We start from the raw sequence: 230686 nt of genomic DNA, 5'->3' as shown, positions 1-230686 counted from the left end.
CACTTCATTGGCATTGAAAACATCAAAACAATGCAAACCAATTTTCAGGTTTTTGTTTAAGAAATCCCTGTTGAAGGATATGTCAAATTGTTGAATCGGTTTTTCAATCTGATAGATTTCCCAAGTTCCTTTTGGCAAAATAAAATAAGACATGGTGTTCTTAATTTCCCAAGGCAAAATAAATTGTGCTTGTGCCGAATAGTTCATGATGGGTTTGTTTTCAAAAGAAAAAGTATAGCCTTCTGTAGTGGTTTTGATGTAATTGATATTTAAGAAAATGTAATTCATCTTGTCCATATTGTTCATGCGCTTGTCAAATTCTGCTTTTCCTTTAAAGAAATAATCCAAAGGAATAGGGAATGAGGCAAACAAACTCATTGTTTTTACTTTGTCAAATTGCTGGAAGGTTTGGTTGCTTACCAATTCTCCGGGTTCGGCGGTAAAAATAAAACTGTTTCGGTCGCGGGCAATGGTGTAATTTCCGCCCAAACTCACAAACTGGAATGCGGTAAGTTTGACTTCAAAATTGTCAAAAAAGGCGGGCTTTAGAAACGGATTTCCTTGCGAGGTATTGTATTGGTCAAAGTTGGCAAAATTATTCGGGTCCAATACATTATAATCCGCTTGGAAGATTTTTTTGGAATAAGACGCCGCCAAATTTACGTTATCACTAAACTCATACAACGCACTGGCATTGGGAAAGAAGTTTGAGTTTTCAAAATTGATTTCCGTTTCATTGCCTTCTTGAATGGCCAAACGGTCAACTTTGTAATCTTCAAAGCGGAGTCCGGCAGTTAGGCTTAATTTTTTGATTTTTTTTCGAACTTCGGTATAAAAGGCCAAGTTGGTTTCAGTGTAATCAAAATCGATAATGCTGTTGGTTGGCGTGTTTAGGTTGTAAATTCCCTTATCTTTCACTTTTAGGGCATTGTATTTTCCTCCGGTATTGATAGATAAATCCAATTTTTTAAACGGAATAGCAAAGTCGTATTTCAAGTAATAATTGGTCAAACTAAAATCGATTTTTCCATTGTAATAAGTGGCATCGCCATTGTTTTGTCCTCTTGATGTTGTATTGGGATTTCGATTGAAAAAGTTGCTGTAAGCTGTGACATCTAAAGTTCTACCGATAGTGTCCAATTTGGTTTTGTATTGCAAACTCAACTCGTTAACGCTGTTTTTCATTTTCGACAAACCGTTGTTTGAAAAGTCGATACCCGTTCCAATAGTGCTAGATTCATTGGTGATACGGTCATTGCCCAAGTTCAAATTGTAATTGAACAACAAGTTCGACTTTTCGTTCAGTTTGTAATTGGTGCCGGTTCGGAAATAGAAATTACGGTTGGTGAATTGGGCAAAATTCTTTTGAAATAATCTTTCATTTGGGGAAAAAGAGGTGAAGGTTTGGTCATTTCGGTTTTTACTTTCGCTATCCATATAGTTGTAACCAATCATTGTTTGCCAACTCAATTCTTTTACTTTTCCGTTTAGTAAAATTTGCGGACTTGGTTTTTGGTATTGGTTAAAATTGTAATTGATATTAAAACTGGCATTCAATCCTTTTTTGCGTTTGGTACTCGTAACAATATTAATAATCGAACCGCTGGCATCGGCATCAAATGAGGCACCGGGATTGTAAATCAATTCTACTTTTTCAATAGCGTTGGCCGGAAGTGTGGACAAATAATTTTGTAAATCATTTCCACTTAGTGAACTCGGAGCACCATCGATATAAATGGTCACCCCTTTGCTGTTTAATGTTATCGTTCCGGTTGGTGAAGTAATGACACCGGGAATTTTTTTTACGGCTTCAAGACTGCTGCCGCTATTTAACATGGCATTGTCGCGAACGCTAATAGTGGTTTTGTCGGATTCGACTTTGAGGTACTGTTTTTTGTTGCCGTAAACAGTAATTTCTTTTAATTCGTTGGGGTTTTCTGAAGTTTTTTTCTCTTCTGTTTTCGGTGCTTCTTGCGCAAAAGAAAATGCAGTCGCAAGCATGCACAAGGCAATACTTAGTGATTTCATTGGTAATTGATTTAATGGATGTCGGTTAAGAGACACCCTGATTGATTGATGATTATCTCGTAAGACTTCTAAGCCAATCAAATGTTACAAACCAAATGAAATTTTTTAACAAATATCTTTTAAAAGAAGCGTTTTGTGCTTTGGGATTTCTACCTCACATCGACTTGGACCACAGCCCAATCTTCTTGGGCCACAAGAGGTTAGAAAACATAAAAAAAGGAGTAAGATGATAGGTTTTTTCATTAGAATTTTGGGCTTGAAATTTTACAATTTAGAATTTACACCATGCTGCATTTGTTTCAACTGTTCCAAATAATCCCTTTGGTTCGAAAGCCGCGGAATCTTGTGCTGTCCTCCGAGTTTGTTGTTTTCTTTGAGCCAATCATAGAACAGATTTTCTCTGGCGACATTGATTTTGAGTTCGTTTAAGGTCATGTTGTTGTAGCGCTTGGCTTCGTAATCAGAGTTAACCGATTGAATATTTTCGTCCAATACTTTTTGGAACAAAATCATGTCTTCCGGATGTTTTTTGAACTCAATCATCCACTCGTGTGCTCCTTTTTCTTTGCCTTCCATAAAAATCGGAGCTACGGTATAATCAATGACTTCACAGTTTAGAGCCGAACAAGTTTTGGCAATGGCGGTATCGGTATTTTCTACCATCAACTCTTCGCCAAATACATTAATATGGTGTTTTGTTCTTCCTGAAACGCGAATTCTGTACGGACTTAAGGAAGTAAAGCGAACCGTATCCCCAATCATATATCGCCACAATCCGGCATTAGTCGTGATGACCATAGCATAATTTTTGAACAATTCCACCTCGGCCAATCGCACTATTTTTTGATGCGGTGTGCCAAAAGTATCCATCGGAATGAATTCGTAGAAAATGCCGTAATCCAACATCAACAACAAATCATTCGAATAATTCAAATCCTGAATGGCAAAAAAGCCTTCAGAAGCATTGTAAATCTCGTAGTATTTAAAGTCTGATTTCGGTAAAATCTTTTTGTATTGTTCGCGGTAGGGCTCAAAACTCACGCCGCCGTGGAAATAGACTTCCAAATTCGGCCACAACTCAAACATGTTTTCTTTTCCCGATTCGGTTAAAATTCGGTTTAGCAACACCAACATCCAAGAAGGCACACCGGCAAAACTGGTTACATTTTCGGTCTTGGTCTCGTTGATAATTGCGGTGAGTTTGCTTTCCCATTCGCTCATCAAAGAAATCTTGTTGCTGGGCGTACTGCTGAATTCGGCCCACATCGGCATGTTTTCAATCAGAATCGCAGATAAATCACCAAAAAAAGTATTGTTGTTTTCATAAATTTGAGAACTGCCGCCGAGACGCAAACTTTTGCCCAAAAACATTTCGGAATTCTCGTTATTATTCAAATACATACAAAGCAAATCTTTGCTGGCTTTGTAATGACAGTCTTCTAAGGCTTCGTTGCTAACCGGAATAAACTTGCTTTTGGCATTAGTTGTTCCGCTCGATTTGGCGAACCATTTGATGGGTGTGTTCCAAAAAATATTCTGATAACCTTTCCGGGTTTCTTCAATCAAAGGTTCCAAATCTTCATAAGAAGAAACCGGGATTCGCTCGGCAAAGGTTTCATAAGATTTAATGCTGTCGAAATCGTATTTTTTGCCTAAAACCGTTTCGTCACAATTCCGAATTAAGTTCATCAACAACTCATTTTGCACTTCATGAGGGTATTTTAGAAACAACTCAATCTGGTGAATGCGCTGTTTCAAAACCCAGGAGGCGATAGAATTGATAATTGGAAAAGGCATATTTTAGAATTGGGAATTATGAATTACGAATTAGTAATGATAACTTTACCAAATATAGAAAATAATTTTAAAATTAGACATGACTTACGAAGGTGTATTAACCAAAATGCAAACCGAGTTCTCTAATCCGATTCAGTATTATCTGGTGTTTGAGAACAGTTTTTTGAGCCTAAACCAATTGTTAGACAAATCGTTGGAAATCTCTTTTCAGGGTTACCAATGTTTGAATTGCGGTAAAAAGAAAAAGATTTTCCGTCAGGGATTTTGCTATGATTGCTTTATGAGCTCGGCTGCAGCGGGCGATTGGATTATGAAACCCGAATTGAGCACGGCTCATCTAGACATTGAAGACCGCGATTTGGAATATGAAAAGAAAGTGCAGTTGCAACCTCATATTGTTTATTTGGCCTTGTCGAGTGAAGTGAAAGTCGGCGTAACCCGAAATACCCAAGTTCCAACGCGTTGGATTGACCAAGGCGCAGTGCAAGCGATTCCGATTGTAGAAGTGCCAAATCGTTATTTGGCCGGAATTACCGAAGTCGCGCTCAAAAACCATTATGCCGATAAAACCAATTGGCAAAAAATGCTCAAGAACGATGTGCCCGAAGTTGATTTGATGGCAGAACGATTAAAACTCGAAAATCTGATTCCAACCGAAGTGCAAGATTTTTTTAACCCAAACAAAGAAGATTTATATGAATTGCATTATCCGGTACTGCAGTTTCCTAGTAAAGTAACTAGTTTGAGCTTGGATAAATCACCGAATTTCACTGGAAAACTAACCGGTATCAAAGGACAATATTTAATGTTTGAAGACGGAACTGTTTTCAACGTCCGAACTTTTGAAGGTTATGTGGTTAAAATCAACATTTAAATAAAAAACCCTTTCTCAATTGAAAGGGTTTACTTCGTCAGTTCACTTCGTTCGTGACTTTTTTTATTTAGTTGGCGTCGGTGTCGGTGTTTCCGTTTTTGGCGCTTCTTTTTTCTTTTTGTTGAACAAATCTTTGATCAAGCTGTTCGCTTTGGTTTGCACGTCTTTCTTCACATCGGTTTTGGTTGAATCGGTTTTGGGTTTGGTGGCGTTTGAAATCACATTGTTCAGCGCATCTCTTCCGCCTGAAACCAATTTGTCTTTTTGTTGTTTCACCAAGTTGTTGACCAATGTAGTAGTGGCTTGTTTCACGTCGGTGGTTACATTCGGATTTTTGAAATTCCCGCTAAGTAAAGCGTTTATTGGAATCGTTTCAAATTTCTTAGCGTCAGCCGGCGTCAGTTTTCCAATCAAATTATTGATATCGGTGCCCAAATATTTAGCCGGAACATCCAACTCAACTTTGTAATTCATCAATTGGTCAAAACCGTGTGTTCCGCCGATTGTTGCTTTAATATCTTGGTATTTTATATCAAAAGGTTTTACGTTGACTTTTCCGTCTTTGAAAGTTAAAGCCGCTTTCAAATCATTTAAGTTTAATTTGGTCAAATCCACAAAGCCCAGTTTATTGTCCAAAGCGGTCAATAACGTTGAATTGCTTGAATTTACTGTAGTGGAAAGCAATTGACCCAATAAATCGCCCGAAATGCTTTTTAAATCAGGTGTCATTTCTTTGGCATCCAGATTTCCCGATAGTTTAATTTTGGAATTTAATTTGCCGTTAATCACACCGGCAATGGGCGCAATTTTACTCATCATGTCTAATTGGGTAAAGGTTTGTTGAATGTCGACGCCGTTTAATCCTAAATCCATGTTGAATTTCGGTGTTTTTTCTTTGGTGGAAACATCTCCGTTAAAGGTAATGGCGCCACCAAAAATATCGGTTTTCCCGTTTTCTAAAGTAGCTTTTTGATCCTTGATAATTACTTTTCCGGAAACATTTTTCAATACTAAATTATCGTATAAAACCGTATTGGCTTTGGCCGTTAAGGAACAATTCAAAAACGCCGGAATTTTCATGGGCTCACTGGCTTTGGCTTCTTTTGTAGTTTCTGTTCCCGTGGTCATAAAATCACTAACCGCCAATTGATTTGAACTCAGGTTGAAGTCGCCTTTCAACTCTTGGTTTTTAAAGATAAAGCCATAGAAATTTTCCAAAACGCCGGTTACGGCTAAATCAGTTTTTCCGGTTGTGGCATTGAATTGTTTTAAATTCACCCGACTAGGATCAAATGAGACCAATGCGCGACTGATTTTCATCGTTTTCCCGTTTTCGTCAGTATAGTTGAAACCGGTTAAATCCATCGTTCCTGCATTTTTGATTCGGGCGTAATCACTTTTTTCAACCGATTGCATATCAAATTCTGTTTTTACATCAGCTTTTAAAACGCCGGTTAACGGTTTGTCTAATTTTACAGGATAAGCTTTGGTGACATTGGCCAAATTGATTGTGCCTTTGAGTTCCGCATTGACCAAAGCATTTTCGGCTATGTTTTTAATATTCGCCTTGGCATTGAACACGTCTTGATCGATTTGGAAAGACAGTTTGTCTAAGTTGACATAAGTATCGTTCATCAAACCGGTTTCGTTGATGATTTTAGTATCGATAATAATATTTTGAACCGATTTCGGCAAATTCGGATATTGGAACGAAGCGTTGTTGGAAGCAATATCAATGTTGAATTTCGGTACCGTAGTGTCGGTTAATTTTCCTTTGGCAAAACCTTTTACGGTAAAATCACCGTTGGTTTTTACGCCTTTCAAATTGCTTGAATATTGCGCCGGAATCAAGCCCAAAAAGTTTTTAAAGGAAGAAGACGGCGTTTGAAAAGTCAAATCATACACTTGTCCGTCGTCCGTCATTTGGATAAAACCATCAAATTTCAATGGCAATTCGTTGATTTTGGCCTCGTTTTTCTTGAAAGTATATTTACTTTGGTCTAAATCGATTCCGAGAACGGCATACAAAGAAAGCGCTACATTTTTCATGTAGTTGACTTTGTCCATATCGAGCGAAACTTTGGTGGTGGTTTTGGTAGTCAAATCCAATTTGGAAGCCGCAAAATCACCTGTGCCTTCGTGATTGATGCTGTCTAAAACCATTTTGATTTTGGACTTCTCATCGTAATATTTGAACTTAAAATTTTCTATAGAATATTCCTTTATTTTTAAAGAAAGCGGTTTGCTTTTGCCATCATCGGTTTTGCTTTCTTCTTTTAAGGCGATGTCGTAATTGCCAACACCATCTTTGTTGAAAATAATGTTAATCAGTCCGTTTTTCGAATCGATTCCGTCAATTTGCATCGGTTCGTCATCGCTGTTGAACAATTGCCCAATAGACATTTTTAGGTTCAATTCTTCAAAAGCCACTAAAGTATCGCCTTCAAATGGCGCTTTGTTGATGATAGAGAGTTTTTCAATGTTGACACTCGCATTCGGGAAGTTTTTGAACAAACTCAAATCGGCATCTGAGAAAGCGACTTTAGCATCTACTTTTTCATTGATAGCCGTTAGAATTTTGGCCTTGATTTGGTCTTTAAAGAAATACGGAATCGCAAAAGCGGAAACCACTAATAGCAACAAAACAATTCCGACAATTTTCAGGATTTTCTTTAACATGATGTGATAGATTTAGTTACGCATTGGCTAAACAAAAATAATGCCTTTTCGGCATAAAGCGGTTACTATTTATAGAAGTTTTATGATTTTGAGTCAAATGAATTGTTGAGAAATTGTTATTAACAGTCGGTTGGTTTTTGCCTATATTCTGAAATAGTTTTAGTTAATTTGTGCTTCTATGAACAAGCAGCATCAAGTCATTCTATCATTGGGCACCAACCAAGGCAACCGTCTCGAAAACATTGAGCGTTGTATTGATGATTTGCATCAGGAAGTCGGGACAATTATTAGGGTTTCCAAACTTTATGAAACACCGTCTTGGGGTTTTGAAAGCGAGAAGTTTTACAATTGTGCGGTAATTATGAATACACACAAATCGGCACACCAAATCTTAGAAGAAGTCTTGTTGCTCGAGGAAGCCTTAGGCAGAGTTCGAGAAGATAAAGAAGGGTATCAAGCCCGAATTATAGATATTGATGTCATCGCTTTTGATGAAGAAATCATTGCTTCCGAAAAATTGCAAGTGCCGCATCCGGAAATGCAGAATCGTTTGTTTGTGTTGTTGCCGATGCGCGATTTAAACCTGGATTGGCGTCATCCCATTTTGCAGAAATACCTACACGAATTATTGGTGTTGTCGGAAGATAAAAGCAATTGTAAAGTGGTGCAAAACCTCGAAATCCCGATAGCCAAAATCAAATTAGACCATTTCAATTATATTGCGATAGAAGGAAATATTGGCGCGGGGAAAACCACATTAACCAATAAATTAGCAGAGGATTTCAATGCTAAAACCGTATTGGAACGATTTGCAGACAATCCGTTTTTGCCAAAATTTTATGAAGACCAAAGTCGGTATGCGTTTCCGTTGGAGATGTCTTTTTTGGCCGACAGGTATCAGCAAATATCTGATGATTTAGCACAGTTTGATTTGTTCAAAGACTTTATCGTAGCCGATTATCACATTTTTAAATCATTGATTTTTGCCAAAGTGACTTTGGCCGAAGATGAATTCCGTTTGTACAAAACGATGTTTGATATCATCTACAAAGAAATGCCTAAGCCCGATTTGTATATTTATTTGTACCAAAGCACCGAAAGACTTTTGGCCAATATCAAAACCCGAGGCAGAAGCTATGAGCAGGAAATTCCCGCGGAGTATTTGGAAAAAATCAACAACGGATATTTAGATTATATCAAATCTCAAAAGGATTTGAACGTATTAATAATTGACGTAACCAACAGAGATTTTCTAAACAATCAGGATGATTATGTTTTTGTGTTAGAAGAAATTCGAAATAAAATTCAGTAATTTTTTATCTCAACATTGCAAAATGTCCTTTAATTTCCGGTGTGCTGTCGTTTATTTTGGCTACAAACCAATAATCGGTTGAGGGTAAAAGATTGCCGTTATAAGTGCCGTCCCAAAATGGATTGTAATGATTTAAAACCGCAATCATTTTTCCAAATCGATCAAAAATCAGTACTTCTGCATTGGGGAAGAAATTGGCGCCTTTGATTGACCAAGTATCGTTAATATTATCTCCGTTTGGCGTAAAAAAAGCGGGAACAGAGATTACTATAAAGGTTTTTTGATCAAAGCCACATTGGTTTCTTTCCCGGACATAGCCTATATACATTCCGCCTTCACTTACCGTAAAAACATTCGAATTTTGGTATACAATGCCATCTAAGGAATATTCAAAATCACCACTTTGGGTGGTGTTGATGGTTACTTCTAAACCATTAGTTTCTATAGATGAAATTACCGGTTGCGCATGATAAGTTATGCTGAAATTCTTTGTTTTAGAACAACTTTCCGGTGCCGGTGTTGTTACCACAACTGAATAGTCGGTTAAGCCATTGCTTACAATGGTTTGTGTTGTTTCTCCGGTCGACCAAAGATAAGTCATGTTTGGATTTCCGGCACTAAGAACAGCTGTATCTCCTTCACAAAGTTCAATAACCTCGTCTGTCACTACAGGTGAGGCATAAACTTGAATTTCAACAGTTTCTCTATCAGAAAGACAGCCGTTATTATTGGCTTCAGCATAGAAAAATGTGTCTTGGTGAATGTTGGGCACAGCAAATTGAGTTCCGGTAAAAATGGGAGAGGTGCTTGTTGGACTATCATACCAATAGATTATGCCCGAAGTCGTAACCAAATTGATAGTTGTATTGCTCCCGTCACACATAAAATAGGGAGAACTTACCGTCAAAACAGGCTTTGGTGTTACCGAAGCGGTCACCGGAATTCTTGAAGTGTCAGGACAACCGCCCGAATGGGCCGCTGCGTAAAATAGGGTGGTAGAAGCTATGTCGGGCGTGGCAAAAGAATTGCCGGTGCCTATAGGTGTTCCGCCTGTGGGAACAGAATACCAATTGACCGTTCCGGTATTTGAAACGGCTTGCAATGTAACCGAACCCGTGCCGCATCTTGAGGCCGAGGTAGAAGAAGTAATGGAGGCAACAGTCAAAGTTGTGCTTGTGGCAATATTTAAGGTAGGGTCGCCAGGAGTACCGCCATATTCCACTATATATCCTTTGGGTTGGTAATTTCCACTGGTATCTCCTGTATTGGATAAATCATTCCAAGAGCCCGGAATCCCCACTCCCGGAGCGGTAATGTGGGCATAATCTTCATTGCCGGCATTGTTGGGTTCTCCCGAATTCCAAAAGGCGTAATTGTTGGTAAAACCTGTCGCAGTTCCGTTCCAGAAAACAGTGCCGATTTCCGGACCGGTCATCCATTTCCAAATCCCTTCTGTTTCTTCGTCGCTTCCGCCGATCCAACCGGCACCGGTGGTTTGTTCGCCTGAAATTTGCGCTTCTTCTGCTGAGGTTATGGTCGCCAAATAACCTTGCAATCCATAATAAGTGCTGTTTTGTGCCGCTATTTTAGCGGAAGACCAGGTAATGCCTAAATTGGGAATGTAAAGATAATAATGACCATTTGAAGGAAGATAATTGGCCTGTCCGATAGTTATGGAAAAGTTACGAGTGCCGGAAGGATTTGCTGCACCGGAAGTAAATTCAATGTCTTTTATGGCTGCAACCAATTCAATATAAGTCGGTTGCCCTGTGATGCCTGTCAATGTTAATGTTCCTGTTGTAGCGTTCCAGCCTGCATTTATGTTGGGATGTGTTCCGGTCAATGTCAAAGCATCATTCCCTAAATCATAACCCGATGAAATCTGGATGTAAATAGCATCAATTCCTGTGTCATCCGGATCAGTGATGGTCATATCAGTAACTATCTTCATCGATGTGCCCGGACAATAAATTTGATTTCCTACAGCAGTCAGCGTAGGAGCAATATTGGCAGTTTGTATTTTGCTCAGAGAAAGAGATGCACTCCCATAAGTGAGGGGTGAGGTGCAAAACAGTATTACTAAGAATGCAATGAAATTCTTTTTCATGGCCATAAAAATAATCAAAAACTGACCTTTTTTGTTATAAAATTATCTTAAATGTAAGTTGGAAATTAAAATTTCATCTTTTGGAAAAAATCCCAAACTACAATTCCGGCACTAACGGATATGTTTAAGGAATGTTTGGTGCCGATTTGAGGGATTTCAATGGATCCATCACAAAGTTCTATGGCTTTTTGAGAAACGCCAAAGACTTCATTGCCAAAGACTAAGGCATATTTTACGGTTTTATCTACTTTGAAATTCTGAAGAAAGACCGCGTTTTCAACTTGTTCTACAGCAAATACTTTAGTGTTTTCTTTTTTAAGATTTTGAATCACGTTGGTGACATCCTTTTGGTACTCCCAAGTAACCGTTTCGGTAGCGCCTAAAGCCGTTTTGTGAATTTCTTTGTGTGGAGGAATTGCGGTAATGCCGCACAGGTATATCTTTTCAATCAAAAAGGCATCGGCTGTTCTGAAAACAGAACCGATATTATGAAGACTTCTGATGTCATCAAGAATGATAATGATGGGTGTTTTTTCGGCTTCTTTAAAGTCGGCAACCGATTTGCGTTCTAATTCTTTATTTTCAAGCTTTCGCATTTCTTTCTTTTTATTTATATGATTGCCTCTCCGCAATACGGCAAAGATATTCAAAAAAAAAGTCCCGATTAAATCAGGACTTTTTAGAATTTATAATTAAGTACGATTAGCTTTTTGTAGGCTCAACTTTAGTTTCAGCTGGCAATACATTTCCTTTGATTGTCAAAACTTTATTTTCTTGACCTACTGCGTTTGATTTTACAGTAACTGTTTTTTGGAAAGATTGTCCGGCTCTTGAAGTGTCATATTTCACTCCGATTACACCTCTTTCTCCTGGTTGGATTGGTTTTTCCGGTTTAGAAGGAACGGTACATCCGCAAGAACCTTGAGTGCTTTCAATGATTAATGGTTTTGTTCCGTTGTTAACGAATACAAATTCTCTTTTTCCGTCAGAGTTAGCAGGAATTGTTCCGTAATCAATAGTTTCGTTTTCGAATAACATTCCCGGTCCGTCAACTTTTGGAGTTTCTGCTTTTGCAGCTGTTTTTGTAGCCACTTTTTTTGCTGTTTGAGCATTAGAGTTTGTAACGCCAAAGGCAACTAAGGCAGCAAGTAAAATTATTTTTTTCATCGTATTATGTTTTTAAGTTTCTGTAGCAAATCTATCCAAAATTTAAAACCGAGTCATTTTTTTTGCCTTAATATTAAATTAATTTTTTTTGCATCAGCAATTCGGTCTAAAATAATTAAATTCGCTTTCTTATAAATTTAATACAAAATCCATTGTCAGCCAAAGAAAACAAAGCCAAGGAAACGCCTTTAATGAAGCAATACAACGAGATCAAAAGAAAGTATCCCGATGCGTGTTTGTTGTTTAGAGTAGGCGATTTTTATGAAACCTTTGGGGAAGATGCGATTCGGGCTTCTAAAATATTGGGTATCGTTTTAACCAAACGCGGCGCCGGTTCAGAAACAGAAACCGCTTTAGCCGGATTTCCGCATCATTCTTTGAATACTTATTTACCTAAATTGGTTAAAGCCGGACTACGCGTAGCAATTTGTGACCAATTGGAAGATCCAAAAATGACCAAAACCATCGTAAAACGCGGAGTAACCGAATTGGTAACACCGGGCGTTTCGATGAACGATGAGGTTTTGAATTCAAGGGCTAATAATTTTTTGGCTTCGATTTATTTTGGTAAGAAACAATTAGGCGTTGCCTTTTTAGATGTTTCTACCGGAGAATTTTTAACGGCACAAGGCAATGAAGAATACATTGATAAACTGTTGCAAAATTTCAACCCGAGTGAGATTCTAATCCAAAAGAACAACAAAGGGCAATTCAAAGAGTCTTTTGGGGAAGATTTTAATGTGTTTTATCTCGAAGATTGGGTTTATAAGGAAGATTATGCGGTAGAAACTTTGCAAAATCATTTTCAGACCAATTCGCTCAAAGGTTTTGGCGTAGAGGAATTACCGGATGGTATCATCGCTTCGGGCGCCATTTTGTATTATTTATCGGAAACCCAACACAATAAAGTTCAGCACATCACCAATATCCAACGCATAGCCGAAGATGCTTATGTTTGGATGGATAGATTTACCATTAGAAATTTAGAATTATACCACAGTCATTCTCAAAATGCCGTAACGCTTTTGGATGTGATTGACCGAACGCTTTCGCCAATGGGTTCGCGTTTGTTGAAGCGTTGGTTGGCTTTGCCATTGAAAGACATTAATAAAATAAGAGGTCGTCACGAAGTGGTTTCTTATTTGAAAGACAATCAGGAAATTCTTCAAAAAATCCAATACCAAATCAAGCAGATTTCCGATTTGGAGCGCTTGATTTCTAAAGTGGCTACCGGAAAAATTTCACCTCGCGAAGTTATTTATTTAAAAGAATCTCTGGATGCCATTATTCCGATAAAGACCATAGCGTTAGCAAGTAAGCAAGAAGCGGTTCGCGTGATTGGAGACAATCTGCATGCTTGTGATTTGCTTCGAGAAAAAATAAAAACGACACTGAATCAAGACGCACCGGTAGCGATTTCAAAAGGAAATGCGATTGCGACAGGAGTTCATACTGAATTAGACGAATTAAGAAGCATTGCATTTTCCGGCAAAGAATATTTGGAAGGCATTGAAGCCCGAGAATCTGAGCGCACCGGAATTTCTTCGTTGAAAATATCTTTCAATAATGTTTTCGGCTATTATATTGAAGTTAGAAATACACATAAAGATAAAGTTCCGACAGAATGGATCAGAAAGCAAACATTAGTCAATGCCGAAAGATACATCACCGAAGAACTCAAAGAATATGAAACCAAAATTCTTGGCGCCGAAGAAAAAATCCACCAAATCGAAAGCCATTTGTTTGAACAATTGGTGATTTGGATAGGTACTTATATCAAACAAGTACAGTTGAATGCTAATTTGGTAGCCCAATTGGATTGCCTGACTTCATTTGCGCAACTGGCGATTGAGAATGATTACGTGTGCCCGATTTTAGACGAAACTTTCGAATTGGAAATCACAAACGGTCGTCATCCCGTGATTGAAAAGCAATTGCCGGTGGGTGTTCCTTATGTGGCCAACGATGTTTTCTTGGATAGAGAAACCCAACAATTAATTATGATTACCGGACCAAATATGTCGGGTAAGTCAGCGATATTAAGACAAACCGCTTTAATTGTTTTATTGGCACAAATGGGAAGTTTTGTTCCGGCAGAAAAAGTAAGAATGGGCGTGGTCGACAAAATATTTACTCGAGTGGGTGCGAGCGATAACATTTCAATGGGTGAATCGACTTTTATGGTGGAGATGAATGAAACGGCTTCCATCTTGAACAATATCTCAGACAGAAGTTTGGTTTTGTTAGATGAAATCGGTCGAGGAACCAGTACTTATGACGGAATTTCGATAGCTTGGGCGATTGCTGAGTTTTTACACGAAAATCCGGCAAGACCAAAAACACTATTTGCGACGCACTATCATGAGTTAAATGAAATGAGTGAACTGTTGCCAAGAATTCAGAATTATAATGTTTCGGTCAAAGAGTTAAAAGACAATGTGCTTTTCATCAGAAAATTGGTCAAAGGCGGAAGCGCCCATAGTTTCGGAATTCACGTAGCCAAAATGGCCGGGATGCCACAAATGGTGATTCAGAAAGCTCAAAAACTTTTAAAGAAACTCGAGAAAAACCATTCCAGCGAGGCGCTCAACACCATAAAATCGGCCAAAGATGAAATGCAGCTCAACATTTTCAGCATGGATGATCCTTTATTGGAAGAAATCAGAGAAGATATTCTGAATTTAGATATCAATACTTTGACGCCGGTGGAAGCTTTGATGAAACTAAATGAGTTAAAAAGAATGTTGTTGAAAAAATAACGTTATCGGTTGATTTTGCTAATCAGGGAATTAGATTTTCAAAAAGTTTTTTTCCAAAAAAGGTTTGTATAATTCAATTTTAGTATTACATTTGCATCCGCAATACGGTACAAGTGTTGCGGTTCTTACAAAATTTGAAATGCGAAAATAGCTCAGTTGGTAGAGCGCGACCTTGCCAAGGTCGAGGTCGCGGGTTCGAGCCCCGTTTTTCGCTCAACTACTTATAATGCTCGAGTGGTGAAATTGGTAGACACGCTGGACTTAAAATCCAGTGAACAGCAATGTTCGTGCGGGTTCAAGTCCCGCCTTGAGTACAAAGCCTCTAACTTTATGTTAGAGGCTTTTTTTATGTTTTTCACTTTGATTTTTAAATATGACTGTAGCTTTTGCGGATTCAACTTCGTAACTTCGAAGCTGCTTTGAAAGCAAAAGCCTCTAATTAACATTAGGGACTTTTTTTATTTTAATTACTTTAAATTCTTATGGGAACTTTTGTTATCACTAAAAGATTGAATGACCTTTACAAATTTGAGTTTGTCTCCAGGAAAGGGAAGACTATTTTTACCAGTGCCGATTACGAACTTCGTTTTGAATGTGAGGAAGCTATCGAGGATTTCAGGGTTTCGATCGATGCTTGTCGGTTTCTTAGGTTTAAAACCGCTAAAGGCAAGTGTTTTTTTAAGTTGATGAAGGCCGAAACGGTTTTGGCGACGAGCCGAAAGTACTCGACGGAGTTGATGATGCAAAAAGGGATTTCGGAGATTGTTAAATACGGTTCTAAAGCTGAAATTCTTGATTTTTCAGCCGGAGACTCTATTTTTTCAGAGCTGTAATTTTTTTTTTGGAGTTTATATAAAAAAAGAAAGCCACGCATTGCGTGGCTTTAATTCTTTTAAAAATAATTAGTTACTAATTATTTTTTTTCAGCTGGAGCTTCAACTGCTGGAGAATCAACTGCTGGAGAATCAACAGCAACTTCTGGAGTTTCAACAGCTGGAGAATCAACTACAGTTGTATCAGCAGCAGCAGCGTCAGTAGCCTCAGCTTGTTTACAAGATACTACAGTTAATGCAGCAACAACAGCTAAACTTAAAAATACTTTTTTCATCTTACTTAATTATAAAAGGTTAATTATTAATTCGGAGCAAAGATATAAATTTTTTTATTTGGAAAAACTTTTATTTAACTTTTTTTAAAAATCTCTATTTTGCTTCGGTTTTTACTTCACAACAATCATGCCAAAGCTTAAGAATTGCTTAATTTCTTCTATTTTTTCTTTGGAGTTATAATTTTCATCTCTTTGATTAAATTATCCGCACCGGCAAATTTATCGATTACAAACAATACATAACGGATGTCAACCATGATGTTTCGGCATATTTCAGGAGAGTAATAAATGTCGCTCATTGTTCCTTCCCATACTCTGTCAAAATTCAGGCCAATTAAATTTCCGTTAGCATCAAGTGCCGGGCTACCGGAGTTTCCTCCTGTGGTGTGATTTGTAGCTATAAACGCTACCGGCATTTTGCCTTTCACACCGTAATTTCCGTAGTCCTTAGTATTGTATAAATCTATTAGTTTTTGAGGAACATCAAATTCATAATCACCCGGAATGTATTTCTCCATCACACCGTCTAAATAAGTAAACGGTTCGTAAACCACTGCATCATTAGGCTTGTACCCTTTAATCTTACCGTAAGTCACTCTAAAAGTACTGTTAGCATCCGGGAAAATTCGGTCTGACTTTTGGCTCAATTCTAAAATGGCTTTCATATACGTTCTTTGTGTGGCCACATTTCTCAAATTGATTTCATCATATTTTGGTGCCACGTTTTTCAAATAACCATCCGCCATGGCTTTAATCACTTGGAATCCTTTGTCTTTATTCAAGTTTTCTAAAACGGTTTTGCTTTCACCGGTTAGTAATACTTTTATTTTGTCATAACTCACCAGTTGCGATTGTGTAAAAACTTCGGTAGCCAAACTTGTAGCATTGACATTTTCAAAAGCACTAGGCAAAAACTGTTTCGGATATTTTTTCGCGTAAATTTCTATCAATTTTTCAAAGACTTTTTCGTCAACATTCGCATTAAAATCTTTGTAAAAATCGCCTAAACCATTGATTAAATTGTTTCTTCGGTCATTGAAAGATTGCTCTCCTTTGGTGTTGTAAATTTGCTCTAACTGGTATAATTTATAGCCCAAACTCAGAATTTCAGTGTTGCGCAAAGCCACTTCTGTAAATACATCTCTGGCCAAAGCATAGTCTCTGATTTCTGCGTAATTTTTTTCAAAATCAGCCAATAAATTACCATATTCTGCTTGTTTTCCGGCAGCGGTTACTTTTTGCTGAAAGCCGGCTTCAAATTCTTTTTTAATACCTACAGCATTAGATTTTTTCAATCCTTTGGTTTCGCCCATCCATTTTTTCCAGGAATTGGCCATGCTGGCATTTTTAGAGGCGTATTGAATTTTAATCGCGTTGTCTTTTCGCATGAATTCGTTTTGCACTTTCAATGCGGCATCGCGAATCTCAACTTTAGCCGGATTCAAAGTGGTTACAATTTGCTCAACAGCCACTGCCGGTAAATATTCTTGGGTTCTTCCCGGATAACCCATTACCATGGTAAAATCATTTTCTTTCAATCCTTTGATAGAAATAGGGAAGAAATATTTGGGCTTGTAAGGAACATTTTCGGGAGAGTAAGCCGCCGGGCGATTGTTTTTATCGGCATAAATTCTAAACAATGAAAAATCACCGGTATGTCTTGGCCAAACCCAGTTGTCCGTATCGGAACCGAATTTTCCAATAGAACTTGGTGGTGCGCCAACTAAACGCACATCGCGGAAAGTTTCGGTTACAAATAAGAGGTATTGGTTGCCGTCATAAAACGTTCTGATGCTGTTTTCCTGCCAAGATTCTTTGGGTAATGTTCGACTCAAAACACCTATATTTTCTTGAATTTTTTTCTGCTTTTCTGTTTCAGAGGACAAACTTGTTACGCCTTCAAGAACCTTTGTAGTTACATCTTCAATTCGAATGATGAAGGTTACAAATAAGTCCTTGTTGGGCAATTCGTCTTCCATTTTATAAGCCCAAAAACCATCAGTCAAGTAATCGTGCTCAACCGTGGAATGACTTTGAATGTTGTCATAACCACAGTGGTGATTGGTTAAAATCAATCCTTTGTCGGATATGACTTCTGCAGTACAACCACCGTCAAAATGAGGTACGGCATCTTTTAAACTGGATTTATTGACAGCATAAATGTCATCGGCACTGATTTTCATGCCTAAATTTTTCATTTCGGTTTCGTTCATTCCTTTCAATAAAGAAGGAATCCACATGCCGCCTTGTTGGGCCTGGGTTTGAACAAAAACAAATAAGAGAAGAAGTCTTAAAAATTTCATGAGCTTGGTTTGTTTGTTAAGTTTATTTGTTTGTTTTTAGTTTGAGTTGTTACAAATATGCCTCAAAATAACATCGGTGGCGCCGATATTCATTTGGACAAAAGTCTCGCAAATGTGTCCTTTTTCATGGCGAATGTCTTCGTTTGAAATTAAATTTTGCAAAGCATCATTGAGCTCACTTTGATTTGAAATGGAGATACAACCTTCCATATTAACCAAGGCCGTAGCTTCTGCAAAATGCGAATAATTCGGACCAACCACAATCGGAATTCCAAAAGTTGCCGGTTCTAAAATATTGTGCACGCCCGGATTACCAAAGCCGCCGCCAACATAAGCAATATCAGCATAACTGTAAATTTTGGTCAAAATACCGATGGTGTCAATGATAAAAACTTGAAATTCGGTCAAATTTCGGTTTTCCTTTTCCGAAAATAAAACAGTTGATTTTGTAATTTGAGATTGAAGATTCGAAATTTGTTCCGTTTTAATGTTATGCGGTGCGATGATGAACTTGACATCGGCATTGGCTTGGTTGATAAAGTTCACCAATAAATTTTCGTCTTTGGGCCAAGAACTTCCAATGACAATCGTTGTGGTATTGTTTTTAAATTGTGCTATAAAATCCAACGAATTGTTCCGCTCTAAAATAGAAACCACTCGGTCAAATCGTGTATCGCCTGAAATTTTTACATTTTGGTAACCCAAAGATTGAAGCAATTTTTTAGAGCTTTCATTTTGGACAAAAAAGTAGTCAAAGGTTTTCAATGCATTGCGATAAAATCCGCCATACCACTTGAAAAAAGCTTGCTTCTCTCTGAAAATCCCGGAAATCAAATAGGTTTTGATATTCGATTTCTTCAATTCATTCAAATAATTCGGCCAATATTCATATTTTATAAAGAAAACCAAGTCGGGATGAACCCATTTCAAAAATTCTTGAGCGTTCAATTGGGTGTCCAAAGGCAAATAAACCGTTACATCCGCAATCGGATTGTTTTTGCGAACTTCATAACCCGAAGGCGAGAAAAAAGTCAGTACAATTTTGTGATTTGGAAATTCCTGCTTGATGCGTTCCATGACCGGCAACCCTTGTTCGTATTCGCCTAAAGAAGCCGCATGAAACCAAATGGTTTGATCTTTGTGATTAATTTTGGCCGCTAAAGTTTCAAAAACACTTTTTCTGCCGTTGACAAACAGTTTTATTTTGGGACTGAAAAGTGCCAATACTTTCACAAGTTGTGAAGCCAAAACCAGTAAAATATTGTATAAAAAAAACATCCCTAAAATTTTGATGCGCTAAAATACGTTTCTTTTACGGAACATGGAATTCTACTTCAGAATTTCTTACTTTTGCTACTCATAATTTTTTAGAACATGAGAAAAATTCAGATGGTTGACTTAAAAAGTCAATACGAAAAAATAAAAGACACCGTAAACGCTTCGATTCAGGAGGTTTTAGATACTACTACTTATATTAACGGACCATTGGTTCACGAATTTCAGAAAAATCTTGAGGAATATTTAGACGTGAAACACGTGATTCCTTGTGCCAACGGAACTGATGCTTTGCAAATTGCTATGATGGGCTTGGATTTAAAACCGGGCGATGAAGTCATTACTGCCGATTTTACGTTTGCCGCCACTGTTGAAGTAATTGCATTGTTACAATTGACTCCGGTTTTGGTGGATGTGGATATCGTAAATATGAACATTTCTATCGAGGCGATCAAGAAAGCGATTACGCCCAAAACCAAAGCCATTGTACCTGTACATTTGTTTGGTCGCGCTGCCAACATGGAAGCCATTATGGCGATTGCCAAAGAACATAATTTATATGTAATTGAAGACAATGCCCAAGCCATTGGCGCCAACTGTAAATTCTCTGACGGTACTAAAAAGAAAGCGGGAACGATTGGTCACGTAGCTTCAACCTCATTTTTCCCTTCTAAAAACTTAGGTTGTTACGGCGATGGTGGTGCCATTTTTACCAACGATGATGCATTGGCACACAAAATCAGAGGAATAGTAAATCACGGAATGTATGTGCGTTATCACCATGATGTAGTAGGCGTAAATTCTCGTTTAGATAGTATTCAAGCCGGTGTTTTGAATGCTAAATTGCCTTTCTTAGATGCTTATGGAAAAGCGCGTCAAGATGCGGCTCGTAAATACTCGGCAGCCTTTGAAGGCCATAAAAATATTATTGCACCAACGATTTGTGATATCTGTGATTGCCACGTTTTCCACCAATATACATTGAGAATTATTGATGCCGACAGAAATGGTTTGATGGAACATTTATTGGCGAAAGGAATTCCGTGCGCGATTTATTATCCGATTCCGTTGCACAGTCAGAAAGCTTATGCGGATTCACGTTACAAAGAGGAAGATTTTCCGGTAACTAATCAGTTGGTAAAAGAAGTAATTTCATTGCCAATGCACACCGAATTAGATGACGAACAAATTAAATTCATCACCGACAGCGTTTTAGAGTTTTTAAAATAGTTGATGGTTTATGGTTGATAGTTGATGGTTTTTCATCTAACAACCGACAACCAACAACCGACAACTTAATTTATGAAAGTAGTAGTAACAGGCGGATTAGGATTTATAGGTTCACATACCGTGGTTGAATTGCAAAACCAAGGTTTTGAAGTAGTAGTGATTGATAATTTGTCAAATTCATCCATTGCGGTTTTAGATGGGATTGAAAAGATAACCGGGAAAAAGCCTTTTTTTGAAAACATCGATTTAAGAGAAAAAGCAGCGGTTCAAAATTTCTTCAAAAAGCACCATGATGTAGTAGGCGTTATTCATTTTGCAGCCTCAAAAGCGGTAGGTGAGAGTGTCGAAAATCCTTTATTGTACTACGAGAACAACATCAATGCGTTGGTTTACGTATTGCAAGAACTCACAACATTGCCACAAGCTAATTTTATTTTCAGTTCTTCCTGCACGGTTTACGGTCAGGCTGAAGTCATGCCAATTACCGAAGATGCTTCGATACAGCCGGCAATATCTCCTTACGGAAATACCAAGCAAATTGGGGAAGAAATTATTGTGGATGTTGCCAGAGTTACCAATTTAAATTCCATTTTACTTCGCTACTTTAATCCAATCGGAGCACATCCAAGCGCTGAAATTGGTGAATTACCCTTAGGTGTACCGCAAAATTTAGTGCCATTTATCACCCAAACCGCCATGGGTTTACGTCAGGAATTATCGGTTTTCGGGAATGATTATCCAACGCTTGACGGCACTTGTATTCGCGATTATATTCATGTAGTAGATTTGGCGAAAGCACACGTTGTGGCTTTACAACGTTTATTAGACCAACAAAATTTAGAGAAAGTAGAAACCTTCAACTTAGGAACCGGCACCGGAAGCTCTGTTTTGCAAGTAATTCAGGCATTCGAAAAAGTATCCGGACAAAAATTACCTTATAAAATGGTAGCTCGAAGAGAAGGCGATGTGATTCAGGCATACGCCAATACTGATAAAGCAAGAGAAGTTCTGGGATGGAAGACTGAATTGTCTTTAGAAGAAGCTTTGGCCTCTGCCTGGAAATGGGAGCAAAAAGTTAGAAGTTAAGACTCTAAAAACAGCAACTTAAGTGTTGCAAATCTCTTTTTTAAATGAATGAAAAACCCGATTTCAAATTATTATTCTGTCTATTTACAGTAGCGGTAGTTTGGGGTACCACTTATTTAGGCATTCGTGTCGCCGTTGAAACCATGCAACCTTGGTACATAACTTCCACCCGACAAGGTTTAGCGGCTTTGATAATTTTGGTTATTTTATTGTATAAAAAACAATTGGCTTGGATTGGGTGGGAAAACTTTAAACTCCAATTTATACCGGCGATTTTGATGATTGTTTTGGCCAATGGCTTTACTACCATTGCAGAGCAAAGTGTTCCGAGTGGTTTGACTTCTATACTCAGTGCACTTTCGCCCTTGGTCGTTTTTTTAGGCGGAACCATGATTGGACAACAAAAACCAAGTATCAAAGGATTTCTGGGTGTAATGGTGGGTTTCTTAGGGGTCGTTTTTATATTCAGAGATGGCTTAGGCGATATTTTAGATCCCAATTACAAAACCGGAATCTTTTACTTGAGTATTGCTATTTTATCTTGGTCAGTTGGAACGGTTTACACGAAAATGCACACGCACAAGTCGAATAACATTGCTTTGAATTTATTTTACCAATTTTCAATCGCTGCGATAATTCAGTTTGTTTTGGCGCTAATATTAAATCCTGATGTGGATTTCAATGCGTGGAGCTCGAGAAGTATATTTGCTACTTTATACCTTTCCGTTTTTGGCTCCGTGATTGCTTTTTTCGCCTACCACTATGCTTTGAAAAGAGTCACAGCCACTCAAGTTTCTGTACTCAATTATATCAATACTATTATTGCGGTTTTCCTGGGTTGGTTGTTGTTGGATGAAGTGATTACCTTCGACTTTGTCATTGCTACTGTCTTGATTATTTTGGGTGTATTTATTACTAATTACAAACGAACCCGTGGTAAGTCTAAACAGCCCGACACGAGCGACAGCGAACTGGCGAAGCAATCTAAATAAAAAATCCTCACTTTTAATGAGGATTTAATTTCTATTTAGCCGATTCTTTTAATTTTTTGGCGGCTTCTTCCAATTTGGTGGCGCTTTTGATTTTAGCGCTGTCAATTTCGGCTTTGGTTTTTTCTTTTAAAGAATCTAATTTGCTCTCCGCTTTGACTTTTGCCGAATCAATTTTTTCTTTTACTTCTTCGGTTACTGCGTCTTTAGCTGCATCAAGCTTTTCTTTAGTTTCGTCTTTGCAAGAAGCTAATAAAGCTATCAAGGCAAAGGATAAAATTAACTTCTTCATGATAATTATGATTTAATTTTTAATAACAAATTCGGGTCAGGACAGTTCCGCAAATAGAATGCTAAGGTTTTTGAATTGCAAACGCCTGGATAATCACCTTTTTTATTTTCCATGTCGATGATGATTTGAAAATGCAAATGCGGCGCATAATCACCATTAATAGGAGGCAAGCCCAAGGTAGCGATTTGTTCGCCTTTCTTAACAAAATCACCTACTTTTTTGCCGGTTAAACTATCCAAACTCAAATGACCGTACAAAGTATGGAAAGTGAATCCTTCGATTTCGTGCTCCAAAATAATCGTCGGACCATAATCACCCAAGGCATCATTATTTTGAAAGCTGTGGATTTTACCTTCTAACGCGGCATAAATGGGAGCCGATTCGTTAATCCATAAATCTAAACCAATGTGAATGTTGCGTTCGTCGGTATTGTTATTTTTGAAAACAGTACTTCTTTGGTATAAATTACGGATTTCGTTATAACCGCCAAAGGCAATTTGAGCTTGATGATTTTCTAAATAATTCTGAATGTAATTCTCGTAATCTTTAGCCGTGGCTAATTTTTCAGCAGCCAAATTTTCATTGGTCACCGATAAATCCAACGACACATAATCCGCATAAGCAATGTCATTTGAAATGACTTTAGCCGATTCGGTTTGACGCAAGATTTCGAGTAAGTCTTTCATTAAGCCGAAATCGTTTCCACTTCTCTGTCGATTTTATTCACCAAGCCAACCAATACTTTTCCGGGTCCAACTTCCGTAAAACTAGTCGCGCCATCTTTTATCATTTGTTGCACCGATTGTGTCCATCTTACCGGAGCGGTCAATTGGATGATTAGGTTTTTCTTGATTTCGTGGGCATCAGATACCGCGCTTGCCGTAACGTTTTGATAAACCAGACAACTCGGAGTGTTAAAGGTTGTAGCTTCAATTGCTGCGGCCAATTCTTCGCGAGCCGGTTCCATCATTGGCGAGTGGAATGCGCCGCCAACAGGCAACAACAAAGCTCTTTTTGCACCTGCTGCTTTCATCGCTTCACAAGCTTTTTCTACTGCTGAAAATTCACCTGAGATAACCAATTGTCCCGGGCAATTATAATTTGCCGCCACCACAACACCATCAATAGAAGCACAAACGTCTTCTACAATTTTGTCTTCCAAACCTAAAACTGCAGCCATCGTTGAGGGTTTGATTTCGCAGGCTTTTTGCATGGCTAAAGCTCTTTGGGAAACCAATTTTAAACCGTCTTCAAAAGACAAAGTCCCATTGGCCACCAAAGCAGAAAATTCGCCAAGCGAGTGACCGGCAACCATATCAGGGGTGAAGTTTTCTAAAGTTTTGGCCAAGATTACCGAGTGCAAAAACACTGCGGGTTGCGTTACTTTGGTTTCTTTTAATGCTTCTGCGCTACCCTCAAACATAATGTCGGTGATGCGGAAACCTAAAATTTCGTTGGCTTTTTCGAACAGCTCTTTGGCTACGGCCGAATTTTCATATAAGTCTTTGCCCATACCGGTGAATTGAGCACCTTGACCGGGGAATACGTATGCTTTCATTAGATTACTTTATTGTTTTGAAAAGCAAAAATAGTATTTTTTTGGGAGCGGAAGGGTTTGGGGCTTATTTGGTTTCCATTTTCCCGCTTTTCATTACAATCTCTTCGAGGATTTTCATTACAATCGGGGCTAAAAGGCTACTATTCGTTTTTTGGTAATCTTATAGTTCAATCGAATGGATAATCCCCAGCAATTGTTGGTTCAACTCCGGATTGGTTATGCCTTTTCCAATTTCAAAATTTTCATTGAAACTTGGTAGCGAAAAACTGCCTTTTACAACGCCGCCTTGAAACGGCATCCGTTTTACAGCAATGTCCAAAACAGAACTTCCTCCTCGTGCACCCGGCGATGTAGCTAATAAAAGCATGGGTTTTTCCTGAAAGGTTTTGCCGTTAATGCGCGACATCCAATCCAATATGTTTTTAAAAGCGGTTGTGTAATTGCCGTTGTTTTCGGCAAAGGAAATCAGGACAAAATCAGACTCGCCAATTTTTTGGTAAAAATCTTTAGCCAATTGAGGAATACCGTCTTTCTTTTCCCTGTCTTTGGAATAAATAGGCATCTCGTAATCGTTTAAATCCAAAAGATCAACGGTTGTTTTTTTAAACAGTTTCGAGGCATAAGTAGCCAATTGTTTATTGATAGAATCGCTGCTGTTGGAAGCGCCAAAGGCTAGTATTTTTTTCATTTTTCGTTGTTTAAATAATAAGTCAATGCGCCTGAGGGACACTTTTTGATAGTCTCAATGATTTTTTCTGTGGTGGAACCTTCAGGGGTAATCCACGGTTTTTCCTTGGGCTTGAAAACATCCGGATTATTGCGCACGCAATTGGCAGAATGTATGCATTTTCCCGATTGCCACACTATGGTTACTTCGCCATTCGTATATTCTTTGGTTAGGTCTTTAGGATCCATTATAGAGTGGTGTTAATGGTTATTTTATTTTTCAGAATTTTTGAAATCGGACATTTCTCTGCAATCAAAAGCAAGCGATCTTTTTGTTCGTCACTAATGTTGTTGGGGAAAGTGATACTTCTTGAAATACTAGTTTCCAAATCGGGATTCAGCTCTTGTGCCAGATTCAGCGATATATAAATTTCCGGAATGTCCCAACCTTTGCGGTCGATATACATGCGTAAAGTTGACAAAGTACATCCTGCCAAAGAAGCCAAGAAAGTAGAAAACGGGTCGGGACCAATATTTTGTCCACCAACATTTTCAGGTTCGTCCATCAGCAAAGTCCCGTTGCGCCAAGAAATAGTGCACAAATAATTTTGGGTGCCGATTTTTCCTTCTACGTTATTTTCTAAAAGATTTGCCATGATTGTAAGGTTATAAAACGTCTCTAAATTCGGGAACTTTGTCAAAAACGCTTTTGGCAAACGGACAAAGCGGAATAATCTTGATACCGTTTTCACGAGCATATTCTACGGCTTTGACAACCATTTTTTTACCAAAACCCTTTCCTTCATTTCCGGGTTTTACTTCGGTGTGGTCAATAATGATCTTGTCTTCACCTGCAAAAACAAAAGTCATCATGGCTTCGTGTTTACCATCGACATCAATGTAAAAAAAGCCTTTATTTCCATCGATTTTTAATTGTACTTCGTTGTTCATATTTTTTAAAGTTTACCGCAAATTCGCAAATTAAATAATTCGTGAATTTGCGGTTATTTTTATTTACTGAATCATTGGAACTTCCATTAATAAAATTTCAGCATCGGTTGTAGCTTCGAACGTTACTTTGTCGAAATCAGTGATGCCTAAACCATCGCGTTCGCCTAAATCTTGTCCGTCTGCTTTAACACTACCTTTAATTACGAAAACGTAAAGTCCGTTGCCTTCTTTTTTGCGGTTGTAGTCTAAAGTTACTCCTTTATCCAAATTGCCCATGTGAAACCAAGCATCTTGATGAATCCAAACACCGGCATCATCAGCAAAAGGGGAAAGAATTTGTTGCAATTTATTGTGACGGTCAGACGTGTCTAATGTAATTTGTTGGTAACGCGGTTCTACATTTCTGTATTTTGGGAAAACCCAAATTTGCAACAAATTGGTTCTTTTGTCCGGATTCGGATTGAATTCCGAGTGTTGAATCCCGGTTCCGGCACTCATGACTTGGACATCTCCAAATTTGATCACTTCGGTATTGCCCATGCTGTCTTTGTGTGCCAAATCACCTTCAAGCGGAATGGTGATAATTTCCATATTATCATGAGGATGTGTTCCGAAACCCATGCCGCCGGCAACGATGTCATCATTCAAAACCCTCAAAACGCCGAATTGTACTCTATCCGGGTTATAATAGCTGGCAAAACTAAAGGTATGGTGTGCGTTTAACCAACCGTGGTCGGCATGTCCTCTAGTATTGGCTTTGTGTAAAACGGTATTTTTCATTTGTCTTTAATATTTGTTTTTAGTTGTCAAATGCAATCGCTATAACTTTTTTCTTTTATTTGTTAGATTGCAATGGCGATGTCATAATGTATAAATTTACTAATTATTATGATACAAATTTACAATCATCAAGCGCGTTCTGCACTTAATGTAGATTAAGAAAGAGGTTTTCTGAAGGCAGTGTTCGGAAAGGAATGTTTGGAATTGCAATTACTTTCGTAAAAGCCGACTCTTCATCTTACTAAAGAATTCCGGCGTTACGCCAATAAAAGAAGCGATTTGCTTTTGAGGTACTTTTTGAATGAGCGTTGGGTATTTTTTGCAGAACTTGTCAAAGCGTTCTTCTGCGGTAAGACTGAGGTTGTCCATTAACCGCTCTTGATAGGAAACCAATGAGTTTTCGACTATGATTCTGAAAAAACGCTCCAATTTTGGGATTTGATGGTAGAGTTCTTCTTGGTTTTCTTTGGAGAGCAAAACCACTTCAGCATCTTCTAAAACTTCGATAAAAAGATTGCCGGGTTTTTGTGAAAGCAAACTGTACATGTCGCCAATCCACCAACCTTCGCAGGCAAAGCTCAACACATGTTCAACAATGTTGTCATTGATATTAAAGCTTCTGAGCAAGCCCGAATTGACAAAATAAGAATGTTTGCAAACTTCACCCGCACTCAAAACGATGGTTTTGGCTTTGTAGTGTTGGGTTTCAATTTTAGACAAAAAAAGTAACTCTTCCTCGGGAGAAAGAGTTACGATTTTTGAAATATTATCTAGGATTTGAGCCAAGCGTAAGTTTTATTTTCTTGGAAGTAATTTGAATTCTGTTACAACAAATACATTGTTTTTTAATTCCCCAACTACTTCAGCTTTTCTTACCGCTGAACAAAATCCGTCAGCAGCATGGGCATCGCCGTGGTCATCTAATTTTGTGCCTTCTACAAAGTAAGGTTTGCCATCTACCATCACGGCTAAATCACATCCTTTTTTGATTTCTTTCATGCCAAACATACATTGTCCGCAAGCCACTTCTACAATTACGGGTTCTTTGGCTACAGCTTTTTTCTCTTGAGCATTCATGGAGGTTACGCCCAACATAAAGGCAAGAATTAAAAATACTTTTTTCATTTTTTACAGGTTTATGGTTACTAATTTTGCTACTTCTTTCGCCTTTTCAGTGACTGTTTCAATGTTGGTTCCCAATGAATCATGGGTTAAAACAACACCCATTCTGCGATAAGGTCTTGAAGTTGGTTTTCCAAAGATACGAAAATCTGTTTTAGGTAAGGCAGCTACCGCTGAAATTCCGGAATAGGTTGGGTTGTTGGAATTGCCATGAGCCAAAATTACCGCACTAGCTCCGGCTCTTTCCTGTGTGATTTCGAATATAGGCAAGCTTAAAACCGCACGCAAATGCAATTCAAATTCGTTAAAGTTTTGCGTTCCGGCTAAAGTAACCATTCCCGTATCGTGTGGTCTAGGCGATAGTTCTGAGAAATAAACGCCTTCATCGGTCAAGAAAAATTCTACACCGAAAAGTCCTGCACCACCAAGCGCTTCGGTTACTTTGCGAGCCATGTCTTGTGCTTCTTTGAGGTCTTGATCTGAAACTTGTGCCGGTTGCCAACTTTCCTGATAATCGCCGCGTTCTTGTCGGTGACCAATTGGCGCACAGAACAACGTTGGATTGTCATTTTGAGTAACGGTCAACAAAGTAATCTCGGAGTTGAAATTGACAAAGGCTTCTACAATCACTTCCACGATATCGCCACGCGAACCTTCTTCGGCGTATTGCCAGGCTTTGGCAATATCGGCTTCGGTTTTGATGGTCGATTGTCCTTTGCCGGAGGAACTCATTAACGGTTTTACCACGCAAGGAATGCCAACTTCCGCCACTGCTTTTTGCAATTCAACGGCTGAAGTTGCATACCGATAATTGGCCGTTCGCAAGCCTAAATCTTTGGCGGCTAAATCGCGAATCGCTTTTCGGTTCATGGTGAAATTGGCTGCTTTGGCCGAAGGCACAACGGTTATGCCTTGTTTTTCGTAATCGTAAAAACGCTCAGTGCGTATGGCTTCGATTTCGGGAACGATGAAATCAGGGTTGTGTTTGGCTACAATGCGGTCTAGTTCGATGCCATCGAGCATGTTGATGACTTCAAATCCGTGTGCGACTTGCATGGCCGGAGCGTTTTCATAACTGTCGACAGCAATTACGGTTTGCCCGATGCGTTGGGCCGCGATAACGAATTCTTTGCCGAGTTCGCCTGAGCCTAAGAGAAGTATTTTTTTAGTCATGGTTTGTAGTTAGCAGGGTTTGCGCGAAGGATTGGAGCAAGTACCGTGTACTGCGGAAAGCCTGGCCCAATGGGCGCGCCCTAATTAATAATAAAAAAAGCCCCAAGTTTCCTTGAGGCATACTATATTTTAAGCCAATGCTTCTTTGATTCTTTTGAACGCTTCGGTTAACAGTTCTTCGCTGGTGGCGTAAGACAAACGGATGCAGTTCGGGTTTCCGAAAGCGTCTCCGGTTACGGTCGCTACATTGGCTTCGGAAAGCAAATACATCGAGAAGTCATCTGCATTGGCGATTAATTTGCCGCGTAAGGTTTGGCCGAAATAAGCCGAAACATCCGGGAACAAATAGAAAGCACCTTCGGGCACGTTGATTTTGAATCCGGGGATTTCTTTGGCTAATTCTACCACTAAGTTTCTGCGGTTTTTGAATGCGGATACCATGTCGTTTAAAACGCTTGGATTGGCATCAACGGCAGTAATGGTAGCTCTTTGCGCAATAGAGTTTGCACCGGAAGTGACTTGCCCTTGCATTTTGGTGCAGGCTTTGGCGATAAATTCGGGAGCACCGATGTAACCAATTCTCCAACCGGTCATGGCGAAAGCTTTGGCTACCCCATTTACGGTAATGGTTCTGTCGAATAAGCCCGGAATGGTAGCAATACTGCAGAACGTTCCCGAGAAATTAATGTGTTCGTAGATTTCGTCAGAAACGATATAAATATTAGGGTATTTTTCTAACACTTTACCGATGGCTTCGAGTTCTTCACGGTTGTAAACCGAACCGCTTGGGTTACACGGTGAACTGAACCACATCATTTTGGTTTTGGGAGTGATGGCTTTTTCCAATTGCTCTGCGGTCATTTTGAAATCGCTTTCCACCGATGTTGGTACTTCCACCGGAACACCGCCGGATAATTTGATGATTTCGTAGTACGAAACCCAATATGGCGCCGGCAAAATTACTTCGTCTCCGTCGTTCAACATGACTTGAGCCACGTTGTATAGCGATTGTTTCGCACCGGTTGATACTACGATATTGGCCGGTTTGTAATCAAGATTATTGTCTCTTTTGAATTTTCGGCAAATGGCTTCTTTTAATTCTCCGTAACCATCTACAGGCGTATAAGTACTGTAGTTTTCGTCAATCGCTTTTTTGGCTGCTTCTTTGATGAAATCGGGCGTATTGAAATCGGGTTCGCCCAAACTTAAACTGATGATGTCTTTTCCTTGGGCTTTTAATTCTCTGGCCAAAGCCGCCATGGCCAATGTTTGTGAAGTAGATAAGTTGTTAATTCTGTCCGATAAAATGCTCATTGTGTTGTTGTATAGGATGTTAAATAAAGAGACGCCAATAAAGGCGTCCCGTTTTATATTATGCTAATTGTGGTTGTCTACCCAATTCTCTTAAGTGCTTGAAATGCGAGGCAATAGCAGCTCGAGTAGTTTTGAATTCGTAATAAGGCAGTTCACATTCTTTGGCCGTTTGTTTTACGATTTCTGCGATTTTGCCGTAGTGAATGTGGCTGATGTTAGGAAAAATGTGGTGTTCAATTTGGTGATTCAAACCACCGGTATAATAGTTTACCAGCCAGTTTTTAGGGGCAAAGTTGGCAGTGGTAAACAATTGGTGAATGGCCCAAGTGTTTTCTATTTCACCGTTTTCATCCGGTATAGGGTTGTGGGTTTCTTCCACTACGTGTGCCAATTGGAATACAACGCTTAAGATAACTCCGGCGGTGTAATGCATCACTAAAAAGCCCAAAACAACTTTCCACCAAGTAACCCCCATAACCATAGGAAGTACCAACCAAATGGAGAAATAAATGACTTTAGTGATGATTAAAGTGGTCCAACGAATCACCGGTTTTTTGAATTCGCCATAAGACAAGTTTCTTTTCAGATAGCGTTTCATTTGAAGAAAATCGGTGGTTATGGCCCAGTTGAATGTTAATAAACCATATAAAAACACGGAATAATAATGTTGGAATTTGTGAAAGCGGTACCATTTGGCTTCTTTGGTAAAACGCATAATTCTTCCGGCTTCCAAATCTTCATCGTGTCCTAAAATATTGGTGTAAGTGTGGTGTAAAACGTTGTGTTGAACTTGCCAATTGTATACGTTTCCGGCCAAAATATAGATGCTGCCACCCATGATTTTGTTGACCCATGATTTAGAAGAATAAGCGCCGTGATTGCCATCGTGCATAACATTCATTCCCACGCCGGCCATTCCGACTCCGATAACAACATTTAGTAGAAGGTAAGCCCAAAAAGGCATATCCATGGCCAATAAAATAAAATAAGGGGTTAAGAAAATGGAGAACATTACGATGGTTTTCAAGTGCAGTTTCCAGTTTCCGGTTTTGTCAAGATTGTTTTCTTTAAAGTAGTTGTTGACTCTTGAATTCAGTGTTCTGAAGAATTTCAAACTGTCCGTTTTAGAGAAAATAGGTGTTGTGGTATTCATTTGTAGTATTTCAAATTTTGCTCAAAGATAATTATAATACTTTTTGAAAGATTATAAACAAATCATAATTATCAACCAAAAGCACTATTTTTGTTGAAAATTCAATTTATGGAAGAAATTATCAAACAATTTCCTAATCTTACTGAGAATCAACTCCTACAGTTTCGAAAATTAGAAGCGTTATACCAAGATTGGAATGCGAAAATCAATGTAATTTCCCGAAAAGACATAGATGAATTATACACCAAGCACGTTTTGCATTCTTTGGCTATCGCCAAAATCCAGCCGTTTGAACCCGGAACCTATGTTTTAGACGTTGGCACCGGTGGTGGATTTCCCGGAATTCCGTTGGCTATCCTGTTTCCGGAAACGCGTTTTTATCTGATAGATGTGATTGCCAAAAAAATAAAAGTAGTCCAAGCCGTTGTTGACGGATTAGGGTTAAAAAATGTCAAAGCAGAACAAATGCGAGCCGAAAATGTCAAAGGAGATTACGATTTTATAGTGAGTCGGGCCGTGACCAATATGCCCGATTTTGTGTCTTGGATAAAAGATAAAATCAAGAAGCAAAACAAACACGAATTGAGCAACGGTATTCTTTACCTCAAAGGCGGAGATTTAACCGAAGAGCTCAAAGATTTCCCAAAAGCCAAAGAATACAATATCGCGGAGTTTTTCTCCGATGAATTTTTTGAAACCAAGAAAGTAGTGCACTTGCCGCTTAAGTTTAAAGCATAAAAAAAGCCTCTCCATCGAGAGGCTTTTTTTTAATCTTTTACAATTTTCTTGGTCACACTTCCGTTTTCATTACCAATAGTGATAAGATAAACACCTTTGGTCAAGGCAATCGGAATTTCAAAGGTACCGCTGATGGTATTGTTTTTAGACTGATAAATGGTTTTGCCCAAGAGGTCATTTATTGTAATCTCGGCATTTTCTAATGTATAAGAAGTATTGATTTCAATTGAATTGGCTACCGGATTCTTAATCCAAAGCGTTTCAAAAGCCGGATTTGTTGTTGCCAATGAACCACTGATGATTTCATTCAAAGCGAAAGTCACGTTGATTTGATTTAAAGTCACATGATTTTCATTGACGGTCGGTATAGAAGATGCTACGAATGGCGTCACCGAAGCGCCGGTTACCGGTGTATATAAATTATTGGTTCCTGAAATGGCCATGGAACTCCAAGTTGGAATAAAGGTGAAATAATCGGCATTGAGATTGTCAAAAAATTCAACTAACAATGGATCTGTTCCCGCATCGGCTTGAAAACCACCCATGTCAAATCTTCCGCCCGGAGCAGTATCTAAACCATCAGTGTACGTCGGCGATTTTGAATTGGCCAAACTTTCATATACAGTCAGCCAAGTGCCAAAAATAAGTGTTTGGCCTCTGAAGCGACTTACTTGATTGGTAAGATTGGCTGCCGGTGTGAATCTTTGGTTAATAATTGCTCTTTGGGTTGCGGTAACATTAAAAGTATGATTCATGACCTCAAAATTCGGGCTGTAATTCATAGTGCCATTGCCGGCGCCGTTTGAAATAGAAACGTTTCTCACTGTAGTTGGGAAACCCATCGCATTTAATTCGTTTTGAAACGCATTTCTAAAATTGGGAGCACCGGTCGGAACCAAAGAAGCTGATGCGGTATTGAATTCAAAACTACTTCCGCTTTGCAAATGACCTTCCATATGGTCAATCAGCATTTGTCTGGCGGCGGAACTTTTTATCATTCCGTCTACAATAGGTTGCAGCGCGGCATTCCCCAACGGGCCATAAGCCATATAATTAAAAAGGTGTTGGAAACCAATAGGTACGTTAGCTCCTTGGTGTGGTGAATCAAAAGAAATGTACAATCGTGTGTCGTGAGTCAAAGCATTCATTTCCATATATCGCAAAGCATAACGAGAAATCAAACCACCCATACTTGGTCCGATGATTACATTTTTTTGGGTCCCGACTTTTTGCGCATTGATTTGATTGATTAGCTCCACCAAAACAAAGGCATTTCTCTGGATAAAGTCGACACCGCCATCAACTACCGTTGTTGTGTTGGGTCTGGTATAGGTTGGAAAGTTGACTAAAATGATATCAAAACCTTGTGTTCTTAAATAATCGGCCAAGTTTTGTCCGGAACCATAATCCAAACTGGCATAGAACAACGGAATGGTATTAGAATCACCGGGATCAAACCCATCAACTATAAAAACAGGTTTGTCTAACACGCCGTCAACGATGTCGGGAAAAATTTCGTATTCACCTTGACCTAAGTAAGGAGCTGCCTCTCCGTAACCTTGATACGGAATTGTAGCGGTGATGGTGTTAATGACATTGGGTTGTAAATTATTTTGCGAGTTTCGGGCATTACTGTTGCTGTTTTGGTTGTCAATGTTTAAAACAAAAGACGTAACTACAGTTTCTCCATTAGAGAACAGGATGCGACAGTTTATGGTCTGTAAGCCACCGGAACCAAATTGTACTGAAGTCTGCACATTTCTGGAAACGGTTTTCCAAGCTTCATTTCCATTGATTTGAATGGCTATATTTTGAATGGTTTTGTTGGTAGTGTTGAAAATCAATTCGTCTTTTAAAATGAACGAAACCAAACTGCTTTTAGATTTCGCCAATAACGGAGCAATCAAATTAAGCGTATGTTTTTGAAACACATTTTGCGCGTTTGGTTTAGATTGAAATTGATTGTTGGCCGTTAAAAAAACATCTCCGTTCTCAATTGCCGTGGAATTTATTTTTTCAAAGTCGGTAATCAAAACGCCCAACGGAACTTGATTTTTAGCAAAACCCAGATTGGCTGCTTCTCTCAACTTTTCCAATTTTGGTAAGCGTTGCAAAAAGTCGGCACGCTGTATTTCGTGATACGCTTGCAGAAAATAGTTTGTGTTGATTCCTTTTTTCTCGGATTCCGTGGCATTGGAAATGCTGAATACACGGTCGTAAAGAATTTTGGTTTCTGTTTTGTCTCTAAGCAAATCATAGGATTGGTCTTGAGCGATAGCAGTAATTGAAAAAAAGGAAAATAATAAAAGAGTAATTTTTATTTTCATAACGCGTTGGTTGTTAGTTTTTGACATCCGAAGATACAAAAAAAATCATTTTCCAAGACATAAAAAAAGCCCAAGTAAAACTTGGACTTCTTATGATACAGAACTTTAAAATTATTCTCCTAAAAAAGGGTAACGGTAATCTTCCGGAGTAACAAAGGTTTCTTTGATGGTTCTTGGCGAAACCCAACGCAATAAATTTTGCATTGAACCCGCTTTGTCATTGGTTCCCGAAGCTCTGGCGCCACCAAAAGGTTGCATTCCAACAACAGCTCCGGTTGGTTTATCGTTGATATAGAAGTTACCGGCACTGTTTTGTAACGCTAAAGTAGCTTCTTGAATCGCATAGCGATCCTGACTGAAAATCGCTCCGGTCAAAGCATATTCTGAAGTGCTGTCAACCAATTGTAAAGTCTCAGCCCACTTAGCATCTTCATAGACATAAATGGTCATCACCGGTCCGAAAAGTTCGGTTTCCATGGTGGCGTATTTTGGATTGGTGGTAACAATCACAGTAGGTTCAATAAAGTACCCTTTTGATTTGTCATAGTTTCCTCCAACAATAATTTCGGCATCGCTGTCTTTTTTAGCTTGGTCGATAAAACTCGCTAACTTGTCAAACGAACCTTCGTGAATTACGGCAGTAATGAAGTTGCCAAAATCCTCCGGAGAACCCATTTTCATCGATTTTACATCGGTGATTAATTGTTCTTTCACTGCCGGCCACAAACTTTGTGGAATATAACCTCTCGATGCGGCAGAACATTTTTGTCCTTGGAATTCAAAGGCACCACGGGTAATTCCGGTCACAACTTGTTTTACATTCGCACTTGGATGCGCCAAAACGAAGTCTTTTCCGCCGGTTTCCCCAACAATTCTTGGGTAAGTTTTATAAGTGTGGATGTTGGTTCCGATTTTTTTCCAAATTTCTTTAAAGACAAAGGTGGAACCGGTATAGTGAACACCGGCAAAATCTGGACTGGCCAAAACCGTATCGGTAATCATTACCGGATCGCCAAAGACTACGTTGATTACTCCATCAGGAACGCCGGCTTCTTTGAACACATCGATAATTACTTTGGCCGAGAAAACTTGGCTGTCACTTGGTTTCCAAACTACCGTGTTGCCCATCAAAGCAGCACTCGCCGGAAGATTTGCGGCAATAGCCGTAAAGTTAAACGGAGTGATAGCATAAACAAATCCTTCTAACGGACGGTATTCTACGCGGTTCCAAATATCGGATACCGATTTGGGTTGGTCGTTGTAAATTTGAGTCATAAACTCCACATTGTATCTCAAAAAGTCAATCAATTCACAAGAAGCGTCAATTTCGGCTTGGAAAATAGTTTTTGATTGCGCAATCATGGTGGCTGCGTTGATTTTGGCTCTGTAAGGTCCGGCGATTAATTCGGCCGCTTTTAAAAAGATAGCTGCACGTTGTTCCCAAGCCATGTTGGCCCATTTTTTTCTGGCTTCTAAAGCAGCTGCGATGGCTTTTTCGATGTGTACTTTTTCGGCCAAATGGTATTTTCCAACCACGTGTTGGTGGTCGTGTGGCGCCGTCATGTTTCGGGTATTTCCGGTGCGAATTTCTTCGCTGCCAATGTAGTTAGGAACCTCGATAGTTTCGTTCCACATTTTTTTGTAAGCCGCTAAAACAGCTGCTTTTTCAGGTGAATTTGGTGCGTATGATTTTACAGGTTCATTGACCGCTTTGGGGACATGAAAAAAACCTTTAGGCATAGTTATATTATTTTGAAAATTAGACAAATTGAAAATGAAACAACCCAAAAACTATGGATTATTAAATTTTACACAAAAGTACAAAGGAAAATTTGAATTTTTGACAAGAAGTCATTTCAAAATTAATTCAAAGCAAACGGCGCGCTCAATTTGAAGGTGGGCACGATTACTTTAAAGGTTTTGGTTGTAGTAAAATTAATCATGTTGAAGTAACCACTCATCGCTCCGAACGGGGAAGACAACAAACAACCCGAGTTGTAGGTGTGCTTTTCGCCTGGTTTTAAAACCGGTTTTTTACCAATTACGCCTTCGCCGTCAACGATTTCTTTGTCATTAAGCGAATCTAAAATTTCCCAGTGACGAGTATTCAATTGAACCGAATCTTTGCTGTGGTTCTCGATGGTGATTTCATAACTAAAGGCAAAGTGAATCTTGTAGTTTTTGAAGTAAGTACCTTCAAAACTAGTCAAGACCGAAATCTTTATGCCTCGTGTTATTTGTGAAACCATGTAGTATTCATTTGATTACGTTGTCAAATTTACAAAAAATACAATTTGTAACGTGAATTAGATGTTAAATTTTCTAATTGGTAATATCGACCGAACTGGCTATTCCTTTGCCAATAATTCTGTCGTAGCGTTGGTTGTTTTCTCGGTAGTATACTAAAGCAAAATAATTGTTTTCTGTTTGGTGGAAATTCCCGTCGATGGCATTTTCTTCATCAATTTTGCCGTTGGCATCGGCAATCACATATTGGAAATTGGTAAAACCTTGCTTAATCATGATGGCTTTTTCATAAACACCTTTCTCAGCGTTGTATTCCATTTTGTTTTCTTCACCGATGGCGAAGTTGTTAAACATTCCATTGATGTAAATCGGTTTTTTGCCATAATAACTCGGTGCCGAAAGGCTAAAGAAAACCCAAGCATAATCGGCTTCAATGTCATTGTTTTGCGCTCCAATATTTTTCACTATAAAATTCCCATTGATGTCGGGATAATAGGTGTAAGGCACATTGGCTCGGGCTTGGCTTTGGTACAAATAGGCATTATAAACGCCGCCTTTTGAATCCACACGGGCTATGCTGTTGTTGGCGGCACGAATGTCTTTGTTCTCAAAAAATAAATATTCATTTCCGGCCCAAAATTGGGTTTCCGTATCATATTTATAAATCAAATCATTACCGATGGTATACTGTGGTTTTACATTGGTGATAGCGTTGTCGAACTTGCCGTTTTGCAACAACATGACTTTGACATTCTTCAATGGACTCTGAAAATTAATAGTAGCCGATTTTATGGTAAAATCCAAGTTGTGTTTCTGGTTGGCGACCGATAAGTTTCTGGCTCTTCTGACTTGCATCGGAACGGTAACCAATTCTTCATAGAGAATAAATTTTTTGGTGAAGACTACTTCTTTATCATCATTTAAAATTTTGATAACGTAGTTGCCACTTACTCTGAATTGGGTAAATCTGTTCGGAAAAGACAGTTTGTAATGGGAGTACAATTGTAAAGTCGTCAATGAGTTGGTATAATCCTGAATTCTCTGGTCGTCAAAACCATTGATGTATTCGGCTTTGGCCAATTGTGATGGATTCCAATCGTAATCACAATGGGTTATGGTGTAAAAATAGTTGGCTTCATTGCCATATAAATCATCAAAATGGATTTGGAAACTGTCGCCCAATTGGAATATTGGAACTGCATTTTGCCCGTTTTGAACAAAGCTGACGGTTTTAATATTGTAGGGTGGCGCGATTTCTTTTTCGGGTTGAGAGAAAATATTTCCTGAAAGAAGAATAAATACAAATGTGAATATGCTCTTTTTAAACATGGTTTTCATTTTTCGAATGGTAAATATAATAATAATTAACACATGAATTGTGCCGTTAATATTCCTATAAGATATAGTAACGCTAATATTTCGTTAAAAATATTTTTGTAAGTATTTATTTTATTAGTTTCACAATAAATGTAATCTTTATCCGTTATCTTTTTTATAAATAACAAAACCAAAACTTTTATGAAACAAATTTTAAAATCGGTACTCTTTCTTTTGCTCATTCCGGCGGCCAATTTTGCCCAGGATTTAAAAGGAACAGACGCAATTCCCTTTGATGCTGAGGTGCGAAAAGGAACCCTGAAAAATGGATTGACCTACTACATAAGAAAAAACAAAAAACCCGAGAACAAGGTCGATTTGAGACTCGTAATCAATGCGGGTTCCATTTTGGAGAACGATGACCAACAAGGATTGGCGCACTTTATGGAACACATGTGTTTCAACGGAACCAAGCGTTTTCCTAAAAATCAATTGGTAGATTATTTGCAGAGTATCGGCGTAAAATTTGGCCAACATTTAAATGCTTACACCGGTTTTGATGAAACCGTTTATTTCCTTCCGATTCCGTCTGATGATGCTGAAAAAGTGGAAAAAGGATTCCAAATTATTGAAGATTGGGCTTTCAACGCCAATTTAACACCCGAAGAAATCGACAAAGAAAGAGGCGTAGTTCTTGAAGAATACCGACTTGGTCTTGGAGCCGATAAAAGAATGGAAGACAAGTACATTCCGAAAATGATGTACAATTCGCAATACGCCAATCGCCTTCCAATTGGTAAAAAAGAAATTTTAGAGAATTTCACGCATGATAAATTAACCAGCTTTTACAAAGATTGGTACCGACCTAATTTGATGAGTGTGATAGTTGTTGGAGATATTGATGTGGAAGCGATGGAGCAAAAAATCAAAGACCACTTCGAGAAATACCAAAATCCTAAAAACGAAAAGCTCAGAAAAACTTTTGAAGTGCCAAATCACAAAGAAACTTTGGTGTCTATTGAAAGCGATAAAGAAGCAGCACAAACGCAAATCCAATTGCTGTACAAAGATTATGGTTTGCCAAAGAAAGTTAAAACCATCAATGATTTAAAAGAAAGTTTGGCTGAAGGTTTGTTCGCTACCATGTTAAATAACCGATTAAACGAATTGACCAATTCACCAACGCCGCCATTTACCTATGGTTTTACCTATCACGGCGGTACATTTGCCCGAAATAAAGAAGGATTCCAATCCTTCGCCATGATTGATGAAACTAAGCAATTAGAGGCTTTGAAAGTATTGGTGTCCGAAAATGAGAGAGTGAAAAAATTTGGTTTTACCGCAGGTGAATTTGAAAGGGCTAAAGCCGAAATTTTGGCCAGAAGTGAAAGCAGTTACAAAGACAGAGACAAAAAAGAATCGGAAGATTATGTTTGGCGTTACCAATCTCATTTCTTAGAACAATCACCTTCACCGGATGCAGAGTGGTCCTACAATGCAACTAAAAATTTGTTACCGAAAATCAACTTGACTGATGTCAATGCTTTGATCAAAGAGTATCTTAAAGATGACAACCGAGTAATCGTAATCACTTCGCCCGAAAAAGAAGGCTTGAAAAAAGTAACCGAAAAAGAAGTTTTAGCTGCGATTGCGGTAAATACAGCTGAATTGAAAGCTTACGAAGACAAAGCCGTTGCCAGCAGTTTGTTGCGCCATCCGGTAAAAGCGGGTTCCGTGGTTAAGAAAGAAACCAATGATAAAATTGGTGCGACGACGTTAACTTTATCCAACGGTGCCAAAGTAACCTACAAGAAAACCGATTTCAAAAATGATGAGATTCTATTAGAAGCGGTAAGCTTTGGCGGAACCAATTTGTATTCTAATGAAGAAATCAAAAAAACACAATTTGCCAATGGCGGATTGACTGAAGCAGGTTTTTCGGGCTTAGATCAAAATGATATTGATAAGTTTATGGCCGGAAAAATTGCCAATGTAACACCATATATCAGCAATACAACCGAAGGTTTCAGAGGAAGTACAACACCTAAAGATTTAGAATATGCGTTTCAAATGTTGCATGCCTATTTTACGGATTTGAACTTTGATGCAGCCGCTTTTGAAGGGTTTAAACAAAAACAATCCAACTTTACGGAAAATATGATGTCGCAACCCGGTTTCTATTTCCAATCGGAGTTTTATTCTTATTTGAACAAAGAAAATCCAAGATGGAACGGTTTGGTGCCAACCGCCGAAAAATGGGCGTCAACGGATTACCAATTGGCTTACAACAAATTCAAAGAGCGTTTTGCCAATGCCGGAGATTTTGAGTTTTTCTTCGTCGGAAATGTTGATGACGCAGTGATGGAAGATTTTGCCAAAAAATACATCGCTTCCTTGCCTTCCAACGGAACGAAAGAAAACGCAAAAGATTTAGGGTACCGCCTATTGAAAGGGGATATCAAAAAAGTAGTCAACAAAGGGAAAGATCCCAAAAGTAATGTAACCATCATGTTCTATGGAGATGCTGTTTATTCTCCAAAAGAAGCAGTGGCTATGACAGCACTGGGCGAAGTCTTGACCATTAAGTTGGTGGAAGAATTAAGAGAAAACGAAAGCGGGGTTTATGGTGTAAGTGCTCGTGGCAGTATCAATAAAGTGCCTTATGGTTCTTATAATTTCAATATCGGTTTCCCTTGCGGACCTGAGAATGCCGAGAAGTTAATTGTTTCTGCTTTGGCCGAATTGGATAAAATTATCAAAAACGGTCCGGAAGAAAAAGACGTCAATAAATACAAAGAAGCCGAGGCTTTAGACTATAAAAAGAAGATCAAAGAAAACCGTTATTGGATGACTAATTTCACCAGGTCTTTTATGAATGGTTCAAATCCGGAAGATATTTTAGTAGCTTCTGAAAAAGTAAAAGCAGTAACTGCCAAAGAAATTCAGGAAGTAGCTGCGAAATACTTAAGTAAAGATAAAACTATTGGGATTTTAATGCCTGAATAATTTTTCGTTGAGAATGCCCGAAAAGCCATCATGCTGTAAAGTATGGTGGTTTTTTATTTAAAGCAAACCGGTATGATTTCGCCTTTGGCCAAACAATATTTGGTTACCAATTCCGGAGAAATTTTATTGGTATAATCTTCTTCAATTACTTTAAAACCAATACTTCTTAACTTGTCAAAATAATCTCTTCCGTAAACACGAACGTGGTCATATTGCCCGAAAATCTTAGCGCGTTCTTTTTGATCCACTATACTGTCATCCGAAAAAGTAGTTGCTCTCGACAAGTCTTGTGGAATTTGAAAGATTCCCATGCCGCCGGGTTTTAAAACTCGGTACAATTCCTGCATTGCTTTAGTATCATCGGGAATGTGTTCCAAAACGTGGTTACACAAAATAATATCATAGGCATTGTCTTCAAAAGGCAATTGGCAAATGTCCGCTTTTACATCCGCCAATGGCGAAAGCAAATCGGTAGTGGTATAATCAATGTTAGTTTGCTTTTTGAAACGCTTATAAAATTCTTGTTCGGGTGCAAAGTGCAATACTTTTTTCTTGGTGGTTGCCGTAAAAAAATCAGTTTCATTTTGCAAATACAGCCAAAGCAAGCGGTGTCTTTCCAGTGAGAGTGTGCTCGGTGACAACACATTGTTTCTTTGATTTCCATACCCATAAGGCAAAAACATACGGAAACTTTTCCCGTCAATCGGGTCAGTGAATCGATTTCCTTTTAACAAAAAAGCCAAAACAGGGCGAACCACTATACTCAAACGAATCAGTATCGGTCTTGGAATGGTATTGAGAATGAACTTGAAGATTTTTTTCATTATAATACTAAAGGATTTTTACGAAATTCATCTTCCTCATTACTTTCAATACCCAAAGCTTTATAGATATAAGCAAAGGTCGAAAGCAATTCAGGTTTTCCATCAATCAAAGCAACGTCATGTTCGAAATGCGCGCTTGGTTTTCCGTCGGCCGTTAAGATCGTCCAACCGTCTTTCAATTGCTTGATGTTTTTGGTACCCATGTTAATCATCGGTTCAATGGCTACGACCATGCCCTCTACAAATAATTTCCCGCGACCGCGTTTTCCGTAGTTTGGCATTTCGGGTTCTTCGTGCATTTTTCTTCCTAAACCATGTCCGACCAACTCACGAACTACACCATAACCATGCGCTTCGGTATATTTTTGAATGGCATTCCCCACATCTTCCACACGATTCCCGATTTTGAATTCTCTAATCCCAACATACAGACTTTCTTTGGTTACCTGCAATAGTTTTTTCACTTCTGGTGCGACTTCTCCAATCTCAAAAGAGTAGGCATGGTCACCATAAAATCCGTTTTTTAACGCACCGCAATCTACCGAAATCACATCGCCTTCCTGTAAAGGAACATTGTTAGGAATACCGTGAACGACTTGCGCATTCGGACTCATACAAAGTGAATTCGGAAAGCCGTACATACCCAAAAATCCCGGTTCAGCACCGTGATCTCGAATGAAAGCTTCTGCTAATTTGTCTAAATATAAAGTGGTTACTCCGGGTTTGATTTCGGAGGCTATCATGCCTAAAGTTTTTGAAACGATTAATGCACTTTCGCGCATCAATTCAATTTCTTCTCTTGTTTTTTGGATAATCATCTGCTGTAATTTAACTTCTTTCCTTTCAGTATGTGACCTGAAATCAGTTTGCAAAAGTAATTATTTTAGTAATACTTATTCAGGATTGGCGATGATTTTAAACAGAGTGGCATTCGAATCCAAAAAACGGTTTTCGAGATGTAATTTTGAAAGTTGGGCAGCAACCAAATTATTTTTTGAGAAAATATATTGTAAGAAGGTTTTTCAACAGAAATTTTTTCCATTATCATTGATTATCTTTTGTGTATTTATAATAGAATCACCACCAAATAAATTGGGAAGCCTAAAGTAATGTTGAACGGAAAAGTGACGGCTAAAGCCATTGGTAAAAACAAACCCGGATTTGCTTTGGGCGCCACAATTTTCATCGCAGCGGGAACTGCAATATAGGACGCGCTTGCTGCTAAAACAGCGAATATAAATCGGTTTCCTATATCGTGGGTCACTATTTGACTTGTATAGGCCACAACTATACCATTAAATAGAGGTATAAAAAGCGCAAAGGTCGCCGCAAACCAGCCACTTTTAAAGAAATCGTTTAGTTTTTTACCGCTAACCAATCCCATGTCTAAGAGGAAGATGGCTAGAAAACCTTTGAAGATATCGGTAGTGAAAGGCTTAATTCCCATAGCTTGTTGGTCGCTTGCTAAAAAGCCTATCAACAGGCTTCCTAATATTAGTAAAACACTTCCGTTGGTGAGCGAGTGTTTGACAACCGCAGATAATCTTGTGGCAGCAGTATTATCTTTTCTGTACATCCTCATTAGAATGACTCCTACCACAATGGCCGGTGCCTCCATCAGCGCCATGACCGCTACCATATGTCCGCTAAAAGCATACTTTTGAATTTCGAGAAATGTGATGGCAGTTACAAAAGTTACCGCACTCACCGAGCCATAAGCAGCTGCTATTGCACCTGCATTTTCAACACTAAATTTTCGCTTTAGGATAAAAAAGCAATATAATGGAATCATGATGGCTATACTTACCCCAAAGAGTACTGACCAAAGAATGTCAATTGTAAATTGGCTGTGTGCCAATTCCTGTCCGCCTTTGAAGCCGATGGAAAACAAAAGATACAGAGAGATAAATTTAGAGGTATTGGTTGGAATTTCTAAATCGCTTTTGAGTCGGGTTGCAATAATCCCCAACAGAAAAAAAAGCAGCGCAGGATTGGTTAAATTGTCTAGTAGCAGTTTGATATTCATGGTTATTGTTTACAATTATCGTTATTTATTGATGACTGGCTCTTTTTAGCCTGTCGTTAATGGTTTTTCCCCATTTTTCTTCGGGAAATTTTTCAGATATAATGACCTCAAGATTCATAGCGTCTAAACGGTGTAATGAAGAATATAAATTTGCAGCAGCTTCTTTTAAATCGCCTTTAGCAGAGAGTACTTCTTGATGAGCCACATCGAGATTTGTACTCTTTTGATTGAAAACCAACAAGCCCATTCTTTTACCTTTATGTAAATGGATTGTTTCGCTAATATTGGATGTTACTACCGTCAAAGTTGTTGGAGCATAATGTTTATTCATCATACCCGGCGCTATCGTTTCATTGCTTGTTCCTTTTTTGATTTGTATGGGTCCTATTTCATTTTCTATTTCTTCTACAGTTATTGAACCTAATCGATACAGTACCGGAGCGTCATCTTCAAAACCTATGATGGTAGATTCCAGCCCGTTTTGACAAATACCACCATCAATAATCAAGGGAATACGTCGGTCGAAATATTTGACCACATGTGAGGCTGAAGTAGGACTGATGGAACCGAAAGGATTCGCGCTCGGGGCAGCTAAAGGGAATGGGAGTAAATTTAATAATTGAAGTGTTTTTTCATGTTGGGGTATACGTATGGCAACCGTATCTTTTCCGCCCGTCACAAAATCAGGAACTTTCTCTTTTTTCTTCAACACCAAAGTCAAGGAGCCCGGCCAAAACGTATCCATCAGTTTTTCGGCAAGTATTGGGATATGGTCTGTTAGATCTTCTACTTGATTTTTGGAGCCAATATGAACTATGAGGGGATTTGATAAAGGACGGTTTTTGAGTTCAAAAATTTTTCTGACGGCTTTTTCGCTGTAAATATTAGCAGCAAGGCCATATACGGTCTCTGTTGGAATGGCTACAATTTCTTCTTGGTATAATGCATGTGCCGCTTGATAAATGTCTTTGGAAATCATTTGTGTTAGGGATTACATAGGTTACAATACGTAGGGTCTTCTTTTGTTTTCTCATGAGGATAAAAATGTTCCTTGCTGAAACCACATTTTTTACAACTGTACCAATAACTCAATGTTGAGTTGGTGGGTGAGTTGCACCAGCGGCAAGGGAGTCCGGGAACAGCTTTACTTACCACAAAACCCGGTGTGTCACACTCCGGGCAAACTGACTGAACTGCTTGCAAAAGTTTTAGCGCTGTTTTTTCAATCACGGTCATTCGGGTCGGATTAAAATTCGCGCGCATATCGGTTTCGACGTAAACGGAACCGAATTCTTTTACAAATTCATAAAAGTGTTTCTTCAATTGCGTTACGTCCTTTATTCCTTTGATAACTTTACTAAAATTGTTTTCTGTGGGCTTTAAAATAAGTCCATGAGAGGGGAAATGCACCTTTTTTGCAAACTCTAATAAGTCGGATTCATGGGTAATAATACAAGCATTCAAATTAGTATTCATGCTTAATTCCTTAACCACAATTTCCAAGTCATTTTTTGTGTCTTTCAGCATCATGAGTTCCTCATCTGCAGAGGCAAAATAGGCCATAGGATGAGCGCCGAACGACCCTTCACTAGCGATAACCAAATCACAATGATTTTTTTCCATAGCGAGGAAACATTTTTTTTTAAGGGTCGTAAGGGCGTCATCTTTTCGTGGCATTTCTCCGGAAAAAGTTCCTAAACTATCTGTATCAAATTCAGTTGAGGTAAAGCAAGAAACACCAAGAGACTCTTCAAATAAAGGTCCGATTACCTTCTCTTTACCGTGTTTTGTAGCTACTAATAGTTTACGATTGCGGAACAGATTCATCCAATTCTATGGTTATGAAACTTTTTACAATTAGATTTGATGAGTGTTGTTGAACCAAACTAATCCATGACCTGAGATCGGTTTTGGCTTCTTGTAATTCGGCAACTCTCTCTTTAGAATGATGAGGATGACGATCCATTCGAATGTGGTGACTAAAATCGTCTAATTTGTGGTAATTAATTTTATTATCAATAAGTGTCACAAGTAGTGAATTTGCTTCATTGGGTGTAAAAACGCCATCAATTAATTTAATTTCTTTTTTAGTTTGTTCTTTCATAACTTCAAATTTGTTTTTTTTAGTTGACACAACACGGCTACTACCGTCAAGCCCAAAAGCGCAAATGAAATAATACTTTCAGGTAACAACAGATTAAAAATCAAGGCTCCTAAAAGCAGTAGTAATAGCATGGCTAGTATTAGTTTATGGAATTTCACCCCTAGAGCTTTTTTCATTATTTTACTATTGTTGATTTACCGGACAAAATTCTAAATTAAATTCTATATATTTTTATTTATATTTGTTATGATATACATAAACATAACTTATGAATTATACTTTACATCAACTCCAAGTGTTTTTAAAAATCACACAAACTAAAAGCATTACTAAAGCAGCAGAACAACTTCATTTAACTCAGCCTGCAGTATCTATTCAACTCAGAAATTTGCAGGACCAGTTTGAGATTCCTTTAACAGAGGTGGTGGGCAGACAATTGTATATTACTGAGTTTGGGGAAGAAATTGCGGTTGCCGCTGAAAACATCATTAATGAAGTTTACAACATAAACTACAAGACCTTGGCTTTCAAAGGAGTGTTGACAGGGAAATTAAAAATCTCCGTAGTTTCCACCGGAAAATATGTGATGCCTTATTTCTTGTCCGATTTTACCAATAACAATAAGGGAATAGCTTTGGAGATGGATGTTACCAATAAATTAAAGGTGATTAAGGCACTTAAAAATAATGAGGTTGATTTTGCCTTAGTGTCAACATTGCCTTCCGGTATAGATGTAGAATCAGAGCTTCTTCTGACGAACAAGTTATATTTAGTGGCTAATCATACTCATGCCTTGCCTACACTCAATAAAGTAAAAGAATCTTTGGCCTATAGTTCTCTTATTTATAGGGAAGATGGTTCCGCTACTCGAATCGCTATGGAAAATTATCTTAGCAAACAAGGTATTCAAGCCAAATTGAAGTTACAACTAACCTCAAACGAAGCTGTGAAACAAGCGGTGATTGCCGGACTTGGACTTTCTATTATGCCATTAATTGGGTTGAAAAACGAACTTGAAAGCGGGGTCATTCAGATAATTCCTTCCAAGGGTCTTCCGGTGGTTACAAATTGGACTTTAATATGGTTAAAAGGAAAAAAAATGAGCCCGGCAGCCAATGCTTATTTGAACTTCATCAGAAATGAAAAAGAAAAAATAAAAAGAGATAATTTTTCATGGATTGATTCATTCTAATCTTTTTTTAAAATTATTCCGGATTCGCCATGATTTTAAACAGAGTGGCATTCGAATCTAAAAAACGGTTTTCGATTGCTAATTTTGAAAGTTGGGCCGTAACCAAATTATTTTCTCGGGAGTTAATCAAAAAGACAGAACTTTCACCAAAAGAAAAAAGCCGTTCTTCTGAAGCTAACATCGTACTGTAATCGTTGACCAGGCTTTCAATCAACTGTTGTTGTTTTTCCAATGAAGCGATTTCGGTTTGCTGGGCTTTGATTTTATTCTTCAATTGTACTCTTTCCAAATCTAAATCGAATTTTACGTCTTGTAATTTGTATTTAGCCAACTGTAAACTCCCGCGTTCTTTACGCAAAAATACCGGAAAGGAAAAATTCACGCCTACCTTGTAATCCTGAAAGCGGTAATTGTCAAAATAACTAGGTTCGGATAAATAGGAATAACCAATGTCTATTTTGGGCAAAAGCATATTGGCTTTTAATCTTCTTTCCACTTCGAGCATTTCGATTTTATTTTCGAGCGCATTGATTTTAGGATGGTTTTCCAACGATGGATTTTCCAACATCAAATCATTGGTGCGTAACGTTTCTTTGATGGTTGCGGCCAAATTTTCTTCCGGAATCATATCATCTTGTAACTCCATAGGCACATTATTTTCCAACCAAAGGAAGTTGGACAATTCCAATTGGGCTTTTGCCAATTTCAATTTGGATTCTTCCAAACTCAGTTTTCGGTTTCTAACGATAATTCCGGCTTCTACACTGTCAATCGCAGGTTTGTCACCTTCTTCGATAGATCTTGCGATGCCTTTGTAACGCACTTCGGCATTGGTCAAATAATTTTGGTACAAAGTGACTTCATTAAAATTTCGCTTCCAATTAAAATAAGCAACCGAAGCATCATATAAAACCGAAACCGCCATCAAATTGCGTTCGGCCTGACTCAATTTGACTTGGATTTTGGCTTTGCGCAAATCGGCCATGCGTTGGTTAATGAATAACCCTTGCCCTAGCGGAATGGAAATCCCGAGCGAAGTCAACCCTTGATTCGGAACGGTATTTTCAGGATTCAGGTAAATGCCGTCATTGTTGTCAAAACCGGCTTTGATTTCTACACCATACCAAGTTGGGATTTTAAAACTGCTGTTCAGTATCGAATAATATTCGTTGTCTTTAAATTTTTTCTGTTCAAAATCGACTTCAATTTTAGGGTCAAAACCACCACGCGCCATCATTAAATTGGCTTGTGCCTGATTGAGTTCCAAGTTGGCACTTTTAACCAACGGATGGTATTTTTTGACATAACCTAAAAACTCGTTATACGTAAACTCTTTGGTAGCATTTTGACTCCAAGTCGATAGGCTGAAAAATAAAAAACCTAAAAGAATTGATTTCATTACTTTTTGTCTTTTTGAAGGTTATTTTTGGGTTGGTAATAATTGGGTGGAAAACCGTTAAGCGTTCGCCAAATTTCAAACCAAACCGGAACATTGTCTAATAAGGCTAAAGTTTGCGCACCCGAACCAATGCTGATTTGTTTTGGCCAGGCAGCTTCCGTTTCGTCTGGAGCAATCAACACTCTGAATTTTCCGTTGTCGCTGATAAAATTTTCGATGGCCACAATTTTTCCGCCAAATGTACCGTAGGACATATTAGGCCAACCCGAAAAAACGATGGTAGGCCAACCGTCAAACCAAACCCTAACTTTTTCTCCTTTGTGCAATAACGGTAAGTCAGTAGGCGATACAAAAGTTTCTACCGCAATATCATATTTTGCCGGCATAATGCTGACGATTTGTGTGCCTTCTTTAATCGTTTCACCAATACCCGATTGCAGCGCTCGGTTAACATAACCACTTTGTGGCGCTTTGATGTAATACATGCCGTTTCGAATTTGGTAATTGGTGTATTGGTTTTTGAGTTTGTTGACTTGTGCTTCAGTGTCGTACTGACTGCTGAGTGCCGTGTATTGATCGCTTCGGGCTTTTTGTTCTTTTTCGTTGTATTCGGCAATGATGCGATTGATTTCTACTTTGGCGTTAATCCATTCGTTTTCACTGGCCAAAAGCTTATTTTCTTGGGTGATAATTTTGGCTTCGGTTTCTTGTAGTTTTAATCGTTTTTCTTCCACATCGGTCATGGGTTTTAAGCCTTCTTTGTTCAAGGCCAACGAACGGTTAAATTGTGTGGTCGCGATTTTAATTTGGGTTCTCACGGCTACCAAATCCATGCTGTCGCTTTTGACTTTTAACCGAGATTGCTTGATTTTATTTTGGGCTTGTTGCAATTTTAATTGGCGTTCACTTTGAATCGCTGCAATTTGCGCTTCGAGCGACGTTACTTTACCACCATAAGATTTTCCGGCCAGTTCTTTCGCTTTGAGTTGGCTTTCGGTGTTTTTTACCAAGTTTGGATCCAAATAATCTTCTTTGGTTTCTGAAATAAAAAGAATGGTATCGCCTTTTTGCACAAAATCACCTTCTTTGACATACCATTTTTCAATTCGTCCGGCTATGGCCGAATGAATGGTTTGCGGTCTTTGGTCAGGTTTTAAAGTGGTAACCGCGCCGGTTCCGGAGATGTTTTGTGTCCACGGCAAAAACAAAATCAATAAACCCAAGAGTGAAACGCCGACTATGATTTTGTTCAAAATTTTATAGTGCGGTCGGTTACTAAGTGTTTTAAACGTGCTGTATTTTTCTATGCTTTCGCCAATTCGATTGTTATTTGAAATGTTAAGCATCGTTATTGTTTTTTAGTGTCATTAATAATTTTTCCGTCACTCATCGTTATTTTTCGGGCACATTTTTGTTTCCAATAGTCGTTTTTAGAGGAAACAATTAAAGTCCATTTATTGTCATTTGAAGTAATGAAATCGATGACTTCTTTTGCTGCATCTTCATCCATTTTATCTAAAGCATCTTCATAGAAAAGAATTTTCGGGCGGTTGATAATGCTTCTTGCCAAAAGTATTTTTTGCGCATTAGAAGAAGACAATTGTTTGCCTTCGGGGTAGATTTTAGTGTCCAAACCTTTGGGCAAAGCCTTGATAAAATCACCCAAATGCACGCTTTCAATCGCCCATTTCAAATCTTCTTGAGAAATCAACGGATTGTTGAACGTAATGTTTTCCAAAATAGTACCTTCAAAAGGCGTTTCCCCTATAATAATGGTACTGATTTGCGAACGATACTGTTCTAAATCAATTTTTCGATAGGTATCATCATTGATGTAAAACGAACCCGAAGTAGGTTGCAGTAACCCGGAAAGAATCCGAATCAAAGTTGTTTTTCCGGAACCGTTTAGTCCTTCTAAATAGATTTTTTCTGATTGTTCTATCGTGAGATTGATTTTTTCTAATACATAGTTGGACGCATCGGGAAATTTATAGCTCAAGTTCTCAGCGGCCAATTGAATATTGGTGTAACAATAATCCGCAGCTCTTGACGAGGTTTCTTCAATTTCTAAGTCGGTGATTTGCCCAATTTTTTCCACTGCGGTTAAAACATCATAAAGCGTTTCCAATCCGATAACGATTTTTTCCACTGAATTGATAACCAACAAGATGATGATTTCTGCCGCAACGAATTGACCGATATTCATTTTTTGATTCAATACCAAATAGCCGCCAATCAATAATAATCCGGCCGTGATGATGATTTTAAAAACAATCAGTTGGGTGAATTGTCGTTTGATAATACTAAAATGTCTTTCGCGATAAGTTAAGTATTCAGAAACGAGGCGGTCATTTTTGGTCAAAGCAAAATCGAAGTTGGATGTTTTTTTAAAACTGAAATTGTTTCGGGCCATTTCTTGTAACCAACTCACCACTTTATACTTGTATTTAGATTCTTTTAAGCTGCTGGACAGTCCTGAGTTGTAAGAAAACCTGAAGATTACATAAAGCAGGATCACCAAGAAAAGACCAAAAAATATAAAGAACGGATGGTACAAAGACAAGAGAATAATCCCGAAGGCAATTTGCAAAAGCGCCGAAGAAAAGTCAATCAGCAATTTTGAAGCGCCTTTTTGAATCGTCAAAGTGTCAAAAAAACGATTCGCCAATTCGGGCGGATATTGGTTGTGTAAAGCATCGGTTTTTATTTTAGGTAAGCGAAAGCCAAATTCAAACGAGGAACGAATAAATATTTTTTGCTGCAAATTCTCGGTAATACGCAACTGCATCAGCGATAAAATGCCAACTAACGCCACGCCGGCGATCACAATAAATACCAAAACAATCCAGGAAATACTAACTCTTCCCGACTGAATCAGATTGATAATGGCTTGAATGCCTAAAGGCAATGATAAACTCACCAATCCCGCGAAGATGGCGTAAAAGAACACTTGCGAAATGTCTTTTCGGTCCAATTTCAGTAGGTTAATTAATCTTTGAGATGCGCTTAGTGCCATAGTTATTTGCTTAAAGTTTTTTGGGCCAAGTCAATATAAAATTGGGTTGGCGAATTGTTTTCATTACAATTGGTGATGGTTTTCAAATGGTCTTTTAAAAAGTGTTGGTGGAGCGAACCTTCGACTATAGAAGATGCGAGGCTTTTGGCATAACCATACTCCGGATTGATCTCTTGAATGATGTCGATAATACGGTTGATGACTCTTTTATAAACCAAAAAGAAACCTTCTTTGTTTTCGGCATCTACTTCTTTGGTCAACAATGTTTTGGTAAATTCAGCAATGATGATTTTATTCAAAACCGATTCGTTGATGTGAAGTGTGGTAGAGTCGTCTTCGATTTTTTCGGTCACTATGGTGATGGCTCTTTTGAGTTTTTCTAAAGGATCAACGATGTTAGAAGTAGAAAATACCAAACGGTATTCCATCCATCCCCAATACCAAGAAGACAAATACAACAAGAGTTTGTGTTTGCTTTCAAAATAACGGTATATCGAACTTTCATTAGATCCAATTCTTTCGCCCAGCTTTTTAAAAGTAAAGACTTCAAACCCAATTTCGTCAATCAACAGTATACTTTCTTGGATGATTTTCTTTCCAAGTGCTGAAGTTTCCGGGTCTTTCACGTAAATCTTTTCATTTACCTGAATTTTTAAATTAGATAATATCGAATTCATGCTGATAATATTTTTTGCAAATATAATAGTAATACTATCAATATTGAAATTTTAACTTTTATTTATAATTATTTAAATTTTCTCTCATGAGAAATGTCATATTTTTATAGGGTATTCCGATATAATTTTGTTCAAAATTTTTTAGGTATGAGTAAATATGTTACGGCTGCAGAAGCAGTCAAAGTAGTAAAATCAAACGATAGGGTTTATGTTCAGGCAGCAGCAGCCACACCAACCATTTTAACCAAAGCTTTAGCCGAAAGAGCCGCAGAGCTCCGCAATGTTGAGGTTTGTCACTTGCACACCGAAGGTCCGGCACCGTATGCCAATCCTGAGTTAGTCGATAGTTTTCATGTCAATTCCTTTTTTATCGGAGCCAATGTTCGTCATACTTTAACTGCCGGAAACGGTTCGTACACACCGGTTTTTTTGAGCGAGTTGCCGCATTTGTTTCGCAAAAAAGTATTGCTGATTGACGTAGCTTTTATACACGTTTCACCACCCGATAAACACGGTTATTGTTCCTTAGGCGTATCCGTTGAAGCGACTGTGGCAGCGATTGAAAATGCTAAAATTGTTATTGCCCAAGTTAACCCGCAAATGCCGAGAACCTTTGGAGACGGGATTCTTCATGTATCCGAGATTGATTATTTGGTAGAAGTGAACGAACCCATTTTTGGTCACGCGCCAACACCTTTTTCCAAAGAAGAAGAAAAAATAGGCGAGTACATTGCTTCTTTGATTGAAGACCGAAGCACGTTGCAAATGGGAATCGGTTCGATACCCAATGCAGCTTTGAGCAAATTAACAAACCACAAAGATTTAGGGTTACACACCGAAATGTTCTCCGACGGTGTGATTGATTTGATTGAAAGTGATGTGATTAATTGTAATTATAAAGGCACCTTGCGCGGCAGAGTGTTAGCCACTTTTTTAATTGGTTCCAAACGTTTGTATGACTTTGTCAATGACAATCCGTTTATAGAAATGAAGGAATCCTCCATGGTGAACGATACCGCACGTATTCGTAAAAATCCTAAAATGGTGGCTATCAATTCTGCTATAGAAGTCGATGTAACCGGACAAGTTTGTGCTGATTCAATTGGTGCCAAAATGTATTCCGGCGTTGGCGGACAAATGGATTTCATTCGTGGCGCCTCTTTAAGCGAAGGCGGAAAAGCTATTATTGCGCTACCGTCTATCACCAAAAGAGGCGAAAGCAGAATTGTACCTTATTTAAAACAAGGTGCCGGTGTAGTCTCAACACGTTCCCATGTACAATACATCATTACCGAAAACGGCATCGCCGACTTATATGGTAAAACCCTAAAACAACGCCTGAACGAAATGGTCAAAATTGCGCACCCAACTCATCAGGAAAGTATTGAAAGAGGTTATTATGAGCTGTTGAAATAAAAAAAGCCCCGAATTATCGGGGCTTTTTTTATAATCGTACTAAAAGTGATTTTCCGGTCATGACCTCAGGTTTTGGAACGCCCATGAGTTCTAAAATCGTTGGAGCCAAATCGCCCAAAACACCATCGTGTACTCGGATATGGTCTTTGTCGACCATAATAATCGGCACCGGGTTTGTCGTATGCGCTGTATTGGGTGAACCATCCGGGTTAATCATCGTTTCACAATTGCCGTGATCGGCGATGATAATGGTGGTATAATCATGAGCCAAAGCCGTTTCAACGACTTCTTTGACACAAGCATCTACGGCTTCACAAGCTTTGATGGCAGCTTCCATTACACCGGTGTGTCCTACCATATCGCCATTGGCAAAATTCAAACACACAAAATCGACTTCGCCTTTTTGCAACTCGGGCACCAAAGCGTCTTTGAGTTCAAAGGCACTCATTTCGGGTTGCAAATCGTAAGTAGCGACTTTGGGAGAGTTTCTCAAAATACGGGTTTCGCCTTCAAAAGGTACTTCTCGTCCGCCCGAAAAGAAGAAAGTTACGTGTGGATATTTCTCGGTTTCGGCTATGCGAATTTGTTTCTTTCCTGCTTTTTCTAAGACTTCACCAAGCGTTTCAGTGATGTTGTCTTTGTCGTAAATCACGTGTACATTTTCATAGGTATCATCGTAATTGGTCATGGTGACATAGTACAAATTAAGCTTGTGCATGTTGAACTCGTGGAAGTCTTTTTGCGAAAGCGCCTCGGTCAATTCTCTTCCTCTATCGGTTCTGAAGTTGAAGAAAATCACCACGTCATCGTTTTGAATGGTGGCTAAAGGTTGGTTGTTCGAATCGACAGCTGATAGCGGTTGGATAAATTCATCGGTTACATTTTCGGCATAACTATCGGCTATGCTCTGAACCAAATTAGTGCTGTGTTTTCCCGTACCGTTTACAACCAAATCATAAGCGAGTTTCACGCGTTCCCAGCGTTTGTCTCTGTCCATGGCATAATAACGTCCAATAACCGAAGCTATTTTGGCCGTAGTATTTTGAAGATAATTTTCTAAATCTTGAATATACCCTTTCCCCGATTTGGGGTCAACATCGCGACCATCAGTAAAGGCATGCACAAATACTTTTTGCAATCCAAATTCCTGCGAAGCATCAATCAAACCGCGCAAATGCGAAGTGTGTGAATGCACGCCGCCATCTGAAACCAAACCTAAAAAGTGAACGGCTTTGTTGTGGTCTTTGGCATATTGAAAAGCATCAACCAAAGGCTTTTCCTGACTCATGGTTTTGTGGGCAACTGCCAAGTTAATTTTGGCCAAATCTTGATAAACAATTCTTCCGGCACCAAGATTCATGTGTCCTACTTCTGAATTCCCCATTTGTCCTTCGGGTAAGCCTACGTTTAGACCGTCGGTTCGGAGTTGGGCATTAGGATATTGTTTATATAAGCCGTTAATAAACGGAACGTTAGCATTATCAATGGCAGATACTTTAGGGTCGGGTGATTTGCCCCAACCGTCTAAAATCATAAGGATTACTTTCTTGTTCATTGGGTATTGTTTTATTACATACAGTAAGGCCTATGGCCTAGAGTGAGTAGCAAAGATAAGGCTAAAATTTGATTTTTCTAGAAGTGAATCCTTTCCTTAGGCTTGGTAAACGATTTGTAGAATTTAGAATTTTTCACCGTATTGTAGTCAATAAAATAGCGGATGCTGATGGAGAAAACGTGGTTTAAATTTTCATTATTCACAGCGTCGCGAATATTGGATTCGAGCTGGCGGTTAAATTCTCTGCTGAATAAGGCTGAATTATTGCGATACAAAACCGAAACTTGGCTTCCTGGGGCAAACCACCAAGAATAAGTCAAATCCAAATTCCAAAGGTTGAGGTTTGAATTTCGGTTTTCAGTGTAAGTTGTATTTTGAGTGAAACCACCGTCATCTTGTAACGTCAGGATATCATGATTGGTTACAAATGACCAATAGTGACGAACATTCAGGTTAAAGTTCATTTTGTTGTTGATAGAATATTTTCCTTGTATTGTATTAGTATAAGTAATTCGATTTCTTCGGGCGAAAATGGTATTGTCATTTTCATCAAAAGCAATCCAACCGATATTATTGTTTTGGCGGTTGAAAGTAAAATTGTAAATCAAAGACAATCGATCGCTGAAGCGATATCTCGGACTAAAAACAAATCCATAATTCATGCGTCCTTTCTCGTTGAATTTTGTAACAAACGGATTGATGTCCAATGCCCATTTTCGGTTATAATTACTTGAAAAATAAAAGTAAGTATTGTAATTGTCAGGTATGATCACAAATCGTTCCTCGTTGAAGGAGCGCGGTTCGTAAAAATCGTGAACGTTTAAAGGATTAGCCGTAACACCGAAACCGAAGTAATCATTTTTTTTATCAGTAGTATTAAAATTCAGACGCATGTAGCCCGATTGAATTCTACCGGTTCTGTTATCAAATTCGGAATATGAATTTAAATTAGCCGAAAAGGTATTAAAAACACTGTTGGGGTTTACAATCCGATAACTCGAGTTGGCATAAAATCCGTGATAGTGCGTTTGAAAATTAATCCCCAAATCATTATTGTCAAAATCATCCGATGCATAAACACCACCAATACTAAAACGGTATTTGCCGCTGGTTTCTCCCAAGTTGAAGTAAGAGCTTATTCCTTTTTTGTCTTCAAGATCAAAATGATTATTGATATAACTGTATTTGAAATTCCCCGAAATATTATAGGTGTTTTTCTTGGTATTCAAATCCCAAACCAAAGCCGAAACATTAGCGTCTCTAAATTCACCATTACGAGTTACATTAGTATTAACAAGTGAAACAGAGGAGTTTTTGCGAAAGCGTTGGTCGAGTACCAATACATTGTAATTGGTTAATGGAGAAAGGGTTTCGAGGCGAGTGGTGTTGGTGTCGTTGTTTCGAATATGAACACTGTGTTTTTCCGAAACAGCATTCAATACGCCAATTCCTAACCCGCTCTTTGTTCTCCCGGACACTTTGAATGCATTGATAAGCCTGATATTGCTTGGTTGGTCTAAAACGGTTTCATTATCGGCTACGGTTAAATAATCCGGAGTTTCACCGATTCTTCTCGTGTATAATAAATCACCTTTGCTGAAGAGGTCGGTTCCTTCGGTAAAAAAAGGTCGGTTTTCGGCAAATTGCTGTTCAAAAGCCGTGAGGTTTAATTCTACGTTATCAAATTTAGTTTGACCAAAATCGGGAATCAAAATAGCATCTAACGTAAAAGCATCGTTGATGCCGTATTTAATGTCCATTCCACCGCGAAATTCTCCGTAAGTTCTTTGAGAAGTATTCGAATAAAAGTATTGTGAAGCATAAGGAATCAAAAACAAACGGGTTGGGGTTTGAATGTTTTCAATGCCTTCCAAAATACCGGCTTGAATACTTTCGTTTTCAATTTTTCGGTCTAAAAGCGACCAAGAGTACTGTTGGCGATCCCGTCGAATTTCTCGGTAAAAATTCAAACCCCAAGTTTGTTTTTTTTCCGGTGGAAAACGAAGTGCGGCATAGGGAATTCTCATTTCAACGGTCCAGCCGAAGTTGGTTATTTCCACATGACTGTCCCAAATGGCATCCCAAGAGAAATCCTCACCATAAGATTCGGTGTACACGCCATCTTGTTGAACACCCGCAGCGCTGACGAAAAAGCGAAATTCTTGCTGTCCGTCATTATATCCGTTAAGTAGTACCCCAAAATGATCAGCTACGGCAAAATCATCCCTTAAGGTAAACTCTTTTAAAATTTTATGAGGTTCGTCATCATACATTATAGCAGCAATGTATATGGCGCTATTGTCATAAATGATTTTAACCTCGGTCTTTTTTGCTTCGGCTATTGGTTTGCCGTTATCCGGTTCAATCATGACAAAGTCGGTGGCAATCTCAGCCTCTTTCCAAGCGGACTCGTCAAACTTACCGTCAATAGTGATTTTAGTATCCGTTGAGCGGGTTTGAAGCGTTTTCTTTTGGCTAAAAACTAAACAGGGGAAAAGCAAAAATATAGAGATAAAAAAGTAGGACTTTTTAGGCATTGATGATTTTGTTTGACAAACAAAAATAACTATTTAATTGATATTTACAACCTTTGCGAAAATAAAACCTGTTGATTTCTATTGGATTAAAAAAAATTAAAATTGGCTTAATAAAAACGAAATTATTTGGTTTTGGTAAAATATAATATATATTTGCCCTACCCACGTCTAATTAAACCTATAGCAATCAATGAATTATAAATCCTTCTCTCTATTGTTTTTTGTCTTGTTGATGTCTTTCAACAGCTTTCCCGACAAAACAAATCTGAATCCTATAAGTCTTGAATCTACGGAAAAAAAGGCATCTGAAAATGTATCTGTTTACAGTCAGATAGATGCTAATTCTTTTGTGTTGCCTAGTTTTGAAAGTTTTAATTTGGCTTTAGATGGGTTTAACCATCTTAAAGAAAAAGGGCTGATTCAAAAAAATATCCTGACCATTGTTGACTTTAGTTTGTCATCTACAACCAAAAGACTTTGGGTGATTGATTTAGACCAAAATAAAGTTTTATTCCAAACTTTAGTAGCGCATGGAAGAAATACCGGAGAAGAGTTTGCCCAAGCCTTTTCTAATCAAGCAGAGTCTTATAAAAGCAGTGTTGGATTTTATGCCACCGCCGAAATCTACAAGGGCAAACACGGCATGTCTTTAAAATTAGACGGTTTGCAAAAAGGGTTGAACGATAAAGCCAGAGAAAGAGCTGTAGTAATACACGGTGCCGATTATGTATCTGAATCTTTTATCAAACAAAACAAAAGATTAGGCAGAAGTCAGGGTTGTCCGGCAGTTCCGGTAGAGATGAACCAAAAGATTATCAATGTGATTAAAGACAAATCTTGTTTGTTTATTTATCATCCGGCGGCCAAACAAGATATTGTATCGAAGTTAGCGTCGTAGTTTTTTCCACATCACATAATGAATACCAACCCCGGGAATGTCAAATGAATTCCCAATGATTTCGTATCCCGTTTTTTGGTAAAAACCAACAGCATTTTCACGTGCGTTAAACCATATCAAATCGATATTTTGAAGTTTTAAGGTCTTTTCGGCATGCTCAACTAATTGTCTCCCGAAACCTTTTCCCTGATTGTTTTCCAAAACTGCCATGCCTCTGATTTGCGATTGATGCTTTTCCTTAAACAATGGGCTATTGTTTTCAAATAGCGAAATCACACCTTCCAATTTATCATTTTGATACAAACCAAAATGTTGCGTGGTTGTCAAATCATCCCCTTCGAAGTGACAGCTTTCTATAGTTTTCCCTTTTCTGAGTATCGGATGACGTACTGCAATTGTTTCTAGGGCTGAAATTTTTCTGATTTCTATCATGTGTCTCTTTATAACTAAATGGTTTTCTATGGGTTATAATCGCTAAAATTTTTCACAACATTTTTTCTGAAAAAAATTTGCATCAAAGCAAACTTATTCTATATATTTGCACCGTTAATGCGGAAGTAGCTCAGTTGGTAGAGCTCCAGCCTTCCAAGCTGGTTGTCGCGAGTTCGAGCCTCGTCTTCCGCTCTTAAGTTAAAACCTCTAATTAGTGTTAGAGGTTTTTTTTATGCAATAATGTTAGGGTTGAAGTTTTTTTATTGAAGATTAAAAAATTACCAATAAATAATCTGCGAATCTGCGGTATTTTTTTATTCTCCTAAATAAGCCAAATCTTTCTCAGGAGACAACTCTTCAGGGTCTTTATTTTGCTGAAACAATCTCGCCGTTAAATTCCCTTTTAAAATTATTTTTTCGCCGGTAACTTCTAACCAACTTCCCTCACGTAATCCCAAAACCGGTATGGTATTGAAGGCATGAAATTCTTTAATTCTCGTTTCGCGGGTTTCGCCCATGTGCTTGCTGTTCATGTCAGGATCCAAATAATGTGGATTCAAATTAAACGGAATCAATCCCAAAGTTGTAAAACTCGGAGGATAAATAATCGGCATGTCATTCGTGGTTTGCATGGTCAATCCGGTAATGTTGCTTCCGGCACTTGTGCCTAAGTAAGGGGTGCCATTTTGAACTGTTTGGGCTAAAACTTCCATCACCTGATTTTCATATAATTGGGTAACCAATAAAAAAGTATTGCCTCCGCCGGTAAATATGCCTTGAGCATTTTGGATTGCTGCTGTTGGATTGTCAAATTCATGCAATCCTTTTACGTTTTTGTTTATTTTGGCGAAAGCCAAACGAACATTTTCGGTATAATCCTCATGAGAAATCCCGCCCGGACGGGCATAGGGGATAAAGAGAATCTCAGTACAGTCTTTGAAGTGATTTTGTAAAGTGGGCAACAAATAATCCAAATAAGTGCCGCCGTGAACGGTGGATGTGCTGGCAATAATTAGTTTTTTCATTTTTTAATTGATTCTACTCCAAAAGTAGTGTTTTCCCGCTTTTATTTAACAAAAAATTACCAAGCTATTGGCATTTATTTGGGAATGCTCTAAGATATTTTTACCAAATCTAATCGCCTATATGAATCATTTTTTAAAAATAGTGTTGTTGTTGCTGACAGTAAATCTGACTACAGCACAAAATACTGTAGTAAAGGCAATGAAAGGTAAAGTCGTTTCGGAATCAGTCGATTTAGACGGAATTTATATCATTAATCTAAAAACTGAAGCTGCCACAGCTACTGAAAAAGAAGGGTATTTCACGTTGAAAGTCAGTGTTGGTGATACTTTGATGTTCTCTGCAATACAAATTAAAGGCAAGAAAATAGTGGTTTCTCAAGAGGATTTTGACAAGGATTTATTTTTGGTTAAACTGGAACCAATGATCAATCGACTGGATGAGGTTATCGTCAAGCAATACAAAAATATCAATGCAGTTTCCCTCGGGATTATTTCGCCCAATACCAAGCATTATACACCCGCCGAAAGAAAATTTAAAACGGCTACAGGCGATGGAGTTTCCGGAAATACAGACGGTTCAACCGGTGCGTCTGCGGGTTTGGATCCTTTGTTCAATTGGATGTCGGGACGAACGGCTATGCTCAAAAAGGAATTGGAAGTGGAAAGAAAAGAAACGATGTTGCAGAAAATTGAGAACCAATTCAGTATCGATTATTTTGTAAAAAAATTAAAAATCCCCGAAGAGTACGTCAAAGGTTTTTGGTATTTTGTGGTGGAAGACAACAGATTTGTGAGCGCTATGAATGTGAAAAACAAAACCATGGCCACTTTTGTATTGGCTGACCTGGCCACAAAATATATAGATTTATTGAAGGCTGAAGATAAATAGTTACTATTTTTGAAGTTTTGTAAAACCCAGTAGAATGAAGTTTAAAATTTTCTTTCTTTTTGTCTTTATCCAAAGTTTGGGCTTTGGTCAATCGGCTGAATTGACTTTTTTGAGAGGAAGAATTATCTGCCCTATCAAAGAGTTGGGAGAGGTTAATATCTTCAATCTTCGGTCCGAAACGGTTACCAACTCTAATGAAAGCGGAAATTATTCTCTGTTTGTCAAAGTAGGCGATACACTCGAATTTAAAAGTTTGCAAATTGAAACACACAAGATTGTCATTAGTGAAACCGATTTGACCAAACCTCTTTTGGTAACCAATTTAATTCCCAAAACCATTGATTTGTCTGAAGTTGAAATCAAAGATTACAGTCATATTAATGCGGTTTCTTTGCGCATTTTGGAAAAACCGGCCAAAAAATACACTCCGGCCGAAAGGAGATTAAGAACAGCGGAGACTTTTCATTGGTACAGTCCGTTATTAATTCCGTTGGGCGGTATGAGTGTTGACGGGATATTGAATTCTATTAGCGGCAGAACAGCCATGTTGCAAAAAGAATTGGCCATTGAAAAGAAAGAGCGGATGATGGTGAAAATAGAGAACCAGTTTACGAATGACTATTTCATTAAAAAACTTAAAATTCCGGAAGAATATGTCAAAGGGTTTTTATACTATATAGTAGACGATACTAAATTGATAACTTTCATCAATGAAAAGAACAAAGGGATGGCAAACTTTAGGTTGAGTGAATTGGCAACGGATTATTTGACCCTATTAAAAAATAATGGTAAATAACATTTTTGAATGATGAAAAGAGGATTGAAAACAGCCGTTTTGTTGTTGCTTTTTCTGGGGCTGACCTCGATGACGGCACATCGATTTTATGTGGCGATTTACCAAATTGATTATGTGCCGCAGAAAAAAAGATTGGAAATTACCACGCGAATTTTCATGGATGATTTGAATGATGCCGTAAGCAAAGCTTATAAAACACACACCAACATCGGAACCGAAAAAGAAACAGCCGAAGACATACTTTTATTGAAAAAATACCTGTCTGAACATTTCAAACTCACCGTCAACGGAAAATCTAAAGTCTATACTTATTTGAGTCGTGAGGTAGAAAGCAACGTTGTGATTTGCTATTTAAGCATTAAAGAAATTGGAAAAGTTTCCTCGCTTCAAGTCGACAATTCTATCTTAATCGAAGTTCATTCTGAGCAACAAAATATTATCCAATTTAACAATAATGGTAAAAAGCAGAATCTTTTACTGTCTTCGTCAATCACTAAAGGAATGTTAAAATAATTTCCTATTTATTCCATCAACTTAAATTTCTTTACATTTATGACCTAAAAAAAATTAGGCTATGAATCGTAAAACTAAGGTTTTATCAATTTTAGGGTTGTTTGTTATGGGTTTGACCCAAGCACAAGAAGCAGCTAAAACAACCAAATCAGAAGAAAGAAATCCGGATAAATTCAAGCAGATGTATGACTTGTTGGCAACACCCAATATGTATCGTACGGCTTCAGGAGCGCCCGGACCGGAATATTATCAGCAACAAGCAGATTATAAAATCGATGTAGAACTGGACGACAAAAATCAAAAGTTATACGGGACCGAAACCATCACTTATACTAACAATGCTAAGGAATCGTTAGATTATCTTTGGGTGCAACTAGATCAAAACGAAAAAGCCAGAAACTCCAATTCGCCTTTGGTGGAAAGCAATAAAACCGATCCGGCCATTTCTGCGCAAGCCTTTTCCAGAAAATATTTAGAAGAAGATTTTGACGGCGGATTCCGAATCGAGTATGTAAAAGATGCCCAAGGCAATCCAATGACTTATACCATCAACCAAACCATGATGCGTATCGAATTACCTAAGCTTTTGAAGAACAAAGAAAAGATTACCTTTTCTATCAAATGGTGGTATAACATTAACAATTACATTTTGGATGGCGGTCGTTCGGGCTATGAGCATTTTGAAAAAGACGGCAATAATTTGTACATTTTAGCTCAGTTTTACCCAAGAATGGCAGTATACAGTGATGTTGAGGGTTGGCAAAATATGCAGTTCTGGGGTTCGGGCGAGTTTGCGCTGACTTTTGGGAATTATGAAGTCAATATTACCGTTCCTGCCGATCATATTATGGAAGCCACAGGAACTTTGCAAAACAGAAACGAAGTGTTCACGGCCGAACAATTAAAAAGATATGCACTAGCTGAAAAATCTTTCGATAAGCCGGTGGTTGTGGTGACGCAAGCCGAAGCCGAAGCTGCAGAAAAAGGGTTTTCAGACAAGAAAAAAACTTGGAAATTCAAAGCCGAAAATGTGCGTGATTTTGGGATTTCCACTTCCAGAAAATTCATTTATGATGCTATGGCAGTAAAAACCGGAAGCACTACTTCAATGGCGATTTCTCTGTATCCGAAAGAAGGTAACCCGCTTTGGGGCGAATATTCTACCCGAATGGTAGCACATACCCTAAAAAGCTACTCTAATTATACTTTTGATTATCCTTATCCTAAGGCAGTTTCTATCAATGCACGAGACCAAGGCATGGAATACCCAATGATTTGTTGGAATTTCGGACGTCCGGATGAAAACGGAAAATACAGTGACCAAACTAAATATGGTATGCTGGGCGTAATTTGTCACGAAGTCGGGCACAATTTTTTCCCGATGATTGTCAATTCAGATGAGCGACAGTGGACATGGATGGATGAAGGCTTAAACTCATTTATGGAATATTTAGCGGAAAAAACATTTGACCCTAATTTTCCAACCCGTCGAGGTCCGGCGAAAAATATTATTCCTTATATGAGTGGCGACCAAACCGGTTTAGAACCGATAATGACCAATTCGGAGAGTTTGCGTCAATTTGGAAACAATGCCTACGGAAAACCGGCCACCGCCTTGAATATATTGCGTGAAACCATTATGGGACATGACTTATTTGATTATGCTTTTAAAACTTACGCCAATCGTTGGAAATTCAAACACCCAACACCGGAAGACTTTTTCAGAACGATGGAAGATGCTTCGGCAGTCGATTTAGATTGGTTTTGGAGAGGTTGGTTTTATACCACAGACTACAATGATATTGGGATTAAAGAAGTAAAAAAATATTTTGTAAGCAATGAAGCTTCGAAAGAAGTTAACGATTTTATGAAAACCCGTCGCCGCAGGGATTCTCGCAATGGTCCGATGGTTTACATGATAGCAGAAGGAAGTACGTCCTACAAGCCGGAACTAAACAAGCCTTTTAAAATAGAAGATTTTCAAGCTTTGGATGACTATGTGAACAAGAATTTCAGCACGGAAGAAAAAGCCAAATTAAATGAGCCTAAGTATTTTTACCAAGTCACTTTTGACAAACCGGGTGGATTGGTTATGCCTATTATTGTCGAAATTACTTTTGAAGATGGTACTAAGGAAAATCATTATTTCCCGGCACAAATTTGGAGAATGAATGATAAAGAAGTGAGTCGAACTTTTGCCACCAAAAAAGCGGTTTCCAAAATTGTAGTCGATCCCAAGGAAGAAACAGCGGATATTGACACCTCAAATAATTCTTGGCCAAAAACAACGGAAAAATCGAAATTTGATTAGCAGAACTTTGTAACTTTGCGACTTCATAATTAAGCAATTTAAAATATGTTTGGAATAGGCGGCGGCGAATTAATTTTCATCATTTTTATAGCGTTGATGCTTTTCGGCTCAGATAAGATTCCGGAAATTGCCAGAACGCTTGGCAAAATAATGGCGCAATTGAAAAATGCTACCAATGACATCAAATCAGAAATTCAAAAAAGCGCTGACGTTCAGGAAATCAACAGCTCTGTAAAGGAATTGACTTCCACTTTTACCGACGAAGTAGACAAAGTGAAAAGCAATGTTTCTGAAAATATATTACCCGATGTTAATAAAGCCGCAGAAGATTTAGACACTTTAACCGGTCCGATTAAACGCCAATTTTAATGCTTGAAAAAATAATTGACCTCGACAAGGAATTGCTGGTTTTTCTGAACGGTTTAGGTTCTGAAAGATGGGATGGATTGTGGTTGATTATAACTAAGCAACTCAATTGGGCTCCGATTTTTTTATTCGTTTTTTATTGGTTACAAAAGAAAATCGGCTGGAAGAAATTTGGCTTCTATGTACTTTTCATTGCGGTGATGATTCTCATTTGTGACCAAACCGTCAATCTTTTCAAATACAGTTTTGAGCGTTTGCGTCCTTGTAATGATACCGAGATTAATGGTATTATAAGATTAGTGAAAACCAGTAAATCTTTTAGTTTTTTCTCAGGGCATGCGACCAATTCTATGGCCAGTACGGTGTTGACTTTTATGATTTTAAAGAGATACTATAAACACGCTTATTGGCTGTTTCTATTTCCATTGATTTTTGCTTATAGTAGAATTTATCTGGGCTTACATTTTCCAACGGATATACTAACCGGCTATGCTTTTGGCGCCATTGCAGGATTTATGGGTTACAAATTATATTCTAAGTATATACTTCGTACTTCGTAGTTCTAACTTCGTGCTTTATTTCACTCTCGAAACAGTCAAACCATCTCGAATAGGCAATAAAACGGTTTCTACTCTCGAATCATTTTTCAATAATTCGTTATAGGCCATGATAAGTTTGGTGGTTTTATCATTGGGCTTAACTTCTTCTAAAACTTTCCCGCTCCACAACACGTTGTCAGATAAAATAATGCCTCCTTTGTTCATGATGGGTATCACCAAATGAAAGTAGTTGATATAATTGTCCTTATCAGCATCAATGAAGACCAAATCGTATTTTTTATCTAAAGTAGGAATAACGTCAATTGCACTGCCGAGATGTTGAACAATCTGTTTGCCCCATTCGCTGCGGTCAAAATATTTTCGTTGAAAATCGACTAATTCTTCATTTACATCAATGGTGTCAATGGTTCCGTTTTCGGCTAAACCTTCTGCCATGCACAAAGTGGCATAACCAGTATAAGTGCCAATTTCCAGTACATGCTTCGGATGAATAATTTTCGACAACATGCTCAAAACTCTGCCTTGAAAATGACCGCTCAACATGCGAGGTTGCAAGATTTTTTGATGGGTTTCTTTGTTCAATTGTGCCAACAATTCCGGCTCGTCTTGGGAATGTTGGGTTACATAGTGGTCTAATTCGTCGGAGAGGAAATGCATAAGAATCAATTTCAAAAGTCAAAATTACAAATTCCAAAATTAGTATTTCAACTTTATGACTAACTTTGCGCCATGGAAATCGAGAAAAAAGACATCCGAAGTTTGACCAAAGCCCAATTGCGTGATTTTTTTGTGGCCAATGGAGACAAAGCGTTTCGTGGCAATCAAGTCTATGAATGGCTTTGGAGTAAAGCATCACATAATTTTGAAGACATGACCAATGTGTCTAAAGAAACCCGTGCGATGCTCGAAAATAACTTCGTGATTAACCATATCAAAGTCGATACCATGCAACGAAGCGAAGACGGAACGGTCAAAAATGCGGTTCGTTTGCACGATGGTTTAATCGTGGAAAGCGTTTTGATTCCCACAGAAACCAGAACCACAGCTTGCGTTTCGAGTCAAGTAGGTTGTAGTTTGGATTGTAATTTTTGTGCCACAGCACGTTTGAAAAGAATGCGAAATTTGGAACCGGGAGAAATCTATGACCAAGTAGTGGCGATTGACCGAGAAAGCCGTTTGTATTACAATCGTCCGTTGTCGAATATTGTTTTTATGGGTATGGGTGAACCGTTGATGAATTACAACAACGTGATGAAAGCCATTGACATGATTACCTCTGAAGAAGGTTTGGGCATGTCGCCTAAGCGCATTACGGTTTCTACTTCGGGAGTTTCTAAAATGATTAAAAAAATGGCGGATGATGAGGTGAAATTTAAATTAGCAGTTTCCTTACATTCGGCTATTGAAGAAACTCGCAATCACATTATGCCCTTCACTAAAAACTTCCAATTGCCCGAATTGAAAGAAGCTTTGCAATATTGGTATCAAAAAACAAAAAGCAAAGTTACTTATGAATATGTCGTTTGGAAAGGCATTAACGATGATAAAGCCTCGATAGATGCTTTGGTGAAATTCTGTAAATATGTGCCTTGTAAAGTCAATTTAATTGAATACAACCCCATTGATGACGGTGAATTTCAGCAAGCTTCTGACGAAGCAATAGACAATTACATCAAGGCTTTGAGCAAATACGATATTGTAGCCAAAGTACGCCGCAGTCGAGGAAAAGATATAGATGCTGCTTGTGGTCAGTTGGCCAATAAATCATAAAAAAAGCTCCCATATTTGGGAGCTTCTTCTTTTTATAACTAAGTTCAAATAAAATTAATTTCCTAAGTTAATTGTTGTCGTGTTACCGTTGACGGTTAGTGTGGCTTGGTTATCACAATCACCATTTCCGTAATCTAAAGTTGCAGTATTGTTGGTTCCAACAATGTTTACCACTCCGCTAACAATGTGTGGGCAGTCGGCCTCTACTCTTAACGGCGTTGTGATGGTTGAAGTTCTGGTTCCGGCTGGGAAAGTAGTAGTCCAACTTCCTGAAATTGAAAACACATTATCAGCCCAAATCATTGGGGTACCAAATCCTTCAATCATTTCTCTTACTCTGTTTCCTTCTCTATGATAAACATTTCCGTTAGGGAAAGTTACCGTCATATCAATTGACATTGAAGCTACCGGATGAACCGCGGCTAAAGTAGTTGTGCTTTGTAAACTTCTAACAATGTTTCTGTTACCTTCGATTAAGATATCATTGTGGTGGAAATCAACAAAACTGTAAATAATAGTATAAGATGGTGTGTCAAAATTCAAGCTCCCGCTTACTATGATTGTTCCGTCGATTACATTTCCGTTGGGTAAAGTACAATTGTCAAAAGTTACCGTTCTAATCCAAGAAGTGGCCGTTAGTTGAATATCAACAGTAGCACAAGGTGGTAATGCCTGCGTTTCAAGTTCGCTGTTTCTTCCGGCGCCCGGATTGGCCTGAAGGGCATATTGGTCTTCGGCAATTTTGGCTACATCTTCAGTTACCATATCAATTTTGGCACTCACTCTTGCCTCACTTAATTCAGACGAGCTACTGTTGCTCTCATCTTTGCTACAGCTTAGGATAAAAGTTGATAAAGTCAATCCTAATACAAGATTTTTAATTTTCATATCTGTTATTTTTTGGTTCCAATGTTGGAATATAAAATTCACAAAAGGTTTAATCAAAGGGAAATATTTTTTTCAAACGGTTCCATTATTGTATCTTTGAATGCCCGATGGAACTCGGTTGTTATTTTAATGAATATTACTTCGCAAATAAAAAAGCCTATCCAAGAAGAAATGGAACTTTTCGAGAAAAAGTTCTACGAATCAATGACTTCTAAGGTAGCGCTTTTAAACAGAATCACCTATTATATTGTCAACCGAAAAGGGAAGCAAATGCGGCCCATGTTTGTTTTTCTGGTGGCCAAAATGCTTTCTGAAAAAGGCGAAGTCAATGAAAGAACTTATCGCGGAGCTTCAGTAATCGAATTGATTCACACGGCAACTTTGGTTCATGATGACGTGGTAGATGACAGCAATCGTCGACGCGGATTTTTCTCCATCAATGCTTTGTGGAAAAACAAAATCGCGGTTTTAGTAGGTGATTATTTATTATCTAAAGGATTATTGCTATCTATTGACCACGGCGATTTTGATTTGCTTCGAATAATTTCTGTAGCAGTACGTGAAATGAGTGAAGGCGAATTACTCCAAATAGAAAAAGCCCGAAGATTAGATATCGTAGAAGATGTTTACTATGAAATCATTCGAAAAAAAACGGCAACTTTAATTGCGTCTTGTTGCGCGCTCGGTGCCAAATCGGTTTCAGAAGATGAGGTTCAAGTTGAAGCCATGCGTAAATTTGGTGAGCTCATAGGAATGGCTTTCCAAATCAAAGACGACTTGTTCGATTATACCGATGACGCTATCGGCAAACCAACCGGGATCGATATTAAAGAACAAAAAATGACTTTGCCGCTAATTCATGCCCTGAACAATTGTTCCGAAAAAGAAAAAAGCTGGTGCATCAATTCGATTAAAAACTATAACAAAGACAAAAAGCGCGTTAAGGAAGTCATCCAATTTGTAAAAGACAAAAACGGCTTGCAGTATGCCGAACAAAAAATGGTGCAATTCCAAGAAGAAGCGCTTCAAATCCTTGAAAATTTCCCCCAATCTAACTATAGAGACGCGCTTTCGCTTATGGTAAATTACGTTATCGAAAGGAAAAAGTAATTTTTTTAAAAAATATTTTCCGCCGCAAAGCATTGATTTTACTGAGATTCGCAACATTTTTATTTTAAAATTTATTTTTTTTCAAATCATCATGCAACCATTTTTCGATGACTCTCGTCTATGCTAATAGAACAAACTAACCAAGCGTTTTGAAAGTAATCAACTTACATCAAGAGGAAAAAGAATTAATCGAACTGGCTGTCGAAAACAATCGCCACGCACAGCATCAGATTTATTCCAAATACGCTCCGAAAATGCTGAGTGTTTGCCGTCAGTATATTAAAGATATACACCAAGCAGAAGACATTATGATTACGGCTTTTATGAAAGTCTTCACCAATCTTAAGAATTTTGAACACAAAGGCAGTTTTGAAGGTTGGATTCGTCGCGTAATGATTAACGAATGTATTTCGTTTATAAGAGTGCAGAAAAAAGTAAAGTTTATTGAAGACGAAACGTATTTCGAAGAAAGACACAATAATATTGAAAGTCAGTTTTCGGTGGAAGACATACAGTTCTTGATTGACAGTTTACCCGACGGCTATAAAATGATTTTCAACTTATATGCGATAGAAGGATTCAAACACAATGAAATTGCGGCCATGTTAGGCATCAGCGAAGGTACTTCGAAGTCACAATTATCACATGCTCGAAAAATGTTGCAGGAGAATGTTAAGAAATTAAAAAATTATGAAAATGGAACCGAATAAAATAGACAAACAGTTCAGAGAAAAGTTGAATGCCAGAGAAATTCAACCGTCAGCTCAAGCTTGGGACCGATTGGATGCCATGCTTTCAGTGTCTGAAGAAAAAAAAACAAGAAAACCTTTTGGCTTTTTGTTTATTGCTGCCAGCATTTTGGTATTCGTAACACTTGGTTTGTTTTTGTTCAATCAAAATGGTACAGAAATTAATACCATTAATACTGTAGTTGGAACAGAAACTAAAATCGACACAACTCAAAACAAAAGCAATGACATTCAAGCGCCAATCGTAGAAATACAGAAACAGAACGAAGCAATCGCCACTTCGGAGGTTCAGCCAGCAAACAAAAACCGCCAACTGCCAACCAACAATCAAGGAGTTTCAATCAATAATCAATCAACCAACAATCAAAATCAAATCATCAAAGACAAACCAATTGAATTCCAATACTCGTCTGATGTAGCCCAAAAAAGCTTGCCAAAAGTAATGGAGCCAAAGGAAATTGTCATTAGAAAACCCATCAGTGTAAAGTCAGACGAAAGTTTGTTAGCCGATTTAGACAAATCCGCCAAAGAAAAAGCCAGTCAGAAGTCGACTTTAAAAGTGGATCCCAAAAGCTTACTTTCTCAAGTTGATGGCGAAGTGGAATATTCCTTTAGAGAAAGAGTGTTCAATAAGGTAAATAAAAATTACAAAGAAATTAAGGTGGCCTTGGCCAACCGAAATACAGAAGAATAATCATTAATCAAATTTTAAATCACAATCATCATGAAGAATTTTATTATTTATGCCTCATTATTACTGAGTTGTATAGTAACCAAAGCAGTCGCTCAGGAAACCGTAAAAGTAGAGGCGTTGGAAACTACTTTCGAATTAAGAGTCAAGCTTATTGCCAATAAAATTGAGGCGATTACGAAACAAGAAAAAGCAGCTTTAAAAGCGGAAATCGAATCGGTAAACAAAGAATTAGAGTCGGGAACAATCACCAAAGAGCAAGCCGACGAGAAGAAATTGAAGTTTGCCGAAATCCGTTCCAAAAACATCGAAACCCGAGTAGGTGAAGCTCAGGAAGAGTTAAAAGAGTTGGTAAACCAAAAAGTAGCCGGAAAAATTAAAGATGGGAAAGAACAACTTACAGTGAAGTGGAGTTGGAGTAAGAATGATTCCATCAGAAAGAGCAGAGGCGAAAGAAGAACTACGTCACAGTTTGTGTTCGCTGCCGGGGTAAACAATTTGGTAACCGATAAAGCAGTCGCTCACTCTGATTACCGATATTGGGGTTCACATTTCTATGAATGGGGCTTTACTTCAAACACCAGATTGTTCAAAAATGACAATTTGTTACACTTGAAATACGGAATGTCATTAATGTACAATAACCTTCGCCCAACAGACAATCGTTTGTTTGTAGTGAATGGGAATCAAACCAATTTGGAAACCAGTTCGGTTAATTTAAAAGATTCGCGCTTTAGAAATGTATACCTAACGGTGCCTCTTCACTTGGAGTTTGATTTTACAAAATCAAAAGACAAAGACGGAAAGAAAATTTTCAGGACTCATGAGAGCGTTCGTTTCGGAATCGGTGGTTATGCCGGAGCTAGAGTAAAATCTAAACAAAAATTGTGTTATGAATTAAACGGAAATGATATTTCTGTTAAAGAAAAAGGTGATTTTAATGCCAATGATTTTATCTACGGTGTGAGTACTTACATCGGTTACGGTGAAACAAGTCTTTATTTAAAATACGACTTGAATCCATTGTTCAAAGACAATGCTATCAAGCAAAATAACATATCGCTTGGTGTTCGTTTCGACTTCAATTAGAAAATTTATTAGGTTAGTTTATACTTCGAAAAGATGTTTCAGCAATGGAACATCTTTTTTTATTTTTTATTTTAAATTTTACATTCTGAATGTGTAAATTTACCCTCTTTGATTTTTTCAAGATTTCTAACAATCTAACAATCTAATAATCAACTTTGATTACTCGCGAAACCATAGATAAAGTATTTGAAACCGCACGTGTGGAAGAAGTCATCGGTGATTTCGTTCAGCTCAAACGAGCCGGAAGTAACTTCAAGGGCTTAAGTCCGTTTTCGGATGAGCGTTCGCCTTCATTTATGGTGTCACCGGTAAAGCAAATCTGGAAGGATTTTAGCTCGGGAAAAGGTGGAAGTGTTGTGACTTTCTTGATGGAACACGAGCATTTTACGTATCCGGAAGCAATACGTTATTTGGCCAACAAATACAACATCGAAATTGAAGAAACCGAAGTTTCTCAAGAAGACAAAATTGAAGCCAATGAAAAAGAAAGCATGTATTTGGTGTCTGAGTTCGCCAAAAGTTACTTTCACGAAACACTTTTAAATACCGAGGAAGGTAAAGCCATTGGACTATCTTATTTTAAAGAAAGAGGTTTTACCAATGAAACGATTGCCAAATTTGGTTTGGGTTATTCCCCTGAATCATGGGATGCGTTTACCAAAGAAGCTTTGGGGAAAGGGTATCAATTAGAATTTTTAGAAAAAGTCGGATTGACCATCACACGTGAAGACGGAAAGCATTTTGACCGTTTCAAAGGCAGAGTGATGTTTCCGATTCAAAGTTTGTCCGGAAGAAATCTAGGCTTCGGCGGTAGGATTTTAACCAATGATAAAAAAGCCGCCAAATACCTCAATTCGCCCGAAAGTGATATTTACCATAAGAGTAAAGTTTTGTATGGGATTTTCCATGCCAAACAAGCCATTGCCAAACAAAATAACTGTTATTTAGTCGAAGGCTATACCGATGTCATTCAGTTGCACCAAGCCGGTATTGAAAATGTAGTAGCTTCATCCGGAACAGCTTTAACGCCCGACCAAATTCGATTAATAAATCGCTTGACTAAAAACATCACAGTGCTTTTTGATGGCGATGCCGCAGGATTGAGAGCTTCTGTCCGCGGAATCGATTTGATTTTGGAAGAAGGCATGAACGTAAAAGTCTGTACTTTTCCTGATGGCGATGATCCCGATAGTTTTGCCCGAAAGAATTCGTATGAAGATTTGGTCAACTATTTAGAGAATAATGCTAAAGATTTTATTCAATTCAAAGCCTCGCTTTTGATGAATGAAGCCAATAATGACCCCATCAAGAAAGCCGATTTAATTCGCGATATGGTCGTGAGTATTTCCAAAATTCCGGATCGAATTAAAAGAGAAATCTACGTACAGGAAACGGCCCGTATTATGGATATTTCTGAGCAAGTTTTGCTGAATACTTTGGCGCAATTAGTGCAAAAAGACATTTCGGAAGCCGGCAAGAAACTCAAACAAGAGCAAACTGCTTTTGAAGTGGTTAAGAATGAACCGCAAATATCCCAGGAAAAAATCGACATTGTTTATGATTTAGAACGTAAAATTTTAGAAATGTTGTTGCTTTATGGATCGTTAGAAGCCGATTTTGATGATTATATTCTAAAAGCCAATGAAGAAGGCGAGATGACAGAAGAAAAGGAAACAAACACCTTTAAAGTGTTCCAGCGAATCTATCTGAGCTTACAAGAAGATGAAGTAGAGTTGGCCAACCCTATATTTCGGGAAATTTATACTGACTTAATCAATTATTACCACCAAACGGAAGAGTTCAATATAGAGCATTATTTGATGCAATTGTCGCCGGAACATTCTCAGATGGTTACAGATATTTTAATGTCGGAGGAAAAAGAGTTGCTGCACAATTGGGAAACCAAACACATTTACGTGAAAACAAAGACCCAAAATGTGAGTCAGTACGTTTCCGAAACCATTATTTCACTTCGCGAGTATCTGATTAATAAACTGATCTTGGATTTGATGAATAATTTCAAAGCTGAGGAAGAAAATGATTCAACAGAAATTATGGCAACTATTAACGATTACAATAAGTTAAAGGTCAGCTTGACCAATAAAATAGGCAGAATACGTTCAACTTATCTATAAAAAAACCCTCGAATTTCGAGGGTTTTTAGTTTTAAACGATTTCCAAGGTCTTGGCTTTGTTAACAAGGTCAACCAAGTTAGTGACATTGAGCTTCGTTAATAAACGAAGTTTGTATGTACTAATGGTTTTTTCGTTAAGCGCCAAAATCTTAGCGATTTCGTTGTTTTTCTTACCGTCACTAAGGAAACGCAACACCTCAATTTCTCTGTTCGATAGCTTTCGATACAACCGCTCTGATTTGTTTTGTTTCGCAATTAATGCTAGGTTTCTCTTGATTTCTTCATTTAGTATAATTTGTCCTTGGTGTACTTTGACAATGGTTATACCTAAATTTTCAAGTTTTGATGTCTTGTGAACATAACCGGCACAGCCTGCTTTGATAGCATTAGGTGCGTAAATGTGCTCAGACAGACTACTGAAGACGATAACTTTAGTTTTTGGAAAGTTTCTGATGATTGACTTGACCTCATAAATACTTTTAAGTCCTTCAAGCTCTAAATCGATGATTAAGACGTCAATTTCTTTGTTTCTCAAGGCATCGGGAACCATAAAAAAATTTCCTACGTTGGATACTATGCTTATCTCAGGATGATCCTTAAAATAAGCTTTCATTCCAAAGTGTACAACTGGAAAGTTATCAGCAATACATACATTTATCATAATTGTGGTATTTGATAAAAAATTAATAGAAATTTACTGTAAAGTTAAAAAATTATATCGTACGAATGTTAATAAAATAAATATTATTTTAAAAAATTTGGGATAATACATACAGGAATTGGGTTCATTTTGTGTTGATTTATTGTGTTTAACTTCTTATAAATCTCAAAAACTTCTCTTTCTCTACCTGAATAATCCTCAGTTTTTTTGTTGTTTTCGACTTCTAACATCGCCCATTCGAGTTCATCGTAACTCGCGCCTAACTGATCTTCATCGGTTCTTGAATCGCCAAACAGTCCATCGGTCGGAGCCGCATTTTGTATCGATTTAGGAATTTCCAAATATGCTCCTAAAGCATACACATCACTTTTCATTAAATCGGCTATCGGACTTAAATCAACACCGCCATCTCCGTATTTGGTATAAAAACCAACGCCAAAATCTTCTACTTTATTTCCCGTTCCGGCGACTAACAAACCATGAATGCCGGCAAAATAATACAAGGTTGTCATTCGCATTCTCGCTCTTGTATTGGCCAAAGACAAATGCAATTTGATTTCATTATCGGAACCGGGAACGGCTTGCTTAAATGTTTCAAAAACACCGGTCAAATCTGCTTCAGCATTTTGAACATTTGGAAAGCGCTTTTTCAATTGCTCAATATGTTCTCTTCCGCGACTCACTTGGCTTGGGTCTTGATGAATCGGCATTTCAACACACAAAGTGGTCAAACCGGTCTGCGCACACAAGGTTGAGGTTACCGCCGAATCTACACCGCCCGAAATACCAATCACAAAACCATTCACTTTTGCTTTTGTAGCGTAATCCTTTAACCATGTAACAATATAGTCATTGGTTTCCCCTACTTTAATTTTACTTTTTTTAGCCATTTTTTTATGAAAGTTTTTAGAAACGGAACTGTATATTTGCAAATGTAAAAAATCACAAACTTTTCAGTCCTATTTTTGTCATATAAATTCTCTATAATGAAAAAGTATTTTGCAATACTAACGTTGGTTTTTCTAATGGTTTCTTGTGATAAGAAAACCAAAGTGGAAAAGGCAGTCGAGGAAATTCCGGTTGCCTTACAAGTCGATAGATTTGACCAGGCATTTTTTGAAGCAACACCCAAAGATTTGCCGAATTTAAAAGCAGAATATCCCTTTTTCTTTCCGGAAGGCATTGAAGATCAAGTCTGGATTGAAAAAATGCAAAATAAAGATTGGCGTGATTTATATGCTGAAGTGAAAAAAAAATATCCAGATTTCGGTAAGCAAACCAACGAAATTGAGGATTTGTTCAAACATTTAAAGTACTATTTCCCGGAAACTGTTTTGCCCAAAGTATATACTGTAATCGGTGAAATGGATTATACCAGCAAAGCCATTTATGCCAATGACAAATTAATTATTGCCTTGGAGTTGTATCTCGGTAAAGATGTCAAGTTTTACACTTTTCCCGAATATTTTAGACAAAATTTTGAAGAACGACAAATGATGCCGGATATCGTGACTAGTTATGCGTTCAGAAAAATTCCGCCACCAAGCGACAAAACATTATTAGCAGAAATGATTTATTACGGTAAAGAACTTTACCTAAAAGATTTAGTTTTGCCCAATCATACCGATGCGGAAAAAATTGGATATCAGCCCCAACAAATCACTTGGTGTCAGGAGAACGAAAGTTATATGTGGCGTTTTTTTATAGAAGAGAGCTTGCTTTTCAGTTCCGATTCTAAATTGCCGAATCGCTTTATTAATGTCGCGCCGTTTTCTAAATTCTATCTAGAAATTGATAACGAAACACCTGGTAGAGTAGGTCAATGGATTGGTTGGCAAATCGTACGTTCGTTTATGGAAAACAACGAAGTCAGTTTGCAAGACATGCTGAAAATGGACACCAAAGAATTATTTGAAAAATCAAAATATAAACCCAAAAAGAATGAGTAATACCGTTAAATCCGAAATAAAATTCAACGTTGAATTAGACGAAAATCGCATCCCTGAAAAACTGACTTGGACAGCACAAGATGGCGGAGTAGACCAAGAAGAAGCCAAGGCCATGATGCTTTCTATTTGGGACAGCAAAGCGCAGGAAACACTTCGTATTGATTTGTGGACCAAAGACATGCCGGTAGATGAGATGAAATTGTTTTTTCACCAAACTTTAGTGGCCATGTCTGACACTTTTCAACGCGCAACAGCCGATGAAAAAATGGCAGATACAATGAAAGATTTCTGTGATTATTTTGCGGAAAAATTGGAATTGAAGAAATAAAAAAAGAGGTCAATTGACCTCTTTTTTTATAATTCTCCACTTTTAAACATTTGTTCATTCACGCCGTCAATAAAGTCGAGCACTTTGTCTCTTCCGGTGCTTTCCAATGCTGAGGTTACAAAATGTTGGGGCATTTCTTCCCAGTTGTTAGCCAAAAGCGCTTTGCGGTAAGCAGCAATGTGCGAATCAATTTTGGTTTTACTAATTTTATCGGCTTTGGTAAAAATGATGCAAAACGGCACTTCAATTTCACCTAAATAGGTAATAAATTCAAGGTCAATTTTCTGTGCTTCCAATCGGATGTCAATTAAGACAAAAGCACAAACCAATTGCTCTCTTTTTTCAAAATAATCGGTGATAAATTCCTGAAAAACTTCTTTGGTTTTCTTAGAAACACGAGCATAGCCATAACCCGGTAAATCGACCAAAAACCAATTCAAATTGATTTTAAAGTGATTGATTAACTGCGTTTTTCCCGGTTTTCCTGAGGTTTTAGCCAAATTTTTATGATTGGTCAACATGTTGATCAAAGATGATTTACCCACATTGGAGCGACCAATAAAAGCATATTCCGGCAATGGGTCTTTCGGACATTTACTCACATCGGAATTGCTGATTATAAATTCGGCACTAGTAATTTTCATTGGATTGTATTAAAATAAAAAAGTCCCAAAAGGACTTTTGTTTATAAATGAACTTCTTTTAACCATTCATGCAATAATCGGTTGAACTCGTCAGGATGTTCCATCATGGCAGCGTGTCCGCATTTGTCAATCCAATACAATGCTGAGTTTGGCATTAATTTATGGAATTCTTCTGCAACTTCCGGTGGGGTAACTTGATCGTTTTTGCCCCAAATGATACAGGTTTTCACATGCATTTTTGGTAAATCTTTGGCCATATTGTGACGAATAGCACTTTTGGCAATCGTCAAGGTTTTAATCACTTTTATTCGGTCATTCACTACCGAAAAAACTTCGTCAACAATTTCTTTTGTGGCAACTTTTGGATCGTAAAAAACTGCTTCCGCTTTCTTCTTAATGTATTCATAATCGCCTCGTTTCGGGTAACTATCTCCCATGGCGCTTTCGTAAAGCCCTGAACTCCCTGTGATTACCAGTCCGGCAACTTTTTCAGGATACATTTTGGAATGGTACAAAGCAATATGCCCGCCGAGGGAATTCCCTAGTAAAATGACGCGATCAAAACCTTTAAAAGTAATAAAGTCTTTTACATATTTGGCGAAAGCCTTAACATTGGTTTTTAGAATATTTTGGGTATAAATCGGCAACTCAGGAATGACCACTTTATACCCTTGAGATGAAAAATAATCGGCTACACCATTAAAATTACTCAATCCGCCCATCAATCCGTGTAAAACAACAATTGGTGTGCCTTCTCCGGCTTCGAAATAGGAATATCTTCCTTCTTTTTTAAAATTTCCTTCCATGTAATTTTTTTGACTTTTTACCTCGGCAACAAATATATGATTTTATAGATAAAAATTCGGTTATGAAAGGAATATTTACTACTAAAATAAAGATTTTCATCAACATTTTTTCAAATTATCAGTCTGTGTTTTTTTAAAAAACAAACAACTATTTCAAGGTCAATAAAATCAATTTTATGCAACAAAAAGGCTAAAAATGAGATTTTTATATTTTTTTATCTCCTCAAATCTAAATTCATTAAATAATCATCAAGATTTTGATAATGGAGAATTTGTCGGGTTTTCAAGCCAAAAGGGAATGAAGTGGTAAAACTTATCAACAAAGTGGTATTTTGTGGTAAATTGTGGTAATATATTTTATATTTTTGCTGATAACCAAAATAAACGGCAATTGAACTCCATAATCGGAACATATGAATGCAAAGTTGACGCCAAAGGAAGGCTTATGATTCCTTCGGCTCTAAAGAAGCAACTGGCTAATTCTCTTCAAGATGGCTTCGTCTTGAAGCGTTCTGTGTTTCAGCCGTGTTTAGAATTGTATCCGATGACCGAATGGAATTTGATGATGCAAAAAATCAACAAACTCAATCGATTTGTGAAGAAAAACAATGACTTTATCCGTCGTTTTACGGCCGGTGTGAAAGTCGTTGAAGTAGATGATTTAGGTCGATTGTTAATTCCGAAAGATTTAGTGGCTTTTGGACATATTTCAAAAGATATTGTGCTTTCATCAGCAGTGAATATTGTGGAGATTTGGGATAAAGATTTATACGAAAAATCAATTGCAGGCGATGATATCGACTTTGCTGATTTAGCGGAAGATGTAATGGGAAATATAAATGACGATGGAGATGGAATATCATAATCCGGTTTTGTTGAAGGAAACTGTCGATGGCTTGAATATCAAACCGGATGGAATTTATGTCGATGTGACTTTTGGTGGTGGCGGTCATTCTAAAGAGATTTTGAGTCGCTTAGGGCCTAATGGAAGATTGTTTGGGTTTGACCAAGATGAAGATGCTTGGGCTAATGCCTTACCCGATGAAAGATTTACATTGATTCAAGAGAATTTCAGATACATCAAACGTTTTTTGAGGTTTCATGGGGTGAAAAGTGTGGATGGTATTTTGGCTGATTTAGGCGTTTCATCACACCAATTTGATGTTCCGGAAAGAGGTTTTTCTACACGCTTTGATGCCGATTTGGATATGAGAATGAGCAAAAGAAACGAACTCGATGCGCACAAAGTGATAAATGAATATGATGATGCCAATTTAAAAAGAGTGTTTTTGGATTACGGCGAATTGAAAGCTGCTCCGGCCATCGCTAGAACCATTATCGAAGCCAGAGAAAAGAAAACCATTAATACCACTGATGAGTTAAAATCGGTTTTGGCCAAATTTTTACCCGATCAGTTTAAAAATAAAATCTTGGCGCAAATCTATCAAGCGATTAGAATTGAGGTTAACCAAGAAATGGAAGTCCTTAAAGAATTTTTGGAACAATCCCTTGAAATATTGAAGCCCGAAGGAAGACTAAGTGTGATTTCGTATCACTCTTTAGAAGATAGATTAGTAAAACGCTTTATGAAAAACGGACTGTTTGAAGGCGAACCGGAACGCGATTTCTTTGGGAATTTTTCAGTGCCGTTTAAGTTGGTTGGTAAACTAATCGTGCCAGACGAAGCTGAAATTAAAATCAACAACAGGGCGCGCAGTGCCAAATTAAGAATAGCAGAAAAGCGATGAAAAAAGGCGTTTACGGCATATTAAAAGCCAGATTCTTAGTCAATGAAGACGCCACTAAAAACTGGCGATTCATAGTATTTCTGATTTTACTGGCAATTTTGATGATTGCCAACGAACATAGATACGACCAAAAGATTTTCAGAATTGCCGAATTGACCAATGAAGTAAAAGAATTGCGTTCTGAATTTGTAGACAAACGCTCCGAATTAATGAAATTAAAAATGGAATCGACCGTTTCCGAAAGAATGAAAGAGAGAAATATTTTCCCTTCATCGGTTCCGCCTCAAAAAATAAAAATTAAAAAACCGGTAGAAAAAACTTTCTTCCAAAAACTATGGCAGTAGAAGATAAACATATCTCTTACCGAATTTACTTAGTTGCTTTCTGTCTTTTTCTGATGGCATTTGCAATTGCTTTTAAACTCTCTAAAATTCAGTGGGTTGAAGGTGATCATTACCGAAAATTAGCCAAAGAAAGAACCGTAAAGAACTTTGTGATTCCGGCCAACAAAGGAAATATTTATTCCGCTGACGGAAGTTTGCTTGCGACTTCTATTCCCAATTACAATATAAGATTTGATGCCGTGGCACCCAAAGGAGAAGACTTTGCCAAAAATGTAAGACCATTGGCGGATTCACTGTCGAAAATGTTGGGTAAACCCAGTAGTTTCTATCATTCTCAGTTGACTTTGGCCAGAAACAATAAAAACAGGTATTTGTTGGTTGCTCGAGATTTGAGCTATACACAATACATGAAAATCAAGAGTTTTCCCCTGTTCAATTTGGGCGCCAACAAAGGTGGTATGATAACCGAACAAGAAACCGTTCGCGAACATCCGATAGGGAAAATTGCCGAAAGAACTATTGGCTACGAAAGAATTACTCCGGAAGGGAAACCGGACGGAAAAGGTATCGAATGGTCGTTCAGAAAATATTTGAATGGTAAAGACGGTAAAGTTTTAAAACAAAAAATCGCTAAAGGACAGTGGAAACCCATTCGGGACCAAAATGAAGTTGACCCTCAAGATGGTTATGACGTAATTTCCACCATTGATGTTTATATCCAAGACATCGCCCATCATGCTTTGCTAAAACAGTTGCAGGAGTTCAAAGCCGAGCACGGTTGTGTAATTGTAATGGAAACCAAAACCGGAAAAATCAGAGCGATTTCCAATTTAGGCAAACTGAAAGAAAGTGATTCTACTTATTTTGAAACGACTAATTACGCTATAGCTGAATCGCACGAACCTGGTTCAACGTTCAAGCTAGTTGACATGATTGCCCTATTGGATGACGGAAAAGTAGACACCAGTAAAGTGTATGACAGTCGCGGAGGAATTATAGAATATCGTGGAAAAAAAGTCCGAGATTCTCATGAAGGCGGTTACGGAAAAATTTCTTTGGCAAGAGGTTTTGAAGTGTCTTCCAACACGGTTTTAGTACAAGCTGTTTATGAGAATTACAAAAATAATCCAAAAGAATTTGTTGAGAGAATCGACAGAATGGGATTAAACAAACCATTAGGATTGCCATTTCAAGGCGAAGGCAAACCTTATATTCCACAACCTGGAGATAAACATTGGAGTGCGATTTCCTTACCCTGGATGGCTTTTGGTTACGGAGTTTCTGTAACGCCTTTACAGACATTGACTTTGTATAATGCGGTAGCCAATAATGGAGAAATGGTAAAGCCTCAATTTGTTTCCGAAATCAAAGAATGGAACAAAACCATCAAAAAATACAACAAAGAAGTCATCAATCCTAAAATCTGCTCCGACGAAACGATTAAAAAATTAAAATCGGTTTTAGAGAATGTGGTCAAAAAAGGAACGGGCTCTAAATTGTATTCTAAAGACTTTTCCATGGCCGGAAAAACCGGAACAGCTCAAGCCAATTATGGTAAAAACGGCGGAAGTGAAAAACACTACATCTCTTCTTTCGTCGGCTTTTTCCCCGCGGAAAATCCCAAATATTCCTGCATAGTTGTGGTGCACAAACCCAACACTTCAGGCAATAATTATTACGGTGCCGATGTGGCCGGGCCGGTTTTCAAACGTGTGGCACAAAAGATTTTTACCGATGCGCCATCCACCAACGAAATTAAAAATCTGAATAAAAAAATAGCCAAACAGGAGAAGGCATACAGCGCGTACGAAGACAAGTCAAATGCCGACGGGAAAACCATTCCCAATGTAAAAGGCATGAGCGGTATGGACGCAGTTGCACTTTTGGAAAACATGAAAGTAAAAGTAAAAGTAGTTGGGTTCGGAAAAGTAAAACGACAATCCATTCAACCCGGTTCACCTTTGAATAAAAATCAAATCATCATACTCGAATTATCGTGATTATTTTAAAAGACATATTGTATAAAGTCGCCATCGAAGTCGTAAAAGGTTCGACCGAAATGACTATTGGTAAAATCGAATTCGACTCGAGAAAAGTTCAGGAGAATGACATTTTTGTGGCGATTCGCGGTAGTGTTTCCAATGGACATGACTTTATAGAAAAAGCGATAAATCTCGGCGCAACAGTTATTGTTTGCGATACTTTGCCTGAAGTTATAGTTACAGGCGTGACTTATATTCAAGTAAAAGACACTAATGCTGCTTTGGCATTTTTGGCTTCCAATTATTACGGCAATCCGTCTCAAAATTTAAAATTAGTCGGCATAACAGGAACAAACGGTAAAACTACTATTGCCTCACTTTTGTTCCAATTATTCAAAAAAGCAGGTTATAAAGTTGGACTGTTATCTACCGTAAAAATTATGGTGGATGATACCGAATACAAAGCCACACATACAACTCCGGATTCGTTAACCATCAATTATTATTTGGCCGAAATGAGCGCGGTTGGTGTTGAATACTGCTTCATGGAAGTAAGTTCACACGGAATTCACCAAAAACGTACGGAAGGTTTGCACTTTGCCGGCGGTGTATTCACCAATTTGTCGCACGATCATTTAGATTATCATGCAACTTTTGCGGAATACAGAGATGTAAAAAAATCATTTTTCGACCATTTGCCCAAAGCCGCTTTCGCTTTGACCAATATCGATGACAAAAACGGTTTGGTAATGCTTCAAAATACAGCAGCCAGAAGACTGACCTATGCGCTAAAATCGTATGCTGATTACAAAGCACAAATCTTAGAAAACCAATTGTCGGGATTGTTGCTGAAAATCAATGAAAATGAAGTTTGGGTTAGGCTAATCGGAACTTTTAATGCCTATAATTTGTTGGCGATTTTCGGAACAGCGGTTGAATTAGGTTTGGATAAATTAGAAGTGTTGCGATTGCTTTCCGAGTTAGAAAGTGTTTCTGGTCGTTTCCAATTTATCGTTTCCAACCAAAAAATCACTGCAATTGTCGATTACGCTCACACGCCGGATGCTTTGGAAAATGTGTTGAGCACGATAAATGATATTCGCACGAACAATGAAAAATTGATAACAGTAGTCGGTTGTGGTGGTGACAGAGATAAAGCCAAAAGGCCCATCATGGCGAACATTGCAACCACAATGAGCAATCAGGTTATCATCACTTCCGATAATCCGAGAACCGAAGATCCTATTGATATTATTTCGGATATGGAAAAAGGGGTAGAGCCGCAAAATCACAAAAAAACTTTGTCGATTGTAGATAGAAAACAAGCCATTAAAACCGCTTGTCAATTGGCCGGACCCAATGATATCATCTTAATTGCCGGAAAAGGACACGAGACGTACCAAGAAATTCAAGGCGTTCGTCACGATTTTGATGATATGAAAATTGTAAAAGAACTATTAGAACAGCTAAACAAATAAACCTATGCTCTATTATTTATTTGAATACCTCGACAAAACGATGGATGTTCCGGGAACCGGAGTGTTCCAGTACATTACTTTTCGTTCGGCTTTAGCTATTATCCTATCATTGATGATTTCCACCATTTACGGAAAAAAAATCATCAACTTTTTGAGAAACCAACAAGTAGGGGAAACGGTAAGAGAATTGGGATTGCAAGGGCAAAATGAAAAAGCGGGAACGCCTACCATGGGTGGTTTAATCATCATCATTGCGACATTGATTCCGGTGATTTTGTTGACCAAACTGAATAATATTTACATCATCCTTCTGATAGTAACCACACTTTGGATGGGGACTATTGGATTCATCGATGATTATATCAAAATCTTCAAAAAAGACAAACAAGGTTTAAAAGGGATATTTAAAGTAATCGGGCAAGTTGGTTTAGGGTTAATAGTGGGTTCAGTATTGTATTTTCATCCGGGCGTAACCGTTAGAGAGAAAACAGTAACTACTGTTAACCAAACGGAAAACGTAATTTCTCAAACACCAATCGAGCACAAATCAACTACTACAACCATTCCGTTCACTAAAAACAATGAGTTAGATTATGCCAAATTCATTGAATGGACAGGTGAAGGTTATGAAAACTGGGCATGGTTAATTTTTATTCCAATCGTAATTTTCATTATTACTGCGGTTTCGAATGGCGCTAATTTAACCGATGGAATTGATGGATTAGCTGCAGGAACTTCCGCTATTTCTGTACTCGCATTAGGAATTTTCACCTTCGTTTCAGGGAACGTAATTCTCTCCGGCTATTTAAACATTATGTACATCCCGAATTCAGGGGAAATGACGGTTTTCATTTCGGCATTCGTAGGTGCATTAATAGGATTCCTTTGGTACAATTCCTATCCGGCATCGGTATTTATGGGCGATACAGGAAGTTTAACCATTGGCGGAATTATAGCGGTTTTGGCGATTTCGGTTCGTAAAGAAATGTTGTTACCGGTATTGTGCGCCATCTTTTTTGCCGAAAACTTATCCGTGATTATGCAAGTTTCCTATTTCAAATACACCAAAAAACGCTTTGGTGAAGGAAAGCGCATTTTCCTCATGTCACCATTACACCACCATTACCAAAAGAAAGGCTATCACGAAAGTAAAATCGTAACCCGTTTTTGGATTGTTGCCATACTGTTAGCCATCGTTTCCATAGTGACTTTAAAATTGAGATAATGCAAAGATTGGTAATACTTGGCGGTGGAGAAAGTGGTGTGGGAACCGCCATTTTAGGAAAGAAGGAAGGATACAATGTTTTTGTGTCCGATATGGGAAGAATAAAAGATAAATACAGAGACGTTCTTAATCAGCATGAAATAAAATGGGAAGACGAAAAGCATACAGAGGAATTAATCCTCAATGCCGATGTAGTCATGAAAAGCCCTGGAATTCCTGAGAAAGCGCCATTGATTAAAAAACTATTGGAAAAAGGAATTCCAGTCATATCCGAAATAGAATTTGCTTATCCGTTTACACACGCCAAAACCATTGGAATAACCGGAAGCAACGGTAAAACAACGACAACGATGTTGACTTACCATCTACTAAAAGAAGGCGGATTGAATGTAGGATTGGGTGGCAATATTGGAAAGAGTTTTGCCTGGCAAGTGGCCGAAGAAAACTACGATTGCTATGTATTGGAATTGAGCAGTTTTCAATTAGACGGCATCATCAATTACAAGCCAGATATAGCCATCCTTACAAACATCAGTCCGGATCATTTGGACCGGTATGAATACAAGTATGAAAATTATATAGCGTCAAAATTTAGAATAACAATGAACCAAACAGAAGAGGACTTTTTCATCTACGACGCCGATGACGAAGCGATTTCAGGATGGTTACAAAACAATAAAACAAAAGCACAATTAATTCCTTTTTCATTATTAAAAACATTTGAAAACGGAGCCTTTATAAAAAACAATACTATGGACATCATCATCAACAACGAGGAATTTGAAATGAAAACAGCGGACATTTCTTTGGAAGGAAAACACAACATGAAAAACGCTATGGCTGCCACTTCTGTCGCCCAATTGATGAAAATCAGAAAGCAAACCATTCGCGAGAGCTTGTCCAACTTCCAAGGCGTAGAACACCGTTTGGAAAAAGTACTCAAAATTCAAAATGTGCAGTACATCAACGATAGCAAAGCGACTAATGTCAATGCGACTTTCTTCGCTTTAGACAGTATGACAGTGCCTACCGTTTGGATTGTCGGCGGTGTTGACAAAGGAAATGATTACAGCGAGTTGATGCCATTAGTACGTGAAAAAGTAAAAGCAATCATTTGTCTTGGTTTAGACAATAAAAAAATCATAGACGCCTTCAGCGATGTAGTCGATATGATGGTAGAAGTAGACAACATGCGCGATGCAGTAAACACAGCCAAGCATTTAGCCGAGAAAGGCGATGCCGTTTTATTGTCGCCGGCTTGTGCCAGTTTTGATTTGTTCCAAAACTACGAAGACAGAGGAAACCAGTTTAAAGTAGCCGTACAGAATTTATAATTTGGTTATGTGGTTATTTGGTTATTTGAATTTCAAATAACCGAATCCACAAATCGACAAATCCACACTATGAAAGAACTAATTCACAGCTTAAAAGGAGATAAAGTCATCTGGGCATTCGTGGCCTTGTTGGCGCTTTTCTCGTTTATGCCGGTGTTTAGTGCAAGTAGCAATTTGGCCTATATGCGCCACGGTTCCGGAAATGCGTTGACGTATTTGTTGAAACACGGTGCGCAAGTGTTCGTTGGATTTTTTATTCTTTACAAAATTCACAAAGTTCCCTATCATTATTTCCGAACGATTTCTCGATTGTTATTGCCGGTCGTTTGGGTGTTATTGATATATACTTTGCTCAAAGGAACCATTATTGATGGTGCCAATGCCAGCCGTTGGATACAAATTCCGTTCATCGGAATTACGTTCCAAACATCAGCGTTGGCCTCGATAGTCCTGTATGTTTTTGTAGCCCGATATTTATCTAAAAGCAGAGAAATCCCAATAACGTTTCAAAATTCATTATGGGATTTATGGACGCCGGTTTTTATTACGGTAATCTTAATTCTGCCCGCAAATTTATCCACGGCAGCATTGATATTTTCAATGGTTTTAATGTTGGCATTTATCGGGAAATATCCTTTAAAATATATCGGAATCATCGTCGGTGCCGGTATTATTGGATTGACATTTTTTATTTTGGTGGCCAAAGCTTTTCCGGATGCTTTCCCCAATCGTGTTGACACATGGATCAATCGTATTGATAATTTCACCAGCGACAAACCCGATGAGGATGATTACCAAATTGAAAAAGCCAAAATAGCTATTGCTTCAGGTGGTGTGTATGGTTTAGGTCCGGGTAAAAGTGTGCAGAAAAACTTTTTACCACAATCATCATCCGATTTTATTTATGCCATTATTGTCGAGGAGTACGGACTTTTCGGCGGGATTTTAGTATTGTGTTTGTACTTGCTTTTGTTGTTCCGATTTGTTGTCGCGGCGCATAAATCGAATTCACTCTTCGGTAAACTCGTCGTCATAGGTTTAGGCTTCCCAATTATTTTTCAGGCCATGACTAATATGGCAGTGGCAGTAGAATTATTACCCGTAACCGGACAAACATTACCATTGATTAGTTCGGGTGGAAGTTCTATTTGGATGACTTGTATTGCACTTGGCATTATTTTAAGTGTGACCAAAAAAGAAGAAGAAATTGCCGAGGAATTAGCTGAAAAGCAAAAACGAGAAGACGCATTACAACGAATGATTGACAAACAATTGCAAGAAGAAGAGGAAGCCGAAAAAGCAGCGGCACAAGCCGAGTTGGAAAGCTATTCTATCCAAGATAAAGCCAATCCATTGGAGCCAATTTTAAAGAAATAAGATGCGTAAACTAAAATTCATATTAAGCGGCGGCGGAACTGGCGGACATATTTATCCGGCAGTGGCGATTGCTAATGAGTTAAAGTCTCGTTTCCCTGAAGCGGAATTTCTTTTTGTAGGTGCCAAAGACAAAATGGAAATGCAAAAAGTACCCCAAGCCGGTTACAAAATCAACGGATTGTGGATTGCCGGTTTGCAGCGAAAACTGACATTGCAAAACGCTATGTTTCCACTAAAATTAGTAAGCAGTTTGTGGACATCACGCCAAATATTAAAAAGTTTCAAACCCGATGTAGTAATCGGAACCGGAGGTTTTGCCAGCGGACCGTTATTGCAAATGGCGAATAGTTTGAATATACCAACAGTCATTCAAGAACAAAATTCCTATCCGGGAATTACCAACAAACTGTTGAGTAAAAAAGCCAATGCAATTTGTGTGGCTTATGAAAATTTGGAACGATTCTTTCCAAAGGATAAAATCGTTTTTACCGGAAATCCCGTGCGTCAAGATTTGTTGGATGTCGCCACCAAAACAGCCGAAGGGAAAGCCTATTTTAAATTGGATGTCAATAAAAAAACTTTGTTGGTTCTCGGAGGAAGTCTCGGAGCAAGAAGAATAAATCAATTAATCGCAAAAGAACTCGATTTTCTTTTAGAAAGTGGTGTTCAGGTTTTTTGGCAATGTGGCAAATTGTATTTCGACGAATACCAACATTTCAATGAAAAAGAAAATGTTCAAGTAGTCGCGTTTATTGATAGAATGGATTTGATTTATGCCGCCGCAGATTTTGTAATATCTCGCGCTGGAGCATCGTCGGTTTCCGAGCTGTGTTTGGTGGGAAAACCAACCATTTTTATTCCGTCACCCAATGTAGCCGAAGACCATCAAACCAAAAACGCCAAAGCAATTGCCGACAAAAACGGCGCGATTCTTTTAAAAGAAAGCGAATTGGATACAACATTTGAAACGACGTTTTCTGATTTGATTTCAAACGAAGATTTGCAGCTTACTTTAAGTCAAAACATAAAAAAGTTGGCTAAGCCAAATGCTACAAAAGATATAGTTGAACAGATAGTAAAATTAATAAAATAAAAAACTTTGTCACTTTGCCACTCTGTGACTTTGCCACTTTAAGAAATGAATCTAAACCAAATACATAACGTCTATTTTATCGGTATCGGAGGCATCGGAATGAGTGCCTTGGCGCGTTATTTCCAAAACATTGGTAAAAATGTTTCGGGTTACGATAAAACGCCGACCATGTTGACCGACGAGTTGATTGCTGGCGGAATGGACATTCATTTTGAAGACAATATTGGTTTAATTCCAAAAGATTATTACACCGAAAACACTTTGGTAATCATTACACCGGCAGTACCGGTAACCCATTCGGAATGGAACTATTTTTTAGAAAGAGATTATGTAGTTAAAAAACGCGCCGAAGTTTTGGGTATCATCACTAAAGACACGTTTTGCTTCGCTGTTGCGGGAACGCACGGAAAAACAACAACCTCAAGTATTTTGGGTCACATCCTTTTCGAAAGCGGAGCAGATGTTACCGCCTTTTTAGGCGGCATTGTAGAGAATTACCATTCCAATTTAATCGGAAACGGCAAAACTATAACAGTTGTTGAAGCCGATGAATTCGATCGATCATTCCTGCATTTGCATCCCGATATTGCTTGCGTAACTTCAATGGATGCAGACCATTTGGATATTTATGGTGACGCAACGGCTATCGAAGATTCGTTCCGAGAATTTGCTGATAAAGTAGAAGATAGAAACAATTTATTCGTTCCAAAAGGGTTGCCTATAGAAGGTTTAACCATTGGAATTGATGAGGACTCAACGTACAAAGCTTTCAATATCCGAATTGAAAACGGGTTCTATGTTTTTGATGTACAAACACCATCGGAAACAATTACCGATTTGAAATTCGGTTTGCCGGGAAGACACAATTTAATGAATGCCTTGATGGCTTTAGCAATGTCTAAGACTTATGGTACCCCAACCGAGTCCATTGCCAAAGCCTTGGCTTCATTTAAAGGAATTCAGCGCAGATTTTCCTATCAAATCAAGACCAATGACCTGGTTTATATAGATGATTACGCACATCATCCGACAGAAATTAATGCGGTGCATCAAGCAGTTCGTGAATTGTATCCTGACCAAAAAGTATTGGCCATTTTCCAACCGCATTTATTCAGCAGAACGAAAGATTTTGCGAATGATTTTGCCAAAAGCTTGTCCCAGTTCGACGAGATTTTGTTGTTAGATATTTATCCGGCCAGAGAATTACCGATGGAAGGAATTACCTCAAGTTGGTTGCTTTCCAAAATGGAAAATCCAAATAAAAAATTGGTTTCTAAAGGTGATTTAATTCCGTCAATTTTGGAAAACAATGCTAAAATAATTGTCACCATCGGCGCCGGAGACATCGGTGAATTAGTTCCAAAAATTAAATTGGCTTTATCATGAAGATTTTAACTTGGACAAATATCAGATTGGTACTAATGATTTCGGTCGTAATCTTCCTGTTTTCGTTCACTTCGCACCGAAATGCTATGCGAAAAATAAAGAAAACAGAGGTTGTTTTCATAGGCGAAAACATTCTTTTTTTGAAGCCGGAAACGGTTAATAAATTGTTAATAGAAAAAAATCAGGAGCTAAAAACTATCAATAAAGATGGTTTAGATTTGAATAAATTGGAAAAGTCTATCGGTCAACATCAGCTAATTCATAAAGCAGATGTTTTTGTCAGTGTTGATGGGGTTTTAAAAGCAGTGGTAGAACAAAAAATGCCGGTTGGCAGAGTGTTTGACGAAATGGGTTCTTTTTATATTGATTATGAGGGAAATAAAATGCCGTTATCAGAGAATTACACCGCGAGAGTTCCACTGATATCGGGGGAAATTACAGCAGTAAAAAAAGAAAAATTATCTGAAGTTTTGAAGATGATTGCCGGGGATGATTTTTTGAAAAAAAATATCATTGGTGTACAAGTTTTGCCTAGCGGTGGCTTAATTATGGCGAACAGAAATTACGATTATCAAATCGATTTCGGTAGAACTATTAACATCGAAAGAAAATTTAAGAATTATAAAGCCTTTTTTCAGAAGGCAGTTTTGGATAGCACTTTGGACAAGTACCGAAGAATAAATTTGAAGTTTACCAAGCAAGTGGTGTGCATTAAATAGAAGATTATGGAAAAAGAGAATATTGCAGTCGGATTAGACATTGGGACAACCAAGATTGTGGCCATGATTGGCAAGAAAAATGAGTATGGGAAGTTGGAAATTTTAGGTGTCGGTAAATCGAAAAGTCTCGGAGTGGCTCGTGGTGTGGTAAATAATATTACGCAAACGATTCAATCTATTCAACAAGCAGTTCTTGAAGCAGAAAATAATTCTGGTTATAAAATAAACGATGTAGTAGTTGGCATTGCCGGACAACACATTCGCAGCATACAACACACCGATTATGTTATCAGAACAAACCCAGAAGAAGTAATCAGCGGAAGAGATATTCAATTGCTAATCGACCAAGTTAACAAATTGGCGATGTTGCCGGGAGAAGAGATTATACACGTATTGCCACAAGAATTCAAAATCGATGGGCAGTCGGAAATCAAAGAACCCATCGGAATGTATGGCGGAAGATTAGAAGCGAGTTTTCATGTAGTTGTCGGACAAGCATCATCAATCAGAAATGTGGGCAGATGTATCCAAAGTTCCGGTATCGAATTGTCGGGATTGACCTTAGAACCATTGGCTTCAGCGGATGCGGTTTTAAGCCAAGAAGAGAAAGAAGCAGGCGTTGCCCTAATTGATATCGGTGGTGGAACAACCGATTTAGCTATTTTCAAAGACGGTATTATTCGTCATACAGCAGTGGTGCCTTTTGGAGGAAACGTAATTACAGACGATATCAAAGAAGGTTGTTCGATTATCGAAAAACAGGCAGAGTTATTGAAAGTGAAATTTGGTTCGGCTTGGCCGGGTGAAAATAAAGACAACGAAATTGTTTCAATTCCGGGTTTACGTGGAAGAGATCCTAAAGAGATTTCGCTTAAAAATTTGTCGAAAATTATTCACGCCAGAGTAGTGGAAATTATCGAACAAGTGTTCACCGAAATCAAAGCTTACGGACACGAAGATCCACGCAAGAAATTAATTGCCGGTATCGTTTTAACCGGTGGTGGTTCGCAATTGAAACACATTAAGCAATTGGTAGAATACATCACGGGAATGGACACCAGAATTGGATATCCAAACGAGCATTTGGCGGGCAATTCGGGAGAAGAAATTTCAAGTCCGTTATTTGCCACCGCAGTTGGATTGGTAATGAACAGCATCGAAAACAATTCGAATAGTGCTTACAAAATAGAACTGAAAGAAGTGGTAGCCGAGACACCAAGACCAATAGTACAACAACCGGTTTTTGAGCCAAAAGCTGAAGAAAATTCAGTAGTGGTTACTCAAGAAGTTGAAAAAGCTACAGAAAACGACACTGCTGAAAAGCAAATCAAACGCTCGTTTTTTGACCGCTATGTAGACAAGATTAAAGATTTTTTAGACAACGCAGAGTAAAGTGTGCAGTGGTCAGTTTATAGTGATCAGTAGGGCAGGTTGGAAAAAAATAAATAAGACAAAACAGAATACAAAATATATAATACCTAACACCAAAATAGTATGATAAGCAACTCAGAATTTGGAAGTATCTCATTTGATTTACCAAAGAATCAATCAAATGTGATCAAAGTAATCGGTGTTGGTGGCGGCGGAAGTAACGCTATCAATCACATGTTCAAACAGGGAATCAAAGGTGTAGATTTCATCGTTTGTAATACCGACTCACAAGCCCTTCAAAACAGTCCGGTACCCAATAAAATTCAGTTGGGTGTAAACTTAACCGAAGGTCTTGGCGCAGGTGCTAATCCGGATGTGGGACAACAGTCCGCTTTGGAAAGTGTAGGCGACATCGAAAAAATGTTGGACAGCAATACCAAAATGGTTTTTATCACAGCAGGAATGGGTGGTGGAACCGGAACCGGTGCGGCTCCCGTAATTGCTCAATTGGCCAAAGAAAGAGACATTCTTACCGTGGGTATCGTGACGATTCCTTTCCAATTTGAAGGAAAAGTGCGTTCGGAACAAGCCTTGTTGGGTGTTGAAAAATTAAGAAAACAAGTAGATTCTTTGATTGTTATCAATAACAATAAGTTAAGAGAAGTATACGGAAACTTAGGTTTTAAAGCCGGTTTCTCTAAAGCTGATGAAGTGTTGGCTACCGCTTCTCGTGGTATCGCAGAAGTAATTACACACCACTATACGCAAAACATCGACTTGAAAGACGCTAAAACGGTACTTTCTAACAGTGGGACTGCTATTATGGGATCTTCTGTCGCCAGCGGTGATAACCGTGCCAAAGAAGCCATCATTACCGCTCTAGATTCTCCTTTGTTAAATGATAATAAAATCTCCGGTGCTAAAAACGTATTGTTGCTTATCGTTTCTGGCTCAAGCGAGATTACTATTGACGAAATCGGAGAAATCAATGACCACATTCAATCGGAAGCCGGTTACAATGCCAACATCATTATGGGAGTTGGTGAAGACGAAACCCTAGGTGAAGCGATTGCTGTAACTATTATTGCTACGGGTTTTAACGTAGAACAACAAAACGGGATCGTCAACACTGAAGTGAAGAAAATTGTTCACGCTTTAGAAGATGATCAAAAATTGGTGCGCGACTTAACCCAAAAACCGGTGGAAGTTTTCCAAAGTATTGTTGATACGCCAAAAGCTGAAGTAAAAGAAGAAAAAATCGTATTCGAATTAATCGAAGAAGAGATAGAAATGCCAACAGTAGCCACCGCAGCTATTGATGACAACGAATTAATCGCGATGAACCAATTCATCCGCAACTTAGATGTGACTTTCGAAATCGTTTCGCCTATCATGGACATCGATTACAAAGTAACGACGTCAGAAGTACGCGAAATGAAAGTGGTAGAACCGCAAAACATCATCGAAGAAGAGCAAATCACTTTTACTTTCGACATGCCGGCTGCAACGCCTGTGTTTGAAAAAGTAGAAACAGTAGAAGCGGTTCAACCGGTAGAAGAAACCAAAATCGTTTTCGATTTATCTGAAGCTAACGATATCGTGGTAAACGAACCCGTGCAATTCGTTCCGGTAACGGAATTAAACGAAGGTGGCATTATCAAATATTCTTTGGAAGAATACATGGAGTTGGAAAACGATTTGCTCAACTCAAAACCGGCAGCTAAAACAGTAGTAGAAGAGCCAATCGCAGAAGAGTTGAACATCACCATGAAAGTGGATACCGAAAAACCTCAAGCGGTAAACTATTTCGACGAAGTATCTCCGGTAGAAATGACTATCGAGGAAACCTTGAAACACCGAGCCGATGAGCGCAGAAGAAAATTAAAAGAGTTCAATTACAAATTCCACAACAACCCATCAAGAATTGAGGAATTGGAAAAAGAACCCGCTTATAAAAGATTAGGTGTTGACCTGTCAAACAACGCCGACAATAATTCAAACTCAAGAATGTCATTGGGCACTGATAGTAACGACGATTTACAAATCAGAACCAACAATTCCTTCTTGCACGATAATGTAGATTAGTCTGCCATTTTTTCTAATCGGATGACCCGAAAATTTCGTTGAGATTTTCGGGTTATTTTTTTTACCTTCGCAGAGCTTTTTGCAGCGAAAGGTTCGGGCAGTTTCAGCCGTCCTTATTCCCGCTTTCCACAGTATCTCTACGAGGATACTTGTTCCAATCGGGGCTAAAAAGCCAATCTTTTAGAAAAATCTAAAAATCCAAGAAGTCTAATAATCTAATGATCTAAATATGAGTTTAGAAATACAAATCATGGACGAAATGAAAAACGCCATGAGAGCCAAAGACACGGTTGCTTTAGAAGCGTTAAGAGCCATCAAATCGGGTATTATCTTAGCCAAAACTGAAGCCGGAGCCAGCGAAACTTTGTCGGCTGACGAGGAAATCAAATTATTGCAACGTTTGGTTAAGCAAAGAAAAGACAGCGCTTCCATTTACACCGAACAAGGCAGAGCCGATTTAGCCGAACCCGAATTGGCGCAAGTAGCCGTAATCGAAAAATTTCTTCCGGCACAATTGTCTGAAGCCGAAGTAGAAACTGCCGTAGCAGCCATTATAGCGGAAGGCGGTTTTTCGGGTATGGCATCAATGGGTCAAGTTATGGGCAAAGCCTCAGCCGCATTAGCCGGAAAAACCGATGGTAAAACCATTTCAACGATAGTAAAGAAATTATTAGCATAATTGGTTAAAGTACAAAGTACGAAGTTGGAAGTACAAAGTGTTACTTTTACTATCGTACTTTATACTTTATACTTTAAACTTTAAAAACGGCTGCGTAGTTCAACTGGATAGAATATCAGATTTCGGCTCTGAGGGTTGGGGGTTCGAATCCCTTCGCGGTCACGAATAAATACAATAGCCAAGAAAATGTCCAAGCTCGCTTGAGCATTTTCTTGGCTATTGTATTTTCAAAGCGGAGCTTTGAGGGAACGACGTAGTCAATCCCCAGGTTTCAAAGCGGAGCTTTGAGGGAAGGACGTAGTCAATCCCTAGGTTTCAAAGCGGAGCTTTGAGGGAAGGACGTAGTCAATCCCTAGGTTTCAAAGCGGAGCTTTAAAGGAAGGGCGTTGTCAACCTCTTTATTTTCAAAAGCTGAGCTTTAAGGGAAGGGCGTAGTCAATTGCTTTGCGGTCACACAAAGCCCAAGAATTTCTTGGGCTTTTTTTATATCTTTAGCCCATGGGAGTTATTATGTTAGTTGTTATAGGAGCTGCTTTTCTATACTTTTTCATGTTTGTCATGAGTTTACTGGATGATATTTGGATTGCATTATTTCACAAACCACTCTACATTCATCTTTATTTAAAACCTAAAAAAATAAGTCCGGAAGAGGCATTTTTTCTCAGACAAAAGTTTCCTTTTTATAAAAAACTCTCTGAAAAGCATAAGGTTTATTTTCACCATCGATTGGCCAGTTTTAAGGAAACCTATCAATTTATACCCCGACAAGATTTTGTAATCAACCAAGAAGTACAAACACTAATCGCCGGTACTTATGTGATGCTGACCTTCGGAATGCGCCGTTATCTGATTGATTCTTTTGATAAAATAATTATCTATCCCGAGGAATATTATTCCAACCATACTGAGGAATACCACAAAGGAGAATTCAACCCAAAAATGAAAGCCGTAGTCTTTTCATGGAAAGATTTTACAGCCGGATACGAAATCGAAAATGACAACCTAAATCTTGGAATACATGAGTTTTCTCATGTAGTGCATCTTCATAGTTTGCGCAGTAATGACGGTAGTTCACTGGCCTTTCGAAAGCATTACAAAAGGTTGCACAAAGAAGTCAATCATCCGCCTAACCGACAAAGGTTAATCGATTCCGATTACTTCAGGATTTATGCGTTTACCAATCAGTTTGAATTTATTTCGGTCATTATTGAGCATTATTTTGAAACCCCGGATGAATTTAGAATCCAATTCCCGGAATTGTTTAACCATGTGAGTAAAATGCTAAATCACAAACATTAATTCTTACCAAAACTTAGCATATAGAAACACCAAAATCAATAAAATAGCAAAAGCGCTAATATTAAAAGAAGGACTTGTTTTAAAAGTGTTTTTGTGCAATAAGAAACCCTTTGAATCGTCATCTCCTTTGTTTTGCAGCCAACTAATCACCATAATAATGAGTACGGTAATTAAGGTTGTATAGCCCATTTGGTCTAAGAATGGAATGTTTGGGAATATTGATTCTAATGAAGTACCGTTGGCCCAACCTTTTGGCCCGACTTTGAAAAACATGGCCACTGGAATCGAAAGCAAAGCACCCCAAATAGCCGCTTGGTTCGTGGTTTTCTTCCAGAATAACCCCAAAAGGAAAATGGCTAAAATCCCGGGGCTTACTACTCCTGTATATTCTTGGATGAATTGAAATGCCTGGTTGATGCCGCCTAAAAGTGGCGCTACGATTGCTCCAATTGCCAAGGCTGCCGCTGAAGTTATACGCCCAACTTTAACCGTATTCTTATCATCAGAATTTTTATTGATATACTGCTTGTAGATATCCATAGTAAAAATAGTGGAAGTGGAATTCAACATAGATGCGAGTGAAGAAACTATCGCCGCGGTTAAAGCTACAAAAGCCAACCCCTTTAAGCCTGCCGGCAAAAATTGAATCAACCAAGGGTATGCCTTATCTGCCGCGCCATCACTCGGAATGTTTAGCAATCCTTCGGTTCCTAATCGGGCTAACATTTCAGGATCATTAACGATGACGAATGCAGCAATTCCCGGAATAACTACTATAAATGGGATGATTAATTTTAAGAAAGCGGCTAACACAATTCCTTTTTGAGCTTCTTTTAAAGATTTTGCCGCTAAAGCTCTCTGAATAATATATTGATTAAAACCCCAATAATAAAGATTCGCCACCCAAAGTCCGCCAACCAAGACTCCAATTCCAGGAAGATTGATATATTGTGGATTTGATTCGTCCAATATCATGGAGAATTTTTGCGGTGCTTTTTCGTAGATGATACCCAATCCATCCAACATTCCGCTTCCGTTAGAAACAGTATCTAATGCTAAATAGGTTGTTGCCAATCCGCCAAAAATTAAAAAAACTACTTGAATCGCATCAGTCCATGCAATTGAGGCTAATCCACCATAAATGGAGTATGCAGCAGCAAATAAAGACAAACCGATTATAGCATAAAACATATCGACACCCATGATAGTGTTCATGGCTAAAGCACCTAAATACAATACCGAAGTGATGTTTACAAAGACATACAAAGCCACCCAAAATACCGCTAGAATCGTTTTTAAATTCGTGGAAAATCGCTTTTCAACAAACTCCGGAATCGTATACAATCCTTTCTCAATAAAAATGGGTAAAAAGAATTTTCCGACTATGATTAAAGTTATGGCAGCCATCCACTCGTAGGAGGCGATTGCTAAGCCAACCGCATAACCCGAACCCGACATTCCAATAAATTGTTCAGCCGATATGTTTGCTGCAATTAGGGAAGCTCCAATTGCCCACCACGGAAGTGATTTACTGGCTAAAAAATAATCTTCCGCATTTTTTTGATGTCCATTTTTATCTCTCGACATCCAAAGGCCAACGCCTAGGATTAAAAGGGCATAAGCGATAAATACGATATAGTCAATGGTTTCAAATCCTGTGTTCATATCTGGTTTTTTAGTGGTTTTGTTTGTAATGAATGTTTGGTAAGTCTCTTAAAATTTTGGCACTTTGTTCCGGTGAAATATCGCGTTGCGCTTCGCCCAGCATTTCGTAACCAACCATGAATTTCTTCACAGTCGCACTTCGCAATAATGGCGGATAAAAATGCATGTGAAAATGCCACTCAGGATGCGAAACCCTATCCGTTGGTGCTTGGTGTATCCCTGATGAATAGGGAAAAGACGTTTCAAAAAGATTGTCGTATTTTACCGTAATGCCTTTTAGGATTTCGGCAAAAGCTTTGGTTTCTTCGTTGCTCATGGCGATGATGTTACCAAAATGTCTTTTGCTGATGATCATCGTTTCATAAGGCCAAGTTGCCCAAAAAGGAACTAAAACGACAAAGTGTTCGTTCTCCAAAACAATGCGGTTTTGTTGTTTTAATTCTTGGTCTAAATAGTCTTTGAGTAAACTGGTTTTGTTCTTTTCATAATAGGCGCGAAGGCTTTTTTGGGTTTTATCGACTTGTGTCGGTAACGAAGATTGCGCCCAAATTTGTCCGTGCGGATGCGGATTGCTGCAACCCATTACGCTGCCTTTGTTCTCGAAAATTTGGACATAATTGATGAAATCGTGGCTGCCCAATTCGATGTATTGTTCCTTCCAGGTTTGGACTACTTTTTCGATGGCGTCAACTTCCATTTCGGGCAAGGTCAGGTTGTGTTTTGGTGAAAAGCAAACGACTTTATTGATGCCGCGTTCCGGTTTTAGCTGGAAGAGCGATTGTTCTTTGCTTTCAAAATTCACTTCTTCTTGAAGTAAAGCCGAAAAGTCATTTTCAAACACATAGCAATCGGTGTAATCGAGATTTTGTACCCCATTGGCACGATGATTTCCTGCGCACAAATAACAATCCTTGTCGTGCTCAGGGCGATGGTCTTGGGAAATAGTTTCTTTTTGACCTTGCCACGGACGCTTGGCGCGATGCGGAGAAACCAATATCCATTCGTCAAGCAAAGGATTGTATCTTCGGTGTGGATGTTCGTTATGGTTGAATTGTGTCATTTTTGGTCTTGTAAAGTGATGTGCCTTTTGAAATTTTTACTTTGTAAGCTTTTAATTCGATGCCAAAAGCGTTTCGGTATTGGGTTGATATTTTTCCGATGAGTTCTTTTTCCGAACCTTTCTCTACTAAGTTGATGGAGCAACCACCAAATCCGCCGCCCATCATTCGAGAACCTAAAACCGATTTTTCGTGTTGGACTGCATCGACTAAAAAGTCAATTTCATCACAACTTACTTCGTAGTCTTTGGACAAACCTTCGTGCGTTTCCGACATGAGTCGTCCTAATTTTTTAAAATCAGAATTGTTCAATGCCTTTGCAGCATCAAGCACCCGTTGGATTTCTTTGACCACAAAATGACAACGTTTGAAAATGGTTTCACCTAATTGCTCTTTGAGTCCCAAAATCATTTCTTCCGAACAATCTCTGAAAGTTTTTATCTGTGGGAAATGTTCTTTTATAATGGCTAATCCTTCTTCGACTTCTTGTCTTCTGACATTATAACCCGAAGTCAAATGGGTGTGTTTGACATTGCTGTCTAATAAAAGTAACGAATATTTCTTGAAATCGGCTTTGTAATATTCATATTCCAAAGTGTTGCAATCGAGTTTGATGACACTGTTTTTCTTGCCAAAAACAGAAGCAAATTGGTCCATGATGCCACAATTCACGCCTACAAAAGTATGTTCCGATTTTTGTCCGATGAGCGCAATGTCTTCTTTTGTTAAACCCAAATCATACAGTTTATTCATTGCATAACCAATACCACATTCTAAAGCGGCTGAGGAAGAAAGTCCGGCACCCATAGGAATGGTACTGCTGAAAACCATGTCAAAACCTTTTAGGGTGTAACCTCTTTGTTTGATTTCGTGTAAAACGCCTAAAATATAATTCGCCCACATTTTATCGATGGGTTTTAGGTCTTCATTCAAGTCAAATTTATAGGCTTCGTTGAGATCTTTGGCAATAAGGGTGCAATGCGAATCGCTGTTTTTGGAAACGGCAAAACAGATGTATTTGTTGATAGCCGCCGGCATAACAAAACCATCATTGTAGTCAATATGTTCGCCAATAATATTGATTCTTCCGGGCGATAGAAAAATATGTTCAGGTGTTTTTTGAAAGGTCTTTTCAAAATGTTCCGTGGTATGTTGAATGAGTTTCTTCTTCATTATTTCACTAAAGTTAGGGTCGTAGAAGCCGATTGCAATCCGTTGGCTTTGGCTTCTAATGTTATAGAACCACTTGTTTTTCCGGCCAAAATAATTACTTGGCATTTCCCGTTGAAAGCACTTCGTTGCCAAGCCCCATCTCTGCATTTATCAGGTTCGTGGGAACTTGGATCTCCATTACCTACGCCAATGATTTTGGCATCGCCGGTTAGATAAAACTTAACCATATTATCAGCAACAGGAACTTCGCGTCCTTTGTCATCAGTGATTGAAATATTGACAACAGTTGCATCTTTTCCATCGGCGGTTAAAATGGTTTTGTCAGGCGTCAATATAACTTTGTGAGCTGTTCCGGTAGTTTCGACTTTTGAAGTGATTTTTTTGCCTTTTTTGTAGCCAATGGCTTCCAGTGTTCCCGGTTGGTAATCGACTTGCCATTTTAAATGACTGTTTCTCGGCATTGTTTTTTTGCCTAAAGTTTTGCCGTTCAAGAAAAGTTCTACTTCATCGGCATTCGAATTTACCCAAACTTCGATTGGTTTGCCCACTTTTTCCGGCCAGTTCCAATGCGGTGAAATATGTAGCACGTCTTCGTGGGTCCACCAACTTTTATAGTAGTAATAAATGTTTTTCGGGAAACCGCAAACATCCATAATCCCGAAGTGCGAACTGATATTAGGCCATTTATAAGGCGTTGGTTCTCCTCGATAATCGAATCCGGTCCAGACGTATCCACCTAACCAAAAATCATTTTCAGCGGCTAATTTCCACCAAGTTTCTGCTTTACTTGCCCACCAAGGATGGGTGATGTCCTGGTCGGGAACATAAGCTCTAATGCTGTCTTTTTCATAAATTCCACGAGTCGTTACTGTGCTTCCCATTTCAGTTCCTAACAAAGGTTGGTTGGGATGATCACGATGGTAATCAGCGACCGCATATTCCCGATAATTGAAACCGCGAATCGGAATTACTTCGTTTACGCCTTTATAATCATTGGGCATGTCAGCGGCATAAGTGCTGGTTCGGGTTGGATCTAAATCTTGTTGAATCGCTAAAAGGGTTTGGGCAATTCTTTTCCCATAGTCGTTGCCTTGAATGTTTTGTTCCTCATTGCCGATAGACCATAAAAATACGGAAGGATGATTTCTGTCGCGTTTGATTAATCGTTTGAATTGGTCAACATATTCCGGACTGCTGTTTAACAAACGTTGCTCATCTAAAACCAACATTCCTAAGCTATCGCAGGCATCCAAAAGTTCAGGAGTGGGCGCATTATGGCTTGCTCTGTAGCTGTTTGAACCCATTTCTTTCAATAATTTTACGCGATAATATTGCATATAATCGGGTAAGGCACTGCCAATTCCGGCGTGGTCTTGGTGGTTGTTGGTGCCTTGAATTTTGAGGTGTTTTCCATTTAAGAAAAATCCTTTATTGGCATCAAATTTTACCGTTTTGATTCCGAAACGCGTTTTGGTTTGGTGCGCTATTTGATTTCCGGATTTTACCACCGAAATCACTCTGTACAAATACGGATCTTCTAACGACCAAAGACGAGCGTTGTTCAAATTTAATTTTTGCTTAACGGTAACGTCTTTTCGGATGCCCAAAGTAATTTTTTGTTCAGCAGTTTTACCCAAAACCTTTCCGTTTCTATCGGTAATGTAACTGTAAACTGAGCCGTTTAAAGTTTGTAAATTATTGTTTTGAATTGTAGTTTCGATGCTTACAGTGGCATTTTTTCCTTTTACTTCAGCATGTACAAAAACACCATCATTCGGAATAAATACTTTATCGGTTATGTTTAACCAAACGTGGCGATAGATGCCGGCGCCTTCGTAAAACCAACCTTCGTATTGCGTTGCGTCAACCCGAACCACCAGTACATTTTCTCCTTCGAAATTGATGTAATCGGTAACATCGTAGGAGTTGCCAACGTATCCGCTGAAATTGGTGCCGACATAAAATCCGTTAATCCAGATTTCTGCATTTCTGTAAATACCGTCAAATTGAAGTTCGAAGCGTTTATTGCTTTTTAATTTGTCTACGGTGAAATGTTTGCGATACCAACCGATACTGGTTTCAGGATACATTCCGCCAACCGGTTTGTATCCGTGACTGTCCATTTCAACCTGAGGAGAATTTACAAAAGGAAGTTCAGCCACCCAATCGTGAGGAACGTTTACTTTTGTCCAAGCGGTATCCACAAATTTCGGATTGACCACAGTGGTAGCAAATACATTGGATTTATGGAGTAAAGCCGTTTTGCTGTAATCAAAATCTTTTTCCGGATTAGCGGCATGCCCGAAATGGAACTTCCAGTCTTCGTCTAGGCTTATTTTTTCTTGTGCATTCGTTGAAAGGCCAACAATTAAAAAGAGCGCAAGAATATATTGGTACTGTAATTTTTTCATGTTTTAATTTTCTTTAAAAGCATCCAATGCCGGTGAAGGTTTTCCGTCAGCTTGCCAAGCGCTTAATGCGTAATGACTCCAGCTTCTCGCGCCTTGCGGCTCCCAATACAGTACACCGATTCCTTTGTTGTTTGGTACGTTTTTTACAGCTTTTATTGTTGCAGCTAATAGCTCATAAGTATTTTGTGCTTTATCATCTTCGCCGCCCACTTCCACGACCATAACTTCTTTGCCGTAGCGTTTCGCCATATCGTTTAGGTTGAATTGTAAATCGGCTATGGTTTCTGAATAGTCTTTTTTTATCCAATACGGATAATAGGATAAGCCAATTACATCGTATCTCACTTTTTGTGCTGTGGCATTATCGAAAAACTTCCTGAATTTGACGTTGTTGTTGCCTTCGTCGACATGCACAATGACTTTGATCCTCTTGTCAACGGCTTTCACGGCATCGTAGCCTTTGTTTAATAATTGTCCGAGTTGAGGCCAATTGTCGGTACTACCTTCGGGCCACATCATACCGCCCGGAATTTCGTTGCCCACTTGAACCCATTCCGGAGTTACACCGGCCACTTTTAAAGCATTGATTACGTCAAAAGTATGATGGTAAACATCGTTTAATAATTCGGGGAAGGAATGGTTTTCCCAAGCTTTGGGTTTGAATTGCTTCGCCGGATCGGCCCAAGAGTCAGAGTAGTGGAAGTTAATCATGATTCGAAAGCCCATTTTTTGAGCACGCAATGCCATGGCAACAGTTTCATCTTTACTGCAATGGCCGCTGGCTTTGTCGTCGGAAGGATTGACCCAAACCCGCAAACGAATGGAGTTCATGCCGCGGTCTTTTAATAGTTGTAGACAATCTTTTTCACTGCCGTCGGCATCGTAGAATTTGTAGCCTGTGGCTTCCATTTGCGGTAGCCAACCCACATCGGCACCTTTGGCAAACTCTTTGTTTTGTCCAAAACACATTCCGGTTATCAGAAGCGCCATTAAAGTTATAGATTTTAGTCTCATAATTATTCAGCATTAAATACTTCCAAAACCGGAAGCGAATTATTGTTAAAATCCCAAAGCGATTGATTTTCCCATGGCGAGCCGTTGGTGGATGTCGGCCCTCTAAAAGCTACCCATTCAGCACCCCAATAACAAAACCCAATTCCGTGAGAACTTTGGTTTACCGTGTTTTTTATAGTAGAAAGAAAACCTTTTTGTCCGGATTCTGTTGCCGGATAGGTAGGGAGAATTTGGTTAGACAACCCTATGATGTTATTGGTGTAGTCGTTGTATCCAAAAGTAAAAGGATAAGCGGTTTCGGCGATGATAACCTTTTTGTTGTACAATTGGCCTAACGTATTCATTTTATTTTGCAAAGCGACCAAATCCGTTCCGTGCCAAATAGGATAATAGGACAGGCCGATATAGTCGTAATCAATATTGGCTACTTTGCTATAATACCAATCAGAGCCAGATATTCCGGCGTGGTGAAGCATGATTTTGGTTGTGGTAGATTGGTTTCTTATGGCTGTACTTGCACTTGAAACGAGTTCTAAATACTGAGTTTCATTAGTCGATAATCTGCCCTCAGGCCAAAGCATACCATCGTTGGTTTCGTTTCCAATTTGGATGATATCAGGATTGATTTCCGTCATGACTAAAGAGGTATAATTAGCCACGGCAGTTTTTAAATTAGCGAAAGTCATGCTTTGCCAAGCGGCAGGTTTGGTTTGGTTCCCCGGGTCAGCCCAGGTGTCAGAATAATGAACAGTCAGCCATACTTTTAAACCTGCAGCTTTCACTCTCAGGGCAAAGGCTTTTACCTCGGCCATTCCGGAATGTGCGTCGGATGGATTTTGCCAAAGACGCATTCTGATAGCATTACAACCGGCATTTTTTAAGGTTATAATTGGGTCTTGATTTGCACCATTGTTTTTGTAAACCGTTCCTTCGCTTTCAATAAGAGGTAAGTAGGACATATCGGCACCGCGAATAAATTCGTCTTCAACAATCGGCTCAGTTTCAGAGTTGTCGTCTGATGAACAAGAAAGCAAAGTAATTGAAAGCAAAACGAAAAGTAACTTTTTCATAACTACAGGTTTTCAAATTTGAATGTCGTTTGGTGTAAATATTCCTCGTCTTTTCTAAGGATTGAATTTGGAAAATGCGGGTGGTTAGGAGCGTCAGGAAAATTTTGAGTTTCAAAACAAATAGCGCTTGTCGGATGGTAATCAGCGTTTTCTTTTCCTTTGATTTGGCCAAAACAATTACCGCCTACATAAATATGAACTCCGGGTTGATTGGTTAAAACCGTCATTTTTATTCTGGTTTTTTCACTGTAAAGTGTTGCTGCTTCTTTGCCTTCTAACACAAAAGTGTTATCGATGGCTGTTGGACAATTTTTTGGACTTGAAAAATCGAAATCGTGATTTTTTAACTCGGTATACTTTCCGGTTGGAATTAATTCCTTGGTTGTTTCCAGTATGTTTTTTGCATTGATAGTAAGCTTTTGATTGGTAATGTCTTTGGCATGTCCGTCCAGATTGAAATAACTGTGCTGGGTTAAATTTAGGATGGTATCTTCAGTTGATTTGGCTAAAAAAATTACCTTAAGTTCGTTGTTTTCGGTTAGAGTATAAGTGACTTTTACGTTGAGTTCTCCCGGGAAATTTTCTTCGTTTGCGGCACTGGTATATTCTAATGTGATGGAAGGGTTTGTATCGGTATGGATGTCGGTTACTTCCCAAAATTTTCGGCTAAAACCGTCTAATCCTCCGTGAATTTGATGCGAATGGTGGTTTTTGGTTAGCTGTATTTTTTTTCCATTCAAGGAAAAGGACGCCTTGTTGATTCTGCCGGCATATCTTCCGACGACAGTTCCCAAATAAGGTGCGCTTGGTAAATCAAACGAATGGATATAATCTTCTAAAGTGTCAAAACCCAAAACCACATCGGTTTTACCTCCGTTTGTTGTTGGGACTTTTATAGCCATTATTGTTGCGCCATAATTGATTATAGTGCATTCCATGCCATTTTTGTTGGTTAATGTATAGCTCAAAACAGCTTGGTTGTCAGGTGTTGTTCCGAACAATTTTTCATTTAACCCATTGTAAATTTGTGAAATATGATTTTTTGGCATGGCTTTTTTATCAATCTGATAACGAAATTATGGTTTTATCTTTTTCATCCATACCACTACCTACCGGTTTTTTTGTAACTTACCACCAGTTAATTGTATTTAGATGAAAATCATCAATATAAACAATCAATCCGCACAGCCGAAATACAAACAAATTGTGTTGTCGATTGAAATGGCTATAGCCGAAAAGAGATTGAAACGCGATGAGAAGTTGCCTTCGGTGAATAAAGTGAGTTTAGAGTTTTCTATCTCACGTGATACGGTTCTGTTGGCATATGACGAATTGAAGAAAAGAGGAATTATTTATGCGGTTTTGGGTAAAGGCTATTATGTAAAAAGCGTTGAATTTACTTTGGAACAAAGAATTTTTCTGCTCTTTGATGAGTTAAATGCTTTTAAGGAAGATTTGTACACTTCGTTCATGTATCATGTGAATAAGAACTTTCAGATTGATATTTTCTTTCACCATTTTAATTTGGAGATGTTTAATAAGTTGGTCAATGAGAGTAAAGGGAATTATTCGAAGTACATCATTATGCCCTCCAATTTGGAGATTTCAACTGAAGTAATTAAATCATTACCGTTGAACGACACTTATATTTTAGACCAAACTACGGAAGCTTTTAAAGAATATCCGGCGATTTATCAGGACTTTGTGGCCGATATGTATGACGCTTTGATGTTTGGTTTGGATAAAATCAAAAAGTACGAAGCGTTGATTTTAATCTTTCCCGGAGATAAAGAACCGATAGGTATGGTTACCGGATTTCAAAAATTTTGTTTTGAAAATAATTGTACCCATTCCGTTGTTTCAACTTTTGAAAAAGATGAGATTAAAAAAGGCAGTTTGTTTATCATTCCGAGTGACCGACATTTGGTGAATGTGATTGAGCAAGCTAAAATCCAAAATTTGGCTTTAGGTATTGATTACGGAATCATCTCATACAACGACACTTCGCTAAAAAAAGTCGTGGAAAACGGCATCACCACCATTTCGACAGATTTTAATGAAATGGGTAAAATTTTGGCTGAAATGATCAATACTAATTTGAAGTTGCACGTAAAGAACAACTCCAAATTAATACTGCGACATTCAATTTGATAAGATTATAAGGTGGTGATTTTCTTCAAATCAGCAATAGTCTGTGTTGGGTTTTCTGCTTTAAAAACAAAGTTTCCGGCTACTAAAACATCAGCTCCGGCTTGGACTAATTTTTTGGCATTTTTATCGGTTACACCGCCGTCAATTTCGATGATGGTTGAAGCGCCTTTTCGAATGATTAGTTCTTTTAGTTTTTCAATTTTAGAGTAAGTATTTTCGATAAAAGATTGTCCGCCAAAACCGGGATTCACACTCATGAGGCAAACCATGTCAATGTCTTTAATGATATCTTCCAAAAGCGCCACATTGGTATGTGGATTCAATGCTACTCCGGCTCTCATGCCTTCGGCTTTGATGGCTTGTAAAGTTCTGTGTAAATGTGTACAGGCTTCGTAATGCACGGTTAAAATATTGGCGCCTAAACCGGCAAAAGTTTTGATATATCTATCAGGATCAATAATCATTAAGTGAACATCGATGGTTTTTTTAGCATGTTTTGAAATCGCTTCTAAAACCGGCATTCCAAAAGAAATATTCGGAACAAAAACACCATCCATAATGTCGATGTGGAACCAATCGGCTTCGCTGGTATTGATCATTTCGATATCGCGTTGGAGATTGGCAAAATCGGCTGCAAGGACTGATGGTGCAATAAGGGTATTCTTCATTGTAAAAGGGTTTGTGTTGTTGGTGCAAAGATAACAAAAGATTCTGTTTTAGCAGAGATTGCGTGAAGGATTGGAGCAAGTACCGTGTACTGCGGAAAGCCTGACCTGAAAGGGCACGCCATAAAAAATAAAACTCCGGAAACCCGAGTGTAGCGAACAGACTGGAGTTTTATTTGCCGTGCAAAAAATAAAACTCCGGTAATCAGCCGGAGTTTCAATCATCAATCAAAAAACGAACAGTTAATCAGACTGTTGTTGTCGTTATTAGGATTATCCTAAATATGTTTTTAAAATTTTACTTCTTGAAGTATGTTTTAATCTACGGATTGCTTTTTCTTTAATTTGACGAACACGCTCACGAGTTAAATCGAAAGTTTCTCCGATTTCTTCCAGAGTCATTGGATGTTGGTCACCTAAACCAAAGTACAAACGAACTACGTCGGCTTCTCTTGGGGTTAAGGTTTCTAAAGAACGCTCAATTTCGGTACGCAATGATTCGTGAATCAATTCTCTGTCCGGATTTGGCGATTCCCCTGAACGCAAAACGTCGTATAGGTTAGAATCTTCTCCTTCTACCAACGGCGCATCCATGGATAAGTGACGACCGGAATTTTTCATAGACTCTTTCACGTCATTTACGGTCATGTCTAATTCTTTGGCAATTTCCTCAGCAGAAGGTGCACGTTCGTTAGATTGCTCTAATAAGGCGTACATTTTGTTGATTTTATTGATAGAACCAATTTTATTCAAAGGCAAACGTACAATACGAGATTGTTCTGCTAATGCTTGAAGAATAGATTGGCGAATCCACCAAACAGCGTAAGAAATGAATTTAAAACCACGGGTTTCATCAAAACGTTGAGCAGCTTTAATCAAACCTAAATTTCCTTCGTTAATCAAATCGGGAAGTGTCAAACCTTGATTTTGGTATTGTTTTGCTACAGAAACCACAAAACGCAAATTCGCTTTGGTTAACTTTTCCAAGGCTCTTTGATCTCCGGCTTTTATTTTCTGTGCTAATTCAACTTCTTCATCGGCAGTAATTAAATCTACTTTTCCAATTTCTTGTAGGTACTTGTCTAAGGAAGCAGTTTCACGATTGGTTACCTGCTTGGTGATTTTGAGTTGTCTCATTTAATGTATCTCCTTTACTTTAAAGTGTTCAGGTGGTTGTACGTGCAAAAAAACAAAAAAGTTACAAAAGCATAATGTTTTTTTAATCAAACCGGTCTTTGTACTTCTTGAACAGGCTATTCATGACCAATAAAACGACTCCGACACCCAATAAAACCAAGGCTCTAATCAAGAAATCGGCATTGGATAAATCAAAGAACATTAATCTTACAATGCAGAGTCCAACTAAGGACAAGGATACATAGCGGAAGTATTTTTCTTTGAGCATGATGCCTAAAATCAATAATCCAAGAGCTTCCAAAATCCAGAAGAACGTCAGTGCGCCTTTGTCGAAGGAAAGGTATAAAAAACAACCGATACTCAATGTTGCCGGATAAATCAACCAACTGTTTTTGAGATTAAAATCTTCCATCCATTTATAAGCCAAATAAATATAAATGCCTAACAGCAGGAATATTAAAAGATACACCGGCAAGAAATTAGGTTCGTAAAAATGGAAACTGATGATGCCCAAATGCAAATTGGCCAACAAATAATAAACAATGCTGATGTTTTTTTGAGGACTGATTTTGCGGAAATATAAATACAGATTTAATATTGCCGTTGTTGCCCAAAATACCGGAAGCCATTTGTGTTCCAATTGAGAAAACATGATGATGGATAGCCAAATATTCAGTACGATTTGATAATTAGACTTAAAGGTTTCGATGGTTTCTTTTTTGCTTAAAAGAATGACAAATGCGATTCCCAAAGCGACACTTCCTAATTGCAATGCCCAATCTAAAACTTCAAAACTATTGAGTTTGTTAACACTAAAGAATACCGAAGCAATAATTCCCAAAAAGCCAATAAAAGTAGCAAAGTGTAATTCTGTTTTGATTTTGTTGGAAGTAATCAGCCAGAAATTAAGCAAAGCCAATCCCATAAATAAAACCGGAAGGTATTTGAATTCGACTTGGATAAATAGCAAAATAATTACCCATATGTTTTGGAGGTAAGGCAAGAATCTTGCAAAAAGTTTGCTTTCTTCTTTATCGGTTTTGGATAATAAATAGTAATAGCCAACAGAAATCAAAACACTAGCGGCTTGAGTGATATACAGTATTGTTTTATCAGCTGAGTCAATATTATCAATCGCTTGGTAAATAGAGAATGCAACACCTACAATCATTAGGATAAAAGCATAGTTGTTATAGCGTTTAAACTCAATGAATTTTTGAAACGAAAGGAAACTAATTATAGCTAAAACCGATAAAAGCATCGAACTGTATTCGATTTGTAAACAAGAAAAACCAAACAACAGCGCGTTGAAAAGCAATAATTCTGCATTCAAAAGATTAAAATGGTTCCAATTGGCAAGCGTTTGCTTCGCCTGTTCGCTGACGCTCGAGTCAGACGACTTGTTTTTGATCCTTTTGGCAAACAAAACATAAACTTCCACAATGGAAATTCCCAAACAAGTTAAACCGATTTCGGAATTGGTCAGTTTCCAAGAATGCCACAGCAAGGTAAAGCTTCCCAAAAAGGCTAAGAAATAATAGAAAATGTAGAGTAAAGTTTCATTTTCAGTCGTTAAATATTTCTTTTTGAAGTTAAACCACAAGAATTCGTGATTGAGTAAAGCAATACCAAACAAACTGAAAATATGCAACATTGGATAATCGGATAAATATTTAAATGACAATACCACCAAAGCCACATTGGAACCTAAAATACAAAGAAAAGGAATGATAAAAATATTGTTGTAAAAACGTTTCATCGACCAGTTAAATCCAGTGACAGCGAACAATCCTAATGCAAATGTCCAATCGGCATAAGATTTCTCTTGAGAGTTTAGTAAAAGTATTCCGGCGAATAAGTTCAATCCTAAAAAGAAGAGTCGTCCAATGTCAAATGTTTTGGAATCGTATGTTCGCTTTAACAAGCACCAAAGCAATCCCAAACCAATTACAATATAATAGAAGGAATTGCCAAATGCATCATCCATTTTCAGAATGACAAACATCGAAAACACTATTGAAAGCAATCCGTTTAAGCTCAAACTCTTTTCACCAATAAAAGAATCGACCGTCCAATACTCTTTCTTAATCGTCGAGATAATCGGAACAGCAAGTGAAATGATTGTCAATGATGTCAAACTGGCCAAAACGCTCGTGATTTGAGTTTGTTCCAATGAATCGCTGAAGAGTAAGGCAGCGAAAATGATTAATGCAAAAGCTATAAAATGATTAATGCCAAGGAATATTTTGTACAGCAAAACTTCTTTTTGTTGGTAAACCACAAACAAGCAAACAATCGTCATTAGGTATAAAATGCAAGCGATAATATCAACGCCAACATTCCAATCATTCAGCATGATAATACTCAACGAACAAAGAATAAAAGCGACCATGCCGTCTAAGTTGTAAAGCCAAAATATTTTCTTTTGTCTTGCTTTGAGGGCCATAAAAAAGCAAATAATCGCGCCTGCAAATAGAATAAACGTTTTAAAATGACTTCCGGTAGCATGCAAAATCAAACCGATGGCAAATAAAATCCAGTTAGTCAAATGTGTGATAAATGCCGCTTTGTCGAAATGGGTGTTTTCGTAAACGCTTCGGTATTGCATAAACATACAACTGGCCGAAACCATTACGATACCAAGAATGGCAAAGATATTTTGGGCTGCTGTTAAAGTCATTCCTTCGGCATTGAACCAAATGTCGAAAATGATAAAGGCAACAATCACAATGAGCAAATGATATTCCCATTTTTCTTTATAGGACAACGCTATTCCGATAGTTGAAGTAATTGCCGCCAAGATAAAAGTGACCAATAATTTCTCGGGAATGACACATAAAATCAGCAAACTTAAAACCACGTGAAGCGACAAAAAGGTTTGCTGCTTGATGATGTAACCCACATATAAATTGAGCGCAATTCCGAGTCCGATTAACGAATACCCAAAAGTATTATTGTGTATAAAAGTCAGCGGTTCAATTTGCGAAGCACCAAAACAACCAAATAAAAACAAACTCGCGCCGGCGCTTCTTAACCAAAGTCCGGTTTTGTTCCATTTTTCTTTTTTGGACAAAATATAATACGAACCCATAAGCAATCCGGCATATAGCCACAAGATTAGAACTCGGAAAAGCGGCTCGACTTTTAACGCAGTATAAATACTCAAATAGCCAATTCCGAGCACCATGATAGCGGTCCCCAAAATCCCCGTCCAGTTGTCGGCAAATTGCTTTTCGGCTTTCTTCAGGAAAATAGAGAAGGCACTCTCTTCATAGACATTTTTTGAGGAAGTGTCTTCTTCAATGGTTTTTGCTTTCTCAAATTTTGGCAAAGGATGACTCTCATAACTCAGTATGGGCAACTCCGGGATTTTGGTTTCCTCAATCACGGGTTGTGTTTCAAGAATTGGTGTTTCAATAGGAGTAGAAACTGTTATGGTTTCTTCAAGTGGTTTAACTTCCTCCGTTTCGGGTTTTGGCATAAAAGCCTCTTTTGGAGAAGGTTTATGTCCGAAGGATTTCTTGAGTTCTTCGACTTCTTCTTTTAAATTTGAAAAATCGATTATATACCTATCCAAAATCGATTTAAGAAACTTATTGTCATTTCTTAAAGTATTCAAACTAATGAATAAGACAATAACACAAATGACCAAAACAAAAATAATAAACCCCATAATTTACAAATTTTAGGTTAGCTTTTTAAAATAACAAATCGATTTGATTGTTTAATCGTTGTATATAGTAGTCGACTTTTTGGTGTGCTTTATTGAAAAATAGCTTTCTATCACGCGTTCCCGAAAGATTAAGCGATTTAGAATTCTTCATCTGGTATTTAAAATACTCGGAAGCATTTTTGGTCGTATCCAAATCGTCGGTGATAAAATATCCCAGCATCGTATACGGAATGAAAAGCTTGCTTTTGACATTGTTTTTGACCAAGACACTGTTGTTTAAAATCAGCAAATCATTTTGGTACAAATGATAGTGAATGTCATTCTGACTGGATTTCTCTTCGATATTGAGCAGCATATTTTTTACATCCTGATACAATTCAGTGGCATTGTTAATGCTGAGTAAACCCGATTCGAAGAAATATAATATTTGTTGGATAGTACTGTTAATGGTTGTTTCATTCCAAATTTCATGAACGGTAGCTTTGGCAAAAACATTTTGAATTAAGGAAGAATGTTCTTGTAATTGATTTGAAATGGTGAAACTTTCAAACGATGAAATGTTTTCTTTTCCTATTAACAGATTGAGCCAAACATATAATTTGAATTTAGAAAGTAAGCTTCCGCCTATGGTATAAAACAGTGGAATGTCTTTAGCAGAATAAAAAATGGAAAGATTTTCTGAATTGGCGAATTCACTCAAATGTGTTGCAGAATCTTTGAAGTATTGCACCAAATCGGCTTCTGAATTGACTTCTTTGGTTTTTTCAACTACCATTTTCTTTTCATTATGGAAAATAGTGTCCAGCGATAAGTTATAATGTTGGCATAGCAAAATCGTTTCATCAATAGAAAACTTACTTTTTCCTGAAACCCTTCTGTGTGCGGCATCATAACTAATATCTAAAGCAACAGCAATCGCATCGTTTAAAGAACTCGATGGGGAAAGCTGTTTTCGAATCTCGTTGAGCAGTGTTTCTTGATTGTTCATATTTGCGATAATCACAAATGTAAAAATTATTTTAATTGCTTTTCGTTAAAATTATTGTAAATATCACAATAGTTTTGATTTGAATTTAAAAATCAAATAATTATGAAAACACTATTGGCTTGCTTAAGTCTCTTCTTTATTTCTTGTGGTTCATACAAAACGGTAAAGAATAAAGATTTACAGTATTTGAAAAATAATTTAGAAGGAAAATTTATCGCTGAGGATATGAATTTGGATTCGACAAATAATAATACAAGTATTCAAAGATTATTTGAAATTCAAAATTCGGATTATATGATTGGATTGAAAGTCAATGATAGTAAAGAACTTGAAATTCATTATAAAAATGCTTTAGGCGGAAATCAGGTTAAATTCTTTAAAGGAAAATTTAAAAAGAAATATTTTAAAGTTTTTATAGAAAAAAAACGAATAACATTTCCTCCAATTTATTGGGTTATAAACGTAAACCGCTTAAAAATAGGTTTAGATCAAAAAGGAAGGTTAATAATAAACAAGCATTATGATCATTCAGGAATGGTTTTGTTATTTGCTGCAGGAAGTTCGTATGATTACCAATATATCTTTAAACAATCTCAAAATTAATAATTATGAAAACAAGAATTTTATTGCTTTTGATTTTATCGACTAAAATCATTTATGCTCAAGACACCATTGTTCAGCAAAACAGTATTTACGAACAACGATTTACTCCGGTCGAACAACACGCTCAATTTTTTGGCTTTACACCCATGTCCAAAAAAATAAACAAAGTAAATTTCGCCTTCGGATTGGGTCATGTAGAAAACAGGCGAATTGCCAATCAAACGATTAACGGCTTGAATTTAGAAGTAAATCCGGCGCCTGTTGCCGCTGTTTTTGTGGCTTTTTTGGCGATTATGCATTTGCCGGATGTAATTAAAAACAGCGATTTATCAAGTCGTGGTGATGGAGAAGGATTAAAAATAAAAAATTGGGAATACTCCCCGTATTTAAAAATCAACGGGTTAAATTTAAGTACGGGTTGTTTCTTTACGACTGCCAGCATGAATGGTTTGAATATATCATTAGCCAATAAGTTTAATGATTTCAATGGTGCTTCCGTTACCGTTCTGGGTACAATAATAGACACTCAAAATGGTGTTTCAATAGGTATCTATAATGCTAATAATTCTTTAAAAGGAGCAACTGTTGGATTTTTTAATCAATCCTACGAATTAAAAGGAATTCATGTAGGTTTAATAAATGCTGCCAAATACAATCGTGGTGTACAGGTTGGTATTTATAATCGTTCCTATTCCAAAGGATTTCAAATAGGTGTTTGGAACAAAAATGCAAAACGATCATTCCCTATAGTGAATTGGTAAAATAAAAAACCCGACTCAGCAAAGAGTCGGGTTTTGTTATGAATTAATATATTCTGAATTAACCTTGTGGAGCGTCTTTTTTCTCTTCTCTTGGAGGTCTTGGTAAAAGTGCTTTTTTCGACACTTTTTCTTTTCTGGTTTTAGGGTCAACACCTAAGTATTTTACCATAAACACATCGCCCATTTTTACAACATCGGCAACGTTTTCTGTTCTTTCCCAAGCCAATTCTGAAACGTGTAATAAAACTTCGTTTCCAGGCGCTGCAGTATATTCTACTACGGCTCCAAAATCAAGCATCTTGATTACTTTCACTTCGTAAGATTCACCAACAGTTGGTTTGAAAATGATAGAATCAATTTTCGCTAACACTGCTGCAATTCCGTCCGGATCAGTTCCTAAGATTTCAACAACACCTTGTTCGTCTACTTCGTTGATTACGATAGTAGTTCCCGTAGCTTTTTGTAATTCCTGAATCACTTTTCCACCAGGTCCGATTAAAGCGCCAATGAAGTTACCAGGAATGGTTCTCATGATGATTTTCGGAGCGTGTTTCTTAACGTCAGCTCTTGGTGTTGCAATAGTTTCCACCAATTTCTCTAAAATGTGCATACGACCGTCACGCGCTTGGTTCAAAGCTTGCTCCATAATGTCATAACGCAATCCGTCAATTTTGATGTCCATTTGACAAGCTGTGATTCCGTCTTTGGTTCCGGTTACTTTGAAGTCCATGTCGCCTAAGTGATCTTCATCTCCTAAGATATCAGAAAGCACTGCAAATTTTTGACCGTCAGTAATCAATCCCATGGCAATTCCGGAAACCGGTTTTACCATTTGAACTCCGGCATCCATCAAAGCCATAGTACCGGCACAAACTGTAGCCATAGAAGAAGAACCGTTAGATTCTAAAACTTCAGATACAATACGGATGGTATAAGGACAATCAGCAGGAATCATATTTTTTAAAGCTCTTTGAGCTAAGTTTCCGTGACCAACTTCTCTGCGTGAAGTTCCTCTTAAAGGTTTGGCTTCACCGGTTGAGAATGGCGGGAAATTGTAATGTAAATAGAATTTTTCTTCTCCTTGTTCAGAGGGAGAATCGATTTGGTTGGCTTCTCTGGAAGTTCCCAAAGTTACAGTTGCCAAAGCTTGAGTTTCTCCACGGGTGAATAAAGATGAACCGTGAACAGAAGGCAAATAATCGATTTCACACCAGATAGGTCTGATTTCAGTTGTTTTTCTTCCGTCCAAACGAATGCCTTTTTCAAGGATTACGTTACGAACCGCTTCTTTGTTGGTTTTATAGAAGTATTTTCCAACCAAACCGGCTAAGTCAGCATTTTCAGCATATTCTTCTTCGGTAAATAAAGCTTTACACTCTTCTTTTACAGCAGCAAATTTTTCGCCTCTTTCACTTTTTCCTGAAGCTTCTTGTGCAATCGCATAACATTTGTCATACGCTGCTGCTTTTACTTTTTTGTAAACTTCTTCATCTTCTACTTCACCTTCGTATGTACGAATTTCTTTTTTACCAAAAGCTTCTTGTAATCTCAACTGAGCTTGGATTTGAACTTTAATCGCTTCGTGAGCAAATTTGATGGCTTCTACCATTTCGGCTTCTGAAATCTCTTTCATTTCTCCTTCTACCATCGCCACCGAATCCAATGAGGCACCAATCATCATATCAATATCTGATAACTCTAATTGCGCTTTGCTTGGGTTGATGATGAATTTTCCGTCTACACGTGCTACACGTACTTCAGAAATTAAATTGTAGAAAGGAATGTCGGAAACAGCTAAAGCAGCTGAAGCCGCTAAACCAGCTAAAGCATCAGGCATCACGTTTTCGTCATGCGACATTAACTGAATCATCACCTGAGTTTCAGCGTGGTAATCATCCGGGAATAATGGACGCAAAACACGGTCCACCAAACGCATGGTCAATACTTCGCTGTCGCTTGGACGAGCTTCTCTTTTGAAAAAACCACCTGGAAAACGTCCTGCAGCGGCAAATTTTTCACGGTAATCTACCGTTAATGGTAAAAAGTCAACATTTGGATTGGCCGTTCTTGCGGATACTGCAGTTGCTAAAAGCATACAGTCTCCTAATCTAACAACAACAGCACCATCTGCTTGTTTGGCTAATTTACCGGTTTCGATTGTGATGGTTCTTCCATCCCCTAAATCGATTGTTTCTTGGGTTACTTTTGGAATCATAAAAATTAATTCGTTTAAACAATTAGGTTAGTTGTGTTGTAGTTGTTGTAGTAGTTGTTTGTAACCCAATGAAAAACCGAAACTTTTCTTTTATTTATAAAACAAAAAGAGGCGCGCAAGCACCTCTTTAGATATGTATTATTTTCTAATACCTAATTCTTTGATAATCTCACGATATCTGTTGATATCTTTTTTCTTTAAGTAGTCCAAAAGACTTCTTCTTTTACCTACCAAAAGTACTAACGAACGCTCAGTGTTGTAATCGTGACGATTTTTTTTCAAGTGCTCCGTTAAGTGAGAGATTCTAAATGTGAACAAAGCGATTTGCCCTTCAGCAGATCCAGTGTTTTCAGCTTTTCCTCCGTGTTTAGCGAAGATTTCAGCTTTTGTTTCTTTACTTAAATACATTCCAATATTATTTTAAATGATTATTATGTATGAAATGAGGTTTTCTCAATTCGTGTGCAAAGATAATCTTCTTTTTTGATTAGGCAAGTAAAAAGATAAGTCAAACTTAAAAAAGTTTAGCAACTTCCTCATTTACAAACTCTAAAAATCTTTCATCAGCTTCAGTAAAAGGGTCGATCACATGACTGTCGATATCGATTTGACCTATGTTTACACCATTCACAAAAAGCGGCACTACAATTTCTGATTTCACCGTGAAGCTACAGGCAATGTAATTGTCTTGTGCGGAGACATCCGGAACGACAAAGTTAGCATTGGATTCAGCCACTTGTCCGCAAATGCCTTTTCCGAATGGAATTACGGTGTGGTCGGTTTCAGCACCCACATAAGGTCCGAGGTGTAAGGTTCTGTTGTCGTGATTGGCAAAATAAAAACCAACCCAGTTGTAGTAGTCTACGTTGTCGGATAAGTATTGGCAAAGGTTTTTGAGTTTTACATCTCTTTCAACATCCTCTTCAGAAAGAATAGCAATAACCTGAGGTTTTAAGTTTTCGAAATTCATTTTCAATTTTTATGCAAAAGTAACGACTGCGCTTTTTTTATTTTATATAAATTTGTTAAAAATTCTATTTTGAAGAGTCTACTCCTGCAATACAAGCCGTTTTTACTTTTTCTGGGAAAATTTTTGCTGACTTATGTGTTGCTGACGGTAATTTATCAGTCGTATTTGAACCGGTTTGAGGCTGATCAAAATGAAGTCGATTCGTTTTCACAATTGGTGGCCAATCAAACCCAATCGGTGCTGACTTTGTTTGATGCCAAAGCCCATATCGAAGCGCATCCCACAGAACCCAGCATAAAGATCTTTTACAAAGGACAATACATTTCCCGAATCATAGAGGGCTGCAATGCCTTGAGTGTGGTTATTTTGTTTATTTCATTCGTTGTTGCTTTTACCGGGAAATTCAAACAAACGCTCATTTTTATCCTGTTGGGAAGTGTTTTAATACACGTTTTAAATATCGCTAGAATCGCTTTATTGTGTATCGCTTTATATCATTATCCTAGGTTTGAACATATTTTACACGGCGTTATTTTCCCCTTAGTCATTTACGGAATTGTATTTTTACTTTGGGTTGTTTGGGTCAATAAATTTTCATTACATGCTACAACTACTGCTAAAAAATAAATCTAAAGTGTTTTGGTCATTGTTGCTGATAGGCTTGTTAATCGGCATCCGACTTTTCGAAGACCAATTGTTTTACGACCCGTTTTTGGCCTATTTCAAAAGCGAATATGCCCACGCCAAATTGCCTCATTTCAATGTTTTCAAACTGTTTTTTAGTTTAGGAATTCGATTTTACCTCAATTCGGTGATTTCACTATTTTTACTGTATGTGATTTTTAAAGACACCAAAATCGTCAAATTCTCGATGTTGTTATACATGGTTTTAGGTTCAATATTGATGATAAGCTTTATTTTTGTCTTGACATTTTTTGGTGAAGAAAACAAAATGACACTGTTCTACCTCAGAAGATTTATAATTCAGCCGATTTTCATTCTTCTTTTCATACCCGCTTTTTATTATCAGAAACAAGTTAAAAAGTAAGTGCTTTTTCGTAACTTTACTATTATTCTGCCAGTCGGAATTTAACTTCGTTTACTATGAAAATTGTCAAGCATTCGGGAAGTATAGTTGATTTTAATCGGGACAAACTCAAGAGTTCCTTGCTCAAATCAGGTGCCGATAAAAAAGTGGTGGAAGATGTTTTGCAAATCATAGAAAAACAAATCTATGAAGGCATTTCTACCAAAAAAATCTACAAGTTGGCGTTCAACTTACTCAAAAAGTCTTCTCATTCGCATGCGGCGCGATACAACCTTAAGGCAGCCATTCAATTGCTTGGACCGGCTGGTTTTTTCTTCGAAAAGTACATAGCCCGTTTGTTTATTTCAGAAGGTTATTTGACCCAAACTAATCTTTTTTTATCAGGAAAATGTGTCGGTCACGAAGTAGATGTTGCCATTATGAAGAACGATTATCTCGAAATGGTAGAATGTAAATTTCACGCCAAAAGCGAAACCAATTCTGATGTTAAAGTGCCCATGTATATTTTGTCAAGATTCAATGATTTGAAAGATAGAAACCATTTAATTTTCACCGGAAAAGATAAAATTTCGGGCTGTTGGATAGTCACTAATAACCGATTTACTGCTGATGCTATAACGTTTGCCCATTGTTCTGGCTTGCAATTGCTGAGTTGGGATTATCCAAAGGACTCCAGTTTGCGAAAAAGAATCGATGAAGGGCAATTGTATCCTATTACTTGCTTGACCACTTTGACATTGGCCGAAAAAGACAAATTGTTGGTTCAGGATATTATTTTGGCCAAAGAAATCATCAACAACATGGAAGCGCTGGAACAAATTGGTTTGAGTCCACTTCGAGTGAAAAACGTCATCAAAGAAGCTTCCGAACTCTGTAAATACATTTAAAATGAAAATCAAATTCTTAGGCGGCGCAGGAACCGTAACAGGCTCTAAAACATTAATCGAAAGCAATGGCATTCGCATCCTGATTGATTGCGGACAGTTTCAAGGCATCAAAACTTTGCGAGAACTCAATTGGGAACCGTTGCCAATTTTACCAAGTACTATCGATTTTGTATTGCTTACTCATGGCCATCTTGACCATTGTGGTTGGTTGCCAAGATTGGTCAATCAAGGGTTTGAAGGGAAAATCTATTGCACGAGTCCGACCAAAGACATCACAAAGTTAATCTTGTTGGACAGTGCCAAAATACAGGAAGAAGAAGCAGAGAAAGCCAACAAAGAACATTTTTCCAAACATGAAAAAGCCGAACCCTTATACGATTTGGCTCAAACTGAAAAAGTATTTCCGCTTTTCAGAGTGGTAAAACCTAATGAGGAAGTAAAACTCGATGCCGAAATTACCGCCAAATTCAGCAATGCCGGACACATCATCGGCGCTTGTTCAATCGAATTGCAATTGGAAAACAAAACGGTAATATTCTCAGGTGATATTGGTCAAGATGATGATGTACTAATGTATGCGCCTGTAAAACCAAAACGAGCCGATTATGTCTTTCTCGAAAGTACTTACGGCAATCGAATTCATCCGGCAGAAGACGTTAAATTGTTATTGGAAACTTACATCAACAATACAGTTCAAGCAAACGGAACAGTGATTATCCCGAGTTTTGCGGTAGAACGCGCACAGACTTTGATGTATTTGCTTTGGCAATTGAAAAAAGAAGAAAAAATCCCCGATATTCCATATGTAATTGATACGCCTATGGGCATCAGTGTGTTGGATGTGTTTATGAACAATCGCCATTGGCACAAATTATCCGAACAGGAATGCATAGACATGTGCAGAATGTTTACCATGAACACCGATTATCAGGAAACCATAGCTACAATTTTTGACAAACAAACCAAAGTAATTATAGCAGCCAGCGGCATGATTACCGGTGGAAGAGTATTGAGTTATTTGGAACGATATATTGGTTTGCCCGAAACCACCGTAATCATAGTGGGTTACCAAGCCGAAGGAACTCGAGGAAGAAAATTATTGGAAGGTGCTGCCGAAGTTAAAATCTATGGTAAATACTATCCGGTTTTGGCCAAGATTTTAGAAATCGAAGGTTTATCGGCGCATGGAGACCAAAATGATTTGCTCAATTGGCTTTCGGAACTAAAAGACAAACCCAAAAAAGTGTTTTTAGTCCACGGCGAAAACGAACCCGCTGATGAACTGCGCCTCAAAATTCAAGAAAAATACGGATTTAATTGCAGTGTTCCTATGATGGGACAAGAGTTTGAGTTGTAAGTTTTAAGAACATTTTAAGTTTTTTAGAATCGAATATTGTTAACTTTGCGCTATGAAGTTCAAAAAGCACATTAGTATTTTAACCGCTTTGCTGATATTGGTTTCCAATTCGGGCTTGGCGTTTAGTGTGCATTATTGTGAAGGGAAAATAGCTTCTATTTCTTCTGTTTTTTCGGAAGAAGAAGTCTGTCAAATGCAAGTAGTGGTTGAAGAAACCTGCTGTGCTAAACCCGAAAAAACTCATAAAGACTGTTGTTCCGATAAAAAAGTCGACTTAAAAAACAAAACCGAGAAAATCATCATCAAAACGATTTCACTCGATTTTGAACCTGCTTATTTCTCCGAGTATAAAAATCACTTTTTTGCGGTAGCTGAGGCTCCAAAATTTGTGAATGAAAAAGTGGCTTTCTATTGCGATTCCAACGCACCGCCACTCTACCAACTTTATTGCCAATACACTTTTTACGCCTGATTTAAACTGAATTCTGCTCAGATTCTCATTTTTTTGGTGGGAATCGTTTGAAATCGAATTAATTTTAAATCAACAAAATGAAAAATATACCGTTATTTTTAACGTTGTTATTTTCTGCTTTAGGTTTTTCACAGGAGACTATAAAAAATGATACCTTAAAAACCGTAACCGTAGAAGGCAACCGAAAAGGAATAAAAAAATCACTAAATGTTACCGCCAATACCACTTTGGTTACCAGCAAGGAATTGCTTAAAGCCGCTTGCTGTAACTTGGCCGAAAGCTTCGAAACCAATCCGTCTATAGATGTCAATTTTTCGGATGCTTTGACCGGTACTAAACAAATTAAAATGTTAGGACTCACCAGTCCTTATATACTCATAGCCGAGGAAAATATTCCTTCGGTACGAGGCGCTTCTCAAGCTTATGGCTTGTCATTTACACCTGGAACTTGGGTAGAAAGCATCCAAATTACCAAAGGAGCCGGAAGTGTCGTTAATGGTTATGAAAGTATTTCAGGCCAAATTAACACCGAATTAATCAAACCCATAGGCGATATTCCCTTCTTTCTGAATACTTATGGCGATACCGGAAGTCGTTTCGAATTGAATACCCATTTCAATAAAAAAGTATCCGACAAATGGTCGACGAGTTTGTTTGTTCACGGGAATGCGCGTGTTTCCAAAAACGACATGAACGACGACGGTTTTATGGACAATCCTTTGGGCAAACAATTAAATATTGTCAATCGTTGGCAATATGCAAATCCGGAATCGGGTTGGGTTTCGTTTTTAAATCTTCGTTACATGAATGATGATAAACAAACCGGTCAATTGGATTTTGATCCCGATAGAGACCGATTGACTACCAACTATTGGGGTTCGGAAATCAACACCGAACGCTTGGACTTCAGTTCAAAAGTAGGTTATGTGTTTAAAGACATGCCTTACCAAAGTATCGGGTTCCAAAATGCTTTCAGCAACCACAACCAGCAATCGTATTTTGGGTTAAACCAATACGATATCAAGCAGCAAAGTTATTATTCGAACCTGATTTTTAACTCCATCATCAGCAATACCATGAACAAGTTTACTGCCGGATTGAATTTTACTTATGACAAATATTCCGAGTTTGTGAATTTGGCTGATGTAAGCCGAATCGACAATTCGGTGGGCGCTTTTTTCGAGTACACTTATGACGACAACGATAAATTCAGTTATATTTTGGGTGGGCGACTAGATTACCACAATAGGTTAGGAGCATTTTTTACGCCTAGATTGCATGTTAAATACAATCCTTGGGAAAAATCGGTGTTTCGTTTTTCGGCCGGAAGAGGTAAGCGTGCCGCGAATATTTTTGCCGAAAACCAAAACCTTTTTGCGAGTTCAAGAGTGTTTTCTGTTTTGGACACTAATGGAAAAATTTATGGTTTGGACGCCGAAATTGCATGGAATTACGGTTTAAGTTTTACCCAAAACTTTATGCTTTTCGGAATGAAAGCCGATACTACTATCGACTTCTATAGAACCGATTTCCAAAACCAAGCCGTGGTTGATGTGATGAATTCACCGCAAGAAGTGTTGTTTTATAATTTGGACGGAAAATCATATGCCAACAGTTTGCAGTTTGACTTCAATCTGGAAATCATCAAGCATCTGAATTTGAGAACGGCTTATAAATATTATGACATTTCCACCGATTATATCTCGGGCAGTTACCAAAGACCATTACAAGCCAAGCATCGTTTTTTTGGAAATGTTGAATATGCTACACACATTGTAGACAAAGGAAAGCAATGGAAATTTGACTACACTTGGAATTGGTTAGGCCAACAACAATTGCCCAATACATCAACCAATCCGCACCACGACAGATTCCCCGAGTTTTCACCCTCCTTTTCCACGATGAATGCCCAAATTACCCGAACTTTTTCGAGTACTTTTGAAGTGTATGTCGGAGGAGAAAATATTGGGAATTATACGCAACACAGAGCGGTTTTAGGTGCGGATAATCCTTTTGGACCCACTTTTGATACATCAATAGTTTACGCGCCGGTTTTCGGAGCGATGTATTATGCCGGATTAAGATTCAAAATAAAATAACAGTTTAATATTAAAAATAGAGATTATGAAAAATATAGTTTTAGGAATGTTATTGCTATTTGTAGCATTTACGACACAAGCTCAAGAGAAAAAAAACAAAAATGCCAAGCACAATATTGAAGTCAACGGCAATTGTGAAATGTGTAAAAAGCGAATTGAAAAAGCTGCTTATTCAGTGGCCGGAGTGAAAAGCGCCGATTGGCATATTGATGACCATGTGTTGCATTTGATTATCAATGAAGAGAAGTGTACCGTAACCGACGTTAAAAAAGCGATAGCCAAAGTAGGGCATGATACCGAAGATGTCAAAGCGACTAAAGAAGACTACGATAAACTCCACGGTTGTTGCATGTATGAAAGAAAATAATTTATTTAAAAACTCCTTAATTTTTTAAGGAGTTTTTTATGGCTATTTTAGCCAAAAAAACAATTGCTTTGAAAATAGTATTCGCTTTTATCAGTCTCGCTTTTTTTTCTGCCGGGTTTTCACAACAAACCAAGCAAGATCAAAGAGTTTGGTTTGCTTTTACCGGTCAATATAAAGTATCCAATCATTGGGGTTACCATATTGAAGCACAATTCAGGATGGACAACCAATTGGAGCAAAGCCAGCAAAATTTATTCAGAGTTGGAACCATCTATTATCTTTCAGATACTAAGAACTTATCCGTTGGATACGCATTAGTGAATACTTTTAGCTCGTCGGCGGATGATTTTTTCAAGGAGAACCGCCTTTGGGAACAATTTCAAGTCAATAAAAAATGGCGTGACGGAAAGAATCTCATGACCAACAGATTTCGATTGGAACAACGTTGGGTAGAGAAAATAGGATTAGTGGAAGCTAATGTCGTTTCGATGGGTTCTGATTACCAGAACAGGTTGCGCTATTTAAACCGAAACTTATTCCATCTAACCGATTTGAAATCCACTAAAGAAGAACTTTATTTGGTGGTTCAAAACGAGATTTTTTTGACCTTAGGAGACAATAAAGTAAATGCTAAAGTCATCGACCAAAACCGCTTTTTAATTGGACTCGGACTCAATTATAACAACAATATCCGATTGGAATTGGGTTATCTCAATCACTTTATTACTTCGTCTTTTTCAAACGATGTGATGAACCACACGTTATCGATTTCTTTTATTCAAAATCTACTGTTGCAAAAACCTTAAAATTGCCCATTATCCCAAAAAAAAGCACTAATTTCACGCTCGAATTTTTTACCCACTAATTTTATACTCTATGAGTGATTTTGATTGGATGCAATTGTTGAATCCCGAATTTTACATAACCATGACAGTTGGTGGTGTGAGAGTAGGGCTTTGGATTGTATTGTTTATTGTATTTGCCGAAACCGGTTTGTTTGCGGGTTTCTTTTTGCCTGGTGACAGTTTGTTGTTTTTAGCCGGAATTTACAGCCGTGATTTAGTAGAGAATTTCACTTTTATTGAAAGCGACTTGATTAATGTAACGTTATTGGCCGTTTTGGTAGCCATAGCAGGAATTGTCGGAAATATGGTTGGCTATTGGTTTGGCTCTAAAAGCGGTTATTATTTGTATAAAAAGGAAGATAGTTTTTGGTTTAAGAAAAAATACTTAATTCAGTCCAAAGATTTTTTTGAAAGATATGGCGGAAAGGCCATCATCTTTGCCCGTTTTTTACCTATTGTAAGAACCTTTGCTCCAATAGTAGCCGGAATTGTAACCATGGACAAAAAGAAGTTCATGTTCTACAATGTAGTCAGTTCTATCCTTTGGTCGTTTATCCTGATTTTTTCCGGACATTATTTGTACGGGATGTTTTTAGAGAAGTTTGATATCGATTTAAAACATCACATTGAAAAGATTGTAATTGCCATTATTTTGATATCAACTTTCCCGGTCTTTCTTAAAATGATTAAAAAGACTCCGAAAACGGAAACTGAAGAATAAAAAAAAGCCTCAATTTCTTGAGGCTTTTTTTATTTCATCTCAATAATTATTTCATCGTGTATTAGTTTGCCTTCCTGAGTCATTCCTTCGATAATGGCTTTTACTGTCGGTTTGTTGTAATCGGTTATTTTAAAAAGGAATTGTCCTTCTTCACCGCTGTTTAATAATGATGCCCATTCAATTAACCCAAAATGGTCAAATCCCAGATTATTGGTGTTTTTGTAGTCAGCATTTTTAAAAAAAGGATACAAAGAAAAGGCTTCTTTGATTAGCACATTGTTTGGGTCTTCTTTGATATGGTTTGGTTTGAAATTCTTTTTAGTATAAGCCTTTATAATCCCTGAACGGTTGAGCATTCCTGGAACTAAGGCATTTGAACTGATGTAGATTTCGTCAAAGTCTGACATTCGCATGGTAGTAAATTCAAACTGATTCATAAGTACTCTTCCGTCTATGATAATTTGCGGTGTCGGTCTTTCGGCATTTAGGGTATTTATGACCCGACTGTAAATCGTAGCTTCGCCAAATCTTCTGATGACTGTGAAACCATTTCGTTCGATAAAACTTAGTAAATCAATATTCTCCATTTTTTCATCTACTTTATAACCCATAAGATGACCATTTCCAATCGACCTTTGATAGGTTAGTTTTTTTTCAACTTTAATTTCTTCCAATTGTATGGCTTGAGAAGAAAATTTTGGAAGGTCAAGGTCAGCTAAGGTGTTTTCAGCCTTGATTTCCGGACATATTTGGCTGGTGTTTGGCTTAAACGGATTGTAAAACGGTTTTTTTCGGTTTAAAACCTGGTGTCCTATTTTGGTGTCAACAGCTTCAAAGTTGGGTAGTTTGAGCAAAGTCATGGCTAGTGTGGTAGAGTCGGTCAGTATCAAATTCTCGAATGTGTATTCTCCTTTTTCATTGATTTCTGTCGACTTTATAATTTGGTCTTTAAAAGAAGTTATTTTGACTTTGTAATCGCTATAGTTTTTGACGTTTTTATTGATGTTTCCTTTTAAAGTAAGTCCGATATCAAAACTAAAGTTAGTAGCCGGTTTTGTCGTTTTGATATTCTCCCAATCGTATTTGGGAGCCGTTTGATTCAATAGAAACAAATCCAATTCGTAATTTTTAATTCTTTTGGGCTCAAAGAGATAATAGTTGGCATTTGGTAAAGACTCTTTGATATAAGGATTTATGCCAAGGCCGGCTAAAATACTGTAGTTCTCATTTAATGATTTGGTTTCTGTCGGAACAATTGTTATGCTGAAACTTGTATTAGGTGTACTACTATAGCCAACGAATCCAATTTTATCTTCTTTGCGGTAATTTTTGGTGATGCTGATTGAAGTTTCTTTTTTTGGGGCATTATAAATCAAGCGATTGCCCCATTCTTTTAAATTGCTGTCAATAATTCGTATGGTATTAATTCCCGAGAATAAATCGGTGTTTTGTAGAGAGATAGTTTGTTCCAAACTGTTTTTGTCCATAACAAGGTCATAGATAAAATGTTTGCTGTCTTGGTGAACAATTAAATAAGCTTTTTGTGCTTTAAAGGATTCTATTGTAGCAGGATTGGTTTTAATTTTAATAATGGTCTTGGTTTCAAAAGAAAAATTATTAACCTCTAGACCAAAACCGATGCTCTGTTTGTACGGTAGTGTTTTGACAATTGTTTTATCATTGTGTTTCAGAACAACTTTGTCAAAATCGTCCTCCGGATTGACTTCAAATTTTCCAAAACCGGCTGCGTTGAGATTGACACTTTTGAGGGTTTCTCCTTTTGAGTTTTGTATGGTCGCTACAAGATTTTCCGGAGCATTGCCACGGCAATCTTTTACCCTAATGCCGATGGTATTATTTATTCCGGTTACAAAACTTTTCCCTTCCGGAGTAAGGGTTAAATCAAGGGAATCATCATCTGCTTTTTTGTAATTTTTTATTCCTTCACTTGGGTTAATAATGTTGATTTTGAAAATAGCCGATTCATCTTCGCTAAAATTGTTCATCCAATTGGTGTATACTTGGATGTAGTAATTACCCGAAGGCATTTTGGTATCTAAATCGATAACGCCCGATAAAATACCATTATAAGCATAAATTAATTTTTCGGATACTTGTTTGCCTTTTTCATCATATAGCACTACAAAAACATTAGTGGTAAAAAAAGGTTTCTTGGTTTTGCGATTGATGATATAACCTTGATACCAAATTTTCTCATGGGTTAGAAACGTTGTTTTGTCCAAATGAAGATGAATAGCTTCTCTCTCTAAGAAAAAATAATTTTCAAGAGCTGAAATGATTTTCGATCTATTATCATCAATTGCTTCTTGACTGTAAACAATGTTGGATATCATTAAGATGAAATAGAAGAAAGTGTTTTTTGACATAGTAAGACAAGTCTGTTTTGTTGTTCAAAAATATAAAATTTTATTTACAAAATAAATAAAAAAAAACGCCTCGATTTCTCGAGACGTTTCTGGTCTTTGTATTTTAAATATTGGAATTTATTTCCAAAGGAGATTTTACATCATCCCCGGCATTCCACCGCCCATTGGCATTCCGCCGCCGGCGTTTTCTTCTTTGATTTCTACCAAAGCACATTCGGTTGTTAAAATCATACCGGCAACCGAAGCCGCATTTTCCAGGGCTACACGGGTTACTTTTTTAGGGTCGATGATTCCTGCTTTGAGCATGTCTACGTATTCGTCTGTTTTAGCATTGTAACCAAAATTGTCTTTACCTTCGGATACTTTAGCCACAACCACTGAACCTTCCAAGCCTGCATTTTCAACAATGGTTCTCAAAGGAGATTCGATAGCACGAGAAACGATTTGAATTCCGGTCGCTTCATCAGCGTTTTGGGATTTCAAATTGATTAAAACACTTTTAGCTCTTAAAAGTGCCACACCGCCGCCGGCAACAATTCCTTCTTCTACCGCTGCTCTGGTAGCGTGTAAAGCATCGTCAACACGGTCTTTTTTCTCTTTCATTTCTACTTCAGAAGCGGCACCAACATAAAGTACGGCAACACCACCGGCCAATTTAGCCAAACGCTCTTGTAACTTTTCTTTGTCGTAGTCTGAAGTGGTAGTTTCCATTTGGGCTTTGATTTGGTTCACACGATTTTTAATCATGTCCGCATTTCCGGCACCGTTAACTACTGTAGTATTGTCTTTGTCGATAGTCACTTTTTCGGCTGTTCCCAACATCTCCAGAGTAGCATTTTCTAAAGTATAACCGCTTTCTTCAGCGATTACTGTTCCTCCGGTTAAGATGGCGATGTCTTCCAACATGGCTTTTCTTCGGTCACCGAATCCCGGCGCTTTTACGGCTGCAATTTTCAAAGCACCGCGTAATTTGTTTACTACTAAAGTCGATAAGGCTTCTCCGTCCACATCTTCTGCGATGATCAATAGCGGTTTCCCTGATTGGGCTACCGGTTCTAAAACAGGTAATAATTCTTTTAAAGAAGATACTTTTTTGTCGTATAATAAAATGTATGGTCTTTCTAATTCAACCTCCATTTTTTCAGGATTGGTTACAAAATACGGAGATAAATAACCTCGGTCGAATTGCATTCCTTCTACTACGTCAACATAAGTATCGGTTCCTTTAGCTTCTTCCACCGTAATTACACCTTCTTTGCCTACCTTGGCGAAAGCGGTAGCGATCAATTCACCGATTACATCATCATTATTAGCCGAAATAGAGGCAATTTGTTTGATTTTTTCAGAATCACTTCCCACCACTTGGGCTTGTTTGCCAAGGTCAGTTACGATAGCTTCAACCGCTTTGTCGATGCCGCGTTTTAAATCCATTGGATTGGCTCCGGCGGCTACGTTTTTCAATCCTTCTTTTACGATAGCTTGCGCCAAAACAGTTGCCGTGGTAGTGCCGTCTCCCGCCAAATCATTGGTTTTAGAAGCTACTTCTTTCACCATTTGCGCACCCATGTTTTCTAAAGGATCTTTCAATTCTACTTCTTTGGCCACCGAAACACCATCTTTGGTAACGGTTGGTCCGCCAAATGATTTGGAGATGATTACGTTTCTTCCTTTAGGACCTAAAGTCACTTTTACTGCATTCGCTAAGGCATCAACACCACGTTTTAAACCGTCGCGTGCTTCAATGTCGAATTTTATATCTTTTGCCATTTTGTTTGTTGTTTATAGTCTTAATACTTAATACTCGAATTTTAATACTTATTTAAATAATTGCTAAGATGTCATCCTCACGCATGATGAGATAATCCTTGCCATCGAATTTTAAATCGGTTCCGGCATATTTTCCGTATAAAACAGTATCACCGACTTTAACCGTTAAAGGTTCGTCTTTTTTACCGTTTCCAACCGCTACCACTTTTCCTTTTTGCGGTTTTTCTTTTGCCGTATCGGGAATAATAATTCCGGAAGCCGTTTGCGTCTCAGCTGCAGCCGGTTCCACAATCACTCTGTCTGAAAGAGGTTTAATGTTTAATGCCATAATGTTATATATTTTATGTTATTGTAAAGATGTTTTCGTTTTTTTCAGAAATTATGCCAAGCCAATGAGTCTGCCATTTTTTCCTAAAAAAAATGCCAGCATGTCAGCGCTGGCATTGGTATAAAGATGAACTCTTTATTATTTTTTCTCTTCTGTTGGTGTAACAGGAGCAGTAGTAGCCGGAGTTGATGGCGCAGCTGTTTTTGGCGCTATTTCAGTTTGGTCAATTACTTTTGAATCTGATTGTCCAACCATGCTTGGGAAACTGATACTTGACAACAAAATCAAAATGATTAAGGTCGCAGCTAAAAACCAGGTGCTTTTATCTAAAAAGTCGGTAGTTTTTTGAACACCACCCAACATTTGAGATCCACCCAAAGAAGAAGACAAACCGCCACCTTTAGGATTTTGAACCATAACGGCAATAATCAATAAGAAACAAACTAAAGTTATTAATGCTAAAAAAATGGTAAACATGATATATTGTAATTAATTGTTATTCTCTTGTAAAACTCTAATATCCGAAATTCGGTCTGCAAAGAAACTACTTTTTTCCGGATATTTCAAAATTAATATTTCATAAGCTTGTATTGCTTTGGAATATTTTTTTTGTTCCAAATAAACTCTGGCCAAAGTTTCCGTCATCAAATACGAAGTATCTTCGGCAATTGGCGCTATTACAGGTACAGTAGCGTCTTTGGCAATGGGTGAAATCTTTGGATTGTTCTCGATAAATTTGTCGATTAATTCCAGTTTTTTCTTCTTCTCTTCTTCTTCGGGAGTGACTTTTTTTGGTGCTTGGTCGCGAACAATAGGTTTTAAACGAGACAATTGCAACCATTCCTGAAAAGAGTGCTTTTCGTCTTTAGAAAATTCTAACGGTTTGCCAACACCCAATTTTTCCTCTACTTTTTGCTCTTCTGAAGGCGCTGCTTCTTTGATAGAAGTTAAAATTGATTGTTCTAACGGATCAATGGGAACAGGTTTGTATTCCACAATTACCTCTTCGATTCCCACAACATTCATGTTCATCAACTCTTCGAGCTTCTTTTCATACAAGCCTTTTTGTACCGAAACAAAAGAATCTGAAGTGATAAAGTCAAACAAAATACTTCTGTCCGTAGTGTAGGCGGCAGAAACTTTCAAAGCGTAATTGTAATTGAAACTGTCCTGATTGTACAAATGTTTCAACTTCAACACGCGCGCACTTTGAAAGTACGGAAAAGCACTCAGTACATTGTCTAAGGTTTCCGCATACCTATCGTTGATGGCTTCGGGTTTGTTGAGTAAATAGGTATAATCAGTTAAATTCATTTGTAAATTACCATTTGGCCAAGGACTCATTAAAAATATCTTGCGTAATTCTTTCAAAAATCACGTCTAAAGCTTCAGTTAATTGCGAACCAACCAATTGGCTTTCGCCGCTGTAATCATAGAAAAATGAAAATCTTTTCTCAAAATTATCTGCTTCTTTGTTTTTGTTTGTATACCGAACATTAACAGCGATTGTTAAACGGTTTTGGGCTGCTTTTTGATCGGCTGTTGCCGTCATTGGAGAGATTCGATAATCGGTGATTTCTCCTTCATACATCAAATCGCCGTTGGAATTCGTCAAATTCAAATTGGTTTGATTCTGAATCAAATCCTGTAAGCGCAACGTAAAGGTTCTTTCGATTCCGGGTTCAACCAATTCGGCATTGTTTTGAAAATAATTCACCTGAAACGTCTTGGCATCAATCTTTCCTGTTCCGGTAAAGTTATAAACGCTGCAACTGTTTAGGCTAAAAGCAATGAGTAAAAATAAAATGTATTTTGTGTTTTTCATCTCGATTCCAAAGATATTCTTTTTCGGTTTTATCCGTTGGTTATTTACAAATCAAATTGTTTAATTTTTCGGTATAGAGTTCTCTCGGAAATCCCTAGTTCATCTGCAGCCGCTTTTCTTTTGCCTTTATGGCGTTCCAATGATTTTTTGATGAGTTCAATTTCTTTTTGTTCCAATTTCAATACTTCTTCCTCTTCCACGGTTTCGGCATCTAAATAATTATGATCGTCATCCTCTTCAAATTCCTCTTGGTGAGCTTGAGTTTGCGTTGGAATTACATTAACTCTCGGCGTTTCTTCAAACGAAATTTCGCTTTCGTTTTCTTTGCCGCCGTATACTTTTTGAATCAAACTCGGATTGATATCCTGTACTTTGGCGCCGTTTTTCATCAGTTCCAAAGTCAGTTTTTTCAAATCGTTCAAATCGCTTTTCATGTCGAAAAGGACTTTGTATAGAATATCTCTTTCCGTTGCAAAATCACTATCCGATTTCTTTCCGCCAACCACTGAGGGCAACGTACTGCCTTCGGTCGGAAGATAAGATTGTAAAGTGGCTAACGAAATATCGCGATTGGTTTCCAAAACAGAAATCTGTTCAGCCACATTGCGCAACTGACGAATATTACCACTCCAACGGTATTTTTGTAAAAACTGAACCGCATCATCGCTCAATTTAATAGGTGGCATTTTGTATTTATGAGCAAAATCGGCGGCGAATTTTCTAAACAATAAATGGATATCGTCTTTTCTGTCGCGCAATGGCGGCAAAGGAATATCAACCGTACTCAATCGATAATACAAATCCTCACGGAATTTGCCTTTTTCAATGGCGTCAAACATATTCACATTCGTTGCAGCTACTATACGCACATTGGTTTTTTGTACTTGTGAGGAACCGACTTTAATAAACTCCCCATTTTCCAAAACACGCAAGAGACGTACTTGTGTCGTTAGCGGTAATTCACCGACTTCATCTAAGAAAATGGTTCCGCCATCGGCTACTTCAAAATAACCTTCGCGTGCATTGTTAGCACCGGTAAAAGCCCCTTTTTCGTGTCCGAATAATTCACTGTCAATTGTTCCTTCGGGAATCGCACCGCAGTTTACGGCAATGTATTTGCCATGTTTTCTATGCGAAAGCGAATGTATAATTCTCGGAATACTTTCTTTACCAACGCCACTTTCACCCACCACCAATACCGAAATATCTGTAGGAGCTACCTGAATGGCTTTTTCAATGGCGCGATTGAGTTTTGGGTCATTCCCGATAATTTCAAAGCGTTGTTTTATGTTTTGAACTGATTCCATTTTTTTATTTTTAGTTCCAAAGTTCCAAAGTTCCAAAGTTTTAACTTTGCTACTTTGGAACTTTGCTACTTTTGCATCTCGCTATATCCAACCGCTTCTCCAATCAAAGTGGCGGTGGTACAATCGGTTACTTTAACCATCACGAAATCGCCAACTTTGTAATCGCCTTTCGGGAAAACGGTTACTACGTTTTCAGAGTTTCTGCCACTCCAATGTTTATCTGATTTCTTCGATTCTTTTTCAATCAAAATTTCTACGGTTTGACCCAAGAAACGCTTGGTTCTCTTTTCACTTAATATTTGTTGTAAGTCTACAATTTCTTGTAAACGTCTTTTCTTGACTTCTTCCGGAACATCGTCTTCCATTTTACGAGCCGCCAAAGTGCCCGGTCTTTCTGAATAGGCAAACATATAACCAAAGTCATATTCGACATATTCCATCAAACTCAACGTGTCTTGGTGATCTTCTTCAGTCTCGGTTGGGAAACCGGAAATCATGTCCTGTGAAATCGAACAATCCGGTATGATTTTTTTGATTTTATCCACCAATGCCATGTATTCTTCACGGGTGTGTTGGCGGTTCATTTCTTTTAAGATTCGGGTACTTCCACTTTGTACCGGTAGGTGAATATAGTTGCATACATTGTCGTATTTGGCAATCACATGCAATACTTCTTCATGCATGTCCTGCGGATTCGAGGTCGAAAAACGGAAACGCATTTTTGGAAACGCCATCGCACATTGCTCTAATAATTGCGCAAAATCAGTCGCTGTGGCTTTCTGCATTTCAGTCGCTTTGTCGAAATCTTTCTTCAAACCGCCGCCATACCAAAGGTAACTGTCGACATTTTGACCCAACAAACAAACTTCTTTAAAACCTCGGTCCCACAAATCTTGGATTTCTTCTAAAATACTTTGCGGCTCACGACTGCGCTCACGTCCGCGAGTGAAAGGCACTACGCAAAACGTACACATATTGTCGCAACCACGCGTAATGGAAACAAACGCATTTACCCCGTTGCTGTTCAAACGCACCGGAGCAATATCCCCGTAAGTCTCATCTTTAGAAAGGATAACGTTAATCGCATCTCGACCTTCTTCCACTTCTTTCAAAAGATTCGGTAAATCCTTGTAAGCATCGGGGCCAACGACCATGTCAACAATTTTTTCTTGTTCCAAAAATTGGTCTTTCAATCGCTCTGCCATACAGCCTAAAACACCCACTTTCATCCCCGGATTGATACTGCGTTTTACCGCGTTGTATTTCTCCAAACGCTTGCGTACGGTTTGCTCTGCTTTGTCTCGAATAGAACAGGTGTTCACCAAAACCAAGTCGGCCTCGGCTAAATTCTGAGTCGTATTATAACCTTGTTCGGTCAAAATAGACGCTACAATTTCACTGTCCGAAAAATTCATCGCACAGCCGTAGCTTTCTATAAATAGTTTTTTAGTATTGCCTTCTTTGTATTCCAGCACCATGCTAGTGCCTTGCTTTTTCTCGTCAATTTCCTTTTCCATAAAAATAATCTTCGCTTAATCGGATGGCAAAGATAATACTAAATTATAAAATATGACAAGATGGCAGAAACGGTTTAACAAAAGTTTTGGAGCGATTGGTTCGGGCGCGTTTGGAATCCGTGTTCCCGCTTTCCGTTACAATAACTTTGTCAAAGTTTAAAACTTTAACAAAGTTGATTTCCTCTGCAATCGGGGCTAAAGAGTTGGCGTCTTTTGTATTGGGGAAAGGAGATTCAAAATATTGGATAAAATGAGTATAATATATTAAGGTATAAATTGATTTTTTTTGAGTCAATCATCGTTAAAAAATGACACTAAATCGGTATTTTAAAAAAAACGTTTACTTTTGTCCGCACAAACAATCGGGATATGGCAAAGAATTTAGTTATCGTGGAGTCGCCGGCAAAGGCAAAAACAATCGAAAAATTTCTGGGAAGTGATTATCAGGTAGAGTCGAGTTATGGGCACATTGCCGACTTGCCGTCCAAAGAAATTGGAGTAGATGTTGAGAATGGTTTTAAACCCAAATACGAAGTCTCCTCGGATAAAAAAGCTTTGGTCAAAAAACTGAAAGACTTGTCTAAAAACGCTGAAATGGTGTGGTTGGCATCCGATGAAGACCGCGAAGGAGAAGCCATTTCTTGGCACTTAGCGGAAGAATTAAAATTAGACAAGAACAAAACTAAAAGGATTGTTTTCCACGAAATCACCAAATCAGCCATACAAAAAGCCATCGAAAACCCGCGCGGAATCGATTACAACTTAGTCAATGCCCAACAAGCGCGAAGAGTACTAGACCGTTTAGTTGGTTACGAATTGTCACCCGTACTTTGGAAAAAAGTAAAAGGCGGTTTGTCTGCCGGACGTGTACAATCGGTTTCGGTTAGATTAATTGTAGAACGCGAACGAGAAATCCAAGAGTTCAAAGCCGTAGCGTCTTATTCTGTTACTGCCGAATTTACCAACGAAGCCGGAAAAGTGGTGAAAGCCAAATTGCCTAAAAACTTCGCCACCAAAAAAGAAGCGGAGGACTTTTTACAAAAAAATATTGGTTCAAATTATAAAGTAGCCGATTTAGAAACCAAACCCACAAAAAAATCACCGGCTGCGCCATTTACAACTTCAACGTTGCAACAGGAAGCGGCTCGTAAATTATATTTGCCCGTAGGCATCACGATGCAAATTGCACAGCGTTTGTACGAAGCCGGACTCATCACTTATATGAGAACGGATAGTGTAAATTTGTCACAAGAAGCCATGGCTGCGGCTCAAGCCGAAATCACGAGTTACTACGGAGCGGAATTCAGCAAACCGAGAAATTTCAACACCAAATCAAAAGGGGCACAAGAAGCCCACGAGGCGATTCGTCCAACGGATATGTCGCGTCACACGGTAAATGTTGAAAGAGACCAAGCCCGTTTATACGAATTGATTTGGAAAAGAACTTTGGCGTCCCAAATGAGCGATGCCGAATTGGAAAGAACCAACGTAAAAATAGAAGCCAATAATCACAGCGAAGTTTTCCAAGCCACCGGCGAAGTAATTAAGTTTGAAGGTTTCTTGAAAGTATATTTAGAGGGAAGTGATGATGACGATGAAGAACAGGAAGGGATGTTGCCTGCGTTGAAAGTCAACGAAAAATTGACGAACAACAATATTACTGCAACCGAAAGATATACTCGTCCGGCGTCAAGATATACCGAAGCGTCGCTGGTAAAGAAATTGGAAGAATTAGGCATCGGTCGTCCCTCGACTTATGCGCCGACAATTTCAACCATCATCAACAGGAACTATGTTGAAAAAGGAAACTTAGAAGGTGTAGAGAGAAAATATGTTCAGTTGACGTTGAAGGACAGTAAAGTCGACGAAAAGATTTTAAAAGAAAATACCGGTTCCGACAAAGGGAAATTGGTACCAACAGATATAGGAACAATCGTTAATGATTTTCTGGTAAAAAACTTTGAAGCTATTTTGGATTATAATTTTACCGCCAAAGTAGAACAGGATTTTGATGAAATTGCGGAAGGCAATATCGATTGGGCTAAAATGATGCAGGATTTCTACAACAAGTTCCATCCGAATGTAATTGAAGTAGAAAAAAATGCAGATCGTGAAAGCGGAGAAAGAATATTGGGCACCGATCCAAAAACAGGCAAGCCGGTTTCGGTTCGTTTAGGAAAATTTGGCCCGATGGCTCAAATTGGTGACGCTGAAGATGAAGAAAAACAATTTGCTAGTTTGCGTCAGGACCAAAATATTGGAAACATTACTTTAGAAGAAGCTTTGAACCTGTTTTTATTGCCCAAAAAATTGGGGGAATACAAAGGAGAAGAGGTTGAAGTAAGTAATGGCCGTTTCGGACCGTATGTTCGTTTCGGAAAACAATTCATTTCATTGCCGCGAGGAGAAGACCCATTGGACGTAACCATGGTTCGTGCTCAGGAATTAATTGATGATAAAGTCAAAGCCGATGCACCTATTGCGGTTTACAAAAACATGGATGTTCAAAAAGGCGTGGGTCGATTTGGACCATTCTTAAAATGGAACGGTATCTTTATTAATGTGAATAAAAAATACAATTTCGATAATTTATCACAATCAGATGTAGCTGAATTGATTGAAGAAAAATTGCAAAAAGACATCGACAAAGTAATCCACAATTGGAAGGAAGAAGGAATTTTGGTGGAGAAAGCCCGTTGGGGAAAATCAGTCATTACCAAAGGTAAAATCAAAATCGAATTGAACAAAGACATTGATGCTTCGAAATTGACTTTGGAACAAGTACAAGAAATGATTGCGAAGAAAACGCCTGAGAAGAAAACAGCGGCCAAAAAACCGGCTGCCAAAAAAGCTACGCCCAAAAAGACAACCGCCAAAAAGAAATAACCTATGGAATTCGATTTTCTGTCACCTATTGATTCTGAGATAATACAATATGTAAAGACATTGTCTTCTCAACACTTGGGGAGTAAAGTTGCCTTTCATACGGATAAAGATTTTCCGGATACCGATAAAATTAAAATTGCTATCATAGGCGTTTTAGAAAACAGAGGCGATGTAAATGCTTTTGAAGAAGTTGATTTGAATGCCATTCGAAAAGAATTGTACAGTTTGTTTCCGGGTAATTGGCAAAGTTCTATAGCTGATTTAGGAGATATACTTCCGGGGAATTCCTTAGAAGATACATTTTTCGCTTTGCAAAAAGTTTCTGCCAAATTAATCCGCAAAGGAGTAATTCCGGTTATAATCGGAGGAACACAAGATTTGACTTATCCATTGTACAGAGCTTATGACAGTTTGGAACAAATGGTTAATTTGGTTTCTATAGACAAGAAGTTTGACATTGGCAAGCAAGAAGACGGTATTTCCTCAGGTTCTTATTTATCTAAAATCATCTTAGACGAGCCGAATAACTTGTTTAACTTTAGTAATATTGGTTACCAAACCTATTACAATTCGCAGGAAGAGATTGACTTAGTGGAGAAATTGTATTTCGATGCTTACAGATTAGGAGAAATTTCTAACAATATTGCTTTGTCTGAGCCTGTTTTTCGAGATGCAGACATTGTTAGTGTAGATTTAAATTCCGTAAAGTCCTCAGATTCAGGAAATTTAATTAACTTTACTCCAAATGGCTTTGATGGAAAAGAAATCTGTAGCCTGTCCAGATATGCCGGTATAAGTGATAAGGTAAGTTCATTCGGGATATTCAATCACAACAACAGCAAAGAGGAAGCAGTTTTGATTGCTCAAATGATTTGGTACTTTACGGAAGGAGTTAATTACCGTTCTAATGAATACCCATTTGGGACTAAGGAGCATTATTTAAAATATATCGTACCGCTGGAGAATGAAGAATTGGTTTTTTATAAAAGCAATAAAACCGATAGATGGTGGATAGAAATAAACTTTTTTTCAGGGCAGCACAATAAATTGAAAAAAAATACGTTATTACCTTGTTCGCATGATGAGTATTTGGCAGCCTGCAATCATGAAATACCGGAAAGGTGGTGGAAAGCGCAACGAAAAAACAGCATTTAATTTAAAAAAACAAACAGAAAAGGAAACATATACATAGCTTAATACTTACAAAATGTATTAAAAAGTGTATTTTATCAGATAAAAAGTGTATTTTGTCGATAAAATATTTTTTTAATACCATTTTAAATTCTATTTTTGGAAAGTGAAAGTCTGTGTTGAAAAATAGTATGGTAAAATTTAATACTATTTAATTGCTTTTTTGAAAAATAATAAATAGGTTTACGCCCTTAAAAATAAAACATTCAAATAACCCCAATTTATATGAAGAAGGTCATTGCATTCGCATCAGTTTTAGCTTTATTAACGAGCTGTGGACGGTCAAGCGACAAAGGTGAGTTAGTAGGAGTTAAAGGAAAGAAATGGCATCCTGAGAAGCCGTTTGGTATGACTTTGATTCCGGGTGGAGCATACATTATGGGTAAATCTGATGACGATTTAGCTAATGTACAGGACGCCCCAACTAAAACAGTAACGGTTAGATCATTCTATATGGATGAAACTGAAATTACCAATAGTGAATATCGTCAGTTTGTGGAGTGGGTTAAAGATTCCACGATTAGAGTTCGTTTAGCTATTCTAGCTGATGAAGTTGGTCAAACTTCGGGTTCAGGCGGAAAAGGGAAAGGGAAAAATGCCGGGAGTATTGGTGATTTTGCCTTTGATGACAAAGATCCTGCAAAGATGACGCCTTATGATAAATACATGTATGAGAATTATTACAGTGTTGGGACTGATGATGATCCTTATGCCGGTAGAAGATTGAATAAAAAAGTAAAACTGATCAAAGATACAAGTAAGTATCCGGATGAATATTATTCAGAAGTGATGGATACTATGTATTTACCGGTTGCTGAATCTTTCAACGGTTTGAGAACTATTGATGTAAGAAAGTTGAAATTCAGATATTCTTGGATGGACATTCAAGCTGCGGCTAAAGCCAAAGTAGGAAAAAGAAGTTCATTCATCAGAACAGAACAGCAAGAAGTTTATCCTGATACCACTGTTTGGATTAAAGACTTTGCTTATTCTTACAATGAGCCAATGCACAATGACTATTTCTGGCATCAAGCTTATGGTGAGTATCCTGTAGTAGGAGTTACTTGGAAGCAAGCAAAAGCATTTTGTGCATGGAGAACTCTAAACAAAAATGCTTACATCAAATCTAAGAAGAAGAAAAACAGGCCTGATTTAATCAACTCATTCAGATTGCCGACAGAGGCAGAGTGGGAGTATGCCGCTAGAGGTGGTTTAGAGTCTGCTACATATCCTTGGGGTGGTCCTTACGCTAAAAATGACAGAGGTTGTTTCTTGGCTAACTTCAAACCAAACAGAGGAGATTATGCTGCTGACCAAGCATTGTACACAGTAGAAGCAAAATCATATGAGCCAAACGGCTACAACTTATACAATATGTCAGGAAACGTTGCAGAATGGACCGATTCGTCTTATGATGCTGCAGCTTATGAATATGTTTCTACGATGAACCCAACAGTTGGTGATTCTAAAAACATGAGAAAAGTGGTTCGTGGCGGATCTTGGAAAGACGTAGCATACTTTTTACAAGTAGGAACCAGAGATTTTGAATATGCTGATACCGCAAGAAGTTATATCGGTTTCAGAACTGTACAAGATTACATGGGAACTCAAGTAACCAAAAACGGTAAAGCGCCTAGAAAGTAATTTCAAAACCAACTTAATTATATTTAACTTAACTAACTAAAATTTTTATTATTATGGCATTATTAAGCAAAAAAGCAATGAATTTCGCTTACGGAATGGGAGCGGCGGTAGTAATCGTTGGAGCACTATTTAAAATACAACACTGGACTGGAGCAAGTTTAATGCTTATTGTTGGACTTTCAGTTGAGGCATTAATCTTCGGTTTATCGGCTTTCGATCCGGTAGATAAAGAATTAGATTGGTCATTAGTATATCCGGAATTGGCTGGAGGTGAAGCAAAAGAAAGAGGTAAAAAAGAAGATCCTAAAGACGCTCAAGGTTTGTTGTCTCAAAAATTAGACGCTATGTTGAAAGAGGCTAAAATTGACGGTCAGTTAATGGAAAGCTTAGGAAATAGTATCAAAAATTTTGAAGGAGCAGCTAAAGCGATTTCTCCAACAGTTGATTCTGTAGCTTCTACTAAAAAATACGCTGAAGAAATGACTAAAGCAGCTACTCAATTAGAAACGTTGAACGGTTTGTACCAAGTACAATTACAAAGTGCTGAGAGAAACGCAAAAATCAATGACGAAGTTGCTGAAAACAACCTTAAATTAAAAGATCAAATGCAATCTTTAACATCAAACTTGTCTACATTAAACAATGTATACGGTGGTATGTTGTCTGCAATGAGTAACAAAGGATAATTAGTTTTTGAACTATATTTTTATTAACAAAACAATAACTAATTAGAAAAAATGGCAGGAGGAAAACTAACCCCTAGACAGAAGATGATTAACCTAATGTACTTGGTTTTCATCGCGATGTTGGCATTAAACATGTCAAAAGAAGTTTTGACGGCCTTTGGTTTGATGAACGAAAAATTTGAAGACGTTAATAATTTTTCAGATACATACAACGGCAAGTTGTTAGAATCATTAGGACAAAAAGCAGAAGACAAACCAGCTCTTTTCGGTGTGCCTTATGAGAAAGCAAAACGAGTTGAAAAGATTTCAAAGGAACTTTATGATTATTTAGCCACTATTAAGACTGATGTATCTAAAGAGTTTGAAAGAGAAGAAAACGGAAAATTACCATACGAAGCAATGGACAAAGGTGGTTACATCGATGAAAATTGGTTTGAAGGTGACAAATATTCCGCAAAAGGAAATGAAATCGTAGCAAAGATTGAAAAATACAAAACAGATTTAATTGCTGTTTTTGGTAATGATGTTGCATATCAGGCTATTGTTAAAAATATTAAAACTAGATTTAGTCTTGATGATGTAAAAGACAAAGAAGGCGTTAAGAAAAAATATTTATCTTATCACTTTGAAGGTTTCCCTGCAATAGCTTCTATCGCTAAAATTACTAGTATGCAAAATGATGTTCAGACTACTGAACAAGATGCCTATAATGTGTTAATCGGGAATACTATGACTACTGCAATTTCGATGAAAAACTTCCAAGCTATGGTAGTTTTAGAGAAAAACGTATTCTTCGAAGGTGAAACTGTAAAAGGGAAAGTAGTATTAGGAAAATATGATGCTAATACAGTTCCAACCAGTTTCTCTGGACCTGGTAAAATTGAAAATGGGCAAGCTGTAATCTCGATGACAGCTGGTGGTGTTGGAGAAAAAACTATCAATGGTACTTTCTCTTTCATGGAAGATGGGAAACCGGTGCCTTTAAAATTCGAAGGTAAATATGTTGTAGTACCTCGTCCTAAAACAGCCAATATATCAGCTGACAAAATGAATGTTGTTTACAGAGGTTTAGATAACCCAATGACTATTTCATTCGCTGGTATTCCAGACAGTAATGTTAGTGCTTCTGCACCTGGCTTATCAAAATCTTCTGGAAATGGAAAATATAATTTGAACCCTGGTTCTGGTACTGAAGTAGCAGTTTCTGTAACGGCTAAGATGCCTGATGGAACATCAGCCACCGATAAAAAGGTTTTCAGAATAAAAAATATTCCTGCTCCGGCTGGTGCTATTGGAAAGCAAGTAGGTGTGCTTAAAGGGGCTAAATCTCGTTTAGAGGTTTCTCAAGTTACCGCTGAGCTACAAGATTTTTTATATGATCTTCAATTTGACGTAACTAGATTTACATTTAAAGTTCCTGGTCAACCTGCTATCATTGTGAATGGTGATAGAGTCAATGCACAATGTAAAGCTGCCTTGGCAAGAGCAACTAAAGGTGATCAGATTACTATTTCTGAAATAAAAACTAAAATAAAAGGTGGTGCAAATGTTATTACAAAAGATGCATCTCCAGTGGTTTATGAAATCCAATAAATAATTTAAGTTGATAGAAAACCTACTTAAATACTTAAATATAAAAACATGAAAATTAGAAATCTTTTATTAATAGCTTTTGCCGTATTAATTAGCGCTAACTCTTTTGCTCAGTCTAATTTGCTGAATGCAAAAGTGCCTGATGAAATTGGAAAGAAAACTCCGGCTCAGTTAATCTCTGATAATGACAAACCGTTGCCTTATGGTTATGTTCATGATAGAGATGTGTTGATGGGTAAAACGATTTGGGAGTTTATTGATGTTGATGAAAGAATTAATTTTCCTTTGTATTATCCAATTGATACTGCCTTTGTGGGTAAAGAAAGACGCTCCTTGTTCGATGTTTTAATTAAAAATATCAAAAGCGGTAAGATAACTGAGGTGTATTCTGATGATTATTTCAATATAAAGAAGACCTATAAAGATATGGAAAGTTCTTTTAGTTTTGTTGATACTATCCCTGCAGGGAAAGATTATATCAATGATCATTATGATGAATTTTATCCTAAGTCTACTACTCAAAGAGTTAAAGTTAACGGTAAATGGGTAACACAAGAAGTGCCTGCTGCTCCGGCTGCGGTATTAGACCCGCAATATATTAATAAAAAAGAGCTAGATGCCAGCTACATTTCCGGGTATAAAATCAAAGGGTATTGGTATTTTGACAAGCGTCAAGGTGAGTTAAAGTACAGATTGTTGGCACTTTGTCCGGTAACGCCGGAGGCTAGAGATGCCGGTAATGACAATGCAGACGTTATTGATTTATTCTGGGTTTATTTCCCGGCAGTAAGAGATGTTTTGCATGAGGCGAAAGCTTTCAACGACAAGAACTCCGCGATGCCGATTACTTTTGACCACTTGTTGAATTCCCGCAGATTTAGTGGTGAAATTTACAAAGAAGAGAATGTTTACGGTGACAGAGAAATCCAACAGTACATGAAAGACAATTCTCAAATGCAACTTTTGGAAGCAGAGCGTATCAAAGAAAAGATTCGTAGTTTCGAATCGGATATGTGGAATTACTAAGAAAAATTTCTAATTACAATATAAAAACTCTCATCTTTACGGTGAGAGTTTTTTTAGTTTATCATTATGCTTGATTATATCATTGTAGGTTCAGGACTGGCCGGAATTGCTTTTGCAGAAACCCTTTTGCAAAACAATAAATCCTTTGTGGTTTTTGACAACCATTCGCAAAACTCTTCTAAGATTGCCGGTGGTTTGTATAATCCTGTGATTTTAAAAAGATTTAGTCAGGTTTGGAATGCCAACGAGCAGCTCGCTTTAGCGGAAGTTTTTTATCAAAGTATTGAGGCCAAGCTTAACACCCAAGTCGATTTTAAAATCCCTATTTACCGAAAGTTTTTTTCGGTAGAAGAGCAAAACAATTGGTTTGCCGCTTCGGATAAGCCTGCTTTGGCGCCTTTTCTTTCAACAGCAATAGTGCATAAGCAATATAAAGGGATTGATTCTCCTTTTGGTTATGGCGAAGTACTGCATACCGGTTACGTGGATACCGAAGTTTTATTGCATAACTATCACGCCTATCTTAAAGTTTTGGAATTGTTGGTGGAAGAAGCTTTTGTTCACGATGACCTTATCTTTTTTGAGGACCATTTAGCGTATCACAATTTGAAAGCCAAACAAATAGTCTTTGCAGAAGGCTTTGGGATGCATGCTAATCCGTTTTTTAAGCATTTGCCGCTTGATGGTACGAAAGGGGAATTATTTATCATTAAAGCGCCCGAATTGGATTTAGACGTGATTGTGAATACCAGCGTGTTTATTTTGCCGCTAGGGAATGACCTTTTTAAAGTGGGAGCTACTTATAATTGGGAGGACAAAACGCCTACCCCAACCGCTGAAGGCAAACAAGAACTCATTGATCGAATTAAAGAAATCCTAACCTGTGATTTTGAAATTATTGACCATTTTGCCGGAGTGCGCCCAACGGTTAAAGACCGAAGACCGCTTTTGGGTTCGCACCATTTACATAAAAATGTACACATTCTGAATGGTCTCGGTACCCGAGGCGTAATGCTGGCACCGGCTATGGCGATTGACTTATACGATTATATTGAAAACGGAAAGGCTTTGGATAAGAGTGCTGACGTTAAGCGGTATGCTATTTCTTAACCGCATTCTTATCATAATGCACAAAAATATTGATGTAGATGTTTCGTGCCAATCGTGCAGTTATGGGCATCAAAGCAATTAGCGCAACTATAATGGCTACAAAAGAAGCGATAAGGTCTAGACCGATAAAGACTTTGGCTATGATAAAAGCCGCCACACCTATGGCTACTGTTAAGGCATAACTCACATACATAGCGCCATAAAAAAACGAAGGTTCTATTTGGTAATGCAATCCGCAATGACTGCAATTTTCGTGCATGTGGTAGATGTTTTTTAAATTATAAGGGTTTGGGTCAACATACATACTTTCTTCTTGACATTTCGGACAACTTCCTGTTAAAATGCTATTTAGTTTGGATCCTTTTTTTAACATTTGCAAAAATTTTAATTTTATTAGTTTTAGCTCTCGGGCTTCGGGTTTACAAAGGTACTTTATAGCAATCTTTTTACCTGTAACTTTTGTAACAAATCATTATGTTAAACATACACAATTTATCGGTTTCTTTTGGCGGTACGTATCTTTTTGAAGAGGTAACTTTTCGATTGGGTTCAGGTGACAGGGTTGGATTGGTGGGGAAAAACGGTGCCGGAAAGTCAACCATGCTCAAAATTTTGGCCGGAGATTTCAAACCCGATAGTGGTCAAATTGCCACTGAGAAAGAAGTGAAAATGGGTTTTCTTCGTCAGGATATCGATTTTGAGCAAGGAAGAACCGTGCTTGAAGAAGCTTATGAAGCTTTTGTTGACATTAAAGTGGTGGAGAAAAAGTTAGAACAAATCAATCATCTTTTGGTCAGCAGAACCGATTATGAAAGTGATGAATATGCCCAAATCATTGAAGATTTATCCGAGTACACGCATCGTTTCGAATTGCTTGGTGGCTACAATTATGTGGGCGATACCGAGAAAATCCTTTTGGGATTAGGGTTCAAAAGAGAAGATTTTAATAACCAAACCGATACTTTTTCGGGCGGTTGGCGTATGCGTATCGAGTTGGCCAAATTGCTATTGCAATCCAACGATATCTTATTGCTGGACGAACCCACGAATCACTTGGATATCGAAAGTATCATTTGGCTGGAAGGTTTCTTGAGAAATTTCCCGGGCGTAGTGGTAATTGTATCTCACGATAAAATGTTTTTGGACAATGTGACCAATAGAACGATTGAGATTTCTTTAGGCAAAGCATACGATTTCAACAAACCGTATTCTCAATATTTAGTCTTGCGTGAAGAAATTCGCGAAAAGCAATTGGCTACCCAAAAGAATCAAGCCAAGAAAATTGAAGAAACCGAAAAGTTAATTGAAAAGTTCCGTGCCAAAGCCTCTAAGGCTTCGATGGCGCAATCGTTGATAAAAAAATTGGATAAAGTAGAGCGCATTGAAGTCGATGAAGACGACAATTCGGTAATGAATATTTCGTTTCCGGTTTCGATGACGCCGGGAAGAGTAGTGATTGAAGCCGAACATGTAACGAAAGCTTATGGCGATAAAGTGATTTTAAAGGACATATCGCTTTTGGTGGAAAGAGGAAGTAAAATCGCTTTCGTTGGTCAAAACGGTCAAGGAAAATCGACTTTTGTGAAAGCGATTGTTAACGAATTCAAATACGATGGTACAATCAAACTTGGGCATAATGTGCAGTTGGGTTATTTTGCCCAAAACCAAGCCGAATATTTAGACGGAGAAATTACCTTATTGGAAACCATGACCAATGCCGCAACCGATACCAATCGTTCTAAAGTGCGCGATATGTTGGGTTCCTTCCTTTTTCGTGGCGATGATGTAGAGAAGAAAGTGAAAGTACTTTCGGGTGGCGAAAGAAACCGTTTGGCGTTGTGTAAATTATTACTTCAGCCGATTAACGTTTTGTTGATGGATGAGCCCACAAATCACTTGGACATCAAATCGAAGAATGTGTTGAAAGCTGCTCTGCAGAAATATGAAGGCACATTGTTGCTGGTTTCCCACGACAGGGATTTTCTTCAGGGAATGTCGAACATTGTTTACGAATTCAAAGACCAGAAAATCAAAGAATATTTAGGCGATATCAACTACTTCTTGGAGCAGCGCAATGCCAACAATATGCGTGAGATTGAAAAGAAAGATGTGGTAGTCAATGCCAATTCAAATAAAGAAAACAAAAGCTTGTCTTACGAAGACCAAAAGAAAAGCAAATCATTACAAAACCGTTTGAGCAAAATAGAAAGCCAAATCATGCAGCTCGAAATCGATATTCAAAACGACGATAAAGAATTGGCTTCTAATTATGACAAACATATCGAAAACGCTAATTTCTTCACCGCATACAACAAAAAGAAAGCAGAACTAGACAAACTACTAGAAGACTGGGAAGTGGTTCAAGGTGAAATTGATAATTTGTAGCTAATCCGGCTTTCCGTTCCAAGTTTTTACACAAACAGCAACATTTTATAAGGGTTTTAAGAGCTTCCGTTGGTCGCTTTGAAACCCTTTAAAATGTAAAGCCGTTTGCCGTAAAAAGCTTTCCACTTCAATCCGGGCTATGACCTCCAATTACTTAAACGGATGTCTTTGTTGCCAAACCAAAGTTGGTTCTAATTGCGGGAATATTTTAGGCATGAATTGGTTGACCCATTTGTTGGTATGATAAATGAAGCCCGACATCATAATTGGTTCTGCACCAATAGAACTCTTGATTTCCAATGCTGTTCTGCCGAAGATTATTTTATCAAATCGATTTTCTATACCAAATTTTGTCATGTTGTACAGCATGTTCAAATACAACATTTTTTCTTTTTGGACTTGGTTATCATAACCTAAGAAGTAGGTTTCCAAAACGGTCCCGTTTAAAAGTAAAGTGTGAAAACCAACCAAAGTATCATCTAAAAAATAACCCACCAATTTAAATCGGTCACCACATTGTTTTTTGAATGCAGAGAAATGATTTTTCGCCAAGAAAAAAGTGTTGAAAGGCGCATTTTTAGCTACATGATGATACAGCTCGTAAATGCGTTCTTCCTGCCGCGAGATTTCTTCCCACGACAATTCTTTGGTGGTTATTCCTTCTGCCTTTTTATGTGAACGTTTGTATTGGTCGCGGTATTTTTTAGAAAAAGCAGCAACATAATCATCTTGAGTTTGCCAATGCTTTTGCAATTCGAAAATCATGTTAGGTTGTGTATTGAACTCATAAATGTTGGAGAACTGATGCTTTTTCAACTCTTCTGCACAATGTTGGTAGAAATCTTTGAACGAAACAATATGAATTTTGATTTTCTGTTCTTTAAAATACGCTTTGATGGCATTGGCAGAAGCCAAAAGCAAATCAGCGATATCTTTGTAGTCAATGGTTTTAATAAACTCGTAACCGTTTTGCCCGGTTATCATGTTGTTGCCCAAAAAAAGCACATGAGAAGCAAAATTTTTGAACACAAAGTTCCGAACATATGTTTTCAAACATCGGTCTCTTTCGCCAAAGGATTCCAATTTGTTCAGATTCAGGTATTGCGCCAAAGCTACACCAATGAGTTCTTTTTTTTCAAATATGCCGATATAAAAGCACTCCATATTGGTTGGTGCCGAATCTTCGAGCACTTTTAAATAATGGGTTTGCAAAAAAACATTCTCCTGCGCGACCTTATCCCATGTATCAGGAAGCTGAGTTGTAGAAGAGTAAATTTTATACGAGTGTGTATCCAAAGTAAAAAAAATCGCTCCACAAATGTAGAGCGATTGCGTTATAATTAAATGTTAAACTATTTCCAGCCGCAGATAATGGCGCCCATAATGGTCATCGATACAATCCAGTAACCGGCAGTAACCAGTATGTATTTCCAAGATTTTTGTTCAAATAAACTATTGATGGCTGTAATCGGTAAAGCTAAAAAGAGTCCCGACATAAAACCGTGTAAAGCACCATGTTTGAATGTTCTGAAGGCATCACCATAATCTGCTAAGAAGGCAGCATAAGAGGGTTTAGCAAGTGCAGGATCACCGCCGATTAACCCTAATGCTCCCATTTGATGAATTACCAATGCGGGCATGATAAAAGAAAGCATTAAAGAATAAAAAATAGTCAACCCGAAAACTTTCAACATATTAGATTGTTTCGCTTTTTCTTCGGTCATTCCGGTTTCATTCATCCAAATGGTTCCGAAAACTTTTGGACTGTACCAAACAAATCCAACTACTAGAGTCACCAATGCTGACACTAAAACTGCGTAAAAATTAAATGGCATAATGTTTATTTTTTAATTGGTTAGTATATCAAATGTATAAAATTTTTTTGAAATTCTTTAAACTTCAAAAAGAGTAAGAATTGTTGAATTTAACTAATATTTGTAAGATAAATACGTTAAAATATCACATCATGTTGCATTTCATCGATTATTTTTGTTTTTAAACGAGGGTTCTTATAGTTTTACGTCATCATTAACCCCAATTACAAGTGATATGAAATCTATTTTTACTTACGTAGCAGTTCTTTTGGTTTCGACCTCAGTATTTGCAGAAATATCTTCAACAGAGAAAAACGCTTTAATTAAATTATACAAAGCAACCCATGGTTCGCAATGGACTAATAAATGGGATTTGAAATCACCAACCGCAACGTGGTACGGTGTTGAAATCAAAAATGATAAAGTAATCGGAATTAAATTGATGAACAATAACCTTGTTGGTGAATTACCAACAGAATTAGGTGACTTGGCTTCTTTAGAAGTTTTGAACTTGTTCAGAAATGATATTTCAGGCGTTTTACCGACTTCTATCGGCAACTTAAAAAACCTTACCAAGTTGAATGTGGCTTTCAATAAAATTTCGGGTAATTTGCCGGAAGCTTTAGGCGGTGCGTCTAAATTGAAATCTATCGAAATGCACATGAACAGATTAACCGGTGTTTTGCCTGTTAGTATAGGAACTTTGACAAGTCTTGAAACGCTTTCTTTATTCAACAATGAAATAGAAGGGACAATTCCAACGTCATATTATCAGTTAAAATCGCTTAAAGTATTATTGCTAAACAGTAATAAATTAACCGGTAAATTAGAAAAAGAAGTGTCAAACTTGTCTTCTTTAGAGACTTTAAGTTTGTTTGAAAATAAAATGGACGGACAAGTGCCTTTCGACTTAGAAAAATTGCACAACTTAAAAGAAATGAATATTTCTTATAATATGTTCAATGGTTTTGTTTCCAGAAACCTGGCCAAATTGGATGCTTTGAATATGACCATGGTCAATGAGCAAGGTGTTGCAACTACCTTAAAAGTTAGTATAGATAAAAACTCAGCTTTTGCAGCTGACGAATAATATGTTTTGTATTGGTTGTTTAGTAAAAAAGGTCTCAATAGTTAAATTGAGACCTTTTTTTATTCTGCAGCAACTAATTTGGAAGTGCTTCTGTAAATGTAGTCATTGTAAATGTGTCTTCTGGCAAAACGACTTGGCGATTCTGCGTTAACCATTTTGATGTAAACAGGTCTCAAAACCCCAAAGTATTCAAAAGAATTTCCATCCAAGAAAGTGATGTATAAAACACTGTTCTCATAATAAAAATCGGCAATATTGGTACTTGTGGTAATTCGGGTATATTCGGCTTTGTCTTTTTCCAAAGTCTCCGGCGCAATACTTACCAAAAAGTGGTAAGCGGCAATAATTTCTTTGCTTTTCTCCTCAGCCAAATGACGTTCTGTCTCATCTGCAATAGCATCCGGATGACAATCCTTCATGCTGTTTCGGTAAATGGTTTTCAGCTCTTTCAAAGTAGCTGTCTTGGTAACGCCGAGTAAGGCTCTGTACTCGACAATTTTTTTCATGTTCATATAGTGCTTTTTGCTAAAAAAATAAAGCCACTCTTTTCAGAATGGCTTCGTCTTTGTAGCGGGAACAGGACTCGAACCTGTGACCTTCGGGTTATGAGCCCGACGAGCTGCCTACTGCTCTATCCCGCGATGTTTCGAGTGCAAATATACAACGAATATCAACAAATGCAACAAAAAAGGTAAAAAATCTTTATTTTCTCTATTGAACTGATATGACTACCTTTGCAAAAATTAAATCATATTAGATGTCGCATAAAGCAGGATTCGTAAATATTATCGGTAACCCAAATGTTGGAAAATCAACCTTAATGAATGCTTTCGTTGGGGAAAGATTATCCATTATAACCTCTAAAGCACAGACTACTCGTCACCGAATTTTAGGGATTGTGAATGGAGACGATTTTCAGGTGGTACTTTCCGATACGCCCGGTATTATCAAACCGGCTTATGAAATGCAAAAATCCATGATGGACTTTGTGAAATCGGCTTTTGAAGATGCGGATGTCTTGATTTATATGGTAGAAATAGGCGAGAAAGAACTCAAAGACGAAGACTTTTTTAATAAAATTATCCATTCTAAAATACCGGTGTTGCTGTTGTTGAATAAAATAGACAAATCCAACCAGGAACAGTTAGAAGAACAAATAGAGTTGTGGAAAACCAAAGTGCCCAATGCGGAAATATTCCCCATTTCAGCGTTAGAGAATTTTAATGTGAAAGAAGTTTTTGCCCGAATTTTGGACTTGCTTCCGGTTTCGCCACCTTATTATCCGAAAGATGCGTTGACCGATAAACCGGAACGTTTCTTTGTTAACGAAACCATTCGTGAGAAAATATTATTGAATTACGACAAAGAAATCCCATATGCCGTAGAAATTGAAACCGAAGAATTTTTAGAAGACGAAAAAATCATCCGAATTCGCTCGGTAATCATGGTCGAGCGCGATACCCAAAAAGGCATCATCATTGGTCACAAAGGCGCTGCTTTAAAAAAAGTCGGAATGCAATCGCGTGAAGATTTAGAGAAGTTTTTCGGCAAGCAAATCCATATCGAGTTGTATGTAAAAGTCAACAAAGACTGGAGAAGCAATGCTTACCAATTGCGTCGCTTTGGTTACAACCAAAAATAATTACTCTTTGATAACGTCTAAAAAAATAGCTTCGAGTTCATCCATTTGAGGATGGCCTTTTTCTCGAATCTGTCGGGCAATTGCATAGAGCAAAAACCATACGATAACCATAATAAACATCACGATGAAATCCATTAGCATGGGTTCATTGAGCGTGTAATTGGAATAAGCAAACATGCCGAATAGGGTAAAAACGCCGGCAACCACAAAATGCAAAAACATAAACATCGTCCAAAGCGTTTGATCCGGGCCAAATAGACCTCTGATGTGTGTCGCATTTTTTTCGTCGCCTTCTTTTTCTTCCAATTCAATGCTTAAATGCGGTGACCAATAATGTCTTTTTGCTGCCGAAAAAGTAAACTGTATGTGATTGTTTCTCACTTTCATCAGAAAATCGGGTGAGTTGTTTTTTTGTCTGTAAGTGACAAACTTCTCTCGGACTATTGCTATGTTTTGTTCGATGTCTTTATAAAACCGAGGGCGAAGTCTAACTTCATGTTGCGTGTCCATAAACGATTTATTGGTGGTTAATAGAATACTAAAAATAATAAAATAATTGAATTTGTGCTCTTTAATACTACCTTTGCACCATATTTAAAATGATTATGAACAATATTGTAGCCATAGTTGGAAGACCAAATGTAGGGAAATCGACTTTTTTTAACCGTTTAATCAAAAGAAGAGAAGCGATCGTTGACTCGGTTAGCGGTGTGACTCGCGACAGAAATTACGGCAAAAGCGAATGGAATGGAAAAGAGTTTTCGGTAATTGATACCGGTGGTTATATCAAAGGTTCGGATGATATTTTTGAAGGTGAAATTCGCCGTCAGGTCGAATTGGCTATTGATGAAGCCGATGCGATTATTTTTGTAGTCGATGTAGAAGAAGGCATTACTCCAATGGATGCCGAGGTTGCCAAATTGCTCCGAAAAGTAACCAAACCAATCTTATTAGCCGTAAACAAAGTAGACAACGCGATGCGTGAAAAAGACGCTATCGAGTTTTATAATTTAGGATTAGGCGAATATTTTACCATTGCCAGTATCAGCGGAAGCGGAACCGGAGAATTATTAGACAAATTAGTCGAAGTATTACCCGAATTACCCGAAGTTACGGAAGAGGAAGAACAACTGCCAAGATTTTGTGTAGTAGGTCGTCCCAATGCCGGAAAATCTTCTTTCATCAATGCCTTAATCGGGGAAGACAGATTCGTAGTAACTGATATAGCCGGAACAACAAGAGATTCAATCGATACACGATATAACCGTTTTGGTTTCGAATTCAACTTAGTCGATACCGCGGGAATCCGCAGAAAAGCTAAAGTAAAAGAAGATTTAGAATTTTATTCTGTAATGCGTTCCGTTCGTGCGATTGAGCATTCGGATGTTTGTATTCTTTTAATCGATGCTACTCGAGGTTTTGAAGGCCAAGACCAAAGTATTTTTTGGCTGGCCGAAAAGAATAGAAAAGGGGTAATCATCTTAGTGAACAAATGGGATTTGGTAGAAAAAGACACCATGTCTACCCGTGATTACGAAGCCAAAATCCGTGAAGAATTGCAACCGTTTACTGATGTGCCGATTATTTTTACTTCGGCTTTAACCAAGCAACGTTTGTTAAAAGCCTTGGAAGAAACCGTAAAAGTTTACGAAAACAGAAAACAAAGAATCCCAACTTCAAAGTTCAACGATTTTATGTTGAAATTGATTGAAGCCTATCCGCCACCGGCGTTGAAAGGAAAATATGTAAAGATTAAATATTGTATGCAATTGCCAACACCAACACCACAGTTTGTGTTTTTTGCCAATTTGCCGCAATACGTAAAAGAACCGTATAAGCGTTTCTTAGAAAACAAAATCCGCGAAAACTGGGATTTCTCAGGAGTGCCGATTGATATTTACATAAGAGAAAAATAACATAGAAATCCCGAGCAATCGGGATTTTTAGTTTTAAGTTTAAACTAAAAAGATTGTCTTTTAAATTATTTAGTGTTCTACTGTATGATCCCCATACCAATCTTTAAACCTTTTAGATGTTTTGTATGAATCTGTCAGTACAATATAAACCATAAACAGAATTAAGAAAAGACCCAATATGTACAAACTCATTATGGCCTGAAAAGTTACATTCGTTTGACATAAACCGGCAAAAACAAAAACATAAATTGTGGTAAACCAAACCAATTTTATTGCGAAATTTTTCATGACTCAAACTTTTGTTAAAGTTACAATTTATGTTTGAGAGCTATAGTTAAAGTGCTATTAATCAATTGTTAAAAGCATTAAAAGATACCTGTCGACAGATAAAAAAAGCAATAACTGTTAAATTTTTCGTAAGAAATTTTTACATTACATACTAAAATAAGAATTTAGCCGTTATTATTGTTTCTAACCTAATAACTGCTAAATTTTTTATGCCAAAATCTCTCTGTTTATTCTTAGTTCTTTTTATTTCTTCAGTCACTTTTGCACAATCAACCATCACTTTAAAAGGGAAAGTGATTGACGAAACGACCAAATTGCCCATCGAATCGGCCACGGTTTACCTGACCGCTGTCAAAGATTCTACTATAGTAGATTACACTATTACCAATAAAACAGGCAATTTCAACTTCAAAATAAAAAAATCAGACAAACCGGTATTACTCAAGGTTTCTTATATCAGTTATCAGGATTTTAAAGAGGAAAAAGTGTCTTTGGATACCGATAAAGATTTTGGGACTATTGGTTTGAAAGAAGCTGTTAACGCTTTAAACGAAGTAGTCATAAAGTCTGAGATTCCTCCGATTAGAATTAAAAAAGATACTTTAGAATTCAATGCGGCTTCGTTTAAAGTTGGTGCCGATGCCAATGTGGAAGCGTTACTGAAACAATTGCCCGGAGTTGAAATCACGCCCGAAGGGAAAATCACCGTCAATGGCAAAGAAGTCAATAATATCTTAGTCAACGGAAAACCGTTCTTCGGCAAAGACGGCAAAGTAGCCACTCAAAATCTGCCGGCAGAAATCATTGATAAAGTTCAGGTTACGGATACCAAAACCAAAGCCGAAGAATTGTCTGGTGAAGGCTCGAGTTCTAATGAGCAAACCATCAACCTTACCATACAAGAAGATAAAAACAAAGGTTTGTTCGGAAAGGTAACTGCCGGTTCGGGATCGGACAAGCGGTATGAATCGAGTTTGCTCTTAAACACTTTTAAAGGCGAACGAAAAATAAGTGTTTTGGCTTCTTCCAACAACATCAATTCGATTGGGTTTTCTATGGATGAAATTTTTGACAATATGGGCGGTGGAAGAAATATGTCGGTCTATTACAATGAAGACGGCGGATTCGGAATTAACAATATGTCCTTTGGCGGAAGAAACGGCGGGATTACCCGATCGAATATGATAGGCATAAATTATCAGGACAAATGGTTGAAAAAAATGGATCAAAGTTCGAGCTATTATTTTGCCAATACCGAAACAGAAAACCGAAACAGAACCAATCGTATTAATTTATTGCCCGACGGAACGCGTTTTACCAATTCTAATGCCATTACAAAATCGGGCAGTGACAACCATACCGCCAGTATGGATTTTGAATACCAAATTGATTCTACGGCGACGATTTATTTTAACCCAAGATTCCAAAAAGGGAAAACCAGCAACCGATTCTCAAGATCACAAATCACAACCGATGAAGATTTGAACGAATTAAACAGCAGCAATACCGATGATTACAGTGAGAACGAAAACAGTACGTTTAACGGAGATGCTAATTACAGTAAAAAATTCAAGAAAAACCGAGGTTTAAGCATCAATTTGGAAACCGAAGTTAAAAGAAGAAACAATTATCTCGACACCGATTCGCAAACCCTTTTTGCCGATGCTACTCCGGATGATATCAGGAAACAAAACCGATTTGAAACAGAAAAAAATGATTTCGTCAAATTAGAAATTCGCTATGGTGAACCTTTATTCGATTCTATCAGACTCAGTCTTACTTCTGAAGTGACACACAGAGTTATAAAAAGTAAAGCCGCAACTTTTGATTTTAATAGTGTTGATAACGCCTATAATGATTTCAATGACGAACAGTCCAATCAAACACTTTCAAAAATAACGACTTATTTTCCTTCCACAGGGTTGCTTTTGGGCAAAAATAAAACCAACGGTAGAATCAACTTCGGTCCCGAATTTATTCGTTTTGACGCCCAATCAGATTATTTGGGTATCAGAACCAATCGCAACAAAAATTATGTGATGCCAAGGGTAAAAGGCTACATCAGTCACCGAATTACTAAATCAAAATCTATTTACTCTTTTTATGATTACGGTGTGAACTTACCCGAAGCCTATCAGGTTCTGGCTTTTGAGAATTTGTCGAATCCGCTGAATACGGTGATTGGAAATGAAGACTTAAAACCAACGCAAAAGCACCAAATGTATTTTAGTTTTAACGATTATGATTATGCCTCGCGTTCGGGGTATTACATTTATTCAGGTTTTAATCTGAGTACAAATGCTATAGTTTCTTCCACGGTTTTTGACGATAATTTTAAATCGACTACCACTTATGAAAACGTTAATTTGGGTTACAGTTCTTATTTGGGAATCAATTGGAGCAAATCGAATAAAAAGGAGAAAAGAACGTTTCGTTATGGCATGAGCTTAGATTTTAATTACGGATTTGACCAAGGTTTAACCAATGCCGTACAGTTTGAATCAAGAGCATTGTCCATTAACCCCAGAATCAACGCTACTTGGAGTATTGACGAATTGGTGACCATTGCGCCATCCTATCGCTATACTTTCAGAACTACCGATTATGAAAATTATGTACTGAGCAATGCACAAAATTTCATTCACAACGGAAAATTGGAAATCACTTCCTATTTTCCTAAGAAGTTTGTCCTTGGAAGTGATTTTGGTTATACCTACAATTCCAATATAGCTGATGGATTTAAAAAAGATTTCTATTTATGGAATGTAAGTTTAGGCTATAATTTCTTTAAAGACCAATTTTTAGCCAAAGTGAAAGTTTACGATTTATTAGACCAAAACCAAAACACCACGCGCACTATAACGCCCACGGCCATTGTTGATGCCGAAAACACGGTATTAAAAAGGTACGTAATGTTTTCATTAACCTATAAACTCGAAAAATTTGCCGGAAAGAAAAAAGGTGATGGCGGAATTATCATTATGGATTAAATAAAAAAAACCTCGTTCAAATTAAACGAGGTTTTTTTATATTTAAATCTGCCGACTGCTACTGCTGTCTGCTTGCTGAATTACCAACTTCCGCCGGAACCACCGCCAGAGAATCCGCCACCGCCAAATCCGCCACCGAATCCGCCGCCGCCAAATCCACCACCTGATGAACCGCCACCAAATCCGCCACCGCCGCGACCTAAACTGCTTAGGATAATAATATCCGCTAAGTCAAATCCACCACCGCGATTGCCATGATTTCCGCTGCCGCCATTACCTTTGTTTTTGGCAATAATGATAATGATGACTATGATTATAATGATAATCGGTGCAATGGGAAATCCACCGCCTTTTTTATTGGTCTTTCTTTCGCCTTTGTATTTGCCTTTAAAAACATCAAAAAGCGCATCGGCACCTTTGTCTAAGCCTTTGTAATAGCTTCCGGCTTTGAATTCGGGTATGATAATGTTTCGGGTAATTTCTCCTCCGATTCCGGCAGTCAATCGGTCTTCTAAACCATATCCGGCCGAAATCCAAATCTTTCTTTCGGCTTTGGCCAAAAGAATAATCACACCGTTGTCGTTTTCTTTGCTGCCTCCAATTCCCCAAGCTTGTCCCCATTTAGGGGTTAAAATTCCAATGTCTTCGCCTTGCAAACTTTCAATGGTAATCACCACAATTTGCGTAGTCGTAGAATCCGAATAGCGAATGAGTTTTTCTTTTAACTGTGCTTCTTCGTCAGGATTTAGTACGTCAGCATAATCGTAAACAGAGGTTTGCTCAGCAGGTACTTTTGGGATGGTATATTGAGAGAGAGCGGAATTACTATTTAGAAAAAAGGAAAGAAGAATGACTAATTTCAAAACCATATTGGAATTTGGAATTTTCAGGTTTGGAATTTTCATGTTTTATCCTTTTGATATTTCGTTTGACAATTCATTAGTGTCACCATCTTGGTAAGGGAAGTATTTTTGCAGTTGTTCACCGGCGCGAAGAATACCGTCAATTAAACCTTGTTTGTAATGACCTTCTTTAAAGTTTTTAACCATTACATCACGCGTACAATCCCAAAAATCATTCGGAACCAAATCGTTAATGCCTTTGTCACCGCAAATCACAAAGGTTTTGTCTTTGACCGCTAAGTAAATTAAAACCCCGTTTTTCAATTCGGTTTCATCCATTTTTAATAAATGAAAAACTTCCATCGCGCGCTCAAACGCATCGATGGAAGTGTGTTTTTCTATATGTACTCTGATTTCGCCCGAAGTATTTTTTTCGGCCACGCGGATGGCTTCAACAATTTCTTGTTCTTCAGTTTGGGTTAGAAAATCTTCTACTTTAGACATTGTTATGAATTAGAATTTTACTTCTACCGGTTTTTCAGCACCTTCTACTGCTTTAAACGCTGCTTTTTCTTTATAATCTGATAAGATTAAGTTTCGTGGCATTTTTAAAACATAATTGTTGTATGCTTGAACTGATTCGTTAAAACGTGTTCTGGCTGTTAAGATTTGGTTTTCGGTACTGGCTAATTCGTCTTGTAGTTTCAAGAAATTTTCGTTAGCTTTCAGGGTAGGATATTGTTCCACCGAAACCAATAATCTCGATAAAGATGAAGAAAGTCCTGATTGTGCTGAGTTAAAGGCCGCCAATTGTTCCGGTGTAACATTAGCAGGGTCAATTTTAACCGCAGTTGCCTTTGCTCTGGCTTCAATTACTGCTGTTAGCGTGCTTTTTTCAAAATCTGCAGCTCCTTTTACCGTGTTTACCAAATTGCCGATTAAGTCATTTCTTCTTTGATAAGATGTCTCAACATTTCCCCACTCTTTTTTAACTGCTTGGTCTACTTCAATAGCTCCGTTTTTAACATTAACATACCAGAAGCCAATAATCAAGATTAATCCGATTCCAATAATCCAAGGTAAAAATTTTTTAAAATCCATGTTTGTTTTAATTTAAGGTTTGTTATTAGTTTTTAAATTGCTTTGAATGTTACAAAAACCAAGCCTAAAGTTGGTTCTTGATATTTAATAATTGGGCTTTCACCGTTTCCAGTTTACTAATGATTTCAAACTTGTCTAAGGTTTTCTTTTGACCTTCTTTCAAGTGGGTTTTAGCGCCTTCCAGCGTAAAGCCGCGTTCTTTCACTAAGTGATAAATCAGTTGTAAGTTTTTCACATCTTCCGGGGTGAACATTCGGTTGCCTTTGGCATTTTTCTTGGGTTTCAAGATGTCGAATTCTTTATCCCAAAAACGAATCAATGAAGCGTTCACATTAAAAGCCTTGGCTACTTCGCCGATGCTGTAATATCTCTTTCCTTCTTTTAACTCTATATGCATAGTGTTTCTTGTTTTGCTATGTTTATAAAACCTGAACTTTAGTCAAGCGATTGATTCTCCTGATTCGCCAATTTCGAAATAACCGTATATTCCGCTGCTGAAATATTTCCGTAGTAAAAATTCAACGGATTCACCACTTTGCCGTCTTTGTGCACTTCATAATGCAAGTGCGGTGCTTCACTTCGACCGGTGCTTCCCACATATCCGATAATATCGCCACGTTTGACTCTTTGTCCGCGTTTGACTTTGTACTTACTCAAATGCGCATACAAGGTCAAATAACCATAACCGTGACTGATTTCAATATGATTTCCAAAACCTGATTTCGAGTTATCGGCACTTTTCACTACACCGTCACCGGTGGCAAAAATCGGTGTTCCAGTTTTCGCTGTAAAATCCATGCCTTCGTGCATCTTACGCACTTTGGTAAATGGGTCACTGCGATAACCAAAACCCGAAGCCACTCGCTTCATTTGTTCATTCTTTACCGGTTGAATGGCCGGAATCGCGGAAAGCAGTTTGTTTTTTTCTTTGGCCAATTTCAAAATTTCATCCAGTGATTTAGACTGTATGGCCAATTCTTTAGAAATCACATCCACGCGTTTCGAAGTGTTAATCACCAATTCTGAATTGTCAAATCCTTCTAATTCTTTGTATCGGTTTACACCGCCAAAACCTGCTTTACGTTGTTCTGTCGGAATAGGCGAGGTGTTAAAATAAGCACGGTAAATATTATTGTCGCGCTCTTCTACATCGGCCAAAACTTCTTCGACTTGGTCTATCTTTTTATTCAAAATGGCGTAACGCAATTTCATCGTTTCTATTTCACGCGCCTGTAATCGGTCTTTAGGCGTTTCCAGATAGGAACTGTTCAGTAAAACCACAAAACACAAAAAGCCAAACAAACCCGATGCCACTAAAAATAAACCGATGTAACCCAGTTTCTTGGATAATTTCGGCTTGATTTTTCGGTAAGCTAAACTTTCGGTATCGAAATAATACTTTACTTTTTTCGCCATCTTTTATTTTATACTATTTTTGTGCTTGTTTTAAGAAAACAATGGTTGTACGAACAAATTTAACAAATGTTTCAGTCAATCCCTAAATTTATTTTAGAACTGAATATGGTTATTCGTGGATTCGGTTATTTGAAATCACAAACCAACCAAATGACCGTATAAACAAATAATCGAATTAACATAAAAAATGAAATCACAAGACATTCGAAAAGCCTACTTACAATTCTTTGAAAGCAAAGGACACTTAATCGTACCATCGGCTCCAATCGTTTTAAAAGACGATCCAACCCTGATGTTCAACAACTCGGGTATGGCGCAATTCAAAGAATACTTTTTAGGAAACGGGACACCCAAAAGTCCACGTATCGCCGATACGCAAAAATGTCTTCGTGTCTCCGGAAAACACAACGATTTGGAAGATGTAGGTTTTGATACTTACCACCACACGATGTTCGAAATGCTCGGCAACTGGTCCTTCGGCGATTACTTCAAAAAAGAAGCGCTGGCTTGGGCATGGGAGTTCCTAACCGAAGTGTTGAAATTAGACAAAGACCGTTTATATGTCTCTGTTTTTGAAGGTAATCCGGCTGAGAATGTACCGTTCGATCAAGAAGCTTTTGACATTTGGAAACAGTACGTTTCTGAAGACCGAATCATTTTGGGTAATAAAAAAGACAACTTCTGGGAAATGGGTGACCAAGGTCCGTGTGGTCCGTGTTCCGAAATCCATATCGATTTAAGAACCGATGCCGAGAGAGCCGCTGTTTCAGGAAGAAGTCTAGTAAACGCCGATCATCCGCAAGTGGTGGAAATTTGGAACAACGTCTTCATGGAATTCAACCGTAAGGCTGATGGTTCGTTGGAAAAATTACCGGCACAACACGTCGATACCGGAATGGGATTTGAACGTTTGTGTATGGCGATGCAAAACGTAACGTCAAACTATGACACCGATGTTTTCACTCCGCTGATTGCCAAAATAGAAGAAATTACAAGATTAAAATATACTTCGAATGAAGTTAAAAATATAAGCGAGGAACAAAACAAAACCAACATTGCCATTCGTGTAATCGTGGATCACGTTCGTGCTGTGGCTTTCGCTATTGCCGACGGACAATTGCCGTCAAACACCGGCGCAGGTTATGTAATCCGAAGAATTTTGCGTCGTGCGATTCGTTACGGCTTTACGTTTTTAAATACCAAAGAACCATTTATCAACAAATTAGTAGAAGTTTTAGCCAATCAAATGGGTGAATTCTTCCCGGAAATTAAATCCCAACAACAATTGGTGACCAATGTAATTCGCGAAGAAGAAGCTTCTTTCTTGAGAACGTTGGAACAAGGATTACAGTTGTTGGAAAATGTTGTGGCACAAAACAAAGGAACGGAAGTTCCGGGCGCGAAAGCGTTCGAATTATACGATACGTTTGGTTTTCCAAAAGATTTAACGGCTTTGATTTTGAAAGAAAAAGGCATGTCGTTTAACGAAAGCGAATTCGATGCGGCTATGCAGGAACAAAAAAACCGTTCGCGCGCTGCTTCGGAAGTATCGACAGAAGATTGGTCGGTTTTGATTCCGGGTAATGTGGAAACATTCGTGGGTTATGACCAAACGGAAAATGAAGTAAGAATCACTCGTATTCGTAAAGTTGACAGTAAAAAAGACGGTGTTTTATACCAAATTGTTTTAGACAACACGCCATTCTATCCGGAAGGCGGCGGACAAGTAGGTGATAAAGGAACTTTGGTTTCAGCCAATGAAACGATTGACATCATCGATACCAAAAAAGAAAACAACCTGATTTTGCATTTCGCCAAACAATTGCCGGAGAATGTAAACGCTGCTTTTGTGGCCAAAGTCAATACCGATTTGAGAACCTCGACCTCCAAAAATCACTCGGCTACGCATTTGATGCATTTGGCTTTGAGAACTATTTTGGGAACACACGTAGAGCAAAAAGGGTCGTTAGTGAATCCGAACTATTTGCGTTTTGACTTTTCGCATTTCAGCAAAGTTACCGACGAAGAATTGCGTCAGGTGGAAGCCAGTGTGAATGCTCAAATTGAAGCCCAACTCCAATTAGGAGAATACAGAAATATTCCGATTCAAGAAGCTTTGGACAAAGGAGCTATGGCTTTGTTTGGAGAGAAATATGGCGACACTGTCCGCATGATTGAATTCGGCGATAGTAAAGAATTGTGTGGTGGAATTCACGTTAAAAACACGGCGGATATTTGGCATTTCAAAATTGTTTCCGAAGGTGCGGTGGCGGCTGGAATTCGTCGTATTGAAGCGATTACCGGTGATGCAGTGAAAGATTTCTTTACACAGCAGGAAAATGCTTTGGCAACGATAAAGGAAACTTTGAAAAATCCACAAGATACCATCAAAGCTGTAGTTTCTTTGCAAGAAGACAATGCGAAACTGAAAAAGCAAATTGAGCAATTGTTAAAAGAAAAAGCTAAGAACTTAAAAGGCGAATTGGCGGCTCAATTACAAGAAGTCAGCGGTGTAAAATTCTTAGCGACTCAAGTCGATTTGAATCCTGAAGGCGCTAAAGATTTGGCTTATGAATTAGGAACTTTGGGAACCAATTTATTCTTGGTTTTAGCCACAGCTGAGGAAGACAAACCTATGTTGACTTGTTATATTTCAAAAGAATTGGTAGCCGAGAAAAACCTAAACGCGGGAACAGTTGTTCGCGAATTGGGGAAATACATCCAAGGCGGCGGCGGCGGTCAACCGTTTTTTGCTACAGCCGGAGGAAAGAATGTAGCCGGAATTAAAGAAGCTTTAGAAAAAGCTATTGGGTTTATAAAATAAAAGTATGAAAAAGTTAATATCGATTTTATCCCTATTGACTGTAGTTTTGACCTCTTGTTCCGGAAGTGATGATTCGGCTGAACAAGTAGAATTATTGAATTTTCCGAGAAAGACCATAGATTATTATCAAGATAGCGGCAATACTATAGGTTCAAGAGAAGGAACTTTTAATTACAACGATAATAAGCTGAATGAGATTTTCTACAATGCAGCACAAAGAAAGGTGTTTACCTACACAGGAGATTTTATTACTAAGGTAGAATTCTATGAAGCCAATGCATTGCGATTTGTTGAGAATTTCAGTTACAATAATGGAAAGTTAGTGACTTTTGACAAGTTTGATGTTTTAACCAACAGAAATGAAAATACGGTTTATACCCATCAAACAGACGGAACGGTTGATTACATCAAATTGATTTACAGCAGTTCTATTTCTAATCCATCCGAAACCTTAAGCGGAACACTTTTTTTTGAGAACGGTAATTTGGTTGAAGATGTATACAGTCATGTTATCAATAATTCCAGTACAAATGAAATTAATTACATAGATCGATTTTATGAGTACGATACCAAAATAAATCCGTACAAAAACATCAAAGGATTTTCTTTGCTCATACCTTGGATTAATGAAATGAACACCAACAATTTGGTTTTAGATTACAGTTATGTTGATGCTTACATGAACGGGGTTTTGTTTACCAATTATGTGATTGCCAAAGAGTACGTTTTGGAATATGATGAGCGCCAATTTCCAATAAGATTTGATTATTATACCAATGAAGATTTGGGTGGAAACACACTTTATTTAATCCGAATAACCGACATAGAGTATTGATTCTTTAAAAATACAGTATTCTCACAGTTAAAACCCTTTTAATTGATTGATTGAAAGGGTTTTATTTTATCGATTAAAGGCATCTTGTCATTCAAAATATGCCGAATAACAGATTTATTGACTGTATATCGAAAAATTTTCTTCCCAAAGAGCGGCTTATCTACATTTGACTTGAAATAGAACATGCCCCAGCAAAGTCTATGCAATAAACTACTAATGTGATTATGAAAAAAGCGCTACAACTTCTTTTAGTTTCCTTATTTTTTTTAACGTTTGTATCGTGCTCTAGCGATAGTGATGCCGACAATCCGGTGTTGTTGAAGAAATTGACAGCCCTTACTATGGGCCAAAATGCTACACATACATTTTCATACAACGGAACTAAATTGACTAAAGTTAGCTTCGAAATAGAAGCACAAACTGACGGAATCGGGTATGATAAATATGTTTACAACGGTGATTTAATTACTGAAATCAAACGTTTTAATGCTTCAAATCAAAATACGACTACAACGCAGTTTACTTATAACGCCAATAATCAATTAACCGAAGTTGTCAAATTACAACCGGCTAATAATTATGGTTTCAAAAATGTATTTACCTACAACATTGATGGTTCTGTTTTGGTAACAGGTTTCATTGGAGATACTAATTCACAAACTAATTTATCGGACATTACGGAAAAATTCTATTTCCAAAACGGAGAAGTAAGTCAAAGAGATTACAGTTCAACTACTTTGTCTTTTAGCGTTGCTTATGCTTATGACAATGCTCACCATCCAATGCACAATGTAACCGGAATCAATGCCATTAAATTATACAGCTTTATAGCCAACGGATTGTTTGGGATGCAACACAATATGACACAGCAAACTACTACGATTTCAGGAAATGCGGCTACTCAAGTCACTTTGCAAGCCGATTACAACTCCAGCAATTATCCTGTAGCACTTTACAGTGATAACGGCGAATACCAATACCAATTTGTTTATATAAAATAATTAAAGTCAAACACTATATTCAAACCGAAAACCCTTTCCACTGTCAAGGAAAGGGTTTTTATTTTGTATTTTTGAACCAAATTGTAACCTATGAATTTTAACACCAAAGTTCCCGTTGCTTGTTATGAATATCCAATAGACTATAACGTCAAGTTATTGGCTTTGGGTTCTTGTTTTGCCGAGAATATGGGAGATAAATTCCACTATTATAAATTCCAAATGACCACCAATCCGTTTGGGATAATTTTTAATCCGGTTTCAATTGAGAAACTTGTTAATCGGATAGTGAACCAACGCATGTTTACAGAATCCGATGTTTTCTATCACAACGATTTATGGCATTGTTATGAAGTCCATTCAGAGTTGAGTCATGCTGATAAAGAAGTATTCTTAGAAAGGCTAAATCTGATAATCCAACAATCCAACAATCTAATCCTTCAAGCAAGTCATGTGATTGTTACTTACGGAACGTCTTGGGTTTACCGATTAAATTCGACTAATGAAATCGTTGCCAATTGCCATAAAATTCCCCAAAAAGAGTTTGCTAAAGAAATCCTGTCGCCCGAAATCATTCAGCAATCCATCCAAAATACAATCGCTTTAATCCAAAAAGTAAATCCTGATTGTCGTTTTATTTTCACCATTTCTCCCGTGCGCCATATCAAAGACGGTTTCACAGAAAACCAACGCAGCAAAGCACATCTTATCTCGGCTTTGCACAAATTATTGAATACTGAACACTTCGCACTGAACACTAATTATTTCCCATCTTACGAAATCATGATGGATGAACTTCGGGATTATCGTTTTTATGCCGAAGACATGTTGCATCCCAGTCAAATCGCCATAGACTACATCTGGACTCGATTTTTGGAGCATTATGTTGCCCCAAAGTGTTTTGAGACAATGCAAGAGGTTGCCAACATTCAAAAAGCCTTAGCGCATCGTCCGTTTAATCCTGATACGGCCAGTCACCAACAATTTTTGGCAACCCTTAACCAAAAGATTATCAGGTTACAAGCCGAATTTCCGCACTTTCAATTTTAACAAAATACGACATTTGCCGTATTTCCTGCCTTAGTATTTCGCTATAGGTTTGTTATGTATTTAACAACCTAATAACCATGAAAATAAGTAAGGCACTATTGGTAATCGCTTTTTTCCTGCTGTCTGCTCAAAATGTATTGGCCCAAAAACCGGTACTGACAGATGAGGAAGCAGTAGCGGAAACCGTTACCAAAGAAATTGATGAAGTTTTCCAATCGGAGGAATTTCTTAAAAAGAAAAACAAAAAATATGCTGATGTCAAAGGCACTATGGTCATAGACATTGGCGTGGTTCAAAACGGGAAAGTTTCTTCCTTCTTCAAAGTAGACAGTGACATCAAGAATATTGATTTTATCAACTTCATGTCGAGCTACATTCTCGATCACAAATTCAAATTCAAACTGCAAAAACAACAGCGCTATAAAATCCGCTACACCGTTACTTTTTAACCCTAACAATAAAAGCAATAAAACAATGAAGAAAATTACTTTAGTAATGCTGATACTGAGTTTAGCCGTCGCATTACCAGCAAACGCCCAGTTTGGTAAACTAATAGGCAAGGGCAAATCAGCCGGAAAAAAATCGGGAAGTTTTGGAACCGTTTGGGAATCAGAATTTGACAACAAAGCCTCGCGCCTGGCGGTTTCTGTAAACAATGGTAAATATATCTTGGCGACAGACGATAATTCCGCTACGGTTTTGGATGTTAACGGAAAAACCATTTGGAGTGGCGATTACAAAAAAATTACCACCAACAAAACCAACAAATGCGAATACCAATATGTAATTCAAAAAGCAGAAGGCAAAGGCGGTTATTTGTTTCTTTTTGATGAAAGAAAATTGGGAACCGACAGAGTCGCTGTACTCGATATCGTGACCGGAAAAGAATTGTGGAATTCGGAAGAATACCAAAACTTGATTCAAAAAGGCACCAAAGCTGAAGAAGGTGGAGATGAAGGCGAATTGGATACAGTAAAATACATTTATGAATTAGATGCTTTTCTAATTTCACAAAAAGCCTCTGTAATTTTAGTCAAAGCCGATACCGGTGAAAAAATTTGGGAGACCAATCGTTTCAAAGGTGGAGTTGGAAAATATATTTACGATGCCGGCAGAAACGAAATCATCATGATTAATTTCAAACCAACAGCTTTAGGCGCTTTGTTTGCCGGATTTAAAAACCAGTTGGTAAAAATCAATGCGGTCAATGGAGAGATTCTTTGGGATGCGACTTTCTTGGGTACTATCGAAAAAGAATTGGTTACCAGAAGAGCCATCGTGGATTTGTGGATCAAAGGCGATAAGTTATACATGTACTTAGACGGATTACAAGTTTACAACATCAATAATGGTCAAAAACTTTGGGAAGTGACTTATGAAAACGATATGAAAGGGGCCAATGGTGGACTATTTAGTGGTGGAAAACGCTCTAAAATTTACAGAACTATTGCGGATCCTTTATTTACGGATGATGCGGTTTATATTGTGATTTTAGGAACAAGAGACCGCACCAAATATGTAGAAAAACACGATTTGGCCTCGGGTAAATTACTATGGGCTTCAGAAAAAATTACCGGTGCTTTTTGTATGCCGAATATCTATAAATCGGGAGACAAAGTGTTGGTGCAAGTTGGTGGGAAAGTGCAAGTTCAAGAATTCAGATTAGAAGAAACCTCAAGCGGATTGTCTGCCGGAATGGCGTTGGGTGGTTTTGGCGGCGGTAGTGCTAAACAATGGGTGCCTTATATTTATTGGGACTACAAAGCCCAAAAGAATTCTGTCTTGTGTTTAGACGATAAAACCGGAATTACGGCTTGGCGCTCTGAGAAGTTTGACAAACGCATCACCGATTTTATTTTAGAAAATAATAAAACCTTGTTTGTGGGCGATGGCGATGAGTTTTACGGTTATGATATTGCTTCCGGAAACCAATTGTTTGATGTCAAGCACAATGATGCTAAAGTAGGAAAAGCGACAGATGTCATTGACTTTGGCGAAAATGTAGTTGTACTTTCTGAAAAAGGATTGGCTTCTTATTCCAAAAAAGACGGTAAAAGAGTATATGCTACCGAAAAAATCAGAGGTGTTGATTATTTCTATGAAATTGAAGGAAATTATTACTTAAGAGATCAAAGAAACAGTAAAAATATCATCTACGGTATTGATATGACCAATGGAGAAACCAAAGGTTCGGTGCAATCTAAAGGAAAAGGCGGAAGTCCGCAATACGGTGCCGGAATTGACATTACCGATGATGGTGAATTCATCTTTGCTTTTAAAGGTAAAAAAGTGGAGAAAATCAAAGTGAATAATTAAGTTTTTAAGGAAGTTAGTTTTGGGACTGCAAGCAATTGCAGTCCTTTTTTAATCACAATCATTATGAAAAATATATCCTTACTTTGTGCCGCATTCTTTATGCTGCTTTCTGTGAATGCACAGCAAGTGCAATGGGCTAATAAACTCATCAAGTTCTCTTCCGATTTAGGCGGAAAGCAACACGGAATAAAGAGAATATTAGGCAAACCCGATGTTTTTCCGCAAGGTGGTAGTAGCCCGAATGCCTGGACGCCCAAAAAGGCCTTAGACGGTTATGAATGGGTGGAAGTGGGTTTCGAAAAACCACAAACCGTAAAACAAGTAGCCATTTTTGAAAATCTGAATGCCGGTTGTGTGGTCAGTGTCGCTGTCGACGATGGTTCCGGGAAATACAAGCGCGTTTGGTCACGTAAGCCAAATTATAAAACAGTAACCTTCAAAGCGACCATTCCGGCAGATAGGAATTATTACTTTAAACGCAAACGCAGAAAGATTCAGGAAAGTCCAGATGTAATCAATCCTGGTGTGGAATATGCCCTACTTGAAGAAGCCGTTTCGGGTGTGGTGGCGGTACGGGTTGAATTTAATTTCGCACTGCTTCCCGGACAAAAAGAAATTGATGCCATTGGTATTTCTGATTCAGAAACACCAATACAACCCACTGTTCACAGCACCGCAACCTTTGAAAACCTTTCTTTAGCCCAAACTTTGACAATTCCGGGAATAGTACCTTCCAGTTGTTCGGTTTCGGCAGATGGGACTAAATTTTTTGTCACTGCGATAAACGATACCAAGAATGAAATATATTCTTTTACCAAAGATGCGACCGGAAAATGGAGCAATAAAAAGATAGAGCCTGCTCTTAATGCTAATGACAGATACAATCATATGAGATGCATAGGCAACGACTTAATCTTGAAAGGAGGAGGTTCATATAAGAAAGGAACCCATGAGACCGGTTTTGAACTGTTTGCGGTAAACAACGGTAATTATGAGCATTTGGCCCCCATAAAAGTAACGGCTTATAACAATTACGATGAAACGGCAGACGCTTATCTTACTATAGACAGAAAGGTTTTGTTTATGGGTATTGAGACCGACTTTTCTCAAGGCGCCGGGGATTTGTATTTCGCATTGCAAAAAGAAGACGGGACTTACGGTTTATTGCAAAATATGGGCAAAGTAATTAATTCAGCGGCAGATGAAGGCATGTGCCAATTGCTGTCAGACAACAAAACCATGTTGTTCAGTAGTGACGGATTCAGTGCTTTTGGCAGTTATGATATTTTTGTTTCTTATCGATTAGACGATACCTGGAAAAACTGGTCAGAACCCATAAACTTGGGAAGTAAAGTCAATACAACCGACTTCGACGGCTTGCCGTTTTACGATGAAAAGAACGAAGTACTCTACTATATTTCGAGTCAAAACGAAACCAATATTTTAAAATTTATTCCGTTGCCTAAAGCCGATTTGATGAAGCCTAATGGATGAGTAAGTATGGCTAAAATACGACAAATGCCGTATTGATTAACCAAGAGTAAAATGTAAGATTTGCAGTAATAACTTTAACCTTTTTTAAACATGAAAACTATGAAACAATTCGGAATTGTATTAGCCGTTGCGCTAACAACTTTATTATCATCATGCAGTAGCGATGATGGAGGCGGAGGTGGTGCAACAGCATCGTTAGGACAAGTCAAGGCCAAAGTTGGTGGCTCTAATTTTGTCTCTATGGATTTAGCCACTTTTGCCACAAAACAGGTGATAGGAGGCTTTACTACTATTATTGTGCAAGGCAGTGATGCTACAGGAAAGGCAATTCAATTGATTGTGAGTAACTATGATGGCAGTACAGGAACTTATGAAATCAGCGATACGGCCAATATTTCTGCAATTGCCAGTTATATTGAGGCCAATATCAGTAATCCTATGGCTTCTCAAACTTGGGCTGCGCCATATGATGGTTCAGGAGTGGTTGGTTCCATTACAATCAGTGAAATCTCAGATACCAATGTTAAAGGAACTTTTACTTTTACCGGGAAAAACCAAGATGGAGTTGATACAAAAGCAATTACTAATGGTGCTTTCAACGTAAACTTTACTTCAAACTAATTTTTGTAATTTCAACGGAACAAGAAAATACGGCGTATGCCGTATTTTTTTTTGATTTTTTTTGATAGAATTTTACCCACTACATTCAAATAGGTATGACATTTTTCCTGGCAATCGTTTTTCTGATATTAATCGGACTCATTTTTTATCTGTTGCGCAAAATGCTTTCGGAGAGGAATTCATTTGTGTCAAAGATCAAACCTCTGGAGGAGTTTATGTGGCAACTCAACGAAGAGTGTGTAAAGCAATCTCTTCAACTCCACCTTTCAGAAGAGATGAAAAGAAAGATGAAAGAGGTTAATGCCGTTTTGAATAAAAATGTTTTCGAATTGAATTATCAATTGATGGAAGATTTGTGTCCAAAAAAAGAGATTTAGCCATTGAAAATTTTAACATTTTTAATACATTTATGCTATACAATCTCTACATGAAAAACTTTTATTACTTCATACTCATTGCGTTGCTTATTTCGGTAGAGGCAAATGCTCAGGATATTAAAAAAACACTTGGCAAGGCTTTTACCTCTCAGGATTCTTCCGATTATTATTTTAAAATTGCCAAGAAAAGTATCAAAAACACTGAAGACGAAGCACAATATTATTTCTGTAAGAATGCCCGTTGCACCGATTACAACCAGTTGGATAGTGCCATTGTTTACGGACAACGCGCTATAAAATTGCTCCAAAACGGAGGTGATGTAAGTTCTCTTTTGACGGTTTATAATAATTTGTCAAAAGTTTACCGAAAGCAAGGACAATACGATAAAGCCATTGATTACTCACTGCAAGGCATCCGAGTGGCTGAAAAAGAAAAAAAAGAGAACTGGATTGCTTTTTTCAATGCGATGCTTTCCCTGACTTACCATGATTTTGAGAGTTATCCGAAAGGTGTTTTCTATGGAAAGAAGGCTTTGAAATATTGGGTAAACCAAAAAGAGAAAAGTCCGGAAATGATTAGCAATGCTTTGAATGCGATTGCCATCAACTTTGATGATTGGAACAAACCCGACAGCGCTTTGCATTACCACAAAAAAGTGTTCAAGTATTATAAAGGTAAAGACACACTCTACATTGGTGAAACGTACAACAATATCGGGAATACATTACTAAAGCAAAAAAAGTTTAAAGAAGCTAAAAAATGGATCAGTTTGGCACTCAAAATCAACGACAAGAATTTTGAAGTAAACAATGGTGTAAAAGACAATAATTACTATTATGAACGGGCGACAAATTACACCAATTTAGCCACGATAGCCTACGAATTAGACGATTTTAACGAAGCGGAAATGCTATTCGAGAAAGCTTATTGGTATGCCAAAAAAAGCGATAACGCCGAAAAATTAAGGGATTTTTATTACCACAGAGCCCAATTTAATAAAAAGCGAAATAATCTCTCAAAAGCCGTCCAAGACCAAGAAAGTTACATCAAAATCAGGGATTCGGTTTTTGATGTAGAACGAGCCCAAACCTTTTCCGAGCTCGAAGCCAAATACCAAAACGAGAAAAAAGAAAAGCAACTCTTAAAATCAAAGGCAGACATAAGAGAACGCGAAATCGAGATTGAAAATAAAAACACACAATTTCTCATATTGGGTTTGATTTCATTGGCTTTGTTGTGTATCATTTATTTGGTTTACCGCCAACAAAAAATGAAAATCAAACAACAAGAACAAGAGTTTGAACTCAAATCGGCCATAGCCAAAATTGAAACCCAAAACAAGTTGCAGGAGCAAAGATTAACGATTTCAAGAGATTTACATGACAATATCGGGTCACAACTGACGTTTATTATTTCTTCGGTAGACAATATAAAGTACGCTTTTGACATTCAAAATGCAAAACTCGATGATAAGCTTTCCGGCATTAGTGATTTCGCCAAATCTACAATTATCGAGCTTCGCGATACCATTTGGGCCATGAACAAGAGCCAAATTACCTTCGAAGATTTGCAAACCCGAATTCACAATTTTGTGGATAAGGCTAAAGAAGTCAAAGGAGAAATTCAATTTAATTTCACGGTTGGGCCCGAATTAAAAGACCTGCAGTTTTCCTCCATCGAAGGCATGAACATTTACCGAACGATTCAGGAAGCCTTAAACAACAGCATCAAATATGCCGAAGCAAAAAATATTGGTATTTTGGTTGAAAAAAAAGCCGACAAGATTCAAATTATCATCAAAGATGACGGCAAAGGATTTGATTTAGCCAATACAGAAAAAGGCAATGGCTTGATTAATATGCAAAAACGAATCGAAGAAATCAAAGGAAAATTTACCATACAAAGTTCAGAATCAGGGACAAATGTCACCATATCGTTATAAATGTTGTGTATGAAAAAAGGATTGCTGTTTATTGTTTTGGGACTGATAACGCAAGCAGTAAATGCCCAAAATGCCCAGGATATTATAGACAAATTAAAAAAAGAGTTGCAAGCCAATCCCGATGCCAAAAAAACGGCTTCGATTTATTCCGATTTGACTTGGTATTATTCTAAAATCAGCATTGATTCGGCGTTGTATTATGGCGGAAAAGCCGTGGTTGAATCTAAGAAATTAAACGATTCTGCTTTGGTGGCACAAGTTTACAGCGATATAGGCGCAGTTTATTTTATCAAAGGCGATTTTGTCCATTCTAAATTAAATTATTTAACTGCTTACAAAATCAGAAAGCTCAGAAATGATTTGAAAGGCGTGGCCAAAATCAACAATAACTTGGCCAATATTTATGAAAAGACACACCAATACAAACAGGCAATGGCTTCTTTTCTTGAAGCATTAGAATACTTTGAAGGAATTAAAGACGAAAAAAACACCAGCATCATCAAAGGAAATATCGGTTTAATTCACCTCAAGCTTAAAAATTACCCCAAGGCTTTAAAGTACATCAATGAGGTCGTTCTGTATCAGGAGCAGAATAATTTTACCGAAGAATTGTGTGTCTCTTGCCTTAATCTCGGGAATGTTTATTTGCACATGCAAGACACGATAAACGCCTTAAGATTTTATGACAAAAGCGTAAAAGCTTGTACGGCGGTTGGTAATAAAAAAGGTATTTCGAGTGGGTTTAACAACATCGCTTCCATCAAATCGGAGCAAAAGAAGTCTAAAGATGCTTTAGCTCTTTATGAAAAATCAAAACAAGTTAGGGAAGAACTCAACTCCGACTTAGACAAAGCCAATTTCGATTTAAATTTAGCTTTGGAATTGATCACGAATAAAAAATATATAGCAGCCAAAAAGCTATTGGTTTCTACCAAATCATTTTATGAACAAACCCATCACAACGAGAAACTCCAGAAAAATTATAAGTCTTTGATCACAGTTTATTCGTATTTGAACAAGCCCGACAGTGTGGATTTTTATTTAGACAAATTGGCTGTTTTAGACGAACAATTATTAGTCAGCAAAGCCGAAAAACAAACAGCAGAATTAGAAACCAAATACCAAACCGAGAAAAAGGAACGACTCATCCAGAAATCAAAAGCCGAAATCGCCACACGTGAATTGGAAATTAAGAAAAAAGAAACCCAATTTTTAATTTTAGGTCTGATTTCCTTAGCATTGCTAGTGATAATTTATTTGGTTTACCGCCAGCAAAAACTCAAAAACAAACAGCAAGAACAAGAGTTTGAACTCAAATCAGCGATTGCCAAAATTGAAACCCAAAACAAATTGCAAGAACAACGCTTAGATATTTCCCGCGATTTGCATGATAATATTGGTTCCCAATTGACCTTCATTATTTCCTCAGTAGACAATATCAAATATGCTTTTGATATTCAAAATGCCAAGTTGGATTCAAAATTGTCTGGGATTAGTGATTTTGCCAAATCTACGATTATAGAGCTTCGCGACACGATTTGGGCGATGAATAAAAGCGAAATCACGTTTGAAGATTTACAAGCCAGAATCCACAATTTTATCGAGAAAGCGCAAGAAGCTAAAGAAGACATTCAGTTTAATTTTGACGTTGATGCAACACTCAAAAACATAAAATTTACATCAGTAGAAGGCATGAATTTGTACCGAACGATTCAAGAAGCCATTAATAACAGTATCAAATATGCCAACCCGAAAAAGATCAGCATTAGTATAACGCCAAAAGACAGTGTCATTTCAATCACAATTGCAGATGACGGAATAGGATTCGACATGGAACAGGTAGAATTTGGCAACGGAATCCATAATATGCGCAAACGCATAGCCGATAATGGTGGGTTGTTCGAGATTATTTCCGCAAAAGAAACCGGTACAAAAATCAGTATCCAACTGAAAAATCAATAATTTTTTCGGTTTACCACTTTGATAAAAATACGTCATTTGACGTATTTTTTTTGTGGAATGAATTAATCAAATTTGATTAATCAAGTGGTATTGATTTTTACAGAAAAAACACTTAGGTTGTTTTTATTGTTGTCCTTTTCATTTTGAGGTTTATTCAAGCTAAATCACATTTTGAAAAGGACTTTTTTTGTAAATCAGTGGGTTACCTCAAAAAAAATAGTCAAATTTGTTATATAATTTTTTCGCCATGTCAATCAGAATAGCCATAGTAGACGATAATGTTTTTTTGCAAAAAGCAGTAGCCGAAAAGCTTTCCTTTTTTGACGATATGGTTGTGAAATTTACCGCTATTGACGGTAACGATTTACAGAAAAAGCTGGAAGCCAACAAGTGTATCGATTTGATATTGATGGATATCGAGATGCCGGTTTGCAACGGTATTGAAGCTACTAAAATCATTAAGTCGAAATATCCGCAAATCAAAATCATTATGCTGACCGTTTTTGATAATGATGAAAATATTTTCAATGCCATTAAAGCCGGAGCCGACGGTTATTTGCTCAAAGAAGTCAACCCCAAAGAACTCTATCAAGGGATTATTGAAACTTTGAATGGTGGAGCAGCGATGAATCCTTCCATAGCGTTGAAGACACTCAAATTGCTTAGAAATCCGGTGAACTTTGAAGAAAAATGTGAGGATGAAATCAAATTGACTTCAAGAGAAATTGAGGTTTTGGAACAGCTCAGCAAAGGTTTAAACTACAATGTCATTGCCGACAATCTTTTCCTTTCACCGTCAACCGTTAGAAAACATATCGAGAATATTTATACCAAATTGCAGGTACACAACAAACTCGAAGCCATTCAAAAAGCGAAAAACAACAATTTGATTTAAAGCTTACCTTCCAAGCTCTGCCAACCACCACCGTTTATTACCTCAATGCCAACCGATTTTAAAAGAGAAGCCGCTTGCGCACTTCGCATTCCAGAGCGACAACAAACGATTACCGGTTTGTCTAATTTTTTGATTTCAGCTAATTTTCCGTTGATATTATCTAACGGAATGTTTTTAGAGCCTTTAATGTGTCCGTCACGAAATTCGCCAACAGTTCTAACATCAATAATGACAGCGCCTTTGTTGACAAAATCTTGAATGCTTTCCGATTTGCTGCCTAAGCCTAATAGGTCTAATAATCCCATAATTGTAATTTTTTCAGCAAAGATATTTCGTAGTGAATTGACTCGCAGTAACAAAGGTTACATTAGTGCTGTAAACTTACTTTTTCCAAAAACAAACCCAATCCACCCGAAATTAAATGCGCAATTTCAGGACGGCTTTGTTTGAGTTTTTCCAAATGAATTAAAACGTTGTGCAATAGTTCGGTGTTGCCCTTTTTATCACAAAGTTCCGCTATTTCTAAGGAAAGTAACCAGTCTTTAGGATGTTTGCTTTGAACTAAATCAAAAGTATTTTCAACAGAAATCACCGCAGTCTTGCCTTCACGGATGTTTCTTATATTAAGATATAAACCTTCTAATTCTTCTCGTTCAGCCGATTTTTTAGCCTTAATGGTGTGACTTGACGGTACATGATTAATCATGTCAAAACTGTTCACGTCGGCCGGACCGGAAAAAGCAGAAATCACTTTTTTACCTACAGCCATATCGTAAATACCCCATTCCGGTTGGAATAAAATTGTGTCGTTGTGTGTTACGGTACAGTTTTTAAAACTGATGATGATAATTTCACCTTGCAAATTTCTCGAACCGGTAATGATTTCTCCGGTAACGGTAACATTTCCTTCGAACTCTAATGTCACTTTTTCAGCCTCGTAAATATCATACGCACGTAAATCTCTCGGACTCATATCTTCAATCGCCAAGTTAATACCTTTTAGTTTTCCAATCGGAGAACCAAAACCTTCAGCGTGGTATTGTGTGCCGTGACCCACTAATTCTTTTTCGCGATAGGACAAAGCAGTTTTGCCCGTAGTTTGTACATAAATCGGTTTGCCTTCATGCTCAATCACATTCGTAAACAAACCTGAAATTTGAATTCCGGTACTGAGTTCTATCGTTCCTAAAGCTTTAGAGTTAATTAGTTTTTGAATGCCCGATAATCCACCGGTACGCAAAGCCATGGTATTGGCAAACTCTTCCAAAACCAAACTCAAATGGGCAAAATCGGGTGTGACATACAATTGAGGTTGCGGTTTGGTAATGTCAAAACTTTGATCTGCAGCCGAAATATCATAAGGAATTTTGGTCACGTTGTCTGTCATGCACCATGCACTTTCCCCAATTGAAGAAAGCAATCCGGCACCGTATATTTTCGGATTGTCAATTGTGCCAATTAAGCCGTATTCCACCGTCCACCAATGCAAGTTTCTGATGCGGGACATTTCAGAGAGTTCTCCCATATTATTTTGCAGAAAATCTACTTGGTCTTCTGCCTTCTTGATTTCTTCTTCAGGCGTGTCTTCCGCTTCTTTTAGGATGGATAACAAACGAATCGCTTCATACATTTCATAATCGCGCGAAGACGAAATGGCTTTGCAACCAATTTCTCCAAAACGACGCAAATACTCCGCATATTCCGGATTGGCAATGATAGGAGCGTGGCCTGCACCTTCGTGAATGATATCCGGAGCGGGAGTATATTCAATATGTTCCAATTGACGGATGTCGGATGCAATTACCAAAACGTTATACGCTTGAAATTCCATAAAGGCATTGGGCGGAATGAATCCGTCCACGGCTACAGCTGCCCAACCGATTTCTTTCAAAATACGGTTCATGCCATACATGTTCGGAATACTATCGACTTCCAATCCGGTTTTTTTCAAGCCTTCCAGGTAAGATTCATGGGCTACTTTTGAAAGATAATCCACATTCTTACGCATCACATAACGCCAAACAGCCTGATTAATCGGAGTGTAATCGTTATAATCCTGCGGTTTGATAAACTGCTTTAAGTGCTTTGGTAATCTGTCAATCAAAGGGTTGCTTTCAAAATGGGCTTCCATAAATATACTTTTGTTGTGTTCGTAAATTTACAAATCTTAGCACAAACAAGTGTGATAAAAATCATAAAAAACTTTGAACAGATTTATTTTTAGGAGCTGTTTCCGGCTTTCCGTTATATCTTTTTCTTTTGCAAAGAAAAAGGATGCCACTACAATCCGGGCTAAGAAAATCTACTGCAATAAAAAAACCGCAATATTTCTATTACGGTTTATATCTTAATCTGCCAACTGAACACTGCCAACTCCTTACTTCTTCTGCGGCGGATATAGCTCTAGTATTTTGGTCACAAATTCTTTAATAACTTCATCTTTTCTGTTAGTGTCTTTCGTTAAAACACCTTCGCCTTCGCCTTGCCAAATAAGCTCTTTTTTCTTGGCATCTATAATATCAATGTACAAAGTGCCTTCGGTATGACGGGAAACAGAAGTATTGCCACCCCATAAATAGGGATTCCAACCCCAGCCCCAGCCATAACCCCAGCCGGCATTGAATTGGTTTACATTGACTTCTTCTCTTTCTTTGGTGAAAAACGAAATTAATAAGTCGGGTGCTTCACTTTTAGTAAAACCTTTAGCCGTCATGACTTCATCAATGGAACGCAGAATTCGCTTTTTATCTAAATCAGAAATCTCCGCTTTGTCAATTCCGGTTTTGTGGAACGCATAAGTTTTATAAGGCGTAAAATCGACTTGTTTGTCATAGTCTGAGTTTACTCTTATTGAACTGCAGGAAACTAAGATGAAGAGTAGAAGTAACGGTAAAATTTTAGTTGTTTTCATATTTCATTTTTTTTTAATTGTTAGACTTCTTAGACTGTCAGATTTAAATTTCACTGTGATTATTTGTCTAAGTAAGTCTAATAATCTAACAATCTAACAATCCATCATCAACTATATTAGGGATGGTGACTTTTAATAAAGGTTGCGTCTGCATGGCTCTTTTTATAGCGAAAATAGCACCTTCATTTCGGGCCCAACTTCTTCGGGAAATTCCGTTGTTCACATCCCAGAAAAGCATTGATTCTAAGCGTCTTGACGCTGCTGAACTTCCATCAAGAACCATACCAAAACCACCGTTTATAACCTCGCCCCAACCAACGCCTCCGCCATTGTGAATCGATACCCAAGTTGCGCCACGGAAACTGTCTCCAATCACGTTGTGAATGGCCATATCGGCTGTAAATCTTGAGCCGTCGTAGATGTTGGAAGTTTCTCGGTAAGGCGAATCCGTTCCGGATACGTCATGGTGATCTCGACCTAAAATAACGTAGCCAATTTCACCGCGGGCAATCGCTTGATTAAAGGCTTCCGCGATTTTGATTCGGCCTTCAGCATCGGCGTAAAGGATACGTGCTTGTGAGCCAACGACTAATTTATTTTCTTGAGCACCTTTAATCCATTGGATGTTATCTGCCATTTGCTGCTTGATTTCTTCCGGCGAATTTTGCATCATTTCTTCCAAAACATCACAGGCAATTTTGTCAGTTTTGGCTAAATCGTCAGGATTTCCGGAAGCGCAAACCCAACGGAACGGTCCAAATCCATAGTCAAAACACATCGGTCCCATAATGTCCTGTACATAACTTGGGTATTTGAAATCGATGTGGTTTTCGGCCATAATATCAGCACCGGCGCGTGAAGCTTCAAGCAAGAACGCATTTCCGTAGTCAAAGAAATAAGTGCCTTTGGCGGTGTGTTTGTTAATGGCTGCCGCATGACGGCGCAATGTTTTCTGAACTTCCTCTTTGAATTTTTCCGGATTATTCGCCATCATTTCATTCGATTCTTCGAAAGTAAATCCGGTTGGATAATAACCACCAGCCCAAGGATTGTGCAATGAAGTTTGGTCGGAACCCAAATCAATATGTAAATTTTCCAGATCGAATCTTTCCCATACATCAACAACATTTCCGAGATAAGCTATCGAAACGACTTCTTGATTTTCTAATGCTTTTTTGACTCTTGGGACTAACTCATCAATATTTTGTATCACTTCGTTAATCCAACCTTGTGAATGGCGAATGTGGGTAATTTTCGGATTGACTTCGGCACAAACGGTTACGCAGCCTGCAATGTTTCCGGCTTTGGGTTGCGCGCCTGACATTCCGCCAAGTCCTGAAGTTACGAATAAACCGCCTTTAGGAGATTTTTTGATTTTTCTGAAACCGTTTAAAACGGTGATGGTTGTTCCGTGAACGATGCCTTGTGGACCGATATACATATAACTTCCGGCGGTCATTTGGCCATATTGAGAAACACCTAAAGCATTCATTTTTTCCCAATCATCCGGTTTGGAGTAATTTGGAATTACCATACCGTTAGTCACTACAACTCTTGGTGCTTCAGGATGTGAAGGGAATAATCCCATTGGGTGACCGGAATACATGACTAAGGTTTGCTCTTCGGTCATTTCGGCCAAATATTTCATGGTCAACAAGTACTGCGCCCAGTTTTGGAACACGGCTCCGTTTCCTCCATAAGTGATTAATTCGTGCGGATGTTGTGCCACGGCGTAATCCAAATTGTTTTGAATCATCAGCATGATGGCTTTGGCTTGTTCGCATTTTCCCGGGTATTCCGAAATAGGGCGAGCATATATTTTGTAATCCGGTCGAAGACGGTACATGTAGATGCGACCATAAGTTTCCAATTCGGCTTTGAATTCGGGAATTAAGGTAGCGTGGTGTTGGGGTTCAAAATAACGTAAAGCGTTTTTAAGTGCTAATTTCTTCTCGTCTTCGGATAATATTTCTTTGCGTTTGGGTGCGTGATTGATTTCGGGTTCGTAGGGTTTGGGTTGTGGTAAAACTGCGGGGATTCCTTGTAAAATTTGTTCTTGAAAGGTCATTTTGGTAGTGTTGTAAGTTGTTTGTTTGAGTTGCTGTGTGCCTGAGTCGCTATGTTTCTGAGTTTTTCTCAGCAACTTAGTCACCCAATAACTTAGTTACTTTTTTTAATAGTTCCTGTTTTTTTATCAAATCCGTACGGGCAATGACGGCAACCACTTTTGCAGCAATAACCGCGTTTTAAATGGTATTTTTCGGTGAAACATCGGTAACCTTCGGGTGTTAAGTAATAATCTTCGCCTTCGATTAATTTATTTTCATTATTTTGCTCGTTCATAGGTACAAATTTAAAGACTTTATCAGTAATGATACTAATTGTTTCGAAATATTTAATTCCGAATGGCTACAGAGGATTGACGGTTTTTCCGTTTGTTTTTTTGAAGTCTGCGAATAGTAAAAGTGATTTGATATTGCTTACCCATGAAAAAATTCATTTGCGTCAGCAATTGGAGTTGTTGATTTTGCCTTTTTTTATTTGGTATGGTTTAGAGTTTTTGGCGCGATGGTTGAAGTGCCAAGATAGAAGTTTGGCTTATCGTAAAATTTCATTTGAACAAGAAGCCTATGCTAATGAAAAAAACCTTCACTACTTAAAGCAAAGGTCTTTTTGGAAGTTTTTGAAATATCTTTAATTAGTAAATTACTTTTTTGATTACAGTTTCACCGTTTTGTAATTTTATGTTCAACAACAAACCGGCATTGTTTTTTCTCAAATTGGAAAGTGTAAAGAAATTGGTGTTGATATTATGGTAAGTGTCTAATTTTTGCCCCAGTATATTGTATACTATGATGGATTCCATTTGAAGATTATTGGAGCTTACCGCCACTTCATCCTTTACAATAACATTTACTGGGTTGTTGGTTGAAAACTCAGGATTACCCAAAGCATTACTTTGATAAACAACCCTAAATCGGTCGTGTATCATGCCATTTGCTGATGTGAATTGGTATGGGCTTGCTTTCAAATCGTGGGTGATGTTTAATAAACCATCTTTTAGATAAATGTTTTGATTGTTGAGCAGTCCGTCAATGGCCGCCAAGGCAATCGTATGGTTTCCGCTAGTTGGAATATTAATACCGATTGGCACCTCGTCATTGATATCAAAAGGTAAAGCCCTACCTTGTATAGATAGTTTGGCATCGTCTAATAAGGAATAAATGGCTATTCCACCGGTATTTTGCGTAATACAATCAAAGAAACTATCGTTGCCCATAGTGGCATTTTCGATGTACCCGAACAAGGTTCTGTCAGAATTGTTATTAGAGTCAATAATGTCTAACCATATTCGGTTTCTTTCTAAGTTTTCAACATTAATACTATTCGAAACATTGGAATTTGACAATCGATAGAATGTACTGTTACTGTAAGTGTTGCTTCGTAAACTGTTGGTAAATGTAATGTTGTCTGATGCAGCCGGACCATCAGTCATCTGAACAAAAAATCCTTGACCTGAACCAATAAACAAATCAGCACCGGCAGTCGGACAACAACTTGTTCCGGTAAAATTATAGGTTAAATAATCGCCCGGACTGTAGTTGTAAATAAAAGTATTGTAAAACGGACTGGCAATTATATCCGGTAAAGTACCATGTGTCCACAGTTTGACATTTCCCATGATTTTGGTGTTGTTGTCAAATAAAAATTGGCTAGCTCTGATGGCTGAAGGATAAGGATTTCCTAATAGATTCCAGTTGTCGCTATAATTTGAGATTTCTGAACCATTGATGCCCACATGATATGAGGTATTGGTGTCATTTCCTCTGGCAATAGGGACTGTAATAATTCCGTTATTAGGCACACCTGTAAAAGATCCGTTAAGAGTTGCGGCTACTGTAGAACTGAAATTGCTTGGACCGCTGGCAATGTATCCTTTTCCGGCAATCATGGCATCACCGCCGGCATTTTCCCAATTGCCTTGTCCGCCATTGGTATTGGCTACTGTGGTATTCCATTTGTACATTCCCCAAAAGGTTAGCGGAGCAGCAATATTACTTAAATTGTAATTAGCTACAGGAGATGACCAATAAACATAATCCAAACTTCTCATAGTAGCGTCTCGTTTGTAGATAATGTTTCCGGTGTTGGCAACGTTGTTAATTTGAACCAAGCTTGCACTACTATTGATTGTAAATGTTCCTGTGGTTGCTACATTTACCCAATCCGTAACAGTGAGACTATTGTTTGAATTTATAGTTAATATTGCTCCGTTCAGAATAGATAATGTTCCGGCTAAAGCACTGTAATTTGTCCCTGAAATCAAAGGGTTATTAGGAGTTACAGGAATAATAACACAATCACTACTGTTCGGAATGGCAATATTGGGTGTCCAATTGCTTGGTTTGTTCCAATCATTGTCTACGGTGCCGTTCCAAACTTTACTAGCGCCAACAGTGACTGTAGTTTCATCAGTTATTTTCAAAGTGGAGCCACTACAAAGAGTGTAAGTAACCTCCGCAGTATAGGTTGTGGTAGTAGTTGGACAAATGCTTAAAATGTTACTAGTCCCAAGAACGGCTCCACTTGTTCCGGAACCTTGGTACCATTTTACGGAGGCTATTGGTGCTCCTGAAGGACTAAATCGCCAAGCTTCATTGGTAACTGTCCAGTTGGTGTCTAATCCGTTTCTGTTAGGAGCAACTACGGCTTGTGTTCCGTTCGCGTTTTGAATACCAACGATGGCATTTCCGCTGTTCCAAGAAGCACAAACATTTTTTTCTTCAATGTAGACTTCAATGATATTGGTGTTTTCATACAATACAATCATTCCGGTATACAATTGGGCATTGCAACTGGAAGAGAACATCGGGATGTCATTCCATGAAGCTACCAAAGCTCTACAGCCTGTAGATAAAGTTATTAATTCCCAGCCAACTTCACCGCCTTTGCTAGGGTCAATATCATGATAGACTCCAAAAATGGTATTTAAAAATAAGGTATTGTTCGGAAGATTGTTGGCAAATGACCATCCGCTGTAACCTCCGGGTGTATTATTAGTGAGGTCAAAGGTAATTGTCCCGTTTGAGCCTATTAAACATTGACTGTAATTGGTGCCATAAAAACAGAAGTTAAACGGCAATGTAACAGTTGGCGACCATACATCATCAACATTGATGCTAACAGAGTTTTGTAAGCAACTAAATTGGTATGGCGGATTATAAGTAATCGGTTGAACAGTATAGTCAGTCGTTTGGTTTAATTGTAAATAAGTAGCTTCTAAATCAACGCAAGTTGAAGAAATACAAGCGTTCACCGGATTGGGGTCGGCACCGCTCAATCCTAAACCTCCTGCAACAATCACAGGGCAATTATTGCTGGTTCCGCCATTTCCGTTGCCACTTGTACAAGGGATGTTTGATGTAACACAAATGGAAAATGTGCCTTGTCCGGAAGTACTGCTGTAACTGTAGACTCTCACATAGTATGTACTTCCAATGGTTAGACCTGTTAGGACAGTTGATTCGTTGGAAGAGATAGTGTCGTCAACACAATCAAGACTAACTAAACTACCACAATTTCCACTGAAAGCCTGTATAACGGCATCAGATAATGTCGTGGGTGTTACAGTTACAGTATGAGAGGTTGTTGTTGCAACAAAGCTGTACCACACATCATCGTCAGCAGTTCCGGCACAACCGGTTTGAGATTGCGAAGCGCCTAGAGTAGTACCTGCGGTGTTTGTACTGCAAGTAGTGGATGGATTTACGGTTAAAACAATTGCTCCGCTACAATTGTCGTTGGCCGGAGGCGTCACCGGACAGTTCAAAATAAAACTCACATTGCCGCCAGCAGAACTCTCAGGGTCTAATAAAAGGTAATATGGCGTTCCGGCAGTTAAACTGAAATACGGACTGTTTCCTGTGCCCGAGAGGTCATCAATACAAGTCCAGCCAATACCGTTACAGCCCGAAGAAACGGGTTTGAATTGGTAGTCAATATAGGCGAATGAGCTAGCTTGAGAAATGGAATAATTTCCGGTTGTTGTTGGTGTGAACGTGTAAATCTGTTCTTGTCCGGGAGTTGTCCAACCACATGCTGAAGTGCCATAGGCGCCAGTTCCGGCAACAATAGTAGTATTTATAGTTGATCCGCAAGAGGCAATGTTCGGAATGGAAGCACAAGGGTTAAAAGGCGTGGTACAGGTTCGGGTAATTGTAAATGTTCCGGTGGTTGTGTCACCAGATAACCAATAGGCTACATACACATAGTATGTCACTCCTAATGTTGCTGTAAAACTAAAGGTCTCTGTTCCGTTAATAGCAGTGTCTCGACAGGCAATATTGGTTAATGAACCACAGGAACCTCTTGATATTGACAACTCAGCATCGAAGCTGGTCGTTGTAACAGCTATAGTATTTAAGTTTCCGTCTCCTGTAAAAGTATACCATTTTCCATAACTACTCATGGTACAGCCTGTATTGTGGGTGAAGCTTGAACTTCCGACAGTTGTTCCTGCTAAGTTAATGGTGCCGCAATTTAAAGTAGCCGCACTTGAACAAGGATTGGCTGCTAAAGTAGTGGCTGATCCGGAAACATAAGAGCTGTTGCATCCGTTACCTGACAAGATTCTGTAATAATAAGTTGTACCGGCATTTAGCCCGGTTATGTTTAAAGTAGTTGTCGGCGCATTGACACTAAAAGGCGATCCTGATATATTATTGGTATATCCGACATCAGTTGTGACTTGAACATGATAGGTGATGGCATTTGCGGAGCCGCCAGTTGGTGCAACCCAATTTAAAGTAAACCCTCCGGATGTTATGCCGGCGGGAGCAACTGAGTTTGGTACAGCCGGACAAGTTATCGCATTGCCGGTTAAAGCTCCCGAAGCGTTATAGACCGGTCCGCCTGTGCAGGAAGTATTATTGTAGGCGTAAATAAAATAGTAATATCGGTTATTTTCTGTTAAACCTGCATCTGTTATGGAGGTTGAGACTCCCGATTGTACAAAAGTCAATCCGGCACCAAGTGTGGCAATATTAGCTGCCGAATAGACAGTTCCGTTTGTAGGTTGGGATGGAGGTGTATTAGTCAAAGAGCGAATAACTAAAAAGCCATTTGCACTACCCGAAAAGGTTGCGGGAATCGTTGTTGAGGTCACTGTGCCCAAAGTAAATCCGGAAGCTTGTGCTGTTGGAGCGATACAAGGTGAAGTAGCTGTAACACAAATGCTGTTTAAAGCCATATTGCTCGAGCCTACATTTACAACTTTTATGTAATAGATTCCATTGCTTAATGTTTGTGTAATCGTTTCTGTTTGTGCTCCGTTAGTGTTGGTGGTATTGGCGCAATTTATCTCTGTCAATCCGGTACAAGCGGCTGTAGAAGAGATCAATTGTAAAAACAGATTTCTATTGCCTGAATCAGCGGTAATGGTGATATCTAAGGGTCCGCCGGAAACGGTAAAAGTAAACCAGCCTTCTCTGGCAAAAGTACCTAGACAAGTTCCTATGTTGGGGATATCTTGCGTTGTATCACTAATGGTTACAGCGGTTGTACAACTCCCATTGATAGTTAAGGCTGTGGCGTTAGAACAAGTAGTTCCTTGGGCGTAAATAGTACTTGAAAAACAACAACTCAAAAAAAAGATACAACTTAAAAAGAATTTTTCAAGGCTATTGGTTTGGTGTTTTAAAGGGTAATGGTGCCTCATTAATAATTGTCTTTTTTAAGTTTTATTTTAAAATCTAATAAATTTTAACTAATTACTTGTGTTATTCTTTGTTAAAGTAAAAATATATTGAAAAAAACTTTTTAGGCTATTTTTTTCTGAGTTTTTCAGCACTTTTAGATTAAGTGTATTTAAATTTCGACCAATGATTAATTAAGTTTAAAAAAGAAAGAATTGACTTATTTTTTAATTTAAAATTTTAAGCTTTCCTGCTAAAAGGTCATGTCTTTCTGTTGAGTAAAATCTGACTCTGTGGGGTGAAAGTGAAGTTTTAAGAAAAAAGTTATATCTTAGCGGTTGTTAATTTTTTTGTTAAGCATTTAAGATGAGTGTGTTATGGGAAAGGTGATTTTTGTTGCGGTTTTATTGTTTGGTTTTTCCTCTTTGGCCCAACTCTATGTTAGTCCAAATAGCTATGTTTTTGTAAAAAATGAATATGTTTTTGTTAAACAAGATGTCAATCTTGAAAATAATGCAATCATATTCTTAAGGAACGAAGCGCAACTTTTGCAAGGAACAACAGGTAGTTCTACAAATAAAGGACAAGGTCTTTTGTCTGTTTTTCAAGAAGGAACTTCTGATAATTTTGATTACAATTATTGGTGCTCACCTGTAGGAAATGCTTCTACATCAACCGGCAATGAAAATTTTGGGATTACAATGATTCAACTTCCTTCATCGGTTATTAACAGTTCGCCTGCAACTATGCTTACTTCGAGTTATGATGGGTTGTCGAGTAACGGCTCACTATCCATCGCTACTTATTGGATTTGGAAATTCTTAGCGGGTGCCGATTATTCAGAATGGATACAATCTGGTGCCAATACTGATATTTCAGCCGGACAAGGCTTTACCATGAAAGGAACCAGTGGAACAGATAATACGAACATTGGGGAAGCTACAGTGAATAATCCCGGTGGTGCTCAGCGGTATGATTTTAGAGGCAAACCCAATGATGGAAATATCACAGTAAATGTTGCCACCGATAATTTAACATTGACGGGGAATCCTTACCCATCTGCCCTACATGTGAATGCCTTTTTATTGGATCCAAGCAATACTGATTGTACGGGGATTGCCTACTATTGGGAACACGATAAAACGGTAGATTCTCATTTGTTATTGGCTTATCGTGGAGGATATGGAACTTATGCTCCTGTGAGTACATCCCCAACAGAATATGGCATTTATGTGCCTGCTACATTTGATTCTTATAATATTGATGGCACTATTAATACGACAGGCGCATCTTCAGGATTGTCTATTCAGAGAAAATATGCACCCATCGGGCAGGGTTTTATGGTAAAAGGAAAGGCAAGTGGCAGTCCGGTTGCAGTGACTTTAAAAAATAGTCACAGGGAATTTTATAAAGAATCGGATGTTTATTCAGAGTTTGAAAGAAATGTCAACAATTATATAGCTTCTACTCAAAGCCCGACTGCTGATCAAGCGGCACAAATTCGTTTAAATACCATTATGAATAACCAATTTACCAGACAAATTGCCTTGGTGTTTTTGCCGACAGCAACTGACGGAATTGATAGGGGAATAGATGCCAAATCGCCGGTAGAAGAAACCATTCCAAATGATGTGTATTTCTTTCTAGATAATAATAAATATGTGATTCAAGGAATTTCATTTGATGAAAACAAAAGAATTCCTATCGGTATAAAGGCGACTGACAATGCTACCTTTAAATTTGATGCCTCAATGGTGGTAAATTTTGATGATTCTCAGTCGATTTTTATGTATGATGCCCAAGACAATAGCTATCATGATATTAAAAACAGCACTTACGAAGTCGTTTTGTCAAGCGGAGTTTACAACAATCGCTTCGAAATTACATTCAAAGATGCCAATTTAAACAGTCAGTCCGATATCAAATCTGACTTGATTATTTCTCAAAATAATGCTTCACAAACGCTTACTGTTTCTAATCCCAATTCATTGGATTTAAAGACGGTTAAGCTTTTTGATATCACCGGAAAACAAATTTTTGACCAACAAAGATTAGGGGCGCAAAACACCTATGAATTTTCCACTAGTGGTATGGCAGAAGCCGTTTATTTAGTTGAGATTGTAACCAATGACAACAGGAAAATGGCACAGAAAATCATAGTTTCTAACCGTTAGTAAACAAGTTAAGAGCGATTTTTAAATCGCTTTTTTTTATCCCAAGACTTTAGCGTTTCGTATCTTTGTCAAAAGCCTTTTTTTGGAAAGCATTAATCAAAAAATCGAAATTAAAAATTCTGACATCACGCTCTATCTTAAGCGTGAAGATTTATTACATCCTTATCTTTCCGGAAATAAGTACAGGAAACTGAAGTACAATTTGGTGCAGGCTAAAGCGCAAAACAAAACAACTTTGTTAACTTTTGGCGGGGCTTTTTCCAACCATATTTTAGCCGTAGCCGCTTCCGGTAAAGAAATGGGTTTTCAAACTATTGGAGTCATCAGAGGAGAAGAGTTGCGTGATATAATTGCAGAAAATCCCACTTTACAAAAGGCTCAAGATTTCGGAATGGTTTTTGAGTTTGTTTCAAGAGCTGCTTATCGGGACAAAAACAGAGCAGATTTTAATAAGATGCTGGAAGATAAATACGGCGATTTTTATCTCTTACCCGAAGGCGGAACCAACGATTTGGCCATAAAAGGTTGTGAAGAGATTTTGACCCAAGCCGATGAAAGCTTCGATTATATCTGCTGTGCGGTGGGAACCGGCGGTACGATTTCGGGAATAATAAATTGTTCAAAAAGTAGTCAACAAGTTTTAGGATTTCCGGCACTTAAAGGTGATTTTTTAAAGGAAGATATTTGTAAATTTGTTCAGAATCCAAATTGGGAGCTGGTGACCGACTATCATTTTGGAGGTTATGCCAAAGTGACGCCGGAATTAGTTTGCTTTATAAATGATTTTTATCAAAAACACCAAATTTCATTAGACCCAATCTATACCGGGAAAATGGTATATGGCATTTTTGATTTGATTGAAAAAGGATGGTTTTCCAAAGGAGCCAAAATATTGCTTATTCACACCGGCGGATTGCAGGGAATTGCTGGAATGAACATGTTGTTAAAACAAAAAAACCAAATCGAAATACAAACCTATGATTAAGAAATTTTTTTTATTGCTGCTCATGATTTTTGTGGCTTCTTGTGGTTCCAACCAATCAGTAGTCAGAACCTCTCAACCCGATCCGAGAAAAACAACAACTCCTGTTGCACAAAGGGTCAAAAAACCCATTTTGAGACCTAATCAGCCCAAAAAATCTGAAGAGGTAGTCAACTCATCTAACTCTTCAAAGCAAAACAATGCTTCTTCAAGTGAGATTTTAGAAGCCACAACCCGAGTTAAGGTTACCACTGAAATGGTTTTGGCCTATATCGATAAATATAAAATTTTGGCCAAAGAAAACATGCAAAAAACTGGAATTCCTGCGAGTGTAACTTTGGGACAAGCTATTTTAGAATCAGGTGCTGGAACAGGTCCGTTAAGCATGCAGGCTAACAATCACTTCGGAATCAAATGCCATAAAGAATGGACAGGGCCTAGTATCCGTTACACCGATGATGAAGAAAACGAATGCTTCCGAAAATATGACGACCCGAGTGGTTCATTCCGCGACCATTCTTATTTTTTAACCAGTCGTCCGCGTTACGCTTCTTTGTTTCAATTGGGCAAAGATGATTATGTGGCTTGGGCCAAAGGTTTAAAAGCGGCCGGTTATGCCACCGATCCTAAATATCCTGAAAAATTAATCGGATTAATAGAGCGCTACCAATTAAGTAAGTATGACGCGGAAGTGTTGGGCAAAGCTTACGTTCCGGTTATAACCAAAAAGGAGATAGCCTATACGGATGAGGTTCAAAAATATACCGTTGTTAAAGGAGATACCTTATACTCTCTTTCCAAAAAGTTTAATATTTCAATAGAAGAGTTAAAGAGAAAAAATAATTTAACCGATAATTCTTTGTCTTTGGGACAAACAATTATCGTTAAGTAGAATCAAAACAAAATTACCTTAAACCATGATTTATCAAAGAAGCAGTCAGTTGTTTGCTGAAGCTGAAAAAGTAATTCCCGGCGGTGTAAATTCTCCGGTAAGAGCATTCAAAGGAGTAGGAGGAACGCCCATTTTTGCCAAAAGCGCTAAAGGTGCTTACCTCTATGACGAAGACGACAACCGATTGATTGACTACATCAATTCTTGGGGACCAATGATTTTAGGACATGCTTTTCAACCGGTAGTCGATGCCGTAATTGAAAAAACCCAAAAAGGAACTTCCTTTGGGATGCCTACGGAATTGGAAACCAAAATTGCTCAATTGGCCATTTCGATGGTGCCCAATATTGATAAGATTCGTTTTGTAAATTCGGGAACTGAGGCTTGTATGAGTGCTATTCGCTTGGCAAGAGGTTATACCAAAAGAGATAAAATCATCAAATTTTCAGGCTGTTATCATGGTCATTCAGATTCGTTTTTAATTGCGGCAGGCAGTGGCTTGAGTACTTTTGGGGTGCCCAACAGTCCAGGAGTTACCCAAGGGACGGCTAAAGACACCTTGTTGGCCAGCTATAACGATATTGAAAATGTAAAGGCTTTATTTGAAGCCAATAAAAATGAAATTGCCGCTATTATCATAGAGCCGGTTGCCGGAAATATGGGTTGTGTACCACCAAAAGACGGTTTTTTGCAATCGCTTCGTGAAGTTTGTGATGCCAATGGCGCTTTGTTGATTTTTGACGAAGTAATGACCGGATTTCGGTTGGCCAAAGGCGGCGCACAAGAATTATACGGAGTAACCGCTGATATTGTCTGTTTCGGAAAAGTAATTGGCGGCGGATTACCCGTTGGGGCATTTGCAGCGCGTAACGAAATTATGAATTATTTGGCGCCGCTAGGGCCGGTTTATCAAGCGGGAACTTTATCGGGAAATCCATTGGCGATGGCTGCGGGATTGGCTATGTTGGAAGCTTTGAACGCTGATGGGGGAATCTTTAAAAGACTTGAAGAGAAAACGGCTTATTTACATAAAGGAATTGACAATGTTTTAAAGGAGAACAACATTGTTTTTACCATCAACAGAGTAGGTTCGATGATTTCAGTTCATTTTGATGCGAACCCTGTAGTTGATTTCCAAACCGCCAAAAACGGAGACAACGAAACTTTCAAGAAATTTTTCCACGGTTTGTTAAACGAAGGCGTTTATATTGCACCTTCGGCTTATGAAACTTGGTTTATAACCGATGCTTTGACCTATGAGGATTTAGATTTTACCATCAAGGCGATAGATAAAGTGGCACAAACACTGTAAAATAAAAAAGTCCTTTCGTTTAGAAAGGACTTTTTTATTTTTGAGATTAACCTTAGTTAATTAACTTCTTCAATAAGTCAGGATTTTTATCCAATTTTTCCATTTGAACTCCATCTAGTGAAGCTCTGATTTTGGCTTCTATCACTCTATTTAATTCAGCTTTTCTTTCAGCAGTTAGAGTTTTGTCTTCAAGAGTCTTGTGTTTTAGTTCAAACAATCTGTAAAAATCATCACTTTGAGTTGCGCTCAATCCCAAGAATTGGGTTAACTCAGTAGCATCTTTTTTTCCTTTTTCAGAAGCAGTCAATTCTTTTTTGTCTTGTGCATTTGCATTTATTGAAAATGCTAACATTAATGTTAAAGCAGCAATTAATTTTTTCATTTTTTAGATTTTTAGAAGGATAATGACTCCAAAGCTAATTTATTTTGACCTAATCTCAAAATTTATTTTTATTTATCCTCTTTAATTGGGTCCAATTTGCCTTTCCCTCTGCGTTCGCTCATTCTTACTTTTACTTTGGCTTTCTTTTCTTCACGGTTTTTTTCCCATTTGGCAAATTGATCCGGAGTCAGAATTTTTTTCATATCAGCCGTCAAAGCAGCTTGGTGTTCTTTGGCTTCAGCCAATCTTTCAGCTCTTACTTGCTCCTTTTTTTTATCCATTTCGGCTTTTTTTGCCTCTCTTTTTTCAACTTCTTTGGTTACAATGGCACGAACTTCTTTGGCTTGCTTTTCATTCAAATCCAAATCCTTAGTCATTCTTTTTACTTGAATGTCCACTTTTTCCTCTTTGGTTAATTTTTCTCTTTCCGGTTTTCTTTCTTTTTTTTCTTGTGCCAAAGTCGTTATGCTTACAAACAACAATAAGGCTAAAAATACTTTCTTCATTTTTTGATTTTTTAAAATTATACCGGTAGGACGACGACAAATCCAAAAGGTTTAAAGCTTAACAAAACTTTATAAAAAAAGGAACTCATTTGAGTCCCTTTAGTATTAATTCAAAACTACTGTTTTGTTATCTCCGTCCACCATTACTTTGGTTAAACCGTGTTTGGCCAAACCTTTCATCGCGGCATCCCATTTTTTACCGCTCAATTGGGATTGTTCTTTTAGTTGTCCCAGAGCTTGGTTGTTTTCTGTTTTTAATAAACCGATGATTAATTTTTCGTCTTCGGTCAATTCAATTTGTTTTTTCTCCGGACGCATTTGCGGGAAGAAAAGAACTTCTTGGATAGAAGCGTTATTCGTTAAGAACATGATTAGTCTGTCCATTCCGATTCCCATTCCTGAAGTTGGTGGCATGCCATATTCCAAAGCTCTTAAAAAGTCGTTGTCAATAAATTGCGTAGCCTCGTCATCACCGCGTTCGGCCAATTGCAATTGGGCTTCAAAACGTTGTCTTTGGTCGATAGGGTCGTTTAATTCAGAATAAGCATTGGCAATTTCTTTTCCGCAAACCATCAATTCGAAACGTTCGGTTAATTCGGGATTGTCACGGTGTTCTTTACAAAGCGGTGACATTTCTTTTGGATAATCGGTAATAAAAGTGGGTTGGATAAAATTGCCTTCACATTTGGCTCCAAAAATCTCATCGATTAATTTGCCTTTCCCCATTGTTTCATCCACTTCAATGCCCATTCCGCGTGCGGCTGCAAAAATTTCGGCTTCGTTTTTACCCGAAATATCAAAACCGGTAAATTGTTTAATAGCATCAGTCATTGTAACTCTGGCGTAAGGCGCTTTGAAATTGACTTTGTGTTCCCCGAAAACTGCTTCAGTGGTTCCGTTTACTTCTTTGGCACAATACTCCAATAAGTTTTCGGCAAACTCCATCATCCAGTTGTAATCTTTATAGGAAACATAAATTTCCATAGCCGTAAATTCAGGGTTGTGCGTTCGGTCCATACCTTCGTTTCTGAAGTTTTTGGAGAACTCATATACACCGTCAAAACCTCCGACGATTAATCTTTTTAAATATAATTCGTTCGCAATTCTCATGTATAGAGGAATGTCTAAACTATTATGGTGTGTGATAAACGGACGTGCAGCGGCACCGCCGGCAATCGATTGCAACACCGGAGTTTCCACTTCCATGTAACCGGCAGCGTTGAAAAAGTTGCGCATCGCCGTGAACAACTTGGTTCTTTTGATAAACACTTCTTTGACGTGCGGATTGACAACTAAATCTACATAGCGCATTCTGTAACGCAATTCGGCATCATTAAAAGCATCGTGTATGTTTCCTTCTTCGTCTTTTTTAGGCAACGGTAACGGACGTAAAGTTTTGCTTAAAAAAGTAAACTTGTCTACACGAACTGATTTTTCTCCTACTTTGGTTAAAAACAATTCACCTTCAATGCCTATGAAATCACCTAAGTCAGTCAATTTTCTGAAAACCTGAGTGTATAAAGTCTTGTCTTCACCCGGACAAATCACGTCGCGGTTAAAATACAACTGAATTCTGCCTTCGCTGTCCTGCAACTCCACAAACGAAGCTTTTCCCATGTCTCTGTCGCTCATTATGCGCCCGGCCAATATAACCTTCTTTCCTTCTTCGAAGTTTTCCTTAACCTGTTTTGACGTATGGTCAACGGGAAATAAATCCGCCGGATAAGGGTTAATGCCTAATTCGCGCAAAGCGTTTAGTTTTTCTCTTCTGATGATTTCTTGTTCCGAAAGTTGCATATCGTATTGTATTTAAGCGTGCAAAGATAGGGATAAGTGTTAAAGTTTCAAAGTGGCCAAGTGGCAAAGTGTTTTATTTTTGGAGCGAAAGGTTTGGGCTTCATCAGCGGGCCGTTTTCCCGCTTTGCAATCGGGGCTAATTGGTAAATCATTTGTATATTTGGCAAAATTAATTTTATGAAGTATATCAAACTTTTACTCGTTTGCACAGCGGTTTTTTGTTTTCAAAGCTGTAAAATAACCGAAACTTTATTGGTCAATGAAGATGGTTCGGGAAAATTCAATTACGAAATGGATGCGTCTCCCTTAATGGAAATGGGCGGAGGTAATTTTGGTGCCTCTGATGACAGTAAGTCTAAAAGAAAGAAAAGAAAAGGCAATGCTGAAGTTCGAGAAAAGAAGATGATTGATAGTACTTTTATGTTTAAGGAAGTATTTGCCGACAAGCAAGACAGTATAGCTAAGCTTTCCCCTGAAGAGCAGGAACGATTCAGAAAAATGGAAAACTTTGGCATCAGAATTTTAATGAATGAAGATGCCAAGCAGATGTCGTATTCCCTTTTTTCTAATTTCAAAAGTATTGAAGAATTAAAAGATATGATTTCGCCGGTAAAAACATTAAAGGAATCGGGTATTGCTCCTAATAAAGGAATGACCGATGCGGCCAAAGCCGAGGCACAAGAAAGTTCTTCTACCACTTATTTTTACGATGGAAAAACTTTTAGAAAAATTGTTTCTGAACTTGACATAAAAGAAACGGAAGAACAAGTTAAAGGCGAAGACACAGCTTTGACAACAGAGGAAAGCGAAAGTCAAGAAATGGCCCAGGTTACAGAAGCCATGAAAGAGTTGTTGGGAAAATCTAGTTACAAAGTTGTATATATTTTTGCAAAACCGGTAAAAAAGGTTTCCATTCCGAATGCGATTTTGAGCGAGGATAAAAAAACGGTAACTATCGATTATCTATTTGAAGACTATATGAAAAAACCGAAGTCATTAGATATTGAAATTGAATTCGAGTAATGAATAAAAAAATCCAACTTCAAGATTTAGGTAATAAAGATTACAAGGCTACTTGGGATTATCAAGAGATGCTTTTCAAGGAAATTGTCGACCTCAAATTGCAAAAGAGAACTCAGCCTGATTTAATAACATCTAATTATTTTCTTTTCGTAGAGCATCCGCATGTTTATACTCTTGGGAAGAGTGGTGACATGTCCAATCTTTTGCTTTCCGAAAAGCAGTTGGAAGCCAAAGGCGCTACCTTTTATAAAATCAATCGTGGCGGTGACATCACTTATCACGGTCCGGGACAAATAGTCGGTTATCCCATATTGGATTTAGAAAATTTTTTTACCGACATCCATAAGTATTTGCGATTTTTGGAAGAAGTCATCATCATGACTTTGGCAGAGTATAATATAATAGGTACAAGAAGTGAAGGTGAAACCGGTGTTTGGCTTGATGTGGGCACACCATTTGCCAGAAAGATTTGTGCAATGGGTGTTAGAGCCAGTCGTTGGGTAACTATGCATGGTTTTGCCTTGAATGTCAATGCCAATTTAGGTTATTTTGATAATATCATACCGTGTGGCATCAAAGGCAAAGCGGTAACTTCAATGCATGTCGAATTGGGCCGTGAAATTGATGAAGAAGAGTTGAAAGCAAAAATCACCAAGCATTTTGCTGTTCTCTTTGAAGCGAAATTTGAAACTTCTGAGATTAAAAGTTCTCAATCATTACTTTAAAACTCCAATTTCAATTGTTCCGGCAATAATCGAAATGACATTCGGTGGTATTTGGTTATACCATATTTTCTGATGGCTTCTCGGTGCTCTAGGGTTGGATAGCCTTTGTTTTTTTTCCAGTTGTACATAGGGAACTCTTCATGAATTTTATTCATATACTCATCGCGATAGGTTTTGGCTAAAACCGAAGCAGCAGCAATGCTTAAATATTTACTGTCTCCTTTTATAATGGTGGAAAAAGGAATGTTGTTAATCGGTTTAAATCGGTTCCCGTCTACAATAATATAATTAGGTGCAGGGCTTAGTTTGAGGATTGATTCTTGCATGGCTCTTATAGAGGCATTCAAAACATTGATTTCATCAACTATTTTATGATCGAGATGTGTTACACTAAAGCTGACAGCTTGTTCTTCAATCAAGGGTTTTAATTGTTCTCTGATTTTTTCAGAAAGTTGTTTGGAATCATTTAGTAATTCCAATTTAAAATCTTCCGGCAGGATTACGGCAGCAGCGGTGACCGGTCCGGCCAGGCAACCTCTGCCGGCTTCGTCAGTTCCGCATTCAAAGGCAAAATCTGAAAACTTATTTCGTAACATTGAATTTTTTTATAAAAATATTAAAATTGACGCAACCAAATTAAGTATTTGCATCATTAATACAATTAGTTATCAATTTCAGCAAAATATTTAACACTTGTGCAATTTTATAAATAACCGTTAATATTTGGTTAATTAAGAAATAATTAAGAAGTTTGCAGAATAACTAACTCAAATAAAATTAATATGAGATCGAAGTTCAAATGGATTTTTACGCTTTTATTGGCGTTTACAATGCAGTTTTCGTTTGCACAAGAGAAAACTGTGACTGGAGTTGTTTCAGATGTAACTGGACCACTTCCTAGTGCAAATATTATTGTTAAAGGGACAAAAAACAGTACCCAAACTGATTTTGATGGAAAATTCTCTATCAAAGCAAAACCAGGTGATGTTTTAGTAGTTTCTTTTACAGGTTACAATTCGCAGTCTATCAATGTTACTGCTGCGAATACTTACAATGTTACTTTATCCGAAGGGGTAAGTTTAACAGAAGTTGTTATTGTTTCTGAGGGGTATAACCGTGCAAGAACAAAAGCAACCACCACTTCAGCATTAACTACTGTAACAGCAGAAGTAATCGAAAACAGACCAAATGCCTCTTTCTTGAATTCATTGCAAGGAACTGCGCCGGGAGCTTCGATTTTGTCTTCTTCTGGTTCACCGGGTTCTGCTAAGATTGATCTTTTGATTAGAGGAGCTTCTTCATTAAATGCGTCTACTGACCCACTTATTGTAATTGATGGAGTGCCTACCAATGGAAATCAATTTAGAAGTCTTAACCAAAATGATATCGAAACCGTATCAATTTTGAGAGATGCTGCTGCTACATCAATTTATGGTAACAGAGGTGCTAACGGAGTTTTGGTAATTACTACTAAACAAGGTAAATACGGATCATCTCTAAAAATCACTTATGATGTTGTGAATGGTGTTAACGTTCTTCCAAAGAACAAATACAACATGTCTAACTCAAGACAAGTGTTAACTATTGAGAAAAACAAAAATACTGGTCTTGGAGCTACATTAACTGATGCTGAGATTGCTGATTATGCAGTAAATACTAACTGGAGAGATGAGTTTTTTGGAGTTGATATTACACAACAACACAATTTAGGATTAACCTTTGGTGGAGAAAATGTATCAACTTATTCTTCTTTTGGTTATTTCAAACAAGGGGGTATGGTTCCTACTACAGATTTCCAAAGGTTTACTTTTAGAAATAACTTAAACGGTAAATCTAAAAATGGTAAATTTACTTATAACTCACAGTTGTCTTTGGCTTACTCAAGAAGAAATGAGTTAAACCAAGAAACAAATAGCGGAGTAAATAACAATACTATTCAAAATCCACTTCATGGTAGTGTAATGGGATTGCCTTATGTTGCTGCAGGTCAATACGCTACAGGACAGGATTTGTATGATGCCATTGGGACAGATTTCTCAGGGCCTAACGATACTTATGTATTGGAAGATATTCTTAAAGAAAATAGCTTGCCAAGTTGGGCTGATGAGAGTGCAGTATTAGCAAATATCTCAGCTTCTTACAAGTTGACTAACGATTTGACATTATCCAACAGATTTGGTATAGATTTCAAGCAAAGTGATAGAGTGTTCGCAAGAGCGCCATGGTCTTATTTAGCCATTGCTGTTAGAGAAAGTAGAGCAGAAGAGTTTGGAGGTTTTGAGAGAATATCTGCTTCTAAAGACTTTACATTTACTAACATTGTTAGTTTAGGTTATTCTAAAAAAATCAAAGAAAAACACAGAATTGATGCTAATTTGTATATGGAATATATGAAGGCTCATTTTAGATCTTCATTCCAAAACCAAAACGGTTTGAATCCATTAACATATGCTCCTGGCGCAGGAACTGGTTATGTTGCCTTCAATCCGGCAACTCCTAACTCTTATATTTCAACCGTTTCTGCCTCTAAAGTTGATGCTGGTACGTTATCTTATTTTGCTACTTTAGATTACGATTACAATGATAAATATGGTTTTGCTGCAGTAATCAGAAGAGATGCTACTTACCGTTTTGTTGAGGACTACAAATGGGGTACTTTCTGGTCAGTTTCAGGAAGATGGAATGTTGATAAAGAGAAATTTATGGAAGGTTCTATCTTCTCTATGTTAAAATTGCGTGCTTCTTACGGAACACAAGGTAATCAAAACATTTTGGCTCCAGGTTATGGAACAAACCCATTATTGTTAGGAACTAGTATTGTAAGAGATTTAAATGCTACCGGAGCCGGATACAACAATGATCCTGGTATTTTTGTTTCAAATATTGCTAACACTGATTTAAGATGGGAAGAAATTTCTCAAGCTAACATTGGTCTTGACTTTATTATGTTGAATAACAGAATTGAAGGTAATATTGATGTGTATAGAAAACAAACCGAAAAACTATATAGCGACATTAATCGCTCTGCTGCAACAAGTCTTTATTCTCAAAATGGGAATAATGGTGGTCTAAGAAATACAGGTGTAGAGTTACAATTGAAATACAATGTATTCAAAAACAAACCTCTTGATTTGCAACTTTTTGCGAACATGGCCTACAACAAAAATGAAATCACTTCTCTAACGCCAACTGATCAATCAGGTAATGCTTTAGTTAACAATGTGGGTGATATGGCTTATCAATGGAACTTGATTCCTTATGTTGGAGTAAATCAAGCGAATGGTAATTTATTATTCTTAGATGCTGATGGCAACGTAACAGAGAATCCTGATTTAGTGGCTGATCGTAGATTAACAGGAAAAAGTTCGGTGCCGGTATACCAAGGTGGTTTTGGTTTCAATGCTACTTACAAAGGTTTCTTCTTAAACACTTTGTTCTCTTGGACAAAAGACGTTTGGAGAGTTGATAACCAATTGGCATGGGCTTACAACGTTGATTTCATTGGAGACGATAACGTTTCTTCTGATTTATTAAACGCTTGGACGGCACAAAATCCTACCAATTTCCCTGCTTTGAATGCTACCAATGGTTCTACATACGGATCAACAGCAACAGACAGATTCTTGTATGATTCTTCTTTCTTGAGATTTAAAAACTTAACTTTTGGATATAACTTCCCTTCAAATTTCTTAAAAGGGACATTTATACAAAGTTTACGTTTGTATGCACAAGCTGAAAATTTATATACTTGGACAAAATGGAGAGGTTTTGACCCAGAAAACACTCAAACTTTAAGTGTTACTGCTTTCCCTAATCCAAAGACAGTTTCTTTTGGAGCTAGCATCAGATTTTAATTTAAATAAAACATAATTTTATGAAAAGTATAAAGAGTTTAATAATAATTTTGGGTTTAATATTCTCAGTATCATCCTGTAATGATGCTACGGATATTGTTCAAGACGGTGAGTTAGGTAATAACGTTACCTTCAGAACCGTAAGTGACCTTTCTCAATTCCTTAATGGTTCGGTGTACTCGAGTTTAGGGAATACTAATGAAATCATGCTTTCTGCATCATTTACGGATGAATGTGGTATCGGACCAAACAATGGAGGTCAAGAATTACAGTTACACCGTTTCAATTTAAACCAAAGTACAGGTTATGTGTCAGGTTTGTGGATTGGTCACTATACTGTAATCAACAGAGCTAACAGGTTAATTGAAGCTGCTGAGCTTGTTACGCCTGTAGTAAACGATGTAATTGATGAAACCGCAGAATACAATTCTATCATTGCTGAAGCAAGAGCTATCAGAGCATATTCTTATTTCCAATTGTTAACTTATTTCTCAACTGATTTATCAGATGATAGTGCATTGGGAGTAATGTTGTTTGATTATGTTCCTGCTATTGATGAGAAGTTGCCAAGATCAACTAACGGTGAAGTATTTGCTTTAATCGAAAGTGATTTAGCTTTTGCTGATGACAATTTAATCAATCGTACAGGTGCTTCTGCTTACAAGTATGCCTCTACTAACATGATTAATGCTTTAAGAGCCAGAATGTACTTGTATAGAAAGAACTATACTTTGGCTAAACAATACGCTCAAGCAGTTCTTGATACTTCTGGATTGGTTTTAACTCCTGCCACTCCTTATGTTGCTGCTAATTTCTATAATGAAAATACAACTAGTAATCCATACAGAAGAATTTGGGCTGATTTAAGTCAAGGTGAAGTTTTATTTGCGCTTTCAAGACCTTCAGGTGGTTCTTGGGGTAATATAGCAGGTGGTTTCTTTTTCAATACTACTACTGCTACCGGTGGAGCTTTCTTAGATATGGGTAGAAATTTATTTAATGAGTTACGTCAAGTTAGTGGTGATATCCGTGGGCTTGCTTTTGTTGACCCAACTTCTTTGATCAATCCTGCTTATCTTACAGCTGATGACCGAAATACAACGGACGTATTGGTGATTGATAAATATCCAGGAAAACCTACTCAGCCATTGAGAAATGATATCAAAATCTTCAGATTGTCTGAAATGTATTTTATCTTAGCAGAGTGTGCTGTTGCTGAAAACCAATTAGGAATTGCTGCCGGTTATATCAAAAATATTCGTGATGCCAGAAACAGATTGGGTGCTCAACCTTTACCTTCTTATGCTGACCAACAACAAGCTTGGGCTGATATCTTGAAAGAAAGAAGAAAAGAATTTTGTTTTGAAGGATTCAGATATGTTGATATAAAACGTTTAGGGGTTTTAGCTAATCAAAGTATAGACAGAAACATTACTGACGATTTAATTTTAACATTGCCTACTACGATTTCGAATACTGATTATAGATTTACGTTGCCAATTCCTCAAGATGAGATTGCCGGTAATCCTACTATTCAACAAAATCCAGGATATAATTAAAAAAAGAAACTATGAAAAAAATTAAATTATTAAGTTTACTAGCCCTTTTTTCAGCGGTAGCTTTCACTAGCTGCACCGATGACGATAAAGGACAAAGAGTGTACAAAGGTGATGCTTTGTTAAATTTCCATAACGGTGTTTCTAGAGATGTATTTGTTTTTTCAGGTACAGGTTTCACTGAAATAGATATCGATTATGGTGTAGTTAAGGCTGCAGCCGGGACAAATACTGTGTCTATGGTTGTAGATACGGAAACTTCAACCGCTGTAGAAGGAGTTGATTTCGTTATCATCAATGGTACTGATGAATTAGTTGATGGTGAATTAACCGGTCAATTTAAAGTGAGATTCCTAGAAGAAGGTGCTGTTCAAGCTGGTAAAGTGGTTAATTTCAAGATGTCTTCTCCTACTTTGGAAAGTGCTGCATTTAACAACACTTATACAGTAAATGTTAGCTTGTCTTGTGAAATTACATCTTTTGTTGGTGATTTTAATGCAACTTCATGGTGGTTAGGTACATCAACACACACCGTTGCTGTTGGTCCTGCTGCAAACACTATTCAGATTAATGATTTTTGGGAAGATAATGCTACGGCACCAAACTTTATTTTGTCTTACAATGATTCATTCGTTGTGACATTTGCTGAGCAAAATACTGGTTATTTCGTAGCTCAATACAATGGATATATTTGGGCTAGAATGTCAACAGACGCTTCTCAAGTATCTTCTTTCAATCCATGTACCCGTACTATGACAGTTTATGTGAATTATTACATTCCTGGAGTTGGTTCTTATGGTAACAAACAAGAAGTTTTTACCGGTATTTAATCCAAAAACAGTCAACAAATATTTAAAAAAAAAATCCTAACTTTGTTAGGATTTTTTGATTTATAAAATATATTATTAAAAGCTATGAAAAATACTATGAAAATTGCTTTTGTGCTGATGTTTACTTATACTGTCAGCTTCTCGCAATCTTTTTCTCAAAGACAAGACATTATCAAAGAAACAGATGTTGCTGCTTTGAATCTATTATCAGAGTCATTTAACTTTGAGTATTTACAACGAAAAGAAAGAATCGAATCTTATCTTTTATCTCATCCTGAAGCCAAAAGAGTTTTGTATTTGGATGGTGTGAAAAAAGAGATTTATGATGTTATAAACAACACAGAAGTTCTTTATTATTCTACATCCAATTTCAATGCTGCACGAACCGCACGAACGGACCGTTTGTATTCAGGTGGTAGTTTGGGATTAAACATTCAAGGTCAAGGTATGTATGCTTATGTATGGGATGGTGGTTCTGCTCGAAATACACATGTTGAATTTCCAAATGGTAAAGTGATCAGTCTTGATGGTTCTGCTTTTGAAGACCATGCAACTCACGTTACCGGGACAATTGTGGCACAAGGAATTACTGCTAGTTTAAGAGGTTTGGCATTCAACGCAAGTGCTTTTTCATTTGATTGGAATAACGATTATGCAGAAATGGCAAATCAAGCGGCCAATGGAATGTTAGTGTCTAATCACTCTTATTTTATAGGTGCTTCACAAACTACTCCTTGGAATTTTGGAGCTTACGATTTAAGAGCAAGGCAACTAGACCAATTAACTTATGCAGCTCCTTATTACTTAGCGGTTACTTCAGCAGGAAATGATAGAAATGACTATGAAGATAATATAATTGGACCTTATTTGACGGAAAAATATGGTTACAACCTCATAAGAGGAATGCATAATGCTAAAAATGTAATTACTGTTGGTGCTGTAAACCAAGTTTTAACTTATTCAGGTCCCGGTAGTGTTGTGATGTCGTCTTTTAGTAGTTGGGGTCCAACAGATGACGGAAGAATCAAACCTGAAATCGTTACCAAAGGGGTTTCTGTTAGATCAACTGTTGCTACTTCTGATACCGCTAATAGTGTAATGCAAGGAACATCAATGGCATCTCCCGGAATTTCAGGTGTTTCGTTATTGTTGCAACAATATTATGAATCATTGTTTGCGAATTACATGAGAGCCGCAACGCTAAAAGGTTTGATGATGCACACCGCTGATGAAGCCGGTTCTTATGATGGTCCGGATTATGAATATGGTTGGGGATTGGTAAATGCAGAAGCAGCTGCCAATGTGATTTTGAAGCACCAACAACAAAATGCAGTGATTTACGAACTTGAACTTGCCAACGGTCAAAGTTATACGCTTAATGTTGCTTCATCGGGTACCAATCCATTGATGGCCTCTATCTCTTGGGCAGATCCGGCAGCCGCGGCAAATACCACGAACGCTATTGATCCTACCAATTCATATTTAGTAAACGACTTAGATTTAAGAGTTTCTAACGGAACAGAAACTTATTTCCCTTGGACATTAAACCCGGCTGTGCCTTATGATGGTGCCGTTAGAAATGCCGATAATTTCAGAGATAATTTTGAGAAAGTACAAGTGGATAATCCAAGTGGGGTTTATACCATCACCATTACCCACAAAGGGACTTTGTCAAACGCACCTCAAAAATATTCACTGATTGTTTCCTCGTTAAATAATATTACGTTGAATAATAACCAATTTTCAGCAGCTGATAACCAAATTATGGTTTATCCTAATCCGGCATCAAGTGTTTTGAATTATGGTAGTCAAAGTTTAGCCGAGATTCAAGAAGTTACTATTAGAGAAATAACCGGTAAAGAAATTTATAAAAGAACTAATGCAGCTGCAACAGATACCATTGACGTTTCTTCTTTAGCATCAGGAGTTTATTTTATTACTTTCAAATCGGATAACGTAGTAACCACTAAAAAATTTATTAAAGAGTAAACTTTACACTTTGTTTATAAATTAAACCATCCTGCACAACGGGATGGTTTTTTTATGATTTTATTACAAATTGTTTTGTGTATTTTTGTCCCGAAAATCATTCAGATGAGACATCTTTTAATTATACTTTTTTTGCTTTCAATACCAACTGTTTCTTCGCAAGTCAAAAGAAGCGAAAAGGTTAGTAAGCTTGATAAAAAATTCACACCCGGTCAAAGAAATGATACTAGGACTGATTCTGTTGACTCTAAAACAGTCAAGACAGCACCGCATGATTATTACAGAATCATAACGCTTCAAAAAGACACAACCTATGTCGACACGTCATTGACTATCAAAAAAGAATATGAATACAATTATCTTAGAAAAGATATTTTTGGATTATTGCCCTTTGCCAACGAAGGACAAACCTACACCGTACTTGATTACGGGTATAAGAAATTCTCTGCTTTCCCTGAAATAGGTTTTTCCGGTAAACATTTCAATTACATGAAACCGGATGATATAAGATATTATTCAGTAGCCACTCCTATTACTGAATTGTACTTTAAAACCGTTATGGAGCAAGGACAAACAGTCGATGCGTTAATTGCAGTTAATACTTCCGAACGATTCAATCTGTCGGTTGCCTTCAAAGGATTACGTTCACTTGGAAAATACATCAACCAATTGTCAAGCACCGGTAACTTCCGATTTACCTCAAGTTATAACACACTCAATAAAAGATATTACCTCAATCTGCATTTCACCGGTCAAGATTTTTTAAATGGTGAAAACGGAGGAATTACAACCTTGGAAGATTTTGAAGGCGAAGAAGCCGCTTTCCAAAACAGAGCCCGTTTGGAAGTCTATCTTAGGGATGCCAAAACCTTTATGAAAGGCAAAAGAATATTCTTTGACCACAATTTCAGAATTAATTCCAAAGCCGGAAACAACAATCTCTATTTGGCACACCAATTCAATTACGAAAACAAATTCTTCGAATACAACCAAAAAACGGTAATCTCTACAGTAGGCGAAGACGAAGAACAAGTCTATCGTTTTGGAGACGCATTCGTTTCTTCCGGAGTCAACGACAAAACCCGATACAACAGAATGTACAACAAAGTAGGCGCGGTTTATGAAAATGCACTACTCGGAAAATTCCAATTCTTTGCCGAAGACTTCCGATACAATTATTATTACAACCGCATTTTAATTTTGCCTTCAGGCCCGGTGCCAAGCTCCATCAATGACGAAATCAACACCGTAGGCGGCCAATATGAATACCGCAAAAATAAATGGAACGGAACTTTTCTGTACTCCAATTCCATATCGAATCAGTCGCTGTCCAATTTTGACGCCAAACTCAAATACCAACTCAACGATAAAAACGCTTTTTTGTTCCAATACCAAATGCTGAACAAAATTCCCGATCATACCTACAATCTGTACCAAAGCAGTTTTATAGCCTACAATTGGTACAATGATTTTAAAAACGAAAAAATAAACAACCTTGAAGTTACCGCCAAAACCCAATGGTTGGATGCTTCTGTCCAAGTGAGTTCGCTCAATGATTATCTGTATTTCAGCGATGATTCTACCAATGCACGACAACAATTGATTTCCCCAAAACAATACAACAAAACCATCAATTACCTGTCAGTAAAAGTCAGCCGAGAATTCAAATGGTGGAAATTGGCACTCGATAATACTGTTTTGTACCAACAAGTCGACCAAGAGGACGATATTCTTAATGTGCCGCAAATCGTAACTCGAAATACATTGTATTATACGGATTACTTCTTCAAAAAAGCCTTGTTCCTTCAAACCGGTTTCACGCTCAACTATTTCACAAAATACTATGCGAACGATTACAACCCCGTAACCGCAGAAGCTTTTGTACAAAATAGCCGAGAAATAGGTGAGTTTCCAATGGTCGATTTCTTTGTCAATGCCAGAATTCGCCAAACGAGAATCTTCTTCAAATTAGAACATTTCAATTCTAAAATGACCGGCAACACGTTCTACAATGCACCCAATTATCCTTACCGCGACTTTATGATTCGTTTCGGTTTGGTGTGGAATTTTTTCCAATAATTTTTGGGCGTGAAAACGCGCTGTCCACTATATCTTTTGCCTCGTTTTGCAAACGAGTCAAAAGGATGCCGTTCCCATCACGCACGCAAACGTTTTCGAATTAACGTCCCCCAAACTTGCAAACCTTCTTTTTATCAATATCTTTGTAAACTAAATTAAAAGCTCAGCTACTCAGACCCGAGCCATCTAATGGCGAACGGAATGAAATTAAACTCAGCCACTCAGCGACTTAAAAAAAAATGAACTACGCAGAAAATATATTAGGCACTATCGGTAACACACCGCTTGTAAAACTAAACAAAGTCATAGAAGGAATTGATGCCTTGGTTTTGGCCAAAGTAGAAACCTTTAATCCGGGCAATTCTACCAAAGACCGAATGGCCCTAAAAATGGTAGAAGACGCCGAAGCCGACGGAAGATTAAAACCCGGTGGAACCATCATCGAAGGAACATCCGGAAATACCGGTATGGGTTTGGCCTTAGCCGCCATCGTAAAAGGATACAAGTGTATCTTCGTCATCACCGACAAACAATCCAAAGAAAAAATGGATATACTAAGAGCCGTTGGAGCCAAAGTTATTGTATGTCCAACTGATGTAGAACCAACCGATCCGCGTTCGTACTATTCTGTTTCCAAAAGATTAAGCACCGAAATTCCGAATTCTTGGTACGTAAACCAATACGATAATCCAAGCAATGCCTTAGCCCATTACCAACAAACCGGACCTGAAATTTGGGAGCAAACTGATGGTAAAGTAACCCATTTTGTAGTTGGAGTCGGAACAGGTGGAACCATTTCAGGAATTGGAAAATATTTAAAAGAAAAAAACCCCAATATCAAAGTTTGGGGAATTGACACTTATGGCTCGGTTTTTAAAAAATACCACGAAACCGGAATCTTTGACGAAAACGAAATCTATTCTTATATCACCGAAGGAATCGGAGAAGATATTTTACCCCAAAATGTTGACTTTTCTGTTATAGACGGTTTTACCAAAGTAACCGATAAAGATGCCGCAGTTTATACCAGAAAAATAGCTTTAGAAGAAGGGATTTTTGTGGGGAATTCAGCCGGAGCTTGTGTCAAAGGATTGCACCAGTTAAAAGAGCATTTCACTAAAGACGATGTGGTCGTAGTATTATTCCACGACAGCGGAAGCCGTTACGTAGGGAAAATGTTCAACGATGACTGGATGCGTGAAAGAGGTTTCTTAGACGAAGACATTACCAAAGCAGAAGACGTCATCAAAGACCATAAAGATAAACCATTGGTAATTGTGCGTACCGAAGAATTAGTATCACACGCCATAGAACGTTTGAAAAAATACAACATTTCTCAAATCCCGGTAATCGATACCACAGGGTTTGTAGGAAGCATAGACGAAACCGATTTGTTCAGAAGCTACGTAGAAGACAAAAATATAGCCGAAAAGCCAATCCGCGAAATTATGGGTAAACCTTACCCGATTGTAAGTGCCAACGCACCAATTGAGGAAATTTCCAAACTCATCAACAAAGACAATCAAGCAGTCTTGGTGGATTTAGGAAATGGAAAACACCATATTATTACGAAACACGATATTATCAGTTCGATAAAATAGGACGGAGCGTTAATAAAATGTCCAGTGGATATTTTTAGCGAACGGGCCAGACGGCGTGGTGGCAAAAGGGATAAGGGATTAGGAAGTTCTTATCCCTTTTTCCTTTAATTATTCCCCAATCAATACCCCCGAGATATTCCAAGCACTAAAACTACCACCTTCGGGTAAACCTTGCGGGATTTTAATTTGTATTGTATGCACTCCGGCTTCCAAATCGCCTAAGTCGATAAAGATAGGGTTGGTTACCGTTCCCGGACACCAATTCGATCGGCTGTAATCCGAAGAAGACAACCCATTCGGGAAATTCCCTGAGGCCGGATTGGACAATCGGTACGAACCACAATCTTGTCGCCAAGGCGTAAAACTGAAAGTCTCTTTTCCGTTTAAGTAAATCGAATTCTTTTTGGGCACAAATTCATCACCGTTTTCCCAACCGCCGTGACCTGTAGTGATATAGCGAAGTTTGCAGTTTTTCATGGGTTTGTCCAAGGTGAAAGGCACTTCTAATCCTTTGTCATTATTGAACATTGTTCCATATTCCTGACCGGCCATTTCCATGATGTTATTGGTACAAAACAAAGGCACAATTTGCGTTGGTTTAGCTTTACTTTCTTCTTCAGTATGAATGGTAATATTGGCTGAAACTTTATGGCCGCCTTTGTCATAATTGCCAATGTTAATGCCGAGCCAAACTTCTTTGCCACTCAACAAACTTCTCAAATCGGAAACTTCTTGACGGTAGAGCACGCTTTCGGCCCAAGTTTTATTTTTCAACTCTAAATAATTGTATTGTTTGACCCCGAAAGGGGTAAAAAAGCGCATCAATTCCACAACCGGATAATAGTTTTCTGTGGTTACAACACCTTGGTATTCTTTGCCGTTGCCATTCGTGTAAATCGGTAATGTTTTGGCGCCATTTTGCAAGCCATTCAAAAAAGACAGTTCTTTGTCGGTCGGAATCATAAAAAATGAACCGGTTCGATCATATGCATCGCCATTGGATTGCTCAGTAATGTCTACAAAAATTTGGCTTCCATTTTTGATCTCGGGAAATTTTACTTTTCGCACGGCTATCGTTCCATTGGCAAAACGTAAAATAGAATCATTCGACTTAGAGGCATCAGAAAAATTAATGATTTGGTCTTTAAAAACAGTAATCGTAGTGAATCGGCTTTTCCACAGTAAATCTTTATAAGTCAAAATGTCAACCAACTTCTTGGGTAACGCCATCGCGGGGAATGATTTTATTTTTTCCACTTTAGTGGCTGCAATCACAAAGTTGCCGTTGCGCACCATTTCAAGAACCAAACCTAAATTCTGACCCAAAACAGTTGGTGCGCCTTTGATTTTTAATTCGTCCGTATACCAAAATTCTATGGTATTAGAATTCACAATGGTTTTTGCTTTTTTACAACTGTAGCCTAAAATTTTCTTAGTGTCATTCAAATATTCGAAATTCTGCTTCGCTAAGGAAAGACTGTCCTTCATAGCAATAACCTCCGAAGATTTTAAAGTTGCTGTTTGGTAAAAAGAGTTGTTACTTCTGTCAATTTGCGTTTGTTCAAACGGGGATGTTGCTTTTTGATTGGAGATGTTTTCTGTGCTTAGCAAAGTCTTATCGACACTGGCAAAAACCCAAATGGGATCTTGACCTTCAATCAAACTACCGTTGGAACTTTTCAGGTAAGTAATTTTATAGTTTTGAGCAAAGCTATTTCCTGAGATGGACAACAAAATAGCAAAAAGTAATTTTTTCATTACAAAATATTTTTATTGTAAAAGTAATTTTCTTACTTTAGTTAAAAATTAGTACCGTGAAAGAAGATTTTCTTCATTATGTCTGGCAATATAAGAAGTTTGACTTTTCCAACCTAACGACGGTTGCAGGAGATGAGCTAACCATTCTTAATTCCGGTCAATATTTGAGGCAATCCGGTCCCGATTTTTTTAATGCACAAATTATTATTGGTAACCAAAAATGGGCAGGCAATGTCGAAATACATTTGAAGTCTTCGGATTGGTATTTGCACCAACATGAAAATGATCCTCATTATGATAATGTAATCCTGCATGTGGTTTGGGAACACGATACACCGATTTTCAGAAAAGACAATTCGGAGATTCCGACTTTAGCATTAAAATCTTATGTGGATGATCATATTTTAAAACAATATTTGTCCCTGGCGACGCCAAAATCTTGGATTTATTGTGAAAGCCAAATTGAGGCCGTGGAAGCGTTTGTTTTTAAAAATTGGCAAGAGCGATTGTTTTTTGAACGGTTGGAACGAAAAGCCATTCCGATTGAGGAACTTTTACAGGAAACAGACAATGATTGGGAAGCGGTTTTGTTTTATATGTTGGCCAAAAATTTCGGACTCAATACCAATGGTGAAATTTTTTTAAAAATGGCGAAGTCGATTCCGTTTTCGATAATTAGAAAAGAATCTTTTGAAGTCGAGAATTTGGAAGCTTTGTTATTTGGCAAACTCGATTTGTTGCCTATGGACGCCGAAGATTTTTACGGCAAGGATCTGCAAAATCGGTCTACTTATATCACGCAAAAATACCGATTGAAGAAAACATTTATCGAACCGGTACAGTTTTTCAAGCATCGTCCGGATAACTTTCCGACGATTCGATTGGCGCAATTGGCTATGTTGTACCACAAGCGACAAAATTTGTTTTCCAAAATTGTAACCACACATTCGTTAGCCGATTTTTATAAACTCTTTGACGTAGGCGTTTCTTCCTATTGGGAAACACATTACCAATTTGAGAAAGAAAGCCCGAAAAAGAAAAAACAATGCACCAAATCTTTTATCGATTTGTTGGTGATTAATACGATAGTGCCGTTTCAATTTGCTTACGCCAAAAGTCAAGGCAAAGAAATTTCTGAATCGCTTTTACAGTTAATGGAAACTATAGCGCCTGAAAAGAATATTATCATTGAAAAGTTTTCTAATTTTGGCATACACTCAAAGAGTGCGTTTGAAAGCCAATCGCTGTTGCAATTAAAAAACAATTATTGCAATCACGGGAAATGTTTGCAATGCGCCCTCGGAATCCAACTTTTAAAACAGTAAGACAATGTCACCGGTAATCCAATTAAAATACTTTTTCGAAAAACACGGTTTTCACGTTTCGTCTCGCTTGGCAGACAAACTGGGAATGCGGGCTTCGAATGTGCGTTTGTTTTTTATTTATATCACTTTTGTCACCGCCGGATTGTGGTTTGGGGTGTATTTGACTTTGGCATTTTGGCTCAAACTAAAAGATTTAATTAGAGGGAAAAGGACTTCAGTGTTTGATTTATGATGTTATGACAAATGATAATTCCATATTGCAATCGATTTTAAGTTATTCGAAAAGCCAACGAATTGGAATTATACTGCTGTTTTTAATTATAGTGATTTGTCAAGGTTTCTATCTTTTTAACGATTTCAAGACAGTCAATCCTTCTCCTCAAGAGCAAGACAGATGGTTGGCCCATCAAAGTTTAATTGATAGTTTCAAACTTCGGGACAAAAATTACAAACCTTCGATTTATCCTTTCAATCCCAATTTTATTACCGATTTTAAAGGATACAAACTCGGTATGTCTGTAGCGGAAATCGACCGATTGTTAGCGTATCGGAAACAAAATAAATTTGTCAATTCGGCCGAGGAGTTTCAAGCGGTGACTAAGATTTCGGATTCTTTGTTAATAACAATGTCACCCTATTTCAAGTTTCCTGATTGGGTTAAGAACAAAAAGGAATACAAATCAACTTATACCAAAGCGGACTTTCCTAAAGTTGAAAAAATAACAATTTTAGACATTAACGAAGCTTCGAAAGAAGATCTGATGAAGATTTACGGTATCGGGGACAAGATTTCGGACCGAATTTTGGAGCAAAAAGACAAGCTTGGTGCTTTTGTTTCCATGGAGCAAATGAATGATGTTTGGGGTTTGTCACCCGAAGTGATAGAAAAACTAAACCTACATTTTGAAGTAAAATCAACATCTAAAATCAAAAAAGTTAGCATTAACAATGCTACGGTCAAAGACTTGGCTCAATTTCCTTTTTTCAGATATCCCTTGGCCAAAGAAATAGTCATTTACCGCAGTATGCACGGCGATATACAAATTGAGGATTTGTCAAAAATTAAAGGATTTCCTGTTGATAAAATAAAAATAATTGCCTTATATTTGGAATTCTAAAAAAATAGCCTAAAAAAGTAGCCTTATTTATATGAATTCAACATATTTTACAGAAGAACATGAATTGTTCAGAAAGAGTTTGCAAGATTTTTTGCAGAAAGAAGTAGTATCGCATATTGAAAAATGGGAAAAAACCGGTACAATTGAACGCTTTATTTGGAAAAAGTTTGGCGACATGGGCTTTTTCGGATTAGTTTATCCTGAGGCTTACGGCGGATTGAATTTGGATTTGTTTTACACTGTAGTTTTTTTAGAAGAACTTCAAAAGATAAAATCTTCCGGTTTTGCTGCGGCGATGTGGGCGCATGCTTATTTAGCCATGACGCATTTAAATGCTGAAGGGGATGAAAGAATAAAACAGGATTACTTGGCGCCTAGTATTGCGGGCGATAAAATAGGTGCTTTGTGTTTGACCGAACCTTTTGGCGGAAGCGATGTTGCCGGCATGCGAACCACAGCGGTAAAAAAAGGGGATAAGTATGTTATCAATGGTTCTAAAACCTTTATAACCAACGGTGTTTATGCCGATTATTATGTGGTAGCAGCAAAGACAAGTCCGGAGCTCGGGAATAAAGGAATCAGTATGTTTTTGATGGATACCAATTTAAAAGGAATTACGGCAACCAAGTTAGATAAACTGGGTTGGAGAGCATCTGATACCGCTGAGATTTCCTTTGATAATGTTGAAATTCCCTTGGAAAATTTAATGGGAGAAGAGGGAAAAGGGTTTCCTTACATCATGCAGCATTTTGCCTTAGAGCGATTAATTATGGCTATCAACGCCCATGCCAGAGCCGAATATGCGATTGAATATACCATTGAATATATGTCACAACGAGAAGCATTCGGGAAAACGATAAACAAGTTTCAAGCTTTGCGCCATACTATGGTAGACCATGTTACCGAAGTAGAACATTGTAAGTTATTTAATTATGCTGCTGTAGCTAGGCTAAATCAAGGAGAATACGTGGTTAAAGAAGCCACTATGGCCAAACTAAAGTCTACTAAAGTAGCCGATGAAGCTATTTACAGTTGCCTACAAATGTTAGGAGGTTACGGCTATATGGAAGAATATCCTTTGGCGCGTTTGTTAAGAGACAGCCGTTTAGGACCGATAGGTGGTGGAACTTCAGAAATTCTCAGAGAGATTTTGTCTAAAATGATTATTGATAAACAAAGCTATCAGCCGGCAGTAAAGAAATAAAGGTAAGAGACATAAAGAACAAGGGATAAGTTGTTTTAATAGTCGATTTGTCCCTTTTACTGTATACTGCGTTAGCGATGGGAGCAAGTACCGTGTACTGCGGACAGCGCGGCCCAACGGGAACGCCCGGAAAATATTTTACAATTCATAAGTTATAATTCAAAAATTATATTACTTTTGCACCCACTAAATGAGAGGAGGTGTCCAAATTATGTTGATTATACCAATTAAAGACGGAGAAAACATTGATAGAGCATTAAAGCGCTACAAGAGAAAATTCGATAAAACCGGAACTGTAAGACAACTTAGAGCGCGTCAGGCGTTTACTAAGCCATCTGTAGTGAGAAGAGCGCAAATTCAAAAAGCTGCTTATATCCAAAACATGAGAGACAATCTAGAAGGATAGTTAAATTCCTTATAAGATATTACCGCTGATGATTAAAGTTTCCTAACTTTGAAGTCGGCGGTTTTTTTATGGAAAATTTTAAAAATAAGTTTCAGGATTATCTGTTGTTGGAGAAAAAATATTCTTTGCATACAGTGACTGCTTATATTAATGACATTGGTTTTTTTGAATCGTTTTTATCCGATACTTTTGATGATGATAATTTAATCAGGGTAAATTACAGTCAAATCCGCGCATGGATAGTTTCGCTTTCTGATGACGGGATTTCCAATTCCTCCATCAACCGAAAAATTTCTTCCTTAAAGTCTTTTTACAAGTTTTTGCTCAAAACGAAACAAATCGAAATGAGTCCGCTTTTGAAGCACAAAGCTTTAAAAGCTCCCAAGAAATTACAAATTCCCTTTTCTGAAAAAGAGTTGGATTTGGTTTTGAATCAAATCACTTACACCGATGATTTTGACGGTATTCGAGATAAGCTTATAGTTGATTTGTTTTACACCACCGGCATTCGTAGAACGGAGTTAATTAATTTGAAACTGCAAAACATTGATTTGTCAGCCGGCACCATTAAGGTTTTAGGGAAAAGAAATAAGGAAAGGATTATACCGATTTTGCCTATTGTTGAAAGTCAAATAAAATTATATATTTCAGAAAGGTCACGTTTACAAAGGATTGTAGATGAAGAGTATTTTTTTCTATTGTTAAAAGGCGTTAAATTGAACGATTCGTTTGTTTATCGTCTAATTAATTATTACTTTAGTAATGTCTCAGAGAAGGTTAAAAAAAGTCCGCATATATTAAGACACACATTCGCGACTCATCTTCTAAACAATGGGGCAGATATTAATTCGGTTAAAGAATTATTAGGACATTCAAGTTTGGCCTCTACCCAAGTCTACACTCACAGCAGTTTAGCGGAACTAAAAAAAGTTTACGGTAGTGCTCATCCGAGAAACAAAAAATAGTTCTACAATGTTTAATCAAAAAAAATTTAATTATGAAGGTAAATGTTCATGCAGTAAATTTCACTGTCGACAGAAAGCTGGTTGATTTCATCAATGAAAGATTAGGTAAACTTGAAAAATTCTACGACAAAGTGGTTTCGTCAGATGTTTTTTTAAAGGTTGATAACACTAGTGAGAAAGAAAATAAAATGGTAGAAGTAAAAATTCACGTTCCTGGTGATGATTTTATGGTAAAGAAACAATGTAAAACATTTGAGGAAGCAGTGGAGTTATCATCAGAATCTTTAGAAAGATTATTGGTAAAAAGAAAGGAAAAAATCAGAACGCATATATAAGATAAATTTTTTTCTAAAAATGTTTTGATTAAAAGATAAAATCCATACATTTGCAGTCCGTTAGAAATAGCGGACTTTTTTTATTGTTAATGCCAGCGTAGCTCAGTTGGCTAGAGCAGCTGATTTGTAATCAGCAGGTCGTGGGTTCGAGTCCCTCCGCCGGCTCAATTTTAGGCATACATAAGAAAAGTTGGGGAGATACTCAAGCGGCCAACGAGGGCGGACTGTAAATCCGCTGATTACATCTTCGCAGGTTCGAATCCTGCTCTCCCCACAAGATTTAAATAGGGATTTATCCTAAAGTTTACTTTCGAGTAAATTCAGATTTAAAGCTTGGATAAGGCAACGCCTTATCAGGATCATCAACTGAAAGTTGATAATCCAAACTAATTGGAATTTAGAAATGTGAATTTGGGTTTTCTGAATTCTAAGGTCTAACTTCTGGACTAGGCAAAAGCCGACTTAGCTCAGGGGTAGAGTGCTTCCTTGGTAAGGAAGAGGTCACGGGTTCAATTCCCGTAGTTGGCTCAAAATTGTAAAATTTGAACACTAATATATAAACTAAGATTAAAAATTAAGTAAAATGGCAAAAGAAAATTTTAACCGTAACAAGCCCCACTTAAACATTGGAACAATTGGGCACGTTGACCACGGAAAAACAACTTTAACTGCAGCGATCACAAAAGTATTGTCTGATGCAGGTTACTGTCAAGCGAAATCATTTGATCAAATTGATAACGCTCCGGAAGAAAAAGAAAGAGGTATTACTATTAATACTTCACACGTTGAGTACGAAACTGCTAACCGTCACTACGCACACGTTGACTGTCCAGGTCACGCGGATTACGTGAAAAACATGGTTACTGGTGCTGCTCAAATGGACGGTGCTATTTTAGTAGTTGCTGCAACAGACGGACCAATGCCACAAACACGTGAGCACATCCTTTTAGGTCGTCAGGTTGGTATTCCAAGAATCGTTGTATTCATGAACAAAGTGGATATGGTTGATGATGCGGAATTATTAGAATTAGTAGAAATGGAAATCAGAGACTTATTGTCTTTCTACGAATATGATGGAGATAATGGTCCTGTAGTTCAAGGTTCAGCTCTAGGAGGATTGAATAATGATCCTGCTTGGGTACCAAAAATCATCGAATTGATGGAAGCTGTTGACAACTGGATTGAAGAGCCGGTACGTGACGTTGCTAAACCATTCTTGATGCCGGTTGAAGACGTATTTACAATTACAGGTCGTGGAACTGTTGCTACAGGTCGTATCGAAACTGGAGTTGCTAATACTGGAGATCCAGTTGAAATCATTGGTATGGGAGCTGATAAATTGACTTCTACAATTACTGGAGTTGAGATGTTCCGTAAAATCCTTGACAGAGGGGAAGCTGGAGATAACGTTGGATTACTTTTAAGAGGTATCGATAAAGCTGATATCAAAAGAGGTATGGTTATCTGTAAACCAGGTTCAGTAAAACCACACGCTAAATTTAAAGCTGAGGTTTATATCTTGAAAAAAGAAGAAGGTGGTCGTCACACGCCATTCCATAATAACTACCGTCCACAGTTCTACGTACGTACAACTGACGTAACAGGAGTTATTTCTTTACCAGCTGGTGTAGAGATGGTAATGCCAGGTGATAACTTGACTATCGAAGTTAACTTATTAAGTCCAATTGCATTAAACGTAGGTTTACGTTTCGCTATCCGTGAAGGTGGTAGAACAGTTGGTGCCGGACAGGTTACTGAAATTTTAGACTAATTATCTGATTAAATATATTACCAGCAGAGAGCCTTTTGGTTGCTCTGCTGGTTTTTAATGAAACGGGCGTAGTTCAAGGGTAGAATAGCGGTCTCCAAAACCGTTGATGGGGGTTCGAATCCCTCCGCCCGTGCAAAAAAAATAATTTACAATGACAAAAATTGTTAACTATATATCAGAAGCATTTGAAGAGTTGAAAACAAATGTTACTTGGCCGGAATGGGCTGAGGTTCAAAAGTTCACTATCATAGTGGCTGTATTTTCAATTGTTTTTGCTTTGGCAACTTGGGGTGTTGATGAAGCTTGTGCAAAAGTTATTGCCGGTTTCTTTAATTGGTTAAAACCTTAATAATTCTGAAATGGCTGATATTAATGTAAAAAAATGGTATGTCGTTAGGGCTGTTAGCGGGCAAGAAAATAAAGTGAAAGCTTATATCGAAACCGAAATCAACAGACTGGGCATGGCAGATTATATCTCTCAAGTACTGGTTCCAACGGAAAAAGTGGTTCAAGTAAGAGACGGAAAAAAAATAGCTAAGGATAAAGTATATTTTCCTGGTTATGTCATGATTGAAGCTAATTTGGTTGGTGAAATTCCACACATCATTAAATCGATTACAGGAGTAATTGGTTTCTTGGGTGAAGTTAAAGGTGGAGATCCTGTGCCGTTAAGATTGTCTGAAGTAAACAGAATGCTCGGAAAAGTGGATGAGTTGGCAGTTAACACTGATACCCAAAACATTCCTTTCAATATAGGAGAAACAATTAAGGTTATTGATGGTCCTTTTAATGGGTTCAACGGAACTATTGACAAAATCAATGAAGAAAAGCGTAAGCTGGAAGTGATGGTGAAAATTTTCGGAAGAAAAACACCATTGGAATTAAGCTTTATGCAAGTTGAAAAAGTATAATTTTTGTTACATATATATTATAACCGCATCAATCGCTTCCAATTGAGAGATGTAAAATTTTTAAGAAATGGCTAAAGAAATTAGTAAAGTAGTTAAACTACAAGTTAAGGGAGGTGCTGCGAACCCGTCGCCACCGGTTGGACCTGCTTTGGGAGCTGCTGGAGTTAACATCATGGAGTTCTGTAAGCAGTTCAATGCCAGAACCCAAGATCAACCCGGCAAAGTGTTACCGGTACAAATTACCGTGTACAAAGACAAATCGTTTGATTTTGTCGTGAAAACTCCACCTGCTGCAATTCAATTATTGGATGCTGCTAAATTAAAATCTGGTTCTGGAGAGCCTAATCGTCGTAAAGTGGGTAGCGTAAGCTGGGACCAAATCAAAACGATTGCCGAAGACAAGATGCCTGATTTAAATGCATTCACTATCGAATCTGCTATGAGCATGGTTGCTGGAACAGCTAGATCAATGGGATTAACTGTAACTGGAGATTCTCCGCTAAAACAAGCGTAAGACATGGCAAAATTGACAAAAAAACAAAAAGAGGCTGCTTCAAAAATTGAGAAAAACAAATTGTATTCATTAAAAGACGCTTCGTCTTTATTGAAGAATGTTGCTTCTGCAAAATTTGATGAGTCTGTAGACATTGCTGTTCGTTTAGGAGTAGATCCAAGAAAAGCAAATCAAATGGTAAGAGGTGTTGTAACACTACCTCACGGAACCGGTAAAGATACTAAAGTATTGGCTTTAGTAACCCCGGATAAAGAAGCTGAAGCAAAAGCTGCTGGTGCTGATTACGTAGGTTTAGACGATTACCTTCAAAAAATTAAAGATGGTTGGACAGATGTTGATGTTATCATCACTATGCCTGCTATCATGGGTAAATTAGGTCCGTTAGGACGTGTATTAGGTCCAAGAGGTTTAATGCCAAACCCAAAAACTGGAACAGTTACTATGGAAATTGGTAAAGCTGTTGCTGAAGTAAAAGCGGGTAAAATCGACTTTAAAGTAGATAAAACTGGAATCGTTCACGCCGGTATCGGAAGAATTTCTTTCGAAGCGGATAAGATTGTAGACAACGCTCACGAGATCATTCAAACATTACTTAAATTAAAACCAACTGCAGCAAAAGGTACTTACATCAAGTCAATCCACTTGTCAAGTACTATGAGTCCTGCTATCGCTTTAGATCCTAAAGCTGTATAATTGGTAGTTAAACAAATTTTATTATGACAAGAGAAGAAAAATCAATCGCGATAGAAGATTTAACTGCAAAGTTGGCTGAAAGTAATATTGTATATATTGCTGACACCTCTGGGTTAGATGCAGAAACTACTTCAAACTTAAGAAGAGCTTGTTTCAAAGCAGGTATCAAATTAGAAGTAGTAAAAAACACTTTGCTTGAAAAAGCAATGGAAGCTTCCGCAAATGATTACGGTGATTTAGCTTCTGTATTAAAAGGAAACTCTTCCATTTTTATTGCAGATATCGCTAATGCTCCGGCAAAAATCATTAAAGATTTTAGAAAGAAATCAGACAAACCTGTTTTCAAAGGTGCTTACATTAACCAAGAAATCTACATTGGAGATAACTTGTTAGACAGCTTAGCATCACTTAAATCTAAAGAAGAAGTTATTGGAGAAATCATCGGATTACTTCAATCTCCTGCGCAACGTATTATTTCAGCGTTATTGAACAATGCTGAACAAAAAGGCGAAGCAGCAGAATAATTAGAGCAGACTAAAAAAATAATAATTAAAGAACATTTTAAACGATAGAAAAAATGGCAGATTTGAAACAATTCGCAGAACAATTAGTTAACCTAACAGTAAAAGAAGTTAACGATTTAGCTACAATATTAAAAGATGAGTATGGTATCGAGCCAGCTGCTGCAGCAGTAGTAGTTGCTGCTGGTGGTGGTGATGCCGGAGCTGCTGAAGAGCAAACAGAATTCACAGTAGTATTGAAAGATGCTGGTGCTTCTAAATTAGCAGTAGTAAAAGCTGTTAAAGAATTAACAGGTTTAGGTCTTAAAGAAGCAAAAGACATCGTTGATGGTGCTCCTGCAAACATCAAAGAAGGAGTTTCTAAAGCAGAAGCTGAAGGTTTGAAAAAATCTTTAGAAGAAGCTGGAGCTGTTGTTGAGTTAAAATAATCCAACACCGGTTTTAGAACTAGGTTTAGGCCTTGGACGAAGCGTCCAAGGGCCTAAACCATTTTTCGTATAATAAAATTATATCCAGTTTTATTATCACAATAAGTTTAAAATACGAAAAAGCTTTTAATCAATACGAAGAAAAAAACGAACTAATTTTCCTGGTTCATTTTTAAAGAGGTATTGGTTATCAAAAGGAAAGTATAGATTAAACAGTGTTTTTACACACAACAAATTACTTTTTTTAAATCAAAATTTTGTCCATTGATGATAACAAATCAGACTGAAAGATTGAATTTTGCCTCTACTAAAAACATACCTCAATATCCGGATTTCCTGGATGTTCAGGTAAAATCTTTTAAAGATTTTTTCCAATTGGAAACCAAATCTGACGAAAGAGGCAACGAAGGGTTGTACAACACCTTCATGGAAAACTTTCCAATTACTGATACAAGAAACCAATTTGTATTGGAGTTCCTAGATTATTTTGTTGACCCACCGCGTTACACCATTCAAGAGTGTATCGAAAGAGGTTTAACATATAGTGTGCCTTTAAAAGCCAGACTAAAACTTTACTGTACTGATCCGGAACACGAAGACTTTGAAACAATTGTTCAAGATGTTTATCTCGGAACAATTCCATACATGACACCAAGCGGAACTTTCGTTATCAATGGTGCTGAACGCGTGGTAGTTTCTCAGTTACACCGTTCACCTGGTGTTTTCTTTGGTCAGTCTTTCCATGCTAATGGTACCAAGTTGTATTCTGCTAGAGTTATTCCTTTCAAAGGTTCGTGGATTGAATTTGCTACCGATATCAATAGCGTAATGTATGCTTATATCGATAGAAAGAAAAAATTACCGGTGACTACTCTTTTCCGTGCTATCGGATTCGAAAGAGATAAGGACATCCTTGAAATATTTGACCTTGCAGAAGAAATCAAAGTTTCAAAAACCGGTCTTAAGAAATACGTAGGAAGAAGACTTGCCGCGAGAGTATTGAATACTTGGCATGAAGATTTCGTTGACGAGGATACTGGTGAAGTAGTATCTATCGAACGTAACGAAATTATCTTGGATCGTGATACCATTATCGACAAAGATAATGTGGAAGAAATCATCGATTCTAACGTAAAATCTATTTTGTTACACAAGGAAGATGCCAATCAAGGAGATTATGCCATCATCCACAATACGTTACAAAAAGACCCAACAAACTCAGAAAAAGAAGCTGTTGAGCACATTTACCGTCAGTTGCGTAATGCAGAACCGCCTGATGAAGAAACTGCTCGTGGCATCATCGATAAATTATTCTTCTCTGACCAACGTTATAACTTAGGTGAAGTGGGTCGTTACAGAATGAACAAAAAATTGAACCTTGATATCCCAATGGAAAAGCAAGTCTTGACCAAAGAAGATATCATCACTATCGTGAAATATTTGATCGAGTTAATCAACTCTAAAGCAGAGATTGATGATATTGATCACTTATCAAACCGTCGTGTACGTACAGTTGGTGAGCAATTGTCTCAACAATTTGGGGTAGGTTTAGCCCGTATGGCACGTACCATCCGCGAGAGAATGAACGTTAGAGATAACGAGGTGTTTACACCAATCGATTTGATCAATGCTAAAACATTGTCATCGGTAATCAACTCTTTCTTTGGTACAAACCAGTTATCTCAATTCATGGACCAAACGAATCCATTGGCTGAGATTACACACAAAAGAAGATTATCTGCCCTTGGACCAGGTGGACTTTCGAGAGAAAGAGCCGGTTTCGAGGTACGTGACGTTCACTATACGCACTACGGAAGATTGTGTCCGATTGAAACGCCTGAGGGACCAAACATCGGTTTGATTTCATCATTAGGTGTTTATGCGAAAGTAAACGGAATGGGATTCATCGAAACACCTTACCGTAAAGTAACTAACGGAACAGTTGATTTAACTTCTGAACCAATTTACTTAAGCGCAGAAGAAGAAGAAGGTAAAATGATTGCTCAGGCTAACATCGAAATGGATGCCAAAGGAAAAATTACTGCCGATAAAGTTATTGCCCGTGAAGAAGGTGATTTCCCGGTAGTTGATCCAAACGAAATCCATTATACTGACGTTGCGCCTAACCAAATCGCCTCGATTTCAGCTTCATTGATTCCTTTCTTGGAGCATGATGATGCGAACCGTGCGTTGATGGGCTCCAACATGATGCGTCAGGCTGTACCATTGTTACGTCCTGAAGCACCAATCGTAGGAACAGGTTTAGAGCGTCAAGTGGCGTCTGACTCAAGAGTATTAATCAATGCGGAAGGAAACGGTACTGTTGAGTACGTTGATGCCAACATGATTACTATCAAATACGACAGAACAGAAGAGGAAAGAATGGTAAGTTTTGACCCGGATGAGAAATCGTATAACTTGATCAAATTCAGAAAAACGAATCAAAGTACGTCTATCAACTTGAAACCAATCGTAAGAAAAGGTGACAGAGTGAAATTAGGACAAGTGCTATGTGAAGGATACGCGACACAAAACGGAGAATTAGCATTAGGAAGAAACCTTAAAGTAGCATTTATGCCATGGAAAGGATACAATTTCGAGGATGCGATTGTAATCTCTGAAAAAGTAGTTCGTGACGATATCTTCACCTCTATCCACGTGGATGATTATTCATTGGAAGTTAGAGATACGAAATTAGGAAACGAAGAGTTAACTAATGACATTCCTAACGTTTCTGAAGAAGCTACCAAAGACTTGGATGAAAACGGAATGATCAGAATCGGAGCAGAGGTAAAACCTGGTGACATTCTAATCGGAAAAATTACACCAAAAGGGGAATCAGATCCTACACCGGAAGAGAAATTGCTTCGTGCCATCTTCGGGGACAAAGCAGGAGATGTAAAAGATGCTTCGTTAAAAGCTTCTCCATCATTACACGGTGTGGTTTTAGATAAAAAATTATTCGCGAGAGCGGTAAAAGATAAAAAGAAACGTACCAAAGATAAAGACGATTTGACGTCTTTGGAAATGGAATTCGAAACCAAATTTGTGGAATTGAAAGACAAATTGGTAGATAAATTATTCAACATTGTAAACGGAAAAACATCGCAAGGTGTGATGAACGATTTAGGAGAAGAAGTTTTGCCAAAAGGTAAAAAATACACTCAGAAAATGTTACATGCCGTTGAAGATTTCGCTCACTTGACTAAAGGCCAATGGGTTGCCGATGAAGAAACTAACCATTTGGTTAACGACTTAATCCACAACTACAAAATCAAATTAAACGATTTACAAGGTGCCTTAAGAAGAGAGAAATTTACCATTACTGTTGGAGACGAATTACCAGCCGGTATCTTGAAATTGGCGAAAGTATATATCGCTAAGAAACGTAAATTGAAAGTGGGTGATAAAATGGCAGGACGTCACGGAAACAAAGGTATTGTGGCTCGTATCGTTCGTCATGAAGACATGCCGTTCTTAGAAGACGGAACTCCGGTAGATATCGTATTGAATCCACTAGGTGTACCTTCTCGTATGAACATTGGTCAGATTTATGAAACGGTATTGGGTTGGGCCGGAATGAACTTGGGTAGAAAATTTGCTACACCAATTTTTGACGGAGCAACATTAGACCAAATCAATGAATTGACTGACGAAGCAGGTATCCCAAGATTCGGTCATACTTATTTGTATGACGGAGGAACTGGAGAGCGTTTCCACCAGGCAGCAACAGTTGGAGTTATCTATATGTTGAAACTAGGTCATATGGTTGACGATAAAATGCACGCACGTTCTATAGGTCCATACTCGTTGATTACGCAACAACCATTGGGTGGTAAAGCCCAGTTTGGAGGTCAGCGTTTCGGAGAAATGGAGGTTTGGGCACTTGAAGCTTATGGAGCCTCAAGCACGCTTAGAGAAATTTTGACTGTTAAATCGGATGACGTAATCGGTAGAGCTAAAACTTACGAAGCCATCGTTAAGGGAGAAACTATGCCGGAGCCGGGACTACCAGAATCATTCAATGTATTAATGCATGAATTGAAAGGTCTTGGATTAGACATCAGATTAGAAGAATAAAAATAGTTGGCAGTGGCAGTGTTCGGATACACTATCTGAACACTGAACACTGAATACTGAACACTTTAAATGTTACGACTATGATGAATAGAAATAAAGATACTAAAAATACTATCAAAAGATTTGACAGAATTTCGATAGGACTAGCTTCTCCGGAATCTATCTTGGCTGAGTCAAGAGGTGAGGTTTTGAAGCCGGAAACTATCAACTATAGAACCCACAAACCGGAACGTGACGGTCTTTTCTGTGAGCGTATCTTCGGACCTGTAAAGGATTTCGAATGTGCCTGTGGTAAATACAAAAGAATCCGTTATAAAGGAATCGTTTGTGACCGTTGTGGTGTAGAAGTTACCGAGAAAAAAGTACGTAGAGACAGAGTAGGACACATCAATTTAGTAGTGCCAATTGCTCACATCTGGTACTTCCGCTCGTTACCAAACAAAATTGGCTATATCCTTGGATTACCATCTAAGAAATTAGACATGATTATTTACTACGAAAGATACGTAGTAATCCAAGCCGGTATTGCTCAAAATGCCGATGGTGAATCATTACAAAGATTAGACTTTTTGACCGAAGAAGAATATCTGAACATTTTAGATACGCTTCCAATGGAAAACCAATATTTAGATGACAACGATCCTAATAAATTCATCGCCAAAATGGGTGCTGAATGTATCATGGATTTATTGGCACGCACCGACTTAAATGAGTTGTCTTACAGCTTACGTCACGCGGCTAATAACGAAACGTCTAAACAAAGAAAAACGGAAGCGTTAAAAAGATTACAAGTAGTTGAGTCTTTCCGTGAGTCAAACCTAAACAGAGAAAACCGTCCGGAATGGATGATTTTAAAAGTAATTCCGGTGATACCGCCAGAATTGCGTCCGTTGGTGCCACTTGATGGAGGTCGTTTTGCTACTTCCGATTTGAACGATTTGTACAGAAGAGTAATCATCCGTAACAACCGTTTGAAAAGATTGATGGAGATCAAAGCTCCGGAAGTAATCTTAAGAAACGAAAAACGTATGTTGCAAGAATCAGTAGATTCATTATTTGACAACACACGTAAAGCTTCTGCAGTAAAAACAGAATCAAACAGGCCATTAAAATCACTTTCTGATTCATTGAAAGGTAAACAAGGGCGTTTCCGTCAAAACTTATTAGGAAAACGTGTGGATTATTCTGCTCGTTCGGTAATTGTTGTTGGACCGGAAATGAAATTGTTCGAATGTGGTTTGCCAAAAGATATGGCGGCTGAACTATACAAACCATTCGTTATTCGTAAGTTAATCGAAAGAGGAATTGTTAAAACGGTGAAGTCGGCTAAGAAAATAATCGACAAAAAAGAGCCGGTAGTATGGGATATCCTTGAAAACGTAATCAAAGGTCACCCGGTATTACTAAACCGTGCTCCTACGTTACACCGTTTGGGTATTCAAGCTTTCCAACCTAAATTAATTGAAGGAAAAGCAATCCAGTTACACCCGTTAGTATGTACGGCGTTCAACGCGGATTTTGATGGTGACCAGATGGCGGTTCACTTACCGTTAGGTCCGGAAGCTATTTTGGAAGCCCAATTGTTAATGTTGGCTTCTCACAATATCTTGAATCCTGCGAATGGTGCTCCGATTACGGTTCCATCTCAAGACATGGTTTTAGGTCTTTATTATATGACCAAAGAAAGATTGTCTACTCCGGAAATGACTATTTTAGGTCAAGATTTGACTTTCTATTCTGCCGAAGAGTGTAACATCGCTTTGAATGAAGGAAGAGTGGAGTTGAATGCTAGAGTGAAAATCAGAGCGAAAGACTTTAATGAAAACGGAGAATTAGTTTATAAAATTATCCAAACTACTGCCGGTAGAGTATTATTTAATGAAGTAGTACCTCAAGCAGCTGGTTATATCAATGAAGTATTGACTAAAAAATCTTTGCGTGATATTATTGGAAAAATCCTTGCAGTAACTGATGTTCCTACAACGGCAGCGTTCCTTGATAACATGAAAGATATGGGATACAAATTCGCTTTCAAAGGTGGTTTGTCATTCTCATTAGGTGATATTAGAATTCCGGAGCAAAAAAATAAATTGATTGCTGACGCAAGAGAGCAAGTAGATGTAATTTCTACCAACTATAACATGGGTCTTATTACCAATAACGAACGTTACAACCAAGTTATTGATATCTGGACTTCAGCGAATGCACAATTGACGGAATTAGCGATGAAAAATATCCGTGAAGACCAACAAGGTTTCAACTCGGTATATATGATGCTTGATTCCGGAGCTCGTGGATCTAAAGAACAAATTCGTCAGTTAACCGGTATGCGTGGTTTGATGGCTAAGCCTAAAAAATCAACTGCTGGTGGTGGTGAAATTATTGAAAACCCAATTCTTTCTAACTTTAAGGAAGGTCTTTCGATCCTTGAGTACTTTATCTCTACTCACGGTGCTCGTAAAGGTTTGGCGGATACCGCTTTGAAAACAGCAGATGCCGGTTACTTGACTCGTCGTTTACATGATGTATCTCAAGACGTAATCGTAAACTCTGTAGATTGTGGTACTTTAAGAGGAATTGAAGTTTCGGCTTTAAAGAAAAATGAGGAAATCGTTGAAACATTAGGAGAGAGAATCTTAGGACGTGTTGCGTTACAAGATGTAATCAATCCATTAAACAATGAAATTTTAGTTCACTCCGGTGAGCAAATTACCGAAGCCATTGTTAAAGCGATTGAAGAATCTCCATTGGAAAAAGTTGATGTGCGTTCGCCTTTAACTTGTGAAGCTAAAAAAGGTATTTGTGCTAAATGTTACGGACGTAACTTGGCTACCGGAAAAATGACTCAAAAAGGGGAAGCAGTCGGAGTTATCGCTGCCCAATCGATTGGAGAGCCGGGAACACAGTTAACACTTCGTACCTTCCACGTTGGTGGGGTTGCAGGAGGTGTTTCTGAAGAATCAAGCATCATCGCAAGATTTGGAGGAAAACTGGAAATCGAAGATTTGAAAACAGTGGTTGGTGAAGATGCTGATGGAAACAAAGTTGACATTGTGGTTTCACGTTCAACTGAATTGAAATTGGTTGATGTTAAAACAGGCATCTTATTAAGCACACACAATATTCCTTATGGTTCTGTAATCAGTGTTAAAGATGGTGATACCGTTGAAAAAGGTGCTATTATCTGTAAATGGGATCCATATAACGGAGTTATCGTTTCTGAGTTTACCGGAAAAATTGCTTACGAAGATTTAGAACAAGGACAATCATTCCAGGTTGAAATCGATGAGCAAACCGGATTCCAGGAAAAAGTAATTTCTGAAGGAAGAAATAAAAAATTAATCCCTACCTTATTGGTTTACGGTAAAGACGGAGAATTAATCCGTTCTTACAATTTACCGGTTGGAGCTCACCTTATGGTTGAAGACGGAGAGAAAATTAAAGCAGGTAAAATCTTGGTGAAAATTCCTCGTCGTTCTTCTAAAGCTGGTGATATCACCGGAGGTTTACCAAGAATTACCGAGTTGTTAGAAGCTCGTAATCCTTCAAACCCAGCGGTAGTTTCTGAAATTGATGGTGTAGTTTCATTTGGTAAAATCAAAAGAGGTAACCGTGAAATTATTATCGAATCTAAATTTGGTGAGGTTAAGAAATACTTAGTGAAATTATCAAGTCAAATCTTGGTTCAAGAAAATGACTTCGTAAAAGCTGGGGTGCCATTGTCAGACGGAGCTATTACACCGGATGATATCTTAAGAATTCAAGGACCATCGGCTGTTCAACAGTATTTGGTGAATGAAATTCAAGAGGTTTACCGTTTGCAAGGGGTAAAAATCAATGACAAGCACTTTGAAGTAGTTATTCGTCAAATGATGCGTAAAGTACAAGTGCAAGATCCGGGAGATACCTTATTCTTAGAAGAGCAATTAATTCATACGGCTGACTTTATCGAAGAAAACGATAAATTATACGGAATGAAAGTGGTAGAAGATGCAGGAGACTCTGCGGTGTTAAAACCGGGTCAAATCGTTTCTCCACGTGAACTAAGAGATGAGAATTCATTATTGAAACGTAATGATAAAAATCAGGTTGTAGCTCGTGATGTAATTACTGCTACTGCTACTCCGGTACTTCAAGGTATCACAAGAGCATCGTTACAAACGAAATCATTCATCTCGGCGGCATCGTTCCAAGAGACTACCAAGGTATTAAACGAAGCAGCAGTTGCTGGTAAAGTAGATACTTTAGAAGGTCTTAAAGAAAATGTTATCGTAGGTCACAGAATTCCTGCGGGAACCGGTATGAGAGATTATGATCACACCATTGTAGGTTCGAAAGACGATTACAATGAAATCATGGCTAATAAAGAAGAATACATCTATTAATAGCAATATTAATAGTTAAATTAAACAAAAGCCACTACTTTAAATACTAAATTAGTGGCTTTTTAATATTGTTATGAGTAGCAAAATTTAATATCTAATATCAAAAATTTAATATCAAATGAGTGATAATAATCAACAACAAGGTCAAATCAATATTGAGTTGGATGAAAAGACAGCAGAAGGGATTTATTCTAATTTGGCCATTATCAACCATTCAGCTTCTGAATTTGTAGTTGACTTTGTAACCATTATGCCGGGCGTGCCAAAAGCAAAAGTAAAATCGAGAATTGTGTTAACACCGCAACATGCTAAAAGATTTCTGAAGGCATTAGGAGAAAACATCCACCGATATGAATTGGCCAACGGTGAAATTAAAGATACCGAACAACCACCGATTCCTCTCAATTTCGGTCCTACCGGTCAAGCTTAAAAAAATATCATTATAATAAAAAACCTCTCAAGAAAATGGGAGGTTTTTTTTATGGTCTAATAAGAGCTTGAATTTTATCACTTTTATTTTAACAAAATCTGATTTTTAATTGTAAATATATTTCTTTGAAAAAGAAGAAATAAAAATACTACATTTAATGTTAAAACTATCATTACAACGATTAAAAATGCATATAATCGATATTTATTGCATTTTATCGTCTATTTTTTGCCTGCTATAAAAACCGTAAAACGATTTTTTATGACTTTTCGACGGAATAAAAATGTTATTGGGCTAATTTATACAAAATGGATTACATTACATTTTACATTTGTCTTATAACACGCTTATCCCAAATCTATTATTAACTATTAAAACCTATTATTTTAAAAAAAACTAAAATCATGGAAAATCAAAAACTTAAAAAAATTAAATACCTTATTTGTATTTTGTTCATTGGTTTACTTGCGCATTCTCAGCCAGTTTGGCAATCTTCCACTACTGCCATAGGTAGTTCCTCTAGTGCATCGATAAATGTCCCAAGTGGTACCGTTGCGGGAGATTTATTGGTGGTTGGTGTAATGTTTGAGTCTGGTGATGGTACTACTATAACTGTTCCTGCAGGATGGACTTTAATTAGGAGAAGTAATCAGTCCAGTAATGTGGGTATGGCAACTTATTTTAGAATAGCTGGTTCATCAGAGCCTGCCACATACACATGGGGCTTAGGGTGGAAGAAGTGGTCTATTGGAATGAGTAGAATAACCGGAGCATCTCCTATCATCTCAGTCTCTGCCGATGCATTAGGTAGTAGCTCTTCTACTAGTGTAGTGGCACCTGCGATTACTACTACCACTGCTAATAATCTAATCTTAACATTTTATTGTAATAAAAAACCCGCAACTTATACTATTGCGGTTTCTGGCACTACAGAACGTTATGATGCGCCAAATACTGCTGGAGGAGTTCCTTCAAACATGATGGCTTCTTATGTTCATGCTCCGATAGGTAATACAGGCACAAGAACTGCTACTGCATCACAAGCTGAGACATGGGTAGCTCAAACAGTTGCAATATGTCTTTCAAACACACCAGGGACGCCATCTTCAAATCCGACATTATGTGTTAATACCTTATTATCTCCAATTACAAGAACAACAACAGGTGCCACAGGAATAGGAACCCCTACCGGATTACCAGCTGGAGTAACTGCCGCTTTTGCAAATAATACCATTACCATAAGTGGTACCCCAACAGCATCAGGGGTTTTTAATTATAGCATTCC

General features: G+C 37.8%; 198 protein-coding genes and 9 tRNA genes (1 of these 207 cut by a window edge). 116 read left to right on the top strand and 91 right to left on the bottom strand.

The window, feature by feature from the left end; all coding sequences use genetic code 11:
* Together HA632_RS04130 and HA632_RS04125 are read right to left on the bottom strand one after the other, a co-directional pair.
* Positions 1–2028 carry the 5' portion of a TonB-dependent receptor gene (locus HA632_RS04130; RefSeq protein WP_176305944.1) on the bottom strand. The gene continues 168 nt to the left of window position 1, outside the view, so 2028 of the gene's 2196 nt are visible here — the first part of the coding sequence; the start codon lies at positions 2026–2028; its stop codon lies beyond the left edge, outside the window.
* A gap of 264 nt (positions 2029–2292) precedes the next feature.
* Entirely contained in the window at positions 2293–3825 is a 1533-nt protein-coding gene (locus HA632_RS04125; RefSeq protein ID WP_176305943.1) for a GH3 auxin-responsive promoter family protein, read from the bottom strand.
* A 79-nt stretch (positions 3826–3904) separates the two neighbouring features.
* On the opposite strand from HA632_RS04125, the gene HA632_RS04120 reads away from it, so the two are divergent.
* Positions 3905–4699 (top strand): DUF2797 domain-containing protein, encoded by a 795-nt coding sequence (locus HA632_RS04120; RefSeq protein WP_176305942.1) that lies wholly within the window; start codon positions 3905–3907, stop codon positions 4697–4699.
* 63 nt (positions 4700–4762) lie between these two features.
* On the opposite strand, the gene HA632_RS04115 is transcribed toward HA632_RS04120, so the two are convergent.
* A complete protein-coding gene (locus HA632_RS04115) occupies positions 4763–7378 on the bottom strand; it encodes an AsmA-like C-terminal region-containing protein (RefSeq protein WP_176305941.1) in 2616 nt (871 codons plus the stop codon).
* A gap of 178 nt (positions 7379–7556) precedes the next feature.
* Here HA632_RS04115 and folK point away from each other — a divergent pair, with 178 nt between their 5' ends.
* Positions 7557–8690 carry a 2-amino-4-hydroxy-6-hydroxymethyldihydropteridine diphosphokinase gene (folK, locus tag HA632_RS04110; protein ID WP_176305940.1) on the top strand — a complete coding sequence of 378 codons (1134 nt, stop codon included), beginning with the start codon at positions 7557–7559 and terminating at the stop codon, positions 8688–8690.
* A 4-nt stretch (positions 8691–8694) separates the two neighbouring features.
* On the opposite strand, the gene HA632_RS04105 is transcribed toward folK, so the two are convergent.
* From HA632_RS04105 to HA632_RS04095, 3 genes are all read right to left on the bottom strand, one after another.
* The gene (locus tag HA632_RS04105; RefSeq protein ID WP_176305939.1) at positions 8695–10797 is read right to left on the bottom strand and encodes a T9SS type B sorting domain-containing protein; all 2103 of its coding nucleotides are present in this window, start codon (positions 10795–10797) and stop codon (positions 8695–8697) included.
* A 65-nt stretch (positions 10798–10862) separates the two neighbouring features.
* On the bottom strand, positions 10863–11393 hold the full coding sequence (locus tag HA632_RS04100; protein ID WP_176305938.1) for an RNA methyltransferase: 531 nt from the start codon (positions 11391–11393) through the stop codon (positions 10863–10865).
* Between the two features lie 106 nt (positions 11394–11499).
* Positions 11500–11964 carry a DUF1573 domain-containing protein gene (locus HA632_RS04095; protein ID WP_176305937.1) on the bottom strand — a complete coding sequence of 155 codons (465 nt, stop codon included), beginning with the start codon at positions 11962–11964 and terminating at the stop codon, positions 11500–11502.
* A gap of 152 nt (positions 11965–12116) precedes the next feature.
* Between HA632_RS04095 and mutS the strand changes: the two genes are divergently transcribed.
* From mutS to HA632_RS04075, 4 genes are all read left to right on the top strand, one after another.
* Positions 12117–14723: a DNA mismatch repair protein MutS gene (mutS, locus tag HA632_RS04090; RefSeq protein WP_176305936.1), complete on the top strand. Its 2607-nt coding sequence runs from the start codon at positions 12117–12119 to the stop codon at positions 14721–14723.
* Between the two features lie 141 nt (positions 14724–14864).
* Positions 14865–14937, top strand: a tRNA-Gly gene (locus HA632_RS04085).
* Between the two features lie 14 nt (positions 14938–14951).
* Positions 14952–15037 (top strand) — tRNA-Leu (locus tag HA632_RS04080).
* A gap of 168 nt (positions 15038–15205) precedes the next feature.
* Positions 15206–15556, top strand: a complete 351-nt coding sequence (locus HA632_RS04075) for a DUF1508 domain-containing protein (protein WP_176305935.1) — start codon at positions 15206–15208, stop codon at positions 15554–15556.
* A gap of 80 nt (positions 15557–15636) precedes the next feature.
* Here HA632_RS04075 and HA632_RS04070 read toward each other — a convergent pair whose 3' ends face one another.
* From HA632_RS04070 to HA632_RS04060, 3 genes are all read right to left on the bottom strand, one after another.
* Positions 15637–15831: a hypothetical protein gene (locus HA632_RS04070; RefSeq protein WP_176305934.1), complete on the bottom strand. Its 195-nt coding sequence runs from the start codon at positions 15829–15831 to the stop codon at positions 15637–15639.
* Between the two features lie 158 nt (positions 15832–15989).
* Entirely contained in the window at positions 15990–18134 is a 2145-nt protein-coding gene (locus tag HA632_RS04065; RefSeq protein WP_176305933.1) for a S46 family peptidase, read from the bottom strand.
* Positions 18135–18170: 36 nt separating this feature from the next.
* On the bottom strand, positions 18171–19412 hold the full coding sequence (locus HA632_RS04060) for a 3-deoxy-D-manno-octulosonic acid transferase (RefSeq protein ID WP_176305932.1): 1242 nt from the start codon (positions 19410–19412) through the stop codon (positions 18171–18173).
* Positions 19413–19508: 96 nt separating this feature from the next.
* Here HA632_RS04060 and HA632_RS04055 point away from each other — a divergent pair, with 96 nt between their 5' ends.
* From HA632_RS04055 to HA632_RS04045, 3 genes are all read left to right on the top strand, one after another.
* A complete protein-coding gene (locus HA632_RS04055) occupies positions 19509–20639 on the top strand; it encodes a DegT/DnrJ/EryC1/StrS aminotransferase family protein (RefSeq protein ID WP_176305931.1) in 1131 nt (376 codons plus the stop codon).
* Between the two features lie 72 nt (positions 20640–20711).
* On the top strand, positions 20712–21725 hold the full coding sequence (galE, locus tag HA632_RS04050; protein ID WP_176305930.1) for a UDP-glucose 4-epimerase GalE: 1014 nt from the start codon (positions 20712–20714) through the stop codon (positions 21723–21725).
* 44 nt (positions 21726–21769) lie between these two features.
* Positions 21770–22717, top strand: a complete 948-nt coding sequence (locus HA632_RS04045) for a DMT family transporter (RefSeq protein ID WP_176305929.1) — start codon at positions 21770–21772, stop codon at positions 22715–22717.
* 31 nt (positions 22718–22748) lie between these two features.
* Here HA632_RS04045 and HA632_RS04040 read toward each other — a convergent pair whose 3' ends face one another.
* The 13 genes from HA632_RS04040 to HA632_RS03980 form a co-directional block, all read right to left on the bottom strand.
* Entirely contained in the window at positions 22749–23006 is a 258-nt protein-coding gene (locus HA632_RS04040; RefSeq protein ID WP_176305928.1) for a hypothetical protein, read from the bottom strand.
* A 5-nt stretch (positions 23007–23011) separates the two neighbouring features.
* Positions 23012–23692: a peptidoglycan DD-metalloendopeptidase family protein gene (locus HA632_RS04035; RefSeq protein WP_176305927.1), complete on the bottom strand. Its 681-nt coding sequence runs from the start codon at positions 23690–23692 to the stop codon at positions 23012–23014.
* Positions 23692–24564 (bottom strand): ACP S-malonyltransferase, encoded by an 873-nt coding sequence (gene fabD / locus HA632_RS04030; protein ID WP_176305926.1) that lies wholly within the window; start codon positions 24562–24564, stop codon positions 23692–23694. The genes HA632_RS04035 and fabD overlap by 1 nt, the downstream gene beginning before the upstream one ends.
* A 160-nt stretch (positions 24565–24724) precedes the next feature.
* Positions 24725–25252 (bottom strand): NADPH-dependent FMN reductase, encoded by a 528-nt coding sequence (locus HA632_RS04025; protein ID WP_176305925.1) that lies wholly within the window; start codon positions 25250–25252, stop codon positions 24725–24727.
* Positions 25249–25479, bottom strand: a complete 231-nt coding sequence (locus HA632_RS04020) for a (4Fe-4S)-binding protein (RefSeq protein WP_176305924.1) — start codon at positions 25477–25479, stop codon at positions 25249–25251. The genes HA632_RS04025 and HA632_RS04020 overlap by 4 nt, the downstream gene beginning before the upstream one ends.
* Positions 25479–25886, bottom strand: a complete 408-nt coding sequence (locus tag HA632_RS04015; RefSeq protein WP_176305923.1) for an OsmC family protein — start codon at positions 25884–25886, stop codon at positions 25479–25481. The genes HA632_RS04020 and HA632_RS04015 overlap by 1 nt, the downstream gene beginning before the upstream one ends.
* 10 nt (positions 25887–25896) lie before the next feature.
* Positions 25897–26181, bottom strand: a complete 285-nt coding sequence (locus tag HA632_RS04010; RefSeq protein ID WP_176305922.1) for a GNAT family N-acetyltransferase — start codon at positions 26179–26181, stop codon at positions 25897–25899.
* A 63-nt stretch (positions 26182–26244) separates the two neighbouring features.
* Positions 26245–26961 carry a pirin family protein gene (locus HA632_RS04005; protein WP_176305921.1) on the bottom strand — a complete coding sequence of 239 codons (717 nt, stop codon included), beginning with the start codon at positions 26959–26961 and terminating at the stop codon, positions 26245–26247.
* 210 nt (positions 26962–27171) lie between these two features.
* On the bottom strand, positions 27172–27747 hold the full coding sequence (locus HA632_RS04000; protein ID WP_176305920.1) for a Crp/Fnr family transcriptional regulator: 576 nt from the start codon (positions 27745–27747) through the stop codon (positions 27172–27174).
* A gap of 9 nt (positions 27748–27756) precedes the next feature.
* Entirely contained in the window at positions 27757–28086 is a 330-nt protein-coding gene (locus HA632_RS03995) for a DUF6370 family protein (protein ID WP_176305919.1), read from the bottom strand.
* 3 nt (positions 28087–28089) lie between these two features.
* Positions 28090–29256, bottom strand: a complete 1167-nt coding sequence (gene purT / locus HA632_RS03990; RefSeq protein ID WP_176305918.1) for a formate-dependent phosphoribosylglycinamide formyltransferase — start codon at positions 29254–29256, stop codon at positions 28090–28092.
* Positions 29257–29385: 129 nt separating this feature from the next.
* Positions 29386–30570: a pyridoxal phosphate-dependent aminotransferase gene (locus tag HA632_RS03985; RefSeq protein ID WP_176305917.1), complete on the bottom strand. Its 1185-nt coding sequence runs from the start codon at positions 30568–30570 to the stop codon at positions 29386–29388.
* 58 nt (positions 30571–30628) lie between these two features.
* Entirely contained in the window at positions 30629–31723 is a 1095-nt protein-coding gene (locus HA632_RS03980; protein ID WP_176305916.1) for an acyl-CoA desaturase, read from the bottom strand.
* Between the two features lie 108 nt (positions 31724–31831).
* On the opposite strand from HA632_RS03980, the gene rsmG reads away from it, so the two are divergent.
* Entirely contained in the window at positions 31832–32461 is a 630-nt protein-coding gene (gene rsmG, locus HA632_RS03975) for a 16S rRNA (guanine(527)-N(7))-methyltransferase RsmG (protein ID WP_176305915.1), read from the top strand.
* Between the two features lie 29 nt (positions 32462–32490).
* Here rsmG and HA632_RS03970 read toward each other — a convergent pair whose 3' ends face one another.
* From HA632_RS03970 to HA632_RS03955, 4 genes are all read right to left on the bottom strand, one after another.
* The gene (locus tag HA632_RS03970) at positions 32491–34788 is read right to left on the bottom strand and encodes a T9SS type A sorting domain-containing protein (protein ID WP_176305914.1); all 2298 of its coding nucleotides are present in this window, start codon (positions 34786–34788) and stop codon (positions 32491–32493) included.
* Between the two features lie 111 nt (positions 34789–34899).
* Positions 34900–36528: an L-glutamate gamma-semialdehyde dehydrogenase gene (gene pruA, locus HA632_RS03965; protein WP_176305913.1), complete on the bottom strand. Its 1629-nt coding sequence runs from the start codon at positions 36526–36528 to the stop codon at positions 34900–34902.
* 122 nt (positions 36529–36650) lie between these two features.
* On the bottom strand, positions 36651–37037 hold the full coding sequence (apaG, locus tag HA632_RS03960; RefSeq protein ID WP_176305912.1) for a Co2+/Mg2+ efflux protein ApaG: 387 nt from the start codon (positions 37035–37037) through the stop codon (positions 36651–36653).
* A gap of 73 nt (positions 37038–37110) precedes the next feature.
* Positions 37111–38364 carry a DUF5103 domain-containing protein gene (locus HA632_RS03955; protein WP_176305911.1) on the bottom strand — a complete coding sequence of 418 codons (1254 nt, stop codon included), beginning with the start codon at positions 38362–38364 and terminating at the stop codon, positions 37111–37113.
* A gap of 189 nt (positions 38365–38553) precedes the next feature.
* Between HA632_RS03955 and HA632_RS03950 the strand changes: the two genes are divergently transcribed.
* Entirely contained in the window at positions 38554–41358 is a 2805-nt protein-coding gene (locus tag HA632_RS03950; protein ID WP_176305910.1) for a pitrilysin family protein, read from the top strand.
* 53 nt (positions 41359–41411) lie between these two features.
* Here HA632_RS03950 and HA632_RS03945 read toward each other — a convergent pair whose 3' ends face one another.
* From HA632_RS03945 to HA632_RS03920, 6 genes are all read right to left on the bottom strand, one after another.
* On the bottom strand, positions 41412–42182 hold the full coding sequence (locus HA632_RS03945) for a class I SAM-dependent methyltransferase (protein WP_176305909.1): 771 nt from the start codon (positions 42180–42182) through the stop codon (positions 41412–41414).
* A complete protein-coding gene (map, locus tag HA632_RS03940; protein WP_176305908.1) occupies positions 42182–43000 on the bottom strand; it encodes a type I methionyl aminopeptidase in 819 nt (272 codons plus the stop codon). Before map ends, HA632_RS03945 begins: the two co-directional genes overlap by 1 nt.
* Before the next feature lie 248 nt (positions 43001–43248).
* Positions 43249–44208 (bottom strand): sodium-dependent bicarbonate transport family permease, encoded by a 960-nt coding sequence (locus HA632_RS03935; RefSeq protein ID WP_176305907.1) that lies wholly within the window; start codon positions 44206–44208, stop codon positions 43249–43251.
* Between the two features lie 25 nt (positions 44209–44233).
* Positions 44234–45187: an L-threonylcarbamoyladenylate synthase gene (locus HA632_RS03930; protein ID WP_176305906.1), complete on the bottom strand. Its 954-nt coding sequence runs from the start codon at positions 45185–45187 to the stop codon at positions 44234–44236.
* 5 nt (positions 45188–45192) lie between these two features.
* Positions 45193–46035: a DUF6671 family protein gene (locus tag HA632_RS03925; protein ID WP_217902824.1), complete on the bottom strand. Its 843-nt coding sequence runs from the start codon at positions 46033–46035 to the stop codon at positions 45193–45195.
* A complete protein-coding gene (locus HA632_RS03920; RefSeq protein WP_176305905.1) occupies positions 46013–46312 on the bottom strand; it encodes a hypothetical protein in 300 nt (99 codons plus the stop codon). The genes HA632_RS03925 and HA632_RS03920 overlap by 23 nt, the downstream gene beginning before the upstream one ends.
* A 268-nt stretch (positions 46313–46580) precedes the next feature.
* Between HA632_RS03920 and HA632_RS03915 the strand changes: the two genes are divergently transcribed.
* A complete protein-coding gene (locus HA632_RS03915; RefSeq protein WP_176305904.1) occupies positions 46581–47504 on the top strand; it encodes a LysR family transcriptional regulator in 924 nt (307 codons plus the stop codon).
* Positions 47505–47517: 13 nt separating this feature from the next.
* On the opposite strand, the gene HA632_RS03910 is transcribed toward HA632_RS03915, so the two are convergent.
* The 4 genes from HA632_RS03910 to HA632_RS03895 are packed head-to-tail and all read right to left on the bottom strand — an operon-like array spanning position 47518 to position 52596.
* Entirely contained in the window at positions 47518–48903 is a 1386-nt protein-coding gene (locus tag HA632_RS03910; protein WP_176305903.1) for a TolC family protein, read from the bottom strand.
* Positions 48903–50249, bottom strand: coding sequence for an HlyD family secretion protein (locus HA632_RS03905; RefSeq protein ID WP_176305902.1), 1347 nt, complete (start codon positions 50247–50249; stop codon positions 48903–48905). The genes HA632_RS03910 and HA632_RS03905 overlap by 1 nt, the downstream gene beginning before the upstream one ends.
* Positions 50250–50251: 2 nt before the next feature.
* Complete coding sequence (locus tag HA632_RS03900) at positions 50252–51919, bottom strand: peptidase domain-containing ABC transporter (protein WP_176305901.1); 1668 nt, start codon at positions 51917–51919, stop codon at positions 50252–50254.
* Positions 51920–51921: 2 nt separating this feature from the next.
* Positions 51922–52596: a TetR/AcrR family transcriptional regulator gene (locus HA632_RS03895; RefSeq protein WP_176305900.1), complete on the bottom strand. Its 675-nt coding sequence runs from the start codon at positions 52594–52596 to the stop codon at positions 51922–51924.
* 147 nt (positions 52597–52743) lie between these two features.
* Between HA632_RS03895 and HA632_RS03890 the strand changes: the two genes are divergently transcribed.
* Positions 52744–54012: an acetyl-CoA hydrolase/transferase family protein gene (locus tag HA632_RS03890; protein WP_176305899.1), complete on the top strand. Its 1269-nt coding sequence runs from the start codon at positions 52744–52746 to the stop codon at positions 54010–54012.
* Between the two features lie 28 nt (positions 54013–54040).
* On the opposite strand, the gene gpmI is transcribed toward HA632_RS03890, so the two are convergent.
* Both gpmI and HA632_RS03880 read right to left on the bottom strand, forming a co-directional pair.
* Entirely contained in the window at positions 54041–55567 is a 1527-nt protein-coding gene (gpmI, locus tag HA632_RS03885; protein WP_176305898.1) for a 2,3-bisphosphoglycerate-independent phosphoglycerate mutase, read from the bottom strand.
* Between the two features lie 77 nt (positions 55568–55644).
* Entirely contained in the window at positions 55645–58104 is a 2460-nt protein-coding gene (locus HA632_RS03880) for a DUF5916 domain-containing protein (RefSeq protein ID WP_176305897.1), read from the bottom strand.
* 190 nt (positions 58105–58294) lie between these two features.
* Between HA632_RS03880 and HA632_RS03875 the strand changes: the two genes are divergently transcribed.
* Positions 58295–59002 carry a murein L,D-transpeptidase catalytic domain family protein gene (locus HA632_RS03875; RefSeq protein WP_176305896.1) on the top strand — a complete coding sequence of 236 codons (708 nt, stop codon included), beginning with the start codon at positions 58295–58297 and terminating at the stop codon, positions 59000–59002.
* On the opposite strand, the gene HA632_RS03870 is transcribed toward HA632_RS03875, so the two are convergent.
* Positions 58991–59434, bottom strand: coding sequence for a GNAT family N-acetyltransferase (locus HA632_RS03870; RefSeq protein ID WP_176305895.1), 444 nt, complete (start codon positions 59432–59434; stop codon positions 58991–58993). The two genes, HA632_RS03875 and HA632_RS03870, sit on opposite strands and share 12 nt — an antisense overlap.
* Before the next feature lie 119 nt (positions 59435–59553).
* Between HA632_RS03870 and HA632_RS03865 the strand changes: the two genes are divergently transcribed.
* Positions 59554–59626: transfer RNA gene (locus HA632_RS03865), tRNA-Gly, on the top strand.
* A gap of 122 nt (positions 59627–59748) precedes the next feature.
* Here HA632_RS03865 and pepE read toward each other — a convergent pair.
* Positions 59749–60459: a dipeptidase PepE gene (gene pepE / locus HA632_RS03860; protein ID WP_176305894.1), complete on the bottom strand. Its 711-nt coding sequence runs from the start codon at positions 60457–60459 to the stop codon at positions 59749–59751.
* A gap of 121 nt (positions 60460–60580) precedes the next feature.
* Here pepE and HA632_RS03855 point away from each other — a divergent pair, with 121 nt between their 5' ends.
* The 6 genes from HA632_RS03855 to HA632_RS03830 all read left to right on the top strand — a co-directional run bounded on the left by HA632_RS03855 (position 60581) and on the right by HA632_RS03830 (position 65894).
* Positions 60581–61348 carry a hypothetical protein gene (locus HA632_RS03855; protein ID WP_176305893.1) on the top strand — a complete coding sequence of 256 codons (768 nt, stop codon included), beginning with the start codon at positions 60581–60583 and terminating at the stop codon, positions 61346–61348.
* Positions 61349–61382: 34 nt separating this feature from the next.
* Complete coding sequence (locus HA632_RS03850; RefSeq protein WP_176305892.1) at positions 61383–62144, top strand: hypothetical protein; 762 nt, start codon at positions 61383–61385, stop codon at positions 62142–62144.
* A 9-nt stretch (positions 62145–62153) separates the two neighbouring features.
* On the top strand, positions 62154–62657 hold the full coding sequence (locus HA632_RS03845) for a DUF6702 family protein (RefSeq protein ID WP_228778749.1): 504 nt from the start codon (positions 62154–62156) through the stop codon (positions 62655–62657).
* A gap of 61 nt (positions 62658–62718) precedes the next feature.
* Entirely contained in the window at positions 62719–64968 is a 2250-nt protein-coding gene (locus tag HA632_RS03840; RefSeq protein ID WP_176305891.1) for a M1 family metallopeptidase, read from the top strand.
* Between the two features lie 45 nt (positions 64969–65013).
* Positions 65014–65337: a twin-arginine translocase TatA/TatE family subunit gene (locus HA632_RS03835; protein ID WP_176305890.1), complete on the top strand. Its 324-nt coding sequence runs from the start codon at positions 65014–65016 to the stop codon at positions 65335–65337.
* Positions 65337–65894 carry a phosphatase PAP2 family protein gene (locus HA632_RS03830; protein ID WP_176305889.1) on the top strand — a complete coding sequence of 186 codons (558 nt, stop codon included), beginning with the start codon at positions 65337–65339 and terminating at the stop codon, positions 65892–65894. Before HA632_RS03835 ends, HA632_RS03830 begins: the two co-directional genes overlap by 1 nt.
* A 15-nt stretch (positions 65895–65909) precedes the next feature.
* Here HA632_RS03830 and HA632_RS03825 read toward each other — a convergent pair whose 3' ends face one another.
* Positions 65910–66551, bottom strand: coding sequence for an O-methyltransferase (locus tag HA632_RS03825; protein WP_176305888.1), 642 nt, complete (start codon positions 66549–66551; stop codon positions 65910–65912).
* 72 nt (positions 66552–66623) lie between these two features.
* On the opposite strand from HA632_RS03825, the gene rlmN reads away from it, so the two are divergent.
* Entirely contained in the window at positions 66624–67664 is a 1041-nt protein-coding gene (rlmN, locus tag HA632_RS03820) for a 23S rRNA (adenine(2503)-C(2))-methyltransferase RlmN (protein ID WP_176305887.1), read from the top strand.
* A gap of 54 nt (positions 67665–67718) precedes the next feature.
* On the opposite strand, the gene HA632_RS03815 is transcribed toward rlmN, so the two are convergent.
* The gene (locus HA632_RS03815; RefSeq protein WP_176305886.1) at positions 67719–68552 is read right to left on the bottom strand and encodes a hypothetical protein; all 834 of its coding nucleotides are present in this window, start codon (positions 68550–68552) and stop codon (positions 67719–67721) included.
* A 129-nt stretch (positions 68553–68681) separates the two neighbouring features.
* Between HA632_RS03815 and HA632_RS03810 the strand changes: the two genes are divergently transcribed.
* From HA632_RS03810 to dnaG, 5 genes are all read left to right on the top strand, one after another.
* Entirely contained in the window at positions 68682–69662 is a 981-nt protein-coding gene (locus HA632_RS03810; protein WP_176305885.1) for a polyprenyl synthetase family protein, read from the top strand.
* A gap of 149 nt (positions 69663–69811) precedes the next feature.
* Entirely contained in the window at positions 69812–70372 is a 561-nt protein-coding gene (locus tag HA632_RS03805) for an RNA polymerase sigma factor (RefSeq protein WP_176305884.1), read from the top strand.
* Complete coding sequence (locus HA632_RS03800) at positions 70359–71105, top strand: hypothetical protein (RefSeq protein WP_176305883.1); 747 nt, start codon at positions 70359–70361, stop codon at positions 71103–71105. The genes HA632_RS03805 and HA632_RS03800 overlap by 14 nt, the downstream gene beginning before the upstream one ends.
* A gap of 30 nt (positions 71106–71135) precedes the next feature.
* A complete protein-coding gene (locus tag HA632_RS03795) occupies positions 71136–72191 on the top strand; it encodes a hypothetical protein (protein ID WP_176305882.1) in 1056 nt (351 codons plus the stop codon).
* Between the two features lie 155 nt (positions 72192–72346).
* A complete protein-coding gene (gene dnaG / locus HA632_RS03790) occupies positions 72347–74326 on the top strand; it encodes a DNA primase (protein WP_176305881.1) in 1980 nt (659 codons plus the stop codon).
* A 31-nt stretch (positions 74327–74357) separates the two neighbouring features.
* On the opposite strand, the gene HA632_RS03785 is transcribed toward dnaG, so the two are convergent.
* Positions 74358–74987 carry a response regulator transcription factor gene (locus HA632_RS03785; protein ID WP_171222091.1) on the bottom strand — a complete coding sequence of 210 codons (630 nt, stop codon included), beginning with the start codon at positions 74985–74987 and terminating at the stop codon, positions 74358–74360.
* Positions 74988–75070: 83 nt separating this feature from the next.
* On the bottom strand, positions 75071–75877 hold the full coding sequence (gene nadE / locus HA632_RS03780; RefSeq protein WP_176305880.1) for an NAD(+) synthase: 807 nt from the start codon (positions 75875–75877) through the stop codon (positions 75071–75073).
* Between the two features lie 96 nt (positions 75878–75973).
* Here nadE and gldB point away from each other — a divergent pair, with 96 nt between their 5' ends.
* Positions 75974–76936: a gliding motility lipoprotein GldB gene (gene gldB, locus HA632_RS03775; protein WP_176305879.1), complete on the top strand. Its 963-nt coding sequence runs from the start codon at positions 75974–75976 to the stop codon at positions 76934–76936.
* Entirely contained in the window at positions 76929–77264 is a 336-nt protein-coding gene (gldC, locus tag HA632_RS03770; protein ID WP_176305878.1) for a gliding motility protein GldC, read from the top strand. Before gldB ends, gldC begins: the two co-directional genes overlap by 8 nt.
* Positions 77265–77290: 26 nt before the next feature.
* Here the strand turns inward: gldC and yihA are convergent, their stop codons facing one another.
* Positions 77291–77908 carry a ribosome biogenesis GTP-binding protein YihA/YsxC gene (gene yihA / locus HA632_RS03765; protein ID WP_176305877.1) on the bottom strand — a complete coding sequence of 206 codons (618 nt, stop codon included), beginning with the start codon at positions 77906–77908 and terminating at the stop codon, positions 77291–77293.
* 41 nt (positions 77909–77949) lie between these two features.
* A complete protein-coding gene (locus HA632_RS03760; RefSeq protein WP_176305876.1) occupies positions 77950–78714 on the bottom strand; it encodes an alpha/beta fold hydrolase in 765 nt (254 codons plus the stop codon).
* Positions 78715–79105: 391 nt separating this feature from the next.
* On the opposite strand from HA632_RS03760, the gene mraZ reads away from it, so the two are divergent.
* From mraZ to HA632_RS03680, 16 genes are all read left to right on the top strand, one after another.
* Positions 79106–79579 (top strand): division/cell wall cluster transcriptional repressor MraZ, encoded by a 474-nt coding sequence (gene mraZ / locus HA632_RS03755; RefSeq protein WP_176305875.1) that lies wholly within the window; start codon positions 79106–79108, stop codon positions 79577–79579.
* Complete coding sequence (gene rsmH / locus HA632_RS03750) at positions 79554–80462, top strand: 16S rRNA (cytosine(1402)-N(4))-methyltransferase RsmH (protein ID WP_176305874.1); 909 nt, start codon at positions 79554–79556, stop codon at positions 80460–80462. Before mraZ ends, rsmH begins: the two co-directional genes overlap by 26 nt.
* Entirely contained in the window at positions 80459–80806 is a 348-nt protein-coding gene (locus tag HA632_RS03745) for an FtsL-like putative cell division protein (protein WP_176305873.1), read from the top strand. Before rsmH ends, HA632_RS03745 begins: the two co-directional genes overlap by 4 nt.
* Positions 80797–82806: a penicillin-binding protein gene (locus HA632_RS03740; RefSeq protein WP_176305872.1), complete on the top strand. Its 2010-nt coding sequence runs from the start codon at positions 80797–80799 to the stop codon at positions 82804–82806. The genes HA632_RS03745 and HA632_RS03740 overlap by 10 nt, the downstream gene beginning before the upstream one ends.
* Positions 82803–84266: a UDP-N-acetylmuramoyl-L-alanyl-D-glutamate--2,6-diaminopimelate ligase gene (locus HA632_RS03735; RefSeq protein WP_176305871.1), complete on the top strand. Its 1464-nt coding sequence runs from the start codon at positions 82803–82805 to the stop codon at positions 84264–84266. The genes HA632_RS03740 and HA632_RS03735 overlap by 4 nt, the downstream gene beginning before the upstream one ends.
* Before the next feature lie 4 nt (positions 84267–84270).
* Complete coding sequence (mraY, locus tag HA632_RS03730) at positions 84271–85491, top strand: phospho-N-acetylmuramoyl-pentapeptide-transferase (protein ID WP_176305870.1); 1221 nt, start codon at positions 84271–84273, stop codon at positions 85489–85491.
* Positions 85491–86825 carry a UDP-N-acetylmuramoyl-L-alanine--D-glutamate ligase gene (gene murD / locus HA632_RS03725; RefSeq protein ID WP_176305869.1) on the top strand — a complete coding sequence of 445 codons (1335 nt, stop codon included), beginning with the start codon at positions 85491–85493 and terminating at the stop codon, positions 86823–86825. Before mraY ends, murD begins: the two co-directional genes overlap by 1 nt.
* A gap of 69 nt (positions 86826–86894) precedes the next feature.
* Positions 86895–88202, top strand: a complete 1308-nt coding sequence (locus HA632_RS03720; RefSeq protein ID WP_176305868.1) for an FtsW/RodA/SpoVE family cell cycle protein — start codon at positions 86895–86897, stop codon at positions 88200–88202.
* Position 88203: 1 nt separating this feature from the next.
* Positions 88204–89295 carry an undecaprenyldiphospho-muramoylpentapeptide beta-N-acetylglucosaminyltransferase gene (gene murG, locus HA632_RS03715; RefSeq protein ID WP_176305867.1) on the top strand — a complete coding sequence of 364 codons (1092 nt, stop codon included), beginning with the start codon at positions 88204–88206 and terminating at the stop codon, positions 89293–89295.
* Positions 89296–89340: 45 nt separating this feature from the next.
* Complete coding sequence (murC, locus tag HA632_RS03710; protein ID WP_176305866.1) at positions 89341–90681, top strand: UDP-N-acetylmuramate--L-alanine ligase; 1341 nt, start codon at positions 89341–89343, stop codon at positions 90679–90681.
* Positions 90678–91400, top strand: coding sequence for a cell division protein FtsQ/DivIB (locus HA632_RS03705; protein ID WP_176305865.1), 723 nt, complete (start codon positions 90678–90680; stop codon positions 91398–91400). Before murC ends, HA632_RS03705 begins: the two co-directional genes overlap by 4 nt.
* Positions 91401–91406: 6 nt before the next feature.
* On the top strand, positions 91407–92792 hold the full coding sequence (gene ftsA, locus HA632_RS03700; RefSeq protein ID WP_176305864.1) for a cell division protein FtsA: 1386 nt from the start codon (positions 91407–91409) through the stop codon (positions 92790–92792).
* Positions 92793–92894: 102 nt separating this feature from the next.
* Complete coding sequence (ftsZ, locus tag HA632_RS03695) at positions 92895–94856, top strand: cell division protein FtsZ (protein ID WP_176305863.1); 1962 nt, start codon at positions 92895–92897, stop codon at positions 94854–94856.
* A gap of 229 nt (positions 94857–95085) precedes the next feature.
* A complete protein-coding gene (locus HA632_RS03690) occupies positions 95086–95535 on the top strand; it encodes a GatB/YqeY domain-containing protein (protein ID WP_176305862.1) in 450 nt (149 codons plus the stop codon).
* 88 nt (positions 95536–95623) lie between these two features.
* Positions 95624–95697 (top strand) — tRNA-Arg (locus tag HA632_RS03685).
* Positions 95698–96093: 396 nt separating this feature from the next.
* A complete protein-coding gene (locus HA632_RS03680; protein WP_217902823.1) occupies positions 96094–96834 on the top strand; it encodes a zinc-dependent peptidase in 741 nt (246 codons plus the stop codon).
* Between the two features lie 3 nt (positions 96835–96837).
* On the opposite strand, the gene HA632_RS03675 is transcribed toward HA632_RS03680, so the two are convergent.
* From HA632_RS03675 to HA632_RS03645, 7 genes are read right to left on the bottom strand one after another with little or no spacing between them, the layout of a single operon-like run.
* On the bottom strand, positions 96838–98499 hold the full coding sequence (locus tag HA632_RS03675; RefSeq protein ID WP_176305860.1) for a sodium/sugar symporter: 1662 nt from the start codon (positions 98497–98499) through the stop codon (positions 96838–96840).
* A gap of 10 nt (positions 98500–98509) precedes the next feature.
* On the bottom strand, positions 98510–99559 hold the full coding sequence (locus tag HA632_RS03670; protein WP_176305859.1) for a UDP-glucose--hexose-1-phosphate uridylyltransferase: 1050 nt from the start codon (positions 99557–99559) through the stop codon (positions 98510–98512).
* A complete protein-coding gene (galK, locus tag HA632_RS03665; protein WP_176305858.1) occupies positions 99540–100730 on the bottom strand; it encodes a galactokinase in 1191 nt (396 codons plus the stop codon). The genes HA632_RS03670 and galK overlap by 20 nt, the downstream gene beginning before the upstream one ends.
* Positions 100730–103141, bottom strand: a complete 2412-nt coding sequence (gene galA, locus HA632_RS03660; protein ID WP_176305857.1) for a beta-galactosidase GalA — start codon at positions 103139–103141, stop codon at positions 100730–100732. Before galA ends, galK begins: the two co-directional genes overlap by 1 nt.
* Before the next feature lie 3 nt (positions 103142–103144).
* Positions 103145–104155, bottom strand: coding sequence for a glycosyl hydrolase 53 family protein (locus HA632_RS03655; RefSeq protein ID WP_176305856.1), 1011 nt, complete (start codon positions 104153–104155; stop codon positions 103145–103147).
* Between the two features lie 2 nt (positions 104156–104157).
* Positions 104158–105225 carry a glycosyl hydrolase 53 family protein gene (locus HA632_RS03650; protein WP_176305855.1) on the bottom strand — a complete coding sequence of 356 codons (1068 nt, stop codon included), beginning with the start codon at positions 105223–105225 and terminating at the stop codon, positions 104158–104160.
* A 2-nt stretch (positions 105226–105227) separates the two neighbouring features.
* Complete coding sequence (locus HA632_RS03645) at positions 105228–106274, bottom strand: aldose epimerase family protein (RefSeq protein ID WP_176305854.1); 1047 nt, start codon at positions 106272–106274, stop codon at positions 105228–105230.
* Between the two features lie 103 nt (positions 106275–106377).
* On the opposite strand from HA632_RS03645, the gene HA632_RS03640 reads away from it, so the two are divergent.
* The gene (locus HA632_RS03640) at positions 106378–107376 is read left to right on the top strand and encodes a GntR family transcriptional regulator (RefSeq protein WP_176305853.1); all 999 of its coding nucleotides are present in this window, start codon (positions 106378–106380) and stop codon (positions 107374–107376) included.
* Positions 107377–107381: 5 nt separating this feature from the next.
* Here HA632_RS03640 and rpe read toward each other — a convergent pair whose 3' ends face one another.
* The 4 genes from rpe to HA632_RS03620 all read right to left on the bottom strand — a co-directional run bounded on the left by rpe (position 107382) and on the right by HA632_RS03620 (position 113839).
* Positions 107382–108044: a ribulose-phosphate 3-epimerase gene (rpe, locus tag HA632_RS03635; protein ID WP_176305852.1), complete on the bottom strand. Its 663-nt coding sequence runs from the start codon at positions 108042–108044 to the stop codon at positions 107382–107384.
* A gap of 270 nt (positions 108045–108314) precedes the next feature.
* Entirely contained in the window at positions 108315–109178 is an 864-nt protein-coding gene (locus HA632_RS03630; protein WP_121311792.1) for an RNA polymerase sigma factor RpoD/SigA, read from the bottom strand.
* 82 nt (positions 109179–109260) lie between these two features.
* Positions 109261–112851, bottom strand: coding sequence for a DUF2339 domain-containing protein (locus HA632_RS03625; protein ID WP_176305851.1), 3591 nt, complete (start codon positions 112849–112851; stop codon positions 109261–109263).
* Positions 112852–112876: 25 nt separating this feature from the next.
* Positions 112877–113839, bottom strand: a complete 963-nt coding sequence (locus tag HA632_RS03620; protein WP_176305850.1) for a hypothetical protein — start codon at positions 113837–113839, stop codon at positions 112877–112879.
* Positions 113840–113941: 102 nt separating this feature from the next.
* On the opposite strand from HA632_RS03620, the gene HA632_RS03615 reads away from it, so the two are divergent.
* Positions 113942–114442, top strand: a complete 501-nt coding sequence (locus tag HA632_RS03615; protein WP_176305849.1) for a hypothetical protein — start codon at positions 113942–113944, stop codon at positions 114440–114442.
* Between the two features lie 5 nt (positions 114443–114447).
* Positions 114448–115203 (top strand): hypothetical protein, encoded by a 756-nt coding sequence (locus tag HA632_RS03610; RefSeq protein ID WP_176305848.1) that lies wholly within the window; start codon positions 114448–114450, stop codon positions 115201–115203.
* Positions 115204–115261: 58 nt separating this feature from the next.
* Here the strand turns inward: HA632_RS03610 and HA632_RS03605 are convergent, their stop codons facing one another.
* From HA632_RS03605 to HA632_RS03595, 3 genes are all read right to left on the bottom strand, one after another.
* Positions 115262–117418: a polyribonucleotide nucleotidyltransferase gene (locus tag HA632_RS03605; protein ID WP_176305847.1), complete on the bottom strand. Its 2157-nt coding sequence runs from the start codon at positions 117416–117418 to the stop codon at positions 115262–115264.
* Between the two features lie 138 nt (positions 117419–117556).
* A complete protein-coding gene (gene rpsO / locus HA632_RS03600; protein ID WP_133533524.1) occupies positions 117557–117826 on the bottom strand; it encodes a 30S ribosomal protein S15 in 270 nt (89 codons plus the stop codon).
* Positions 117827–117932: 106 nt separating this feature from the next.
* A complete protein-coding gene (locus HA632_RS03595) occupies positions 117933–118388 on the bottom strand; it encodes a GAF domain-containing protein (protein ID WP_176305846.1) in 456 nt (151 codons plus the stop codon).
* A gap of 69 nt (positions 118389–118457) precedes the next feature.
* On the opposite strand from HA632_RS03595, the gene xrtF reads away from it, so the two are divergent.
* The 9 genes from xrtF (at position 118458) to HA632_RS03550 (ending at position 126184) form a co-directional block, all read left to right on the top strand.
* Positions 118458–119015, top strand: a complete 558-nt coding sequence (xrtF, locus tag HA632_RS03590) for an exosortase family protein XrtF (protein ID WP_176305845.1) — start codon at positions 118458–118460, stop codon at positions 119013–119015.
* The gene (locus HA632_RS03585; RefSeq protein WP_176305844.1) at positions 118990–119436 is read left to right on the top strand and encodes an exosortase F system-associated protein; all 447 of its coding nucleotides are present in this window, start codon (positions 118990–118992) and stop codon (positions 119434–119436) included. Before xrtF ends, HA632_RS03585 begins: the two co-directional genes overlap by 26 nt.
* A gap of 56 nt (positions 119437–119492) precedes the next feature.
* Entirely contained in the window at positions 119493–120323 is an 831-nt protein-coding gene (locus HA632_RS03580) for an ATP cone domain-containing protein (protein WP_176305843.1), read from the top strand.
* Position 120324: 1 nt separating this feature from the next.
* The gene (locus HA632_RS03575; RefSeq protein WP_176305842.1) at positions 120325–121680 is read left to right on the top strand and encodes an MBL fold metallo-hydrolase RNA specificity domain-containing protein; all 1356 of its coding nucleotides are present in this window, start codon (positions 120325–120327) and stop codon (positions 121678–121680) included.
* 52 nt (positions 121681–121732) lie between these two features.
* Positions 121733–122152, top strand: coding sequence for a hypothetical protein (locus tag HA632_RS03570; protein ID WP_176305841.1), 420 nt, complete (start codon positions 121733–121735; stop codon positions 122150–122152).
* Positions 122153–122229: 77 nt separating this feature from the next.
* Positions 122230–124251 (top strand): TonB-dependent siderophore receptor, encoded by a 2022-nt coding sequence (locus tag HA632_RS03565; RefSeq protein WP_176305840.1) that lies wholly within the window; start codon positions 122230–122232, stop codon positions 124249–124251.
* Positions 124252–124276: 25 nt separating this feature from the next.
* Positions 124277–124618 carry a heavy-metal-associated domain-containing protein gene (locus HA632_RS03560; protein WP_176305839.1) on the top strand — a complete coding sequence of 114 codons (342 nt, stop codon included), beginning with the start codon at positions 124277–124279 and terminating at the stop codon, positions 124616–124618.
* 68 nt (positions 124619–124686) lie between these two features.
* Positions 124687–125424, top strand: coding sequence for a DUF2490 domain-containing protein (locus HA632_RS03555; protein WP_176305838.1), 738 nt, complete (start codon positions 124687–124689; stop codon positions 125422–125424).
* 70 nt (positions 125425–125494) lie between these two features.
* Positions 125495–126184 (top strand): DedA family protein, encoded by a 690-nt coding sequence (locus HA632_RS03550; RefSeq protein ID WP_176305837.1) that lies wholly within the window; start codon positions 125495–125497, stop codon positions 126182–126184.
* Positions 126185–126213: 29 nt separating this feature from the next.
* Here HA632_RS03550 and HA632_RS03545 read toward each other — a convergent pair whose 3' ends face one another.
* The 8 genes from HA632_RS03545 to miaB all read right to left on the bottom strand — a co-directional run bounded on the left by HA632_RS03545 (position 126214) and on the right by miaB (position 135315).
* Positions 126214–128571, bottom strand: coding sequence for a hypothetical protein (locus HA632_RS03545; protein WP_176305836.1), 2358 nt, complete (start codon positions 128569–128571; stop codon positions 126214–126216).
* Between the two features lie 135 nt (positions 128572–128706).
* The gene (gene groL, locus HA632_RS03540; protein WP_176305835.1) at positions 128707–130338 is read right to left on the bottom strand and encodes a chaperonin GroEL; all 1632 of its coding nucleotides are present in this window, start codon (positions 130336–130338) and stop codon (positions 128707–128709) included.
* Positions 130339–130390: 52 nt separating this feature from the next.
* On the bottom strand, positions 130391–130666 hold the full coding sequence (groES, locus tag HA632_RS03535; protein WP_121311772.1) for a co-chaperone GroES: 276 nt from the start codon (positions 130664–130666) through the stop codon (positions 130391–130393).
* Between the two features lie 138 nt (positions 130667–130804).
* Positions 130805–131143, bottom strand: a complete 339-nt coding sequence (gene secG / locus HA632_RS03530) for a preprotein translocase subunit SecG (RefSeq protein WP_176305834.1) — start codon at positions 131141–131143, stop codon at positions 130805–130807.
* A gap of 12 nt (positions 131144–131155) precedes the next feature.
* Entirely contained in the window at positions 131156–132010 is an 855-nt protein-coding gene (locus HA632_RS03525; protein ID WP_317174596.1) for a tetratricopeptide repeat protein, read from the bottom strand.
* On the bottom strand, positions 131988–132491 hold the full coding sequence (locus HA632_RS03520) for an LptE family protein (RefSeq protein ID WP_176305832.1): 504 nt from the start codon (positions 132489–132491) through the stop codon (positions 131988–131990). Before HA632_RS03520 ends, HA632_RS03525 begins: the two co-directional genes overlap by 23 nt.
* Before the next feature lie 44 nt (positions 132492–132535).
* Positions 132536–133798, bottom strand: a complete 1263-nt coding sequence (locus HA632_RS03515; RefSeq protein WP_176305831.1) for a sigma-54-dependent Fis family transcriptional regulator — start codon at positions 133796–133798, stop codon at positions 132536–132538.
* Positions 133799–133863: 65 nt separating this feature from the next.
* A complete protein-coding gene (gene miaB / locus HA632_RS03510) occupies positions 133864–135315 on the bottom strand; it encodes a tRNA (N6-isopentenyl adenosine(37)-C2)-methylthiotransferase MiaB (protein ID WP_176305830.1) in 1452 nt (483 codons plus the stop codon).
* A gap of 369 nt (positions 135316–135684) precedes the next feature.
* Between miaB and topA the strand changes: the two genes are divergently transcribed.
* The 7 genes from topA to HA632_RS03475 all read left to right on the top strand — a co-directional run bounded on the left by topA (position 135685) and on the right by HA632_RS03475 (position 145451).
* Entirely contained in the window at positions 135685–138201 is a 2517-nt protein-coding gene (topA, locus tag HA632_RS03505) for a type I DNA topoisomerase (protein ID WP_176305829.1), read from the top strand.
* Between the two features lie 3 nt (positions 138202–138204).
* Complete coding sequence (locus tag HA632_RS03500; protein WP_176305828.1) at positions 138205–139356, top strand: formimidoylglutamase; 1152 nt, start codon at positions 138205–138207, stop codon at positions 139354–139356.
* A gap of 261 nt (positions 139357–139617) precedes the next feature.
* On the top strand, positions 139618–141036 hold the full coding sequence (gldK, locus tag HA632_RS03495) for a gliding motility lipoprotein GldK (protein WP_176305827.1): 1419 nt from the start codon (positions 139618–139620) through the stop codon (positions 141034–141036).
* Between the two features lie 53 nt (positions 141037–141089).
* The gene (gene gldL / locus HA632_RS03490) at positions 141090–141722 is read left to right on the top strand and encodes a gliding motility protein GldL (RefSeq protein ID WP_171222142.1); all 633 of its coding nucleotides are present in this window, start codon (positions 141090–141092) and stop codon (positions 141720–141722) included.
* Positions 141723–141773: 51 nt separating this feature from the next.
* Positions 141774–143315: a gliding motility protein GldM gene (gldM, locus tag HA632_RS03485; RefSeq protein ID WP_176305826.1), complete on the top strand. Its 1542-nt coding sequence runs from the start codon at positions 141774–141776 to the stop codon at positions 143313–143315.
* A 48-nt stretch (positions 143316–143363) separates the two neighbouring features.
* Complete coding sequence (gldN, locus tag HA632_RS03480; RefSeq protein WP_176305825.1) at positions 143364–144341, top strand: gliding motility protein GldN; 978 nt, start codon at positions 143364–143366, stop codon at positions 144339–144341.
* A 66-nt stretch (positions 144342–144407) separates the two neighbouring features.
* Positions 144408–145451 carry an FAD-binding oxidoreductase gene (locus tag HA632_RS03475; RefSeq protein WP_176305824.1) on the top strand — a complete coding sequence of 348 codons (1044 nt, stop codon included), beginning with the start codon at positions 144408–144410 and terminating at the stop codon, positions 145449–145451.
* Here the strand turns inward: HA632_RS03475 and HA632_RS03470 are convergent.
* Positions 145441–145824, bottom strand: a complete 384-nt coding sequence (locus tag HA632_RS03470) for a DUF983 domain-containing protein (RefSeq protein ID WP_176305823.1) — start codon at positions 145822–145824, stop codon at positions 145441–145443. The two genes, HA632_RS03475 and HA632_RS03470, sit on opposite strands and share 11 nt — an antisense overlap.
* Before the next feature lie 101 nt (positions 145825–145925).
* Here HA632_RS03470 and HA632_RS03465 point away from each other — a divergent pair, with 101 nt between their 5' ends.
* Positions 145926–147836 carry an ABC-F family ATP-binding cassette domain-containing protein gene (locus HA632_RS03465; protein ID WP_176305822.1) on the top strand — a complete coding sequence of 637 codons (1911 nt, stop codon included), beginning with the start codon at positions 145926–145928 and terminating at the stop codon, positions 147834–147836.
* 150 nt (positions 147837–147986) lie between these two features.
* On the opposite strand, the gene HA632_RS03460 is transcribed toward HA632_RS03465, so the two are convergent.
* The gene (locus HA632_RS03460; RefSeq protein ID WP_176305821.1) at positions 147987–149132 is read right to left on the bottom strand and encodes a GNAT family N-acetyltransferase; all 1146 of its coding nucleotides are present in this window, start codon (positions 149130–149132) and stop codon (positions 147987–147989) included.
* Between the two features lie 56 nt (positions 149133–149188).
* Complete coding sequence (locus tag HA632_RS03455) at positions 149189–149671, bottom strand: DUF1761 domain-containing protein (protein WP_176305820.1); 483 nt, start codon at positions 149669–149671, stop codon at positions 149189–149191.
* Between the two features lie 214 nt (positions 149672–149885).
* On the opposite strand from HA632_RS03455, the gene HA632_RS03450 reads away from it, so the two are divergent.
* Positions 149886–150740, top strand: coding sequence for a Two component regulator three Y domain protein (locus HA632_RS03450; RefSeq protein ID WP_176305819.1), 855 nt, complete (start codon positions 149886–149888; stop codon positions 150738–150740).
* A gap of 59 nt (positions 150741–150799) precedes the next feature.
* Here the strand turns inward: HA632_RS03450 and HA632_RS03445 are convergent, their stop codons facing one another.
* Positions 150800–151246: a KTSC domain-containing protein gene (locus HA632_RS03445; protein ID WP_176305818.1), complete on the bottom strand. Its 447-nt coding sequence runs from the start codon at positions 151244–151246 to the stop codon at positions 150800–150802.
* Positions 151247–151308: 62 nt separating this feature from the next.
* A tRNA-Met gene (locus HA632_RS03440) sits at positions 151309–151381 on the bottom strand.
* Between the two features lie 116 nt (positions 151382–151497).
* Between HA632_RS03440 and era the strand changes: the two genes are divergently transcribed.
* Positions 151498–152382, top strand: coding sequence for a GTPase Era (gene era, locus HA632_RS03435; protein ID WP_176305817.1), 885 nt, complete (start codon positions 151498–151500; stop codon positions 152380–152382).
* Here the strand turns inward: era and HA632_RS03430 are convergent, their stop codons facing one another.
* A complete protein-coding gene (locus HA632_RS03430; RefSeq protein WP_176305816.1) occupies positions 152383–152892 on the bottom strand; it encodes a hypothetical protein in 510 nt (169 codons plus the stop codon). It abuts the gene before it with no gap.
* A 95-nt stretch (positions 152893–152987) separates the two neighbouring features.
* On the opposite strand from HA632_RS03430, the gene der reads away from it, so the two are divergent.
* Complete coding sequence (gene der / locus HA632_RS03425; RefSeq protein WP_176305815.1) at positions 152988–154298, top strand: ribosome biogenesis GTPase Der; 1311 nt, start codon at positions 152988–152990, stop codon at positions 154296–154298.
* 69 nt (positions 154299–154367) lie between these two features.
* Here der and HA632_RS03420 read toward each other — a convergent pair whose 3' ends face one another.
* Positions 154368–154586: a hypothetical protein gene (locus tag HA632_RS03420; RefSeq protein ID WP_176305814.1), complete on the bottom strand. Its 219-nt coding sequence runs from the start codon at positions 154584–154586 to the stop codon at positions 154368–154370.
* A gap of 209 nt (positions 154587–154795) precedes the next feature.
* Between HA632_RS03420 and HA632_RS03415 the strand changes: the two genes are divergently transcribed.
* Positions 154796–157576 (top strand): outer membrane beta-barrel protein, encoded by a 2781-nt coding sequence (locus tag HA632_RS03415; protein WP_176305813.1) that lies wholly within the window; start codon positions 154796–154798, stop codon positions 157574–157576.
* 80 nt (positions 157577–157656) lie between these two features.
* On the opposite strand, the gene HA632_RS03410 is transcribed toward HA632_RS03415, so the two are convergent.
* From HA632_RS03410 to HA632_RS03390, 5 genes are all read right to left on the bottom strand, one after another.
* Positions 157657–158445 carry a YgcG family protein gene (locus HA632_RS03410; protein ID WP_228778750.1) on the bottom strand — a complete coding sequence of 263 codons (789 nt, stop codon included), beginning with the start codon at positions 158443–158445 and terminating at the stop codon, positions 157657–157659.
* 39 nt (positions 158446–158484) lie between these two features.
* Positions 158485–158922: a TPM domain-containing protein gene (locus tag HA632_RS03405; protein WP_176305811.1), complete on the bottom strand. Its 438-nt coding sequence runs from the start codon at positions 158920–158922 to the stop codon at positions 158485–158487.
* Positions 158923–158931: 9 nt separating this feature from the next.
* Positions 158932–159519: a LemA family protein gene (locus tag HA632_RS03400; RefSeq protein ID WP_176305810.1), complete on the bottom strand. Its 588-nt coding sequence runs from the start codon at positions 159517–159519 to the stop codon at positions 158932–158934.
* A 64-nt stretch (positions 159520–159583) separates the two neighbouring features.
* The gene (locus HA632_RS03395; RefSeq protein WP_176305809.1) at positions 159584–159916 is read right to left on the bottom strand and encodes a MerR family transcriptional regulator; all 333 of its coding nucleotides are present in this window, start codon (positions 159914–159916) and stop codon (positions 159584–159586) included.
* A 38-nt stretch (positions 159917–159954) separates the two neighbouring features.
* A complete protein-coding gene (locus HA632_RS03390) occupies positions 159955–160935 on the bottom strand; it encodes a M23 family metallopeptidase (protein WP_176305808.1) in 981 nt (326 codons plus the stop codon).
* Between the two features lie 187 nt (positions 160936–161122).
* On the opposite strand from HA632_RS03390, the gene alaS reads away from it, so the two are divergent.
* The 12 genes from alaS to HA632_RS03330 all read left to right on the top strand — a co-directional run bounded on the left by alaS (position 161123) and on the right by HA632_RS03330 (position 176250).
* Positions 161123–163759, top strand: coding sequence for an alanine--tRNA ligase (alaS, locus tag HA632_RS03385; RefSeq protein WP_176305807.1), 2637 nt, complete (start codon positions 161123–161125; stop codon positions 163757–163759).
* 4 nt (positions 163760–163763) lie between these two features.
* Positions 163764–164594 carry a hypothetical protein gene (locus HA632_RS03380; RefSeq protein ID WP_176305806.1) on the top strand — a complete coding sequence of 277 codons (831 nt, stop codon included), beginning with the start codon at positions 163764–163766 and terminating at the stop codon, positions 164592–164594.
* Positions 164595–164818: 224 nt separating this feature from the next.
* Complete coding sequence (locus tag HA632_RS03375) at positions 164819–165595, top strand: hypothetical protein (RefSeq protein WP_176305805.1); 777 nt, start codon at positions 164819–164821, stop codon at positions 165593–165595.
* A gap of 90 nt (positions 165596–165685) precedes the next feature.
* Positions 165686–166642 (top strand): GSCFA domain-containing protein, encoded by a 957-nt coding sequence (locus HA632_RS03370; protein ID WP_176305804.1) that lies wholly within the window; start codon positions 165686–165688, stop codon positions 166640–166642.
* Positions 166643–166719: 77 nt separating this feature from the next.
* Entirely contained in the window at positions 166720–167091 is a 372-nt protein-coding gene (locus HA632_RS03365; RefSeq protein ID WP_176305803.1) for a hypothetical protein, read from the top strand.
* Positions 167092–167116: 25 nt separating this feature from the next.
* Entirely contained in the window at positions 167117–168958 is a 1842-nt protein-coding gene (locus HA632_RS03360) for a PQQ-binding-like beta-propeller repeat protein (protein WP_176305802.1), read from the top strand.
* 63 nt (positions 168959–169021) lie between these two features.
* Positions 169022–170452: a hypothetical protein gene (locus tag HA632_RS03355; protein ID WP_176305801.1), complete on the top strand. Its 1431-nt coding sequence runs from the start codon at positions 169022–169024 to the stop codon at positions 170450–170452.
* A 90-nt stretch (positions 170453–170542) separates the two neighbouring features.
* Complete coding sequence (locus HA632_RS03350; RefSeq protein ID WP_194967093.1) at positions 170543–171073, top strand: DUF6252 family protein; 531 nt, start codon at positions 170543–170545, stop codon at positions 171071–171073.
* Positions 171074–171168: 95 nt separating this feature from the next.
* On the top strand, positions 171169–171450 hold the full coding sequence (locus HA632_RS03345) for a hypothetical protein (protein ID WP_176305799.1): 282 nt from the start codon (positions 171169–171171) through the stop codon (positions 171448–171450).
* Between the two features lie 50 nt (positions 171451–171500).
* Complete coding sequence (locus HA632_RS03340) at positions 171501–173393, top strand: tetratricopeptide repeat-containing sensor histidine kinase (protein ID WP_176305798.1); 1893 nt, start codon at positions 171501–171503, stop codon at positions 173391–173393.
* Between the two features lie 9 nt (positions 173394–173402).
* On the top strand, positions 173403–175355 hold the full coding sequence (locus tag HA632_RS03335) for a sensor histidine kinase (RefSeq protein ID WP_176305797.1): 1953 nt from the start codon (positions 173403–173405) through the stop codon (positions 175353–175355).
* A 247-nt stretch (positions 175356–175602) separates the two neighbouring features.
* The gene (locus tag HA632_RS03330; protein ID WP_176305796.1) at positions 175603–176250 is read left to right on the top strand and encodes a response regulator transcription factor; all 648 of its coding nucleotides are present in this window, start codon (positions 175603–175605) and stop codon (positions 176248–176250) included.
* Here the strand turns inward: HA632_RS03330 and HA632_RS03325 are convergent.
* The 5 genes from HA632_RS03325 to HA632_RS03305 form a co-directional block, all read right to left on the bottom strand.
* On the bottom strand, positions 176247–176555 hold the full coding sequence (locus HA632_RS03325; protein WP_176305795.1) for a rhodanese-like domain-containing protein: 309 nt from the start codon (positions 176553–176555) through the stop codon (positions 176247–176249). The genes HA632_RS03330 and HA632_RS03325 overlap by 4 nt on opposite strands.
* 62 nt (positions 176556–176617) lie before the next feature.
* A complete protein-coding gene (locus HA632_RS03320; RefSeq protein ID WP_176305794.1) occupies positions 176618–178381 on the bottom strand; it encodes an aromatic amino acid hydroxylase in 1764 nt (587 codons plus the stop codon).
* Between the two features lie 246 nt (positions 178382–178627).
* Positions 178628–179161 (bottom strand): DUF4136 domain-containing protein, encoded by a 534-nt coding sequence (locus tag HA632_RS03315; RefSeq protein WP_176305793.1) that lies wholly within the window; start codon positions 179159–179161, stop codon positions 178628–178630.
* 85 nt (positions 179162–179246) lie between these two features.
* A complete protein-coding gene (locus HA632_RS03310; RefSeq protein ID WP_176305792.1) occupies positions 179247–181229 on the bottom strand; it encodes a urocanate hydratase in 1983 nt (660 codons plus the stop codon).
* A 92-nt stretch (positions 181230–181321) separates the two neighbouring features.
* Entirely contained in the window at positions 181322–181504 is a 183-nt protein-coding gene (locus HA632_RS03305) for a DUF5522 domain-containing protein (RefSeq protein ID WP_176305791.1), read from the bottom strand.
* A 28-nt stretch (positions 181505–181532) separates the two neighbouring features.
* On the opposite strand from HA632_RS03305, the gene HA632_RS03300 reads away from it, so the two are divergent.
* A complete protein-coding gene (locus HA632_RS03300; RefSeq protein ID WP_176305790.1) occupies positions 181533–181859 on the top strand; it encodes a hypothetical protein in 327 nt (108 codons plus the stop codon).
* On the opposite strand, the gene HA632_RS03295 is transcribed toward HA632_RS03300, so the two are convergent.
* On the bottom strand, positions 181860–186878 hold the full coding sequence (locus tag HA632_RS03295) for a fibronectin type III domain-containing protein (RefSeq protein ID WP_176305789.1): 5019 nt from the start codon (positions 186876–186878) through the stop codon (positions 181860–181862).
* 354 nt (positions 186879–187232) lie between these two features.
* Between HA632_RS03295 and HA632_RS03290 the strand changes: the two genes are divergently transcribed.
* The 4 genes from HA632_RS03290 (at position 187233) to hemL (ending at position 192215) form a co-directional block, all read left to right on the top strand.
* Positions 187233–189029 (top strand): T9SS type A sorting domain-containing protein, encoded by a 1797-nt coding sequence (locus tag HA632_RS03290; protein WP_176305788.1) that lies wholly within the window; start codon positions 187233–187235, stop codon positions 189027–189029.
* Between the two features lie 91 nt (positions 189030–189120).
* A complete protein-coding gene (locus HA632_RS03285) occupies positions 189121–190014 on the top strand; it encodes a 1-aminocyclopropane-1-carboxylate deaminase/D-cysteine desulfhydrase (protein WP_176305962.1) in 894 nt (297 codons plus the stop codon).
* Positions 190007–190903 (top strand): glucosaminidase domain-containing protein, encoded by an 897-nt coding sequence (locus HA632_RS03280; RefSeq protein ID WP_176305787.1) that lies wholly within the window; start codon positions 190007–190009, stop codon positions 190901–190903. The genes HA632_RS03285 and HA632_RS03280 overlap by 8 nt, the downstream gene beginning before the upstream one ends.
* 25 nt (positions 190904–190928) lie before the next feature.
* Entirely contained in the window at positions 190929–192215 is a 1287-nt protein-coding gene (gene hemL / locus HA632_RS03275) for a glutamate-1-semialdehyde 2,1-aminomutase (protein WP_176305786.1), read from the top strand.
* 52 nt (positions 192216–192267) lie between these two features.
* On the opposite strand, the gene HA632_RS03270 is transcribed toward hemL, so the two are convergent.
* The 3 genes from HA632_RS03270 to lysS form a co-directional block, all read right to left on the bottom strand.
* Complete coding sequence (locus HA632_RS03270) at positions 192268–192597, bottom strand: hypothetical protein (RefSeq protein ID WP_176305785.1); 330 nt, start codon at positions 192595–192597, stop codon at positions 192268–192270.
* 68 nt (positions 192598–192665) lie between these two features.
* A complete protein-coding gene (locus tag HA632_RS03265; protein WP_176305784.1) occupies positions 192666–193103 on the bottom strand; it encodes a hypothetical protein in 438 nt (145 codons plus the stop codon).
* 105 nt (positions 193104–193208) lie between these two features.
* Positions 193209–194900 carry a lysine--tRNA ligase gene (gene lysS / locus HA632_RS03260; RefSeq protein ID WP_176305783.1) on the bottom strand — a complete coding sequence of 564 codons (1692 nt, stop codon included), beginning with the start codon at positions 194898–194900 and terminating at the stop codon, positions 193209–193211.
* 177 nt (positions 194901–195077) lie between these two features.
* On the opposite strand from lysS, the gene HA632_RS03255 reads away from it, so the two are divergent.
* Both HA632_RS03255 and lipB read left to right on the top strand, forming a co-directional pair.
* Entirely contained in the window at positions 195078–195923 is an 846-nt protein-coding gene (locus HA632_RS03255; protein ID WP_176305782.1) for a hypothetical protein, read from the top strand.
* On the top strand, positions 195923–196648 hold the full coding sequence (gene lipB, locus HA632_RS03250; RefSeq protein WP_176305781.1) for a lipoyl(octanoyl) transferase LipB: 726 nt from the start codon (positions 195923–195925) through the stop codon (positions 196646–196648). Before HA632_RS03255 ends, lipB begins: the two co-directional genes overlap by 1 nt.
* Here the strand turns inward: lipB and HA632_RS03245 are convergent.
* A complete protein-coding gene (locus HA632_RS03245) occupies positions 196645–197244 on the bottom strand; it encodes a ribonuclease HII (protein ID WP_176305780.1) in 600 nt (199 codons plus the stop codon). The genes lipB and HA632_RS03245 overlap by 4 nt on opposite strands.
* A 186-nt stretch (positions 197245–197430) precedes the next feature.
* Between HA632_RS03245 and HA632_RS03240 the strand changes: the two genes are divergently transcribed.
* The 6 genes from HA632_RS03240 (at position 197431) to HA632_RS03215 (ending at position 208557) form a co-directional block, all read left to right on the top strand.
* On the top strand, positions 197431–200502 hold the full coding sequence (locus tag HA632_RS03240) for a SusC/RagA family TonB-linked outer membrane protein (protein WP_176305779.1): 3072 nt from the start codon (positions 197431–197433) through the stop codon (positions 200500–200502).
* Positions 200503–200522: 20 nt separating this feature from the next.
* A complete protein-coding gene (locus HA632_RS03235; RefSeq protein ID WP_176305778.1) occupies positions 200523–202061 on the top strand; it encodes a RagB/SusD family nutrient uptake outer membrane protein in 1539 nt (512 codons plus the stop codon).
* Between the two features lie 11 nt (positions 202062–202072).
* The gene (locus tag HA632_RS03230; protein ID WP_176305777.1) at positions 202073–202888 is read left to right on the top strand and encodes a hypothetical protein; all 816 of its coding nucleotides are present in this window, start codon (positions 202073–202075) and stop codon (positions 202886–202888) included.
* A gap of 84 nt (positions 202889–202972) precedes the next feature.
* Positions 202973–204877 (top strand): S8 family serine peptidase, encoded by a 1905-nt coding sequence (locus HA632_RS03225; RefSeq protein ID WP_176305776.1) that lies wholly within the window; start codon positions 202973–202975, stop codon positions 204875–204877.
* Between the two features lie 105 nt (positions 204878–204982).
* Positions 204983–206956, top strand: coding sequence for a putative porin (locus tag HA632_RS03220; RefSeq protein WP_176305775.1), 1974 nt, complete (start codon positions 204983–204985; stop codon positions 206954–206956).
* Between the two features lie 239 nt (positions 206957–207195).
* Entirely contained in the window at positions 207196–208557 is a 1362-nt protein-coding gene (locus tag HA632_RS03215; RefSeq protein ID WP_176305774.1) for a pyridoxal-phosphate dependent enzyme, read from the top strand.
* Between the two features lie 108 nt (positions 208558–208665).
* On the opposite strand, the gene HA632_RS03210 is transcribed toward HA632_RS03215, so the two are convergent.
* The gene (locus HA632_RS03210) at positions 208666–210315 is read right to left on the bottom strand and encodes a GLPGLI family protein (RefSeq protein ID WP_176305773.1); all 1650 of its coding nucleotides are present in this window, start codon (positions 210313–210315) and stop codon (positions 208666–208668) included.
* Positions 210316–210371: 56 nt separating this feature from the next.
* Between HA632_RS03210 and HA632_RS03205 the strand changes: the two genes are divergently transcribed.
* From HA632_RS03205 to HA632_RS03100, 22 genes are all read left to right on the top strand, one after another.
* The gene (locus HA632_RS03205; RefSeq protein ID WP_176305772.1) at positions 210372–211640 is read left to right on the top strand and encodes a DUF2851 family protein; all 1269 of its coding nucleotides are present in this window, start codon (positions 210372–210374) and stop codon (positions 211638–211640) included.
* Between the two features lie 4 nt (positions 211641–211644).
* Positions 211645–211872 (top strand): PspC domain-containing protein, encoded by a 228-nt coding sequence (locus HA632_RS03200; protein ID WP_176305771.1) that lies wholly within the window; start codon positions 211645–211647, stop codon positions 211870–211872.
* A gap of 4 nt (positions 211873–211876) precedes the next feature.
* Complete coding sequence (locus HA632_RS03195; protein WP_176305770.1) at positions 211877–212758, top strand: helix-hairpin-helix domain-containing protein; 882 nt, start codon at positions 211877–211879, stop codon at positions 212756–212758.
* Positions 212759–212789: 31 nt separating this feature from the next.
* Positions 212790–213962 (top strand): acyl-CoA dehydrogenase family protein, encoded by a 1173-nt coding sequence (locus HA632_RS03190; protein WP_176305769.1) that lies wholly within the window; start codon positions 212790–212792, stop codon positions 213960–213962.
* 211 nt (positions 213963–214173) lie between these two features.
* Positions 214174–214368 carry a 30S ribosomal protein S21 gene (gene rpsU, locus HA632_RS03185; protein ID WP_176305768.1) on the top strand — a complete coding sequence of 65 codons (195 nt, stop codon included), beginning with the start codon at positions 214174–214176 and terminating at the stop codon, positions 214366–214368.
* 68 nt (positions 214369–214436) lie between these two features.
* On the top strand, positions 214437–215333 hold the full coding sequence (locus HA632_RS03180; protein WP_176305767.1) for a tyrosine-type recombinase/integrase: 897 nt from the start codon (positions 214437–214439) through the stop codon (positions 215331–215333).
* Positions 215334–215365: 32 nt separating this feature from the next.
* Positions 215366–215668: a ribosome-associated translation inhibitor RaiA gene (gene raiA / locus HA632_RS03175; RefSeq protein WP_176305766.1), complete on the top strand. Its 303-nt coding sequence runs from the start codon at positions 215366–215368 to the stop codon at positions 215666–215668.
* Positions 215669–215759: 91 nt separating this feature from the next.
* Positions 215760–215833, top strand: a tRNA-Thr gene (locus HA632_RS03170).
* A gap of 27 nt (positions 215834–215860) precedes the next feature.
* Positions 215861–215942 (top strand) — tRNA-Tyr (locus HA632_RS03165).
* 182 nt (positions 215943–216124) lie between these two features.
* Positions 216125–216196 (top strand) — tRNA-Thr (locus HA632_RS03160).
* Between the two features lie 55 nt (positions 216197–216251).
* On the top strand, positions 216252–217439 hold the full coding sequence (tuf, locus tag HA632_RS03155; RefSeq protein ID WP_176305765.1) for an elongation factor Tu: 1188 nt from the start codon (positions 216252–216254) through the stop codon (positions 217437–217439).
* 62 nt (positions 217440–217501) lie between these two features.
* Positions 217502–217572 (top strand) — tRNA-Trp (locus HA632_RS03150).
* Positions 217573–217590: 18 nt separating this feature from the next.
* A complete protein-coding gene (gene secE / locus HA632_RS03145) occupies positions 217591–217788 on the top strand; it encodes a preprotein translocase subunit SecE (RefSeq protein ID WP_176305764.1) in 198 nt (65 codons plus the stop codon).
* 10 nt (positions 217789–217798) lie between these two features.
* Entirely contained in the window at positions 217799–218350 is a 552-nt protein-coding gene (gene nusG / locus HA632_RS03140) for a transcription termination/antitermination protein NusG (protein ID WP_176305763.1), read from the top strand.
* 67 nt (positions 218351–218417) lie between these two features.
* Positions 218418–218864, top strand: coding sequence for a 50S ribosomal protein L11 (gene rplK / locus HA632_RS03135; protein ID WP_171222210.1), 447 nt, complete (start codon positions 218418–218420; stop codon positions 218862–218864).
* A 3-nt stretch (positions 218865–218867) separates the two neighbouring features.
* Positions 218868–219557 carry a 50S ribosomal protein L1 gene (gene rplA, locus HA632_RS03130; RefSeq protein ID WP_176305762.1) on the top strand — a complete coding sequence of 230 codons (690 nt, stop codon included), beginning with the start codon at positions 218868–218870 and terminating at the stop codon, positions 219555–219557.
* Between the two features lie 23 nt (positions 219558–219580).
* Positions 219581–220081, top strand: a complete 501-nt coding sequence (gene rplJ / locus HA632_RS03125) for a 50S ribosomal protein L10 (RefSeq protein ID WP_171222212.1) — start codon at positions 219581–219583, stop codon at positions 220079–220081.
* 53 nt (positions 220082–220134) lie between these two features.
* Entirely contained in the window at positions 220135–220506 is a 372-nt protein-coding gene (rplL, locus tag HA632_RS03120; RefSeq protein ID WP_171222213.1) for a 50S ribosomal protein L7/L12, read from the top strand.
* A gap of 267 nt (positions 220507–220773) precedes the next feature.
* The gene (gene rpoB / locus HA632_RS03115; protein WP_176305761.1) at positions 220774–224586 is read left to right on the top strand and encodes a DNA-directed RNA polymerase subunit beta; all 3813 of its coding nucleotides are present in this window, start codon (positions 220774–220776) and stop codon (positions 224584–224586) included.
* A gap of 80 nt (positions 224587–224666) precedes the next feature.
* Entirely contained in the window at positions 224667–228971 is a 4305-nt protein-coding gene (gene rpoC, locus HA632_RS03110) for a DNA-directed RNA polymerase subunit beta' (RefSeq protein ID WP_176305760.1), read from the top strand.
* A gap of 118 nt (positions 228972–229089) precedes the next feature.
* Entirely contained in the window at positions 229090–229401 is a 312-nt protein-coding gene (locus tag HA632_RS03105) for a DUF3467 domain-containing protein (protein WP_176305759.1), read from the top strand.
* A 404-nt stretch (positions 229402–229805) separates the two neighbouring features.
* A partial coding sequence (locus tag HA632_RS03100) for a hypothetical protein (protein ID WP_217902821.1) occupies positions 229806–230686 on the top strand: 881 nt, incomplete at its 3' end.

This window comes from Flavobacterium sp. J49, from assembly GCF_011742145.1.
In the GTDB taxonomy this organism is placed as follows: domain Bacteria; phylum Bacteroidota; class Bacteroidia; order Flavobacteriales; family Flavobacteriaceae; genus Flavobacterium.
Note: the sequence above shows the minus strand (reverse complement) of the source record. Positions and strands in the feature narration are given on the sequence as shown.

What these genes read in the sequence shown, in the direction of transcription:
- HA632_RS04125 (WP_176305943.1), bottom strand. Translation starts at nt 3,825, where the DNA reads ATGCCTTTTCCAATTATCAATTCTATCGCCTCCTGGGTTTTGAAACAG.
- HA632_RS04120 (WP_176305942.1), top strand. Translation starts at nt 3,905, where the DNA reads ATGACTTACGAAGGTGTATTAACCAAAATGCAAACCGAGTTCTCTAAT.
- HA632_RS04115 (WP_176305941.1), bottom strand. Translation starts at nt 7,378, where the DNA reads ATGTTAAAGAAAATCCTGAAAATTGTCGGAATTGTTTTGTTGCTATTA.
- folK (WP_176305940.1), top strand. Translation starts at nt 7,557, where the DNA reads ATGAACAAGCAGCATCAAGTCATTCTATCATTGGGCACCAACCAAGGC.
- HA632_RS04105 (WP_176305939.1), bottom strand. Translation starts at nt 10,797, where the DNA reads ATGAAAAAGAATTTCATTGCATTCTTAGTAATACTGTTTTGCACCTCA.
- HA632_RS04100 (WP_176305938.1), bottom strand. Translation starts at nt 11,393, where the DNA reads ATGCGAAAGCTTGAAAATAAAGAATTAGAACGCAAATCGGTTGCCGAC.
- HA632_RS04095 (WP_176305937.1), bottom strand. Translation starts at nt 11,964, where the DNA reads ATGAAAAAAATAATTTTACTTGCTGCCTTAGTTGCCTTTGGCGTTACA.
- HA632_RS04075 (WP_176305935.1), top strand. Translation starts at nt 15,206, where the DNA reads ATGGGAACTTTTGTTATCACTAAAAGATTGAATGACCTTTACAAATTT.
- HA632_RS04070 (WP_176305934.1), bottom strand. Translation starts at nt 15,831, where the DNA reads ATGAAAAAAGTATTTTTAAGTTTAGCTGTTGTTGCTGCATTAACTGTA.
- HA632_RS04065 (WP_176305933.1), bottom strand. Translation starts at nt 18,134, where the DNA reads ATGAAATTTTTAAGACTTCTTCTCTTATTTGTTTTTGTTCAAACCCAG.
- HA632_RS04060 (WP_176305932.1), bottom strand. Translation starts at nt 19,412, where the DNA reads ATGTTTTTTTTATACAATATTTTACTGGTTTTGGCTTCACAACTTGTG.
- HA632_RS04055 (WP_176305931.1), top strand. Translation starts at nt 19,509, where the DNA reads ATGAGAAAAATTCAGATGGTTGACTTAAAAAGTCAATACGAAAAAATA.
- galE (WP_176305930.1), top strand. Translation starts at nt 20,712, where the DNA reads ATGAAAGTAGTAGTAACAGGCGGATTAGGATTTATAGGTTCACATACC.
- HA632_RS04045 (WP_176305929.1), top strand. Translation starts at nt 21,770, where the DNA reads ATGAATGAAAAACCCGATTTCAAATTATTATTCTGTCTATTTACAGTA.
- HA632_RS04040 (WP_176305928.1), bottom strand. Translation starts at nt 23,006, where the DNA reads ATGAAGAAGTTAATTTTATCCTTTGCCTTGATAGCTTTATTAGCTTCT.
- HA632_RS04035 (WP_176305927.1), bottom strand. Translation starts at nt 23,692, where the DNA reads ATGAAAGACTTACTCGAAATCTTGCGTCAAACCGAATCGGCTAAAGTC.
- fabD (WP_176305926.1), bottom strand. Translation starts at nt 24,564, where the DNA reads ATGAAAGCATACGTATTCCCCGGTCAAGGTGCTCAATTCACCGGTATG.
- HA632_RS04025 (WP_176305925.1), bottom strand. Translation starts at nt 25,252, where the DNA reads ATGAAAAAAATACTAGCCTTTGGCGCTTCCAACAGCAGCGATTCTATC.
- HA632_RS04020 (WP_176305924.1), bottom strand. Translation starts at nt 25,479, where the DNA reads ATGGATCCTAAAGACCTAACCAAAGAATATACGAATGGCGAAGTAACC.
- HA632_RS04015 (WP_176305923.1), bottom strand. Translation starts at nt 25,886, where the DNA reads ATGGCAAATCTTTTAGAAAATAACGTAGAAGGAAAAATCGGCACCCAA.
- HA632_RS04010 (WP_176305922.1), bottom strand. Translation starts at nt 26,181, where the DNA reads ATGAACAACGAAGTACAATTAAAAATCGATGGAAATAAAGGCTTTTTT.
- HA632_RS04005 (WP_176305921.1), bottom strand. Translation starts at nt 26,961, where the DNA reads ATGAAAAATACCGTTTTACACAAAGCCAATACTAGAGGACATGCCGAC.
- HA632_RS03995 (WP_176305919.1), bottom strand. Translation starts at nt 28,086, where the DNA reads ATGAAAAAAGTATTTTTAATTCTTGCCTTTATGTTGGGCGTAACCTCC.
- purT (WP_176305918.1), bottom strand. Translation starts at nt 29,256, where the DNA reads ATGACTAAAAAAATACTTCTCTTAGGCTCAGGCGAACTCGGCAAAGAA.
- HA632_RS03985 (WP_176305917.1), bottom strand. Translation starts at nt 30,570, where the DNA reads ATGAGCATTTTATCGGACAGAATTAACAACTTATCTACTTCACAAACA.
- HA632_RS03980 (WP_176305916.1), bottom strand. Translation starts at nt 31,723, where the DNA reads ATGAATACCACAACACCTATTTTCTCTAAAACGGACAGTTTGAAATTC.
- rsmG (WP_176305915.1), top strand. Translation starts at nt 31,832, where the DNA reads ATGGAAGAAATTATCAAACAATTTCCTAATCTTACTGAGAATCAACTC.
- HA632_RS03970 (WP_176305914.1), bottom strand. Translation starts at nt 34,788, where the DNA reads ATGAAAATAAAAATTACTCTTTTATTATTTTCCTTTTTTTCAATTACT.
- pruA (WP_176305913.1), bottom strand. Translation starts at nt 36,528, where the DNA reads ATGCCTAAAGGTTTTTTTCATGTCCCCAAAGCGGTCAATGAACCTGTA.
- apaG (WP_176305912.1), bottom strand. Translation starts at nt 37,037, where the DNA reads ATGGTTTCACAAATAACACGAGGCATAAAGATTTCGGTCTTGACTAGT.
- HA632_RS03955 (WP_176305911.1), bottom strand. Translation starts at nt 38,364, where the DNA reads ATGTTTAAAAAGAGCATATTCACATTTGTATTTATTCTTCTTTCAGGA.
- HA632_RS03950 (WP_176305910.1), top strand. Translation starts at nt 38,554, where the DNA reads ATGAAACAAATTTTAAAATCGGTACTCTTTCTTTTGCTCATTCCGGCG.
- HA632_RS03945 (WP_176305909.1), bottom strand. Translation starts at nt 42,182, where the DNA reads ATGAAAAAAATCTTCAAGTTCATTCTCAATACCATTCCAAGACCGATA.
- map (WP_176305908.1), bottom strand. Translation starts at nt 43,000, where the DNA reads ATGATTATCCAAAAAACAAGAGAAGAAATTGAATTGATGCGCGAAAGT.
- HA632_RS03935 (WP_176305907.1), bottom strand. Translation starts at nt 44,208, where the DNA reads ATGAATATCAAACTGCTACTAGACAATTTAACCAATCCTGCGCTGCTT.
- HA632_RS03930 (WP_176305906.1), bottom strand. Translation starts at nt 45,187, where the DNA reads ATGATTTCCAAAGACATTTATCAAGCGGCACATGCATTATACCAAGAA.
- HA632_RS03925 (WP_217902824.1), bottom strand. Translation starts at nt 46,035, where the DNA reads ATGAATCTGTTCCGCAATCGTAAACTATTAGTAGCTACAAAACACGGT.
- HA632_RS03920 (WP_176305905.1), bottom strand. Translation starts at nt 46,312, where the DNA reads ATGAAAGAACAAACTAAAAAAGAAATTAAATTAATTGATGGCGTTTTT.
- HA632_RS03915 (WP_176305904.1), top strand. Translation starts at nt 46,581, where the DNA reads ATGAATTATACTTTACATCAACTCCAAGTGTTTTTAAAAATCACACAA.
- HA632_RS03910 (WP_176305903.1), bottom strand. Translation starts at nt 48,903, where the DNA reads ATGAAATCAATTCTTTTAGGTTTTTTATTTTTCAGCCTATCGACTTGG.
- HA632_RS03905 (WP_176305902.1), bottom strand. Translation starts at nt 50,249, where the DNA reads ATGCTTAACATTTCAAATAACAATCGAATTGGCGAAAGCATAGAAAAA.
- HA632_RS03900 (WP_176305901.1), bottom strand. Translation starts at nt 51,919, where the DNA reads ATGGCACTAAGCGCATCTCAAAGATTAATTAACCTACTGAAATTGGAC.
- HA632_RS03895 (WP_176305900.1), bottom strand. Translation starts at nt 52,596, where the DNA reads ATGAATTCGATATTATCTAATTTAAAAATTCAGGTAAATGAAAAGATT.
- HA632_RS03890 (WP_176305899.1), top strand. Translation starts at nt 52,744, where the DNA reads ATGAGTAAATATGTTACGGCTGCAGAAGCAGTCAAAGTAGTAAAATCA.
- gpmI (WP_176305898.1), bottom strand. Translation starts at nt 55,567, where the DNA reads ATGAACAAGAAAGTAATCCTTATGATTTTAGACGGTTGGGGCAAATCA.
- HA632_RS03880 (WP_176305897.1), bottom strand. Translation starts at nt 58,104, where the DNA reads ATGCCTAAAAAGTCCTACTTTTTTATCTCTATATTTTTGCTTTTCCCC.
- HA632_RS03875 (WP_176305896.1), top strand. Translation starts at nt 58,295, where the DNA reads ATGAATTATAAATCCTTCTCTCTATTGTTTTTTGTCTTGTTGATGTCT.
- HA632_RS03870 (WP_176305895.1), bottom strand. Translation starts at nt 59,434, where the DNA reads ATGATAGAAATCAGAAAAATTTCAGCCCTAGAAACAATTGCAGTACGT.
- pepE (WP_176305894.1), bottom strand. Translation starts at nt 60,459, where the DNA reads ATGAAAAAACTAATTATTGCCAGCACATCCACCGTTCACGGCGGCACT.
- HA632_RS03855 (WP_176305893.1), top strand. Translation starts at nt 60,581, where the DNA reads ATGAATCATTTTTTAAAAATAGTGTTGTTGTTGCTGACAGTAAATCTG.
- HA632_RS03850 (WP_176305892.1), top strand. Translation starts at nt 61,383, where the DNA reads ATGAAGTTTAAAATTTTCTTTCTTTTTGTCTTTATCCAAAGTTTGGGC.
- HA632_RS03845 (WP_228778749.1), top strand. Translation starts at nt 62,154, where the DNA reads ATGATGAAAAGAGGATTGAAAACAGCCGTTTTGTTGTTGCTTTTTCTG.
- HA632_RS03840 (WP_176305891.1), top strand. Translation starts at nt 62,719, where the DNA reads ATGAATCGTAAAACTAAGGTTTTATCAATTTTAGGGTTGTTTGTTATG.
- HA632_RS03835 (WP_176305890.1), top strand. Translation starts at nt 65,014, where the DNA reads ATGTTTGGAATAGGCGGCGGCGAATTAATTTTCATCATTTTTATAGCG.
- HA632_RS03830 (WP_176305889.1), top strand. Translation starts at nt 65,337, where the DNA reads ATGCTTGAAAAAATAATTGACCTCGACAAGGAATTGCTGGTTTTTCTG.
- HA632_RS03825 (WP_176305888.1), bottom strand. Translation starts at nt 66,551, where the DNA reads ATGCATTTCCTCTCCGACGAATTAGACCACTATGTAACCCAACATTCC.
- rlmN (WP_176305887.1), top strand. Translation starts at nt 66,624, where the DNA reads ATGGAAATCGAGAAAAAAGACATCCGAAGTTTGACCAAAGCCCAATTG.
- HA632_RS03815 (WP_176305886.1), bottom strand. Translation starts at nt 68,552, where the DNA reads ATGAAAATTAAAAATCTTGTATTAGGATTGACTTTATCAACTTTTATC.
- HA632_RS03810 (WP_176305885.1), top strand. Translation starts at nt 68,682, where the DNA reads ATGAATATTACTTCGCAAATAAAAAAGCCTATCCAAGAAGAAATGGAA.
- HA632_RS03800 (WP_176305883.1), top strand. Translation starts at nt 70,359, where the DNA reads ATGGAACCGAATAAAATAGACAAACAGTTCAGAGAAAAGTTGAATGCC.
- HA632_RS03795 (WP_176305882.1), top strand. Translation starts at nt 71,136, where the DNA reads ATGAAGAATTTTATTATTTATGCCTCATTATTACTGAGTTGTATAGTA.
- HA632_RS03785 (WP_171222091.1), bottom strand. Translation starts at nt 74,987, where the DNA reads ATGATAAATGTATGTATTGCTGATAACTTTCCAGTTGTACACTTTGGA.
- nadE (WP_176305880.1), bottom strand. Translation starts at nt 75,877, where the DNA reads ATGGCTAAAAAAAGTAAAATTAAAGTAGGGGAAACCAATGACTATATT.
- gldB (WP_176305879.1), top strand. Translation starts at nt 75,974, where the DNA reads ATGAAAAAGTATTTTGCAATACTAACGTTGGTTTTTCTAATGGTTTCT.
- gldC (WP_176305878.1), top strand. Translation starts at nt 76,929, where the DNA reads ATGAGTAATACCGTTAAATCCGAAATAAAATTCAACGTTGAATTAGAC.
- yihA (WP_176305877.1), bottom strand. Translation starts at nt 77,908, where the DNA reads ATGAAAATTACTAGTGCCGAATTTATAATCAGCAATTCCGATGTGAGT.
- HA632_RS03760 (WP_176305876.1), bottom strand. Translation starts at nt 78,714, where the DNA reads ATGGAAGGAAATTTTAAAAAAGAAGGAAGATATTCCTATTTCGAAGCC.
- rsmH (WP_176305874.1), top strand. Translation starts at nt 79,554, where the DNA reads ATGACGATGGAGATGGAATATCATAATCCGGTTTTGTTGAAGGAAACT.
- HA632_RS03745 (WP_176305873.1), top strand. Translation starts at nt 80,459, where the DNA reads ATGAAAAAAGGCGTTTACGGCATATTAAAAGCCAGATTCTTAGTCAAT.
- HA632_RS03740 (WP_176305872.1), top strand. Translation starts at nt 80,797, where the DNA reads ATGGCAGTAGAAGATAAACATATCTCTTACCGAATTTACTTAGTTGCT.
- mraY (WP_176305870.1), top strand. Translation starts at nt 84,271, where the DNA reads ATGCTCTATTATTTATTTGAATACCTCGACAAAACGATGGATGTTCCG.
- murD (WP_176305869.1), top strand. Translation starts at nt 85,491, where the DNA reads ATGCAAAGATTGGTAATACTTGGCGGTGGAGAAAGTGGTGTGGGAACC.
- HA632_RS03720 (WP_176305868.1), top strand. Translation starts at nt 86,895, where the DNA reads ATGAAAGAACTAATTCACAGCTTAAAAGGAGATAAAGTCATCTGGGCA.
- murG (WP_176305867.1), top strand. Translation starts at nt 88,204, where the DNA reads ATGCGTAAACTAAAATTCATATTAAGCGGCGGCGGAACTGGCGGACAT.
- murC (WP_176305866.1), top strand. Translation starts at nt 89,341, where the DNA reads ATGAATCTAAACCAAATACATAACGTCTATTTTATCGGTATCGGAGGC.
- HA632_RS03705 (WP_176305865.1), top strand. Translation starts at nt 90,678, where the DNA reads ATGAAGATTTTAACTTGGACAAATATCAGATTGGTACTAATGATTTCG.
- ftsA (WP_176305864.1), top strand. Translation starts at nt 91,407, where the DNA reads ATGGAAAAAGAGAATATTGCAGTCGGATTAGACATTGGGACAACCAAG.
- ftsZ (WP_176305863.1), top strand. Translation starts at nt 92,895, where the DNA reads ATGATAAGCAACTCAGAATTTGGAAGTATCTCATTTGATTTACCAAAG.
- HA632_RS03690 (WP_176305862.1), top strand. Translation starts at nt 95,086, where the DNA reads ATGAGTTTAGAAATACAAATCATGGACGAAATGAAAAACGCCATGAGA.
- HA632_RS03680 (WP_217902823.1), top strand. Translation starts at nt 96,094, where the DNA reads ATGAGTTTACTGGATGATATTTGGATTGCATTATTTCACAAACCACTC.
- HA632_RS03675 (WP_176305860.1), bottom strand. Translation starts at nt 98,499, where the DNA reads ATGAACACAGGATTTGAAACCATTGACTATATCGTATTTATCGCTTAT.
- HA632_RS03670 (WP_176305859.1), bottom strand. Translation starts at nt 99,559, where the DNA reads ATGACACAATTCAACCATAACGAACATCCACACCGAAGATACAATCCT.
- galK (WP_176305858.1), bottom strand. Translation starts at nt 100,730, where the DNA reads ATGAAGAAGAAACTCATTCAACATACCACGGAACATTTTGAAAAGACC.
- galA (WP_176305857.1), bottom strand. Translation starts at nt 103,141, where the DNA reads ATGAAAAAATTACAGTACCAATATATTCTTGCGCTCTTTTTAATTGTT.
- HA632_RS03655 (WP_176305856.1), bottom strand. Translation starts at nt 104,155, where the DNA reads ATGAGACTAAAATCTATAACTTTAATGGCGCTTCTGATAACCGGAATG.
- HA632_RS03650 (WP_176305855.1), bottom strand. Translation starts at nt 105,225, where the DNA reads ATGAAAAAGTTACTTTTCGTTTTGCTTTCAATTACTTTGCTTTCTTGT.
- HA632_RS03645 (WP_176305854.1), bottom strand. Translation starts at nt 106,274, where the DNA reads ATGCCAAAAAATCATATTTCACAAATTTACAATGGGTTAAATGAAAAA.
- HA632_RS03640 (WP_176305853.1), top strand. Translation starts at nt 106,378, where the DNA reads ATGAAAATCATCAATATAAACAATCAATCCGCACAGCCGAAATACAAA.
- rpe (WP_176305852.1), bottom strand. Translation starts at nt 108,044, where the DNA reads ATGAAGAATACCCTTATTGCACCATCAGTCCTTGCAGCCGATTTTGCC.
- HA632_RS03630 (WP_121311792.1), bottom strand. Translation starts at nt 109,178, where the DNA reads ATGAGACAACTCAAAATCACCAAGCAGGTAACCAATCGTGAAACTGCT.
- HA632_RS03625 (WP_176305851.1), bottom strand. Translation starts at nt 112,851, where the DNA reads ATGGGGTTTATTATTTTTGTTTTGGTCATTTGTGTTATTGTCTTATTC.
- HA632_RS03620 (WP_176305850.1), bottom strand. Translation starts at nt 113,839, where the DNA reads ATGAACAATCAAGAAACACTGCTCAACGAGATTCGAAAACAGCTTTCC.
- HA632_RS03615 (WP_176305849.1), top strand. Translation starts at nt 113,942, where the DNA reads ATGAAAACACTATTGGCTTGCTTAAGTCTCTTCTTTATTTCTTGTGGT.
- HA632_RS03610 (WP_176305848.1), top strand. Translation starts at nt 114,448, where the DNA reads ATGAAAACAAGAATTTTATTGCTTTTGATTTTATCGACTAAAATCATT.
- HA632_RS03605 (WP_176305847.1), bottom strand. Translation starts at nt 117,418, where the DNA reads ATGATTCCAAAAGTAACCCAAGAAACAATCGATTTAGGGGATGGAAGA.
- rpsO (WP_133533524.1), bottom strand. Translation starts at nt 117,826, where the DNA reads ATGTATTTAAGTAAAGAAACAAAAGCTGAAATCTTCGCTAAACACGGA.
- HA632_RS03595 (WP_176305846.1), bottom strand. Translation starts at nt 118,388, where the DNA reads ATGAATTTCGAAAACTTAAAACCTCAGGTTATTGCTATTCTTTCTGAA.
- HA632_RS03585 (WP_176305844.1), top strand. Translation starts at nt 118,990, where the DNA reads ATGCTACAACTACTGCTAAAAAATAAATCTAAAGTGTTTTGGTCATTG.
- HA632_RS03580 (WP_176305843.1), top strand. Translation starts at nt 119,493, where the DNA reads ATGAAAATTGTCAAGCATTCGGGAAGTATAGTTGATTTTAATCGGGAC.
- HA632_RS03575 (WP_176305842.1), top strand. Translation starts at nt 120,325, where the DNA reads ATGAAAATCAAATTCTTAGGCGGCGCAGGAACCGTAACAGGCTCTAAA.
- HA632_RS03570 (WP_176305841.1), top strand. Translation starts at nt 121,733, where the DNA reads ATGAAGTTCAAAAAGCACATTAGTATTTTAACCGCTTTGCTGATATTG.
- HA632_RS03565 (WP_176305840.1), top strand. Translation starts at nt 122,230, where the DNA reads ATGAAAAATATACCGTTATTTTTAACGTTGTTATTTTCTGCTTTAGGT.
- HA632_RS03560 (WP_176305839.1), top strand. Translation starts at nt 124,277, where the DNA reads ATGAAAAATATAGTTTTAGGAATGTTATTGCTATTTGTAGCATTTACG.
- HA632_RS03550 (WP_176305837.1), top strand. Translation starts at nt 125,495, where the DNA reads ATGAGTGATTTTGATTGGATGCAATTGTTGAATCCCGAATTTTACATA.
- HA632_RS03545 (WP_176305836.1), bottom strand. Translation starts at nt 128,571, where the DNA reads ATGTCAAAAAACACTTTCTTCTATTTCATCTTAATGATATCCAACATT.
- groL (WP_176305835.1), bottom strand. Translation starts at nt 130,338, where the DNA reads ATGGCAAAAGATATAAAATTCGACATTGAAGCACGCGACGGTTTAAAA.
- groES (WP_121311772.1), bottom strand. Translation starts at nt 130,666, where the DNA reads ATGGCATTAAACATTAAACCTCTTTCAGACAGAGTGATTGTGGAACCG.
- secG (WP_176305834.1), bottom strand. Translation starts at nt 131,143, where the DNA reads ATGTTTACCATTTTTTTAGCATTAATAACTTTAGTTTGTTTCTTATTG.
- HA632_RS03525 (WP_317174596.1), bottom strand. Translation starts at nt 132,010, where the DNA reads ATGAGTCCTTGGCCAAATGGTAATTTACAAATGAATTTAACTGATTAT.
- HA632_RS03520 (WP_176305832.1), bottom strand. Translation starts at nt 132,491, where the DNA reads ATGAAAAACACAAAATACATTTTATTTTTACTCATTGCTTTTAGCCTA.
- HA632_RS03515 (WP_176305831.1), bottom strand. Translation starts at nt 133,798, where the DNA reads ATGGAATCAGTTCAAAACATAAAACAACGCTTTGAAATTATCGGGAAT.
- miaB (WP_176305830.1), bottom strand. Translation starts at nt 135,315, where the DNA reads ATGGAAAAGGAAATTGACGAGAAAAAGCAAGGCACTAGCATGGTGCTG.
- topA (WP_176305829.1), top strand. Translation starts at nt 135,685, where the DNA reads ATGGCAAAGAATTTAGTTATCGTGGAGTCGCCGGCAAAGGCAAAAACA.
- HA632_RS03500 (WP_176305828.1), top strand. Translation starts at nt 138,205, where the DNA reads ATGGAATTCGATTTTCTGTCACCTATTGATTCTGAGATAATACAATAT.
- gldK (WP_176305827.1), top strand. Translation starts at nt 139,618, where the DNA reads ATGAAGAAGGTCATTGCATTCGCATCAGTTTTAGCTTTATTAACGAGC.
- gldL (WP_171222142.1), top strand. Translation starts at nt 141,090, where the DNA reads ATGGCATTATTAAGCAAAAAAGCAATGAATTTCGCTTACGGAATGGGA.
- gldM (WP_176305826.1), top strand. Translation starts at nt 141,774, where the DNA reads ATGGCAGGAGGAAAACTAACCCCTAGACAGAAGATGATTAACCTAATG.
- gldN (WP_176305825.1), top strand. Translation starts at nt 143,364, where the DNA reads ATGAAAATTAGAAATCTTTTATTAATAGCTTTTGCCGTATTAATTAGC.
- HA632_RS03475 (WP_176305824.1), top strand. Translation starts at nt 144,408, where the DNA reads ATGCTTGATTATATCATTGTAGGTTCAGGACTGGCCGGAATTGCTTTT.
- HA632_RS03470 (WP_176305823.1), bottom strand. Translation starts at nt 145,824, where the DNA reads ATGTTAAAAAAAGGATCCAAACTAAATAGCATTTTAACAGGAAGTTGT.
- HA632_RS03465 (WP_176305822.1), top strand. Translation starts at nt 145,926, where the DNA reads ATGTTAAACATACACAATTTATCGGTTTCTTTTGGCGGTACGTATCTT.
- HA632_RS03455 (WP_176305820.1), bottom strand. Translation starts at nt 149,671, where the DNA reads ATGCCATTTAATTTTTACGCAGTTTTAGTGTCAGCATTGGTGACTCTA.
- HA632_RS03450 (WP_176305819.1), top strand. Translation starts at nt 149,886, where the DNA reads ATGAAATCTATTTTTACTTACGTAGCAGTTCTTTTGGTTTCGACCTCA.
- HA632_RS03445 (WP_176305818.1), bottom strand. Translation starts at nt 151,246, where the DNA reads ATGAAAAAAATTGTCGAGTACAGAGCCTTACTCGGCGTTACCAAGACA.
- era (WP_176305817.1), top strand. Translation starts at nt 151,498, where the DNA reads ATGTCGCATAAAGCAGGATTCGTAAATATTATCGGTAACCCAAATGTT.
- HA632_RS03430 (WP_176305816.1), bottom strand. Translation starts at nt 152,892, where the DNA reads ATGGACACGCAACATGAAGTTAGACTTCGCCCTCGGTTTTATAAAGAC.
- der (WP_176305815.1), top strand. Translation starts at nt 152,988, where the DNA reads ATGAACAATATTGTAGCCATAGTTGGAAGACCAAATGTAGGGAAATCG.
- HA632_RS03420 (WP_176305814.1), bottom strand. Translation starts at nt 154,586, where the DNA reads ATGAAAAATTTCGCAATAAAATTGGTTTGGTTTACCACAATTTATGTT.
- HA632_RS03415 (WP_176305813.1), top strand. Translation starts at nt 154,796, where the DNA reads ATGCCAAAATCTCTCTGTTTATTCTTAGTTCTTTTTATTTCTTCAGTC.
- HA632_RS03410 (WP_228778750.1), bottom strand. Translation starts at nt 158,445, where the DNA reads ATGGTTTTGAAATTAGTCATTCTTCTTTCCTTTTTTCTAAATAGTAAT.
- HA632_RS03405 (WP_176305811.1), bottom strand. Translation starts at nt 158,922, where the DNA reads ATGTCTAAAGTAGAAGATTTTCTAACCCAAACTGAAGAACAAGAAATT.
- HA632_RS03400 (WP_176305810.1), bottom strand. Translation starts at nt 159,519, where the DNA reads ATGGATTTTAAAAAATTTTTACCTTGGATTATTGGAATCGGATTAATC.
- HA632_RS03395 (WP_176305809.1), bottom strand. Translation starts at nt 159,916, where the DNA reads ATGCATATAGAGTTAAAAGAAGGAAAGAGATATTACAGCATCGGCGAA.
- HA632_RS03390 (WP_176305808.1), bottom strand. Translation starts at nt 160,935, where the DNA reads ATGGCGAAAAAAGTAAAGTATTATTTCGATACCGAAAGTTTAGCTTAC.
- alaS (WP_176305807.1), top strand. Translation starts at nt 161,123, where the DNA reads ATGAAATCACAAGACATTCGAAAAGCCTACTTACAATTCTTTGAAAGC.
- HA632_RS03380 (WP_176305806.1), top strand. Translation starts at nt 163,764, where the DNA reads ATGAAAAAGTTAATATCGATTTTATCCCTATTGACTGTAGTTTTGACC.
- HA632_RS03375 (WP_176305805.1), top strand. Translation starts at nt 164,819, where the DNA reads ATGAAAAAAGCGCTACAACTTCTTTTAGTTTCCTTATTTTTTTTAACG.
- HA632_RS03370 (WP_176305804.1), top strand. Translation starts at nt 165,686, where the DNA reads ATGAATTTTAACACCAAAGTTCCCGTTGCTTGTTATGAATATCCAATA.
- HA632_RS03365 (WP_176305803.1), top strand. Translation starts at nt 166,720, where the DNA reads ATGAAAATAAGTAAGGCACTATTGGTAATCGCTTTTTTCCTGCTGTCT.
- HA632_RS03360 (WP_176305802.1), top strand. Translation starts at nt 167,117, where the DNA reads ATGAAGAAAATTACTTTAGTAATGCTGATACTGAGTTTAGCCGTCGCA.
- HA632_RS03355 (WP_176305801.1), top strand. Translation starts at nt 169,022, where the DNA reads ATGAAAAATATATCCTTACTTTGTGCCGCATTCTTTATGCTGCTTTCT.
- HA632_RS03350 (WP_194967093.1), top strand. Translation starts at nt 170,543, where the DNA reads ATGAAAACTATGAAACAATTCGGAATTGTATTAGCCGTTGCGCTAACA.
- HA632_RS03345 (WP_176305799.1), top strand. Translation starts at nt 171,169, where the DNA reads ATGACATTTTTCCTGGCAATCGTTTTTCTGATATTAATCGGACTCATT.
- HA632_RS03340 (WP_176305798.1), top strand. Translation starts at nt 171,501, where the DNA reads ATGAAAAACTTTTATTACTTCATACTCATTGCGTTGCTTATTTCGGTA.
- HA632_RS03335 (WP_176305797.1), top strand. Translation starts at nt 173,403, where the DNA reads ATGAAAAAAGGATTGCTGTTTATTGTTTTGGGACTGATAACGCAAGCA.
- HA632_RS03330 (WP_176305796.1), top strand. Translation starts at nt 175,603, where the DNA reads ATGTCAATCAGAATAGCCATAGTAGACGATAATGTTTTTTTGCAAAAA.
- HA632_RS03325 (WP_176305795.1), bottom strand. Translation starts at nt 176,555, where the DNA reads ATGGGATTATTAGACCTATTAGGCTTAGGCAGCAAATCGGAAAGCATT.
- HA632_RS03320 (WP_176305794.1), bottom strand. Translation starts at nt 178,381, where the DNA reads ATGGAAGCCCATTTTGAAAGCAACCCTTTGATTGACAGATTACCAAAG.
- HA632_RS03315 (WP_176305793.1), bottom strand. Translation starts at nt 179,161, where the DNA reads ATGAAAACAACTAAAATTTTACCGTTACTTCTACTCTTCATCTTAGTT.
- HA632_RS03310 (WP_176305792.1), bottom strand. Translation starts at nt 181,229, where the DNA reads ATGACCTTTCAAGAACAAATTTTACAAGGAATCCCCGCAGTTTTACCA.
- HA632_RS03305 (WP_176305791.1), bottom strand. Translation starts at nt 181,504, where the DNA reads ATGAACGAGCAAAATAATGAAAATAAATTAATCGAAGGCGAAGATTAT.
- HA632_RS03300 (WP_176305790.1), top strand. Translation starts at nt 181,533, where the DNA reads ATGATACTAATTGTTTCGAAATATTTAATTCCGAATGGCTACAGAGGA.
- HA632_RS03295 (WP_176305789.1), bottom strand. Translation starts at nt 186,878, where the DNA reads ATGAGGCACCATTACCCTTTAAAACACCAAACCAATAGCCTTGAAAAA.
- HA632_RS03290 (WP_176305788.1), top strand. Translation starts at nt 187,233, where the DNA reads ATGGGAAAGGTGATTTTTGTTGCGGTTTTATTGTTTGGTTTTTCCTCT.
- HA632_RS03280 (WP_176305787.1), top strand. Translation starts at nt 190,007, where the DNA reads ATGATTAAGAAATTTTTTTTATTGCTGCTCATGATTTTTGTGGCTTCT.
- hemL (WP_176305786.1), top strand. Translation starts at nt 190,929, where the DNA reads ATGATTTATCAAAGAAGCAGTCAGTTGTTTGCTGAAGCTGAAAAAGTA.
- HA632_RS03270 (WP_176305785.1), bottom strand. Translation starts at nt 192,597, where the DNA reads ATGAAAAAATTAATTGCTGCTTTAACATTAATGTTAGCATTTTCAATA.
- HA632_RS03265 (WP_176305784.1), bottom strand. Translation starts at nt 193,103, where the DNA reads ATGAAGAAAGTATTTTTAGCCTTATTGTTGTTTGTAAGCATAACGACT.
- lysS (WP_176305783.1), bottom strand. Translation starts at nt 194,900, where the DNA reads ATGCAACTTTCGGAACAAGAAATCATCAGAAGAGAAAAACTAAACGCT.
- HA632_RS03255 (WP_176305782.1), top strand. Translation starts at nt 195,078, where the DNA reads ATGAAGTATATCAAACTTTTACTCGTTTGCACAGCGGTTTTTTGTTTT.
- lipB (WP_176305781.1), top strand. Translation starts at nt 195,923, where the DNA reads ATGAATAAAAAAATCCAACTTCAAGATTTAGGTAATAAAGATTACAAG.
- HA632_RS03245 (WP_176305780.1), bottom strand. Translation starts at nt 197,244, where the DNA reads ATGTTACGAAATAAGTTTTCAGATTTTGCCTTTGAATGCGGAACTGAC.
- HA632_RS03240 (WP_176305779.1), top strand. Translation starts at nt 197,431, where the DNA reads ATGAGATCGAAGTTCAAATGGATTTTTACGCTTTTATTGGCGTTTACA.
- HA632_RS03235 (WP_176305778.1), top strand. Translation starts at nt 200,523, where the DNA reads ATGAAAAGTATAAAGAGTTTAATAATAATTTTGGGTTTAATATTCTCA.
- HA632_RS03230 (WP_176305777.1), top strand. Translation starts at nt 202,073, where the DNA reads ATGAAAAAAATTAAATTATTAAGTTTACTAGCCCTTTTTTCAGCGGTA.
- HA632_RS03225 (WP_176305776.1), top strand. Translation starts at nt 202,973, where the DNA reads ATGAAAAATACTATGAAAATTGCTTTTGTGCTGATGTTTACTTATACT.
- HA632_RS03220 (WP_176305775.1), top strand. Translation starts at nt 204,983, where the DNA reads ATGAGACATCTTTTAATTATACTTTTTTTGCTTTCAATACCAACTGTT.
- HA632_RS03215 (WP_176305774.1), top strand. Translation starts at nt 207,196, where the DNA reads ATGAACTACGCAGAAAATATATTAGGCACTATCGGTAACACACCGCTT.
- HA632_RS03210 (WP_176305773.1), bottom strand. Translation starts at nt 210,315, where the DNA reads ATGAAAAAATTACTTTTTGCTATTTTGTTGTCCATCTCAGGAAATAGC.
- HA632_RS03200 (WP_176305771.1), top strand. Translation starts at nt 211,645, where the DNA reads ATGTCACCGGTAATCCAATTAAAATACTTTTTCGAAAAACACGGTTTT.
- HA632_RS03195 (WP_176305770.1), top strand. Translation starts at nt 211,877, where the DNA reads ATGACAAATGATAATTCCATATTGCAATCGATTTTAAGTTATTCGAAA.
- HA632_RS03190 (WP_176305769.1), top strand. Translation starts at nt 212,790, where the DNA reads ATGAATTCAACATATTTTACAGAAGAACATGAATTGTTCAGAAAGAGT.
- rpsU (WP_176305768.1), top strand. Translation starts at nt 214,174, where the DNA reads ATGTTGATTATACCAATTAAAGACGGAGAAAACATTGATAGAGCATTA.
- HA632_RS03180 (WP_176305767.1), top strand. Translation starts at nt 214,437, where the DNA reads ATGGAAAATTTTAAAAATAAGTTTCAGGATTATCTGTTGTTGGAGAAA.
- raiA (WP_176305766.1), top strand. Translation starts at nt 215,366, where the DNA reads ATGAAGGTAAATGTTCATGCAGTAAATTTCACTGTCGACAGAAAGCTG.
- tuf (WP_176305765.1), top strand. Translation starts at nt 216,252, where the DNA reads ATGGCAAAAGAAAATTTTAACCGTAACAAGCCCCACTTAAACATTGGA.
- secE (WP_176305764.1), top strand. Translation starts at nt 217,591, where the DNA reads ATGACAAAAATTGTTAACTATATATCAGAAGCATTTGAAGAGTTGAAA.
- nusG (WP_176305763.1), top strand. Translation starts at nt 217,799, where the DNA reads ATGGCTGATATTAATGTAAAAAAATGGTATGTCGTTAGGGCTGTTAGC.
- rplK (WP_171222210.1), top strand. Translation starts at nt 218,418, where the DNA reads ATGGCTAAAGAAATTAGTAAAGTAGTTAAACTACAAGTTAAGGGAGGT.
- rplA (WP_176305762.1), top strand. Translation starts at nt 218,868, where the DNA reads ATGGCAAAATTGACAAAAAAACAAAAAGAGGCTGCTTCAAAAATTGAG.
- rplJ (WP_171222212.1), top strand. Translation starts at nt 219,581, where the DNA reads ATGACAAGAGAAGAAAAATCAATCGCGATAGAAGATTTAACTGCAAAG.
- rplL (WP_171222213.1), top strand. Translation starts at nt 220,135, where the DNA reads ATGGCAGATTTGAAACAATTCGCAGAACAATTAGTTAACCTAACAGTA.
- rpoB (WP_176305761.1), top strand. Translation starts at nt 220,774, where the DNA reads ATGATAACAAATCAGACTGAAAGATTGAATTTTGCCTCTACTAAAAAC.
- rpoC (WP_176305760.1), top strand. Translation starts at nt 224,667, where the DNA reads ATGATGAATAGAAATAAAGATACTAAAAATACTATCAAAAGATTTGAC.
- HA632_RS03105 (WP_176305759.1), top strand. Translation starts at nt 229,090, where the DNA reads ATGAGTGATAATAATCAACAACAAGGTCAAATCAATATTGAGTTGGAT.